This is a genomic window from Grimontia kaedaensis (assembly GCF_023746615.1).
In the GTDB taxonomy this organism is placed as follows: Bacteria; Pseudomonadota; Gammaproteobacteria; order Enterobacterales; family Vibrionaceae; genus Enterovibrio; species Enterovibrio kaedaensis.
In genome coordinates, this window is record NZ_CP082276.1 from 1,038,088 (window position 1) to 1,268,773 (window position 230,686).

201 protein-coding genes, 3 pseudogenes and 1 riboswitch (2 of these 205 running past the window's edge) are annotated in these 230,686 nt (G+C 47.2%); of the genes and pseudogenes, 108 read left to right on the forward strand and 96 right to left on the reverse strand.

All coding sequences use genetic code 11. From position 1 onward, the window contains the following. A protein-coding gene (gene glcE, locus K6Q96_RS21615; protein ID WP_251880026.1) for a glycolate oxidase subunit GlcE crosses the window boundary here: on the forward strand, window positions 1–449 show its 3' end. Its footprint begins 661 nt before the window's first position; 449 of the gene's 1,110 nt are visible here — the last part of the coding sequence; its start codon lies off the left edge, out of view; it ends in the stop codon at window positions 447–449. After that, entirely contained in the window at window positions 446–1,669 is a 1,224-nt protein-coding gene (glcF, locus tag K6Q96_RS21620; protein ID WP_251880027.1) for a glycolate oxidase subunit GlcF, read from the forward strand. The genes glcE and glcF overlap by 4 nt, the downstream gene beginning before the upstream one ends. Before the next feature lie 4 nt (window positions 1,670–1,673). Here glcF and K6Q96_RS21625 read toward each other — a convergent pair whose 3' ends face one another. Next, window positions 1,674–2,135, reverse strand: coding sequence for a methyltransferase family protein (locus tag K6Q96_RS21625; RefSeq protein ID WP_251880029.1), 462 nt, complete (start codon window positions 2,133–2,135; stop codon window positions 1,674–1,676). A gap of 417 nt (window positions 2,136–2,552) precedes the next feature. Here K6Q96_RS21625 and K6Q96_RS21630 point away from each other — a divergent pair, with 417 nt between their 5' ends. From K6Q96_RS21630 to K6Q96_RS21650, 5 genes are read left to right on the forward strand one after another with little or no spacing between them, the layout of a single operon-like run. Next, window positions 2,553–3,668: a mandelate racemase/muconate lactonizing enzyme family protein gene (locus K6Q96_RS21630; protein ID WP_251880031.1), complete on the forward strand. Its 1,116-nt coding sequence runs from the start codon at window positions 2,553–2,555 to the stop codon at window positions 3,666–3,668. 30 nt (window positions 3,669–3,698) lie between these two features. Beyond that, the gene (locus tag K6Q96_RS21635) at window positions 3,699–4,730 is read left to right on the forward strand and encodes a zinc-dependent alcohol dehydrogenase (RefSeq protein WP_251880032.1); all 1,032 of its coding nucleotides are present in this window, start codon (window positions 3,699–3,701) and stop codon (window positions 4,728–4,730) included. 3 nt (window positions 4,731–4,733) lie between these two features. Further along, the gene (locus K6Q96_RS21640) at window positions 4,734–5,492 is read left to right on the forward strand and encodes an SDR family NAD(P)-dependent oxidoreductase (RefSeq protein WP_251880034.1); all 759 of its coding nucleotides are present in this window, start codon (window positions 4,734–4,736) and stop codon (window positions 5,490–5,492) included. After that, window positions 5,489–6,436: a sugar kinase gene (locus K6Q96_RS21645; protein ID WP_251880036.1), complete on the forward strand. Its 948-nt coding sequence runs from the start codon at window positions 5,489–5,491 to the stop codon at window positions 6,434–6,436. The genes K6Q96_RS21640 and K6Q96_RS21645 overlap by 4 nt, the downstream gene beginning before the upstream one ends. A 14-nt stretch (window positions 6,437–6,450) precedes the next feature. Next, window positions 6,451–7,077: a bifunctional 4-hydroxy-2-oxoglutarate aldolase/2-dehydro-3-deoxy-phosphogluconate aldolase gene (locus K6Q96_RS21650; protein WP_251880038.1), complete on the forward strand. Its 627-nt coding sequence runs from the start codon at window positions 6,451–6,453 to the stop codon at window positions 7,075–7,077. 470 nt (window positions 7,078–7,547) lie between these two features. Here K6Q96_RS21650 and K6Q96_RS21655 read toward each other — a convergent pair whose 3' ends face one another. The 3 genes from K6Q96_RS21655 to K6Q96_RS21665 are packed head-to-tail and all read right to left on the reverse strand — an operon-like array spanning window position 7,548 to window position 10,375. Then, the gene (locus K6Q96_RS21655) at window positions 7,548–8,828 is read right to left on the reverse strand and encodes a TRAP transporter large permease (protein ID WP_251880040.1); all 1,281 of its coding nucleotides are present in this window, start codon (window positions 8,826–8,828) and stop codon (window positions 7,548–7,550) included. A 6-nt stretch (window positions 8,829–8,834) separates the two neighbouring features. Beyond that, entirely contained in the window at window positions 8,835–9,413 is a 579-nt protein-coding gene (locus K6Q96_RS21660; protein ID WP_251880042.1) for a TRAP transporter small permease, read from the reverse strand. Between the two features lie 14 nt (window positions 9,414–9,427). Then, the gene (locus K6Q96_RS21665; RefSeq protein WP_251880044.1) at window positions 9,428–10,375 is read right to left on the reverse strand and encodes a sialic acid TRAP transporter substrate-binding protein SiaP; all 948 of its coding nucleotides are present in this window, start codon (window positions 10,373–10,375) and stop codon (window positions 9,428–9,430) included. 549 nt (window positions 10,376–10,924) lie between these two features. On the opposite strand from K6Q96_RS21665, the gene K6Q96_RS21670 reads away from it, so the two are divergent. Then, window positions 10,925–11,650, forward strand: coding sequence for an FCD domain-containing protein (locus K6Q96_RS21670; protein WP_251882371.1), 726 nt, complete (start codon window positions 10,925–10,927; stop codon window positions 11,648–11,650). 39 nt (window positions 11,651–11,689) lie between these two features. Here K6Q96_RS21670 and K6Q96_RS21675 read toward each other — a convergent pair whose 3' ends face one another. The 3 genes and pseudogenes from K6Q96_RS21675 to K6Q96_RS21685 all read right to left on the reverse strand — a co-directional run bounded on the left by K6Q96_RS21675 (window position 11,690) and on the right by K6Q96_RS21685 (window position 13,487). Next, on the reverse strand, window positions 11,690–11,926 hold the full coding sequence (locus K6Q96_RS21675) for a hypothetical protein (protein ID WP_251880046.1): 237 nt from the start codon (window positions 11,924–11,926) through the stop codon (window positions 11,690–11,692). 5 nt (window positions 11,927–11,931) lie between these two features. Continuing rightward, window positions 11,932–12,798 (reverse strand): AraC family transcriptional regulator, encoded by an 867-nt coding sequence (locus K6Q96_RS21680; RefSeq protein ID WP_251880048.1) that lies wholly within the window; start codon window positions 12,796–12,798, stop codon window positions 11,932–11,934. Between the two features lie 191 nt (window positions 12,799–12,989). After that, window positions 12,990–13,487 (reverse strand): annotated as a pseudogene (locus K6Q96_RS21685) (heme-binding protein). A 416-nt stretch (window positions 13,488–13,903) separates the two neighbouring features. On the opposite strand from K6Q96_RS21685, the gene K6Q96_RS21690 reads away from it, so the two are divergent. Together K6Q96_RS21690 and K6Q96_RS21695 are read left to right on the forward strand one after the other, a co-directional pair. Next, complete coding sequence (locus K6Q96_RS21690) at window positions 13,904–14,584, forward strand: response regulator transcription factor (RefSeq protein WP_251880050.1); 681 nt, start codon at window positions 13,904–13,906, stop codon at window positions 14,582–14,584. Further along, complete coding sequence (locus K6Q96_RS21695) at window positions 14,562–15,980, forward strand: sensor histidine kinase (RefSeq protein WP_251880052.1); 1,419 nt, start codon at window positions 14,562–14,564, stop codon at window positions 15,978–15,980. Before K6Q96_RS21690 ends, K6Q96_RS21695 begins: the two co-directional genes overlap by 23 nt. Before the next feature lie 33 nt (window positions 15,981–16,013). On the opposite strand, the gene K6Q96_RS21700 is transcribed toward K6Q96_RS21695, so the two are convergent. Further along, window positions 16,014–16,724, reverse strand: coding sequence for a cation efflux transmembrane domain-containing protein (locus tag K6Q96_RS21700; protein WP_251880054.1), 711 nt, complete (start codon window positions 16,722–16,724; stop codon window positions 16,014–16,016). A gap of 262 nt (window positions 16,725–16,986) precedes the next feature. Between K6Q96_RS21700 and K6Q96_RS21705 the strand changes: the two genes are divergently transcribed. The 5 genes from K6Q96_RS21705 (at window position 16,987) to K6Q96_RS21725 (ending at window position 20,240) form a co-directional block, all read left to right on the forward strand. Next, window positions 16,987–17,871: a LysR family transcriptional regulator gene (locus tag K6Q96_RS21705; RefSeq protein WP_165012200.1), complete on the forward strand. Its 885-nt coding sequence runs from the start codon at window positions 16,987–16,989 to the stop codon at window positions 17,869–17,871. 93 nt (window positions 17,872–17,964) lie between these two features. Further along, window positions 17,965–18,879, forward strand: coding sequence for a M14 family metallopeptidase (locus K6Q96_RS21710; RefSeq protein WP_251880056.1), 915 nt, complete (start codon window positions 17,965–17,967; stop codon window positions 18,877–18,879). 127 nt (window positions 18,880–19,006) lie between these two features. Further along, complete coding sequence (locus K6Q96_RS21715; RefSeq protein ID WP_165012198.1) at window positions 19,007–19,408, forward strand: phosphate-starvation-inducible protein PsiE; 402 nt, start codon at window positions 19,007–19,009, stop codon at window positions 19,406–19,408. A gap of 140 nt (window positions 19,409–19,548) precedes the next feature. After that, on the forward strand, window positions 19,549–20,064 hold the full coding sequence (locus K6Q96_RS21720) for a GNAT family N-acetyltransferase (protein WP_251880058.1): 516 nt from the start codon (window positions 19,549–19,551) through the stop codon (window positions 20,062–20,064). 38 nt (window positions 20,065–20,102) lie between these two features. Continuing rightward, window positions 20,103–20,240 carry a hypothetical protein gene (locus K6Q96_RS21725; RefSeq protein ID WP_251880060.1) on the forward strand — a complete coding sequence of 46 codons (138 nt, stop codon included), beginning with the start codon at window positions 20,103–20,105 and terminating at the stop codon, window positions 20,238–20,240. A 175-nt stretch (window positions 20,241–20,415) separates the two neighbouring features. On the opposite strand, the gene K6Q96_RS21730 is transcribed toward K6Q96_RS21725, so the two are convergent. After that, entirely contained in the window at window positions 20,416–21,819 is a 1,404-nt protein-coding gene (locus K6Q96_RS21730; RefSeq protein WP_251880062.1) for a hypothetical protein, read from the reverse strand. A gap of 167 nt (window positions 21,820–21,986) precedes the next feature. Further along, the gene (locus tag K6Q96_RS21735; protein ID WP_251880064.1) at window positions 21,987–23,423 is read right to left on the reverse strand and encodes a glutathione synthetase; all 1,437 of its coding nucleotides are present in this window, start codon (window positions 23,421–23,423) and stop codon (window positions 21,987–21,989) included. Between the two features lie 326 nt (window positions 23,424–23,749). Here K6Q96_RS21735 and K6Q96_RS21740 point away from each other — a divergent pair, with 326 nt between their 5' ends. Then, window positions 23,750–25,156 (forward strand): alkaline phosphatase D family protein, encoded by a 1,407-nt coding sequence (locus K6Q96_RS21740; protein ID WP_251880065.1) that lies wholly within the window; start codon window positions 23,750–23,752, stop codon window positions 25,154–25,156. Between the two features lie 91 nt (window positions 25,157–25,247). On the opposite strand, the gene K6Q96_RS21745 is transcribed toward K6Q96_RS21740, so the two are convergent. Then, the gene (locus K6Q96_RS21745; protein ID WP_251880067.1) at window positions 25,248–26,141 is read right to left on the reverse strand and encodes a DMT family transporter; all 894 of its coding nucleotides are present in this window, start codon (window positions 26,139–26,141) and stop codon (window positions 25,248–25,250) included. Between the two features lie 142 nt (window positions 26,142–26,283). On the opposite strand from K6Q96_RS21745, the gene K6Q96_RS21750 reads away from it, so the two are divergent. Beyond that, the gene (locus K6Q96_RS21750; RefSeq protein WP_251880070.1) at window positions 26,284–27,210 is read left to right on the forward strand and encodes a LysR substrate-binding domain-containing protein; all 927 of its coding nucleotides are present in this window, start codon (window positions 26,284–26,286) and stop codon (window positions 27,208–27,210) included. A 60-nt stretch (window positions 27,211–27,270) separates the two neighbouring features. On the opposite strand, the gene K6Q96_RS21755 is transcribed toward K6Q96_RS21750, so the two are convergent. Continuing rightward, on the reverse strand, window positions 27,271–28,866 hold the full coding sequence (locus K6Q96_RS21755; protein ID WP_251880072.1) for a nicotinate phosphoribosyltransferase: 1,596 nt from the start codon (window positions 28,864–28,866) through the stop codon (window positions 27,271–27,273). A 10-nt stretch (window positions 28,867–28,876) separates the two neighbouring features. After that, window positions 28,877–29,731, reverse strand: coding sequence for a ribose-phosphate diphosphokinase (prs, locus tag K6Q96_RS21760; protein WP_251880074.1), 855 nt, complete (start codon window positions 29,729–29,731; stop codon window positions 28,877–28,879). A 204-nt stretch (window positions 29,732–29,935) separates the two neighbouring features. On the opposite strand from prs, the gene K6Q96_RS21765 reads away from it, so the two are divergent. The 3 genes from K6Q96_RS21765 (at window position 29,936) to K6Q96_RS21775 (ending at window position 32,293) form a co-directional block, all read left to right on the forward strand. Next, window positions 29,936–30,631, forward strand: a complete 696-nt coding sequence (locus tag K6Q96_RS21765) for an NUDIX hydrolase (RefSeq protein WP_251880076.1) — start codon at window positions 29,936–29,938, stop codon at window positions 30,629–30,631. A gap of 281 nt (window positions 30,632–30,912) precedes the next feature. Next, entirely contained in the window at window positions 30,913–31,500 is a 588-nt protein-coding gene (locus tag K6Q96_RS21770) for a hypothetical protein (RefSeq protein WP_251880078.1), read from the forward strand. A gap of 184 nt (window positions 31,501–31,684) precedes the next feature. Beyond that, entirely contained in the window at window positions 31,685–32,293 is a 609-nt protein-coding gene (locus K6Q96_RS21775) for a hypothetical protein (protein WP_251880080.1), read from the forward strand. Window positions 32,294–32,356: 63 nt separating this feature from the next. Here K6Q96_RS21775 and K6Q96_RS21780 read toward each other — a convergent pair whose 3' ends face one another. From K6Q96_RS21780 to K6Q96_RS21795, 4 genes are all read right to left on the reverse strand, one after another. Then, a complete protein-coding gene (locus K6Q96_RS21780) occupies window positions 32,357–32,707 on the reverse strand; it encodes a hypothetical protein (protein ID WP_251880082.1) in 351 nt (116 codons plus the stop codon). A 22-nt stretch (window positions 32,708–32,729) separates the two neighbouring features. Beyond that, window positions 32,730–33,293 (reverse strand): hypothetical protein, encoded by a 564-nt coding sequence (locus K6Q96_RS21785; protein WP_251880083.1) that lies wholly within the window; start codon window positions 33,291–33,293, stop codon window positions 32,730–32,732. Then, window positions 33,284–33,691, reverse strand: a complete 408-nt coding sequence (locus tag K6Q96_RS21790; protein ID WP_251880085.1) for an MAPEG family protein — start codon at window positions 33,689–33,691, stop codon at window positions 33,284–33,286. Before K6Q96_RS21790 ends, K6Q96_RS21785 begins: the two co-directional genes overlap by 10 nt. A 402-nt stretch (window positions 33,692–34,093) precedes the next feature. Further along, window positions 34,094–35,767 (reverse strand): hypothetical protein, encoded by a 1,674-nt coding sequence (locus K6Q96_RS21795; protein WP_251880087.1) that lies wholly within the window; start codon window positions 35,765–35,767, stop codon window positions 34,094–34,096. A gap of 748 nt (window positions 35,768–36,515) precedes the next feature. Between K6Q96_RS21795 and K6Q96_RS21800 the strand changes: the two genes are divergently transcribed. The 12 genes from K6Q96_RS21800 (at window position 36,516) to K6Q96_RS21855 (ending at window position 48,705) form a co-directional block, all read left to right on the forward strand. Further along, the gene (locus tag K6Q96_RS21800) at window positions 36,516–36,998 is read left to right on the forward strand and encodes a hypothetical protein (protein WP_251880089.1); all 483 of its coding nucleotides are present in this window, start codon (window positions 36,516–36,518) and stop codon (window positions 36,996–36,998) included. Window positions 36,999–37,785: 787 nt separating this feature from the next. After that, the gene (locus K6Q96_RS21805; RefSeq protein WP_251880091.1) at window positions 37,786–38,481 is read left to right on the forward strand and encodes a DUF2971 domain-containing protein; all 696 of its coding nucleotides are present in this window, start codon (window positions 37,786–37,788) and stop codon (window positions 38,479–38,481) included. A 663-nt stretch (window positions 38,482–39,144) separates the two neighbouring features. Then, window positions 39,145–39,876, forward strand: a complete 732-nt coding sequence (locus K6Q96_RS21810; protein ID WP_025625183.1) for a response regulator — start codon at window positions 39,145–39,147, stop codon at window positions 39,874–39,876. Beyond that, the gene (locus K6Q96_RS21815; protein WP_251880093.1) at window positions 39,869–40,708 is read left to right on the forward strand and encodes a hypothetical protein; all 840 of its coding nucleotides are present in this window, start codon (window positions 39,869–39,871) and stop codon (window positions 40,706–40,708) included. Before K6Q96_RS21810 ends, K6Q96_RS21815 begins: the two co-directional genes overlap by 8 nt. Window positions 40,709–41,075: 367 nt before the next feature. Then, entirely contained in the window at window positions 41,076–42,530 is a 1,455-nt protein-coding gene (locus tag K6Q96_RS21820; protein ID WP_251880095.1) for a serine/threonine protein kinase, read from the forward strand. A 124-nt stretch (window positions 42,531–42,654) separates the two neighbouring features. Continuing rightward, the gene (locus K6Q96_RS21825) at window positions 42,655–43,398 is read left to right on the forward strand and encodes a hypothetical protein (RefSeq protein ID WP_251880097.1); all 744 of its coding nucleotides are present in this window, start codon (window positions 42,655–42,657) and stop codon (window positions 43,396–43,398) included. 537 nt (window positions 43,399–43,935) lie between these two features. After that, window positions 43,936–44,898, forward strand: coding sequence for a transposase (locus K6Q96_RS21830; RefSeq protein ID WP_251880099.1), 963 nt, complete (start codon window positions 43,936–43,938; stop codon window positions 44,896–44,898). A 314-nt stretch (window positions 44,899–45,212) separates the two neighbouring features. Continuing rightward, on the forward strand, window positions 45,213–45,413 hold the full coding sequence (locus tag K6Q96_RS21835) for a hypothetical protein (RefSeq protein WP_251880101.1): 201 nt from the start codon (window positions 45,213–45,215) through the stop codon (window positions 45,411–45,413). A gap of 502 nt (window positions 45,414–45,915) precedes the next feature. Further along, window positions 45,916–46,212: a hypothetical protein gene (locus K6Q96_RS21840; RefSeq protein ID WP_251880103.1), complete on the forward strand. Its 297-nt coding sequence runs from the start codon at window positions 45,916–45,918 to the stop codon at window positions 46,210–46,212. A 111-nt stretch (window positions 46,213–46,323) separates the two neighbouring features. Next, window positions 46,324–47,244, forward strand: a complete 921-nt coding sequence (locus K6Q96_RS21845; protein WP_251880104.1) for a hypothetical protein — start codon at window positions 46,324–46,326, stop codon at window positions 47,242–47,244. Continuing rightward, entirely contained in the window at window positions 47,241–47,858 is a 618-nt protein-coding gene (locus K6Q96_RS21850; protein WP_251880106.1) for a hypothetical protein, read from the forward strand. The genes K6Q96_RS21845 and K6Q96_RS21850 overlap by 4 nt, the downstream gene beginning before the upstream one ends. Before the next feature lie 355 nt (window positions 47,859–48,213). After that, window positions 48,214–48,705: an ABZJ_00895 family protein gene (locus K6Q96_RS21855; protein ID WP_251880108.1), complete on the forward strand. Its 492-nt coding sequence runs from the start codon at window positions 48,214–48,216 to the stop codon at window positions 48,703–48,705. A 117-nt stretch (window positions 48,706–48,822) separates the two neighbouring features. Here K6Q96_RS21855 and K6Q96_RS21860 read toward each other — a convergent pair whose 3' ends face one another. From K6Q96_RS21860 to K6Q96_RS21870, 3 genes are all read right to left on the reverse strand, one after another. Beyond that, window positions 48,823–49,575 carry a hypothetical protein gene (locus tag K6Q96_RS21860; protein ID WP_251880110.1) on the reverse strand — a complete coding sequence of 251 codons (753 nt, stop codon included), beginning with the start codon at window positions 49,573–49,575 and terminating at the stop codon, window positions 48,823–48,825. 31 nt (window positions 49,576–49,606) lie between these two features. After that, entirely contained in the window at window positions 49,607–50,056 is a 450-nt protein-coding gene (locus tag K6Q96_RS21865) for a hypothetical protein (protein WP_251880112.1), read from the reverse strand. Window positions 50,057–50,150: 94 nt separating this feature from the next. After that, entirely contained in the window at window positions 50,151–51,203 is a 1,053-nt protein-coding gene (locus tag K6Q96_RS21870) for a LacI family DNA-binding transcriptional regulator (protein ID WP_251880114.1), read from the reverse strand. Window positions 51,204–51,494: 291 nt separating this feature from the next. On the opposite strand from K6Q96_RS21870, the gene K6Q96_RS21875 reads away from it, so the two are divergent. The 3 genes from K6Q96_RS21875 to K6Q96_RS21885 all read left to right on the forward strand — a co-directional run bounded on the left by K6Q96_RS21875 (window position 51,495) and on the right by K6Q96_RS21885 (window position 53,972). Beyond that, window positions 51,495–52,736 carry a YbiU family protein gene (locus tag K6Q96_RS21875; RefSeq protein ID WP_251880116.1) on the forward strand — a complete coding sequence of 414 codons (1,242 nt, stop codon included), beginning with the start codon at window positions 51,495–51,497 and terminating at the stop codon, window positions 52,734–52,736. A 72-nt stretch (window positions 52,737–52,808) separates the two neighbouring features. Then, the gene (locus tag K6Q96_RS21880; RefSeq protein WP_002538078.1) at window positions 52,809–53,105 is read left to right on the forward strand and encodes a Dabb family protein; all 297 of its coding nucleotides are present in this window, start codon (window positions 52,809–52,811) and stop codon (window positions 53,103–53,105) included. A 42-nt stretch (window positions 53,106–53,147) separates the two neighbouring features. Further along, entirely contained in the window at window positions 53,148–53,972 is an 825-nt protein-coding gene (locus K6Q96_RS21885) for an aldo/keto reductase (RefSeq protein WP_251880118.1), read from the forward strand. An 89-nt stretch (window positions 53,973–54,061) separates the two neighbouring features. Here the strand turns inward: K6Q96_RS21885 and K6Q96_RS21890 are convergent, their stop codons facing one another. Then, window positions 54,062–54,586, reverse strand: a complete 525-nt coding sequence (locus K6Q96_RS21890; RefSeq protein WP_251880120.1) for a cysteine hydrolase family protein — start codon at window positions 54,584–54,586, stop codon at window positions 54,062–54,064. A gap of 111 nt (window positions 54,587–54,697) precedes the next feature. On the opposite strand from K6Q96_RS21890, the gene K6Q96_RS21895 reads away from it, so the two are divergent. Beyond that, complete coding sequence (locus K6Q96_RS21895; RefSeq protein ID WP_251880122.1) at window positions 54,698–55,651, forward strand: GlxA family transcriptional regulator; 954 nt, start codon at window positions 54,698–54,700, stop codon at window positions 55,649–55,651. Between the two features lie 120 nt (window positions 55,652–55,771). Here the strand turns inward: K6Q96_RS21895 and K6Q96_RS21900 are convergent, their stop codons facing one another. Both K6Q96_RS21900 and K6Q96_RS21905 read right to left on the reverse strand, forming a co-directional pair. Continuing rightward, on the reverse strand, window positions 55,772–56,731 hold the full coding sequence (locus tag K6Q96_RS21900) for an ethanolamine utilization protein EutC (RefSeq protein WP_251880124.1): 960 nt from the start codon (window positions 56,729–56,731) through the stop codon (window positions 55,772–55,774). 13 nt (window positions 56,732–56,744) lie between these two features. After that, window positions 56,745–57,701: a threonine ammonia-lyase gene (locus K6Q96_RS21905; RefSeq protein ID WP_251880126.1), complete on the reverse strand. Its 957-nt coding sequence runs from the start codon at window positions 57,699–57,701 to the stop codon at window positions 56,745–56,747. Between the two features lie 238 nt (window positions 57,702–57,939). Here K6Q96_RS21905 and K6Q96_RS21910 point away from each other — a divergent pair, with 238 nt between their 5' ends. Continuing rightward, entirely contained in the window at window positions 57,940–58,854 is a 915-nt protein-coding gene (locus K6Q96_RS21910) for a LysR substrate-binding domain-containing protein (RefSeq protein ID WP_251880128.1), read from the forward strand. Window positions 58,855–58,996: 142 nt separating this feature from the next. Here K6Q96_RS21910 and K6Q96_RS21915 read toward each other — a convergent pair whose 3' ends face one another. Beyond that, window positions 58,997–59,902 (reverse strand): LysR family transcriptional regulator, encoded by a 906-nt coding sequence (locus K6Q96_RS21915; protein ID WP_251880130.1) that lies wholly within the window; start codon window positions 59,900–59,902, stop codon window positions 58,997–58,999. A gap of 120 nt (window positions 59,903–60,022) precedes the next feature. Between K6Q96_RS21915 and K6Q96_RS21920 the strand changes: the two genes are divergently transcribed. Then, window positions 60,023–60,952: a DMT family transporter gene (locus K6Q96_RS21920; protein ID WP_251880132.1), complete on the forward strand. Its 930-nt coding sequence runs from the start codon at window positions 60,023–60,025 to the stop codon at window positions 60,950–60,952. A gap of 95 nt (window positions 60,953–61,047) precedes the next feature. On the opposite strand, the gene katG is transcribed toward K6Q96_RS21920, so the two are convergent. The 4 genes from katG to K6Q96_RS21940 all read right to left on the reverse strand — a co-directional run bounded on the left by katG (window position 61,048) and on the right by K6Q96_RS21940 (window position 66,248). Continuing rightward, window positions 61,048–63,225: a catalase/peroxidase HPI gene (gene katG, locus K6Q96_RS21925; RefSeq protein ID WP_251880134.1), complete on the reverse strand. Its 2,178-nt coding sequence runs from the start codon at window positions 63,223–63,225 to the stop codon at window positions 61,048–61,050. Window positions 63,226–63,546: 321 nt separating this feature from the next. Continuing rightward, window positions 63,547–63,879, reverse strand: coding sequence for a PepSY domain-containing protein (locus tag K6Q96_RS21930; protein WP_251880136.1), 333 nt, complete (start codon window positions 63,877–63,879; stop codon window positions 63,547–63,549). A 319-nt stretch (window positions 63,880–64,198) separates the two neighbouring features. Next, window positions 64,199–65,227 carry a methionine synthase gene (locus tag K6Q96_RS21935; RefSeq protein ID WP_251880138.1) on the reverse strand — a complete coding sequence of 343 codons (1,029 nt, stop codon included), beginning with the start codon at window positions 65,225–65,227 and terminating at the stop codon, window positions 64,199–64,201. A 46-nt stretch (window positions 65,228–65,273) separates the two neighbouring features. Next, window positions 65,274–66,248, reverse strand: coding sequence for a DUF1852 domain-containing protein (locus K6Q96_RS21940; protein WP_251880141.1), 975 nt, complete (start codon window positions 66,246–66,248; stop codon window positions 65,274–65,276). A 249-nt stretch (window positions 66,249–66,497) separates the two neighbouring features. Between K6Q96_RS21940 and K6Q96_RS21945 the strand changes: the two genes are divergently transcribed. The 7 genes from K6Q96_RS21945 (at window position 66,498) to K6Q96_RS21975 (ending at window position 74,051) form a co-directional block, all read left to right on the forward strand. After that, complete coding sequence (locus K6Q96_RS21945; RefSeq protein WP_251880143.1) at window positions 66,498–67,307, forward strand: sulfite exporter TauE/SafE family protein; 810 nt, start codon at window positions 66,498–66,500, stop codon at window positions 67,305–67,307. 610 nt (window positions 67,308–67,917) lie between these two features. Further along, the gene (locus K6Q96_RS21950) at window positions 67,918–69,504 is read left to right on the forward strand and encodes an ABC transporter substrate-binding protein (protein ID WP_251880145.1); all 1,587 of its coding nucleotides are present in this window, start codon (window positions 67,918–67,920) and stop codon (window positions 69,502–69,504) included. Window positions 69,505–69,506: 2 nt separating this feature from the next. After that, window positions 69,507–70,442: an ABC transporter permease gene (locus K6Q96_RS21955; RefSeq protein WP_251880147.1), complete on the forward strand. Its 936-nt coding sequence runs from the start codon at window positions 69,507–69,509 to the stop codon at window positions 70,440–70,442. Beyond that, window positions 70,439–71,248 (forward strand): ABC transporter permease, encoded by an 810-nt coding sequence (locus tag K6Q96_RS21960; protein ID WP_251880149.1) that lies wholly within the window; start codon window positions 70,439–70,441, stop codon window positions 71,246–71,248. Before K6Q96_RS21955 ends, K6Q96_RS21960 begins: the two co-directional genes overlap by 4 nt. Further along, window positions 71,223–72,608, forward strand: a complete 1,386-nt coding sequence (locus K6Q96_RS21965) for an ABC transporter ATP-binding protein (protein ID WP_251880151.1) — start codon at window positions 71,223–71,225, stop codon at window positions 72,606–72,608. The genes K6Q96_RS21960 and K6Q96_RS21965 overlap by 26 nt, the downstream gene beginning before the upstream one ends. 313 nt (window positions 72,609–72,921) lie before the next feature. Next, window positions 72,922–73,461, forward strand: a complete 540-nt coding sequence (locus tag K6Q96_RS21970) for an outer membrane protein (protein ID WP_251880153.1) — start codon at window positions 72,922–72,924, stop codon at window positions 73,459–73,461. Between the two features lie 92 nt (window positions 73,462–73,553). Continuing rightward, window positions 73,554–74,051: a GNAT family N-acetyltransferase gene (locus tag K6Q96_RS21975; RefSeq protein ID WP_251880155.1), complete on the forward strand. Its 498-nt coding sequence runs from the start codon at window positions 73,554–73,556 to the stop codon at window positions 74,049–74,051. Between the two features lie 73 nt (window positions 74,052–74,124). On the opposite strand, the gene K6Q96_RS21980 is transcribed toward K6Q96_RS21975, so the two are convergent. Together K6Q96_RS21980 and K6Q96_RS21985 are read right to left on the reverse strand one after the other, a co-directional pair. Next, complete coding sequence (locus K6Q96_RS21980) at window positions 74,125–75,297, reverse strand: hypothetical protein (RefSeq protein WP_251880157.1); 1,173 nt, start codon at window positions 75,295–75,297, stop codon at window positions 74,125–74,127. A 349-nt stretch (window positions 75,298–75,646) separates the two neighbouring features. Continuing rightward, the gene (locus K6Q96_RS21985) at window positions 75,647–76,618 is read right to left on the reverse strand and encodes a DMT family transporter (RefSeq protein ID WP_251880159.1); all 972 of its coding nucleotides are present in this window, start codon (window positions 76,616–76,618) and stop codon (window positions 75,647–75,649) included. Window positions 76,619–76,766: 148 nt separating this feature from the next. Between K6Q96_RS21985 and K6Q96_RS21990 the strand changes: the two genes are divergently transcribed. Then, entirely contained in the window at window positions 76,767–77,222 is a 456-nt protein-coding gene (locus K6Q96_RS21990) for an Lrp/AsnC family transcriptional regulator (protein ID WP_251880161.1), read from the forward strand. Window positions 77,223–77,228: 6 nt separating this feature from the next. On the opposite strand, the gene K6Q96_RS21995 is transcribed toward K6Q96_RS21990, so the two are convergent. Continuing rightward, on the reverse strand, window positions 77,229–77,750 hold the full coding sequence (locus K6Q96_RS21995) for a GNAT family N-acetyltransferase (RefSeq protein WP_251880163.1): 522 nt from the start codon (window positions 77,748–77,750) through the stop codon (window positions 77,229–77,231). 191 nt (window positions 77,751–77,941) lie between these two features. Between K6Q96_RS21995 and K6Q96_RS22000 the strand changes: the two genes are divergently transcribed. Continuing rightward, complete coding sequence (locus K6Q96_RS22000) at window positions 77,942–78,526, forward strand: beta-class carbonic anhydrase (protein ID WP_251880165.1); 585 nt, start codon at window positions 77,942–77,944, stop codon at window positions 78,524–78,526. Window positions 78,527–78,576: 50 nt separating this feature from the next. Here K6Q96_RS22000 and K6Q96_RS22005 read toward each other — a convergent pair whose 3' ends face one another. The 4 genes from K6Q96_RS22005 to K6Q96_RS22020 all read right to left on the reverse strand — a co-directional run bounded on the left by K6Q96_RS22005 (window position 78,577) and on the right by K6Q96_RS22020 (window position 81,915). Further along, on the reverse strand, window positions 78,577–79,347 hold the full coding sequence (locus K6Q96_RS22005) for an HvfC/BufC N-terminal domain-containing protein (protein ID WP_251880167.1): 771 nt from the start codon (window positions 79,345–79,347) through the stop codon (window positions 78,577–78,579). After that, window positions 79,344–80,171: an MNIO family bufferin maturase gene (gene bufB / locus K6Q96_RS22010; protein ID WP_251880169.1), complete on the reverse strand. Its 828-nt coding sequence runs from the start codon at window positions 80,169–80,171 to the stop codon at window positions 79,344–79,346. The genes K6Q96_RS22005 and bufB overlap by 4 nt, the downstream gene beginning before the upstream one ends. A gap of 22 nt (window positions 80,172–80,193) precedes the next feature. After that, window positions 80,194–80,475, reverse strand: a complete 282-nt coding sequence (bufA2, locus tag K6Q96_RS22015; RefSeq protein WP_251880171.1) for a BufA2 family periplasmic bufferin-type metallophore — start codon at window positions 80,473–80,475, stop codon at window positions 80,194–80,196. A gap of 561 nt (window positions 80,476–81,036) precedes the next feature. Next, complete coding sequence (locus tag K6Q96_RS22020) at window positions 81,037–81,915, reverse strand: LysR family transcriptional regulator (RefSeq protein ID WP_251880173.1); 879 nt, start codon at window positions 81,913–81,915, stop codon at window positions 81,037–81,039. A 146-nt stretch (window positions 81,916–82,061) separates the two neighbouring features. Between K6Q96_RS22020 and K6Q96_RS22025 the strand changes: the two genes are divergently transcribed. Genes K6Q96_RS22025 through K6Q96_RS22035 form a run of 3 tightly spaced genes read left to right on the forward strand, consistent with a single transcriptional unit; the run spans window position 82,062 to window position 84,913 of the window. Further along, the gene (locus tag K6Q96_RS22025; RefSeq protein ID WP_251880175.1) at window positions 82,062–83,207 is read left to right on the forward strand and encodes a four-carbon acid sugar kinase family protein; all 1,146 of its coding nucleotides are present in this window, start codon (window positions 82,062–82,064) and stop codon (window positions 83,205–83,207) included. Further along, window positions 83,194–84,222: a 4-hydroxythreonine-4-phosphate dehydrogenase PdxA gene (pdxA, locus tag K6Q96_RS22030; protein ID WP_251880177.1), complete on the forward strand. Its 1,029-nt coding sequence runs from the start codon at window positions 83,194–83,196 to the stop codon at window positions 84,220–84,222. The genes K6Q96_RS22025 and pdxA overlap by 14 nt, the downstream gene beginning before the upstream one ends. After that, on the forward strand, window positions 84,212–84,913 hold the full coding sequence (locus K6Q96_RS22035) for a beta/alpha barrel domain-containing protein (RefSeq protein ID WP_251880179.1): 702 nt from the start codon (window positions 84,212–84,214) through the stop codon (window positions 84,911–84,913). The genes pdxA and K6Q96_RS22035 overlap by 11 nt, the downstream gene beginning before the upstream one ends. A 65-nt stretch (window positions 84,914–84,978) precedes the next feature. Here the strand turns inward: K6Q96_RS22035 and K6Q96_RS22040 are convergent, their stop codons facing one another. The 12 genes from K6Q96_RS22040 to K6Q96_RS22095 all read right to left on the reverse strand — a co-directional run bounded on the left by K6Q96_RS22040 (window position 84,979) and on the right by K6Q96_RS22095 (window position 99,748). After that, entirely contained in the window at window positions 84,979–86,577 is a 1,599-nt protein-coding gene (locus K6Q96_RS22040; protein ID WP_251880181.1) for a methyl-accepting chemotaxis protein, read from the reverse strand. A gap of 184 nt (window positions 86,578–86,761) precedes the next feature. Continuing rightward, the gene (locus K6Q96_RS22045; protein WP_251880183.1) at window positions 86,762–87,298 is read right to left on the reverse strand and encodes a GNAT family N-acetyltransferase; all 537 of its coding nucleotides are present in this window, start codon (window positions 87,296–87,298) and stop codon (window positions 86,762–86,764) included. A gap of 12 nt (window positions 87,299–87,310) precedes the next feature. After that, window positions 87,311–88,486 carry a MerR family transcriptional regulator gene (locus K6Q96_RS22050; protein ID WP_251880185.1) on the reverse strand — a complete coding sequence of 392 codons (1,176 nt, stop codon included), beginning with the start codon at window positions 88,484–88,486 and terminating at the stop codon, window positions 87,311–87,313. Window positions 88,487–88,613: 127 nt separating this feature from the next. After that, window positions 88,614–90,131, reverse strand: a complete 1,518-nt coding sequence (locus tag K6Q96_RS22055; RefSeq protein WP_251880187.1) for a HEAT repeat domain-containing protein — start codon at window positions 90,129–90,131, stop codon at window positions 88,614–88,616. A gap of 300 nt (window positions 90,132–90,431) precedes the next feature. After that, a complete protein-coding gene (locus K6Q96_RS22060; protein WP_251882372.1) occupies window positions 90,432–91,409 on the reverse strand; it encodes a hypothetical protein in 978 nt (325 codons plus the stop codon). Window positions 91,410–91,736: 327 nt separating this feature from the next. Then, window positions 91,737–92,927: a choline ABC transporter ATP-binding protein gene (gene choV, locus K6Q96_RS22065; RefSeq protein ID WP_251880189.1), complete on the reverse strand. Its 1,191-nt coding sequence runs from the start codon at window positions 92,925–92,927 to the stop codon at window positions 91,737–91,739. A gap of 2 nt (window positions 92,928–92,929) precedes the next feature. Beyond that, window positions 92,930–93,778 carry a choline ABC transporter permease subunit gene (gene choW / locus K6Q96_RS22070; RefSeq protein ID WP_251880191.1) on the reverse strand — a complete coding sequence of 283 codons (849 nt, stop codon included), beginning with the start codon at window positions 93,776–93,778 and terminating at the stop codon, window positions 92,930–92,932. 89 nt (window positions 93,779–93,867) lie between these two features. Then, window positions 93,868–94,818, reverse strand: a complete 951-nt coding sequence (locus K6Q96_RS22075; RefSeq protein WP_251880193.1) for a choline ABC transporter substrate-binding protein — start codon at window positions 94,816–94,818, stop codon at window positions 93,868–93,870. 122 nt (window positions 94,819–94,940) lie between these two features. Next, complete coding sequence (gene betA / locus K6Q96_RS22080) at window positions 94,941–96,623, reverse strand: choline dehydrogenase (RefSeq protein ID WP_251880195.1); 1,683 nt, start codon at window positions 96,621–96,623, stop codon at window positions 94,941–94,943. Between the two features lie 25 nt (window positions 96,624–96,648). Beyond that, window positions 96,649–98,109, reverse strand: a complete 1,461-nt coding sequence (gene betB, locus K6Q96_RS22085) for a betaine-aldehyde dehydrogenase (RefSeq protein ID WP_251880197.1) — start codon at window positions 98,107–98,109, stop codon at window positions 96,649–96,651. Further along, window positions 98,110–98,721 (reverse strand): transcriptional regulator BetI, encoded by a 612-nt coding sequence (betI, locus tag K6Q96_RS22090; RefSeq protein WP_251880199.1) that lies wholly within the window; start codon window positions 98,719–98,721, stop codon window positions 98,110–98,112. A 619-nt stretch (window positions 98,722–99,340) separates the two neighbouring features. Then, the gene (locus K6Q96_RS22095; RefSeq protein ID WP_251880201.1) at window positions 99,341–99,748 is read right to left on the reverse strand and encodes a nuclear transport factor 2 family protein; all 408 of its coding nucleotides are present in this window, start codon (window positions 99,746–99,748) and stop codon (window positions 99,341–99,343) included. A gap of 160 nt (window positions 99,749–99,908) precedes the next feature. Between K6Q96_RS22095 and K6Q96_RS22100 the strand changes: the two genes are divergently transcribed. After that, a complete protein-coding gene (locus tag K6Q96_RS22100; protein ID WP_251882373.1) occupies window positions 99,909–100,778 on the forward strand; it encodes a LysR family transcriptional regulator in 870 nt (289 codons plus the stop codon). A gap of 77 nt (window positions 100,779–100,855) precedes the next feature. Here K6Q96_RS22100 and K6Q96_RS22105 read toward each other — a convergent pair whose 3' ends face one another. After that, a complete protein-coding gene (locus K6Q96_RS22105; protein ID WP_251880203.1) occupies window positions 100,856–102,952 on the reverse strand; it encodes a calcium-binding protein in 2,097 nt (698 codons plus the stop codon). 494 nt (window positions 102,953–103,446) lie between these two features. On the opposite strand from K6Q96_RS22105, the gene clcA reads away from it, so the two are divergent. Further along, a complete protein-coding gene (gene clcA / locus K6Q96_RS22110) occupies window positions 103,447–104,844 on the forward strand; it encodes a H(+)/Cl(-) exchange transporter ClcA (protein WP_251880205.1) in 1,398 nt (465 codons plus the stop codon). A gap of 48 nt (window positions 104,845–104,892) precedes the next feature. On the opposite strand, the gene K6Q96_RS22115 is transcribed toward clcA, so the two are convergent. The 3 genes and pseudogenes from K6Q96_RS22115 to K6Q96_RS22125 form a co-directional block, all read right to left on the reverse strand. After that, window positions 104,893–105,258, reverse strand: coding sequence for a DUF4870 family protein (locus K6Q96_RS22115; protein ID WP_251880207.1), 366 nt, complete (start codon window positions 105,256–105,258; stop codon window positions 104,893–104,895). Between the two features lie 205 nt (window positions 105,259–105,463). Continuing rightward, entirely contained in the window at window positions 105,464–105,949 is a 486-nt protein-coding gene (locus tag K6Q96_RS22120) for a DUF2127 domain-containing protein (RefSeq protein ID WP_251880209.1), read from the reverse strand. A gap of 118 nt (window positions 105,950–106,067) precedes the next feature. After that, window positions 106,068–106,529, reverse strand: a pseudogene (locus tag K6Q96_RS22125) (HlyD family secretion protein); the annotation flags it as partial. A gap of 79 nt (window positions 106,530–106,608) precedes the next feature. Here K6Q96_RS22125 and K6Q96_RS22130 point away from each other — a divergent pair. The 3 genes from K6Q96_RS22130 to K6Q96_RS22140 all read left to right on the forward strand — a co-directional run bounded on the left by K6Q96_RS22130 (window position 106,609) and on the right by K6Q96_RS22140 (window position 110,477). Then, window positions 106,609–107,250 (forward strand): helix-turn-helix domain-containing protein, encoded by a 642-nt coding sequence (locus tag K6Q96_RS22130; RefSeq protein WP_251880210.1) that lies wholly within the window; start codon window positions 106,609–106,611, stop codon window positions 107,248–107,250. A gap of 82 nt (window positions 107,251–107,332) precedes the next feature. Then, window positions 107,333–107,494, forward strand: a riboswitch (FMN riboswitch). A gap of 119 nt (window positions 107,495–107,613) precedes the next feature. Further along, entirely contained in the window at window positions 107,614–108,270 is a 657-nt protein-coding gene (gene ribB, locus K6Q96_RS22135; protein WP_251880212.1) for a 3,4-dihydroxy-2-butanone-4-phosphate synthase, read from the forward strand. Window positions 108,271–108,560: 290 nt separating this feature from the next. Beyond that, on the forward strand, window positions 108,561–110,477 hold the full coding sequence (locus tag K6Q96_RS22140) for a BCCT family transporter (protein ID WP_251880214.1): 1,917 nt from the start codon (window positions 108,561–108,563) through the stop codon (window positions 110,475–110,477). 54 nt (window positions 110,478–110,531) lie between these two features. Here K6Q96_RS22140 and K6Q96_RS22145 read toward each other — a convergent pair whose 3' ends face one another. Next, window positions 110,532–111,899, reverse strand: coding sequence for a diguanylate cyclase domain-containing protein (locus K6Q96_RS22145; RefSeq protein ID WP_251880216.1), 1,368 nt, complete (start codon window positions 111,897–111,899; stop codon window positions 110,532–110,534). Between the two features lie 821 nt (window positions 111,900–112,720). Here K6Q96_RS22145 and K6Q96_RS22150 point away from each other — a divergent pair. Genes K6Q96_RS22150 through K6Q96_RS22165 form a run of 4 tightly spaced genes read left to right on the forward strand, consistent with a single transcriptional unit; the run spans window position 112,721 to window position 117,437 of the window. Continuing rightward, window positions 112,721–114,154, forward strand: a complete 1,434-nt coding sequence (locus tag K6Q96_RS22150; protein WP_251880218.1) for a TolC family protein — start codon at window positions 112,721–112,723, stop codon at window positions 114,152–114,154. A gap of 6 nt (window positions 114,155–114,160) precedes the next feature. Beyond that, the gene (locus tag K6Q96_RS22155) at window positions 114,161–115,150 is read left to right on the forward strand and encodes an HlyD family secretion protein (RefSeq protein ID WP_251880220.1); all 990 of its coding nucleotides are present in this window, start codon (window positions 114,161–114,163) and stop codon (window positions 115,148–115,150) included. 5 nt (window positions 115,151–115,155) lie between these two features. Then, on the forward strand, window positions 115,156–116,325 hold the full coding sequence (locus tag K6Q96_RS22160) for an ABC transporter permease (protein WP_251880222.1): 1,170 nt from the start codon (window positions 115,156–115,158) through the stop codon (window positions 116,323–116,325). Next, the gene (locus tag K6Q96_RS22165) at window positions 116,322–117,437 is read left to right on the forward strand and encodes an ABC transporter permease (RefSeq protein ID WP_251880224.1); all 1,116 of its coding nucleotides are present in this window, start codon (window positions 116,322–116,324) and stop codon (window positions 117,435–117,437) included. The genes K6Q96_RS22160 and K6Q96_RS22165 overlap by 4 nt, the downstream gene beginning before the upstream one ends. Before the next feature lie 49 nt (window positions 117,438–117,486). Here K6Q96_RS22165 and K6Q96_RS22170 read toward each other — a convergent pair whose 3' ends face one another. Next, a complete protein-coding gene (locus K6Q96_RS22170) occupies window positions 117,487–118,284 on the reverse strand; it encodes an SDR family NAD(P)-dependent oxidoreductase (protein ID WP_251880226.1) in 798 nt (265 codons plus the stop codon). 215 nt (window positions 118,285–118,499) lie between these two features. Here K6Q96_RS22170 and K6Q96_RS22175 point away from each other — a divergent pair, with 215 nt between their 5' ends. The 3 genes from K6Q96_RS22175 to K6Q96_RS22185 all read left to right on the forward strand — a co-directional run bounded on the left by K6Q96_RS22175 (window position 118,500) and on the right by K6Q96_RS22185 (window position 122,262). Further along, window positions 118,500–119,405 carry a LysR family transcriptional regulator gene (locus tag K6Q96_RS22175; RefSeq protein WP_251882374.1) on the forward strand — a complete coding sequence of 302 codons (906 nt, stop codon included), beginning with the start codon at window positions 118,500–118,502 and terminating at the stop codon, window positions 119,403–119,405. Between the two features lie 200 nt (window positions 119,406–119,605). Continuing rightward, window positions 119,606–121,720: an LruC domain-containing protein gene (locus K6Q96_RS22180; protein WP_251880228.1), complete on the forward strand. Its 2,115-nt coding sequence runs from the start codon at window positions 119,606–119,608 to the stop codon at window positions 121,718–121,720. Window positions 121,721–121,725: 5 nt separating this feature from the next. Then, window positions 121,726–122,262: a hypothetical protein gene (locus K6Q96_RS22185; RefSeq protein ID WP_251880230.1), complete on the forward strand. Its 537-nt coding sequence runs from the start codon at window positions 121,726–121,728 to the stop codon at window positions 122,260–122,262. 33 nt (window positions 122,263–122,295) lie between these two features. Here K6Q96_RS22185 and K6Q96_RS22190 read toward each other — a convergent pair whose 3' ends face one another. Beyond that, window positions 122,296–123,360 (reverse strand): LacI family DNA-binding transcriptional regulator, encoded by a 1,065-nt coding sequence (locus K6Q96_RS22190; protein WP_251880232.1) that lies wholly within the window; start codon window positions 123,358–123,360, stop codon window positions 122,296–122,298. Window positions 123,361–123,589: 229 nt separating this feature from the next. Here K6Q96_RS22190 and K6Q96_RS22195 point away from each other — a divergent pair, with 229 nt between their 5' ends. From K6Q96_RS22195 to K6Q96_RS22245, 11 genes are all read left to right on the forward strand, one after another. Next, complete coding sequence (locus K6Q96_RS22195; RefSeq protein ID WP_251880234.1) at window positions 123,590–123,811, forward strand: hypothetical protein; 222 nt, start codon at window positions 123,590–123,592, stop codon at window positions 123,809–123,811. Between the two features lie 22 nt (window positions 123,812–123,833). Further along, window positions 123,834–124,988 (forward strand): TRAP transporter substrate-binding protein, encoded by a 1,155-nt coding sequence (locus K6Q96_RS22200; protein ID WP_251880236.1) that lies wholly within the window; start codon window positions 123,834–123,836, stop codon window positions 124,986–124,988. A gap of 90 nt (window positions 124,989–125,078) precedes the next feature. Further along, on the forward strand, window positions 125,079–125,591 hold the full coding sequence (locus tag K6Q96_RS22205; RefSeq protein ID WP_251880238.1) for a TRAP transporter small permease: 513 nt from the start codon (window positions 125,079–125,081) through the stop codon (window positions 125,589–125,591). 8 nt (window positions 125,592–125,599) lie between these two features. Then, a complete protein-coding gene (locus K6Q96_RS22210; protein ID WP_251880240.1) occupies window positions 125,600–126,910 on the forward strand; it encodes a TRAP transporter large permease in 1,311 nt (436 codons plus the stop codon). A gap of 86 nt (window positions 126,911–126,996) precedes the next feature. After that, on the forward strand, window positions 126,997–128,301 hold the full coding sequence (hisD, locus tag K6Q96_RS22215; protein WP_062664810.1) for a histidinol dehydrogenase: 1,305 nt from the start codon (window positions 126,997–126,999) through the stop codon (window positions 128,299–128,301). A gap of 21 nt (window positions 128,302–128,322) precedes the next feature. Continuing rightward, window positions 128,323–129,099, forward strand: a complete 777-nt coding sequence (locus K6Q96_RS22220) for an SDR family NAD(P)-dependent oxidoreductase (RefSeq protein WP_353621789.1) — start codon at window positions 128,323–128,325, stop codon at window positions 129,097–129,099. A gap of 23 nt (window positions 129,100–129,122) precedes the next feature. Next, window positions 129,123–130,130, forward strand: a complete 1,008-nt coding sequence (locus K6Q96_RS22225; protein WP_251880244.1) for an alcohol dehydrogenase catalytic domain-containing protein — start codon at window positions 129,123–129,125, stop codon at window positions 130,128–130,130. Between the two features lie 108 nt (window positions 130,131–130,238). Beyond that, window positions 130,239–130,526: a UxaA family hydrolase gene (locus tag K6Q96_RS22230; RefSeq protein WP_062664816.1), complete on the forward strand. Its 288-nt coding sequence runs from the start codon at window positions 130,239–130,241 to the stop codon at window positions 130,524–130,526. Window positions 130,527–130,528: 2 nt separating this feature from the next. After that, the gene (locus tag K6Q96_RS22235; protein WP_002541226.1) at window positions 130,529–131,698 is read left to right on the forward strand and encodes a UxaA family hydrolase; all 1,170 of its coding nucleotides are present in this window, start codon (window positions 130,529–130,531) and stop codon (window positions 131,696–131,698) included. 96 nt (window positions 131,699–131,794) lie between these two features. Further along, window positions 131,795–132,808, forward strand: coding sequence for an Ldh family oxidoreductase (locus K6Q96_RS22240; protein ID WP_251880245.1), 1,014 nt, complete (start codon window positions 131,795–131,797; stop codon window positions 132,806–132,808). A gap of 14 nt (window positions 132,809–132,822) precedes the next feature. Beyond that, window positions 132,823–133,854 (forward strand): YeiH family protein, encoded by a 1,032-nt coding sequence (locus tag K6Q96_RS22245; protein ID WP_251880247.1) that lies wholly within the window; start codon window positions 132,823–132,825, stop codon window positions 133,852–133,854. On the opposite strand, the gene K6Q96_RS22250 is transcribed toward K6Q96_RS22245, so the two are convergent. The 6 genes from K6Q96_RS22250 to K6Q96_RS22275 form a co-directional block, all read right to left on the reverse strand. Continuing rightward, window positions 133,851–134,732, reverse strand: a complete 882-nt coding sequence (locus K6Q96_RS22250; RefSeq protein WP_251880249.1) for a transglutaminase family protein — start codon at window positions 134,730–134,732, stop codon at window positions 133,851–133,853. The two genes, K6Q96_RS22245 and K6Q96_RS22250, sit on opposite strands and share 4 nt — an antisense overlap. After that, window positions 134,729–137,296 (reverse strand): circularly permuted type 2 ATP-grasp protein, encoded by a 2,568-nt coding sequence (locus tag K6Q96_RS22255; RefSeq protein WP_251880250.1) that lies wholly within the window; start codon window positions 137,294–137,296, stop codon window positions 134,729–134,731. The genes K6Q96_RS22250 and K6Q96_RS22255 overlap by 4 nt, the downstream gene beginning before the upstream one ends. 69 nt (window positions 137,297–137,365) lie before the next feature. After that, window positions 137,366–140,683 (reverse strand): transglutaminase family protein, encoded by a 3,318-nt coding sequence (locus K6Q96_RS22260; protein ID WP_251880251.1) that lies wholly within the window; start codon window positions 140,681–140,683, stop codon window positions 137,366–137,368. Further along, window positions 140,680–141,624, reverse strand: coding sequence for an alpha-E domain-containing protein (locus tag K6Q96_RS22265; RefSeq protein WP_251880252.1), 945 nt, complete (start codon window positions 141,622–141,624; stop codon window positions 140,680–140,682). The genes K6Q96_RS22260 and K6Q96_RS22265 overlap by 4 nt, the downstream gene beginning before the upstream one ends. Then, window positions 141,624–143,081 carry a circularly permuted type 2 ATP-grasp protein gene (locus K6Q96_RS22270; RefSeq protein WP_251880253.1) on the reverse strand — a complete coding sequence of 486 codons (1,458 nt, stop codon included), beginning with the start codon at window positions 143,079–143,081 and terminating at the stop codon, window positions 141,624–141,626. The genes K6Q96_RS22265 and K6Q96_RS22270 overlap by 1 nt, the downstream gene beginning before the upstream one ends. A 441-nt stretch (window positions 143,082–143,522) precedes the next feature. Continuing rightward, entirely contained in the window at window positions 143,523–143,933 is a 411-nt protein-coding gene (locus K6Q96_RS22275) for a hypothetical protein (protein ID WP_251880254.1), read from the reverse strand. Window positions 143,934–144,097: 164 nt separating this feature from the next. Here K6Q96_RS22275 and K6Q96_RS22280 point away from each other — a divergent pair, with 164 nt between their 5' ends. Both K6Q96_RS22280 and K6Q96_RS22285 read left to right on the forward strand, forming a co-directional pair. Beyond that, window positions 144,098–147,076: a methyl-accepting chemotaxis protein gene (locus tag K6Q96_RS22280; RefSeq protein ID WP_251880255.1), complete on the forward strand. Its 2,979-nt coding sequence runs from the start codon at window positions 144,098–144,100 to the stop codon at window positions 147,074–147,076. A 95-nt stretch (window positions 147,077–147,171) separates the two neighbouring features. Then, window positions 147,172–148,851: an Hsp70 family protein gene (locus K6Q96_RS22285; protein ID WP_251880256.1), complete on the forward strand. Its 1,680-nt coding sequence runs from the start codon at window positions 147,172–147,174 to the stop codon at window positions 148,849–148,851. Between the two features lie 193 nt (window positions 148,852–149,044). On the opposite strand, the gene K6Q96_RS22290 is transcribed toward K6Q96_RS22285, so the two are convergent. The 5 genes from K6Q96_RS22290 to K6Q96_RS22310 form a co-directional block, all read right to left on the reverse strand. Then, window positions 149,045–151,828 (reverse strand): DnaJ domain-containing protein, encoded by a 2,784-nt coding sequence (locus K6Q96_RS22290; RefSeq protein ID WP_251880257.1) that lies wholly within the window; start codon window positions 151,826–151,828, stop codon window positions 149,045–149,047. Next, on the reverse strand, window positions 151,825–152,604 hold the full coding sequence (locus K6Q96_RS22295) for a DUF1266 domain-containing protein (protein ID WP_251880258.1): 780 nt from the start codon (window positions 152,602–152,604) through the stop codon (window positions 151,825–151,827). Before K6Q96_RS22295 ends, K6Q96_RS22290 begins: the two co-directional genes overlap by 4 nt. Before the next feature lie 146 nt (window positions 152,605–152,750). Continuing rightward, entirely contained in the window at window positions 152,751–153,386 is a 636-nt protein-coding gene (locus K6Q96_RS22300; protein WP_251880259.1) for a YdcF family protein, read from the reverse strand. A 100-nt stretch (window positions 153,387–153,486) separates the two neighbouring features. Beyond that, window positions 153,487–154,839 carry an ABC1 kinase family protein gene (locus K6Q96_RS22305; RefSeq protein ID WP_251880260.1) on the reverse strand — a complete coding sequence of 451 codons (1,353 nt, stop codon included), beginning with the start codon at window positions 154,837–154,839 and terminating at the stop codon, window positions 153,487–153,489. Between the two features lie 207 nt (window positions 154,840–155,046). Then, window positions 155,047–155,382 (reverse strand): zinc ribbon domain-containing protein YjdM, encoded by a 336-nt coding sequence (locus K6Q96_RS22310; protein WP_289623567.1) that lies wholly within the window; start codon window positions 155,380–155,382, stop codon window positions 155,047–155,049. A 481-nt stretch (window positions 155,383–155,863) separates the two neighbouring features. Between K6Q96_RS22310 and K6Q96_RS22315 the strand changes: the two genes are divergently transcribed. The 3 genes from K6Q96_RS22315 (at window position 155,864) to K6Q96_RS22325 (ending at window position 161,064) form a co-directional block, all read left to right on the forward strand. Next, window positions 155,864–157,498, forward strand: a complete 1,635-nt coding sequence (locus tag K6Q96_RS22315) for a methyl-accepting chemotaxis protein (RefSeq protein ID WP_251880261.1) — start codon at window positions 155,864–155,866, stop codon at window positions 157,496–157,498. A gap of 262 nt (window positions 157,499–157,760) precedes the next feature. Continuing rightward, on the forward strand, window positions 157,761–159,737 hold the full coding sequence (locus K6Q96_RS22320; protein ID WP_251882376.1) for an EAL domain-containing protein: 1,977 nt from the start codon (window positions 157,761–157,763) through the stop codon (window positions 159,735–159,737). A gap of 136 nt (window positions 159,738–159,873) precedes the next feature. Next, window positions 159,874–161,064, forward strand: a complete 1,191-nt coding sequence (locus K6Q96_RS22325) for a diaminopropionate ammonia-lyase (protein ID WP_251880262.1) — start codon at window positions 159,874–159,876, stop codon at window positions 161,062–161,064. A 72-nt stretch (window positions 161,065–161,136) separates the two neighbouring features. Here the strand turns inward: K6Q96_RS22325 and K6Q96_RS22330 are convergent, their stop codons facing one another. Further along, a complete protein-coding gene (locus K6Q96_RS22330) occupies window positions 161,137–161,622 on the reverse strand; it encodes an Lrp/AsnC family transcriptional regulator (RefSeq protein ID WP_251880263.1) in 486 nt (161 codons plus the stop codon). A gap of 234 nt (window positions 161,623–161,856) precedes the next feature. Here K6Q96_RS22330 and K6Q96_RS22335 point away from each other — a divergent pair, with 234 nt between their 5' ends. The 6 genes from K6Q96_RS22335 (at window position 161,857) to K6Q96_RS22360 (ending at window position 168,244) form a co-directional block, all read left to right on the forward strand. Continuing rightward, on the forward strand, window positions 161,857–162,630 hold the full coding sequence (locus K6Q96_RS22335) for a maleate cis-trans isomerase family protein (protein ID WP_251880264.1): 774 nt from the start codon (window positions 161,857–161,859) through the stop codon (window positions 162,628–162,630). Window positions 162,631–162,716: 86 nt separating this feature from the next. Next, window positions 162,717–163,892: a M20 aminoacylase family protein gene (locus K6Q96_RS22340; protein ID WP_251880265.1), complete on the forward strand. Its 1,176-nt coding sequence runs from the start codon at window positions 162,717–162,719 to the stop codon at window positions 163,890–163,892. A gap of 122 nt (window positions 163,893–164,014) precedes the next feature. Continuing rightward, complete coding sequence (locus K6Q96_RS22345) at window positions 164,015–165,058, forward strand: TRAP transporter substrate-binding protein (protein WP_251880266.1); 1,044 nt, start codon at window positions 164,015–164,017, stop codon at window positions 165,056–165,058. Window positions 165,059–165,146: 88 nt separating this feature from the next. Beyond that, the gene (locus tag K6Q96_RS22350) at window positions 165,147–165,689 is read left to right on the forward strand and encodes a TRAP transporter small permease (RefSeq protein WP_251880267.1); all 543 of its coding nucleotides are present in this window, start codon (window positions 165,147–165,149) and stop codon (window positions 165,687–165,689) included. Continuing rightward, window positions 165,689–167,035: a TRAP transporter large permease gene (locus tag K6Q96_RS22355; protein WP_251880268.1), complete on the forward strand. Its 1,347-nt coding sequence runs from the start codon at window positions 165,689–165,691 to the stop codon at window positions 167,033–167,035. Before K6Q96_RS22350 ends, K6Q96_RS22355 begins: the two co-directional genes overlap by 1 nt. 27 nt (window positions 167,036–167,062) lie before the next feature. Then, window positions 167,063–168,244, forward strand: coding sequence for a M24 family metallopeptidase (locus tag K6Q96_RS22360; RefSeq protein ID WP_251880269.1), 1,182 nt, complete (start codon window positions 167,063–167,065; stop codon window positions 168,242–168,244). Here K6Q96_RS22360 and K6Q96_RS22365 read toward each other — a convergent pair. From K6Q96_RS22365 to K6Q96_RS22385, 6 genes are all read right to left on the reverse strand, one after another. Further along, window positions 168,234–168,836: an HAD-IB family hydrolase gene (locus K6Q96_RS22365; RefSeq protein WP_251880270.1), complete on the reverse strand. Its 603-nt coding sequence runs from the start codon at window positions 168,834–168,836 to the stop codon at window positions 168,234–168,236. The two genes, K6Q96_RS22360 and K6Q96_RS22365, sit on opposite strands and share 11 nt — an antisense overlap. A 3-nt stretch (window positions 168,837–168,839) precedes the next feature. Next, complete coding sequence (locus K6Q96_RS22370; protein WP_251880271.1) at window positions 168,840–169,355, reverse strand: GNAT family N-acetyltransferase; 516 nt, start codon at window positions 169,353–169,355, stop codon at window positions 168,840–168,842. A gap of 15 nt (window positions 169,356–169,370) precedes the next feature. Then, window positions 169,371–169,781: a DUF1330 domain-containing protein gene (locus K6Q96_RS22375; RefSeq protein WP_251880272.1), complete on the reverse strand. Its 411-nt coding sequence runs from the start codon at window positions 169,779–169,781 to the stop codon at window positions 169,371–169,373. Window positions 169,782–169,851: 70 nt separating this feature from the next. After that, a complete protein-coding gene (locus K6Q96_RS24960) occupies window positions 169,852–170,214 on the reverse strand; it encodes a GtrA family protein (RefSeq protein ID WP_353621790.1) in 363 nt (120 codons plus the stop codon). A gap of 21 nt (window positions 170,215–170,235) precedes the next feature. Then, window positions 170,236–171,177, reverse strand: coding sequence for a glycosyltransferase family 2 protein (locus K6Q96_RS22380; RefSeq protein ID WP_251880273.1), 942 nt, complete (start codon window positions 171,175–171,177; stop codon window positions 170,236–170,238). Between the two features lie 148 nt (window positions 171,178–171,325). Continuing rightward, complete coding sequence (locus K6Q96_RS22385) at window positions 171,326–172,453, reverse strand: patatin-like phospholipase family protein (protein ID WP_251880274.1); 1,128 nt, start codon at window positions 172,451–172,453, stop codon at window positions 171,326–171,328. Between the two features lie 260 nt (window positions 172,454–172,713). Here K6Q96_RS22385 and speB point away from each other — a divergent pair, with 260 nt between their 5' ends. Then, window positions 172,714–173,628 carry an agmatinase gene (gene speB / locus K6Q96_RS22390; RefSeq protein ID WP_251882377.1) on the forward strand — a complete coding sequence of 305 codons (915 nt, stop codon included), beginning with the start codon at window positions 172,714–172,716 and terminating at the stop codon, window positions 173,626–173,628. A gap of 19 nt (window positions 173,629–173,647) precedes the next feature. Here the strand turns inward: speB and K6Q96_RS22395 are convergent, their stop codons facing one another. Further along, window positions 173,648–174,535: an alpha/beta fold hydrolase gene (locus tag K6Q96_RS22395; protein WP_251880275.1), complete on the reverse strand. Its 888-nt coding sequence runs from the start codon at window positions 174,533–174,535 to the stop codon at window positions 173,648–173,650. A gap of 197 nt (window positions 174,536–174,732) precedes the next feature. On the opposite strand from K6Q96_RS22395, the gene K6Q96_RS22400 reads away from it, so the two are divergent. Continuing rightward, window positions 174,733–175,215, forward strand: coding sequence for a 2-thiouracil desulfurase family protein (locus K6Q96_RS22400; protein ID WP_251880276.1), 483 nt, complete (start codon window positions 174,733–174,735; stop codon window positions 175,213–175,215). 300 nt (window positions 175,216–175,515) lie between these two features. After that, complete coding sequence (locus K6Q96_RS22405) at window positions 175,516–176,538, forward strand: LacI family DNA-binding transcriptional regulator (RefSeq protein ID WP_251880277.1); 1,023 nt, start codon at window positions 175,516–175,518, stop codon at window positions 176,536–176,538. A 63-nt stretch (window positions 176,539–176,601) separates the two neighbouring features. Here K6Q96_RS22405 and K6Q96_RS22410 read toward each other — a convergent pair whose 3' ends face one another. The 7 genes from K6Q96_RS22410 to K6Q96_RS22440 all read right to left on the reverse strand — a co-directional run bounded on the left by K6Q96_RS22410 (window position 176,602) and on the right by K6Q96_RS22440 (window position 187,533). Next, complete coding sequence (locus tag K6Q96_RS22410; protein WP_251880278.1) at window positions 176,602–180,060, reverse strand: 1,3-beta-D-glucan phosphorylase, GH149 family; 3,459 nt, start codon at window positions 180,058–180,060, stop codon at window positions 176,602–176,604. 118 nt (window positions 180,061–180,178) lie between these two features. Further along, the gene (locus tag K6Q96_RS22415; RefSeq protein ID WP_251880279.1) at window positions 180,179–181,147 is read right to left on the reverse strand and encodes an ABC transporter ATP-binding protein; all 969 of its coding nucleotides are present in this window, start codon (window positions 181,145–181,147) and stop codon (window positions 180,179–180,181) included. Window positions 181,148–181,161: 14 nt separating this feature from the next. Then, window positions 181,162–182,115: an ABC transporter ATP-binding protein gene (locus tag K6Q96_RS22420; RefSeq protein WP_251880280.1), complete on the reverse strand. Its 954-nt coding sequence runs from the start codon at window positions 182,113–182,115 to the stop codon at window positions 181,162–181,164. Further along, complete coding sequence (locus tag K6Q96_RS22425) at window positions 182,115–183,044, reverse strand: ABC transporter permease (RefSeq protein ID WP_434802189.1); 930 nt, start codon at window positions 183,042–183,044, stop codon at window positions 182,115–182,117. Before K6Q96_RS22425 ends, K6Q96_RS22420 begins: the two co-directional genes overlap by 1 nt. A 53-nt stretch (window positions 183,045–183,097) precedes the next feature. Continuing rightward, window positions 183,098–184,072, reverse strand: coding sequence for an ABC transporter permease (locus tag K6Q96_RS22430; protein WP_251880287.1), 975 nt, complete (start codon window positions 184,070–184,072; stop codon window positions 183,098–183,100). Between the two features lie 35 nt (window positions 184,073–184,107). Then, a complete protein-coding gene (locus K6Q96_RS22435) occupies window positions 184,108–185,742 on the reverse strand; it encodes an ABC transporter substrate-binding protein (protein WP_251880288.1) in 1,635 nt (544 codons plus the stop codon). Window positions 185,743–186,348: 606 nt separating this feature from the next. Further along, window positions 186,349–187,533 (reverse strand): pentapeptide repeat-containing protein, encoded by a 1,185-nt coding sequence (locus K6Q96_RS22440; protein WP_251880289.1) that lies wholly within the window; start codon window positions 187,531–187,533, stop codon window positions 186,349–186,351. A gap of 419 nt (window positions 187,534–187,952) precedes the next feature. Here K6Q96_RS22440 and K6Q96_RS22445 point away from each other — a divergent pair, with 419 nt between their 5' ends. Next, the gene (locus K6Q96_RS22445; RefSeq protein WP_251880290.1) at window positions 187,953–188,309 is read left to right on the forward strand and encodes a hypothetical protein; all 357 of its coding nucleotides are present in this window, start codon (window positions 187,953–187,955) and stop codon (window positions 188,307–188,309) included. 236 nt (window positions 188,310–188,545) lie between these two features. Here K6Q96_RS22445 and K6Q96_RS22450 read toward each other — a convergent pair whose 3' ends face one another. From K6Q96_RS22450 to K6Q96_RS22465, 4 genes are all read right to left on the reverse strand, one after another. Then, complete coding sequence (locus K6Q96_RS22450) at window positions 188,546–188,833, reverse strand: type II toxin-antitoxin system RelE/ParE family toxin (RefSeq protein WP_251880291.1); 288 nt, start codon at window positions 188,831–188,833, stop codon at window positions 188,546–188,548. After that, window positions 188,826–189,068 carry a type II toxin-antitoxin system ParD family antitoxin gene (locus tag K6Q96_RS22455; RefSeq protein WP_251880292.1) on the reverse strand — a complete coding sequence of 81 codons (243 nt, stop codon included), beginning with the start codon at window positions 189,066–189,068 and terminating at the stop codon, window positions 188,826–188,828. The genes K6Q96_RS22450 and K6Q96_RS22455 overlap by 8 nt, the downstream gene beginning before the upstream one ends. Before the next feature lie 90 nt (window positions 189,069–189,158). Beyond that, the gene (locus tag K6Q96_RS22460; protein ID WP_251880293.1) at window positions 189,159–189,725 is read right to left on the reverse strand and encodes a hypothetical protein; all 567 of its coding nucleotides are present in this window, start codon (window positions 189,723–189,725) and stop codon (window positions 189,159–189,161) included. 329 nt (window positions 189,726–190,054) lie between these two features. Beyond that, window positions 190,055–196,969, reverse strand: a complete 6,915-nt coding sequence (locus tag K6Q96_RS22465; RefSeq protein ID WP_251880295.1) for a glycoside hydrolase family 17 protein — start codon at window positions 196,967–196,969, stop codon at window positions 190,055–190,057. A gap of 668 nt (window positions 196,970–197,637) precedes the next feature. Here K6Q96_RS22465 and K6Q96_RS22470 point away from each other — a divergent pair. The 4 genes from K6Q96_RS22470 (at window position 197,638) to K6Q96_RS22485 (ending at window position 202,050) form a co-directional block, all read left to right on the forward strand. Then, the gene (locus tag K6Q96_RS22470) at window positions 197,638–199,044 is read left to right on the forward strand and encodes a carbohydrate porin (RefSeq protein WP_251880297.1); all 1,407 of its coding nucleotides are present in this window, start codon (window positions 197,638–197,640) and stop codon (window positions 199,042–199,044) included. A gap of 96 nt (window positions 199,045–199,140) precedes the next feature. Continuing rightward, window positions 199,141–200,709 (forward strand): glycoside hydrolase family 16 protein, encoded by a 1,569-nt coding sequence (locus tag K6Q96_RS22475; protein WP_251880299.1) that lies wholly within the window; start codon window positions 199,141–199,143, stop codon window positions 200,707–200,709. Between the two features lie 194 nt (window positions 200,710–200,903). Then, the gene (locus tag K6Q96_RS22480; RefSeq protein ID WP_251880300.1) at window positions 200,904–201,626 is read left to right on the forward strand and encodes a YebC/PmpR family DNA-binding transcriptional regulator; all 723 of its coding nucleotides are present in this window, start codon (window positions 200,904–200,906) and stop codon (window positions 201,624–201,626) included. Window positions 201,627–201,699: 73 nt separating this feature from the next. After that, window positions 201,700–202,050, forward strand: a complete 351-nt coding sequence (locus K6Q96_RS22485; protein ID WP_251880302.1) for a hypothetical protein — start codon at window positions 201,700–201,702, stop codon at window positions 202,048–202,050. A gap of 30 nt (window positions 202,051–202,080) precedes the next feature. On the opposite strand, the gene K6Q96_RS22490 is transcribed toward K6Q96_RS22485, so the two are convergent. Continuing rightward, a complete protein-coding gene (locus tag K6Q96_RS22490) occupies window positions 202,081–202,302 on the reverse strand; it encodes a DUF2798 domain-containing protein (RefSeq protein ID WP_251880304.1) in 222 nt (73 codons plus the stop codon). An 84-nt stretch (window positions 202,303–202,386) separates the two neighbouring features. Here K6Q96_RS22490 and K6Q96_RS22495 point away from each other — a divergent pair, with 84 nt between their 5' ends. Continuing rightward, the gene (locus K6Q96_RS22495) at window positions 202,387–203,298 is read left to right on the forward strand and encodes a LysR family transcriptional regulator (RefSeq protein ID WP_251880305.1); all 912 of its coding nucleotides are present in this window, start codon (window positions 202,387–202,389) and stop codon (window positions 203,296–203,298) included. 84 nt (window positions 203,299–203,382) lie between these two features. Continuing rightward, window positions 203,383–203,625: a hypothetical protein gene (locus tag K6Q96_RS22500; RefSeq protein WP_251880307.1), complete on the forward strand. Its 243-nt coding sequence runs from the start codon at window positions 203,383–203,385 to the stop codon at window positions 203,623–203,625. Here the strand turns inward: K6Q96_RS22500 and K6Q96_RS22505 are convergent. The 3 genes and pseudogenes from K6Q96_RS22505 to K6Q96_RS22515 all read right to left on the reverse strand — a co-directional run. Then, a complete protein-coding gene (locus tag K6Q96_RS22505; protein WP_251880309.1) occupies window positions 203,619–204,488 on the reverse strand; it encodes a patatin-like phospholipase family protein in 870 nt (289 codons plus the stop codon). The genes K6Q96_RS22500 and K6Q96_RS22505 overlap by 7 nt on opposite strands. After that, the gene (gene rbsK, locus K6Q96_RS22510) at window positions 204,461–205,429 is read right to left on the reverse strand and encodes a ribokinase (protein WP_251880311.1); all 969 of its coding nucleotides are present in this window, start codon (window positions 205,427–205,429) and stop codon (window positions 204,461–204,463) included. Before rbsK ends, K6Q96_RS22505 begins: the two co-directional genes overlap by 28 nt. Window positions 205,430–205,637: 208 nt before the next feature. Further along, window positions 205,638–205,796 (reverse strand): annotated as a pseudogene (locus K6Q96_RS22515) (RbsD/FucU domain-containing protein); the annotation flags it as partial. A 588-nt stretch (window positions 205,797–206,384) separates the two neighbouring features. Between K6Q96_RS22515 and nhaC the strand changes: the two are divergent. The 4 genes from nhaC to tnaA all read left to right on the forward strand — a co-directional run bounded on the left by nhaC (window position 206,385) and on the right by tnaA (window position 211,858). Then, on the forward strand, window positions 206,385–207,818 hold the full coding sequence (nhaC, locus tag K6Q96_RS22520; RefSeq protein ID WP_251880313.1) for a Na+/H+ antiporter NhaC: 1,434 nt from the start codon (window positions 206,385–206,387) through the stop codon (window positions 207,816–207,818). A 234-nt stretch (window positions 207,819–208,052) separates the two neighbouring features. Further along, the gene (locus K6Q96_RS22525; protein WP_251880315.1) at window positions 208,053–209,681 is read left to right on the forward strand and encodes an AMP-binding protein; all 1,629 of its coding nucleotides are present in this window, start codon (window positions 208,053–208,055) and stop codon (window positions 209,679–209,681) included. Further along, a complete protein-coding gene (locus K6Q96_RS24895) occupies window positions 209,678–209,800 on the forward strand; it encodes a hypothetical protein (RefSeq protein ID WP_256481846.1) in 123 nt (40 codons plus the stop codon). Before K6Q96_RS22525 ends, K6Q96_RS24895 begins: the two co-directional genes overlap by 4 nt. A 591-nt stretch (window positions 209,801–210,391) precedes the next feature. Continuing rightward, complete coding sequence (gene tnaA / locus K6Q96_RS22530; RefSeq protein ID WP_251880317.1) at window positions 210,392–211,858, forward strand: tryptophanase; 1,467 nt, start codon at window positions 210,392–210,394, stop codon at window positions 211,856–211,858. Between the two features lie 138 nt (window positions 211,859–211,996). On the opposite strand, the gene K6Q96_RS22535 is transcribed toward tnaA, so the two are convergent. Then, the gene (locus tag K6Q96_RS22535) at window positions 211,997–213,628 is read right to left on the reverse strand and encodes a sensor histidine kinase (RefSeq protein WP_251880319.1); all 1,632 of its coding nucleotides are present in this window, start codon (window positions 213,626–213,628) and stop codon (window positions 211,997–211,999) included. A 24-nt stretch (window positions 213,629–213,652) separates the two neighbouring features. After that, window positions 213,653–214,429: a response regulator transcription factor gene (locus tag K6Q96_RS22540; protein ID WP_251880321.1), complete on the reverse strand. Its 777-nt coding sequence runs from the start codon at window positions 214,427–214,429 to the stop codon at window positions 213,653–213,655. A 687-nt stretch (window positions 214,430–215,116) separates the two neighbouring features. Here K6Q96_RS22540 and K6Q96_RS22545 point away from each other — a divergent pair. The 5 genes from K6Q96_RS22545 (at window position 215,117) to K6Q96_RS22565 (ending at window position 220,541) form a co-directional block, all read left to right on the forward strand. Beyond that, window positions 215,117–216,109 (forward strand): ABC transporter substrate-binding protein, encoded by a 993-nt coding sequence (locus K6Q96_RS22545; protein WP_251880323.1) that lies wholly within the window; start codon window positions 215,117–215,119, stop codon window positions 216,107–216,109. 167 nt (window positions 216,110–216,276) lie between these two features. After that, the gene (locus K6Q96_RS22550) at window positions 216,277–217,176 is read left to right on the forward strand and encodes an ABC transporter permease (protein WP_002541155.1); all 900 of its coding nucleotides are present in this window, start codon (window positions 216,277–216,279) and stop codon (window positions 217,174–217,176) included. Continuing rightward, window positions 217,169–218,425, forward strand: a complete 1,257-nt coding sequence (locus K6Q96_RS22555; RefSeq protein WP_251880325.1) for a quaternary amine ABC transporter ATP-binding protein — start codon at window positions 217,169–217,171, stop codon at window positions 218,423–218,425. The genes K6Q96_RS22550 and K6Q96_RS22555 overlap by 8 nt, the downstream gene beginning before the upstream one ends. A gap of 146 nt (window positions 218,426–218,571) precedes the next feature. Beyond that, on the forward strand, window positions 218,572–219,618 hold the full coding sequence (locus K6Q96_RS22560) for an endonuclease/exonuclease/phosphatase family protein (RefSeq protein WP_251880327.1): 1,047 nt from the start codon (window positions 218,572–218,574) through the stop codon (window positions 219,616–219,618). Window positions 219,619–219,767: 149 nt separating this feature from the next. Then, entirely contained in the window at window positions 219,768–220,541 is a 774-nt protein-coding gene (locus K6Q96_RS22565; RefSeq protein ID WP_251880329.1) for a substrate-binding periplasmic protein, read from the forward strand. A gap of 69 nt (window positions 220,542–220,610) precedes the next feature. Here K6Q96_RS22565 and K6Q96_RS22570 read toward each other — a convergent pair whose 3' ends face one another. Together K6Q96_RS22570 and K6Q96_RS22575 are read right to left on the reverse strand one after the other, a co-directional pair. Further along, entirely contained in the window at window positions 220,611–220,877 is a 267-nt protein-coding gene (locus K6Q96_RS22570; protein ID WP_251880331.1) for a hypothetical protein, read from the reverse strand. 91 nt (window positions 220,878–220,968) lie between these two features. After that, window positions 220,969–221,748: an alpha/beta fold hydrolase gene (locus K6Q96_RS22575; protein WP_251880333.1), complete on the reverse strand. Its 780-nt coding sequence runs from the start codon at window positions 221,746–221,748 to the stop codon at window positions 220,969–220,971. Between the two features lie 247 nt (window positions 221,749–221,995). On the opposite strand from K6Q96_RS22575, the gene K6Q96_RS22580 reads away from it, so the two are divergent. After that, window positions 221,996–222,289 carry a hypothetical protein gene (locus K6Q96_RS22580; RefSeq protein ID WP_251880334.1) on the forward strand — a complete coding sequence of 98 codons (294 nt, stop codon included), beginning with the start codon at window positions 221,996–221,998 and terminating at the stop codon, window positions 222,287–222,289. 92 nt (window positions 222,290–222,381) lie between these two features. Here K6Q96_RS22580 and K6Q96_RS22585 read toward each other — a convergent pair whose 3' ends face one another. Beyond that, a complete protein-coding gene (locus K6Q96_RS22585) occupies window positions 222,382–222,699 on the reverse strand; it encodes a hypothetical protein (protein WP_251880336.1) in 318 nt (105 codons plus the stop codon). Between the two features lie 407 nt (window positions 222,700–223,106). Between K6Q96_RS22585 and K6Q96_RS22590 the strand changes: the two genes are divergently transcribed. Then, complete coding sequence (locus tag K6Q96_RS22590; RefSeq protein ID WP_251880338.1) at window positions 223,107–225,062, forward strand: methyl-accepting chemotaxis protein; 1,956 nt, start codon at window positions 223,107–223,109, stop codon at window positions 225,060–225,062. A gap of 123 nt (window positions 225,063–225,185) precedes the next feature. Then, window positions 225,186–226,133, forward strand: a complete 948-nt coding sequence (locus K6Q96_RS22595) for a GGDEF domain-containing protein (protein ID WP_251880340.1) — start codon at window positions 225,186–225,188, stop codon at window positions 226,131–226,133. 30 nt (window positions 226,134–226,163) lie between these two features. On the opposite strand, the gene K6Q96_RS22600 is transcribed toward K6Q96_RS22595, so the two are convergent. After that, complete coding sequence (locus tag K6Q96_RS22600; protein WP_251880343.1) at window positions 226,164–226,514, reverse strand: SMR family transporter; 351 nt, start codon at window positions 226,512–226,514, stop codon at window positions 226,164–226,166. 132 nt (window positions 226,515–226,646) lie between these two features. Then, window positions 226,647–227,168 carry a DUF3332 domain-containing protein gene (locus K6Q96_RS22605; RefSeq protein WP_251880345.1) on the reverse strand — a complete coding sequence of 174 codons (522 nt, stop codon included), beginning with the start codon at window positions 227,166–227,168 and terminating at the stop codon, window positions 226,647–226,649. A 364-nt stretch (window positions 227,169–227,532) separates the two neighbouring features. Between K6Q96_RS22605 and K6Q96_RS22610 the strand changes: the two genes are divergently transcribed. Both K6Q96_RS22610 and K6Q96_RS22615 read left to right on the forward strand, forming a co-directional pair. Beyond that, window positions 227,533–227,712 carry a DUF2986 domain-containing protein gene (locus tag K6Q96_RS22610; RefSeq protein WP_062665004.1) on the forward strand — a complete coding sequence of 60 codons (180 nt, stop codon included), beginning with the start codon at window positions 227,533–227,535 and terminating at the stop codon, window positions 227,710–227,712. Between the two features lie 121 nt (window positions 227,713–227,833). Then, on the forward strand, window positions 227,834–229,630 hold the full coding sequence (locus tag K6Q96_RS22615) for a M3 family oligoendopeptidase (protein WP_251880347.1): 1,797 nt from the start codon (window positions 227,834–227,836) through the stop codon (window positions 229,628–229,630). A 67-nt stretch (window positions 229,631–229,697) separates the two neighbouring features. Here the strand turns inward: K6Q96_RS22615 and K6Q96_RS22620 are convergent, their stop codons facing one another. Further along, window positions 229,698–230,686, reverse strand: the 3' portion of a protein-coding gene (locus K6Q96_RS22620; protein WP_251880349.1) for an ABC-F family ATPase. 604 nt of this gene lie beyond the right edge of the window; 989 of the gene's 1,593 nt are visible here — the last part of the coding sequence; the start codon falls outside the window, past its right edge — the gene reads right to left on this strand; it ends in the stop codon at window positions 229,698–229,700.

Sequence of the window (230,686 nt, forward strand, 5' to 3'; positions counted from 1 at the left end):
TCAAAAACAGTGAAGATACATTGGGTGGAGAACGTTTGGAGAGTCAGGATTTATTCTGGCGATCAATAAGGAACTTCCGCCATCCGTTTTTTGCTAACACCGCGCAACCCCTCTATCGCCTCTCTGTATCTCCAGCAGCTCCACATTTTGAAAGCTTGGGTGAAGACACCTTGATCGACTGGGCTGGCGGCATCAGATGGATTTATTCGGACCAATCGCTTACCACCCTCGCAAATATTGCAGCCTTGCAAGGAGGACACGCGACTTGCTATCGACCCATTGACCGCATCGAAGAGTGTTTTCATCCACAGCCAGCAGCGGCCAAGCGCATTCATCAGAATCTAAAAGTGGCTTTTGACCCACACAATCTATTTAATCCCGGACGCATGTATTGCTGGCTCGGGAATAGCGATAAAGCCAATGGCTCTCTGGGAGGAAATATTCAATGAAGACCTCACTGAAAGATGAGTTCCTTGGTACGCTCGATGGAAAGAAAGCGGAAGAAATCCTGCGCAGATGTGTTCACTGTGGGTTCTGTAACGCTACCTGTCCAACCTACCAAGAGCTGAGTGACGAACGGGATGGGCCACGTGGTCGGATTTATCTCATCAAACAAATGCTGGAAAACGGTGAAGCGACCGAGAAAACCCGTAAACATCTAGATAGATGTCTGACATGTCGAAGCTGCGAAACCACCTGCCCTTCTGGTGTTGAATACAGCCAACTGCTAGACATCGGCAGGCAGCAAATTGAAAAGCATGTTCCCCGTTCATTTGGTGACAGAATACTACGTTACGGCGTCACAAGAATCCTGCCCAATGCTTCATGGAACAGGGTGATGTTCAGGCTCGCACGCCAGTTTACGTTTCTGATGCCAGATACCTTCCGTGAGCAGATTCCGTCAGAACAAAGATCAACATCCTACCCACAGAAAAACCAAACTGTGCGCACCATGATTGCCTTCAGAGGCTGCGTGCAGCAAACCGCTACACCAAATACTCTGGCTGCGGCTAAAGCGGTACTAAGCCACTTAGGTATTGAGCTTGTTGAGGTGAATCAAGAAGGCTGCTGTGGCGCAATCAACCTTCACCTTTCTGAGCATGAACGCGCTGTTCAACAAGCCAAGCGAAACATCGATGCGTGGTGGCGTTATATCGAACATGGCGCGGAAGCCATCGTGATGTCTGCGTCAGGCTGCGGTGTCACAATCAAAGAATATCCAAAGCTATTAGTCGAGTCCCCCTACTATCGCGAACGGGCTTTAGTCATCGCAGAAAAAGCCAAAGATATTAGTGAAATTTTGCTTGTGGAAGATCTCAGTCAGCTGCCTCTCAAATCCAGCAATGAGCAAATTGCCGTTCACTGCCCCTGCACCCTCCAGCACGGCATGAAAAACAAAGAGGTGTATTACGAGGTGTTGAAGCGCCTGAGTATCGTCCAAACCCGCACGTCAGAAGACCACCTTTGCTGTGGCTCGGCGGGCACGTACTCCTTGTTCCAACCAGAGCTCAGTCAGCAATTATTAAAACGCAAAGTCGAAGTGCTCAGTGAAGGGAATCCTGAAGGGATTGTCACAGCAAACATTGGCTGCCAATTGCACTTAGGCTCAAAAGCCCAAGTGCCGGTGAAACATTGGATTGAGTTGATTGCGGAACGATTGGAAAAATGAGCGCCTATATCCAGCGTCTTACCTTGGTTATATATTCAGGAAAAGCATCCGGGAATTGACCCTTCAGGTACTCTTCTTCCGGCTCAATCTGAAAGCGGTTCATGTAAAAAACAAACGCTAAACAGCCCAATGCAGTGAACACGTTCGCCCAATAGAAAACGCCACCCACCAACACCAGCAACATACCAAGATACATAGGGTTTCGGGTAACCTTGTAAATACCGCCAGAAACAAGGGCGGTCGCTTCAGTCGTCAGCATCGGGTTAACAGTCGTTTTATGGCGACGAAACTCGACCACACCACTCACAGCAACAAACGCACCAATAGCAACAAACAACAACGGCAGTCCAGAGGGAAGGGAAACTAACCACTCGCTGGCAGGGGTAAACAGGGCAATGGTCTTCATCAATGCAAGTGCCAGCAAGACAACAATAACAGGGGGGATTTTCAGTTCAATGCTACTCACAACGCACCTCTTTTAGCGTAAAGAGAATATATTGTACCGAAAACCTATCTATAACTTCATCTAACTAGATGTAATCCATTGATATAAATCTAATATCTATCTAAAAAAATAGAATTTCATACTCCCACTAATAAAATCCATAGAAGCAAAACGTCACCTTCCCTCTACTTGCACCAGTTAATGACACCGCTCTAGCTTAGTAAAATAGCCAGCGGGCAACACTCAATATTTTGTCCATCACCTCCTTCTAAACCATCTTTTCCACGACCTCCGTTTTGGTACGACCAAATATTTTTAAAAATAAGACAAAAATTATATTAAAACACAAATAAAGTAGGTAAATAGCCATTTGCGACCCGAAAAAGATAATGATACACAGGTCAATTGGCATTTTTAATCATACCAAAATGGTGTTTTATGGAATCAGAACTACATATTGAAGGGAAAACCATCAATGCTGTGCAGACTCGTCGGTTCAAGCTACCACTGAGTGAACCAATGGCTGACGCTAAACACGGTACCCACACATACTTCGAGCTCATTACAGTACAGGTCACCTGCTCTGATGGCAGTACAGGTACTGGATATACCTATACCGGGGGCGTTGGTGGTCACGCAATTAAAGCCGTCATAGATAACGATCTTGAAAGCTTTCTCATAGGGAAAAACGCTCAAGATATCAGGGCACTATATGAGGATATGCTGTGGCGACTTCATTATGTCGGACGTGGAGGGATCTCTACTTTTGCTGTGTCTGCGGTAGATATCGCGTTATGGGATATCAAATGTAAAACCGAAAACATCCCTCTTTGGAAAGCAGCAGGTGGCTACTCTAAATATTGCAATTGCTACTGCGGTGGTATCGACCTTAACCTACCAACTCGGCGCTTATTACAAAACATCGATGGATATCTAGATCGCGGGGCCCAAGCGGTCAAAATTAAAGTTGGTCAGCCCAATCTGCAAGATGACATTGCTCGTGTAAAAGCTGTCAGGGAGCATATCGGAAACGATATAAGTTTTATGGTCGACGCCAACTATTCCATGACAGTAGAACAAGCGGTTGACGCAAGTCGCGCCTTCGAAACATTCGATATCAGATGGTTTGAAGAACCCACCATACCTGACGATTACTTCGCCTACCATGAAATTGCGAAGAAGACATCCATCCCTCTAGCAATGGGCGAAAACTTACACACGCAGCACGAGTTTGACTTGGCTTTGGCCATTGCCTCCCTTTCTTACATCCAGCCTGACGCTTCTAACTGTGGGGGTATTACTGGTTGGTTAGATGTTGCCGATAAAGCCAAGCTTTACAACATCCCTGTTTGTAGTCATGGCATGCAGGAACTGCATGTCAGCCTTGTCGCCAGTCAAGCTTGTGAAGGATGGCTGGAGATCCACTCATTCCCTATCGAGCAATACACACTGCAGCCCGTCGTTATAGAGAACGGAAAAGCTGTGGCACCGGATAACCCAGGTATCGGGGTATCGTTTGATTGGGAAAAACTGGAAGAAGACAGCGAAATCTAACCAAGAAAATAAAGAAAATGGAGTATTAAAATGACAAAAGCAGCCTTCTACTGCGGCGATAAAACTTTCCGCTTGGAAAGTGTGTCTCTAAATCAGCCCAAAGATGAAGAAGTACAGATCCAAGTCGCCTACTGCGGTATCTGTGGTACCGACGTTCACGTATATTCAGGACATATGGATCAAAGGGTGGGAACACACCGAATTATTGGTCACGAAATGTCTGGCGTGATTCGTGCTGTAGGCAAAGATGTTAACGATTTAAATATTGGTGATCATGTTGTCGTGAGACCGTTGTCTCACTGTGGCCAATGCTCCAGCTGCCAGCGAGGCTTGACACACATCTGTGAGAACCTTGTGTTTCACGGGTTAGATACAGATGGTGCTTTCCAAGAGTACTGGAATGTTCCTGCACATACTGTTCATAGTCTACCCAAAGACCTGTCGCTGTCCTATTCTGCCCTTGTAGAACCACTCGCCGTCGCTTGCCATGATGTCAGTCGCGCCAGAGTAGTTTCAGGGGAAGAAGTCCTTGTTATTGGTGGCGGCCCTATCGGCATGCTTATAGCAATGGTCGCTAAAGAAGCTGGTGCCAGCGTCTCGATTGTTGAAGTGGACCAAGAGCGCATTGCTTTTGCCGCTGAGCTGGGCTTTTCATCATTCGATGCAAGAGCGCCTGAGCTAAAAGAAACACTCCTGAACCAAACCAAAGGACAAGGTTTTCACGCTATTTTTGATACCTCTGGTGTACAAGCAGGTGTAGATCTATTTACTGAAGTAGCTGCGACCAGAGCACGAATTTGTATGGTCGCTATCCACACCAACAAGCCCAACATCGATCTGTTCGCGTTCTTCTGGAAAGAGCTTGAATTAGTTGGCGCACGTGTTTACGAGCCGGAAGACTTCGAGCAGGCAATCAAGCTCCTCAAAAGTAAAAAGATAGATGCGAGCTCAATGATAACCGGTATTTATCCTTTGGAAGAAATTCAAGAGGCGTTCACGCCCGCTAAAAAACTCTCCATGAAGACATTAGTTTCCGTATCGCCAGATTTGATGGAGGGATAAGCCATGCTATTCAACCTTGAAGGTAAAAAAGCGCTGGTTACTGGTGCACGAAGAGGCATAGGAAAAGCAATGGCCGAAGCGCTGGCTGAAGCGGGTGCGGATATTATTGCTGTGAGCCAACAATTAGAGCAAGCAGGCAGTGAAGTTGAGGCTTCAGTGAAAGCGAAAGGTCGTCAATTCTGGTGCTATCAATGTGACTTTTCGGACCGAAGTTCCGTTAATGCATTTCTCGCTCAAGTGGCTAGTGAGCACCCAGATATAGACATCCTCGTTAACAACGCTGGCACCATTTGCCGAGCGCCTGCTGCCGAGCACAGCGACGACTTTTGGGATAAAACCATAGAAGTAAACTTGAACGCTCAGTTCTTTATCACGCGAGAAATTGGAAAACGTATGGTCCAGCGTGGAAGAGGAAAAATCATTTTCACCGCCTCATTGCTTACTTTCCAAGGTGGCATAACGGTACCCGGGTATGCCGCTTCCAAAGGTGGCATAGGACAACTCACCAAAGCATTCGCCAATGAGTGGGCTGCTTCGGGCGTTAACGTTAATGCTATTGCTCCTGGGTACATCGCCACGGATAACACTCAAGCCTTGAGAGAAGACAAAGACCGCGCTGGCTCTATTCTAAGCAGAATACCAGCGGGACGTTGGGGTAAGCCAGAAGACTTCGCCGGCCCTATCGTTTTTCTGGCATCAAAAGCTTCTGATTATGTCGACGGCACCATTTTAACCGTTGATGGTGGATGGATGGGGCGATGAAAACAAGCAAAAGAGTAGCATTCTTGGGTGAGTGTATGCTCGAACTCAGTGGCACAAGCTTGGGTCAAATCCAACAAAGTTGGGGCGGAGACACACTCAATGCTGCTGTATATTTTCATCGAGCACAGTCTGCCAAAGATAAAACGACGGGGACCTATTTTGTGTCAGCACTCGGCACCGATCCTCTCAGTAATGAACTAAGCAAAGCTTGGGAGAAAGAAGGCGTACTCACCGAATATGTCCTTCGAGACCCAGAGAGGATGCCGGGCCTTTACCAAATACTGGTGTCACCAGAAGGAGAAAGAGAGTTTCTGTACTGGAGAGATAATTCCGCAGCAAAGTTTCTTCTTAAGAATGCCAAATTCCAAGGTATCAGTGAAAGCCTCACGGAAATTGATCTCTTGTGCTTAAGCGGTATCAGTCTTGGAATCTTTTGCCCTAATGACTTAATTAAGTTGTTCAACCTGTTAAGTAAAATCAGGATGCGGGGTGGCAAAGTGGCATTTGATAGCAACTATCGTCCCGCACTTTGGGAAAGTGCCGATAAAGCACGCCGTGCATACAAAAGTATGTATATCAGAACTGACATCGCACTGGTCACTTATGACGATGAAGCACTTCTCTGGGGGGATGATTCCCCCAGCGCCACAGCGAAACGTATTCATCAATCCGGTGTGGAAATCGTTGTTGTAAGAGATGGGGAGAACGGCTGTCATTACAGTACTTATAACCTTCCTAAACAGCATCATGTTCCCGCAAAGCAAATCGACAAGGTCGTAGATACAACAGCTGCTGGAGACTCCTTTACCGGTGCTTTCCTGTCTTCATACTTAGACGGAGAGAAGCTGGAAAGATGTTGTGAAGAAGGAAATACATTAGCCGGAAGCGTGATACAACACCCCGGAGCCATTATCCCATTGTCACTATTAGGCATACAGACATAAATGAAGGAAAGAACATGTCATCATTAAACGCCACGCTGTCAAAACTGCGCGTTGTACCCGTCATCGCGATTGATAACCCAGAAGATATTATTCCTCTTGGCGACGTACTGGTGGAAAACGGGCTGCCTGTGGCTGAAATTACTTACCGAACTTCAGCAGCAACAGAAGCCATAAAACTGTTGAGAGAAACCCAACCAGAAATGCTGATTGGTGCTGGCACAGTCCTCAATGCTCATCAGGCTGAAGCTGCTCAAAAAGCGGGAGCTACGTTTGCCGTGTCCCCTGGTTTAAACCCAAATACAGTGAAAGCGTGCCAATCTCTAAACTTCGAAATACTGCCGGGTATAAACAGTCCAACTAACATAGAGTCCGCATTAGAACTGGGAATAAACACACTTAAATTTTTCCCTGCAGAAGCATCAGGTGGCATCAATATGGTGAAATCTCTTCTGGCACCATACGGAGATGTATCTCTGGTCCCAACCGGAGGGATCAGCGCAAAAAACATCAATGAATATCTTTCGATCCCGCGAGTAATCGCCTGCGGTGGCACATGGATGGTAGATAAGAAACTCATCGATGAAGGTCGCTGGGATGAATTGGCAAAACGTGTTAGAGAAGCCGTTAGTATGACTCAATAATTCTCATCTATTTACAGGCCCTATATATTTCTGTAGACCACCTTCTTCCCGGTGGTTTTTTTATTTAACCTTTAAGATTCCTCTTTTATTTCCCCTTCGATATCAAGTTAAAATACCCAATACCCAATACCCAATACCCAATACCCAATACCCAATACCCAATACCCAATACCCAATACCCAATACCCAATACCCAATACCTAACACCTAACACCTAACACCTAACACCTAACACCTAACACCTAACACCTAACACCTAATTATCTGCTTATCTGTATAAACGCCCAACACATATTAAAACTTAAGTGGGAGAATCTAACCTTTCCACAGTAAAATAAGCACCATAATCAGGCTATAAGAAGTCGCTATCTTAGATGGAAATTGTCGATTTATAAGCTAGCTCAGATAAAAAATGCCCCTACAGTTGTAGGGGCATGAGCTATAAGAATTGATGTATCAAGAGTAACGAACTAGGGCTGATATATTACCGAGGGTAACCACATAGAGAGACCAGGTAAGAAAGTTAACAGCATCAGCACCGTCACCAAAGGAATTAAAAATGGGGCAGTGGCAACAACACAACGTTCAAATGGAACATTTGCAACCTTCGCTAATACATAAAGTACCATTCCAACCGGCGGCGTCAGAAGCCCTAACATCAAATTCAAAATCAGAATAATGCCAAAGTGCACGGGCGAAATACCCAACTGCGTAACTACTGGTAAAAGCACTGGAACCAATATGGTGATCGCCGCTAGCGTCTCCATAAAACACCCAATGAATAGAATCAGTAACGTAATGATTAACAACAGAACAATCTTGTTATCAGATAACGCTAACAGGAAATCAGCAAAGCCTTGAGCAACCTGATTTGCTGTTAAGATCCAGGCAAAAACAGCTGAAGCAGCAATTATCATCAAAATAGACGCCGTCGTTTCTACTGTATCAACAGATACTTTCAGCAACGAACGCCAAGTCAATGTTTTATAGATAACAAGACCCAGAAACATTGAGTATGCAACAGCTGCAATTGCCGCTTCAGTTGGTGTAAATATCCCAAAAAGAATTCCGCCAACAATAATAACCGGTGTCATCAAAGGTGCGAACGCATGGATGAATGTTTGATAGAGCCTCGAAATTAAGAAGCTTCCATCACGTGGATACCCGTTTTTCCTTGAATACCACGACACCATCAACATCAAAGAGAGCGCCATCAATAACCCAGGGACAATGCCCGCAGCAAACAACTGCCCTATTGATGCATCAGCAATCACACCATAAACAATGAGAGGTAGAGAGGGCGGTATGATAGGACCAATAGTAGAAGAGGCAGCCGTCACACCAACAGAGAAGCTGTCGTCATAACCTGAATCTCTCATTGCTTTGATTTCAATACTTCCGAGCCCTCCTGCATCTGCTACCGCAGCGCCAGACATGCCCGCAAATATAACACTTGCACCAATATTCACGTGACCCAAGCCACCATGAAGCCAGCCTACACATGCTCGTGCGAAGGCAAAGATCCTGTCTGTAATCCCCGCCTCATTCATCAAATGACCTGCGAGAATAAAGCAAGGCACAGCGATAAGAGGGAAACTATTTACACCATTGATCATGTTGTGTAACACGATTAAGTCAGGCATCCCTTCGAGTAGGATGAAAATTAAGGAAGCTAACCCCAGAGAAACGGCGACAGGAACACCGATAATGAGAAAGAAAAAGAGAGAAATAAATAATATTGATATACCCATCGAGTGTTACTCCTTTGTACTCTGGGTTTCGATTTCTTGGAGAATGTCTTTACTGCTCATGCGAGCTTTTCTCATCATTCGCCACAAAGAAAAGAAAGCCATTAGCAAGAAACTCCCCGCGACTATCCAATAAATAGTCGCCTTAGGAACGGGTATAGAAACCATATTCTGTCTGGTAATCACCGCCAATTGGACACCGATGTAGACCATATACGAATAGAAGAATATTGTGAGTGTTTCTGCCGTCAGTGCAGTGGCTTTAACAAACCTCGCAGAGAGATATCGGTAGAAAAACTCAAGAAATATATGACTCCCTTTACGAACGGCCGTAATCGATCCAGAAAACGCCAGTATCACCAAGAGAAATCTCGCCACCTCCTCTGTCCATCCTAATGAGTCATTCATCGCGTAACGAGTGAAAAACTGCAGAAATACAACGAACATTAGAACGCCGAAGCAGATTAGTCCTGGCGCATCTATTAAATGAACGTCTTTCTCAAAGATATCGTTTCTCCGCAAGTTATCTGAAGAAGAGGCTCTTTCGAGCCTCTCAGTTAACTGCCGATTTATAATTTTTCTCAGCATTATTTATCCCCTGCTTACAACGCTTTTAAACGTTCCGCTTGGGTTTGAGTAAATGGCAGATCGTCACCTGAAAGCAGAGGGGCAACAGCATCCTGGAAAGCCTTTTTATCTACGGTGTTAACTGACACACCTTGCGATTCAAACCAAGCACCAAGTTCTTGTTCAGATTTGTTAACTTCTCCTGACGCACGAAGAGAAGCTTCATCCATCACCGCCAACAGCGTCCCATAGTCACCTTCGCTCACTTTCATTTTCGTTAGACCAGAGACTAGAGTCAGAGAAGAAATCGTAATATGACCAGTTAAGTTGATATTTGATTGAACTTCATAGAATTTCTTGAACTTAATGGTTGGCAATGGGTTCTCTTGCGCATCGACCACTCCCTGCTGAAGTGCTAGATATACTTCAGAGAAAGCCATTGGTGTTGGGTTAGCACCAGTCGCATTCGGAAACATCATAAACAGTGGTGCGTTTGGTACGCGGATTTTTAAGCCTTCCATATCTTTCGGAGATTTTATCGGCTTATTTGAGGTAACGTGGCGTTGTCCATAGTAGGACAGAGCGACAATCTCATTGTTCGTGGCTTCTTTGTATCCTGCTTTAATTTCATTGAAAAGATCGCTGTTTCTATAAGCTTTCCAGTGATCAAAGTCTCTTATCATAAATGGGTAGTTTGAAATAGATACAGGACCATAGAACTGCTCTGAGAAAGCGGCGCCAGAGTAAATGATATCTACTGAGCCGATATTCAGTCCTTCGTTAATATCCACTTCTTTACCCAATGAGGAACTTGGATAAACTTTCAGTTCCAACCTGCCATCGGTCCGGTTTTTCAGCTCATCTGCTGCCCACAAAGCCGCTTTGTGGTACGGATGCTCAGGCTCATAAACATGGGCCCACTTTAAGGTTGCGGCTGAAACCATTGAGCTTGTGAAAACACTGGTGGCAATGACACCGCTCATCGCTAACAACTTGAAAGATCGTGAAGGCAAGTTTTTTGTACGACCATATGACAGGTTTGTACATAGTGATTTAGTCCATTTGTGAAAGTGTTCCATTTGCATTGTCGAGTCCTCTAACTACTGTATGTACGTCCCAACACACCTATATTCTCTCTGACCAAGGTTTAAAGCACTGACGACAGAGTTGTCATCTTGAGGCTATATCCCGGTAGCCACTCATTTATACTGGTGTGTTCTGAACAAGTTCGCGCAATCTTTCCCAAAATTTTTTAACCTACTGATTTTTATTCAACGTTTAATCAGCTTTTGTTTAGTCTCCTCATACCTGCAAAAGACATTTGGTACGACCAAACTGAAATGATAGTGTCCTCAAAAAACCTTAAATGCAACATTATATTTACATTATGGGGAATAAACGCAGATATGCTCATTTATGAAACAGATCTCTAAATAATATGATCGTACCAAATCTAAAGAACAACTCAGCAAGAATGCGAGTCTATGATGTAATAGAATGAAAGGATTGAAACAGAGTGAGTCGTGGCAGCAATGGTGAAGCAAAACAAACTGGTAACAGAAGATAGTGCTATCAATAAGGGACGTGTAGCAGACGAGATCATAGACGAACTCGAAAGGCAAATAGTGAGTGGTCAGTTGAAAGACAGCGCACCACTTCCCTCAGAGAGAGCCATGATGGAAACGTTCAATGCCAGTAGAACTGTTATACGTGAGGTCATCGTAGCTCTTGAGAACCGTGGGCTAATTATCAATCGCGCCCGCTACCGGCCAATTGTAAAAAAGCCAGATTACAAAACAGCGCTCGATGCAGTTGGTGGAATTGTTAAGCACTTCATTTCCAACAAACCTGATGTTAAACACCTATACGACATGAGGGTTTTCGTCGAAAGAATGTTAGTGAGAGATGCTGCTGCTAAGGCAACAAAACAAGACATTCAATTATTGAAAGCAGCTCTCGCAGAAAACAAGGCAGCGATGGGGGACTCTCAACGGTTCTACCAAACTGACAAGGCATTCCACGCGACACTTTACCAAATCTCGGGGAATCCTATTATGCCCACCGTTCATCAAGGGTTTACTTCTTGGCTGGCGCCACACTGGGACATGATGGACAGAGACTTGGAGAAGAATCAAAACAACTATGCCGCACATGAAGCGATTTATATTGCCATATTGGAGCGTGACCCAGATGCGGCAGAACAAGCGCTCGTAAGCCATTTAGATACATCCTGGCAACAAGTTTCTTCGACGTTTTAATCACTTTACATCTTTTCAAACTAGAGGAACCTATGTTCCTCAACGCTCCAAGGTATTTGGACTGACGTAATAAAAAAGAGTAAATAAAAGCGCCAGAATGAAGTTTACCTGCCAAAGTCCATTGTCCCAGAACGTCAGGGGTTCTTCCGACCATATCCGCAGTGACAATACGAACATTTCCCCTTTCACCGTGATAACAAACAATACGGCAAGATAAGTTTTGATAAAACTCGCCGCACCCAGACGGGCGCAACACAGAAGCTTCTCCACCCCCATAAAATTCACAGTATTGGCAGGTAAATGTCAGTGATCATTTCGCGCTCGGCCACTTCAGGGAACAAGTTGATTCTTTCGAAAAACACTGGAAAGTCACGAAGCTTTTCACCCGATTGCTCAAGCCACGGTGAATAAAGGTAGCGAACAGCAACGCCAATGGCATCAGTACTACCGATAAACCTGAGCTTCGCGCATCGCCCGCCTTCAATGGTTTTCACTTTGATATGTGGATCGGACAGATCTGCTTTTTTAGGGAGCTCACAGCCAATATCAAAGCGGAAGGAAGAATCGGTTACCGCATCAGGGTCATCAAAAACCAGATTGAAGGTGCGATATTTCGACGGGGGGCAATGATTGGCACGTCGCCACTCAATAAACTCACCTACCGTTCCACCGAGTCGATTAGGTGAATCTCGGTGCTCGATAGCAGCAATCGTGATGCTCGGGACATCCACAATCTCTACCTCAAAGTCAGCACCATTCATATAGACCTCATTCCGTACCCGAACAATGGCATCAAAGTGAGTCTCCCAAGACGCCCAGTCTGGATCCTGCCTGAAAGCTGAAGGGGAAACACCAAACACTTTCCTGAACGCGCGGGAGAAGGATTCGCTGTTTTCGTAGTTACAATCGAGAGCAATATCAGTCACAGAGATATCAGGACGATAGACCAACTGATAGGAGGCCTTTTTCAGGCGAAGCAGCCTGACGTAGGTGGCAACGTTGACGCCATAGCGGATGGAAAACTGACGGTGGAAATGGAACTTAGATAGGCATGCAACGCCGGAGAGTGCATCTAAATCAATGTCGCTATCAAGGTTGAGTTCAATGAATTCGCGAGCTCTTTCCAGTTTTGCCGTTAAGTGATGCATCTTGGTTCTATTTACCGTTTCGTCCATGTTCAGTTTTATTCTGAGTCTGCCAATTGCACGGCAAATCAGTCAGACCAAATTATCCTGAAACCGAAAATAAAACATGACCAAAATTGCTGAGCTTCGATCCACACTGGGCTTTATCAAACGCTGGAAATGGAAAGAGCAGAGTCCCCCCTGCTCTTATCGCACTATTTGAGATGTTTCTTTATGGCAGCTTCTGCACACGCAACGTCAAGGAGCCCGCCAGGCGCACCACCAACACCAATCCCACCAATAATCATATTTTTCTCTTTCAGCGGAATACCTCAGGCCAAAAGCAACAGATTCTCATCCATATACTGAAGTGGCTTTAGGATTGGTTTGTCGTTGATGGTCTTCATCAAATCAGCCGTTGGACGTCTAATGCTGACGGATGTGAATGCTTTCTGGCGAGAGCTCTCTAATGTGTGGGTTTCTGCATTGTTATCATGAACCTGAGCTAACACCCTTCACGTTGGTCCAACTACGGTAACCGTCACCGCATAGCCATCTTTCTTACACTGGCTCATGGCTTCCACTGCAAGGTTAAAAGCAACGGAAGAAGAAAGTTCCGATTTCTGAATGCTGATGTCCATTGCCATTGCGTCAAAGGAAGTAAAACAGTTTGCGCCAATAACCAGTGCTAATTGTTTCAATGATAGTTTCATGAGCACGGTCCTTTCTGTTCGACTTAACGTGATATACCCAAACGACCGAAGATGCTCGTATTCAGGGATCATCAATGCGTTCAATTCGAGGCAAATTTCGCGAGGAATAGTCATTCTATTTCCATGGGATTTAACGAAGAAGTGGGCGTATTGAGGCCCTCCCATCGGGCGAGTTGACCGACACCGTGCTCTTTGTTGTTCCTTTTTGATGGAGGTGGCTACACCAGCAAAGGAACGCCGCGATCACAACGCCAGTCAATCTCGCTGATTCCGGCATCTTCAGTTTTTTTGGGTATAAACAAATTACCCGGAACCTAATTACCCAAAACTTTCCAAACCGTTACATACTTGTAATGAAAGCAAAATCACCGACACGCTCTGATAAATTGAAACAAAGACAAAAATGGGGTCATGGATTGAATTTATTGATCGTCGAAGATGACGCATATATACAGCAGTTTCTCCAGCAAGGATTTGAACAGGAAGGATGCTCAACCACGCTGGCAAAAACGGGTGTAGAAGCTCTTCACTGCGCCACTCAAGATCATTACGACGTGGTGATTTTGGATCTGATGCTGCCAGAATTGGATGGCATGACATTGCTTCGCCAACTTCGTGGGCAGAGTCATAACGTTCCCATAATCATTCTCAGTGCCAAACACTCGGTTCAGGAACGTGTAACTGGATTGCAATGCGGCGCTGATGATTACCTTGTCAAACTCTTCGCATTTACTGAGCTGATGGCGCGATACCAGTCTATTTCACGCCGGGGAGCGAGAGAATCCAGCTCTCCCACATCATTGAGCTTTGATGAACTCAGCCTTGACTCAATCCGACGCGAACTGGTCAGGGGTGATGAGCGTATATCCCTAAATAAAAGGGAATTTTCACTCGCAGAGCTTTTTCTCAGAAGCCCGGAAAAAGTGATGTCGGAAACAACTATTCTCGAACAAGTGTGGGGTTACCAGTTTGATCCCCAGACTAACGTAGTAGACGTGCTTGTTTGCCGACTAAGAAACAAAGTAGACAAGTCATTTTCCCATTCGCTGATACATAACATACGGGGAGTCGGTTATGTCCTCAGAAAAGAGTGTTAGCCAGTCACTCTCTAGAACACAGCGCCATCTGTTCTTACGATTTGTTCTGATACTTGCGCTGTGTTTGGTCGTGGTACAAATCACTATTGCAGTGATGTTGGTTTATGGCTCTCAACGCAACGATGTAAAACTACTCAGTTCGATGCAAGCTGAGTACCAGCGAATTATCACCTTCAACAACGATGATAAATTTCTCCAAGTCATCACTTCCAATCCCCAGCGACTGGAAGAAAACCAAATCGCCATTTTCTGGCAACCCGAGAACCAGCAAGAGGCAAGAATAATCGGTGGTTTTAACCTGGAATCACCGCTCGCGTCCTTGGACAATTACTTAGCCAGCGAACGAAGCTGGATCGCCCAAATCACCAGCACGCCATTTACCTCCTTACCTATACAGGCAAAAACAGGAACCTATTGGATGGTACAGCCGACGTTGGCGCATTTCCCAACAGTGTTGAGTGAATGGAAAAGAATTGGCATGGCGCTCTCTTTCTTAGCTGTCATTTGCGCGGCTTTTGTCTGGAAGCTCATCCACTCAACCCTCGCGCCGCTTTTCACCCTGGCTCATCAGTTGGATGAAGCCAGTACAGCCTCACTGGACACCTTATACATTGCTTTTAATGCATCAACCGGTAACCAGTCAGGCCAGTTATCAGCGATGAGCCAAAGCATCAACAAACTGCTGACCCGGCTAAGTATGGTCATTGAAAGTATGGAAAACACACTTCATGCCATAGCATATGACCTGAGGACGCCTCTCTCACGTATTCGACTCTCCGCAGACAGCACGCTCATTAGTGCCAAACCTAAAACGGAGACTGAAGAAGCATTAAAATCGGCACTGGCGGACTGCCTTGAATCCTCAGAAATTGCCAGCCAAATGCTGACCACGTTAATGAAAATCAATGATGAAGCCGCAGGTAGAAGTTTACCGACCTTTCAGCCCATCGACGTCAAAAAAACCCTAAACAAAGTGGCTGAGTGGTACGAAGAAGCTGCGAAGGAAAAATTAATCACGCTGAGTGTTGAGTGCGAACAGGATCAACAGCTTGTGAGTGACGAAAGTAAGTTAATTCAGGTTCTCGTAAACCTTCTCGACAATGCCATTAAGTTCACGCCAGAAGGAGGAAACGTTGTGTTGGCATATGTTACGGACGACCAATCTACACGTATTACGGTAAGCGACACTGGAATGGGGATCGCAGAGGAACATCAGTCTTTGATTTTCTCACGCTTGTTCAGAACAGAACAAAGCCGCTCAACTGAAGGTTATGGACTTGGGCTGTCATTGGCTAAAGCCATTACAACCACGATTCAGGGAGATTTAAGTGTGTCTTCAGTGCTAGGAAAAGGGAGTGTTTTTACGGTCAGTTTTCCACAAAAAAGAGCAGCCTAAGCTGCTCTTTTCTTCAAACTACTCTTTTGTGAGTCAAGCAAGGACACCCTCACCCTTTTCGTTCATTGACGCCTGATGGATAGCCATCAGTTTCTTCGAAGACTCGCTGATCATCTTCACTGGTACGGTAGCAAAATAAACCGAAGCTAAGATCACCATCATTGGGTCAGCATATACTGCATATTCTTCCAGACCACTCATCATCAAACCTGCGGCCACTAAGAAACCCAACAACACGGCTGCGCTGATCACTGTGTCCATCAACCATTGGCTTGATTCTGCTTTCAGGATCGCTGAAGGACGCTTACCGGATTGTTTACGAACCGCCATGTAGGTTGCCAGACAGCCCACCACGTTGATCACACCAAAAACCAGCGCAAAACCTGCATTCACTTCACGACCACCGTCGAACATGGCCTGCATTGCTGAAGCGAATGACACCAGACAAACAATACCCACCACCAAGCCTTTCGTCAGAACCACCAGCGATTCAATCACTGCGGCCTTTCGCGCAGATACTGGCTGCTCATTTTTGCCTGACTTTTTCACAGGTTTACGAATGTACATGGTTGCCGCAAGCGCCATTAGAGAGAGAGCCAGACTGACAAGAGAATAAGCGCCGTCGAACACAATAACCATAGATCCCGCCCAGATGCCCAGGCCAATACCCATCGCTGCGAAACCTAAACAAGCAAGGGTAGAAAACTTCAATAAGTTACGTTCTTTCGTATATTCACAAGACATAAATCCCCACAAAGTGACAAAAATTTTGACAGTAGCGAGAATAACCAAACCACCTCTTAGCATTTAGCGCAGTGCTTATTGGCCTGAAACAACCGTTTATATGAGGTAATTTGGGTATTCCTTAACGCTCTTGAAATACAATAACCGCTTTCGACAAAATCAAAGAGTTTCTGAGCGACAACTTTTTCGTCACCAGGTCTTTTCACTGAAATATTTAGGCGTAGAATCAACTCCCACTGGATTGATGAAACGGTATGCAGGTATGCGTAGCAGCCAAATAGAAATGTTTCTGACCGCGGTAGAAGAAGGCTCGATTGCCGGCGCTGCCCGTGAACTCGATAAAAGCCGAACGACAGTGAGTGCAGCGATCAGCGCATTGGAAGACAGTTTAGGTGTGGAATTACTTGCCCGCTCTGGCAACAGCGTGAAACTCACAGACGTTGGACGAATGGTGCATGACGATTGCGAACGGTTGCTTCAAGCTGCCGTGGATATCGAAGCCAAATGCCGGCAATTCGAAAGTGGCATTGAATCTGCCCTTCGCATCGGTCGTGATGATGCACTGCCAGAATCTTTCTGGCGCGCCACTATGCGGGAAATTCAGCAACAGTTCCCCGATTCCAGCGTATCCATTTACGTAGCTCCACCACCTGAGCTATACGAAATGGTAGATGAAAACATGGTTGATGTGGCCTTTGGTCTCTTGCCTGAAACCCGCGCGTTCGGTCGCATCAATTCGAAAAAACTCGGTCAGGTCCGCATGATGTCTGTGGTGCGCAAAGATCATCCATTGGCGTCTATGAAACGTATCCAACGCGCAGACTTGGAACGCTATACCGAAATCACCCTCGCTTACGTCGATGACGAAGGCCTTAAAGCACTGGATCCAATCTCACCACACTACATCGCATTGCCTTTTTATGAGCACCTCCGCGATGCGGTACTAGATGGTTCGGGTTGGTCAAATGTGCCATCTATGCTGTTAAGGAAGTATCTTCGTAGTGGCACGTTGCAGGTCATGCGTCACTCCAACGCGATGCAATGGCAACCTTATGGTGAAATCACCGCCATGGATGCACGTGGCGGCGCATTGACAGCCTGGCTTTCAGATAGGTTGGAAAGTTTTCTCGTGGCAGATGCAGAGTAAGTAAATCAATTATCACTCGATAAAATTGTTTGCCACTGAGGGCTAAGGTGCGAATAATCTCACCGACAAAGTAACAGGAGAACAGTAACAAGCATGTCTAACGCATACCCGATCGGTACACCAGGTCAACCTTGGGGTAAGGAAGAAAGAGTGCAATGGCTGCACACGGTGAGCATCAAACGCAGCTATCAAGAAGAAGTGCTGAGCAAAATCAACGCGCTGAAAGATCGCTTCGATGTCGAGCAATATGGTGCGCTCTCATATAACAAAGCTCGCTACCCACAGTTCGGTATTCGCAGCCGCAATTTCGATGCTTCCAAACCTACCATTCTGATCACGGGTGGCGTGCATGGCTATGAAACCAGCGGTGTTCACGGCGCTCTGAAGTTTCTTGATACAGAAGCCCTAAACTACACAGAGCATTTTAATTTGGTGGTTGCCCCATGTGTCAGCCCGTGGGGTTACGAAACCATTAACCGATGGAACCCCCAAACTATCGACCCTAACCGCTCCTTCTATGAAAACAGCCCTTCAGAAGAAGCGGCAAATGTGATGGCTTGGGTTAAAGGTCTGGGTGTGGAAATCTTCACCCATATCGATCTACACGAAACCACCGACACCGATGAGTCTGAGTTCCGCCCTGCGCTGGCGGCCCGTGACGGCAAAGAATTTGAGCCTGACACTGTACCAGACGGTTTCTACACCGTTGGCGACTCAGACATGCCGAACACGGAATTCCAAACTGCAATCATCAATGAAGTGCGCAAAGTCACTCACATTGCACCAGCCGATGCAAACGGCAATATCATTGGCACTCCAGTTGAACAGGAAGGTGTAATTAACTATCCAACAAAGAAGCTGGGCTTGTGCAGTGGCTTCACCAGTTGCCAATACGGCACAACAACGGAAGTTTACCCAGACAGCCCGAAAGTCACTGACGAAGAATGTAACGACGCGCAGGTTGCCGCTGTTCGCGGTGCGCTGAACTATTTGCTTTCGGTTCAATAACAGACACTTCAAACGCTCTTCATAATCGCACTCCTTCAATATTGAAGGGGTGTGCTCTTGCCAATGAGACGGCACAGCTATAAATCTTCTCGCTACACTGCCATTTTACCCAAGGATGGTGGTGAAAATGCCCAAGAATAAAAATACGTCTAAAGTCATACACTTTATGGAAAACTGCGTGCTGGTGCTGATTGTGATTGCCACAATCTATGCCATCGGCGAGGAGATCCATTTAGTCATCGTTAACCGCACCGTATCAGTCGGTGATCTTCTACTGATGTTCATCTACCTCGAAGTGCTCGCCATGGTTCACAGCTTCTTCGAATCAGGGAAAGTACCCGTCCGCATGCCTCTCTACATTGGAATAGTTGCACTGGCGCGTTACCTTATCCTCGACATGAAAAACATGGATGACTGGCGAATCCTGTCTATCACCTTTGCGGGTCTTATCCTCGCCATTACCGTGTTTGTTATCAGAATCGGTCATATCAAATTCCCCTACCCCAAAGTACCAGGTGGGGAGGAATAGAAAAACGCCTTTTCATATCGAGTTCACTCGCATAGCCACAAGAGCATGTTGAAAGCGTCATGTGGCTATGCGTAACTGATTTTTATTAATCCACACTAGCCCTAGCCACTCAACAAGGCTCAATAAAAGAAAAATCATTGATGAATGTTTTAGTAAGGAATGCATCACTCAAAGATGTCAGTAACATCGCCCAAATCCATGTGGACGCATGGATACAGACTTATGAAGGACTCATTCCTGAAGACTACATAAAGGCCCAAACGTTCGAAAAGCGTGAAGCCTTATGGCGTAAAATCATCAGCAAAAATCTTGCCCATGTTCTCGTCGCCGAGCAAAACCAAAACTTGGTGGGTTTCGCGAGTTTTGGACAGGATGTCCATTCACCAGAGCAAAATAGCTACGAATTAACAAGCATCTATCTGTTACCAAAGGCCACAGGCCGGGGCGTAGGTAAAGCTCTCTATAGTAAATGCGAGGAAAAGCTTCAGCATCTTCAAGCTACATCTGTTTCACTATGGGTGTTGGATACAAACCATCGAGCAATCAGTTTTTACAACACGCTTGGTTTTGGACCGACGGGGAAATCCAACAAGGAACGCAGTGGGAATATCACACTGAATGATTTAGAAATGATCAAACGGATAAGTATCTCTTGAGAAGCTCATTGCAAAGCATTGAGCCAAAAGGAAATGTAATGCAATTCACCCTCCGTCAAGCCACTGAATCTGGCATGGGTTTTCTTTTCGGACTCAGCGCTTTGACGATGCGAAAGTACCTTGAGCACGTAGCTATGCTGACGTCCAGAGAGAAAGACGAAGGGCGGATTCGCTAACAGTTTGACTGAAATATAAGCTCCTTCTCACCGCAAGTAACATTGCTTATGATGGACCGCATTTTTAAATTTGTTCAGTCCTTACTCGCATTTACGCTATTGGCAGTTCTGGGGGTATACCAACAAATCAGGCCTTCCATGAAAGCTGGATCGGCCTGAATATTAAGAAACGCTTTTACCAGTTCACTAACCGATCATCCTCTATATCACGGGCAATATTAGTCATCGCTTTCTGAGAAGAATATGATGACACTCTCTCGAAAGACCTTAGCGAATCCATTGCAGCACACCAGCCTGTATTTGTCGGCAATTGCGTTGCATCCGCGGGCAGTGTGGATAAATCATTAGTGACATCCCTCCCCAAGATTCTTTCCGCAACAAAAGCAGCTCTTTGCTCGACATTAGGATCAGCTAGCCTAGCTCTTTGGCCCCACCCAATGACATAGTCGTTACATGATGCGTTGTCCCTGTCATCTGGCACGCTAACAAAAGCGACATCGGAAAGAGCAGAATATCTCTTTAACATCATCAAAGATTCTAACAGCATTGCGACGTCTTCTTGAGGCGTGTAATAGCTATACAAATCCTCTGCTCCATCTAAGTCAAAAAGGGCACCTGCTTGTGAAGGCTCAATCGACCGGATAAATTCGCTTGCGTTTGCACCTCCAAACATCACATCAGCGACGTCTCGGAGCGTATCATCAGCTAACGGTATACTGCTCTCTAGCTGCTGACGAACTGGTGTAATACCATTCATCGCTTCACGAATAGTTCCGCTATCACCAAGAGAAGACAACGAATCATGTGGTAAATAGTCATTGGCATGAGCAAGTTCATGAGCGAGAAGTCTTAGCAAGCCTGGCGCGATTTGACTAGTAGAACGCGATTCATAAGTGCTTGTCCTGAACGTGTTTGACCATGTTACATAGTCGCCATTCGAGTCAACATATCGCCTAAACGCATCAAACCTTAGTCCGTCTCCATAGTCGGAACGAAAGTCATCTTGTTTAAAAATGGAGTCCCACTCATCCTTATTGCGCCAGAGATAACGCGGGTCAATATACATAGAGGCGGTGTATGAGTGATAAAACGAAGGACGGATATCGTAGCTGATTACAATAGCATTCACTGATTTAAAAAGATTATTGAGGTCCTGAGATGAAATATCTCCCACGGCCTCAAGAAAGCTTTGCGCCATCCAATCATGTGAAACGACAAGACGAGACTCGATGTCAGAGAGTGAAACTGAGGAGGTCGAAACCCCTAATGGTTTTATCTCACTCAAGCTGCACGACTCATTGTTTAGAAAAGCCTTTGAGCACGACACTAAGTTAGGTGGAGAGTTGGTTGAAAACGCTGAGAGGCTGTTCAAAGAAGGAACACCGTTAACGTTGACTGAAGATCCTCCATTTTCGGGACGCTCATTAGAACCGCCCCCTCCACCACATCCGATAAAAAGAGAACACGAAGCTAATAAAATTAGCTTTGGTACTAATTTAAATACTGCCATCTGCGTCATCATCCATGAAATAAAGGTTCTTCCGAGCCAGATATAAGCCTGCTGCTTGATTGCTGACAATTGCCTTCTAATTGGACAGCATAAGGTAGCTTTATCCGGCCTCTTCTCCCTAAAATGAGACGCACTGTAAATTTAAGTACTGACCGTGACTCAGCTCATCTTTTGAAAAGAATTGAGTCATGCGACAAATAGCGCGGGGAGTTCGGTCAGAAGTAGAATCCTATCTTCTATCCCTTAAACACCAACGAATCCAACGCGCCCATGCCACTGTGAACGCCGCCTTCTGTCACCTTGGAGGATTTGCTACGGATGAGATATCCCGCATAGCAATCATTATCGACCATTGGTTTGCCATTCAGGTGCACGGTGAACAGTCCAATTTCACTGATTAAATCTTCCACCACATAGATTTCGCCTTTACGAACCAAATGCGCAGGCTGAGCTCTTGGTTTTGGATGCAACCGACGCATCAGCGCCCACGCCTGATATTCGTGAGGCTCGAGCTCATTGAGTTTGGTGATGATGTCTTCGCCAAATACACAGTGACCACCACCCTCACCCTGATTTTTCAACACCCAGTTTTCTACGTTATCTTCCGCCAGTTTCTGAGCGCTGCTCGCATCTACCGCAATCATCTCACCAAGGAAATGCTTCACGGTCTGCGCTTCTTCTTCGTTCAATCCGAATTGCATCAAGTACTCAGCAGAAGCTGAAGAAAGCAGCATTTGAACACGTTTGCTGGTCGCCAATTGCTGGCTAACCGTCGCGTTTACCGCCACATGGTGCTTTTCAATCATCACGCGGGTTTGGGACAGCGCTTCACAGCAGGCGACATCAATGATGTCATGCGCCACATAGTCGCTGAACTGATAGCCTGCCCGCAGGTAAACACAATCAATTGGGCCAATACCATCAAGCAACAGGCGATGATTCTCACCGGTTGAAAGCCCGTCATACAATTCGCGGAAAGTGCGGCGAACCGTGCGGATACCGCGAGCCTGGAGCGCATGCTCCAGCAAGTGCTGGTCGTAGACATTGTCTTCACGATCCTGCACTACCATCAGAAACGTTGGTCGGCCTTCGTCACCAAAGTGATCTTTAATCGATTTGGTCGCCGTCGCGACGCCCTCGGCCAAGCCTTCAAGCGCTCTGTTCTCAACCAAATCACCATGCTTTTCTCCCGCCCACTCGGCGCAAGGAGATGGCCACTGAACGGTGAGGTAATCATGCAGTTCATGGACTCGCTGACCAAATGGCCCCATACCCGCGGCAATGCCGTTAAACTCCACCAGCTTAGGACCCAGCTCGGCGTCATCCATAAAATCGCTGCGCATCATTAACAGCGGAACCCGGCGCGCAGGTTCATCACCGCTGTGGATTTGCTGGTGCATTTTTAACAACGCGCGGAAGAAGATGTTGCCTGTGGTAATCGGCGAAATCGCATGGTGAATGAAGTGCGCATCCTCAGACACCGCATGGACTAGCTTACCCAGCAAATGTACAGAAGAAGTCAGGTGTTCAAAGCGTTGTTTTTCTATCGCGGTAGGAGTCAGAGTAAATGCTGGATGCCTTGCAGAGTCTGAGGTTTGCTTAAGCGCCATGCCGTGTGTTAACGCCCACTCGACCGCTTCATTCTTCGCTTTTTCAGTGTTTCGGTATGCCATGATTTCGCCTCGGCTTATCAATCCGCCGCGCAGAACTGGCGGCTATTACCCCGTTATTTGTGCCACCAACGCATAATTCAAGGCCTCAGATTTCGCTCCCTGTTCAAGTGCATGAAATCTAGGCAAGTGTTTCATACTCGCAAGTCGCTTTATCTTTTCTTTTGCGTTCTTCCATTATCTAACTGTCACCACTTCATCCCTTATGTGGCACGCTATATTCGTGTATATGCCTTCTTGGGCGCTTAATATAAACTTCGCATACACATCCCAAACAACCCAAGACATCACCATTTAATAAGAACAACATCGACCACTGGAGATATGCAATGACGTCAATCAACAAGCTTTCAGTCGGCCCCATTGTCGGTCATGTAGACGAAAACACGGCCCGTATATTTGGCCGTGCAGACCACCAGAAACTTGATAATGGACAGCCAAGGCGAGCCTTTGGTGTTGCGCGAATACGCAAAGCTGGCAGTAGTTTTCGCTCCCCTTCCATCTTCAAAATGAACCCAAACTTCGACATGACGGGGATAGCCGTCTTTCAGGACTTAGAGCCCGACACCAAATACATCTATCAAGTTGGCTGGGTCTTCTCTGATAAAGAACTCGATGAATTCAAAGCATCCACAAAGTGGGATTGGAAAGATGCAGACCAAGGTGAATTCCAAACCGCCAGCAACGATATCCATGCGCCAAAACAATTTGTCTTCGGCTCGTGCCGCTACCTATTGCGCCTATTTGGTGGGAGTTGGTTTGATAATCGTGGCGACAAAACATTCCGATCGATTTTAAGGCAAATGGAAGATGGCGAATCTATCGATAGATTTTTAATGGTCGGCGACCAAATCTACGCCGATGACCTGAACTTTATCAGCCCCGATGAATGTGTCGACCAGTACCTTGCGCGCTATCGAGATGCCTTCAGCCAAGAGCACATTCGAAAACTGATGAGCTCAGTCCCGACATACATGACGCTGGATGATCACGAAATTGAAGACAACTGGCCAAGCAAAGCCACTTCAAAAGACATGACAACCAAATACCCTGCTGCTATCCACTCATACCAGATTTATCAGATGAGCCACAGCCCGCTGCTCTCCATTAACGGCAATGGAAAGCTATCTGGCTCTACAGGGCGTTATTACTATGCCTTTCAGGACGGCTGCTGTGATTTCTTCGTGACAGACACACGCACTGAGCGGGATCCAGAAGATGAAGAGATGATCAGTGAAGCACAAATGGACGCCCTTCTGGCTTGGCTGGTGGATGGCTCTGGTCGCGTAAAATTCATCGCAACCTCTGTCCCCTTTTTCCCAGACCTAAAGAAAGAAAACGATGACAAGTGGAGCGCCTACAAACAGCAACGCGACCAAATCATCAACTGCATACGCAACAACAATGTTCAGAAAGTCGTTTTTCTGGCGGGTGATGTCCACTGCTCCATGTCTGCTGAACTCAATATCGCCGAGACTGGTGAACCGCCATTAAACATCTACTCCATTATTTCTTCGGCCTTCTACTGGCCATATCCGCACATGAAACGGAGCAAGTTCAAACTCAAGGGCTCTGTTGCTTCTGCCAGTGATGACAACGCCTATCAACTGGGTGCCATTTCTGACGTATTTTCTGGCGATAACTTCACTAGAGTAAGCGTGACTCAGGAGCGCATCCAAATTCGGGTTTACGAGCGAAAAGGCGATTTGGAAAGCACGATGGAATTTGTTTTCTAATTGCTACTAATACACTTGGCTCGAATCACTCTGTTTAACCACAAGGGATAATATTGTCCCTTGTGGTTATCAAGCTCACTTTCCAAACCAATCAGCAGGTCTGCGCTTTTCGCTTCCATTGAAATGGGCGGATATTTCGGTTCATCGCAAATCCCGCGAAAAGAATGGCTACCATGCCGAGCGTCATCAGTGGCGTGATGGCATTGCCATAAACCAGGTAATCCACCATCACTGTTGCTACCGGGTAAACATAGGCCAGCACCGCAATCATTGGGGTTTCCAGTTTCTGGAATGCGCCATAGAGCAAAATGTACATCACCGCCGTCTGCAAGAATCCCAGCGCCAGCAACCAATACCAATGATGGCCTGCTGCCGGAACTTCCTTAACGGGTGCAAAAGTCACCATCATCAAGGTGCCGAGAGCGAGATGCACAGTCGCAATCAAATGCGGTTTGATATGCGTCAGTCGCTGTGTAATCAAAGTCGTTAGGGCATAAAATATCGCCGCTATTAGTGCACTGCTGATACCAAAAATCAGGTTTTCGCTCCAACCGCTGGAGAACGGATCCACAATCATCAGCACGCCGGAAAATGCTACCACCACCCAGAACCAGTTGTGCGCCTCAAACCGTTCACGCAAAAACAGCGCCGCAATCAACAACACGAAAATCGGCTGCGTGTGATATGCCACCGTAGTGATGCCAATCGGGGCAAAACTGAACGAGGTAAAGAGAAAACACCAGTTCAGCACCAGAGTGACGCCACCCGCCAGCATCAATAACCACTCTTTCCCCGTGACCTTGGAAGGATCCAGATAACCGCGCACCCAAGCGTAAAAACCGAGAAACATGAATCCAAACAGACAGCGATAAAACACCGCATTGAGCGGTGATTGCCCCGATTCATACACAAACACGCCGATGGTACTCGAAAGCATCATCGCCAGAATCATTTCCACTTTACCGATAGTATTTGGCTTCATCATTTCGTCTCCTTGTGCTCGCTTCGCCTGTGTGCGAGCATCATGAAGACGTTAACGGCAATGTACCATTCTCGATATTTATCATAGTTAACGGGCATTAAGCGCAGCTAAACACCTGCTATCGCAAAGGAGGATGAGGAAGAAAATGGACGAGAGCAAGTTTCAGGATATTCCACCGATGAACGCCATGGTGTCGTTTGATGCGGTAATAAAAAGCGGCACCATTGCCGGTGCAGCGCAGATGCTTAACCTCACCTCTTCGGCTGTCAGCCAGCGAATCAAACAACTGGAATCCTGGTTTCGTGCCCCCCTGTTCCATCGAAATGGCGGAAAGTTGGAACTGACCGAGATAGGCCGCCAACTTGCCGCATCCAGCACCACCGCTTTTGACCAACTTCTCGCCACCACCCATCAAATTCGTTCTGCCGCCGCGAGTAGTGAAATCACCATTAGTGCTATCTCATCATTCGCCTATTTACGATTGATGGAAGCCCTACCCGACTTCTACGCCGCCTGCCCTGATCTCAGCGTGACGCTGGATGCCAACAACAGCAAAGTCGACTTCCGCGCCCAATCTCTCGACCTCGCGATTCGCTATACGTATCAGCCTTATGATGAAGGCTTAGTGTTCGAAAAAATCGCCGATGAAGAGATCTTCCCCTGCGTCAGCCCCGAATTATTGGAGCGTGTACAAAGCGACGATTTAAAAACGCTCCTCGACCACTCCGCCATGATTATCGATTCCAGCCCGCAGTTGGTGAACGTCCAACCCGGCTGGCAACAATGGCTTAATAAGTTCGAAGACTTCGAGGTTGAAGGCTACAAAAGCCTGAGATTCAACGAATACCAATACGCTCAAAAGACAGCGATTGAAGGGCACGGCGTGTTGTTCGCCCGCAGCGTATTAGCAGAGTCCGCCATTGCCAGCGGAGAGTTGATAAGAATCGGCGAACATTCCATGCCTTCGGCATCAAGCTACTACTTGGTTTCAAGAAAAGATGTGCCGCTAAAACCACCCGCGCGCGAGTTCGCCAAATGGTTCAGGGAATGGTTTGAGATGAAGGAAGCCTAAACAAGAAAATACCGCTACTTCTCCAGGAAATAGCGGTATTCAAGTTTGAGGTTTACTTACCTAGATTTGACTATCAATCACTGAGCGGATTTCTGCCAATGAAGTTTCCTTAACAAGTTTGCCATCCTCAAATACCACCTCCAGCAACCCTTCTGCTTCTTCGGCTTCTGAGACGTTATCAAACAGCACTAACTCGCCTCCCACGTCCTCAACCTTGAGCAATCCCTTCGCTGATTTCTTTTTGGTATCCGTTTTTGGGTCCTTGAAAATAGCAACTCGTTCACCGTTTTTCACAACACTTGTCGCTTTCACTGCCGAACCGTGGGTATCTCGGGTGACGTACTGATAGCTGTATGAACCAATCCCCAATACGACTTTTGAGGCAAACCCTTTATCCATCAGTCTTTGAAGGATATCACGCTGACGAGGTAGCGTGATGGCATCGCCATAAATAGCACCGATGTGTTCATCGAGAAGTTTGAACCCCTTATCTGTCATCGTGCCACCGAAAATATCCCACAAGCACTCGATAAGTCCTTTTACTTCGCAGTCCATCAACTCAATGGTTTGGCCTTCAAAAACCCCATAAAACTGACCATTCCAGCGATAGGCTTCATAGCCACTTTCAAGCGCATCTTGCTCCGCCTCACTTTGAGAGTTTGCAAGCTCTGAGTACTCAGATACGGGAGACGCTTTGTAACCCGTCAGGATTTTAACTGGATCTCCTGAGTCCGGGCGGATAACCAAAGTGCCTTCTCTCGCTAGAATTTCATCTTTTAACTGGGGAAGATACTCTGTTACCAGCGTCCAGAAATCCCAGGTATCCGAAACGACACTCAAAATTCCCTTCGGTGATTGCTCTCTCATCAGGTAGCGGAAGAACTCAATCTCACCTTCAAGCAGCCATGAACACGTCACCGAGTGTTCAGTCGCATCGACAGAGCAACCTACCAGTTCTTGATCTACATTTGCTCCGTAATATTTCTCAGCGAACAATACAGCCGGAATCGTATCGGTACCAACAAGGCCAGATGCCAAGTGGCCAAAACCACTCATTGCTGCTGCTTGCTTACCGAACATCCCTCTGAAACTGAAATCGTGCCCTTGGAAGGGAACAAACTCCTTCGCCAAGCCTGTTTTAGCCGCAAATTCTTTAAAGACTTTCAGGTAGGCTACTGAGGTTGTTGCACTGGTTTGAATCGGCCAGTTCTCTGCACTCAACACCGTTTCGATCATATTGGTTAGCCACTGAAAACCTTCTTTGGTATTTACCACCGTCATTGGTGGCACTTGATAAGGCACCAGGGTTCCTTCAGGCAGCGCTTTAATTTTAAGGGGTAGATAACCCAGATCGTGTAACTCTTCCAAATAGCTCACATCAACCGGATATCCCAGCATGGCGCTCATTACTCGCTTGTGGTTTGCCACTGCCGTTTCTTTATCTGCACTGAAGAAAGCATCCCACTCTTCCATCAAATAGCTCTTAATGAAATATTGCAGACCAACAAACGCAACTTTGTCATTTTCAGCAACGTTACTTAGCTTCCCGCTGCGTGACGTGTAGTTTGCATAAACTTCTGAGACGTCTGGGTGATAAGCTCGCGCATGGAACTCTTTATAAACATCTTTTTGCATACTTGGGGCAATAATAGTCATGGCGATCTCCTTATAAGCTAATGACGTTGAGTGTTACGTTGGCCGCTGTGTCGTATTCTTCTTTAGCTTTGAACGAGTCAGTGGTGTAAACCTCGTCAATGAAGCCATCAAACACTGCCATACCGTTCGAAAAAATACCGTGTGTAACAAACAGAGATACCTTATCCGCACCAGCTGACTTAAGAACTTTGGCAAGCTCAATAAAGGTTCTTCCTCCATCGCAAATATCATCAGCAATGAGGACAGATTTACCTTCAACATTTCCTTCAATGACGGTTTTAACAATCTCACCCGTTTTCAGATCCCGAACTTTCTGCGCCTGAATCACAGATGGTCGACCATCAAAAATTTCAGCCAGTTTTTGTGTCTTTTTGCTCGCTCCTGCATCAGGGGAAACCAAAATCACTTCGTCGCTGTTCATGAGCTCAACTAACGCTTCGCATTTAGTAAAGATTTCTGCCTGCGATACATTGTTCACACGCTCAACAAGAGCGGTAGAAACATCACTGTGAACATCCCAAAGCGTTACTTTCGCGAATCCCTGTTGATTGATCAGAGAAGCCATAACTGCGGCTCCTAAAGCCTCCCCTTCTACACACACTCTGTCCTGACGGGCATAAGGGAAATAAGGCAAAGTAAGCTCAATAGGAACAGCATCAAACGTTGCGCGCTTAATCGCGTCAGTGGTCATTAGAAGCTTCATAAGATCTGATGAGCTTTGAATGCGAGCTTTAATCAGAATGCGCGCCGCATTTTCCAGTTGCTCCACGTCCACTCTCACTTGCTCTTCACCACCGGAAAAAGTAAATGCTGTGGTGTTTACGCTTCTGATATTACCCACTTGATCAATCGCTGAAATTTTCATGGCTGCTCCTCCAAGCTCACTTTGTGTCCCTTCGACACTATACAAACTAGCGGATAGAATTTAGCCGATCAAGCATTTTGTGTCCTTATGACACAATTAATTTTTATGTGTCTGATTTGTTTGAAATTTAATCACATGAGTTTGACCGAACGAGGAAACTTCCCTAATGTGTCTGTGGGACAGAAAGATAGACAAAGACACGAAATGCCAAACGGAAACCAAAATAGCCATACGAATCCGCAATTTACGGTAGACAGCGTTCTATTTACCGTCGCAGACGGAACACTCAAGGTGTTACTCGTCAAACGTGCTAATCAGCCTTTTGAGGGATTGTGGGGTTTGCCTGGCGGCTTCATTGACCAAGATTTGGATCTGAATACAGACGATACGGCAAAGCGAAAACTAAAAGAGAAGACCAGTGTTGAGCCGCAGTACTTAGAGCAATTACAAGTTTTCTCCGGCGACAAGCGTGACCCGCGAGGCTACAGCATCACTTTGGTTTACTATGCCCTTGTCACAGAACAAAAGGTCTCTACGCACATCAGTACGGTTGACGATGTAGCGTGGTTTGATGTGAACGCACTGGCTGAAATCACGCTTGCTTTTGACCACTTCGCACTCATTCAGACAGCTCGCCAGCGCCTGCAACAGAAAGCCCTCTACTCTATGGTGCCTGTCTATTGCATGCCTGAGAGGTTTACTATCGGCCAATTAAAGAGTGTGATTGAAACCATTATTGAAAAGCCGATTCAGCGTAAAAGTCTGATTCGCCGAATTGAAGCATCAGAAATGTTTGAAGGCATTGAGGAAAAAGTACGTTCAGGTGGCCGTCTGGCACAGTTATACAAGGTGAAAAGCGGCGTTGATATCGCGCATTTCGAGCGTAATTTTAGCGTTTAGGCTCAATGCTATATTTCCATAGCGCTTTACTGAGAAACGTCACCCAAGTGGTGACGTTTTTTCTATTACTCAATGTTCGAGCCTTCGTCGCCGCAATTCGTCAGAGAGTCCGAAAAATGGTTCAGGGAATGGTTTGAGATGAAGGAAGCCTGAAGCTTCGCAAATATGTTCGATCAACAAGCCGCAAGATGATGCGGCTCGTAGTTTAACTCGTTAGTAAGTGATTCTTTTTTCAGCAAAACCCATATTGGTGAGACCACATACAATATAGGTTTTTTATTATGAATCTCATCAACAAAAAGTTCTTTTTGTACGCTGCGGTGATTGTTACTGCATTGACTGCACCCCTAGCCCAGGCAGCAGACGGCATTAAAGGCAAGAACCTGCTTGATGTTGCGAATTGGAAAGCGGCGACAGACAGTTTTGGTTCCAGCTTTCGTGCTGCCAATCCCTTGATTCAAAATGGTGAGATTCAGGTAGAGTTCACCTTATCGGCGAAACAGGAAGGGAAAAACTGGCCGTTCGTGGAGCTGGTTTGCGCGACGGATACCTCATTGTCCGGTGTGTCTGTTGTTGAGATTACTTACCGCTCTGAGTCTGACGTATCAGTGAAGTTCTCTCAATCTGATTTTGGTTCAAGCGGCGATGGCTCCTACGCGCATTATCAAACCGTCATCCCAGCGTCCAAGCAGTGGATCACCGTGAAATTAAACGCCGACGAATTCAAGCAACCTAGCTGGGCACCGGAAAGCACACAGAAAATTGCACTCAACCTAGACAACGTTCAAGACATCTATCTCTCACCGAGACTGAACTTTGAAACCGGTGAAACCAGCAACATCTGGATTAAGAGTCTTCGCGTACTTTAATCGCCGAAAACTAGATGAACTAACCTCATCCAAGTCAAAAACGCTGCTCTTTATTTGCCACAATGAGCAGCGTTTTGATATCCAACAAATATATACAGCTGGATATTGGTGGCTCAACGCTATGAATTAGTGAGAGAATCAAAACGAGCGCTTATCTCAGTTGCCAACAGGAAAAGGAGTTTCCATGAGATGTTCAAGCTGTGGCGGAGATTTCCCAGCCGTAGAAACCAGTGTTATTGATTCCAGTAGATATTGTGTTAGCTGTAAGCAAGACCTGTTTGCGCCATCCCGTAAAAAGGTAAGTGAAAAATTGGTCGAGACACTCGAGAAAAAAGAGAAGACGAAAGTCAAAACTGATCGATTGGGCAGAGTAGAATTCTTCCTCTACTCAGTAGGTACTTGGCTTGTTATTCCAGCGGCGATTAACAGCAACATTCCAAAGCATTCAGATTTGCGAATGTTTCAACCCCACTTCGAAGCCTCTACACATCTATCGATTTCTATTAACTTCGAAATGTCATGGTTATGGCTGATACCCATTTTACTGTCACTTCGTTCCACGATGGGAAGAGTCAAAGATCTCAACTGGCATCCGAACACTTCGTTTGTACTTTGGACGCCATTTACGTCCCTCGCGCTTTTTCTTATTCCGGGAAGTCGTGGCGAAAACCAATACGGCCTGAAGCCTATGCAGCCAAGTATGTTGAATACCACATTAGCGATACTTGGCAGTATTCCTTTTTTAGTTTTAACCGTCTTACTTGGACTAGCCGCGAAGAGCCTTATCTCCTGATTTTTCCGCGATATTCAATACGCTGCCCACCAGTTTCTATACCGGGCAGCGTTTTTGTTTTCATCAGATCAGTGGGATCCAGGAACGTAAATCCTTACTCGTATGCCCTTGATAGTCATCTGGTCTTGTAATGGCAAGATACTTGGTATGGAAACTGAGAGAGGCAGGAACAATGGCGAGGCTAACCAGCCACATCACCAAATAATCAGAGGATATTAAAAGGCAAAATGCCAAGGACAACAACGCCATCAAGAATACGACAGCATCACACCACATCAAGAATTTCTTCATTTTCACGAATTGCGCCCAGTCATCGATGAGCCAATCATTTGAGAATTGATGGCATGCAGAACAAACCCCTGTGTGGGGTAATGTGTCGGTATCCGTTTTACACTCAGGGCAACGGGCTTTCACTGAAGTTCCTTTCCTACTTTCCTCAATCATCACGGCGCAGATAAATATTCAGCACAATCAATAGCAGCAAAAACAACGGGAAGCCGATAAAGCCAAACAGCTTGTCGGTATTGGCCTGTTCTTCAAACTCGGCCTGAGTGCGGTATTGATAAATTACGTTATCAGCAAAGGCCACTTGCGCGACCATGTTCGACAGCTGCGGATAACCAAAATACGGACATTGTGTAATGGAAACGGTCTGCCCTTTTCCAGCTTCCAGCTGGTTTCTATCACCAGCCCAATAACCCAAGCCACCTTCAATAGTCATAGAGAAGCTTTGCTGGCTTTTCGCAAGGTCCAGAACGTTCGTGTTTTTTGGGGTGCGGTAGTCCCTCAGTTCATAGTCTGTGGTTTCACACTGCTCAATCGGCAAGTAGTCAGAAACCAGAATATGCGGCGTCGCGAGTGGGTAAGAACAGACGGCGATACCCATCACCAACACAATCGAAGCCCCAAACCATAGGGGGCTTCGTTTGTCTTTCGGTACACTGAAAATCAGATAGCTGACGACAACACCAACCACCAGTGAAACAATAATCAGCCCCAACCTTTAATCCCCGCAATGAACATGCCCAGCAAACCTATCAAGCTAATTACAAAAGCTACACTTCGGCCGAGTTTTAAGTTTAGGTAGTAACAGAGCATGTGGAGTATGCGTCCGCCTAAATAGATAAACGCACTGGTATTTACCCAATCTGGGTCGGCAGAAGAAAGAATGGCAAACAGAGAGAAAAGGATCAGAATTGCCGCGCTTTCGTTGCTGTTTTCAATTGCGCGGGTAGCACGGAACAGAATGCTCGAATGGCTTGGCTCAATTGGGTAGCCAGGCACACATTTCGCCTTTAGCCGCACCACATCCGCTACCATCAACTGAATAAAAAAGAGAAAACCGGTAAGGCCTAGTACCAACACGGTATCGATGTAAGGTTGAACAAAATCCATCATTTCTATCCCTGTATCTGATTGTTTTATATTGAAAGTAGGAGTCTAAGTGCTCTTGCAGGGTTTAATAGGCAGGCTTGTCGATATTAGCGCTGACATCACTAAAATTGATGGAAACCCCATCAAGACTTTCACACATCCTCTCTTTACACACTAAGCCACTACCCCTCCATTTTCTTGATGTCACCCGCACACAATGTCGCAAATCTTTGAAGACACTCTCACCTGAAAAGACCTTCCTTTTTTGAAACTAACAACGCGTTGGATAATCGCTACCAACTTGGTTAAAGGATTGACCCAACATGCTGAAAGACGGCGATTTTAAAATCGGCCAGGAGTTTTTCCACTTCCACCTATCAATCAAAAAAGCGACGGTCTCCCGTCGCTTTTTTGATTTCGTGAAACTTACTTGAACTTGATAACCGTTGAGTAGCTATCAGAGTTGGAATAGATGCCAGCTTTGGTATGAAGCTGGCCGTATAGGTTGGCAGAAAGCTCATCGGCAGTGCGTTCCCATTGGGCTAGCTGCTCACCATTTTTCAAAGAAAACTGCTTGAACATATGGCCTTCACCATCCACCTTCGACACATCGTAATAGACGATAGTAGAGTCATCTGCACCGCGCCACCAAGTTCCCTGATCCATCTGACCCAGGTATTCCAAGCGTCCATCGCTGAAGTACAGATAATGATAGTCACTGCTGACATAACCATTGTCTTCACCATCAGTATCAACGCGGGATAAATAGACATTGGGGGCTAACCATTCCACTTTGGTATTCTCGTTATCAGCGATAAAACCCAGTGAAGATGCGTTATGTTTTTCAATCACCGCATCACGAATAGGGCCTAACATTACATCTTGGCGAACCGTGTAATTTCCGTCTGCATATATCGAGGTCACTTCTCCTACCGCGCGATAGGTTAGCAACTCAGCTTCGTAATAATGATTGTTGTTCAAAAAAGCCGATGGTGCGTCACGCCGGAGCCGTCTGTAAGTACCGCCATCCGTTTTGTCGACCAAAGCCCATCTCCCTATGCCCGCAATCAAGATGTCGTTTTCCCGGGTTAAGACTTCATCAGACGGTGTTGCTGGCTGCAGGGTTTTGTCGAGATACGTAATGTTGCCATCGAAGGCAACCAAAGCGACATGCTCACCATCGATATACGCGATATCGTTGTTTTGAAGGGTTGGCGACACACTCACGATTTCGCCCGTTTCGGTGTCGAGTGTAATGTACTTATCGCGAGAGCAGTTTGATACCAGTAAAAGGTTGCCAGCAAACTCTGCTAAGTAGCAAGGGTGAAAACCCTGCTCCGAAGAGTCTGTGTAATCGACGCTGCTGAAATTTTTCTGTTCCCATTGCAGCGTCATGCCCGCCAAATCAAAGCGGGTGCGATGCACATTGTCAGGTGTTGAATGCTCAATCCCCCCGCTTTCATTAATGACCAGCGTGAGATCTGACAACTCCGCGTTTGGCGCTTGCGCATTAATGTAGTCAGCCAGTTTTCTGGAATCTTCCAGAATCTCTGTAAGCTTGGTATTGGAAGCATCTAACGTTTCACTAAGCAGAAGATTCAAAGACCGGTTAAGCACATGAGCATGATGCTTTTGATTAGCCACAAAATCGCCTGAGATATCATCAGCGCTGATGTTCAATGCGCTCGAAAGTGCCTCCAGTGACATATTGTTCAGTTTTGCCAGTGTACTGGCAGGTGTAATCACTGGGCTGTCAGGTGCAGAGATATACTCTTTGTTAAATGCCACCGTTCCTTCTATGTCTGAATCAGTGGTTTTTCCGGCGATAATTTTAACGATAAGATCGTAGGCTTCATCCCGTGTATCAACCTCAATCTCTCCGTTTGTGTTCGTTGTGCCGAGTAATTCGAAGCTCTCAGCGATCAGGTTGGCATTTCGGTCTACGTAAACCTCAGCGTCACCAAGATACCCGTCAATCACCGTATAAGTGGCGGTTTGCGTGGAGGGGGTTCCCCCATCCGTTGAAGAACTCCCGCCTCCGCCGCCACAAGCAGCTAGCGTACCCAGCATCGAAAGTAATACAGCGTTCCTTGCCAACATTCGTATTTCCTTTTTGGTGATTGAATCTAAAAACTGTTGTGCAGCGTTGTGCCACGTTATTCGCCAAAGGTACTGCAGTTATATGACGGATATTTTTCTCGACGAACTGCCTTAACAACAATCCATCTTGAGAATGAGACTTTATCTCACCACTAATCAACACGGGTAACAAATTCATTTGTCCTTATTGTTTTTTTGCTAATAGCGTCAGATTTTCACTGTTATCGTTGAGCGACGTGGCTTGTCGGACTTAATGGTGGGGGGATTAGCAATCTTGCAGTATAAATTTGGGGGCATTTCGCCCACCCATTTACTCTCAATTTAAAACCAGTCAATTTTATTGATGAAGATCTCATCAAACGAGCTAACGTGCGAGCGAAATCATGTATGCATATCAGTGCTTAATGGTATATTCACGCCGAAAATTACAGACACTGTATGGCGTGTTGCGTGCCGAGAAGCAAATGGCGGTAGCGTGGAGAACTAGTACCCCAAGGTCCGTGAGTGTTTAGAATAATTGAGAACTTGAATCGTCTCCGAAAGGCTAATTTTTCTTATGCATTTCCTATGTATATTCATCGAGCCTCCCGGTATTATGCGCATGTTCTATATAAACATTAGCTCTAAGTCAGATAGATATCTTTATTTGAGGAAGAGTTACTATAATAAACTCAGACGTAAATAAGAAATTAATGTACTAGTGATGTTTATTTATTGCCTTTTTTGACGCCAGTAGATTGAGGTGGAAATGATTGAATTATATGATGTATGGGTACCTTCAGTATTCTGGATAATTGCATCATGTCTGTTGTTAGTAGTTTTAATAGTCCCATTTTATAAGTGGAATAAAAGAAAGAATGTATTAATTATATTATGTTCTATTGTTGCTTTTAGCTCCCTATCATTTTTTGTTCTTGAACATCTTCAGGAAAAAAAGATAAAAAATGAAATATCAGATTTAATTAGTGAAGATAGTGTTGTAGCTGAAATTTACGAAGAGTTTGATAATGAATTATTTCTCAAAGCGCTAAAGAATCAGCGATTCGTCCATACCAATAAAACTCGCCCCTTGGAGAAGATGAGTATACATATAGTCAACGCTAAAGGAGAGGTGAAGTTGCAAGTTGCTCAAGATTCCAAGTATCCATATTTGTATTGGGTTTACTATCCAAAATATCAATACAGTAGTGTTAATGAGCTTGGAAAGGTTCGTGTGAAAATGATTGAGTAATGCGCAGCACCTGACACTCATCATTTCCCTCATTATCAAGAGAAGAAACAGGGGCCTTTCAATGCGTTGTTGGAACTGGAGAGAAAGGTTTTTAGGCCCCGTTGTAGAAGTAACAGCAAAGACTCTACATAAATACAACCTCGCCCCCTTCCCAGCCTAACCCGAACCTGTGCGAGGGAACCAGGGTCAGCATATAGCTGTGCGATTTCATAGTTACCCAATGCCTCAGCTCACCACGAATTTGCCTACAATAACTCGCGCAAAATAAAATAAGGGCAATGAGATCTGTATCTGTTAATCACTTCGTGAATAACATGTATTTTCAGTTGGTTATAGTTTCATCAGTTGACCTGTCGTGCGAGCAAAATCAAGTCTTGTGATGTATAACATATGGTAAATTCACGCCAGAAATTTTAGACAGCGATGGAGCAATGGCGTGTTACGTGCCGAGAAGCGAAGGGCGGCAGCGTAACAAGGTTTTGCCCGAAAGTGAGTTAGCGTTGCGACCATCCGAGTGCTCAAATCACCCCATAAAGTACAAATTTTCCTTATGCATTTAACCTGTACAAATGTACAGTTCAATGTATTTAGTAAAAATGAGCTGGTTTTTAGTACGGGATGCCCGTTTTCTCCCATTCAGGTCAAATCTATAAAGTCTATGTTACTGGATTTATGAAGATCTATGGTGATCTGGCATAAGTGTGCATGGACTAATCGGGCGTCCCGGTTTTGTACTAAACGGGCTTTATGCCCGCTAATAAGTTGTTATAAATCTAAGGAGACATCAGTGAACTTATACAAGTTTCAGACAGTCAACGATTATTCAATGTCTGCTTTATCAGAGCTCAGCTTATACTTTGCTAGAACTGAGCAATTGAACGATCCTACCGAAAATATGTTCTGTTTGCTTGACCCTAATGAACATGATAAATACTCCCCGGATTTATCAACACTAGGAAATATGGGTGTTCTCTCGATGGCTTTTGGCGAGCAATCAAAGGTAGAAGAGTCACCTTTTATGTGGGCTCACTACGGAAATGAACTAAAAGGTTTCTGCTTGATGTTTGACTATAAATTATTTAACGAGAGTAAGGGAGACTCGTTAGTTAAAGTAGGTCCAGTCAAATATGTAAACTTTCCTCGTCTTTTATCGGGGGAAAACCTTATCAATGAAGGAAGCGGACTTGAGGATGTTGCAGGGGTGGATTTTAAAAAACGCAATCTAGAACGGATCTATAATACTTGTTTCTTCTACAAGCCTGCTGAGTTTCAGTGCGAGAGAGAGTATCGGTTTCTTTCGTCAAATAGCGGTTTAAAAAAATATAAACCTAGTGCGCTGCTTAGCGTAATAATTGGCGAAAGAATGAGTGATAAGGATAAGGATAGGCTTATTACTAATCTCAATGCTTTGGGTTTTACAAATAATCTAAAGCTTGCAAAGACTAAAGAAAATAGTTTTAAAATCCACATTACACAGTTTTAGCCCGATTTATAACAGGGCGTTATGCTGCCAATTCAAGCTTTCGAGATATCTTGATGTTAAAAACTAAAGATTTATTTGAACTCCCCGTTTATAGATTAGAAGAAGATAAATATAATCAATTACTTTGCGAACATATTGATAAAAATTCGCCAATGTCAGCTTAATACTCCAGAAAATCTTTTGGTGGTGATTGGCAGTATAATGAAATTGTAGGTTTCTTACGCTTTTACGTTTCGGGTAAAAGCCAAATTCGTTGTGAATACTGGGAAACAGATGCACAAAAAAAAGTTAAAACTCGTAAGAAACAATTCATCATGAATTCAGATAGTTACTGCACTCGAGATTTCAATCCGTCTGCTAGTAATGAAGACTTAAAAACTACAATTCTAGAATGTATAACTCATTGTAAGGGGCGGTTAAACAAAAATAGGAACGTAGACGATAGATTGTTCAAAGAAACATTTGATTATATTGATTGGTCTGGCTTGTTAGCATAACAAGCGCCTCAACAAAGGACGCAAAAAGCTTGGTTTGCGTCACTTCGTTCCTAATTTTAACCAAGCATTTTGCGCCTGTTAGGCGGGCGGTATATTTCAATTCAACTTTTACGCATCTAAGTTCTTATAGTAGAATGACGTACTTTTTACATTTATCTGGATCAGAATGAACGCAACAGAACTCGGTATTGTACTAGCAGTGGCTAGTTTGCTTTTGGGGTTTATCTTTTGGGTTGTCCCACGAGAAGTCGTAACCAATCGATTTAAAAAGTTTAGTATTCAATCTTATGTTGAAAAATCACACTTTAGAACTGACTTTAGAATTGCCATTGTTGATGATGAAATAGGAAACTATCCAATCCAGTACATCAAAGATTTGGGCTTTAATGTCCATGAGTATGAGTCAGTCTCATTTGCCGATGCCCAGAACTTGGTGAAGCATGACTTGTTACTTCTTGATGTAAAGGGTGTTGTTAGAGAGGATCTAGATGAAGGTGGTGCCAAATTAATAAAAATCATTAAAGAGGCTCGCCCTTTGATCCCTGTCGTAGCGGTGTCCTCTGGCTACTTCCATACAGAGTTAAATGATTATTTTAGAATATCTGATGCCACTGTAAATAAGCCAATTGATGAATATAAAATTCGTGAGTTGCTGTGTGAGCTAAAGAAAGAATTTTTTGACGCATCTTCGATAGCTAAAGCTATCGAAGATAGTATCAAAAAGCTTGATATTAGTTCATCTAAAAAGAACAAGCTAAATAAATCAGTTATCGACTTTGTATCTGGTAAGTGCTCGGAAAATGAGTTTCTGAATGTTATTCACATGAATGCAAAGAGTGAGTCACAAGAAATAATTAATAACAGTAAAATACTATTAGACCGTGCTAAATATGCTTGATCAGATTATAGAAAATAAGATTATTGAAGTGCCTTGGCCTCTATTAATTAATGGGAAGGTGTATGAAGGTAGTAAGTTTAGAACATATGAACGATGTACGCCTGAATGTGCTGAAAGACGTGGCGTAAATGACACTCATGTATGCAGTCACGGTTTAAGCTATATTTCGAGAAAGATTGCCGGAGAAGTCGTTACGATTTCAGGCGTATTTGTCCCTACTAAAGATATTGGCAGGAAATATCGTAAAAATATAGCTTTGACCCAAAGAAAAACTACGATTGAGTCAATTAACAAGTGGTTTATATCTTTAGATGAAAAGTCCGCAGCTATCAACTCATTAGTAGCAAAAACTGCTAAAAATAACTTTGACCAGTTCCATGAATTTGTTAAGTGGGCGAGAGAGATTGGGCACTACAGCGAGAGGCTTTTGGCCAAAAGCACGACTTCAAAAATAGCCGCTTTTGAAAATGCGTCAGATGATTTAAAAAGCTTATACAAAACAAGTGTAATGCTACTTGATTCTCTCGATACAACCGCTCTGTATTTCAATCCAGAAAGTGCCAAATTTGGTCGTAAAAAACTCACTGATTTATACAGCATGGTGCACAAAATAAAGCTAGTGCTTAGTCATTCTTTTGCTAATAAAAGCCGAGCAAATGTAGTAATTAGAGGGAGAGTTGAAAATAAGCACAAGGTATATGAATCGTTTAAAATTATACCTCTTTCATTGATACAAAATGCTATGAAATACAAGCGTTCAGGTGATGTAGAGGTTATCTTTGACGAAATCGGCGACAGCTTAAAAATGAAAGTGAATTCGGTGGGGTACTAAATCCCACAATCTGAAATAAATAGCTTGTTTATTCGAGGTTTTAGGACTAAAAAAGCACGTGAAATGGCTGTTGAAGGAAGTGGTCTAGGTTTATATGTACTAAAGATCGTAGCTGATGCACACGATTTTGACGTAACTGTTACTAGTACGCCAATACAGCCTCGAAACAAAGGGCTTTTCTTAAACTCTTTCGAGGTTCGCATTCACTAATATTTGAAATATAACAAAGCGTTTAAGACAGATTCCCAACGCATGGCATTTTTCATTCCATCGTTGGGTTTCTTGTTTACGGTGGTATGGTTATGTTTCGTGGTAGCGTTGCTCACTACTTAACGCGGCGTTAGGCAGTAAAGGAGTATGCCAATCTATGGTGGCAAAACTGAAATTCAAGAAAAATCGAAATGTAGGGAATTGGAAACTCATTGAAAAGCTTGGTGCAGGTGGTAATGGTGATGTATGGAAGGTGAAAAATAAAGATGATGAGTATTTTGCTTTAAAAGCTTTAAAAAATATTGATGATGTAACATTTAAGAGATTTTCGATTGAAGAAGCCGTTCTCAGAAAGGTTGAAATTGAAGGTGTTATAAAGATATTAGATTCATTTATACCAGAAACTAAGGCTGGCGGAACCCCATGGTTTGTAATGCCTTTGGCAAAGCCTTTTGATAAATATATAGAAGATAAAACACCGCTTAATATTGCCAATGACTTCGTCACATTGGCGAGAAGTTTAAACGAGCTTCATGATCTAGATATAGCTCATAGAGACATTAAGCCAGAAAACTTACTTTTTCTAAATGAACGGCTAGTATTTACTGATTTTGGCTTAGTCAAATATCCTAAAAGAGAATCTATTACCCCTAAAAAAAGGGATGTAGGTGCAAAATTTACAATGGCACCAGAAATGCGACGCTATGCTTACGAAGCAGATGGTAAAAGTGCAGATGTATATTCTTTTGCTAAAACACTATGGATAGCTCTTTCTGGTGAAGAAAGAGGCTTTGATGGTCAGTACATAGCAAATAGTATTTTAGGTCTAAAGAACTATCATAGTGAATTATATTTAACTTCGTTAGATCAACTTCTTACTAAAGCGACAGACAATAACCCCGAAGCTCGCCCATCCATTTCTAGTTTTATTACAGATCTAGAAAAATGGATAGCGCTAAATAAAGACTTTGAAGAACGTAACCTAACAGAATGGTTTGAACTTCAAGAAAAGCTTTTCCCGCTAGGTACGCCAGAGCGTACAACTTGGACGGACACAAACTCTATTGTTCAAGTTATAAATGAATTGTCAAAAGCAAGATCTCTCAATCACATGTTTTTTCCAAATGGCGGTGGTCATACAATTATTGGTGCATCGATCGCTAAAGAAGAAGGATTCATAGCTCTTCATGTCAGTGAAAAAATGGTTGAACTTATAAATCCTAAAAAATTAACTTATGAATCATTTGGTGTAGACCCTTCATGGGATTATTTTAGGTTAGAGTCTAATGAAATTGATCCTACAGGGATTCCGAATACACTCGACTATAAAGGCATTTCTGAAGAATTAACAGAAGTTTACCCTGGAGTTTATAGTGATTACACAAGCTGGGAGTATCATGAATTCGAAGGAAATCCGTTACCGGATAGCGCTCGTCGCGCACAAAGATTTCTAAATGGATCTTTTGTCTTTTTCTGTACATCTTCAATATATAACCGTTTATCTGGAAAGTATGATGCATATAATGCTGGACATAATTCAATTTCAGAGGATGAGTTTAGAGCTTTCATAAAGCAAGGTGCTGAATATGTCGCTTCCCAAAAAACTGCCTAACAAGCTGTTAAACAAGGACAAAAAATAGTTGGTTTTTGCTCCTTCGTCGCTTATTTTAACCAACTATTTTATTGCCTGTTAACAGGGCGTTAAGTGCCTTGTCTAAAAATTTTCAGGAAGCAAAATGTTTAAAAGAATCTGGAGGCTGTTCTCTAGGAAGATAGATAGCAAGCCGGATATACCGCCAGTAGCTGGGTCTTATGTAGAACTACCGGGTTATCAACAGCCTTCCTTCGAAGACTTGAAAGTAGAGGCTTTGCTGTTCGAGAAGCGAATAAAGGACTATGCCCGATATTTGGGCGTAAATATGATTGGTGAAAACTCGAGGGCTAAAAAACTCCACAGAATCATAGAAGAGATGAAGCTAATAAATCCATACTCTAAGCATGACAAGGACAATGAAATATGGGAACGACGAATTGCTCAATTTCATAAACTTAGAAATTATAGAAACAACATTGTTCACGTTGACTGTGAAGGTTTACCAAGTGTTAAAGAGCTTTGGCTTGAGTTCAGAGATATAAACAGAACGTTCATCCCGTTCCGGTTCAATGAAGGATGCACTAAGTCTGTTTTTGAACCGCAACAATGGGATGGCGCAAGGTTATCGATTAAAATTAATGGTAATCAATATCATCTTAGCCTTTATGATATTGACAACTTATCAGTTCAGCTTCATCCAGCTAGCAGAGGTGCAGTATATTACAAAATGGGTAAGCAGGTTGTTGTCAAGAATACAGGATATGATTACCAATCTTTAACTGTATTTATTGAGGGCTATCCAGATTTTCATATTACAGAGGATGAAGCAGCAGTTTTGGATGACATACTGTCCTCTATTAAGTGTGAAATTGTATACGGCACTTAACAAAGCATTTAAAAGTGATTCGCAACGCTTGGCGTTTTCGCTTCGCTCAAGTATAGCTAAGCGTCGCTCACACCTTAATGCGGCTACATGGATTCCCCCGTTCGTCAAGCATCCGCTAGACTTTTCAAGATGGGTTTTGGACTGCCGCTCTACATTCGGCCTTTCACTGACTCACGTCATGGCCCTGATGACATTACGCGGTTGCAGTGCCTAATTCGTTAGAAGGCATCAACGTGCCCGCCGCATTAACAGGCTCTCTGCAAATGGTCTTAACCTATCCTCATCAGCTGCGTCTGCAATGACCCGGTTGGTGTGTTTCCCTACGCCGCTTCTTATTCAGGCGGCAGAGGATTAGCAGGACAGGCACTTTTAGAAAAGCAGAGGATTAGCAGGACAGGCACTTTTAGAAAAAGTTGAAATTATCAGTTTCATGCATGCTTGCATGTCGCCTCATACCTGTTCATTTATCCAGCAACAATGGGCCGACTAAGTTAGTGTAAGTGAATTCAATGACGACTACAGGTATTCGAATTCGCCATGACAACCGCTCGCGCCTCACTCATTAATGTTGATGCCACACCTTACTATCACTGCGTATCTCGCTGCGTTCGTCGCTCATTTCTTTGTGGCTTTGATAACGCACAGGGAAAATGCTTTGAACACCGCCGAGGATGGATAGAGAAACGCCTACTCTCATTGTCAAAGGCATTCTGTATCGATGTGTGTGCTTACGCCATTATGAGCAACCATTACCATGTCGTTCTCCATATCAACATAGAGAGTGCGAAGGTGTTATCACCATTCGAGGTGGCCGAGCGGTGGTTAGCGTTTCATCAAGGTCCTGTGCTAATACAACGCTTTATGTGTGGCGAAGAAATGTCTGAGGCAGAAAATGAACGGTGTCTGGCATTCATTGAAACATGGCGAGAACGTTTGACCTCCATCAGTTGGTTCATGCGCTTGCTAAATCAATATATTGCAGCAGAAGCAAACCGTGAAGACCAATGCACCGGTCACTTCTGGGAAGGGCGTTTTAAGAGTCAGGCATTGTTGGATGAAAAGGCGCTGGCTGCCGCGATGACCTATGTTGACCTCAACCCTATACGCGCAGATATCGCCGATTCGCCTGAGTCCTCTGAGTACACGTCGGTCAAAGCCCGAATTGAAGCACTGAGAAATGACCAGGTTAATGCTGAAGACTTACATGTTTTCGCGGGATATCTGCGTAAAGACCAGCCAGAAGGTATTCCCTTTCTGTTATTGGACTATCTGGAATTGGTTGACTGGACGGGCAGGCAAGTGCGTGATGATAAGCGTGGGCAGATAGATGCTAAATTACCACCGTTACTGGAACGCCTTGATATTGAACCCTCACTTTGGCTGAGAACAACCTCAAACATCGAAGCTGGCAATATGGTGGGGACAGAAAACGCCATCAAAGCAGCATTACCGCTTCTTCAGCGCCAGAGAGTCTCAGGAATACGTTTACCTGACAGCTAATCGTCCTCTCTCTATTCTGTCCTTAAATAATCAGGTCTTTACCTGATGTTTTTGTTGTCTGCAATTTAGATAAATCAAGCCGGAAGTTGATTAGGCGGCAATGCCAATGTGGAACTCCTCCAAATAGTTACCCAAGTATGCGGTTTACTCAATAAGGGAAATACTATCTACCCTATTTCTCTTGTTTTGTCTGTCCCGCTAAAACAAGAGTCAAAGAGGTCTCCCTGCTGGATAACCTGCTCTATATCTTCTTCTGGATTTGGATCTTCTCCGGCGGCGTCTGGCTCGCCTACTCCCAGTTTCAGAACAAAGGTGTGCTGGGTCTCGCGCTGGTTTTAACTGGCTTAGGCGCATTTTCCATCTTCAAACGCGCCAAGTATTCGCTGCAACTTGAAATCAACCATGCCGACACCACGGGTGTGCAATGGGTGAATGTAAAGAAGACCAATAGTGAAGCTGACAGGTTGGTGTTGGAGAAGCAGGTGTTGGTATTAAAAGGGTTAAAGTCGGGTTAATTGACCCCCTATATTAATCTCAAAATAAAACCTTACATTTTTATTGATGAACAACTCACCAAACGAGCTAGTGTGCGAGCGAAATCATGTATGCATATCAGTGCTCAATGGTATATTTACGCCAGAAATTGCAGACAGTAGATGGTGTGTTACGTACCGAAAAGTAAGGGCGTTAGCGTGGAGAGATAATGCTTCAAAGTCGATTAGCATTTCGAATAAATTAGCACTTGAATCGTCGAACAATGTCTAATTATTCTTTTGCATTTCCTATGAATAGAAATACAGCAACATCTTTAGTAGAAAAGTGCATCCTTAGATTGCGGATCACCCAATTTCTCACTTTCATGTCACAAAGGAAAATGTTAATTCGCTGACTTTAAAACGCTATTTTCTGAACTTGTCCAAGTGTACATGGGCTAATCGAGCGTCTCGGTTTTGGACTAAAGGGGCTTTATGCTCACTAATAAGTTGTTATTTTTTAGAACCAGTCAGGAGAGTTTAAATGGGTTTTAATGACCACATGGAAGAAGATGATGGCTACAAGGATTTCTTGCAAAGCTTGATAAGCAATGGCCACCTCGAAGGTGCTGCCGAAGGTATAACCAAAAAGGTTATTGCTGAAGGTGTTGATTCCTTATCATCCAAGCAAAAATGGTTGTTTGATAAGAATGTCGAGAACTATATCACTTCAGAATGTAAACGAGCTGGCTGTGACATACCATGGAGCGAAATGTATGAAGCTCACGATAATGGTGGTATCTGCAGTTGGTGTGCCCACATGAACGCTAAGGACGATTAAAAACTGACAAGTTACTCAAAAGGACGCAAAGCACGTGGCTTTGCTCCTTCGTCGCTGAGTTTAGCCAAGCATTTTCCGCCTTTTAGTAAGGCGTTAGGTTTTGGAGAAAAAATGGACAATATTTTAAGCAAAAAACACTACAGGCGCTCTTTTTTCACTGTGGTGATTTTAGTCTTAGTGATAGCCTTTATTCTTAGGTTTATCGGCGTACCGCACTTTTATCCAAGTGCAAAAGTTGACCTGACAAAATTTTTAGTATCTATTTTGGATACTTTAACGGTTTCACTATTAATTACAGTCTTCATTGGTAGCTTTGTTTTCTGGCTTACGCCAGAAATTATAAAAAAATCGACAATGGACATAATTGAACCTAAAGAAATCAATCCTCTATTTAAGAAGGCTGCAGCGGACACAAAGACTTGGATAATTAAAGGTGCATGTGGAAGATATACGAGGGCAGTTACTATACCTTCATTAGCACAATCTGCAAAGCATGAAGGTATAGGTCGAGATATCCGAATTATTATGTTGGACCCGGCTAAAATTGATACTTGTGAAGAGTACGCAAACTATAGGCGCAGTCTGAAGTCTGCTTCTACTAGGGGACCTTGGACCAAAGAAAAAGTGCAGGAAGAGGTTATTGCTACTGTTTTAACTGCATTGCAGTTCAAATATAAAGAGCCATTACTAACAATAAACATTCATCTAGCATCTACGTTCTCAGCGTTTAGGCTTGATATATCAGATTCATATGTAATCGTCACGAAGGAGGATAAGGAAGCTGCAGGCTTACGCGCAGATGCGGGTACTTATTTTTATAATTCATATAAAGATGAGACTCGTTTAGTTGAACGACAGTCTAAGAAAGTTCAATTTGATCGACCTGTTGAGGTTAGCAGAAAAACTTCAGAAGAAGATCTTAAGAGGTTAATTATTGATGTGGGTTTATTATGCGAAAAAGAAGTTGAATTAGTAAGTTTAGAGAACATTTTAAACTTTATAAATGACCCGAGAGAACCATATAGCAAATGAAAAAATACTTTGGGCGCATATCGTCAGTAGTTTCTGCCTGTAATCGTGGGAAAATTAACGCAAAGCAACTTTGTGAGTTTGCTGTTAATGAAGGTATAAGCTTTACTTGGCATCCTTTAGGTTTCATGATGGCGACATTGTTAGATGAAGGCAGGGAAAAGATCAGACTGCATCTGTGGACAAATACTTTTGACAAGGCGCAAAAGCCCACATGGTTGATACATGACCACAAGTTTGATTTAACTAGTTGGGTGCTCAGTGGGTCAATTAAGAATATTGAGTACAAAGATCTAGCGTTACCAGAAACTCATCAGCTTTATAGCGTAAGTTATAGTTCCACAGGTTCAGTGCTTACGAAGCTAGATAAAGTGTATAGTTTAGCTGTAGATAAGACACAAGAAGTAAATGAAGGGGAAGCATATAGAATTAGTGCTGGAACTTTCCATCAATCACTATCACTCAGTTCCAAAACTACCGTTACGATATGCCATACAACCGACAAAAAGAATACCCCTCCTTTAGTTATTGGTGACATAGATGGTATGGAGCAATATTATTACCAAAGATCTCCAGTCCTTGCTGATGAATTGCAGTTGGTAATAGAACAAATCTAACAAACTGTTCGAGAGTGATTCTGGACCTTCCCCGATTTAGTGGACACGCACTTCAGTCCAAACGGGTTTCAATACCAGCTTACTTAGTTGTTTGAACAGGCATCTATAAGCTCTCCAGATTAATCAAGCAGCCATACCAAATGGCTGCTAGTCCCCTTCCTCTCAACTAAAGTACCCTCTCACCATTTAGCGTTTTCTCAAAAGTAGTTTTTTGAAACCCTCCACAATATCGACGCCTCTCGCAAAGCGAATCAATGTCTCCGTTCATCCCATCTTTGCTTTCCCAACCAATCATCAAAGATGATTTAATAGCCATGTTTGTGAAAAAACGGATTTTTTACTTAAACAAGGATGAATGATGACCACTGAACAGCAAACCGACATGCCGCTCGCTGATGTCAAAGAACCCAAGATTTGGCATGTTGCCCTTTTATTGAGCCTTTTAACGATACTCGTCGAGGTGATTTTTTACGCGTTGGAATCTTATTTCGGCCCTACAGAGTCGAGCTCTTCTTTTCTTTCCACTGCCCTTCCCTGTGTTGTCGCAGGCATGTATTTCGGCCAGAAAACAGAACGTTTGATGTCGCGTCAAAGCCGTTTGCTGTCGATTCTTTTGTGGGGGGGCATTGAGCTCATTGTTGCTGCTGGCATCATGCGCTATTTCGGCTTAACGTTGGCTGAAGTTACTGCTGAGTTTGGTGCGGTGTTCTGGTGGATTGTGGCCATCTTGATGCCGCTGACTTTTATCATTAGCTACTTCGTGTTCAAGTGGGGCGAGAAAATGGGGATTAAGAACGCCGTGAAAGCCCGTGAAAAGCAGTTAGCGAAGCAACAGAAATCCGAATAGCCCTCTCTTCTTTTTTCTCTTCAAGCAGGCATCAGCATTTAGGTGCCTGCTTTCCCTTGAATATGTTGGCAGGACAGGCACTTTTGGCGATTTATCAAGCAGCCATACCAATGGCTGCTACTCCCCTTCCCCCTCACTCAACGGAAAAATCTTCTCACCATTCAGAGTGATTTCAAAAGATACCACCTCCCAGCCTTCTTCTACGTCCACCTCAATCGGGATCCCATTGCCAACGCCGACATAGGATATGTAAGACAAATCGAATTCTCTTCCACTTTCAAAAGAGCCTTCAAACCTTGTCTTTCTTTTACACGCTGGAAAGATGTGGCCATTGAAATCCAGCTCTTCAATACCTAAGAACGTCACCGTCGTTTCTATCTCTACTTTTGGTTGCTCCACGCCATCAATAAAGCGCTTGAAGATGTTCTCTGATTCGTATTTCTCCCCTTTAAACAACTCATCTTTGCCTTGAACTCCTGAAGGGAAGTAATACCAATCTTCATTTTCTTCAATCGCTCCGTAAAACACATCTTTAGTAGAGAAAGAGATTTCTTCAGGCTTATCTGGGGTTAGGGTATAGAAGTGTCCATCTTTGTGTTTTTTGCGTTTATAGGTGAAGACTTGAGTCGCTTTCACACCAGGCATTCTGGGGACTGATACTTCACCCCCATTCACGACTTTTTCACCCGCGCCATAGGAATAGTTGTGCGAGTCTTTCAATCGGTAGATGTAGTCCACCGTGTATTCTGCTCCCTCTATGTCCAGCGCTTCGTTAAAGCAAAGAGCGGAGCTCACACTGCGGTCTATTTCTTCACACCCTGTCAGGAACAGGACAAAAAAGGTAAAAAGGCCGTACTTGGCAAACGTCATACACAATCCTGTTTTTATCCATCACCAAAGGTCAACAGCCCCTAGAAACTTTAGATTCTTGCTCTGGCTGCTTCTCGCTCGCTTTTTGGTTGTCACGCGGCTCATTTTTCAAGAAAGCAAAGGTCAATGCGATCATGCCTATCGCCAGTGCGTTGATGGAAAAACCGACCCTATCCGCTGCGGGAGAGTCGATCACGCCATCCCATATGGAGACGTAAATCGAAATGCCTGTTTTAAAGTAGAAGTCTGGGTAGTCAGGGAGAAGTGTCACCGACTGCATCAAATAGAAGATGATGAGCATCCATTTACCGACTTTGTTGTTCAGTAAAACAAAAAGGCAGGTAACGTAACCAAATAGCAGGTAGGCAACGTAATCGGCTCGATAAGCGAAATACTCGTCGTAGATGACATATTCATTGAATGACGCCATCAGGAGCAATATCAGGGTAATCGCGACAAGGAGTATCTTTGATTTGTTCATAGTAGGTACTGCATTAACGAACAACTCATTCGATATTATCACCGCCGATCATGCCCTCCCCCGCTCAAAAATGGGAAAGCCAATAATGGCGACTTTATATGTCGTTTAAATCAGGCGTCGAATCGCGCACCACTAACTCTACGCCAATGAGTACCTTGTGATTGCTTTGAAACGCTTCTCCGTCTGATTCCAGACTGATTCCCAACAGGCGGCATGCCTCATGCGCCAGAGATTCAGCACTCACCCTCACTGTTGTTAGCGAGGGAGCAAGCAAGCGACTGTCATCCAAATCATCAAAGCCCACCACCGCAATGTCTTGACCAGGCAGCAGGTTTCTCTCGCGAAGCGCACCATAGACGCCATAAGCGACCACGTCGGTGAAACACACCATCGCAGTGATTGAGTCGTCTTTATCGAGTAATTGGTGGGTGAATTCTTTACCACCCAAGCGTTTGGTAGACCCTGGCAAAATGTCACCGTCTTTGATGGCGACGTTTTCTTCTGCCATGGCATCAATAAAACCCTGTCGGCGTTCTCGGTAGTCAGAGATGCTTTCAACACCGCCCACAAAGGCGATGCGTCGGTGACCCAGCGCAAGAAGGTGTTTTGTCGCCATGTAGCAGCCCTGCCTGTTATCAGGCATGACAGTGGGTGCGCCTCCCCCGTTGATTTGCCGCATCATGGTGACGATCGCACTGCCATTCGATGCAAGAGATTGCATCCATTCCGCTGAGGTATCGGGAGCCGGGACAATCAAATAACCACAAACATTGTATTCTTTGAGCGAGGCTACGATAGATTGCTGACGCGATAAGCTTTCATTGATGTTCACTATGATGGGTGTCAGGCCTAACTCATCAAGACGTGCCTCAAGCGCAATGATCACTTGCGCCAAATAAGGGTTGGCTAAGTCATTGGCAATGATGGCAACCAGTGTGGACGTTTTACTCCTTAAACCCGCAGCTTCACGATTGTATACGTAACCGATCTCATCCATCGCCTCTCTGACACGAACGCGGGTTGCCTCAGCCACGCCTTTCGCATTTCGAATGACCAGTGACACTGACGATTTAGAGACACCAGCCCGCTTTGCAACATCGATCACTGTCGGCTTCTTGCTTCTTGCGTTCTCTTTTTTAACCAACATTTTCTCCTGACTGGTATATCCAAACAACCTAAAGATGATTGTATTCAGAGGTGATATCCATTTGATGACATTAAGGATATCTGAACGATGGATAGTTGCAGACTCTCAATTTCAATACTCTCTCTTCACTTAAATATACACAAATAACTGGAACGTTCCAGTTAGCTGTGTATATTAATAACAAATCGCTCAATAAATGCTCAGCAAGAGATGACGCGCTGACATGCCGATCAATACTGTCCTCGGTGAATACTGAAGAAAGGACGCGATGCCAAATGAAGGAGAGCAACCATGGCTTTATCCAAAGACAACTTGCCACAGCAAATCAGGAATTTAAAAGCAACGCTGCGCCAGCAAATCCCTGATTACAAGGAAAGGTTCAAAGAGATTCAGCAAGCAGTGCGTGAGGATGTTAAGCGCATCAAGTCACTTGAAACGACAGGCAGTGCCATTCCGGTTTATGAGTTTTCCCAAGTACAGGCGCAGGGCCAATTTAGTACCCAACAGCGCAATGCCATTCATCAGGCGGGCTGCTGTATCATTCGAAATACGCTGCCTACTGAAGACGTTCAGCAAAAGAATGATGAGCTGTCGGACTACATTGTTGGCAACGGTTATTACGAGCAAACCACGGATGTTGAGGACAATTACTTCAGTCAGCTGAAATCTGACAAACCGCAAATCTTCGGTATCTATTGGTCAAAGCCTCAGATCTGGGCGCGACAACATCCGAATATGGCTGCTGCTCGACAATACCTTAATGCACTTTGGGTATGGCAGGAAAACGGTGAAACCTACTTTGACCCCACAAAAGACGTCACGTATGCAGACCGCGTTCGCCGCCGTGAACCTGGCGATACCACGCTGGGTCTCTCTCCGCATGTGGACGCTGGGTCTGTCGAACGTTGGCTTGACCCAAGCTACCGAAAGGTATTTGAGAAAATATTCGGTGGCGACTGGCGTTCACATAATGCCTTTCATGGTGCACACCGCATCAACGTAGAAGAGTTTCCCTCCCCTGCAGTTTGCAGTGTGTTTCGTTCCTTCCAAGGGTGGCTGGCACTGACGTCACAAGGCCAGGGTGATGGCACCTTAAAAGTCGTGCCTTCTATACTCACCATGCCTTATATCCTGCTGAGAGCGCTTCAAGATGATGTGCCTGAAGATGACTTATGTGGTGCAGAGCCATGTCGGGCGCTCACCGTTTCAGAGCAATGGCATAGCGATCTGTTAGAAGGCTTAGTGTCAATTCCAAAAGTCAATCCTGGTGACACGGTATGGTGGCATCCGGACACCATTCATGCGGTAGAAGATCAGCACACGGGCGATGGGTACAGCAATGTTCTTTTCATTGGTGCCGCGCCTTCATGTCAGAAGAACATCGACTACTCGCTAAAACAAAAGGCCGCTTTTCTGAAGGGAGAAAGTAGCCCTGATTTCGCCGCTGAAAACTATGAGGTGAATTACAAGGACCGAGCCACAGAGACTGACCTCTCTGCGTTGGGTAGACAGCAAATGGGCTTTGACGTCTAACGCCATTCCGCGCGGCGTTTGAATAATCACAGAATACAACATGGAAGACCGGCAAAAGGGAGTCACACAACAATGATCAGACATATCTTGCTCATCAAATTTATAGAGAGCGCTACCGAAGACCAAATCAACCATATCAAAGCACTCTTTCTGGATGTCCCTAAAAAAATCGACGGGGTTGTTTCCGTCGAGTGGGGAGAAAACGACAGCGACGAGAACCTCAACAAAGGGTGTACCCATGCGGTACTGATGACGTTTGCAAACCAAGCAGGCCGAGAGCAGTACCTCCCCCACCCGGAGCATGACAAACTCAAACTTGATTTCGTGCCACTCATTGAGGACATCACGGTCTTTGATTACAGCCTGTGATTGTCGATGTCAGGGACACAATTCTAGATAAGGAGCATCACGATGAATGTGTGCTTTCAAGGCGTTAATCAACGGGTTTTCGGAACCTATCCTCTCAATGGCGACACTCTGACAACGGCGGTTCATCATGCCTTTGAGGCAGGTTACCGCGCGTTCGACACGGCACAAATGTACGGGAACGAGGCGAGCTTAGGCGAAGCATTGTCTAAATTGCCCGTAAAAAGGGAGGCGCTGTGCATTACCACAAAAGTGCACCCTGACAACTTCCATGACCGCCACTTTATACTGTCGGTGAAAGACAGTCTCAAGGCTCTGAAATTACAATATGTTGATGTTCTCATGTTGCACTGGCCGCCTGCAGATGGCGATATTGGCCCATCACTGTGGATGCTGGAACAAGCGCATAGATTGGGGTTAGCGAAGCATATTGCGGTGTCTAATTACAACGCTCGCATGATGAGAGAAGTGCGAAAGACCATTGAAACGCCGGTCGTGACCAATCAAGTCGAGTTCCATCCTCTATTGAACCAAGAACAGCTACTACTGACGGCCACTGAGACCTCGATTCCCCTTTCTTCCTATTGCTCAGTCGCAAGGGGGGAGATTTTTAAACATCCCCTCTTTGCGGATATCGCACAATGCTACCAAAAGACCAGCGCACAAATCGCATTGCGCTGGGCGCTTCAGAAAGGGGTAGCGATTACCACCATGTCTACAAAACAGGAAAACATTCGCGCTAACTTCGATGTTATGGACTTCACCTTATCAAGCATTGAAATGGCGAAAATTGATGCATTAACCGATACCAATATGCGCATAGTGACGAAAGAGCTCTCGCCCTGGGCTCCCGATTGGCAAGAGACTTAATGGCTCTCGCGATAAAGCCAGTTCCTCTGAACTGGCTTTGACGATCACCGGGCGATTCTAACCTTGGTTAAACAGGTTAACGCTATCTGTTATGCGAAGGCTTTTTGAATGTTTAGCATCTCGATACCACGTACTTGCATAGAGTCGACTGCTAGTGCATGGGCGATAGAGTCAATGGTGCAACAGCACTCTTCAATGACTTTCGGGTTGTATTTTTCCGCCGCTGGAGAGAGCGCTGTATGGTTGACACAATTGTGGGTCATCATGCCTGTAATCAGGATCTCTTCCACGCCCATCGATTGTAACAAGTCTTCAAGATTGGTGTTCTCAAAGCAATCTGCATGGCGCTTGGTGACGACTGGAGCGTCAGGGGCTGCCGCCATCACATCCTTATGGATTTTGACGCCTTCTGAGCCTTCATAAAAAAACAGTCCCTCACCCAGCTCCGGTGAAACCAAATGTTGAATGTGGATGATCGGAATGTTCTTGTCTTTCGCCCTAGCCATAGCTTCTAACGTTTTCTGTGTAGTCTCTTTAGGCTGGTAAAGCGGATATTTGCCATCTTCGAAATAATCATTTTGGATGTCGATAACAATCAAGGCTTGCTTAGTCATTTTGATTTCCTCAGTTCTCTCGTTGGGATGTGTAAATTATGTGCATGTTGAGTTCCTATAACGAGAGTCTAAAATGACACTTTAAAAGGCATTTGCGACAACACCTATCCCATGAAAAACATTAAAATTGCCATTGTTAATTACCCAACAGCCAGTCAAACCGCAGTTCATGGCTTAGTTGAAGCCATGACAATCGCTAATACGCTTTGTGAGCAGCTAAACGCTTCGGTCAGGTTTGATGCGAGCATCAATGTGTTGGAACATCTTGATACGCAACAGAGCGTAAGGGTCGTGGTGTTACCTCCTTGCATCAACGATGACTTTTACATGCAGGAAAACCCGCTCTTATATCAATATCTTTCGAGCATGCAGCAACAAGGAGCTCTACTTGCTTCCGCTTGTGCTGGCGCGTTTATTCTAGCGAAGGGAGGATTTCTGGATAACAAGTTCTGCACCACACACTGGCGATTAGCCGATTCGTTTCGTTCTGCTTTCCCTGAACTGAAACTCAACGAGAATGCGATCATCGTGAATGAAGGCGATGTGATTACCGCCGGAGGTCTGATGGCATGGCTTGATCTACTTTTTGAAATTGTCTCGCTGTACTCTTCACCAACCATTGCTCAGCAGTTGTCGAAAGAAATGGTGGTTGATAACGGATTTCGCGAACAGCGCTTCTACCGCCAATTTGTCCCAAATCGAGACCATGGCGATGAACTTGCTCTAAAAGCACAGGACTATTTGGATGCGAATTACGCTGAGCCCATTTCGGTAAAAGCCATCGCAGAGCATTTTTTCGTGAGCCAGCGAACGCTTCAGAGGCGCTTTTTGGCTGCTGTCGGACATACCATCATCCAATACTTGCAGAAATTACGCCTTCACCATGCCTGCCAATTAATTGAGCTAACAGGGAAAGGGATTACCGAGATTTCTTATGAAGTGGGATATCAAGATATCAGTGCTTTTCGGAAGGTGTTCTTGCGTGAATTTGGCCTGACACCGACCGAGTTTAGAAAACGTTTTAGTACTAACAGAGTCGCTGCAGAAAATGAGTCCGCATTCTAATTCTGTTGTCCGTTGGCTTCACTCTCTGTTGGCAAAACGCGAAGTACCGATTCACCAAGGTGAGAGACGAAGCCAAGCGTAAGGATGTTTTCAGCAATGGAGAATCTTCAGCCACGCCTGTTAAGCCAATGCCGATTCGGAGACTCTTGCCAGACAATATTCCGAGATCGCTAAGTCTAATTTGGCGACACCGGTTAAATCGCAGATTGTCAGTCCCTTTACCGCACCACGGCCAACCTTTTCCAGTGAAATAGGCTTGATGACCTCATCTATCTCCTGTTCTGATATGCCTTTTAGCTCACCCAAAGTCAAAGACTGACTGATGTCATCGCATATCCAACGATCACTTTCCAACACTAAGGCCTCTTCAAGTTCTCGTTTTTCCTTACTGTCAGACCCCATGGCGATAATCAGTCGATCGCGCTGTTTACCTTCCCCGAGAACAACCTTTCTGTGGAGGACCGGCGTGCGACTGGTCGTTGCAGTGATCACCAAATCTGCTTCTGCTAATGCAGCGCTTTCATCGCCGTAACACTGGATGTCTATGTGGTGAGTTTCGTTTGCCCAGTCAGCAAAACCTTTGAGACCTGCTGCACTTCTGCCAAAACATCGAATTTCACTCGGGCGTCTCACCAGTAGCAAGGCAGAAAGCTGCATTCTCGCCTGCCTTCCAGTACCCACAATCACTGCGACATCGATGTTTTCCGGTGCCAGTAGATCAACGGCATACCCACCCGCAGCCGCAGTGCGAATTTGAGTAAGATACCCATTATCAGCAAGCACAGCATGTAACTGGCCTGACTTCGAATGATATAGCGCATTCATGCCATGAGTTTGGGAGACACCGCCTCCGTCTAGCCGATAATTTCCTGCCATTTTGACAACGAAATGGGTTTGATCCGCCGAGTAAAACGATTTGACACATAGCAGCCCATTTAATGGCTCCAGCATCATCTGTTGGACCGGAGGCTGACAGGAAAAACTGGCCTCCCCCGACTGAAAAGCCGCCCCCATTTCATAGACGACTGCACTCGTCAGAACAACGGCATCACGGATTTCTGGTTCATTCAATACAACCATATTTCTGTCGCCTTCAGAGGTTCACGGAAAAATCGCGGTTTCGGCCACTCACAGCGCAGATGACACTTTTGCCTTCTAGCCTTTGATCATCAACCAAGGCCGCAGCAAGTGTGATCGCGCCACAAGGCTCGGTAGCAAGCCCCAGATAAGATTGGAGTATTTTCATTGAGGTGAGCACCTCTTCGTCGGACACGGCTACAAATCGGCTCACACTGCCCTTAACAATCGGCCATGTCAGCTCACCTGGCATTGGGTGTGGCGGCAAAATAGCATCACATATTGAAGGGCGCTGCTGTGCCGCATGTGTCCGCTCCCCATTGAGCATGGAGTGGTACCAGGGTCGCGAAACCTCAGACTCAACGCCAACAATTTCACACTGCGGAAATGACTTGGAGATAGCAATCGAAACACCCGCAATGTAGCCGCCGCCAGAAGCGGGAACGTAACAATAGTCCGGAGAGATTTGATGAAGGAGGCAATAGTCGACCATCTCAAGCCCGCTTGTCCCCTGACCGGCAATGACCTCTGGGTGGTCATAAGGCCGAATCAGCGTCATTCCGTACTCGTTCTGATACTTCTCAGCCAAAGCCTCTCTGGTTTCATTTTCCGGGTCAAACAGCACAACGTCGGCACCCAGCAAGCGTGTGTTTTCAATTTTTATCGCGTTAGCTGTCTTCGGCATAATGACCACACTTTTCACCCCAAATAGCTGTCCCGCATAAGCCACAGCCTGCGCGTGATTACCTGTTGAGAACGCAACCACACCAGCTTTTTTCTGCTCGTTGGTCAAACAGCAGACCGCATTGATCGCGCCGCGCAGTTTAAAGGCGCCTGTCGGACACAAACTGTCCGCCTTAATCAAAGCCTTTCCTTTGAGTTGTTTGTCAAGCAAAGGCGAAGACAGCATGGGTGTTGCGCCCATATAAGGTGCGATGTTTCGTTTCGCATCCATCAACATCTGGTGATTCACTTTCCGTCTCCTTGTTTGTGCCGGCGTTAAATCCGCACCTTTGGGTTATTTGGGTATATTCCGCATTATTCTCGATGCGCTTTCCAATCGTACTTACCCTTGAAAGTCTAGAGACCAACAGCACGAAAACAATCAGGGTTTCTTGCACAAACACTTTAGAAAAACTTAAATGTGAGGACGAAATGAAACAAAACCTAATGTAAGGACACTGCCGATAACGATGCCTAGCTTTCCATCAATGAACGCACTGCGCGTATTCGCAGCAGTAGGGAAATACCAAAGTATTCAGCAGGCGGCTAAAACACTTCACATCAGCGAGTCCGCGGTTAGCCAGCAAATAAAAAACCTTGAAGAAAGGTTACAGGTGCAACTGATCGAGCGGGTTGGCAGAACCATCAAACTTACCGAAAAGGGAGCGCTGTTCTACCCTTTCATTGACAACGGAATGGTCTGTTTTACCGAAGGGCTCGACGCGCTTGAAACCTTAAACCGTGAAAAGCTGGTGACCATTTCAGTGATTCCTTCAATGGCAAAGTGGTTGATCCACAGGCTTCCAGATTTCAAGAAATTTCACCCTGAGATACGGGTTAGAGTTCACTCAAGCAACATTCCCACGAATGAAACCAACACCGAGGTGGATCTCTCTTTGAGATTTGGCCTTGGCAATTACCCTGGAATGACAACAACGCCAATTCTTCATGACAAAATTGTCATTGTAGTTGCACCTTCATTGTTAGCAGAAGGTGAAGGGATAAATCTCTCAGAGTATGCGCTCTCGCTGCCCTGGTTAGGCTATCACGCCAAGGATATTGAAGATGTTAACCAGGCGATCCAGCGATTTACCGATGATAAAACCCAGAATATTAGTAAGTTGGCATCAAAAATAGATGTTCATGACGCTATCTTTGTACTGGAGGCGGCGATTTCGGGTCAAGGTGTTGCGGTAACTAAACATACCTTGGCTCTGCCTTATCTCACCTCATCCAAGCTGCATTGCTTGTTTGAAATGCCGACTTTTACTGCGTTTCGTTACTTCATTGTACACCCCAAAAAGCGCCCGCTGTCTGTAGAGGCTGAAACCTTTCAAAACTGGTTAATGACCGCGCTTCCAGAAGATTTTCCAGAGTTGGTTCTAAGGTCTGTTGACCTTTGATGATGATTTTTGCAGCAGTTTCTGGGGACTTTATACAAGGCAGAGGCTTCGATGTTTAGCTGACATACATGAGAAGCCGATAACGAAGGAGAAAGTCCCCCACAAACGCTGCCCGATATAATTAAACAATTGGCCTAAAGACCTAACTCGACTCATTCTGCGAAAACCATTGCTGCAAAGATTCGGCCGTGGTCTTGATTGCTTCATTTTTGCTGTCTGATTTTCGGCTGATAATATACCAGGTTAATGGGAGTCCTTGTTTGGTCACTGATACCGCAGCCACCAGCGCTTGTTTTATCGAACGCTTCAGCGCCCAGCGGGAAAGAATACTCACGCCTAAATCGACAGCAATCATTTCTACGATCGCATCGGTCATCTCCACCACTTGCATGTGTGGAATACGAATACCGGATGGGCGGATAAAGCGCTCGTATTCAAAACCGGGAAGCGCATCCAGACTGTAAGTGAGGTAATCCACATTCACCAGATCCTGCGCTTCTATCCACGGTTTGGAAGTCAGACGGTGATCAGGATGCGTCACCAGCACCAGTTCATCTTCCATCAGGGGTTTACAATTCAACGCGGGGTTCTCCGAGCGCGCCGGAGAAATGATGATGTCGGTTTTCCCAGTTATCAGGGTGGCTTCGGCATCTCGTGTTGCTGCCGCTACAAAATCGATTTGCAGCTTTTCCCTGCTGAATGCGAGCGATTTTAGAAACCCCGGCACCCAGTGGTACGCAGAGTATTCTGCCACCCCAATCCGCACTAGGTGACTGGCATTAGCCGCGGTACGTTCAAATTCGTCTTCTGCCCGTGATAGCTCTGGCAAAATCGAGGCGGCGGTTTGGATCAGCGCCTGCCCGGCGGGTGTCGGCTTGAGTTTTCGTCCGTCACGCTCAAAGATCGCGCTACCTAGTCGGCGCTCAGCTTCTGCAAGCCGATGACTCATGGCGGGTTGTGTCACGCCGAGAACATCTGCCGCCGCCCCTAAGCTGCCGTACTTTCCAATCGCGTCAAGCAATTGCCAGTGACGGATCTCCAGCCTCATACATGCATCCCTCTTATGTATTGATAGATTTATTCATTAATAATTCTACATCATAACGACTAGTATTCTCCCGTGGTTGTTTAAAAGCGCAGTTCTTTGAAAGAAGGAGGAAGACATATCATGGGTATTTGGATGGTACTGGCAGCCGCTTTCGGATTCAGCTCTAACCCATTGCTGGCGCAGTTGTTATTGAGTCAGGGATTCTCGGCGGATTCTATTACTCTGTACCGCTTTGCTATCCCAACGCTGCTCATGTTGCTTTTAATGAAAAAACGCCCAGTGTTAGATGGTGAATTTCTGCGCTTTACCGCCGTAGGTGGGCTTTCGGCTATCGGCATGTTGGCTTTTATGACGAGCCTGACCAAGCTGGAACCCAACACAGTCATTTTGACCTATTACGCCTACCCCATGTTCGCGATTTTGCTAGGCTGGCTTTGCTTCAATAAAACCATGAGCCGTAACCGGATGATCGCGGCCATGTTGATCGCTATCGCCGTCGGTATCATGCAAGATTCTCAGGGCTTCGAGGCATCTTGGTTAGACTTTCTGGTTTGCCTTACGGCACCGGCATCGTTTGCTGTGGTGATCAATATGTTTTCTCTGCCAGAGAAAAACCACGATGCCGCCGCCCGAATGTTTGCGGCTTTGTTGGGGAATGTAGTCGTTCTCGTCCCAATCACCTTCTTCAGTCAGCAGGCGTTTTCGTTACCCACCACGCTTGAACAGCTTGGTCTGGTGTTGGCACTTGGTGTACTTTCGGCCGCCCTGCCCCAATATTTGTTTTCACGCGGTGCTCAGTTAGCGGATATGGAGAAAACCACCATGGTCAGTAGCTGTGAAGTGGTGTTTGCGTTAGGGTTAGCGTGGTTTTTTCTGGGTGATACATTGAGCATGAATGACATAATGGCGGCCATGCTGATATTGCTCGCTGGATTGATTCGCTATGAGGGAATGCCAACGCCAAGGGATGACGGCAAAGATATGAATGAAGGTGACAATAAAGATGGCACTGCGTTTGTCCAGCCTCGCATAGAAAAGCGATCTATCTGATGGTTTTACGCCGGAGCTACCTCCCCTTTTAGATAAAAAATACCGCTCACTGGGAGCGGTATTGTCTTTCGTTTTTCTAGATCGTTACCACGCGATTAAGCGATGTCGAAACGATCTGCGTTCATCACTTTGGTCCATACAGCAACGAAGTCCTTCACGAATTTCTCTTTGCTGTCGTCTTGCGCGTAGATTTCTGCATATGCGCGCAAGATAGAGTTTGAACCGAACACCAAATCAACACGGCTCGCGGTGTATTTCACTTCACCGCTCTTACGTGAAACGATGTCGTAAGAGTTACGGCCCGTTGGTTTCCACGCATAGTTCATGTCGGTCAGTGTCACGAAGAAATCGTTGCTCAGGGTGCCAACACGGTCAGTGAATACGCCATGTGCAGAGTCACCGTAGTTGGTACCCAGAACACGCATACCACCGAGCAGCACGGTCATCTCTGGTGCGGTTAGGCCCAGCAGTTGAGCGCGATCCAGCAGCATTTCTTCTGGTGCAACCGCATAGTGCTGTTTCTGCCAGTTACGGAAGCCATCTGCCAGTGGCTCCAGCACAGCAAATGACTCAACATCAGTTTGTTCTGCCGTTGCATCACCACGGCCAGCTGCGAATGGTACTTCCAGCTCAAAGCCTGCGGCTTGTGCTGCCTGTTCAATACCTAGGTTACCAGCCAGAACAATTGCATCTGCCACGCTGATACCGAACTCGGTCGCTATTGGCTCAAGCACAGACAGCACTTTCGCCAGACGCTCAGGTTCGTTGCCCTGCCAGTCTTTCTGAGGCGCAAGGCGGATGCGTGCACCGTTTGCACCGCCACGGTTGTCAGAACCACGGAAAGTACGTGCGCTGTCCCATGCAGTTGAAACCATTTCGCTGATAGACAGGCCGCTTTCTGTAATTTTCGCTTTCACAGCAGCAACGTCGTAATCTGCTTTGCCTGCTGGAATTGGGTCTTGCCAGATCAGGTCTTCTGCCGGTACTTCTGGACCTACATAGCGAGATTTAGGGCCCAAATCGCGGTGCGTCAGTTTGAACCAAGCACGCGCGAAGACATCTGAGAAATACGCAGGATCGTTGTAGAACTTCACTGAAATCTCGCGATAGTCAGGGTCGATTTTCAGTGCCATATCCGCATCTGTCATCATTGGGTTGTGACGAATGCTTGGGTCTTCCACGTCTGCTGGCTTGTTTTCTTCTTTGATGTCGACAGGTTCCCACTGCCATGCACCTGCTGGGCTCTTGGTCAGCTCCCAATCGTGGTTTAGCAGCATGTCGAAGAAACCGTTATCCCATTGCGTTGGGTTAGTGGTCCAAGCGCCTTCAATACCACTGGTCACGGTATCACGACCCACGCTACGGGTGGTGTGATTCTGCCAGCCGAAACCTTGCTCGTGAATGTCTGCACCTTCTGGCGCTGGGCCTAGGTTTGCTGCGTCGCCGTTACCGTGCGCTTTACCCACAGTGTGCCCGCCCGCAGTCAGTGCCACGGTTTCTTCATCGTTCATGCCCATACGAGCGAAGGTCACACGCATGTCCTGCGCGGTTTTCAGTGGATCTGGGTTGCCGTCTACACCCTCTGGATTTACGTAGATCAGGCCCATCATTACTGCTGCCAGTGGGTTTTCCAGAGCACGTTCGCCTTCTGCTGCGTAGCGACCGTTCTCACCGCCGCTTGGTGCCAGCCACTCTTGCTCTGAACCCCAGTAGATGTCTTTTTCTGGATGCCAGATATCTTCACGGCCAAACGCGAAACCAAAGGTTTTCAGACCCATGGACTCATACGCCATGTTACCTGCCAGAATCATCAGATCGGCCCAGCTGATTTTGTTGCCGTATTTTTGTTTGATTGGCCAAAGCAGACGACGTGCTTTATCCAGGTTGGCGTTGTCTGGCCACGAGTTCAGTGGCGCAAAGCGCATGTTGCCGGTACCTGCACCACCACGGCCATCACCGATGCGGTAAGAACCCGCTGAGTGCCATGCCATACGGATCATCAAACCGCCGTAGTGACCCCAGTCTGCTGGCCACCATTCTTGGCTGTCTGTCATCAGCGCTTTCAGATCATTTTTCAGCGCCTCAACGTCAAGCGTTTTGAGTGCCTCACGGTAATCAAAGTCTTCACCGAGAGGGTTAGATTTGTTGTCGTGTTGGTGGAGGATGTCCAAGTTCAGCGCCTTTGGCCACCAAGCAACGTTCGAATTGCCCGCGTTTGTCATTGCGCCATGTACGACTGGGCACTTGCCCGATGCATTGTTTTTATTATCCATAATCAAGCCTTTTATTTTCCGTTCCATTCGAACGAAAGGTTTTTATGCAGCCTATCTCTGCGATGACGCATAAAATACTGCTTTGCTGATAATGAGAACAATTGCTTTTGCCTATATCTGCAATAAGCTTGATCTATGTTAATTTCCGGGGTGTTTTGCCTAAATTACATCCATGTTCGCTACAATTCCGGTCAAAGTGCTCCACATCTTTAACGTTTTAGGAGTATGTCTATGAGTTTGTTGGACTTTAAGAGCAGGGAGAGGGTATGAATAGAGAGGAAAACCACCTTACTGATACAAAGTGAGGTGGCTTTTGGAAAATTACTTATCTACGTCGCCAACAGTGCCTTCGTGTGAAAGGTCACCTGAAAGCTCTGCTTTGATTTCTTCCAGGCTTTCTTTTTCAGCGGCTACGATTTTGCCACTGACTGCATCAACTTCCACTTCGTAAGCTTGCTCACCAGATCTGACAAATACGTCCCACTGGGTGTCTGGCTCGTCGAAGCGGATGCCCAGTACTTCAACACCGACTTGTGCTAGGGCAGCTTTGATAGCAGATTCTTCAGAGATAATTTTTGCGTCTGCTGCGTAGCTAGAAACGCTGAATGCGCCCAAAGAAGCCAGAAGTGCACTACCTAAGATCAGTTTTTTCATTTTGTCTGTCCTTAATTCCATTTTAATCAAAGTGCCTTGCCTCATGAGATGTTGAAGGTTTGACTTCCTGAGAGCGCCTTCAGCAAAAATGGACAATGCCTCGTATCAACAATGGCAGACTAAATGACGTGGTGTGAAAAAAATGTGAAAGCGCTTTTTCACATTTTTCCACAGCGTAAATGTAGGGGGAATGAAGGCAATTAAGCCATTGAAGATAATAAAGATAGTGGGAAAAGACAGACACATAAAATGTTGTGAATTGGGCACAACACGTATTGGCTTGCTGTGTCTGTCTTAAATTTCTCTACCAGTAATTGGGTTAAGCAGAGAGTTCTTTTCGGATGATTTCCGCACCTGCACTCAGCGCGTTTAGCTTGGCTGTTGCCACTTCACGGGAGAGTGGTGCCATGCCACAGTTAGTGCATGGATAAAGTTTGTCGGCGTCAACATATTTCAGCGCTTCACGCAAAGTTTCGGCCACTTCTTCCGGTGTTTCGATGGTGTTTGTCGCCACATCAATGGCACCTACCATGACTTTCTTGCCACGGATGAGTGACAGCAACTCGATTGGTACGCGAGAGTTATGACATTCCAGCGAGATAATATCGATGTTGGATTGCTGCAGCTTAGGGAAGACTTCTTCGTACTGTCGCCACTCTGAACCCAGCGTCTTTTTCCAATCGGTGTTGGCTTTAATGCCGTAGCCATAACAGATGTGAACAGCGGTTTCACATTTCAGCCCTTCGATTGCGCGTTCCAGTGTGGCAATGCCCCACTCGTTTACTTCATCAAAGAAGACGTTAAATGCAGGCTCATCAAACTGGATGATATCCACGCCGGCCGCTTCCAACTCCTTCGCTTCCTGATTCAGGATTTTGGCAAACTCCCAAGCCAGCTTTTCGCGATCTTGGTAGTAGCCATCGTAAAGGGTATCGATCATGGTCATAGGACCTGGCAGCGCCCATTTGATTGGCTTGTCGGTTTGCTTGCGAAGGAACTTGGCATCTTCTACAAACACAGACTTTGGACGGGAAACTGGGCCAACCACCGAAGGCACGCTCGCTTCATAGCGGTTTCGGATTGTCACGGTTTCGCGCTTTTCAAAATCAACGCCATTTAAATGCTCAATAAACGTAGTCACGAAATGTTGTCGTGTTTGTTCACCATCGCTGACAATATCTACGCCTGCGACTTGTTGTTCCTGCAATGCCACGCGAAGCGCGTCTTGTTTGCCATCAATTAATGCATCACCTTCTAATTTCCATGGTGACCATAATTTTTCTGGTTCTGCCAACCACGAAGGTTTCGGTAAGCTTCCTGCTGTTGAAGTCGGTAATAGTGTTTTCATAATAAATACTGTCTTTTCTCTTTAATTCGTTATTTATTGATCGTGATTAGGCGTAATTCGCAGACCATTGCTCAAGAAAATTTTGGTAAGGCTTGATGAAGTTTTCTTCTGCAAACTTGCCTTGTTCAATTGCTAATCGGCTGCGCTCTTCACGGTCATATACAATTTGCGTTAAAGAGTGGTCAGCATTTTTCAGGTTTGGCTGATAACGTTTTCCCGCTACTGCATTGGCATTGTAAATTTCAGGGCGATAGATTTTCTGGAATGTTTCCATCGTGCTAATTGTGCTGATTAACTCAAGGTTGGTGTAATCATTCAGCAAATCGCCAAAGAAATAGAAAGCTAAAGGTGCAACGCTGTTTGGCGGCATAAAGTAGCGAACCTGAAGGCCCATTTTTTTGAAGTATTGCTCGGTGAGTGAAGACTCATTTGGCTGGTATTCGACACCTAATACCGGATGTTGGTTTTCTGTCTGGCTGTAGACTTTGTTGTCTGACACGCTCAAACAGATTACTGGTGGCTTCTTGAAGTTTTGCTTGTAAGCCTCTGAGTTCACGAAATGTTTGAACAGCTTGCCATGTAGGTCACCAAAGTTCTCTGGGATGCTGAACTTTGGCTGACCCTTGTTGTGATCAAGCAGTAGGACGCTGAAATCATAATCACGCACGTAAGATGAGAAGTTATTACCCACAATACCTTCAATGCGCTCATTGGTCTGGCGGTCAAGAATGTTGGTTTTCAGAATCTCTATCGAAGGGAATGCCTCACCACTGCCTTCGATATCCATATCAACAGAGATAATTTCTAATTCCAGAGAATAACGATCACCTTTTGGGTTATCCCAATTTGCGAGAGAGTTAAAACTATTATCAATCATTCTTAGAGCGTTACGCAAATTACTCTGACGACTATCACCCCGCGCCAAATTGGCGAAGTTAGTGGTAATTCGGGTGTTGTCTTTTGGCTGATAGTTTTCATCAAAACTAATGCTGTTAATCGCGAACGTAAAATTCTTATTCATGGTGATCGGGTTCCTGATCTAAAGCTGACTTAATTCCTTACTATTACTGGGCTTTATTTTTGATTGTCACTTTCCCAGTCAGTCGTATTCACTGTTTGTCAGTGATACTTGCATAGTGAGAGTTATACGTGCCTCTGGGATTTAATGAAAACTCTTTTCCTTCACCTTCATCATGAGAAATCTTCATGATCTATTTTTATTTGTTCGTGTAGGATTTCAGCCTCTTGAAAATAAGCAGAGATAAAATGGATGAGTGATTTGCTTTTATTGTTTATATATTGTGCGCTGCTCGGCAGCGGCGTAGGTTTTCTAGCGGGATTGCTGGGTATTGGCGGTGGACTGGTCATTGTGCCGATTCTCAGCGTGATTTTACTTCACTTCGAAGTATTGCCAGCACAACAGGTCGTGGTTGCGGCCATTGCGACTTCATTAGCGTCGATACTCTTTACTTCCACCTCTTCAGCTATCGCTCATCATAAAAACGGCAATGTCCCTTGGGATTTGGCCCCTTGGATCATGACTGGCGTCGCGCTTGGCGCACTTATCAGTGGCTTTCTGGCAGCTTTGTTACCTGAGCAGATCGTTCGCATTGTGTTTGCGGTGAGTGTGGTACTCATTGCATTGAAGATGATTTTCAGCGGAAAGAGCGATGATGAAGCCGAGCGTAAACTGCCAAACAAACCCCTACTGACTTTCTTAACCACGATTGTCGGTGGCCTATCAGCCATGATTGGTATCGGCGGCGGCGCCCTTTTGGTGCCTATGTTGAGCTTCTTTTCTATCGACATGAAGAAAGCAATTGGTTGTGCCTCTGCCTGTGGCATCGTTATCGCTTTGTTTGGTTCGGTAGGTTACATCACATCTGGTAGTGCCCATTTTGCATTGAGTGACGGTTTCGCTGGATTTGTGTATTTACCTGCGCTGCTGGGTATCGTCTGCACGTCTTGGTTCACAGCGCCATTAGGCGCGAAGGCGACCCAAACACTGCCTGTTGCCACGATCAAGAAAGTCTTCGCCCTGCTTTTGCTGGCGATGGCGGCGAATATGGCGCTACGTTAAACGAAACTAAGGGGGAAAGATCGTCGGTATCTTTCCCTTTGTTTTCTCTCCACCTGCCTTTTGCTTCCTTTTTAGCTTCTTATCCTGGGTCTCTTTTCAAAGTTACCGCTCTCTTTTATTTGCGATTGAGTCTCATTTACATTAATTTGTATTTTTAATAATTCAATCAATAGATAACCTCTCTAATGGTTCAGTACACCTCTTGAAATTGTTAAATTAAAACAATTCATGTCAGCAGAATTCGGCATAGTGTTTTCTTTTCAGAGTGTTAAAGGGAAACAGTTTTGGGTGTTTTTGCTTTTTGTCCTGGCTTTTGGATTGAGCACGGTTTCTGTGCTCCATGCATTGGAACACCATGAAGACATTCACGCAGGACATCAATGCACGATCTATGAGTCGATTCATCACGCTGTTTTGCACGCTGACACGGACATTTTGATTTTGCCCGAACCTCAACCAGTTAGGTCATTCGAAGATAAAACCACATTGAGAACGGCAAGTGTTCGCCCTCGAACCCGCTCTCCCCCTGTGCCCTAACGCACTCTCCTTTTAATACATCTAATACATCACTCAATTTTTTATGACGTTAAGGAATACGTTAGGGATTGTTATGACTGAAATTTCGTACGCCAATGTGGCAAAGAAGAAGAAAATGGTTCGACTAGGCGTGCTCGCCGCAGTTGTTATAGCGGGTGCTGCGTTCTGGTTTTCAGGGCAAAAAACAACGGAACTGACACAAGATAAATCCAACACTTTGTCCATCAGTGGTCCATGGGAGATAGCCAGCTTGGACCCTTCTAAACAAGGCTACATTCTCACCCGTATGCAGGTGATTGAGACGTTATTAAACGTTGACCAAAACGGTAACATCACGCCGGGACTGGCTTCAGAATGGGCAGTTAGCGACAACGGCTTGGATTGGACGCTCACCATTAAAGATGGCGTGACATTTCATGATGGTACGCCAATGGATATCAAGGCTGTGGTTAACAGCTTAAACCAGTCTTTGGCTAAGCACGGCACGCTGGGTAAAGCCTCTATCAAAAGTATAGACGCGCAGGGCCATAATCAGGTTGTGTTCCACTTGAATGAACCTTATGTCGCCTTCCCTGCCTTGCTGACCAACTATTCAACAGCGATCGTGGCGCCCGCTTCTTTCAAGGAAGATGATCACGTTGAAATCTTGTATGGCACAGGCCCTTATGAAATGGCTAACTTCCAACCACCGCACAAGCTATTGGTGAAGAAGTTTGATGGTTACTGGGGCGATAATGCCAACATCCCCTTTGCTTCTTATCTGACGGGTCACCGCGCGGAAAGCCGGATCCTGCAGGCGAAATCCGGTGAAGCAGACATTGTTTTCACACTCGACCCATCTATGCTCCCGCAACTTGATGGCGCGGATCAGGTTAACGTTCATAGTAACCTCATCCCTCGAACGCTGTTTGTGAAGCTCAACAATGGGCATCCATTCTTGAAAGAAACCGAAGCACGTAAAGCACTTAGTATGGCGATTGACCGCAGTGGCATTGCAAAGAACGTACTTTATGCAGAAGGTTCTGAAACCGCGCAACTGCTTCCTAGCTCGATGTCCAAGTGGTATCTCGATGGTGTCACCAATCAAGAATATGACCTGAGCGAAGCAAAAGCGTTACTTGCAGGTCTTGGTTGGGAGTTAAACGAAGCCGGCGTGCTGGAGCGCGATGGCAAACCTTTCAGACTGACACTGATCACTTATGCGGACCGTCCTGAGCTTGCTACCGTCGCAACTGCCATTCAGGCGCAATGGGCTGAGCTTGGTGTGGATTTAAAAGTAGATATTACCAACTCAAGTATGATCCCTGCCGGTCATACGGATGGCTCATTGGAAGTGGCGTTGATTGCACGTAACTTTGGTTTTATCGCAGATCCTCTGCCAATCATCAGCACCGATTTTTCTAATGGTGGCGGTGATTGGGGCACCATGAACTGGCAAAACGCGGACGTTGACGCCGCGATTGCGGAGCTGGTGCAAACGCAGGATGCAGAAAAAAGCCTGATGCTCAGTCAGAAAGTCGCGAAGGCCATTCATGACGATTATCCTGTGCTTCCGATTGCGAGCTACAGCCAACACACATCGGTCAATAGTCGTGTTGCCAACTTCAGTTTCGACCCGTTCGAGCGCGACTACTTCATCAATCAAATGGACATTAAGTGATCATGATTTCGCTGATAAAAAAGCGGCTGATCCAGCTTGTTCTTGTAGCGTGGGGGGTTGGCACCCTCACGTTCATTATGATGAGGAGCCTGCCGGGTGACATGGCGTATCGCATTGCCGCCAGTCGTTATGGTCAGGATAATGTGGATTCTAACGCCGCAGAGTTAGTGCGTAATGAACTTAACCTCGACCAAGGCTGGTTTAGCAGTTACGTCAGTTGGCTGACTGACTTGCTCCAGTTCAATCTTGGGAACTCTCTGGTGAGTGGTTTACCTGTGAGCGGTGAAGTCGCGCATCAATTGGGGCATTCGTTGTTGCTGGCAGTAGCAGGCATTTCCCTTTCTGTGCTGATTGCCATTCCCCTCGGTATCTGGTCTGCCAAAAAAGGGGGAGCCGTCAATACCACGCTTGTCTGGCTTTCGACCTTCACCAAAGCGTTGCCTGTTTTTGTGTTGGGTTTGGTGCTGATTTTGGTCTTCGCCATGAACTTCACGGTGCTTCCAGTCGCAGGTTTTGGGACCTGGCAGCATTTAGTCTTACCTGCCCTCACGCTCGCTATTAGCTTGGCCGCGGTATCTAACCGTGTCGTGCATGTCAGCGCACTCAAGGTGTTTCGTTCTTCCCTCTATCAATTTTCACGCATTAAAGGTTTAACCGAATCGCAGACGTTTTTGCGCCATGGCGTCCGCAATATGGCGGTGCCCGTGGTGGCGTTTATCGGCATTCAGTTAGTCGCTGTGATTGAAGGGATAGTGATGATTGAATCGCTATTCTCTTGGCCGGGCGTCGGGCACGGTTTAGCACACGCTATTTTTGCCCGCGATATTCCCGTGATTCAGGGCTGTGCACTCACCATGGGAGTTTTGTTTGTAGCGTTGAATGGCCTGATTGATATCGCCTGCTATTTGATTGATCCAAGGGGGCGACAAGAACAATGATTAAAACATTATCTGTCAGCCAAAAAGCAGGTATTTCGATCTTGTTGTTCCTGTTCGGCTTTTCACTATTGACCGGTTTACTCTCGCCCTATTCAATTGACCAGCAGAATCTCTCGGCAACCTTGATGGCACCCAGCAGTGAGCATTGGCTCGGCACTGACCATTTTGGCCGCGACATGGCGACTCGATTAGCCAGCGCGATTGGCTTGTCTTTCTCGCTGAGCGTGTTGTGTGTCATCACCGCTTCCGTACTGGGTGTCAGTCTTGGTGTGCTTTCCGCCTGGGCTGGCGGCAAAGTGGAGCAAGTATTGGATATCATCGTCAATACGCTGTTGGCTTTGCCGGGATTGGTTCTGGTATTGCTGCTGGCTGCTATCGCTCCGGGCTCGTTCGTGATGCTGTACCTCGCTATCTCGCTGGTTCAGTGGGTTGAGTATTACCGAGTCACCCGCGCCATTACCCGCGCACAAGTGGGTAGCCCTGAAAGACAACTTTCCTCCATGATGGGGTTTGGGAAGTGGTATCAGTTTAAACGCCATATCCTGCCAGCCATTCTTCCTTCAGTAATGACCATGGCAGCATTTGGAGGCGCTAACGCGGTTCTCATGATGGCATCGCTCGGCTTCGTTGCTGTCGGTATTCAACCGCCCCTTGCTGAACTTGGCTTAATGAGCGTCGAGCTATTCCCTTATTCCGTCAATTCCCCTTGGGCACTTGCGCAGCCATTGGTTGCCGTTGCACTGCTGGTTTTGGGTTTTCATCTACTTACGGGAGCAGGTCGTGAAACCGCTGATTCAACTGAATGATCTTTCAATAACGGTTGGAGATAACCTATTGATCCAACCCGTTTCGTTAACCTTGTATAAGGACAGGCCGTTAACGATTCTCGGTGAAACAGGTTCAGGAAAAAGTCTGTTAGCACAGGCCATTATTGGAACTTTACCCGAGACACTCTCTCAGCACGGCGACGTGGAAATTCTGGATCAACAGCTTGAAGGAGATGCGCTGAAAGCACTGTGGGGAAAGGAAATTATTATGCTGCCGCAAGAGCCTTGGCGGTCACTGGACCCGCTGATGCGCGGCTATCAACAGGTTTCAGAAGTGTATGAATGTGTGCACGGTAATAGTCCTGAAGCCGCTTTCAACATGGCTATTGAAGATCTCGATGCAGTCGGATTGAAAGAAAGTGCGATGAAAAGGCCGGGCGAACTTTCAGGCGGTATGGCTCAGCGTTTAGCCGTTGTCGCTGCGAAAGCTGGCGGCGCTAAACTCATTCTGGCTGATGAGCCCACCAAAGGTCTCGATGCCAGCCGTCGTGACGATATCACTCGCTTGCTTAGAGAAAGTGCTCAAGGTGGAGGTCTGCTGACCATTACCCATGATATTGAAGTTGCCCGCCAGTTACAGGGAGACATCATGGTGATGAGAAGCGGTGAGCTACTGGAAAAAGGCACGGCATCTCAGGTACTTGAGAACCCTCAGCATGAGTACACCAAAGCACTGATAGCCGCTGACCCGTTGCATTGGAATAAACATACCGATGCCAATCCTTTCACTGATCCTGTGATTAGCGCTGAATCGCTATCCATTGGGCGGGGCGGCAAAGCACTGGCGGACGATTTGTCTTTCACACTCCATGCTGGAGAAGTGATGGGTGTTGTAGGTGACAGTGGGTGCGGCAAAAGCACCTTGGGCGATACCTTACTGGGTTTGCTGCCTGCCGTGAAAGGCTCTATCTCCAAACGGACGCCAAACACGGCACCTTATCAGTGGCAAAAATTGTTTCAGGACCCGCCCTCTGCGGTCACTTCGAGCGTCACCCTGGGTACTTTGCTGGAAGATTTGGTTTCGCTGCACAATCTCGATCGCACCAAAATCCCGCCACTAATGGATAAGCTAAACCTCGCACCGGAATTACTCGAAAGGAACAGTCTTTCAGTTTCAGGTGGCGAGTTGCAGCGTTTTTCCATCATGCGCGCGTTGTTGCTTGAGCCTGTGTTTTTGTTTGCTGACGAGCCGACATCGCGACTCGACCCTATCACCGCTATGGAGGTCACTGATGTGCTGATCACTTTGGCAAAGGAACAAGGGTGTGCGCTTTTGCTTGTGAGTCATGACAAACACCTTGTCGAAAAGCGCTGTGATTCGGTGATTAAGATGAGCTAGTCATTCAAATCTCCGACTCTTCCAACCAAACGGGGCGTGGTTTAATCGCCCCGTTTTTTCTCTACAAGCCTTGCTCGCCATTGAACAGGTATCCGCTGCCTTTATGCGTTGTAAGTTCCAATCCTATGATTTAATTATTGAAACATTCTCGATTTATCCACAATTGAGACCCGCTTCGAATATGCGTCTTTTCACCCAATGTTAAATTCTCCGGTCGAATCCCTATGAAGTCAGGGAGACTTCAGCAACTCGCCTTTAGCCGTTGGATAACATCGAACTCTCCCACTCTTCCAAAATGACATGTGGTTTATCGATGAAAAGACTCTTTGTTGCTTTACTCCTTTTTAGTTGCCATTCCTATGCTGACAACTACTTCTATGCAGGCTCTAGCCTTTCTGTTTACGACGATACCAAGCTGGAATACAACGACCTTTCCGTTGATGAAAACAACGAGATGGGATTAAGTGGTTTTATCGGTTACGGTCTGGAAATTTCAACGGGCATGGAGCTTGGCCTGGAAGTAGAGTACCAACACCTCGGTAAAGCGGAATTCGCACAAGATGTTTCCATGGACGGCGAAGCCTACTATTTCAACCTAAGACCAAAATGGGTTGAGACAGGAAACAATCTATACAGTGCATTGATCCTGGGTGTCGGCGGTATTAAAGCCCAAACAGACATTTACGGTGTTTCCCGCTCACAAACTGAGTTGGCTTATCAAGCAGGCTTCGAGCTGGGTTATATGTTCGACCAATTGGATGTTGGCATCGGTTACCGCTATCAGACCGGCGACTTCAATGATGTAGACCTGACTATTCAAGGCGTATTACTGACTGCACGTTATAACTTCTGAATCAAATCGTTTTAGGGTCAGATTCGGTCTGTTTTAACTGAGTCTGACTTGTTTTGATATCCACCCACCTATGAAGCCCTCTTCGATATTTGATGAAGCCCGTTTTATCCAGCCATCGCCTAGAATTGCGCTCTCTCACTCACTCTGATGCCGATGATTTGTTCGAAGTTTATGGCAACGAACAAGTCATGGAGTTTGCGTCTGACCCGGTGTTCACCTCAATTGAAATGGTCCACCAAATGCTAGCCAGCGTTGCTCGATTGGAAGCCTCAGGGGAGTCTCTTGAGTGGGCGATTGTTGAGAAAGCTTCAAACAAAGTGATTGGTACATGCGGGTTGCACAACTTTAACCAAGCGCGCTCTAAATGCGAAGTCGGTTGTTTGTTACATCACGCTTATTGGAACAAGGGGTTGATGTCTGAAGCATTGCCGCTTCTATTTGGGTTTGCTGGCTCAGTGGGTGTTGAGGCGTTGATAGCTGATATCGATAAAGACAACGTTCGTTCCATTGCCCTATTCGAAAAACTTGGTTTTGAAGTCAGTGGAAAAGATTGCCAATTTGTACAATACCAAAAACATACCGGCAGATAACCTGGTTGTTAACTGCCGGTATACTAGCTCGATGACCGAAGTCGCCTGAGCTGAGGAGGCTAACTAGAATGAGTTATTTTTTCAGTTCATTCCTGACTGCCTGCATTTTATTACCAGAAAGGTATCCGTCCTTGTATTGTTTTAACGCTTTCAAGGTCGGAAGCTCAATCATTCTTACATCAGATGCTTCCATCGCGCTTTCAATGACTCGATGCAGTTTCGTTTCATTGTCGTCTTCATCACTCTGAACTTTCACGACAGTTTGGAAATAGACAGGGGCTTTTTTCTTTCCCTCTTTTAAATAGTTTTGGGCAACATAATAGATTGCATTAGTGTCATCAAAGAATGCGGCATTGTTATCTTTAGTTTCTTTATGTTCCAAACTGTTGTTACCAATAATGCAGTTGTCATTTTTACGGCATACATTGACAATTTTTCTCATTTTATCCTTAGCAAGCGGCCAGTCTTCTGTCAGTTTTTCACCTTCTGGTGGAGCAATCCCTGCATGGTTTGAATAGTCATTGAAGTGCGCACGGGCGACGGATACCCATGTATTTTCCCATGCGTTTGCAACGATGTTTATTTGCTTTTTCTGGCAACTAAAGTCTTCTTCGAAGGTAAGTCCGGCAGACATCAGCACACCGATATTGGTTAAGCCATCTACACGGTCCACATAGTTGTCACCATTCTCTGCACGGTGCATGTCGGCACTTTTCATCATGCAAGCCGTAATTGAGATCTCTCTCAGAATTTCATTACGCACATGGTCTTCATCGTCTTCTGGCTTGGCATCAAACTCTTCAGCAAGTGCCTGATGTAACGCCTTATATTTGTCTAGAAACGCATCTTTCCAGAAGTGTGGCAAGTTACCATCTCGACCTTTTCCTACCTCAGCATAGGCAACGTAAGTCGACCCGATATCCGGGTTATCCAGGATATGGTCTGGGCTATACTGCCCAGCAAACACTCTTAACTTAGCGCCCAAATTCACATCGTTCGCTTCGTTATAGTCTTTGATGTCATTCAAGGCGTCTTCTATCAATTGGAAATCATAAACGCCATCTTCCGGTTCCAGAATCGCCCACTCAGCCTGAATCACCACACCGTCTACATGCTTTGCCCAATCAGTAGGCTTGTTCCTATCGTTTTTACCGGGCTTATCGTAACCACTTCTTTCGCCAATCGATTTACCAACATCACCACGAGTGATAAAACCTTCCAGGATCGCTTTACTTGGTTCAGCCATAGCCGCACCTGAAACCAGTGTTACCAGTGCAACTCCAATTCGTAGTCCTTTACAAATATTGTCCATGATTCCCTCAAAAATATTATAAGTGCCAAAAACCTTTATATATGAGACGCCGTATCAGCATCGGGAATTATGAAACCACATTCAAAATGACATCTATTGATTCATTTTTGAGACAGCAAGAATCTAATATATTAGTTTAATATTTATGCCAAAAGGTCGCATAAATAGCCATCAAATTAATTATATTAAATCCAATATACATTTGGTTTTATAGATTCTAATAATCACTTCAGCACACTTTAATCGATTAAATATTCTCATCTAGTTTTCCGTTTATTATGTATTATTTTTGATGCACAGGCGGTTGATAGTTTAATGACGCATCGTTTTTCATAAAAATATTGCTTGCCACTAAGCTCCCGACACAAACAAACCCCAGCGCAGACATAGTCAGCATATCCGGCACTTCGTTGAAGATGGGGATCGCCAGCAAAGTCGCAATTACTGGTGTCGCACTGCCAAATGCCGCACTTCGCTCTGCCCCTAGCTGTTTAACGGCATACATATAAGTGCAAGACGACACTATCCCTGCCCCGACACCTTGCAACAAGGTATGGCTGAACACCTGCTGCCAAGGCCAACTTGATAGCGGGGTTTGATGCAGCGTACTCGGCAACCATCCAACAGTGACCGCCACAAACAGAACCAAGCAAGACATGATGGCTAACACGCCAGAACACGCGAGGGCATTGAGGTTTGCTACCCGCGCACTGATCGTGAAAATGGCCCACATCAAGCTACCTAATAGAAATAACAAATGCCCTTTGGACTGCGCCCAGTCATAGGTGCCTTCCGAACTGCTTATATTGCTTACGAGAAACAGAGCCGTGCCTATCGCGATTGCAGCAAGTCCAAGTTTGCGGTGTGAGCTTAATGGTTGCTGATAAAAGAGCACGGCAATGGCGGTAACAAACAAAGGCAAGGTACCCGGCACGAGCGCACTACCGTGAGAGACTGGGACATATTGCATCGCGTTACTTGCCACCAAAAGATAAGGCAGTCCGCTGCCAACAAACATACCTAGCAAGTATTTGGAGGGAATCGCCGCTATTTGTGCACGCGCTTTATAAACAAAGGGAGTCAGCAGAAAAGCAGGAACGAGAAAGCGCATGAGTGCCAGATCAGCAGGCAGAAAATCGGAATTCGCGCCGCCTTTTAACGAGAGAAAAAAGCCCGCCCACACTAAGAGGGTCGCCATCATCGCTAAATATCCCGTCGCTTTGTTAGTTGTTCTTTCCTTAGATGCTGCAATCATATTCGTCCGAATGCTGTGTGTGAGCGATAAACGCTATTATCTTGCACATCAGTTGGTGTTAGTTGGCAATCTTTCACCTAGTTCACGCACACATTGATGTTTTCAGCTAATATTGAGTCAAAATTTGAAGAATAAAAGCGTACTTAAAATGGATCGTATCGATAAACAACTTCTGGAATTAATGCAAAAAGACGCAAGGCTCACTACCGCAGAACTTGCGGAACTAGTTGGCCTATCGCCTTCACCGTGTGCAAGGCGTATCAAAAGGCTGGAAAAAGAAAGGATAGTCGCGGGATACCACGCTTCATTAACGAGGGATAAAGTCGGCATCGCTATGACAATGTTTGTGGAAGTCAGCCTGAACAATCACCAAGTGACGTCAGTTGATGATTTTGAAAAAGCGATTGGTGATATGCAGGAAGTAGTCAGCTGTCATGTTGTTTCTGGCACTTATGACTATTTACTGGAAGTGGTAGCAAAAGACCTGAGCGGCTATGAACAATTCACCCGAAAGCTGCAATGCCTGCAAAATGTGAAAGACATCCACACTCAACTGGCAATTCGCAAGGTGAAAGACCGTGGGGTATTGCCGATTTACGTCTAGCGATGACTAAAGCGCAGATCGATAGTATTTCACTCGGCGATCTTTGCCCTGCATGCGATTGGTTCGAGTACCGGTATACTCCACACCCAGTTTGTTAATCACAGACTGGGACTGCTGATTCTCTTCCAGGTGCATGACCTCCAAATACTTCATGCCTAGGTGCTCTTTCGCAAAATCTATAAGCGCACGAGACGCTTCAAGAGCATAGCCATTTCCCCAATAAGGTACGCCAATCCAGTAACCTAAAACGCCTACGCCTTCTTCAATGCTGGGAAAACTGACGGTACCGATAAGTTGTTGATCGCTTTTCAATATGACCGCATAGACGACACCCTTTCCAGACTCCCATTTGGCTTGGTGAGTCGCTATCCAAGTCTTTGCCATGTTCAATTCGTACGGATGGGGAATATTCGCGGTCATATCTGCGATGCGTTTTTCGCCCGCTAATTGAGCGACGATTTCACTATCTTCTTCTGCGAACGGACGAAGGGTGAGGCGTTCAGTATCAATGTTAGATTGGCTCTTCAATTTAAACCCACTCTTAACTCACCAATTTTTAGATGATTGTTCACTACCACAAAGAAAATGTACACCCGACTAGATAGATATCATCATTTGTTGTCCATTCGAATACCTCGGTATGGTTAAAAGCGACCGCGCGGTTCGCATTTACTGCCTTTTGCGGGCCACGCGCGCCAAAACCGAAAATGAGGATCGATATGATGAGCAAAGTAAAACAAGAAGTTGAACAAGCGAATCAAGAATACGTCGCGAATTTTGGGGATAAAGGACAATTACAAATCCCACCCAGCCGAAAGTTTGCCGTTCTTACCTGCATGGACGCACGACTTGACCCCGCTAAATTCGCTGGGTTATCTGAAGGCGACGCGCACGTCATTCGTAACGCGGGCGGAAGAGCCAGTGATGACGCCATTCGTTCATTGGCTTTATCACACAAACTGCTCGGAACCAATGAGTGGTTTGTTGTTCATCACACCGATTGCGGCATGCAGAAATTTGATCAGAAAACCATGGGTGATTTGCTCGAAAAGAGCCTAAATACCGCCGTGCATAATGGTACCGAATGGGTCAACACAACCGAAGAAGGCGGTTCAGTCGAAGGACACTTTGTGAATTGGCTGACATTTAGTGATTTGGAAGCTAGTGTTGTTGAAGACGTAAAACGAATTAAATCAAGCTCTTTGGTGTCTAAAGATATTCCCGTTTATGGCTATGTCTTCGACTGCGAAACAGGAAGGTTGATAGAAGTCGAAGAGGCGACCAAAGCCGGCACAGCAATTTAAGAGAATTTAAGCAGAGGTGGTGGTCTTTATGTGTTGCTCTTGGAAGTCAATTAATCATTAAAGGCCAACACCTCATCCGCAATCCAGCGATGCAGCATTTGCCCAAACTCAACGGACACATCGACGTCAGGGAATTGCGCCTGTAGATGTGCGCCGAGGTCACTGAGATTCACACCTTTCTGAATCATAGAAATAGCGGCAGATTCTAATGGCGAAATACTGCGGAAATGTGGAGAGTGCCCTTTTCGCCAAACCATCACATCGACAGCTTGCGGCAATGGCGCAACGGTTGGAGGCGTTTCTTCTTTGTCGATAGCATGCCAGATATCGAGGGTATTGCACGTATGCGTGGTTAAGGTCAGGGTCGGCACGGCCAACAGTTGGATATTTTCCGGATCAGCAGCAGCCTTCACCTGAAGTGTTTCCATTGCTAGCACATCACTGTCTTCACCGTCGAACGCTCTTCTCAACGTCCAATCCAGTTCCGCCAACTCTGCCACTTCAAGATCATCAGGAAGCTGCTTAGCGATAAACTCGGCAAACAAGTGACCGTAATAGCCAATGTTGTTGTAAGTCGAAGGTTGAGTTTGTACGTAGTCCGCAGCCAATTGGTTAAACCAATCATCGCCTAAGTAGACCGCGGTGTGTTCAAAGTTGTCGCGCAAGACATCAATAAGCCGGATGCGATAGGCGTTGTAGTAAATCGCCAAACGATCTCTTGATGGCAGGCTGCCTTCCCTTTCATTTACCCAGTCAGCCTCAGTGCATTGCTGGCTAAGCACGATGGTTTGGAAGCTGTCCTGAAGGGATTGAAGACTCATGCTGCACCCTCCGTTTTCAAAGCGTTTGCTGCAATTTTGCGCGCGGCATCCAACTCATCCAAAAGCTCACCCAAAGGTGGGACATTATCGTCACGTTCAATCATGGTCGGTACATTGCCGTAGCGGGTTAGCGCGTATTCATACAAATCCCACACACCTGCACAAACCGGGTGGTCATGTGTATCAATCAGGTGGTCGCCGTTGTTTTGGTGGCCGGCGAGATGGAACTGGCAAATGTGATCTTTGGGTACGCCGTCAATAAATTCAAACGCAGAGAATCCATGATTGAAGGCACTGACATAGATGTTGTTGATATCCAATAGAAGCTGGCAGCCTGTCGCGTTGCAAATCTCGGTCAGAAATTCCCATTCAGTCATTTCCGAATCTTTGAATTCAACATAGCTTGAGACGTTTTCTACCACCAAAGGACGCTTCAAAACATCCTGAGCGTGGTGAATGTTTCTCGCCACCACATCCCGCGCTTCCTGCGTGAATGGCAATGGCATTAAATCGTGAAGTTTGCGTCCATGAACGCCGCCCCAACAGAGGTGGTCTGAAACCCACATGGGTTCAATTCGTTGTTCGAGCGCTTTGAGGCGTTTAAGATAGTCTTCATCCAAGCCATTAACCGAACCAATCGACATGGAGACACCATGCATAGTCATCGGGTAGTCGGCACGAATGCGATCAAGTACGGCCAATGGCTTTCCGCCATTGACCATAAAGTTGTCAGAAATGACTTCCAGCCAATCGACAGGTTGTCTTGCATTCAGAAAATCGTTGTAATGCTGAGTGCGTAAACCCAGTCCAAAGCTCAAAGTCATTTCATTCACTCCAGTCAATCAATTAGACGTCAGAGATTACGCCGCCTTTATCCAGACATTCTTTGGCTTCCATCGCTTTAAAACCATGGCCGCCACAAGCGTTTTGACCTTTGCATTGGTGCTCAGCTGTTTTACAGTCTGACTGACCTTTACAAGAGTGGATACCATAACAGTGAACTTTATCACCGGCACCAATTGCAGCACCTGTGCTACCTGCTGGTGATTCTGCTGCGAATGCGCTCGCGCTCATTGCTACTGCCAGTGCTACTGATGCAAAAGTGGCGCTCTTTTCAATCTTATTCATTGTCTGTACTCCGGTATTTGTAGGTTGGGTAACCGACAAACTGTCCATTCACGGGTATTCGGTTACCTTTGGGTTAAGACGCATGTCTAACTCCCTCAAACAGACCCCAGCATTTTCATGAATATTTCGTAGATGAATAAACTCTGTGCCGAATTAAGCACTATCCCTCTGTTTTATCTGAACTAAAAAATTTAAAAAAAATCCAATATACATATAGATTCATAAATGAATTTCTTAATCAAATGACTAAAAAGAGAGAATGTTTGAGACAATGGCGAAGCGAGAAACTGGCACCATTGACATATCGAATGGGAAATTTTTCAAGTTTATTGTTATCAGCCATACGCAGTGCGACGGAAGACCTTTGTGCCTATTGGCGGGGAATTGGCCTGGCTTCCACCCCTTCACTCCCAACGGGACAAATAACATCGCGGGAATGAGTGCGGATAGAGGAATTCCGACAAAGAAGAGAGACTAAAAGTAGTCCACAAGTTGAATGCCAAAATAAACCCCAGCTCTCGTTTATATGTCCTGCTTACATTTCTTACCCGTACCAGGGCATTAATCGTCGCTTAAAGACTCTCCCAGAGATTTAAGCCAGCGTTTAACCTCTGCCGCTTCGCTGCTTAATGGCTTCTTGCTTTCATACAACAACCCATAGTAAGAACCGTCTTTAACAAAACCCAGAGGGCTAACCAATCGCTGTTTTTTTAGCTCATTAATCGCCAATACTTTCGGACATATCGCCACACCCAAACCATTCACGGCCGATTCAACCATCAGAAAATGGTGATCAAGAAAACGATATTCACGGGGAGGTTTCGCGTCTGGACAGAGTGCCAACCAGTCTCGCCATGCGTCTGGACGGGTTTTACTGGACAAGGCAACGTAATCACCTTGTTCAAATAACTCACGCTGTTTTTCCGTCATCACGGGGCCCATTTCTTCCTCAAACAACGGCTCGACCTTCCAACGCGGGTCAACACTGAAATCCATTCTTCGAAGCGCTAACGTGATGCCATCCCGTTTAAAGTCAAAATGTCCTCCCCCAACAGAAAGATTGATTTCAATATCTGGTCTCGTGTCCTGAAACTGACTGAGATATGGGATGAGCCAATGCATCGCCACCGAGCGCTCACAAGATAACAACACCGGTTTTGAAGGGATAGGTGTTCTAATTTCTTCTAGTGTATCGGCAAGGTCTTCAAAGAAGCTCCGCATCAGTTTGTTCAGCTTTTCCCCTTCCGGCGTTAACTGAACGCCTCTACCTATCGGTTCCAACAGACTCACTTGTATGTCTTCTGAAAGCTTGCTGACACGTCGACTGACAGCGCCATGAGTGAGGGCCAAATCGTCTGCCGCAGCCCTGACGGAGCCCAGCCTGCCCACGGCCTCAAAAGCTCGCAAGTCATCCAAAGACGGGATATCTCTCCGTTTCATGTCATTCCTTAACGCTTCGGTATTTCATTTTTACTCTAGCAACATTGGTGATTATAAGTCACCAGTACCTGTCAGTTATTGTCGATATTCGTCTCTGCCGCATTGCCTTAGCATTTCCCCATGATTTCAATGGAGGTATGCAAAGGATGAAAGTACGCATCATTGCTGACGATTTAACAAGTGCTGCAGACGCTGCCTTACCTTTCTATGAAAAGGGCAAACATTGTGAAGTGGTTCTTAATCATCACCAAAATCCAAGCGCACAAGTTGTCTCTATCGACACGAACTCTCGCAGTCTGACCGAAGAGTTGGCTTACGAGATAACCAAACAGGCAGCCGACAATGCGCAAGAAAATGAACTGATCATCAAAACTATCGATTCCACGTTGCGTGGGCACATTGAAGCGGAGATCCGCGCCGCTTTTCATGCCAGTAGAAAACAGCATCTTGTTATCGCCCCCGCCTTTCCAGACGCTGGGCGCATAACCAGAGCTGGCGTTCAGTACGTTAATGGCACTCCTGTTGCTGAATCCAGTTATGGGAAAGATCCGGTACACCCTGCGCTCACATCTTCGATTGTTGAGTTGGTTCCCGCAGATATTGGCGCTATCGCGGTATTGGCGGGAGATGCTTCTTCCGAAGCCGTTAATGAGGCATTGACGAGTAACAAGGTGCTCATTCTGGATGCCGACTCTCAGCCAGCACTGGATTTATTGGTCAGTCATTTCCCAAACCCTGAAAAGATTCTTTGGGTTGGCTCGCCAGGCTTGGCTCGAGCGCTGGCCGTAAGGTTTGAGAGTCAACCCTCTGAGAGTTCGTTTCCCTTTAAGGCTTCCAGATTACTCGTGGTGATAGGCAGTGCAAACGAAGTTAGCCACCAGCAAAAGGCGCAGCTCGAATGCACATCCATTGGCTTAGAAGAACAGAATTCCCACGCGCATGAGCTCGCTATGCTCGCCGCACCATCAATAAAAAACGCAGACCCAAAAAGCGTGTTGCACAAGCTATCAAGCGAAGCAGCTCGTCTTATTACTCACGCGCGCTATGACGGATTGATCGCAACAGGCGGTGAGACTTCCCGCGCTATTTTGGATCGCATTGGCGTGACCACTATGACGCTGTGTCACCAGTTGGAGAAAGGCTTTCCGGTTTGTCACGCCGTTCTGCCCCATTCAGAAACACCTTTTCTTATCGGGTTAAAAGCAGGGGGATTTGGCAACCCAGATTCCCTGAAAAATGCCATCTACCAATTCGGATTCAACCACAAAGGAGAACGTCATGTTAGCGAATGAAAAGCCGATTGCTATTACCATGGGTGATCCTTCCGGTATTGGGCCAGAAATCATTATGAAAGCCCTGAATAATCCAGAACCATTGCCGACTTGCGTGGTAATTGGAGACCTCACCGTCATCGAGTCGACATTGGCAATCTGCCAGCCCCACATGAAGTTAAATGTTGTCGCTCACCCTCGTGATGCTCGACGTCAACGAGGCGTTCTGAACCTACTCGTCAGCAGTCATCTCGACAAACACCCGCGCGTGGGCCAGGTACAAAGTGACAGCGGAGAAATGGCATTTAAAGCCATTTTGAAAGCCATCGAGTTGGCAAAAAATGGCGAGGTTTCTGGCGTGGTAACTGCGCCCATCAACAAAGAATCGTTGAATCTTGCCAAGGTGCCTTACCCCGGACATACCGAGATTTTTGCAGATTACGGCGGAGCAGATGATGTGGCCATGATGTTGTTAAACGAGAGCATCAAAACCGTGCTCGTCACTGTGCATTGTTCCTTGCGAAATGCCATCGAGCAGGCTGATTTCAACGCACAATGCCGTGCGATTGAACTGGCACATAACGCCTGTATTCAGTTTGGCATTCCGGAGCCTCGCATTGCGGTCGCAGGTCTGAATCCACACGCTGGAGAAAACGGACTTTTCGGTGATGAGGAGAAGAACATCATCACTCCCGCTATCGAATACGCAAAGCGAAAAGGCATCAATGCCTCTGGTCCATGGCCCGGAGACACTGTGTTTATGCAGGCCAGAGAAGGAAGATTCGATATCGTCGTCGCCCAATATCACGATCAGGGGCTGATACCGGTGAAGTACATGGGGCTAGATGAAGGCGTTAATGTCACACTCGGATTACCCTTTATCCGCACCAGCCCAGACCACGGAACAGGTTTCGATATTGCAGGTAAAGGCATCGCCTCGCCCTCTAGTCTGCTGGCATCTATCCGATGCGCCCACCAGCTATCACAAAACAGAAATACACTGAACCAACCAGAGGAGAGCCAGTATGAGCTTTGATTTTATCTTTATGCTGACAGAGAACGACAAAACCATCCCTGACGCGCGCGAGAGAATAAAAGAGGTGATTGATGGCGGAGCGATACATATCGGCTTCAAAGATGTCGGTTTGCCTTTTGAAGAACTGCAGTTGCTGGCTGAGGATATTCGCCAGGCAGGAGCGTTTGTCTATCTGGAAGTGGTGAGTTTGGATCAGGAGAGTGAAATCCGGTCAGCGAAAGCAGCAATGACGTTAAACGTCGATTATCTGCTTGGTGGTACGAGGCCGGAACTGGTCGCTCCATTGGTGAGAAACCACCCTCTCAAGTACTACCCTTTTGCAGGAGAAATCGAAGGACATCCGAGCATTCTGAGTGGCAGTGTCGCTAGCATTGCCCAGCATGCAGGAGATATTTCAGCTATCGATGGCGTCGACGGGCTAGATTTGCTGGCGTACCGTTTCGCGGGAGATGTACCCGAGTTAATGCGCAGAGTATGTGAAGCGTCATCAAAGTCGGTCATTATGGCAGGGAGTATTGATAACCAAGAGCGTATTGAGGCGGTATACCAATCAGGTGCCTCAGGCTTCACGGTCGGCACGGCAGCCTTTGCGGGTGCATTTCCATCAGAAAAGCCGGGGTTACAGAGTCAGGTCAGCGCCATATCCAAGAAGTGTCTGGAAGTTCAGCAATCACCTCGACCGACTGGATAGCGACACGGAAACTCATTGTACCAACAAGCCTGCTTGATGCAGGCTTGCTTTCTTTAGTCCCTCGTTTAGGTCTTAAACTGCATCGTGAGTTTAGACAGCTCACTCGACTGACTGCTTAGCTGACCACTGACATTACTGGTGGTATTGATGGCATCAGTCAATGACTGGCTTCCGCGCTTCAACTCCCTTCTTCGCTCTGTCAGGTGTTCGATCTCGCGATGCTGGGAATTTAGCGCCACACCAGCTTCTGCACTGAGTTGTTCCAAGCCTTCAAACGTGCGGTGCATTTCACTGAGATATTGTTGGAGCTGCACACTCGCCTGCTGGTTGTTTTCACTCGCCATCTTAGTCTCGCTCAATAGTGAGCTTGCATCTTCAACCTGTGAAATCAGATCGTTAATCCAGTTCCGAATGTCTCCCGTCGATTCAGACGTACGTTTCGACAAACTACGAACCTCATCTGCGACGACGGCAAAGCCTCTGCCCTGCTCGCCAGCGCGTGCAGCTTCAATAGCCGCATTGAGCGCCAACAGGTTGGTTTGTTCAGCAATGGACTCAATCACATCAGTCACCCCAGAGATTTTTTCACTGGTGGCTCTCAGAGTTTCCATCGTGATTGCCACTTTGCCGACAGAATCGACACTGTAAGCAATTGACCTCTCTGTTGCGGTCATTTGCGCCTGAAGATCACCATTGTCTTTGGCCATTTTGCCGATACATTCACGCGTGTTGTTAACTGCCGACACAATGTCTGAGGTCGCTGTTTCCATCACAGTCAAAGACTGAGCCACTTCATTGATTTGCGACTGAGTATCTTTGTTAATATCCGACACCCTGTGGCTCTGGCCGTCGAGCGTACCGGATTGCTCATCCAACTCCCCAGTTCTGGTATTGATGTGCGTGACGAAATGATTGAACTTCTCCAGCAAATTATTGGATGCCCGGACAATGGCTGACACTTCATCTTTGTAATGGTCTTCAAGACGCACAGTAAGATCAGATTCCGTATCAATGTTGGTCAGTGCCGTCGAAATCCTATTCATACGAATGATGACGGTGTGGTGCAGCCACAACATCAGAATCACTGCAACAATGATCGCTATACCAATTGCGGCCATGATGAACATCGACTGTTGCTTTAAAAAGGCGATCAATCCACCTGCAGAAACATTCGCATATTCGCGCCGCTCTGCCAGCTTTTCACTGATCGCCACTAACATTGGGTCTACCGCCGGATATAAATCAAAGTCGACCACTCGCCCAGCGTCATAGAAGCTTTTGTCTTTAATCGCACGGGATAACTTAGTGACATAAGCATCAATCTTCTCTTTATTTTCCGCGTTGGCACGAACCCATTCACTAAGAGAAGGATGCTGATAGAGCTGCTCCCAGCTCGCTTGGTAATTTACTTGGAAGCTCTCAAACTGCGGTGTGATTTCGCCCCAAAACAGAAGCTGAGCTTTAATCTTTTGAGAAAGGGTTGAGAGGTCTCGATGATCTCTTTCAAGCGCCAAGAGCGCCCATACTTCAGGAAGCTGTTCGTTCACGTATTCCGAATACGCATCGGTCGAACGGGATGAAATCCACAGCGCCAAACTGCCAAGTCCTATCGTTGACGCGAGAAAAAGTGTGAATGCCACCAGCAATCGCTGACGTACGCTCATAGTGTTTCCTTTCACTTACCTACTGCTTTTGCTGGTAAGCCTAGTAACGCTATATTTCACATTGGTTACAAATTTATCACTAAAAGCGACAGCGGGCTGATATGCGACTTGAGTCACACTTAAAAATTCACATACTATTTGTAAAACAATAGGTTAAAAAGCGCACAAAGGCGCTTTTTAACGACTACCAAAGTTCTGGATTGTTCAGTGCAGGTACACAGCCGGATTCACCTGAAATGGCCTCTAAACCTTCGCCATTTAGCGACTGTCCCAGCCAACCTTCCGGGAAACTCAATGGCAAAGGCGCTTTGATAACCTCTTCGCTGATTTGTGCAAATCCCACCTTGCTGTAGAAGTTAGGATCGCCATAGGTCACAGCGATATCGACGCCTTGGGATTTAAGAATACTCAATGCATGGTTAATCAGCGCCTGACCAATACCTTTGCCTTGAACTTCTGTACTCACCGCCATTGGCGATAGCAGCTTGGCTGTTTTATCACTTTCCAAAGTGAGCGTGGAAAACATCACGCTGCCAACAATTTTTTCTCCGTCTTTGGCAACGAATACCTGTAAATCTTGCTCAGGCGTGGTTTCCATCATTTCGCGGGCAAATGCGCCAAGCACTTTGCCTTCTGCTTCACCTTCAGAATTCGCAAATGTCGTATGGAACAACTCAATAATCGATTCGATATCGGTCTTTTGGTAAGTGGTGTAATTCATGTTTCATTTTCCCTAGCGGCCTTTCTTTTTAAGCACAAAGACCTGATAACTAAATTCGTTCAAATATCGGTTGTAGATGTTCAGTTCAGCCTGAATATCCTTCAGCGCTGCTGATTCCGGCATGTCTGCTTTCAGCGCATTGACTCTTTTTTCCAACGGCTTGAAGTAGTTTTCCCAAGCCTCTGGAGCGAGCGTAAAACTCTCTATGATTTCATATCCTGTCGCTTTCGCCTGTTCTTCACGTCGGGAAATCGAGCCAATGTCTGGGTATTCCTGTAGCCAGAATGCTTTGGTTTCGTCACTTGGCGTGTCGGTCAGCCAGACCAAATCACTTAACACCAAAACACCGTCATGCTTGAGCACTTTGCGCCACTGTTTAAGCGCATTTTCTACCCCCATGATGTAGGCACAGCCTTCTGCCCAAATCAGGTCAAAACTCTCAGGGTCAAAGGGCAATTCCGTCATGCTCGCATTCACTGTTCTAATGCGACCTGAAAAGCCGAGTTCGGCTGCACGCTCGTTCAAGCGGTTAAGCACAGAAGGCTCATTGTCCAGCGCTGTAATCGCTGCGTCGGTATGTTTTGCCAACACAGTCGTCGCAATGCCTTTACCACAACCAATCTCAAGCAATGTCTTCGGCGAAAACTTCGCACTGCTGAGCGCACGAAATGTTTCCTCTTCCGAACCTGGCCCCCAACGATCCAACGTCTCGAAAACACGCATAAAGTCGGCCATGTAGCGGTCATGTTCATTCATGTCTTTTGATAACCATTTCAAGTGCAGCGCCTCTTTTTCACTGAAGCCCTGCTTTATTAACCACTCGAGATGCGCGTCTGGGGCTATTGTGTCGACAGATTCATGCCAAGCTTTTAAGTCCCCTTCACCCAGTAGCGCCGCTAACAATTGTCGTGATTGCTGTTTATGTGCAATCTCTTCGTCCAACTGTTTCAGGCGACTCTGCAGCAGCTCACGATCGACCTTGGCATTCAGGCAAGCTTTGCATTCCTTGAGCGTTAAACCTCCAGCCTGAAGCTTCTGGATAAGGCGGACGCGCTGAACATCTTTGTCACTGTAAACGCGATAACTGTTTTCCAAACGTTTACCCTGAATCAGTCCCTGCTTTTCGTAATAAAGCAGCGCCGTGCGGGATAATCCAACCAAATCCGCCAGCTCGGAAATGCGGTACATGCTTGCCTCCTATGCCCATCAATGTCGCCACCTTAAACTATAAAGCTGTAGACAGGTCAATAAGATTTCTTTGGGAGAAAAAGAAAACGCCGATATTGAAATCGGCGCCTAATCGATGATGTGAGGTTTAACGACTTATCAAATCCTGAGCCAGCGCCAGTGTAGACGCCGACACATCTGGCGTTTCCAGAATTTTTCTCGCAATGGATTTGTTCAAAGCTGTTGGTTGGGCATTATTCGCGAGAAAAGCGAATAAAAGGTCGCGGGTGGGTGCCAGTATGTTCGGTGAATCAATCCTGCTCCTGAGTTGCGCTTGGTAGCTTTCTGAAAGCTTCAGATTCTGGCTGTTATTTTCAATACCTGAGGTAATGGCCTTCACCACACTAGGGTGACCGTCATTTAGCATTTGAGTCAGCAGCCTTGATTGCATTTCTGGATTCCGGCTCAGCATTTTGGCTGCCACTTGCCTTTCATCAGCATACTCACTTTCCAGATATGGCAGCACGCGGTTGTCGAGTTCTGCATTACCCAGATTGGCGATAGCCAACAGTTCACTGTAGCCCGCCCCACTTGAAGCCAGTTTGTTGGCAAGAAACCCTGTGACCTCATTGGTCATCCTCGGGTTCTGTTTACCCAATATGCCGATGTTCAGTATGGCGGTTTGCGCCAACAGACGATTGGAATGGCTAAGCATGTTTTGAAGCGTGCTGAGGGCAACCTGGCTGTTAATCTCCCCCATTTTAGAAATAGACATTATCGCTCGAAGACGATCCGTTTCTGCTAAAGCGTCATCTTCAATGATGGAGGACAACACGTATTCCGCCTCTTGTTCTCCAGAACGTTCGAGGGCAAAGATCAGACTGGAACGCATGCTGTCGGTGATATCTTCTGAGGTCAGTAAATCCCGTACGAACCCCCATCCCTGATTCACTAAGTAGACCCCAAGCACCTTCGCCGTATCCAATGTCGGGTTTGCATCGAACGCTATCAAAGTCTCCATAAAGTTTTCATCGGTCACTTCCACATCTGGCGTTGTGTCGTTCAGTGCCACTAGGTACCGACTGTTTGCTTCAGCATTGTAGTTTGCCGAAGCAAACAAGGTTCCTCTCGGTGCGATAGGTTTAATGAAAATTTGTTGTTCTAATTTCAGCTCATTCACATCCATCGAAATGGTTTTTCGGGTGATGTTTTTGAGCTTTGAGGGAAAAGCAAAATTGTCTATTGTTAATTGCCAGCTGTCGCTATCAGCCAACGTTTGATAGCTTGCTGAACTGCCAATGTCTGCGGCTTTCTTGCGAGTGACTGAGTCACCGTTAATCTCATAGAGATAAGTGTGGGTGCCATCTGGCAGTTGCAGGCTCTGAATACCCTCGTAGTAAGAGAACTGCTGAAGCAATGCTGTCATGATATTCAGCGGATGCATTGGCTCTAAGCCAAGCATGGAAACATCCTTGAATGCACCGTCACGGTACCCGAAAGTAAATCCTAGATACGAAGGGATTTGGGTATTGGGGTCTTCTGACTCAAACTTCACGTCAAACACAACGCCTTTGTTTGGCACTCCACCTTCCATGTCGAGTTCAAAGCTCAGTACATTGGTAAAATCGGCCAAAACGGCGTGCTGTGTTGAAAGTTTGGACTTCACTACCGCCTTATATGCCCTGACTGTCGGGACTTGTTCGCTGTTTTGTGGGGAGTATGAAGTGATATTTTCGTCAGGAGAACCCCCCATCAATAAAGTGACAGCGTCACTTATAGTATTTACCTCTGACGATACGTATGTTTTCTCTGATCCTGACTCTGTTTCAAACCATACAAAATATGCTACTACCGCTGAGCAAACAATCAGAGAAATTAGAACGATATTTTTGTTCATGACTTATCCATTCAAAAACAGGAGGCACGAGAGTCTGTTGACCTTTGGTGCCTCCATAAATATTAATAATTAGAAGTAAGCCGTTTTTTCATAAATCGTGTGGTTAAACTCGTAAATCGGCGACCAACTAATCAGATCAGTCTCTGCATACAATATTCGCGCAAGGCCAAATAGTTTAACGTCACAGTACAATCCAATTTTCCCATTACCGCCTTTAGCGCTCGCATCCCATTTAAGCTTGGTGTAATACTGGTAATCCTTTGTTTGGTCACACTCACAGTCAGGCTCGTAGGAAATACCGGCTTCAGCGTATGCTTTTGTGCCGGCATTAATTAGGGTCAGTGAACCTTTCACTCCTTTTTCAACCGTTTTAAATAGAAGATTCAAGCTGGCGTAGCCTTTTGCTGTCGCATCCCCAGAAATAAAGGGACGAACACTGGCATAAACAAAGTCTGGACGACGCTGGCCATTGATTTCGATTGGCTTGTTAGGCTTATCGAAACCACCAACTTCAAGACCTGCAGCAAAATCTGCCCCAACTTTTAACGCCGCACCGACTTTCACTCCGAGACGGAACACGCCTGCTGGATCGATAGGCACTTCAGGGATAGGCACTTCTGCTTCTGCCACTGTATGACTGATAGTGCGATTGATATCAGCACGCAATAACGCGTCACACGTTGGGCTCAGTGATAAGGGAACATCACTGCCCACGCTGAGCGAAAGATGCAAACCACGGACGCAATTCAGTTCTTCAGGATTAAAGTTCAAGTCGACACCGCCAAGTACGGAACCCAAAGTGGTGTTATGTGGACCCACAGTCACTTTGAATTCATTGTCGGTGTTACCAATTACTTTTCCCCCGGTAAACTCCACATAACCGAAGCCCTTGCGTGTTTCCACGAAGTTTTTCACGACGTTATGGGTATTTGCACGATGTGATTTATCAAGTACCTGCCCCGCATAGAGGCCCACTGCCTGAGTTTGAAACGATGAAACCGAGAGTACTGCTGCACAGAACAGCCCCCCTATCTTCCTAATCTTCATCATATTTTCCTAATATTATTAAAATGTCACTTTGGTTTTGCCTAAAAATTTCAAGGCAAAAAAAATGTAATCTACAAAAAGGAAAAAAGAACTGAATGAAGTCGCTTTTGGAATTAATTGATAATTTTGTACTAGTACTCAATTACAGGTCATGTATGAGTTTGGCATTATTTTAAGGAAAGCATTATTTAGACAAGGATAATTTTACAGGATATCTTCTTTTTGATAATTAAAAAACATTATAACTAAAATTTAATTATGTTATTCACTATTAAATAAAAACGGCCAGATATTTTCTGACCGTTTTTATTCAGTTCGAATTATATATCATCCTACATTGGAGAAGTGCTTCCCTAGCAGGGCATGATAAAAATCGTTATCAGATAATACTCCAATAATTTGGTCATTCTCCGCTAATAACAGAGGTAAACCTGTCTGGTATCGAATTTCAAGCGCATTACGCATTGAAATGTCCGCATTGGCTATAACGATGACATCTTTCGGCAACGCACAAACATCGGTTTCACCATCCCAAGTCAGGATCGGCAAGGTTGTTTCACCACGATAGGCAGCAATCAATGAACTCTGACTATCAAACTGAAGTCTACTTTGCTCCATTTCGTTAAGCATAACCATGTTATTACGTCGCTCAAGATCGCCAATGGCAGTCATTAAAGAACGGCCTCGTAAAACATTAAGCGGATTGGTATGCGCCACAAAGTCTTCAACATACTGGGTCTCTGGGCGCAGCACAATGTCTTCCGGTTTACCATGCTGTATGATTTTACCTGATTCCATAATAGCAATGTTGTTGCCAATCTTCAGGGCTTCATCCAAGTCGTGGCTCACAAACAAAATCGTCTTGTTGAGCTTACGTTGAAGCTCCAATAACTCATCTTGAAGCTGGTTTCGGATCAAGGGGTCGAGAGCTGAGAAAGGCTCATCCATCAGTAGAATGTCGCTGTCCATACAGAAAGCACGCGCCAAGCCGACTCGTTGCTGCATGCCACCCGACAGCTCGTGAGGCAGCTTGTCATGCCACTCACTCAAGCCGACCATTTCGAGCTTTTCCATAGCGCGTTTGCGGCGCTCTGCTTTACCCATGCCTTGCATTTCGAGGCCAAAAGCAACGTTGTCTACCACGCTGAGCCAAGGCATCAGTGCGAACTTCTGGAACACCATGGAAACGCGGTGTGAGCGGAGATCACGAAGCTTGTTTGCATCAATGCCGTTAAGCTCCACCATCTCCTCGCCATCACGTACTTTTAACGATCCCCGAGTCACTGGATTTAAGCCGTTCACAGCACGCAGCAAACTGGATTTACCAGAGCCGGACAGCCCCATCAACACACAGATTTCACCTTGTTCGACAGAAATGGTGGCGTTACTGACACCAACTACATTGCCAGTCTCCTCCTGAATTTCCTGACGGGTTTTACCTTCGTCCAGCATGGTGATGCTGCGCTCAAGCCCATGACCAAAAATCACGTCGAGGTTTTCAATCGATACTGCTTTCATGATTAACCCTCTTTTCCTTGTGAAGCCGGCGCTTTGCAAAGACGATCGAGGATAATAGCGACCAATACAATCGCGAGTCCTGCCTCAAAACCTTGTGAGATATTCACTGTATTCAGAGCGCGGATCACAGGCTTACCCAAGCCGTCCGCACCCACCAGCGCTGCAATCACCACCATTGATAAAGACAACATGATGCACTGGGTAATACCCGCCATGATGTTTGGCATGGCGGCAGGGAGTTCCACTTTGAACAGCAGTTTGGTCGGTGTCGCACCAAAAGCCTTGCCTGCTTCAATCAACTCTTCTGGCACGCTGCGGATACCCAGATAAGTCAGGCGGATAGGTGCGGCGATGGCAAAAATAATCGTGGAAATCAGGCCAGGTACAACACCCAGACCGAACAACACTAATGTTGGGATCAGATAAACGAAGGTTGGGATGGTTTGCATCAAGTCCAGAACCGGACGCATAAAGGTATAAAGCCAAGGTCGATGTGCAGCGAGAATACCCAGCGGCACACCCAGTAATACCGACAACATGGTCGCGGTGAGCACCAGTACGAAGGTTTCTATCATCTCCGTCCAGTAGCCCAAATTCAAAATCAGCAAAAGTGCTGCAACGACAAAAACTACCAGCGAAACGCGTCGGTGAAGCAGCCAGGCGATGCCCGCAGTCAACGCAATAGGCACATACGGTGGGAACCATTGCATCACATCGACGAGGGAAAGAATCAGCCATTCAAGCGAAATAGAAAGCGCGTCGAAAAAGCCCGCTGCATTGTAAGTTAGCCAATCGACAACGGTTTCCATGTAGTCGCCGAGAGGAATTTTATTATCTGTAATCCAGTTCATGTGTACTCCAAAATCCATATTGATGTGCTGGGCTGGTGACCAGCCCAGCACCCGCTTTCGCGGTTACTGCTTGCGAAATGCAGTTGGGTTTACTGGATATTGAGATGAGCTTTCACAGCAGGGAGTGCATCTTTGCCGTCTTGTGTTTTTACGCCGTCCAACCAAGCAGTCAACACGTCAGGGTTGCCTTGCAGCCATTCCTTCGCAGCCACTTCCGGTTTCTCACCGTCGTTCAGAATGCCGTTCATGATTTCGTTTTCCATTGGCAGAGTGAACTTCAGGTTGGTCAATAGCTTGCCGATATTTGGACACTCGGAGGTATAGTTTTGACGTACGTTGGTGTAAACATTCGCACCGCCGTAGTTAGGGCCAAAGTAATCATCACCACCGTCCAGGTATTCCAGTTCAAAGTTGCTGTTCATTGGGTGTGGTGCCCAGCCTAGGAACACGATCCACTGGTCACGGCGCACGGCACGTTTAACCTGAGAAAGCATACCCGCTTCGCTTGATTCAACCAGTTCGAACTCTTTCAGACCGAACGCGTTGGTATCAATCATGTCCTGAATCAGACGGTTACCATCATTGCCCGGTTCGATACCGTAGATACGACCTTTAAAGTTGTCTTCAAACTTCGCGATATCAGCGAAGTTTTTCACGCCGCCTTCAAACGCATACTTTGGTACCGCGAGAGTGTACTTTGCGCCTTCTAGATTCATACCGATGGTTTCTACGGTGCCAGCCTCACGGTACTTCGCGATATCACCTTCCATGGTCGGCATCCAGTTACCGAGGAATACATCGATGTCGCCATTTGCCAGCGAGGTATAGGTAACAGGGACAGACAGCAGTTGGATGTCAGTATTGTATCCCATACCTTGCAGTACAAGCGTGGTCGCAGCCGTCGTGGCGGTAATATCCGTCCAGCCCACATCAGAGAAGCGGACTGTTTCGCATTGGTTTGCCATTGCAGGCATGGCAGTAAGACCTACCGCCAGTGTGATGCTCAAACCTGCCAGTCGCTTAGTCTGTTTATTATCCATGGTTACTTCCTCTTCCTTTCTTTTTGGCTGAGGGCGCAACGACTTGCTGCGCCCTTCCGTTTTTTTACTTGGGTATTGCTGATGTTGCTTGTCGCCCTCACCTCGCCTGCTGCATAGGTCCCTTACTGCAAAGGGTTTAGGCGTTGCTGGGTTTCCCAGTTTGGGTCAATCCACACCGACACATCCGCCGGCGCTTCCACGGGTTGCCCCAAAATCATGTCTGCAGCACGTTCAGCAACCATGATGGTTGGCCCATTCAGGTTGCCGTTCGGAATCGTTGGGAACACAGATGAATCCACCACACGAAGATTGGCAATACCGCGAACACGAAGCTCGTTATCAAGCACGGCCATATTGTCGCTGTCTGCGCCCATTTTGCAGGTGCAGGATGGGTGATAAGCGCTTTCCACATTGGCCTTCACCCAGGCATCAATTTCTTCGTCAGATTCAACCTTCACACCCGGTTGGATTTCACCATCGCGATAAGGCGACATCGCTTCTTGCGCCAGAATCTCGCGGGTTAAGCGGATGCAGTCGCGCCAGTCCTGTTTGTCCTGCTCGGTACTGATGTAGTTAAAGATGATTTCCGGTTTGTCATTGATGTCGGCACTTTTAATGTGCACATGACCACGGCTTTCCGGTTTGTTTGGCCCAACATGAACCTGGAATCCATGCCCTTCCACCGCAGACTTTCCGTCATAACGGATTGCTGCCGGCAAGAAGTGATATTGAATATTTGGCCATTTAATGCCCGCACGGCTTCGGATAAATGCGCAGGATTCAAAGTGATTGGTCGCTCCGAGACCGTCTTTGAACAAAATCCATCGAGTACCGATAAGGCCTTTACTGATAAGACCCAGCTTGCCATTCAGGGTGATTGGCTGTTTACAGAAATACTGAAAATAGACTTCCAAATGATCCTGAAGGTTTTCACCTACACCTGGCAGGTCATGCTTCACTTCCACACCTACATTTTCCAGCACGGATTTCGGGCCCACGCCAGATACCTGCAACAGTTGCGGAGAACCCACAGAGCCTGCAGCACTGATCACTTCTTTACGCGCTGTCACTTCGAACGACTGACCGCCTTTTTCATAGGCAATACCTGTCGCAGCTTTATTTTCAATCAGGATTTGTTTGACCGTCACACCTTTAATCAGTGTCAGGTTGTCGCGCTTTAACGCGCGGCGAAGATAGGCATTTGAAGTAGAGGCACGCACACCACCATCGACGGTCATGTGCATGGGTCCAAAGCCTTCCTGCTGATAACCGTTGTAATCTTCTGTGACCGGATAGCCAGCCTGCTCACCCGCATCGATAAACGCGCGATACAGCGGGTTAAGCGCCATATCGTTACCGTTACAGGTGCCAACAGGGCCGTTGCCCCCGCGGTATTCGTCTTCACCACCAACCCAGGTTTCCGCGCGTTTGAAGTAAGGCAGACAATTTTGGTAGTTCCAGCCTGCCGCGCCGTTAGCTTCCCATTCATCGTAATCACAAGCATGACCTCGAACGTAAACCATGCCATTAATCGATGAACTACCACCTAAAACCTTGCCGCGAGGACAATGTAGCTTCCTGCCATCCAACCCGTCTTCAGTTTCGGTTTCAAATTGCCATGCATACCTTTCCGTATTCATTGGGTGCGAAAGCGCAGTCGGCATTTGAATGAAAATGCTTCGGTCAGTGCCACCCGCTTCAAGGATCAGCACCTGATGTTCACCCGACGCGCTCAGGCGATCTGCCAGGACACAACCCGCAGATCCAGCACCAACGATGATGTAATCAAATTCTGTATTCGACATTCCAGCCCCCATCAGTCCCGATCTCTTATGCGTAAGGACTGTCTACATCGCCCAATTCGACGTAAACACTCTTGGTTTGGGTGTAACTGCTTAGAGTCTGGATACCGTTCTCACGGCCAATTCCGGATTGCTTATAACCGCCGACAGGCATTTCCGCAGGAGATGCGCCCCAGTTATTAATCCAGCAAATGCCCGCTTGAAGCTTGGCAATCACGCGATGTGCACGGGAGAAATTGGTCGTAAAGACGCCTGCTGCAAGGCCATAGGAGGTATCATTGGCGCGGGCAATCACTTCCTGCTCATCGCTAAATCGCAGCACAGACATCACAGGACCGAAAATTTCATTCTGAACATGTGGCATGTCATCCGTACAGTTCGCAAACACGGTAGGTGCAACGAAGTTTCCTTTCGCCAATTCACCTTCTGTCACTTGGTAGCCACCACATAACAGGGTTGCGCCGCTTGCCTTACCTTTGTCAATAAAGCCGAGCACTTTGGATAGATGTTCTTTGGAAATCAACGCACCGATTTGCGTTTCAGGGTCGGTAGGGTCACCTACCACCAGCTTTTCAGTGCGGGCTTTTAGTTGGGCAAGAAACTGGTCATAAACATCATCATGAACAAAAACACGGGTACCGTGCGTACAGACTTCACCTTGGGTGTAGAAGTTGGCAATCATCGCGCCTGAAACCGCGTTATCGAGGTCTGCATCGTTAAAAACAATCAATGGCGATTTACCGCCAAGTTCCATGGTGACTGGCTTTAGCGTACCTGCTGCATCTGCCATCACTTTTTTGCCCGTGCCGCACTCTCCGGTGAAAGACACTTTCACGATGTTGTCATGGCGCGATAGCATTTGACCCACACGGTAGTCGCCTTGAACAACGTTGAATACGCCATCTGGCATACCTGCTTCGGTAAAGATTTCTGCCAGTTTCAGTGCCGTTAGCGGTGTTTCTTCCGAAGGTTTAAACACCATAGTATTACCTGCAGCAAGTGCTGGGCCTGCTTTCCACATCGCGATTTGAATCGGATAGTTCCAGGCACCGATGCCTGCACAAACACCCAGGGGTTCTTTTCGCGTGTAGAAGAATTGCTTTTCACTCAGGCTTTGCTGCTCCCCCTGAATAGCTACAGCAAGACCCGCGTAGTATTCGATAACATCCGCGCCAGTGACGACATCCACATACTGGGCCTCTTGCATTGGCTTACCGGTATCCAACACTTCCAGCGCTGCCAGCTCATCATTGCGCTCACGCAGTATCGCGACGGCTTTATTTAGAATGCCACGACGCTCTGCCGCACTCATTGAAGACCAAACCTTGAAGCCTTCCCAAGCAGAGGTCACTGCAATGTCGACATCCGTCTGACTTGCTTGTTGGACCTCAGCAAGCGCTGCACCGGTAGCAGGGTTTAATGTGGTAAATGTTTCACCGGAAGTCGCGCTAACATACTTTCCGTGAATGTATAACTGTTTAATATCCATTTAATTTTTGCCTTTTGTTATGGATTCAAATTCTTTTAGCTGAAGCTTGAGATAGTCTTCGACTGTCGCGACAGCAGCATGTGGATCAATGCCCTCGGGAGCCAGTGCTCCACGAAGCCAAATCCCATCGATCATCGCCGCAATACCTTGGGCAACGAACTTGGCACGCTCTTTCGGCATCAGCTTTTTCAATTCAATGCGAAGGTGTGATAACAGGCGTCTTTCGTTAACGCGCTGCAATCTGAACAGCGCTGGTTGGTGCATGGCATGAGACCAAAACGCCAGCCAGGTTTTTGTGACTTTGCTATTGACCTGATTCGGGTCGAAGTTACCTTCAACGATTGCCAGAATCCGGCCGTATGCATCGTCAGGGGAAGTGATGTTCAATCGGATTTGCACACCATTGGAGAGCTCGCGAAGTACCGATCGCATGGTTTCTTCCAGAAGACCGTCCTTCCCTCCAAAGTAGTGATTAATAATGCCTGCTGAAACGCCCGCTTTGCGGCTGATCAGTGAAACACTTGCACCTGCCAGACCAACTTCATCGATCACTGCCATGGTTGCAGCGACTAGCTGCGGACGGCGAATCGCTGGCATCCCTACTTTTGGCATTTATTCCTCCGGGCATGTTCAAACCTTCCACACATCGGCTAAAAATGTAGCGGAAGCTTTTCTTGATTGAACGTTCAATTAAAATAAGAGTTACAAATAAACCATTTGTTGTCAAAACAATACTTCACGTTCAAATACGGAAGATAAACCAACATAAGGAATTTAATGACTATATTTCATGTGGTTATAAAGAGATAATAACAAACAACGGAAGCGCTCAATCGCTCAATATTTAGCACACTAAACATTTTTGGCAGTAGCACAGCCTGAAATAGTGCTCTCATGGCGAAAGCGTTGTCCCGAAGTGATTCGTGCATAGTTACTATTCCGTGAGCCGTTTGGTGATTTTGACCGTGATGAACACATAAACAATGAGTGAAACCAAAATCATCAAAAATGCCATACCAAAGGACAGAGACTGATATTCAAAAGTAGAAGGCAGCAACAGATTCAGTCATAACGCTCTGAAAGTTCCGAAGAAGACTGAGTTAACCCTAGCGCGCCGCGTTCTTAGAGCAGGAAAAGAGAGATTGATTCCTTGGATGCAGATTATGAAAATGTGGTCAATAAAGGGGCGAGAGCCCCTTTTAGAATCACTCTTAAAGCGTGTGATTAATATTTAGTTTCCCCAGAAAGTATCTTCCGCAACCTGGTCTGCCGAATAAAGCCAAGCTTCAACAATCTTTCCATTGACGATTGTAATCAGATCAACACCTACCATACGCATTGATAGCCCCTCGCGTTCTGCAGAAAACTCTACAATCACAGCAACCTTGTCTTCATTGCCACCCACTACGTTAAAGGTTTCGATTTTGAAGGAGCCCACAGACATCTCCATCATCCCACCGATCATGCCAAAGACGGCTTGTGCGCCCTCGTGTTTTCCTGAAAATCGATTGTTACCCGGCTGATACCAAACCACATTTGGCGCCACCAGCGCACCCAGTGTTTCCAGATCACCGGTTTGTACTGCCTGAAAATAGGTTCTGGCCACTTCCATATTCTTACTTACATTATCTACGCTCATTTCAATGTCCTCTTTGATTAATATTCGCAACTTTTAGGGTCTGTTGTTTACGAATTAAATCTTATGAGGCAATTCAATGGCGAAAAACCGTATAAAATGAACATACTGTTTACTATTTGGATTCAATGTGAACTTAACGCATCTAGAAACATTCAAGACGGTGGCTCAATTAAGTAGCTTTTCAAAAGCAGCAGATTCAATGGGCGTATCGAAAGGACTTGTCTCAAGGCACATTCGTGCTTTGGAGAGTGAACTGTCATGCAGGCTGTTCTTCAGGACAACACGTTCCGTCGTACTTACAGAACCCGGAAAAGAACTCTTCAGCGCCGCACAGCAAATCGACACGATCTCCCAGAAAGCGGCGCAAAGTATCAACATGTTGACTCAAGACGGCTATGGCTACATCCGTTTTACTGCACCGGATGCGCTAGGTCCTCTTATTGCCAAATCAGCCCTTCCCGCCTTTGCCAAAGAGAATCCCAACATACACTTAGAACTGGATTTCACTACGGACATCAAAGATGTGGAATTTGGTGAGTCTGACGTGGCGCTGAGATCTCAAAAAGCCCTACCTGACAACCTAGTTGCGAAAGATATTGGCGCTTTGAAAGACGTGCTGGTTTGCTCACCTTCGTTGGTTAATCGTCACCCAATAAATACTTTGAGTGATCTTCTCAACGTACCTTGCCTGAAAAGCTCATTTGATTCATCTTGGAATGATTGGTCATTGCATTCTGAAGACGGGCAAAGGGTTCAACTCGCTGCTCATGGGCAATACTCCAGTTCAAGTTATGAGGGGCTCATATCACTGGCAATGGGAGGCTTGGGAATCGCCTGTATTCCTCTGGCCTTGGTTGAGAAATCACTGGCAGATGGCAGTCTCGTTCGTATCTTACCGAATTGGTCTGCCAGTCAGCATCATTTGCATCTCGTCTATACACATCAGCGTTTCTATCCGAAGAAGCTCAGGGAGTTTATTGATGCCGTGATGGAGTGGCGTAAAAACAAACATCACTGGTTTACTGACTGACTGTACTAATTGCGAGGTCAAAAAAGGCACTGATTACTCAGTGCCAATGAGGAGGTATAACTTACTAACTACTATGCTTATACGAAGTCGAAAATGTCCGAACCAAATTGATCAATTGAAAAGTTGTGCAGGACAATAGCTGAATTCGAATTATCAAAATGAATCGCAGTCGTTGTTGCATCGTGAGCCCAATACGTAATATCTGACATTCCCGTAGAGTAAGAGCCATGAATCTCTATGACATCAACACCCTTTTGGAAGTCAAAAATATTGTCGCTTCCACCATTTGCTGATGTGTCAAAGTAAAAAATGTCACTCCCTTCACCACCCCACAAATAGTCGTTACCTTGTCCGCCAACAATGAGGTCATCGCCCTCTTCACCGCGAATGACGTCATAATCACCACCACCATGAAGTTCATCGTTACCAGTGCCACCAAAGAGACGGTCTTGACCCCACTCACCACGAATAAGATCATTCCCGCCATCGCCTTTCAGGGTGTCATTACCCCAACGACCAATCATGCGATCATCACCATCACCACCAAACGCTCTGTCGTTGCCTTCACCAGCGTTAATGACATCATTCCCGGCGCCAGCGTAGATAACATCATTTCCATCTTCACCGTGAAGCCTATCCGCACCACCCTCACCAAACAGGTGATCATCGCCAAGCTCACCGATGATGAAGTCATCACCTGAACCGCCTTCGATAGTATCTTTATCTGCACCACCTTTTAGCAGATCATCTCCGGCGCCACCATCAATGAAGTCATCACCGGCACCACCGTAGATAACATCATTGCCTTGATCACCTGAAATCAGATCGTCACCGGTATCACCGAAAAGCTCATCTTCACCAGTACCACCCGAGACAACGTCATCATTTGCACCAGCATACACAGTGTCATTTCCGTTACCGCCAGAAAGATTATCTACGCCTTCGCGACCAAGAATAGTGTCATCACCCTCGCCACCCGCAACGGTATCGTTGTCTGCACCGCCATCCAGGTAATCATCGCCTGAACCACCGTCGATGAAATCGTCTCCAGCTTCGCCATAGATAGAATCATTGCCATCTGTCATCGTCACTGTTGGTGTCACTGGATTTACATCAACATAGAGCTCGTAACTTAGCCCTCCAGCATTTCCTGAAGACAGAACTTCAATAGTGGTGAATGGGATAGCAATATCGACAGTGGTGTAATCCGTGACGTCAACTTGAGTTGACTGTAAATGACCATCAGAGTTAATAAAGTCGTCGTTGTCGCCACTACGGTTATTGATAGTAACGATGCCCGCTTCGATACCTTCTGCCAGACTAATTTCCACGCCATCAAGCTTAAACCAGACTTGCTCTTGATAAGTCATATAGCCCACGATGATTCTTACGCCGGCAACTTCTTCAGAGAGCACATGCGTATGGCTGTCGGTCCAAGTGCCCGGGTTTGTGCCCATGTAGTAGCCCTCAAAAACGCCGGTGACCGTTTGATAGTGGTGTCCATTGATACCATTTAAGCCAGCGTTGTCTGACGAAGACATAGAGATGACGTCGCCGGAAGTGTTGGTGAAAGTACTTGAAGAACCAACAGCGGATTTCTGAAAATCAGGCGCAATCTCTGGGATATCTGGATTTACCAAGCCGTTAGAGTCGCCATCTTCACTGCCACCGAATAGGCGGTCATTTCCATCACCACCCCAAATCACATCGTTGTCTTCGTTACCTTCGAGAAGGTCATTACCTTCATCACCAAACAGTATATCGTTACCCTTGCCGCCGGTGACATAATCATCACCTTCATTACCAGACGCTTTGTCATCACCTTCGCCACCGAAAACTTGGTCCTTTCCTTTACCACCGAAAAGTGAATCGTTCCCTTCGCCACCGTAGAGGGTATCTTCACCATCGAAACCTTCTACACGGTCATCTCCAGAGTCACCATAAAGTTGGTCATTCGCCAAACCACCTCGAACCCAATCATTACCAGCGTCGCCATGAACTTCATCTGTTCCAGCTCCACCAATCACAGTGTCATTGCCATCACCGCCATAAATAAAATCGACATCACCGTCCCCTTGGATGAAGTCGTCTCCACCGCGGCCATATATAAAGTCTGCGTCGTTTGTTCCACGTAGAATATCGTTGTCTTCTGTACCTTCGATAATGTTTGCCATGTTGCTCCCTTATGCTCAGTGACTTGATTTGAGAGCATTCTCGGGGAGTACCTATTTAAGTTAAAGGCAACAATGAATCACAATTGAGACATTTATAGTAAGGAACTATTTTCAGCTTAGTGATAATTAAAAAAGTACTAGTAAGATGAATTACCAGAGAAAAATATTAATCAATTAATTACATACACTTAAATGATCATGTATTTTTCGACAGACTCAATAAGATATATTAACAATACACTTTTTATTAAAAACGCATGATATTAGAGTATTAACACTATAACCTTGCGATGATTAGTATTTAACGTAGAAAAGACATTAAATGACTATATTTTTTTACTTCTTGTCGACGTGAGATATATCAAGATTCCGGTAGCTGATTAATTTGAAAGAGCTGCGATACCGCTGTGTTGGTTGTATCACTTTCAGTCAATCTTTCAATGACAGCCTGCTCTATGCTCTATCCAAATCAATTTGATAAAGGTTTCCCTGTAATGGAAAACCCAAGTGAGAAACCGGACTTTAGAAATCATCGATCGGGAGTGATGCGTCGATTTCTCGCCAACCATCAAAGCTCGCTTCCCATTCTTTTGCTTGCAGTATTTGTTGGCCTGCTAGCAGGGCTACTCTGCACTTTCTTCGATATCGCCATTGATTGGGTCATTACACAGCGCAGTGAATGTTCAAAAGCCCACGGCGAAATGTCGCTGCTGACTATAGTAACTGTTGTGCTCAGTAGCGCTTTACTCTCTGCATTCAGTTTCCTTTTGGTAAAGAAAGTCTCTCCAGAAGCAGCGGGTTCTGGGATCCCTGAAATAGAGGGCGCACTTGATGGGCTTCGTCCCGTTCGTTGGTGGCGGGTAATTCCAGCGAAGTTCTTTGGCGGTATAGGCGCCATTGGTGCTGGGCTGGTTCTGGGGCGTGAAGGGCCTTCAGTGCAGATGGGCTCCAGCGTTGGCAGAATGGTCACTGATATATTTCGGCTCAATGATGATGAAAGTCGCCACACTTTAGTGGCTTCAGGGGCTGCCGCAGGCTTAGCCGCAGCCTTTAACGCACCACTCGCAGGCATTATGTTTGTCGTTGAAGAAATGCGCCCTCAGTTTCGCTACAACCTGATTTCGATTAAGTCCGTCATGATTGCAGCAGTTGTCGCGACCATTACCTACCGATATTTTCAGGGCCAAGATGCGATGATCCCCTTACCAGCACATACTGATGTGCCATTAGAAGCCCTGGGACTTTTTTTGATTCTGGGACTCATGTTTGGTGGTTTTGGCGTACTGTTCAATCGAATGGTGATTTGGAGTATGGACGGGTTTGAGCGCCTGCACCGACATGAGACTAAACGCTTTATCGGCATTGGCGCTGCACTCGGCGCCATGTTTGGTGTGATGATCATTTTTGTACCACGGTTAACTGGCGCAGGAGAAAGCCTGATCACAGATGCTGTTGGAGGGTCGTTTACGCTTTCTATGCTTTTACTACTATTCATGGCACGAACAGTCACCACCCTCGCATGTTTTTGTTCTGGCGCACCCGGTGGTGTTTTCGCCCCTATGCTCGCGCTTGGAACGCTGTTCGGTACCTGTTTTGGTGCCGCCTGTATGTTGGTGTTTCCCGATTTCGATATCACTATCGGGATGTTTGCTGTTGCAGGAATGGGGGCACTGTTTGCCGCTACCGTTCGCGCACCCATCACCGGAATACTTCTAGTGATCGAGCTCACCCATAACTATGAGCTTATCCTCCCTCTTTTGATTACGTCTCTCGGTGCAACCATGACGGCGCAGGCCATGGGCGGAAAACCGCTCTACAGTCAGCTATTACAACGTACCCTGAGTAAGCAAAAAGCGACCGAAAGCGCTGAAGCTGAAAATACGTCGACGTAAAAAAAACCGCTTAAAAAAGCGGCTTTCTCGAGGGGGAGTCTATTTATTTTAGGCAGTCTGCGCCTGTCGGTTGCTGTAAGGGCTTTTTAAGTCTGTCAGGACTTTCGCACCATACATACCGCGATAGAAAACCCAAAGGTAAGTGACACCCGCTGTCAGCATACCAATACCCAATGGGATCAACAGCAGGTTCATCAACGCCAGAGGCACAGCAATCCAAAAGGTGCGAATAATCCAGCGGAAATGGTCGACATACATGTCTTCCCCGGCTTCCAGAGCTTCTTTGCGCTTAAAGTAAGCAAATGCAGCACCCGCGATGCTGAAAACACCAAAGGTCAGCAGACCACTAAGCAGCAGCATGTAAGCGATCATGGCAGAAGATTTGAACTTTGAAGGCTTTGTATCTGTTGTCATTATATTTGTACTTATTTTTACGTGAGCGTGAAAAAAGCGCATGTTAATTCATTAAATTGACCCAAATCAACACATCAATAAACATTTAGATAAATCACGTTACAAACCCAATTTTTTGTTCATTTAACAAGCAAAAATAAACAACTGAGATAAATTTACCGCCCAAATATTATTTTTCGTGCAAATATTCATCAAAATTGTGTTCTCAATTACCCTTCCTTTGCCGGTAACGCCCTTGAATAACCTTTGCCATATAGCCAATCACAACCAGGTTCATACCCAACGCTAGATATGCCATGGTTTTGCCTGTAGTGATCACTTCATATACTTCGAAAGGCAAATATATCGCCCCACTTGCCAAAGCAAACCACTCTGTCCAACCGAAGGCTCGCCACAGTCCATAGGCTTCGACAAAACGGACACTGGCATATAGCACCGTTCCCAAGGCGAATAGGGTCAGGTTCCTGTCATCAACACTTGCCAACGCTTTATGAATCACACTTGGAATTTCTCCAGCGGGATTAAGCCGCAAATGGCGCAGCATCTGTTCGCAGAGCGCTTGGATTTCAGCACCACCCAATTCATGCAAAGCCAAGCCCACAATCAAGGCCAACAAACCCTTACCTGCCTCCAAAATGGCAATGGCTCTCAACCCTTTGGGTTGGTGTCTTTCTATTGCTTGATGATTCACATTCAGGCACTCATAGGAAAAGCTTATTAAGCGTGGGCAGAATCGTGATGAGACAGAGTCACAGGCGCAAGAAAAAGGGCTCTTAAAGAGCCCTTTGGGAGAAGAATGTCGGTTAAATCTAATAGATGAAGTAAAGCTGGGCTTTCATTCGAATGATGATGCCGCGAATCACATCCAGGAAGCTCATAAACCCGATTGGTTTATCTCCAGATACCCAACCCAAACCCACTGCGCCAACTGGGACATCATAGCCTTCTGGCTCTTCCAGTTTCAGCCTGACAAAGTGGTGTTTGTTGGCAAGGTTTGAACCTGTAGTCATGCGCACATTATCGTCTGTGGCAATCAGTCGGGCCTGCGATTCTCCTGTTGCTTCAACAATCCCCTCTACTTCTGCTTTGAAGACCTTACCTGGGTAAACCGGGCTCGCGAATTCAGCATACTGCCCTACTTTCACATTGCGGATAGCTTGATGATTCACTCGCATCAGCACATATTTTTCATCGGTGTACATATGGATTCGAGGAACCATACCTACATACTAACCCTCGCGCATGATGAAGTTAGTCACGTAACCAGCAGTCACCTTCAGGCGAATCAACTATGGTTTAAGCTGCTTTCACTCAGGCGCTCACTACGTGGGAAGGCAATCAGGAAAGTTGTTGAAGTGGTGCTACGACAACGAATACTCAGGGACGGCCACAGGTATCGATTCACTGCGCGTCGCCATTATGATGACTTTCGTTCTTCGCCATTTTACCCATGAAGGTTTTGCGCCGTTGGCTGTCAGACTCAAAGGAACGGATATCGATATCAACGCTGCAAGCGAATGGTTTGGATGTGAAGTGAAAACAGGTTGTGCCATGACGGAAGTCTGGTTCGATAACAAATTGCTACTTTTGGAACATGCCGTGCCGCGCGACCATAACAAAGCAACACTGATTTCTTTGTTTGATTTGGATGAACTGGTCAATATGCCGCAACGCGATGACCCCACCAAAGCGCTGTATGAAGTGGTGAACTTTACCCGTCATTACGGCATGCCCTCTTTGGAAACGGTCGCATCAACACTGGGGCTTTCCACGCAGCAATTGCAGCGGCGATTACATCGATTGGGTTTCAGTTTCTCGTCTATGCGGGGCTATGTGCTGAATAACATTGCGGCGAGGTACATGTTAAAGGGCTATGCCCCGGATGAGGTTGCCCTTCTACTTGGCTACAGCAACCCACAAAGCTTCACCAAAGCCTTCCAACGCGTCCGTGGGTGTGCGCCGAAAGAGTACATGCGACGTATAGAACACTGATCGCGCAAACAATAAGCATGCAGCCGATCTCCCCTTCCCTTTTCGATTGAAAACGCAGTACTATTTAAACGCTCATTTTGAGCATTATTCTCAGGGCGGGGCGAAATTCCCCACCGGCGGTATGTCAGCACGCAAATCATTGTATGACTGACGAGCCCGCGAGCGCCCAAACACATGTTTGGGGTCAGCAGACTTGGTGAGACGCCAAGGCCGACGGTTATAGTCCGGATGAAAGAGGATGATAAAAATGCACCGATTCACGGCGGCGTTCGCTTAGCCGAAGATCGTTGGATTGCGTATGGCTGCGTTCGCAGTTTGCGCTCATCTATGCCCTGATTCTGGTATTTAAACTTAGGAGTTACCATGAATCAGACTCACGCATCTCTACTTTCTGGCACCCCATTTGAGCGCGTTGAAGCGGCGCTTGAAGCACTGCGTTTGGGTAAAGGCGTTTTGCTTCTCGACGACGAAGATCGCGAAAATGAAGGTGACATCATTTATTCTGTAGACCACCTAACCACTCAGCAAATGGCACTCATGATCCGCGAATGCTCTGGTATCGTGTGCCTGTGCCTGCCTGAAGAACAAGCTGACAGGCTGGAACTTCAGCCAATGGTGGCCAATAACAACAGCGCCAATCAGACCGCTTTTACCGTTTCCATTGAAGCGAAAGTGGGCGTCACAACCGGCGTTTCTGCGGCTGACCGCGTCACTACTATCAAGACCGCCTCGAACCCAGATGCGAAACCTTCTGATCTGGCACGTCCCGGCCACGTATTCCCGCTTCGCGCCCGTAAAGGCGGTGTTCTTGTCCGTCGTGGTCACACCGAAGGCACTATCGATTTAATGCAAATGGCTGGCCTTTCCCCTGCCGGTGTTTTGTGTGAGGTGCAGAATGAAGATGGTTCCATGGCAAAAGCGCCAGAGATCGTCGAGTTCGGTAAGAAGCATGACATGCCAGTTCTGACCATTGAAGACATGGTTCAATACCGCCTGACGTCAGCGGAGAAGATCGCCTAATCTTTCGAATGACAAGTAATTTTGAGGTCGCTCACGCTTCTAAATTGATGAGCGACCTCTATTTTGTAAAAGAATAATTCCTCTCACTGTGCAACCTATCACCAAGTTGTTAACCCCACCGCTTCTTTCGGAAGGAAAAATTCACCCAATATAAGAATCACACAGCATTCCATTCACGCCGTGAATTTCATCAATTCTTTTTATCTTCAGCATCTAATAGCTGAATTGATATGAATCGCAATCAAAATGAGAATTTCCAAACACAACCTTGTGAACTGGAAGTTTATTTTATGAAAAAACACTTTGAGCTCATCGACAAGCCGACTTTTTTCGGCGCGTTGGGGCTGCTGTTTTCTGTCATCGTTCCATTGCTGGTTTGGCCTGACCAAGGCGCAGAGTGGATTGCGATTGCAAAAACCTTTATGACCGACAAGCTGGGCTTTATGTATCTGGCTCTTGGTATCGCTGCCTTCTTTTTTATGGCTTACATCGTTTTCAGCGATATCGGACAAATCAAACTTGGTGACGCAGACGAGAAACCAGAGTTTGCGACCGGCTCTTGGGCTGCGATGCTTTTCTGTGGCGGTATCGGTGCCAGTATCCTTTACTGGGGTACTATCGAGTGGGCTTACTACTATCAAAACCCTCCTTTCCAACTGCAGGCTGGCAGTGAAGAAGCCGTTCGTTGGGCAGCGACCTACGGTATTTTCCACTGGGGGCCAATTGCTTGGTCTATTTACCTGATCCCAGCTATTCCAATTGCTTATTTCTTCTACGTTCGCAAGCAGCCTGTACTGAAAGTATCTGCTGCGCTGATGCCAGTGATTGGTGAAGCACGCAGCCACGGTAAGCTGGGCAAGTTCATTGATGTACTGTTCATCTTTGGTCTTTTAGGTGGTGCCGCAACCACATTGGGTCTGGCTGCACCATTGATCAACGAAGGTATCAGCTACCTGTTTGGCATTCCTTCTACCACAGTGACTCAAATCGGTGTTCTACTGCTTTGTACCGCGCTGTTCGCCTACTCGTCTTACAAAGGTATGGATGAGGGTATCAAGGTTCTGAGCAACATTAACTTTTGGGGTGCACTTGGTCTGTTGGCATTCGTCCTGTTTGCTGGTCCAACGCTGTTCATGCTGGAGACCGGTTTGGACTCCATCGGTCGTATGCTGTCAAACTTCTTCGTGATGGCGACTTGGGCAGAACCGTTTGGTGGCTACGGCACGTTTGAAGACACCCACTTCCCGCAGGATTGGACGATTTTCTACTGGGCATGGTGGCTAGTATTTGCGCCAAGTATGGGCTTGTTCGTGGCGCGTATTTCGCGTGGCCGTACCATCAAACAGATGGTATCGGGTTCTATCTTCTTCGGCTCTCTGGGCTGCGCCCTTTACTTCATGATCTTGGGTAACTTTGGCCTGTCGCTGCAACTTTCAGGTCAGTTAGATGTTGTCTCAATCCTGAATGAGAAAGGCGCAACGACAGCGATTTTCGCTATCCTTGAGCAACTGCCAATGAGCACTGTGGTTATCGCTGTGTTCACGGTTCTATGTATCATTTTTACCGCGACCACGTTCGATTCCATCTCGTTCATTTTGGCCTCTGTGGTACAGAACAACGTGACTGAAGACCCGCTACGTTGGAACCGTCTGTTCTGGGCATTTACTCTGTCTGTGATGCCTTCCATCCTGATGTTTATGGGTGGCCTTGCAACGCTGCAAACAGCGGCAATCGTCGGCGGCCTACCTCTACTGGTTATCGCTGTCATGCTGATGCTCTCCGGTGTGAAAGCGGCAACGCTCGACTTGGCACACCAGGAAGGCTATGAAGACCCAACCATCAATATCGAAGAGTTTCCTGAGGTGGATCCTTGGTCTCGTGAAGGTATGGCTATGGCAAAGTTTGAACGACTGAAAGACGAAGCGATCACTGCAGCAAACGAAGAGCGTGAGAAGCTGGATGCAATCTGGGACCTCAAGAAAAACATCCGTGCAGAAGCATTGTCACGAGGCGAAACAGGTATGGAATTGGGCGATGCTCCCCAAGAGCAGCTGGATGAAATCCAACGCCTGACTGACGAAGCCATGGCCGCTAAAGAACATAAACTTCAGGCTTCTGAAGCAGCGCAACAAGCGCGTATTGAGTTCAATGAACTGATGCGTGAGAAGAAGCGTTTAGAGCAAGAAGCGGAAGAGCAAATGGCGTAAGCCACCAATATGAAATGATAAAGGGCAAAATTTATGCCCTTTTCTTTTTGAGGTTCAGCTGGTTGTCGTCATCGACGTTTTCTCTACAGAAACGGCAACCCTAGACTTTTTTTTGGCATCAGGCTCGTAAATACGGAATTTGTTCTTACCCATATTCTTCGCCACGTACAGCGCTTCATCAGCGTGGCGGATAAGTGAATCGCAGCTGTCACTATGTTCTGGATAGAATGCGTAACCTATCGATAACCCAACCTGAATCTCAATACCGTCCACAAAAATGGGCTGCCCAACAGATTCAATCAGCCGTTCTGCCATCACAGGTAAATACTCTCGGCTTACTGGACCACTGTAGATAATGGCAAACTCATCACCACCCAAACGAGCGACCGTGTCTTGGTTCCTACACTGCTTCAACAATCGGTCCGCCACTATCTTGAGGCACTCATCGCCAATGGGATGACCATACTCGTCATTCACAGGCTTGAAGTCGTCCAAATCAAGAATGGCGAGTGTGATGTGGCGCTCTTGAACCTGAGCAAGTTCCAGCGCCATTTTTAAGTCATCATTGAAACGGATGCGGTTCGCCAGCTTGGTCAGAGGGTCGCTCATGGCTAGTTTTGTTGCTTTCTTTTCCGCACTCCGGCGACGCTTAATCTCTCGCTTCAGCCTCAAATTCCAGTGGTAGAACATACCCACAGTAAAAATTGAACAAACTAAAATAGCCGATACGACCCACCAGAATAGACCCCATTCGAAGCCAGTTTCGTACTTCACCGGGAACCAGCGCTCAAAAATCTCTTTTCGATCTAAAGGTGTAATTTCATTGATTGCGAAATTAAACAACTCCACCAGCTGAGGATGGTCGCGGTTAACCAGAATAGAGAGTTTTGCGTTTGAAGGTAGCACCCCACCAATTTTCACATTGATGATATTGTGCTCTTGAATGATGTAGACCAGCGAGCCCAATACACTTATAAAACCATAAACTTCTTTGCTTTCTACCTTCTTTAACCCTTCTTCCGTTGAGTCAAAAGCTCTGAAGTCTAAATGAGGATAGAGCTTTGGCATAATTTCCGAAGCTGGAGAATCACGAAGCACACCGATCGTTTCCTGTGCGAGGTTATTGAGATCATCAACGAACGGAGTATCCATATTGGTTGCAAGTGCACGATGTGAAGTGAAGTAAGGGATGGTAAACAGAAAGTCCTGACGTTTTTCGTCGGTGGCAACTTCAGCGACAATAATGTCGCAATGCCCTGCTTTTACTTCAGCCAGACTTTTAGAATAAGTGTCAGTAGGGTAAAGATGAAAAGGAATGCCCAGCTTATTGCTGATTAGTCTTGCGTAGTCCGCCAGCACACCCACATATTCACCATCTTGATTGATGTATTCGAAGGGTAACCAGTTAGGCTCAACACACATTGATACCCCATTAAGGGAATCGAGATAAAGTTCTTGTTGTTCAGATAATTGCTTGGCACGAACAGACTCAGACAACATCAATAGACAGGCAAAAATTACAAAGCAGTGATTATAATGCTGTGATAATTTTGAAAAATATGGTGAAAGATTGGCCATGGCTTTCCCCCAGAAAACACATCGCGATTACCGCGAAACTTCCGATTTATTCTGCCATGTGTCGCCATTGATTTGCGTTTCAATAGTAAGACAAAAGTTGCATTAGTAGAATTATCATGAGAAATGAAATTGCCTCCAAATCATCACACTGAGCTTTGGTTATTCATACAGTGAATGCCACTGCCAAAAAATTTAATTATCGAATTATCATCTATACAACTTTTCGGATTCGCACTTCATTGATGAGAACATCTCTCATCATTACTTAAAATTAGCTATTATTATCATACATTTAAATATCAACAAAATCGTGAAAACGCTTTCTTTTTTAGTCAGAATTTTTGTCTTTTTTATTAGGTTTTTATAAACAATCTTTCCTCCTAACTTCAAATGCAAAATAGTGGTGGATTTCACAAGCTTAAAGAAACTGCTTTCATACCAATGAATTGTATTCCAATGAATACAACAAGCCTAACAATACAGACCTCTCTTTCCTTAATGTTTGAACTCTCAGCTTCCATACTATATTGGCTCCACCAAACCAAGCGTCCTGAACATATGTCCCCAAAAAGCACTAAAGACCCTTTCAGACTTTACAAAGTAAAACTGGCAATATTAGAGCAATAACTCTAATATGTCCGTAACTTCCTCACGTGGAAACCATTATGCTTGCCAGAAAACCTTTCCTTGTCCGTTTGTTTGTTGCATTAACGCTTTTGCCCTGTATTGTCACTGCAGATCCCATGACCTTTGAACAAGCATGGCAATCGGTCCTTACCCGAAATGATGCGATAGCCGCAGAGCGTGCTAATGTTCAGCGTTCCGAGCACATGCGAAACGCAGCATCAGCGCACCATCTTCCTTCGATTTCACTCAGCGGTAACTACACTCGGTTGGATCAAGATGTCGAACTCAAACCCTTACAGCTAGCCCACCATATGAATGGCGGGGACGCATTAGGCCAAATCGCAGGTTCTGTCCCTCAATTAGGTGCCTTAATGGGTAACCTCGATAACCTGCTGACTACCACCTTGGCCGACCGCGATATCTACACAAGCTCTCTCCGTGCTATCTGGCCGATCTTTACCGGCGGGCGCATTCTTGCTGCGGAAGACATTGCCAATGCCCAGCACGAAGAAGCAAGGTTCCTGATGCAAATGGCCCAACAGGCGAAGTTTGAAGATTTGGCGAAGGTCTATTTTGCGACCGTGCTGGCAGAACAGGTGTTGGAGACTCGCGTAGAGGTGGAACAAGGGCTGGAAAAACACCTCGACCACGCGAAAAAGCTGGAAGAACAAGGGCAAATTGCACGCGTTGAACGCTTGCAAGCAGAAGTCTCTTACGACAAAGCCAAGACTGAACGCCGTAAAGCCGAACGCGACCTAGAAATCGCCCAAGCTGCTTTGCAAACACTGGTGAAAAGCGATGCACCGGTGACGACATCCAGTGCCCTATTTACTCAGAAACACGCCCCTGCGATGGCGCCATTCATGCAAAAAACACTGGCGGATTATCCCGGTCTAAAAGTGTTGGACGCCAAGCGTGAACAAGCTGACGGCTTGGTTAACCTCGAGAAAGGCAAGTACTACCCGCAGGTTTATCTTTACGGTAACTACAACCTCTATGAAGGTGATTCCTTGACCGCTGAATTGGCACCTGACTGGGCAGTTGGCGTGGGCGTGAGCATTCCCCTTATCGACAACGGTGGCCGTTCAGACAAAGTCAAAGCCGCTCACAGCACCGCACGTCAGGTTCAGCACCTTCGCGCCCAAGCGGAGCAAGACCTTTCACTGCTGGTAGAGAAAACATGGCGAGAAGCAGGACAAGCACTGGAAGAGCACCAAGGTTTGGCTTCAAGCATTTCCCTTGCACAAGAAAACCTTCGCTTGCGTGAAAAAGCCTTCGCGCAGGGGCTTTCTACTTCACTCGATGTCGTCGATGCTGAGCTTTATCTCGCTGGCATCAAAACCCAGCAGCTTGCAGCGTCATACCAATACGTGCTGTCGCTTTCCCGCTTACTCGCTGTTAGCGGCGAGATGAACCGTTTCCCAGATTTTCAGGCGGCATCACTCCAAGCAACCCAACCATTACAGGTATAAATCACAATGAGCAAATTGAAGTCTATCGCGCTGGCATTGCCTGCTGCTGCCGTTATTGGTTGGATTGGTTACAGCTTCTACCAAGCGTATCAGCCCGTGCCTGAGCGTTTTCAAGGTCAGATTGAAGCCCAGCAATACAGCATTTCCTCGAAAGTCGCCGGCCGTATTGATGATGTTTTGGTGCGTAAAGGCGAAGCCGTGAATAAGGGCGATTTGATTTTCACACTTTTTAGCCCAGAGCTTGATGCCAAGCTGGAGCAAGCGAGAGCCGGACAACAAGCAGCAGACGCCATGGCAGAACAAGCTGAAAGCGGCGCTCGTGAGCAGGAAATCAGTGCTGCGCGCGACCAATGGCAAAAGGCCCGTGCTGCGGCACAACTGGCAGACAAAACCTACAAGCGTGTCGATGCGCTCTACAAAGAAGGTGTCGCCGCCGAACAAAAACGCGACGAGGCTTACACCCAGTGGCAAGCGGCGAAATACACAGAAAATGCTGCGCTCCAAATGTATGAACTGGCGAAAGCCGGTGCGCGCTCTGAAACCAAACGGGCAGCGCAGGAAAAAGTTCGCATGGCAGCTGGTGCGGTGGCAGAAGTGGAAGCCTATGCCAAAGACACCAAGATTCGTAGCTGGTATCAAGGAGAAGTCAGCCAAATCCTGCTTCACCCTGGCGAGCTGGCACCGCAAGGTTTCCCTGTTGTCACTGTCATCGACATGAAAGATGCCTGGGCAGTCTTCAATATTCGCGAAGACAAACTACGCCAATTTGCCAAAGGCGCTCAGTTTGAGGCGAACATTCCCTCTCTGGGGGAACAGGCTTATGAGTTTGAAGTCACCCATGTTGCCCCTTTGGGGGATTTCGCGACCTGGCGTGCCACCAATAGCCAGAACGGCTATGACATGCGTACCTTTGAGGTGGAAGCCCGTCCTTTAACACCTATTGAAGGTCTGCGCGCAGGCATGAGTATTCTGGTTTCCGAGCAGACTCAGGGTTGATCACCATGGAGAAACCTTCGTTTGCATCACGGCTGATAGAAGAGTGGCGATTAACTTCATCAGATAAGTGGCTAACTGCGCTGCTGGGCTGGCTACCAATGGCGTTGTTTCTGTTGGTGTGGGCGATTTTCTCATCAGGCACCGGTCGCGATTTGCCGATCGGCGTCGTTGATCTTGACCATAGTGCCATGTCGCGGAGCCTCACCCGTTACTACGACGCCAGTCCTACGTTGGAAACTCGCAGTTTCGCCAGCGTTCAAGAAGCTACCGCTTCACTGAACAGTGCCGAGACTTACTCTACCGTCATCATTCCCTCGGACTTTGAGAAAGCCACTCTTCGCGGCGAAAGCCCAGAAGTGACGGCCTTCTACAACAGCCAATATATTCTGATTGGTAAGCTGGTGAATGTGGCGATTACCCAAAGCCAAAGCACCTTTGCAGCCATGGTCGAAACCAAAGGGAAAATGCTGCATGGCACAACGGTTTCCTCACAAGCAGCAGGACAGTCTGTACCTGTCCGTTTTCAGCTAGTGCCGTTGTTTAATAATGGCACTAACTACGCGCAGTTTCTGGTCTCAGCGATTATTCCTGCGCTTTGGCAAATCGTAATTGTCGCGAGCGGCATGCTTTCCATGGCACTGACTGATAAACGCATAGGGCTGGAAAATCACTTCAAGCAAGGTTTGTTGTCGGCGCTAATCGCCAAAGTAATAGGCTTGCTTATTCCGCTCTGGCTGATGGGCGTTGTCTTCGCCACCGCCATGCACTTTGGGTTGGGCTGGCCGATGAACGGAAGCTGGACGTTACTTTTCGCCTCACAAGGCTTGATGGTGTCAGCAGGTCTCGCGGTAGGTTCCTTGCTGTATTTAGGTACACGCGATGCAACCCGTGCGATGAGTTTGGTCGCAGGTTTTACCGCGCCGGCCTTTGCGTTTATGGGAGTGAGCTTTCCAGCCAGTGACATGCCGTTTCTGGCGCAGTGTTGGCGCGTAATGTTACCAGTGAGTCATTACATCACCGTGCAAATTGGCCAGTTCAACTATGGCGCGACGATGATACAAATGCAGCCCATACTTCTCGCATTGGCAGCTTTCAGCCTGATTTGGCTACTTGTCGCCGCTAAACTCAAACGGCTCTGCCGCTCAGCGACGCTAATTCAGGAGGCTAGCATATGAGTTGGACTGCGTTGTTTAAGCAAGAACTGAAGGTACTGTTTACCAATCCGGCAGTGGTTTTCACTGTGTTTGGCGGCATCATTATCTATTCGCTGCTTTACCCATTGCCGTATGAAAACCAACTCCCGCGCGAACTTCATGTTGCGGTTGTCGACCACGATAACAGTCAGGAAAGCCGCACGTTCGTTAGAATGTTGGACGCCACCCCACAGCTTTCTATCGCGATGAGATTAGGCACAGAGACGGAAACCAGCGCTCAAATTGCCAGTGGTGATATCGAAGGTGTCGTTGTGGTTCCACAGCACTTCTATCGCGACCTGTTGATGGGTAAAAGCCCGGTCATTTCAGTAGGAGCAGACGCTTCATTTTTCCTGACTTACGGAACTATCGCAGAGGGTGTCATCAATGCGGGCAACACACTTGGCGCGTCAGTAAAAACGACGCGCGCCATGATGCAAGATATTCCAATGGAAGCAGCAACCAAGCAGATAACACCGTTCTCACTAAATTTGGTGCCGGTTTATAACCCAATAACGGGTTACGGAAATTATGTGGTTCCCGGCGTGTTTATCCTGATCTTGCAGCAAACTTTGCTGATCGCTTCCGGCATGCTGGCCAGCATCAACCCACATAACGGGGCGAGAAATCTGATCGTGCGAACCAGCATTCTTACTGCGATTTACAGTGTAATGGCAATGTACTATCTGGGCGCTAGCCTTGAGATTAATGGGGTTAACCGTTTGGCAGAGCCTGTAAATCTCATCATCATTATGATGCCTTTTTTGCTGGCGACGATTGGCCTAGGTACGGTGATTGGAAAATGTCTTTCAAGGCCGGAAATCATAACCTTAACGGTGTTGTTAAGTTCGATGCCTCTGCTGTTTACATCGGGATTTGTCTGGCCAAGCAGCGAACTGCCAGTGTGGTTGAACTCTTTGGCGCAAATCGTACCTTCCACACCCGCCATTCAAGCGACTATTCAGCTCAATCAAATGGGCGCGACTATTCAGAGCCAGCTAGGTCACCTTTCTCAACTATGGATACTAACTGTAGTTTTCGGCGCTATCGCCTTGCTGGCAAAAACTAGGCGTACAGCAAACCAACCCCAATAAAAAAGAACTCCGCTTTTAGCGGGGTTCTTTTTCAATTAACACTTAGCACTTAAATTAACGACTCAATCGCTTCGACAACCGCATCCACTTTAGCTCCATTCGCAGCTTCAGAGTGCGGAGCAGCAAAGCGATGCGAATCATTGTCATAGTACTTACCGGAAGCGTCAGCGAATTCGTCGCTCAGCGAGGCTCGAGCAAGAATATCAGCGCCAATACCAATATCACCGCCTGACACACCAAACCCTTCCGTGACCATTTTGCTGCCTAGCATTGAACCCGGATTAACAGCCACCAGCATCGGACCATCAATACCCAGATCTCGTGCCAGTTTTTGCGTCCACATGGTGATAGCAAGCTTGCTCTGCGCGTAAGCTGAAAACTCATCGCCCACTCTCACTTCGCCCTTCAGCGCAGCAATGTTGACCGGTGCTTGCGCAGCTGAAGACAGATTAACAACACGCCCTTGTCCCCCAAGCAACGGCAGCAAGCGCTTAGTGAGCAGGTAAGGCGCGACTGTATTTACAACGAATCGCACATCGAATCCATCTTCGGTGATTGGCGAAGAAGTTCGGAAAATACCGGCGTTATTAATCAGCACATCCAACGACGTATGGTTTGCAACCACTTCATCTGCAAATTTTTCCACATCCTTCAGATTCGACAAATCTGCCAAGTAGGTTTCCACATTACCGACACCTTCAACCCCCTGAACTTGGACTGTCGCATTTTCCAGCTTGGCGGCGTTACGCCCATGCAACAAGATATTGTGACCTTGAGAAGCCAGTAGTTTAGAGGTCTCCAGCCCAATACCGTCTGTCGCGCCTGTAATTAAAATCGTTTTTATCATTGTTATTCCCTTATCCGTATGGGCGGTCGACCTTTGGTGGTTAAATGTTGGCAGAACAAGCATCTGAACTTCTTACCATTACCATGACACGAGTTGTCATGCTGTCTCTGTTTTAGCGATTGCTGTTGACTGCCTTTACCCACTATCCTATTTGAAACGTTTTCATTAGTAATTACCCACAATAAAGAATCACTTTTAAATTTTTATTGATAATGATGAATATTGAACACCTCAAACTCTTTGTCCGGATAGCCTCGACAAACAACATCAGTGCCGCTGGTGCCGAGCTTGGGCTCTCACCTGCTGTATCCAGTACGCACATTAATAAGCTCGAAGAATCCATGGGCGTAAGATTGGTGCATCGCACCACACGAAAAGTCTCGCTGACCGAAGAAGGCATTGCCTTCTTACCTCATGCCGAAGATGTGTTGGACAGCGTTGAAGCGGCATGTGCATCGGTGGGTGCAGGTACTACCTCGCCACGTGGAACACTTCGAATAACCGCCCCTGCTTCTTTTGGACGAATGCACCTTATTCCTGGGCTAAAAGGCTTTTTGGAAGAATACCCCGATCTTTCGCTCGACCTGCGTTTGTCTGATTCCATTGTCGACCTGGTTGAAGGCGGCTTCGACATCGCGATTCGAAATGCAGAGCTCAAAGATTCCAGTCTCATCGCGCGCAAGCTTGCACCGGATAACCGAATGCTCTGTGCTTCCCCCTCCTATATCGCCAAGAACGGCAAACCAGAAACACTGGATGAACTAAGCAGCCATACCTTCGTACAGCTGCCATCTTTGGAACAGTTGTCTTTCCGAACGCTCAAAGGCATTGAAAGCATCAAAGTGAAGAGTTTATTGAAAACAGACAACGGTGAAGCTGTTAGGGACGCTTGTATAAATGGGATTGGCATTTCTGTTTGTTCAAACTGGGCAGTGCACGAGCAATTGGAACGTGGTGAACTCGTTAGAATTCTAGAGAACTACCAGCTGGAATCAGACACTGCAATTTGGGCTGTCTACCCAAGTTCAAGACAACTAGCCCCTAAGGTGCGCGCATTCATTGATCACTTCGTACAACGTTTTGCAAATCTGCATTGCTGGGGAGAAAGTGGCCGCTCATAAACCGCACGCCATTTGGCAGTTTATTATTTTTCTCATATTGAGAAATCGTTATTCCTTCCCTTCACTTCTGACTGTCAATCTGAGAAAAAATGCCTTCTCAGGCTGATTCTCACAATGAAAAAATAGAGTATTTCATAAAGATAAAGATGGCACACTCCTTGAAGTGGTCTCAGCAACACTTCTGAACTCCGGAGCCGACTATGACTCGCCGTGCAATCACGATCGCGCTCGCGCTGATGTCCCCCGCTGCTCTTGCAGCGCCGTTCGACACGTGTCCGAGCAAAGCCTATTTGTTCCAAGCTAACCCAGTGCAAGTATACGGCGTCAACTTGGTTACCGGCGCCAACACTCTTTTACAATCAGACACAGGACTAGATGCCAACATAAACGGCGTAGGTTTCAACTTCGAAGATCGGTATATCTATGGATACGACACAACCAACAAGCAAATTGTCCGTTTAGGGCAGGACTTCCAAGCGGAAGTCTTAAACGTTTCTGGTGTCCCCACTGACCACACTTTCTATGTAGGTGACGTATATGACCATACCTACTATCTGTACCGCCAAAACAAAGGCCTTTTCAAAATTGATTTGAGCCCATTAGACAGTGATCCAAATGCCACTTTGCAGATGGAGAGAATCACAGACTCCGCATCAGTCAGATTGACCGATTTCGCTTTCCATCCCGGTAATGGCGGGCTTTACGGCATCGACAACCAAAACGGCAACCTCTATTTGTTTGATACCACAGATGGCAGCACCTCCCTGGTTGGTAATGCAGGTATAACCGGGACATTCGGCGCTGGCTATTTCGATGTCAACGGCTATTTCTACGTTTCACGTAACAGTGATGGTGAGATCTTCCGCATCGATTTGTCTGATTACGGCGCAGATGGCGACGTCACCGCAGATGAGTTCGCACCCGGTCCCAATTCAAATCAAAACGACGGTGCCCGCTGTGCAAATGCACCAGTCATTGATGAAGATTCCACTATCGACTTTGGTGATGCACCGGACAGCTATAAAACGCTTCTTGCTACCAATGGTCCGCGCCACCAAACCGGAACGGCCTTCTATCTTGGTTCAGTAGCACCGGATAGCGAGGGTGACGGCCTACTATCCCCACTTGATGACAACAAAGCGGGGCTCGCCGATGAAGATGGCGTTGGCTTTGTAACAGCTTTGGAAGCAGGCCAGAGCGCCATTGTTTCTGTTCAGGCATCTACGCAAGGTTACCTATCAGCATGGATCGACTGGAACGCCGACGGTGACTTCGAAGACTCAGGTGAGAAAGTGATAAGCGATAGCCTGCTATCTGCTGGTTCCAATGCGCTTGCGCTATCAGTGCCGGTAGATGCAGCAATCGGTTCCACCTACAGTCGATTCCGTTTTGCTGAACAATCTGGCCTAGACTATTTTGGTGGTGCCACCAGTGGTGAGGTGGAAGACCACCCTGTCACGGTAATAAAGTCAGGTACAACACTTGTTCATTACCCAAGTGAACAAGGCTACGCCACTATCGCTTACGAGGATAACTGGCCAAAAGAAGGCGATTACGACATGAACGATGTGGTGATGCGCTTCCGGATGACGGAAACACTCGATGAGGACAACCATGCAACACGTATACTCATTACGGGCTACCTCGCAGCTTATGGTGCGGGCTACCACAATGGTTTTGCCATCCGTCTACCGGGCTTGAATCAATCTGATATCGACAGCGCTGCGACTACGCTCAAACATAATGGAGTGGCGCAAGAAAACAATGGGTTGGAAACAGATTCCACGGAAGCCATTTTCATCATTGATGAAGATTTGAAAACAAAAATACCTTCCAGCGAATGTAATTTCTATCGCACCGCCCAATACTGTCAGGAAGCCCTGTCATTTGAGTTCGAGATTGATATCTACACCAACGAGGGCGCCAACACCTACGGTTTAGGAGATATGCCTTACGACCCATTTATCTTCTCGACCCCAGGGAGTTATGTACGTGATGGTATCTGGTACAACCCAGGCCGTGGTCTAGAAATTCACTTGCCTGACCAAGCGCCCACTGAGCAGTTCGACACCTTCCTTTACGGTTGGCAAGACGATGACAGTGTGCCAGCAGAAAATCGCTACTACAAAACAAGCACGCATCTTCCTTGGGTATTGCTTATCACGGACGAGTGGAAATGGCCTCGCGAACACATTGACCTTATTCAAGCTTACCCACTGTTTGCGGGCTACACGGAAAGCGAAGGTGTCTCGAATACCACCTGGCATGCAGAAGAAAATGCAGCCGAAAACAAAATCTACGAGCCAGAGGAGTAACTGACATGAAACATCCAATTATCACACTGACTCTGGCTGGATTTCTCACTGCATGTGGTGGCGGTGGCGGTGAAGCCACTTCCTCTGGACCAGCAGGCACAGATAGCGGAACGGCATCAACATCTGATACTGGCACCACGAGTACAACGCCGTTGGGAATGATGACCGATACCTCTGGTGCTGATGTAGCCATCCCACCCACAGTATTGAGTTCAGCAACTAATATGTCTGAAATGGTGGTACCAAGTGGTTTCAACTACAACCCTGTAGATTCTCAGAGTGTCAGCGTTGACATCAGCAGTTACAGCGTGAGTCAGGGATACATCTCCATATATGGCGGATTTACCCAAAACGATGACGGCTCTTACAGCGCAGATTATAACAGCCGGATTACCTCGGCCGATGTAGAAAACGGATTGGCTTCCCTGACCTACCCCTTAGCCGATTCTCAATACTACATGCTGGCCGAGGTCTACTTTTACGATGGAACAACGCCAATCCAAACTCGAATTAACAACGAGCAATCCACTTGGGTTTGGTAATCTTTGGCGCTAAGTAAAACAAACAGGCGGGATTTACCCGCCTGTTTTTATTGCTGCTGTGGTTTCCCGAACCACAAGTTTGGCTTCTAGTTCAAGTGTGTCATTGACCGGCTCACCCGCGAGTTTGGCCAGCAAATAGTCTGCGGCTTTCTCACCCATTTCCCGCGACGGAACTTGCATGGTCGTCAGGGCAGGTTGGATATGAGAAGCCATGGCCACATCATCAAAACCAACAATGGAGATATCTTCCGGAATCCGCAGGCCAAGCGACTGCGCCTCAAGTAACGCCCCCATGGCAATAATGTCGTTACCACAAACGATGGCTGTGGGTCTTGGCGTTAACTCCATCAGCTTTCTGAGCGCCTGACGGCTTTCCGCTAAATCATAACGACATTCAATGATCCTGTCTGAAGTCAGCGCTATTCCAGACTTTCTTAGTGTCTCTATGCATCCCGCGATACGATCTTTGGGTCTATCATTCAGCTTCGTAATACCTGGAATGGCCGCAAAATCCTTATGCCCCAGATCAATAAGAAACTGCGTCGCCCTTGCTGATGCGCGGTAGTTGTCAAATCCTATACAAGGATGAGGTAACTCAGGCTTGAAAGACCATGTATAAAGGTATGGAAGCTGTTTTTTATGAAGAATATCGAAAAGCTGAGGTTGGTGTTCGGCGCCAACCAGCATCAATCCTTCAACGCCACGGGTGATCAATCGTTCAGCCTGTGCCAACTCCTCCTCTGTTGAGTAGTCCGAGCTAGCGATAAACAGGGTGTAACCCTTTTCCTGCAACCTTCTTTGGAACGCCTGAATACCTTCTGCAAAAATCGCGTTGTCTAATGTAGGAACGATAACACCTATGGTTCGCGAACGTTGTGAGGCCAGCGCTTGAGCCGCTCCATGGGGGATGTAACCAAGTGATTCAATTGCCGAACGAATCAAGGATCCCCGTTTCTCACTCACTGACGTTGGATTCGCTAAATAGCGGGATACTGTCGCCGTCGATACCCCTGCCGCAATCGCAACATCTTCCGCCGTTGGTGCATCTGACGGCCTTTTTTGTAAGCGCTTACGCGCTGATTGAGTCTCTTTTGTCATAGAAAGTTATATCGTTGACTCACTTTTGGGATTTATAAACCGTAACTTACTTAATTATAGCGTTACACAAAAATTTTACCGCCAAAAACTTGACAGTCATTCAACACCTCCTCTATCTTCACAATGTAAGCGCTTACATTTAACAATCATTTTACAAGATTGGTAGGTGCTATAACTACAAATGGCGACTGCAAGCCAATAACGACTGACTACTGTGAGGCAATGCGACATGACGTTAAAGAAACGCTACATACTACCCGCGGTGCTTTTCTCGCTTTACTTCCTCAATGTGATTGCCACAAAGATTCAGATCGCTTCAGGGTCCACATCCATAGTTCGTGTCAGTGATGTCGGGGAGTTCATTTTACTTCTCCTTGCTTCACTGACTTTCGTCGTCGCTATGTTGTCAGCCGAAAAGGAAGCTGACAGCCGTGCGACAGAATTACGATAAAAAGCAGAAAGGAAGTAGATATATGTCTGTTCACCATAAGGATGACTCCCCACAAAGTGCAGAGCGTCGCCGTTTCCTGGAAATTGCAAAAAAAGCAGGTTTTACGGCAGCTGTCGTCGCAGGTGCCTCGGGGGCCTTGTTGACCTCAACCACCGCACACGCTGCGGCTAATGAAGAAAAAGAACGACAAAAGCGAGCTAAATACACCATGACGATTGCTACGGCATACATCATTGGTGCATCCCGCAGCTACCCTATCATGCAGCTGGATTTCAAAGAAAACATCCAGAACATGACCAACGGTGAAGTATACGTAAAACTGGCACCGGGTGGTCAACTAGGTGCTGGCGGCGCATTAGCGCAAAAAGTACAGGCAGGTACCATTCAGGCCGCACAACACTCTCTCTCTAACTTTGCACCGTTTGCACCTGCTGTCGACCTCATCAACATCCCATACTGGTGTGGTGAGAACCAGAAGTTCATCAACCTGGTAACGTCTGACGCATGGAAGAGCGAAATCCACCCGAAAGTAGAAGCGAAAGGCTTCAAACCGCTGTGGTACGTGGTTATCGACCCACGCGTTGTCGCTCTTCGTAACGGTCTTGAAGGCCCAATCAAAACACCGGATCAAATGGAAGGTATCAAATTCCGTGTACCGGGTTCGAAAATCCTTCAGCAGTTCTACCGTCTGTTGGGCGCAAACCCAACGCCAGTTGCCTGGGGCGAAACGCCTTCGGCGATCAAACAAGGCGTGGCTGATGCTCTTGACCCTTCGGTAGAAGCGCTGAATGTCTTCGGCTTCAAAGATGTGCTTTCTTGGGTCACCTTCAACCGCTCAGTGCCAGACTCACAAGTCTTCTCTTGTAACTTAGAGTGGTTTAACAGCCTGCCAGGTCACATTCAGGAAGGTATTGAATTCGCCAGTGAAGTGACCTCGTTGCAAAACCTCGCGAAAGTTCCTGCTGCGCGTGCCTATGCCATGGCTGAACTGAGCCGCGCTGGGGTTCAATTCTATGCACCGAATGCTGACGAGATGAAGCTTTGGGCTGACAAAGCAGGCCATCAGCTACCCGCTTGGGATTCGTTCAAAAACGAACTTGCTGGCTCCAAAGCTGCATTTGACAAACTGCTTGCAGCGGCGAACGAAAACAAAGGTCCATTCGTTCACGACGTTTAACAGCTGAGTAAATCGCCATTTGGGTGGACGTTTCTCCTAGCGCACCCAAATGGCTCCCACTCTATCTGAAACGGATGTTGGACGGTCACAATGAATTTCTTAAAACAAATCGACGAAAATGGTGAGCGCTGGTTGCTATTGTTCTTCTATACCACCATCGTCATTACCATCGCCATGGAAGTACTGAGACGCTTTGTCTTCAGCTATTCCTCCATTTGGGGCGAAGAAGTTGCAAGGTATGCCTTTATTTATCTGGCGTGGGTCGGTGCATCCGCAGCCGTAAAAGAGCGCGCGCACATACGCATTGATGTCATGCTGCATTACCTGCCAAACCGAGGCAAGGCAGCTATCTATCTACTTGGGGATGTCGCCACACTGGTTGTCGCATTATTCGCGCTCTATTGGTCAATCCACCCTATTGAAATATCGCTGAAATTCGGGTCTGTGACCCATGGTTTGGGGATTAGTCAGGCTTGGTTTCTTGCCGCTGTCCCACTGGGATTCTCCATGATGATATTCCGACTTATGCAGTCAATGCGCCGGGATATCCGTAGCCTCACACAGAATACCCCTGTGTTTGAAGGCAACAAGCTGTTTGATTAGGAGGTCTCATGCTGAATTATTACTCGCAACAGGTCTCTGTCGATCTTGGCTGGGAATTCTATGGCCCCGTTATTGGCATGCTGGTACTTATCGCACTCGCGGTACCGGTGTGGGTATCACTGGGCTTGGGCTCAATTGCTCTCTTGTTTATCACCGAAGTACTACCTCTGTCCTTGTTTGGTGAATCTCTGTTCGACGGTATTGATGCTTTCGCGCTGATTGCCGTCCCACTTTTTATCCTGACAGGTGATGTTCTGGTGAGAACCGGTCTTTCGAACAAACTGCTTGATGTGGCGGAAGCCAGTGTCGGCGGCGCGAAAGCGGGTTTTGGTAGTGCAACCGTTTTAGGGTGTGGCTTCTTCGCCTGTATCTCTGGCTCTGACGCAGCAGGTGCAGCAGCAGTAGGCCGAATGACGATTGACCGTCTGGTGGCGCAGGGTTATCCAAAGCCTTACGCCTGTGCACTGGTCGCCGCGGGTGCTTGTACCGGGATCCTGATCCCGCCATCAATTGCCTACATCATTATTGGTCTTGTGCTGGGTATTTCTGCATCAACGCTATTCCTGGCAGCGGCAGTACCGGGTGTCATGGTCATGATGGCTATCATGCTGACCAACGTCGTCATGAACCGTATCTATGGTTATGAAAACGCGGGACAAGGCTTCTCGATCAAGCGCTGGTTTTCAGTAGTGGTTGATGCACGTTATGCCCTGTTGGTACCTGTCATCATTCTTGGTGGTATTTACTCAGGTGTGTTTACTCCGACAGAAGCGGCCGCGGTGGCTGTGGTTATCACCATCATTATCGGCCTTTTCCAGGGCACGCTGAAAATCAGCGATTTCCCGAAAATGCTTGAAAGCTCTGCCAAAGTAAACGGCGTCATTCTGCCCATTATTGCGCTGAGCCTGCCACTGGCGCAGACACTGGCCGCGCTGGATGTACCACAGGCATTCGTGGAAACCATGACATCGTTTACCGATAGTCGCACGGCACTGATTCTGATCATGATTGGTATTTTGATCATCTCAGGCTGTTTTATGGAAACCACGCCAAACATTCTGATTTTGTCGCCAATCCTGCTGCCACTGGCACGCGAGATCGGCATGGAAGATGTGCAGTTCTGCATCATGATGGTTACCGCTCTGGGTGTCGGCTTCATCACACCGCCACTTGGGCTGAACCTCTTTGTTGTATCCGGATTAACGGGGACCTCGGTTCTGAAGATTGCCGCGCGATCGGGGCCCTACGTCATATCCATGTTAACGGTGGTATTGCTCCTGGCATTTATCCCCGAATTGTCGCTCTGGGCGCTCGACTAACCCAACGTATTTAACCCTCCTCTGGCTTGTCGCCGACAAGCCAGACAGGGAAGTTGCGCCCAAAATTTAACGAGGAAATTATCGACATGGCTGTTAAGTATCTGAAAAAGGCAGAAAAAACTGCTGCAACAGGTGAAGACGATGTTCGCGCAATCGTGGCGGACATGCTCAAAGATATCGAGCAGGGCGGTGAAGAAACCTGCATCGCTTATACGCGAAAATTTGATAACTGGCATGGCGACATTGTCGTCTCTCAGGAAGACATCGACGCGGCAGCAGCGAAAGTGCCAGAACAACTGAAAAAGGATATTCAGTTTGCTTATGAACGCGTTCGCGACTTTGCCCAGGCACAGTTAGACAGTTTGAGCGAATTTGAAACCGAACTGTCCCCAGGTTTGTTCGCGGGTCAGCGCTTGATCCCTATGCAAGCCGCAGGCTGTTATGTGCCGGGTGGCCGTTACTCACATATCGCATCAGCAATTATGTCTGTAACCACTGCAAAAGTGGCAGGCGTTGACCATGTTATTGCGTGCTCACCTCCAGGCCGTGAAGGCGGTATCCACCCTGCCATTCTTTACACTCTAAGCCTGTGTGGCGCTGACACCATTCTGAACTTGGGTGGCGTTCAGGGCATCGCAGCCATGGCATTCGGTCAATTCACTGGACACCCAGCAGACATCCTTGTTGGCCCGGGTAACCAATTCGTAGCTGAAGCTAAACGTCAGCTCTATGGCCGTGTTGGTATCGACATGTTCGCAGGGCCTTCTGAAGTGATGGTGATTGCAGACGCTGATGCAGACCCAGAACTGGTCGCCGTTGATTTGGTCGGTCAGGCGGAGCATGGCCCCAACACCCCAGCTTGGCTACTGACAGATTCAGAAGAGTTAGCTGAGAAAGTCATGAAACGACTACCTGAGCTTATTGCTGACCTTCCAGAGCTCAATAGCAAATCAGCGGAAGCCGCATGGCGCGATTACGGTGAAGTCATTCTTGTCGACACCAAAGAAGAAGCCGTGAAAGTCAGCGACGAATACGCCTCTGAGCATCTCGAAGTACACGCTGAAGATCTGGACTGGTGGCTGCAAAACCTGCGCAACTACGGCTCTCTCTTCCTTGGGGAAGAGACCAATGTCGCATTTGGCGATAAAACTTCTGGGCCAAACCACATCCTGCCAACCAAAGGCGCTGCCAAGTACACCGGCGGCCTGAGTGCGGGTAAGTTCATCAAGGTGGTGACCTATCAGCGCTCCACCAAGGAAGCGAGCAAAGATGTAGCACAGGTGACTGCGCGTATTTCCCGCCTTGAAGGCATGGAAGCACACGCGAAAACCGGTGATGCACGACTCGCGAAATACTTCCCTGATGAGCAGTTCAACCTGCAGCCAGAGTAAGTAAAACGAAGAGGGACTGAGATGACGGGCAGCATGATAAATCAACTATTCAACCTTGAAGGTCAAGTCGCATTGGTGACCGGAGCGGGTTCCGGTATCGGACAACGCATGGCTTATGCCCTCGCCAAAGCGGGCGCAAAAGTGGTGCTCTCAGGACGCCACCCAGAAACACTGGCACAAACGGCGGTCGCTATTGCCGGTGAAGGAGGAGACGCCGCCATCGAAACTGTTGACCTTAACAAGCGCGAAACCCTGCCCCGATTCATTGAAAAGGTGTCATCGCACTTTGGCGCGCCAGACATTCTGGTGAATGCCGCTGGCGTCAACCTGCGCCAACCAGCCGATGACATCACGCTGGAAAGTTGGGACATGACATTGAACCTCAACCTGTCTGTTCCCTTCTTTCTCGCCAAAGCCTGCTTGCCAGGCATGCGGGAAAAAGGCCACGGAAAAATCATCAATATCGGCTCGCTGCAAAGCTATCGCGCCTTTGCCAATTCGATTCCTTATGGCGCATCAAAAGGCGGCGTCGCGCAGTTGACAAGAGCAATGGCAGAAGCCTGGTCAAAGGAAGGCATTACCACCAATGCCATTGCACCTGGTTTTTTCCAAACACCACTGACAGAAAAAGTGTTCAGTGACGATTCCCTCTCCAAGCATCACGCATCAATGACAGCGGTTGGGCGCAATGGGAAACTGAGCGACTTCGATGGACTGACGGTGTTTTTGGCCTCCAAAGCCTCGGATTACATCTCAGGCCAGATGATTTCTCTTGATGGCGGTTACACCGCGAAATAGGCAGGCAGTAAGGATTAATTGAAATGGATATGAAAGCGCTGGTTTACACAGGTCCAAGTCAAATGACCTACCGCAACGAGGAAGTACCAACACCTCGGGAAGACGAAGTGTTGGTCGAAATCCGGGCGGTTGGGATTTGCGGATCTGATTTACACGCTTACCTCGGTCACGACGAGCGACGCCCTGCCCCATTAATTCTCGGGCACGAAGGTGCGGGTATCGTCCACGGTGGCGAATGGGATCAAAAAGCCGTCGTCATCAACCCACTGGTCAGCTGTGGCGAATGCGAATACTGCCTGAATGGCTTCGCGAACCAATGCCAATCTCGCCAGATTATTTCAATGCCGCCAAGGGAAGGTGCATTCGCAGAGTTTGTCGCTATTCCCAAACGCAACTTAGTGCCGGTACCAGAAGGTATGTCACTCAGCACAGCATCACTGGCTGAGCCGATTGCAACGGGCTGGCATGCCGTCACCAAAGGCGCAGAGCTCAGCAAACGTCCTTTGGTGGAAAACAAAGCATTGGTTTATGGCGGTGGTGCAGTGGGCCTGGCAGCCGCGCTTTCTCTTGCTGCACAAGGCTGCAAGCAAATCTATCTTGCTGAAACCAATGCCCTGCGCCGCGAAACCGTGGAAAAGGCCAACGTCGCCACTGTTTTCGATCCACTGACCGATCAGGTCGTCGGTGAGAACACCATGGATCTCGTCGTGGATTGCGTGGGCAACAGACACACACGAATGGGCGCATCAGCGGCGGTTAAACCCGGTGGCGTGATCATTCATGTGGGACTGCAAGACAGCTTCGAAGGACTGGATGTTCGTAAGTTCACCCTTCAGGAAGTGACCTTCGCAGGCAGCTACACCTACACCATGCAGGACTTTAAAGCGACGCTTGAAGCCATGCATAACGGTGCGCTTGGCGCACTGGACTGGATTCAGGAGCGCCCGCTTAGTGATGGAGCGAACGCTTTTGACGATTTACTTAACGGACGTATCGCCGCTGCCAAGGTGGTGCTGCTCCCCGAAGGGTAAACAAACACCGAGGCAAGGTTGGTGAATCAGATTAGCCCAAGCTGTATGCCAGCCACGCCAAGGATATATGGAAGTAAGTTTTAAACCTTGATTCAAAAGGAGATGAAAATGCAAGCACCGGACTTTCTCGTCCATGACTCGTCTGACACTGTCGGCGTGATTGTGGTCGAGGGCCTCGAAGCAGGCCAAACGCTAACCGGATGGGTGATGGACACAGATGCCACCATCGAAGTACTCGCGCTGGACGCAATCCCTCTCGGCCACAAAGTGGCGCTGAGCGACATTAAAGACGGCGACACCATTCTTAAGTATGACAACGATATCGGTAAAGCTGTCGCAAACATCGCGAAAGGCGGTCACGTACACGTACACAATGTGAAAACCAAGAGGTGGTAACCATGAGCAAATACACATTTATGGGCTACCGCCGCGAAAATGGCCGTGTCGGTGTGCGCAATCACGTCATTATTCTGCCATTGGATGATCTGTCTAACGCAGCATGTGAAGCTGTTGCTAACAATATCAAAGGCACACTGGCGTTGCCACACCCATATGGCCGCCTGCAGTTTGGTGAAGATTTGGAGCTGCACTTCCGTACCCTGATTGGTACAGGTTGTAACCCTAACGTGGCTGCGGTTGTGGTTATCGGTATCGAGCCGGGCTGGACCAGTCGTGTGGTTGAAGGCATCAAAGCTTCTGGTAAGCCTGTTCAAGGCTTTGCGATTGAGCAAAATGGTGACATCAACACAATTGCTGCCGCATCCCGCGTAGCGAAAGAATACGTTCATTACGCGAGCGAACTGACCCGCGAAGAGTGCGACGTGAGCGAGCTGTGGGTTTCAATGAAGTGTGGTGAGTCTGACACCACATCTGGTCTGGCAGCGAACCCAACCGTGGGTAACCTGTGTGACAAGTTCTCAGCAGAAGGCGCAACTCTGTGTTTCGGTGAAACATCAGAGCTGACCGGTGCAGAGCAAATCTGTAAGACCCGTGCAGTGAGCCCGGAAGTTGGCCAGAAGTTCCTGGACACCTGGCAGGCATACATGGACGAAGTTATCGAACCACACAAAACATCTGACCTGTCTGACAGCCAGCCAACCAAAGGCAACATCGAAGGCGGCCTGACCACCATCGAAGAAAAAGCGTTTGGTAACTACCAGAAGATCGGTAAAACCACTCAGTTCGTTGATGTTCTGACACCAGCAGAGCGCCCAGAAGCAGGCCCAGGTCTGTACTTCATGGACACCTCTTCTGCGGCGGCAGAGTGTGTGACGCTGCAGGCAGCTGCAGGCTTCGCGGTTCACCTGTTCCCAACAGGGCAAGGCAACGTCATTGGTAACCCCATTGTGCCGGTTATCAAAATCACTGCTAACCCTCGTACCGTGCGTACCATGGGTGAGCACATCGATGTAGACGTTTCCGGCATTCTGCGCCGTGAGCTGAATCTCGACACAGCGGGTGATGCGCTGATCGACATGACGCTGCGTACCGCAAACGGCCGTGCAACTGCAGCGGAAGCGCTGGGTCACCGCGAGTTCGTTCTGACCAAACTGTATCGAAGCGCATAATCATTTCGCTTATTCGGCGCGGCAATCATTTGATACAGCAAGACCGACGCTGGGGAAACCCAGCGTCCTTTTCCTTACCATTCGCAGGAGCCAGTTATGCCTGTGTTTATCGACCCTTCGGAAGCTAAATCTCTGGCCGCACAAGCGCTGGAAAACGCTGGCGTTACATCGGCTAATGCTAAATCTGTCGCCAACGCCCTTATTCAAGCGGAAATTGATGGTCAATCCGGTCACGGACTCGCCCGTCTTGCGGCCTACATTGAGCAAGTCAAATGCGGAAAGGTGATGGGCGATGCGACCCCCAAGGTTGATACCCCGAAACCCGCGGTTTGTCATATCAATGCAGAACTCGGCTTTGCCTTTCCTGCTATGGACAAGCTTGTATCCCTGCTTCCAGCCATGGCAAAAGCACAAGGTATTGCGTTAGCCACGGTAAACCGTTCTCACCATTTTGGACAGGCCGGATTCCACGCAGAACGTATAGCCAAGCAAGGTTGTATTGCCTTGGTGTTTTCAAACAGCCCGAGCGCTATTGCGCCTTGGGGTGGAAAAAAAGCTCTCTTTGGCACTAACCCTATCGCATTTGCCTGCCCACGTGACGGCGCACCGCCGCTGGTCATCGACATGAGCTTGAGCAAAGTGGCCCGCGGCAAGGTATTGGTCGCCAGAAAAAACGGCGAAACCATTCCTGAAGGCTGGGCGATCGATACCAATGGTGAGCCAACCACAGACCCTGATGCAGCAGTGAAAGGTTCGATGCTCCCTATCGGCGATGCCAAAGGGGCTGCGCTCGCGCTCATGGTCGAAATTCTGTCAGCAAGTCTAACCAGTGCCCTTTATGGCTTTGAAGCGTCAAATTTCTTCGATACTGAGGGTGAGCCACCCGCTATCGGACATTCTGTCATCGCCATCGATACGACTGTTTCTGGAACACAATTTGCTGAACGCCTTGAGTTACTCCTCAACACCATGTGTGAGCAGGAGAGCGTTCGCTTGCCCGGACAGCGTCGAATTGTCCGCCGTGAACGCGTACTCAAAGAAGGCTTACACCTTACCGATGCCACCATGAAAGAACTACGGGAATTAGCTCAACTAACAAATAATCAATAACATGGAAGTTATTCATGCAATCACAACTAAAACAACGTATCCCTAATTGGCAGTCACTTAGCCAAAGTGCCCGTACCCTTGCGCCTGGTCTTTTACTTTCCGTCACCGTCGCTGCTGCAGCCACCTTTCTCGCAGCACATTATGGTGCACCGCAAATGCTCTTTGCCCTCTTGCTGGGCATCGCGTTTCACTTTCTCGCTGATGATTCCAAGTGCCAGGCAGGCGTTGAGTTTGCTGCCAAAAAGGTACTTCGATTTGGCGTGGCTTTACTTGGTCTTCGCATTACGGTGGAAGAAATGACTTCTCTCGGGTGGGAAGTGCTGGTTTGGGTGGCGCTAGGCATTGCACTCACTATTTCTATCGGCATGTTGGTGGCGAAAATTCTCGGCCGCCGCATTCAGTTCGGCGTGTTGACGGGCGGCTCCGTCGCCATTTGTGGTGCATCTGCTGCGCTGGCTATTTCGGCCGTTCTACCTAAACACCCTTTCAGTGAACGCAACACACTGTTTACGGTAATCGCTGTCACCGCATTTAGCACCATTGCCATGGTCATCTACCCCATCTTCGTTAACCTTTTAGGCTTTGATGACCGACTGGCTGGCATTTTCATCGGCGGTACCATTCACGACGTCGCGCAGGTTGTTGGTGCAGGCTATTCTATTTCCCCACAAGCTGGTGAGTTCGCTACCATCACCAAACTGCTGCGCGTGGCTTTACTGGTTCCCGTGATTCTGGTGATTTCCCTATATTTCCGCAGTCATCCTGACAAAGACAGCGAGAAAGCAGATATCCCACTGCTTCCGTTTTTCGTTGTCGGCTTCTGTATTTGCGTCGCCATTAACAGCGCCCACATTCTGCCCGTCGGAGTGACAAACACACTATCTGGACTCTCATCCTGGTGTCTGGTTTCGGCAGTTGCTGCTCTGGGGATTAAAACCTCTGTGAAGAAGCTTTTCACCATCGGCTACGAGCCGATTCTGATGGTGGTGATTGAGACAGTCGCCATTGCAGCTTGGGTATTAGTGGGGATTTATTGGTTCTTCTAGATCCTCACCACATCCACAGCCACACTTAGGCTGTGGGTGTCACCACCTTCAAATACCACGCCTTGCAGCGGTGTGATATCAGCATAATCCCTGCCCCATCCTGTCACGATATGTTGGTCGCTGGCGATGAGGTTGTTCGTCGGGTCGAACTCCACCCAGCCCAAATCAGGGACGAAAATCGCGAACCAAGCATGAGAAGCATCTGCCCCCACCAACCTTTCCTGTCCAGGAGGCGGCAAGGTTTCGATATAGCCACTCATATAACGGGCGGCAAGGCCTACCGAGCGGAGGCAGCCAATCGCGAGTTGGGCATAGTCCTGACACACACCGCATTTTTGCTCCAGCACTTGCTCTGGTGGTGTGGTGACATCCGTCGCAGCAGGATCGAAGGTAAACTCGTTGAAGATTTTGCTGGTCAACGCCATGGTGGCTTTCAGCACGGGTTGATCGTCTTGAAACAACTCATCAACGAAAGCAGCAAGCTTGTCTGAACGCATTATTTGCGCTGAATCCAACACAAACTCACTCGCCATTCTGGCTTCTTCGTTCTCTGTGCGTTTTAGAATGGCCCTCAGCTCACCACAGGTTAGCGTGTGAGTATCAATCATCTCGCTCCATGGCGTCGGCTGCACATCCAGATAACTGACAACATCAATCGTCAATGTCTGGTGCGGTTCCTGAATCGAGAAATAAAACGTCTTGTTGCCGTAGTAATCCACACCCTCATTTTGGTAAACCGGCGAAGGCGTCACATTCAGCCAGTAGTTATAACAACGCTGATTATCAGTATCGCGCGGCACCAGGTGCGCCATGTTGTAGCAAAGGCTCACAGGCGCACTGTAGGAGTAGGTTGTTTTATGTTGGACCCGGAATTTCATACGTCCAATTTCCATTTAGGTTTGATGAGCTGTTGCGGTCCAGCAGTGTGGTCGAAGTACCTGTCTGCAATGAGTGATGTGAACTGTTCCAGATTCACACTGACGCTGTTTAATTGCGCTTCAAGCGCTTCGCGTCGATTGTCTTCATTTGCCGTTGAAAGCGCATTGAGGTCGACCTGTTGAATGTCACTCAGGGTTTTCAGGATCACACGGTTTTCCGGTGTCCAGCCACCTGGGACATAGGATTGATGCTTCGGCAACATATCAAGGAATTCGCGAAGCCTTTCGATTTGGTACACCAGCGCCCTTGGGTTGGTGCGGTCAATCATCAGCAGATCGAGACCAAAGGGTACCCGAGCTTTAGTGCGGTATCGGCGACGGAAAGAGATCAGCGCTTCCACGCTCAGTAATACCGATTCCAACACCTGTTGCTGCGGCAGGCTTGGTAACTGCTCTACCAACGTGGATTTCAACAAGGTAACAGTCTGGATTGCGCGCTCTGTGCGTTGACCCATTTGCAGGAATAACCAGTCGTGTCCACGCAGCATACTTTCGTTACTTAAACCGGATAGCGCCAAAAGGGATGTTACCAACCCATCCAGTGATTCTTCCGGCGCTTCCGGCAACCCATTCATGAAAGCACGGTCAATCTCGTAGAGGTTATCCCGCATTCGGTTAAGGATAATGCGGGTATCTGCCGACAAACGCTCCCTCACCTGCTCGCCGCAAGCCAGCATCGCCAAGAGGTTTGATTTGATGGAGCCGACACGATTGCCATTGGTCACCAAGTCTGCCAGTTCACCTTCTGGATTTTCGAAAAGGTCTTCATCGCCTTCCGTGAAGCCCGGCAAACAGCGCGTTTGCAGAGAAACCGCTTTTAGTAACGTATCCCGGCTTTCAGTCTCCAGAAGCTCCAAACCACTGAGTTGCTTGAACACCACCCGGATAAGGCGAATGCTCATTTCTGCACGTTCGGCGTAACGACCAAACCAGAAGAAGTTATCGACCACACGGCTAGGCAGATTGCCTTCCTGAACGAGTTCAAAGCCCGCACGTTCTAGCAATAACTGGTGAGTGTGGTCAGGTTTATCTGCGGTAATCCAGAAATCTTTGCTGCGGGAGCCTGAAAGGTGGGTGACAACATAATCATCCTGCGCATCCGCCACGCGGCTCAAACCGCCCGGCATCACCGCATAGCTTTCCCCATCTGCCACACAGAACGCTTTCAAGAGGCTTGGACGGCTTTCCAACGAACCGTCACACCAAACAGGGATCAATGAACCCGGCACATAACTTTGCGCCACATAGTGATTCGGATTTTTACGGATCTTCGCCAGAATGGCCTGCTTTCCCGCTTCGTCGAGGCTATGGCCATACACGGACATGCCTTGAGAGCGACGGTACGCAGGCTTAATAATCAAGGAATCCAGATGACTTTCGACGTATGCCAACGCATCCGGATGACCACACCAATAAGAAGTGACGTTCTTGAGCTTTAGTGGCTCATTAAGGTAAAACTCACACAGCTTTGGCAGGAAAGACATCAAGGCTGGCGATTCCAACACCGCGCTACCCAGCGGGTTAGCCAGAATCACATTCCCGCTGCGTACCGCTTCCAACAACCCTGGAATCCCATACATAGAGAAGGCGCTGAGTTCGACCTGATCGCAGTCGTTATCGTCTGTTCGGCGCAGAATCACATCTACGGGTGACAGGCCGTTGATCGACTTCAACCAGACTTTGCCGTTTCGGACGGTCAGATCTCCGCCTTGCACCAAGGGATAACCCAAGTAGTTCGCGAGATAAGTATGTTCGTAATAGCTACTGCTGGAAGAACCTGGTGTGAGAACCACAATCTTCGGGTCATCGGTTTTGTGAGCGGCCAGCTCTGTCAGCGTATTTCGCAGCGTTTGGAAAAAGCTCGAGTGGCGTTTTACATAACTGTGGCGGAAGATCTTGGAGTGAACGCGGGAAATCACCGAACGGTTTTCAAGCGCATACCCCATTCCTGCTGGCGTCTGCGTCTGATCACCAATCGCCACAAAGTGACCAGAACTGTCGCGGATTAAATCCGTCGCTTGCAGGATAAGGTGTTTTTCGCCCGGCATACGGATGCCGTAACATTCCCGAATAAAATCAGGATGACTGAAGACAATTTCAGGCGGGATGATGCCTTCTTTGATGAGCCGTTGTTCACCATATATGTCCTTCAGGATGCGGTTAAACAACTCTGCTCGCTGGCTCAGTCCGGCTTCAACCTGTTGCCAGGCATTAGCATCGATCACATTGGGGAGAATATCCAGCGACCAGACATCTGGCGACAAGGGATCGTTTTTCAGATCGTACGTCGCCCCATCATCACGCAGAATACGCTGCGCGCGGCGATGAAGTTCATCTAACCTTTCGGCGCGAAGCCCCGAGAAATGGGAGAGAATCGGTTCCCAATGCGCGCGGACTTTTTTGTTTTCTTCGTAAACTTCATCAAAGGCGTCTCCATTGCCTTGCTGAAGATAAGTGAGGGGCGAAACCGCCCCTTCAAGCTCAGTATCTGAGTCATTCATCATTGTTGTTTTAGAAACCTTCCTGTTTTCTTCGTAACGAAGGATACCTCATTCAAACTAACAGTCGGGAATTCAGCTCACTCTAGTGTTCCGTTTTCTCAAATCTAAGGTATTAGGGTACTCAAAACTCACCTCCTCTTTCTGAGGAGACATAGGCTTGGCGACCTCTTCATTTGGGTAAAACCTACGCAGCGCATCAAAGGCTGGAGGCGGCATCAGCGGCCCCTGCGTAAAGCCATCGTCATTGAAACGCGTGATACGGCGTCCTTCCGCTTCGTTGCCATTCACCGGGAAGGTATCGTAGTTACGACCACCTGGGTGACTCACATGGTAGGTGCAACCACCGACCGACAAACCGTTCCAGGTATCCACCAGATCAAACACCAAAGGCGCATCCACACCCAATGTCGGGTGAAGCGCTGATGGTGGTGACCAAGCACGATAACGCACAGCAGCAACAAACTCCCCTTGTCTGCCTGTCGGGCGAAGCGGCACACGGCGACCATTACAGGTCAGCATATAACGCGAGTCTGTCAGTCCACTCAGTTTGACCTGAATGCGCTCGACCGACGAATCCACATACCTGCTGGTACCGGATTGCGTCACTTCTTCGCCTAATACATGCCAGGGTTCAATCGCCCAGCGGATTTCGATTTCCATATCATCTATCTGCAATCGACCGTAATGCGGGAACCTAAATTCCTCAAACGGCGCGAGCCATTCCAGCTTGAACGGGAAGCCATGCTGCTGAAGATCGTCCACCACCTCTTTGATGTCTTCCCACACAAAGTGCGGCATCATGAATTTATCATGCAGCGAGGTACCCCAGCGCACCAAAGGCCTGTGATACGGCGCTTTCCAGAACCTTGCAGCCAGACAGCGAATCAACAGGTTTTGTACCAGCGACATGCGCGCATGAGGCGGCATTTCAAACCCGCGGAATTCGAGCAAGCCCTGACGACCACTCGCTGTACCTGCCGCATAAAGCTTGTCGATACAAAACTCCGCGCGGTGGGTATTACCGGTAATGTCCACCAGCAGGTTTCGCATCAACCTGTCTGCGAGCCAAGGTTGATCGACCAAGCCATCAGGAAAATTCTGGAACGCGATTTCCATCTCGTACAAGGCTTCATCGCGCCCTTCATCCGCGCGCGGCGCCTGACTGGTTGGGCCGATAAACATCCCCGAGAATAGGTAAGAAAGCCCCGGATGATGCTGCCAGTAGTTCACGAAACTTCTTAGCAAGTCAGGACGGCGTAGAAACGGACTGCCAGCAGGCGTGACGCCACCCAAAGTAATATGGTTCCCGCCCCCGGTTCCTGTATGGCGACCATCCAACATGAACTTTTCTGCGCCAAGGCGACATTCATGGGCGGCCTGATACAAGGTTTCGGTATTCTCAACCAGCTCGTTCCAGCTGCGGGACGGATGAATATTTACTTCAATCACACCCGGGTCTGGCGTGATCAGGAACTTCTGTAAACGGTGATCTCTCGGAGGCTCATAGCCTTCAATCACCACCGGCAATTCCAGCTTCTTCGCCGTTTCTTCAACGTGATGAATCAGTTCAACATACTCTTCCAGCGTGTTCATCGGCGGCATAAACACATGCAGCCTGCCATGCCTTGGTTCCACACAAATCGCGGTGCGAACCACACTGACATACCGCTTTGGTGCATCGGCATCTTCCGGTGAGATATTTTCTTGAGAGTAAACAGGTAGGTCATCACGCGGTTCAAACGGATCACGTTCGGGAATGATTTCTTCCGGCGTCGTAGCGGGTAAAGATTCCAACGGCAGACGGAAACCCATTGGGCTATCGCCCGGTACCAAGGTGATCACGTCAGAGCGCATCGGCCATTTGGAGCTGTACCAGCCCGAACCGGAATGCGCGATGGGCAGGATATACCCGGTTACGCTGTCTAAGCCTTTGCTGAGTATGTTAGCAAGACGACGTCTTTCGAGATCATCGGTGAGTTTGGCTTTCTTTGGGTTCACGCCATCCGGCAAACCCCGCTCCAACCAGAGGTAATAGAGCGAATCTTCAAAGCTTGGCTGAACAAACACAGAAGACAGCCCCAAGGATTGGCTCAGTGTTTTACTGAAACGCTCTGCGTCTTGAATGTCATGCCCATAATCTTTATCGACGCGCGCAAGCAATGCCGGGTCACGCCACAGCGCCTCACCGTCGGTGCGCCAGAAACAACCCAGTGCCCAGCGCGGAAGCTCCTCGCCGGGATACCACTTACCCTGCCCATAATGCAGCATGGCGTGGGTAGCGAATTCGTCCTTCAAGCGGATCAGCAGATCTTTTGCCAGACGCAGCTTGTCATCACCCAGCGCTTTGGTGTTCCACTGGTCTGAATCCATATCATCGACAGAGACAAACGTCGGCTCTCCGCCCATGGTCAAGCGCACATCCCCTGCTGCCAGTTCAGCATCTACTGCATTTCCCAGCGCTTTGATGTTTTCCCATTCATCATCGCTGTAGGGTTTGGTAACTCGCGGGTCTTCATGGATGCGCGTGACCGTATTGCTGTAATCAAAGGTGACTTCACACTTGTCTGTGCCACCCGTGATTGGTGCGGCAGAGATAGGGTCAGCCGTACAAGCCAGCGGAATATGCCCTTCTCCGGCAAGCAGGCCACTGGTTGGGTCCAACCCTACCCAGCCTGCACCGGGCAAGTAGACCTCACACCAGGCATGGAGATCGGTGAAGTCTTCTTCTGGACCAGACGGGCCATCGAGGGCTTTCACATCCGCAGTAAGCTGAACTAAATAGCCCGAGGCAAAACGCGCCGCCAAGCCTAATCGACGAAGAATTTGCACCAGCAGCCATGAGGTATCGCGGCAGGAACCTTTCTTCAGCGTCAGCGTTTCCTGACAGGTTTGCACACCCGGTTCCAAACGAATCCCATAGCCAATTTCATTCGCCAACTGGCTGTTCAACCCTACTAGGAAATCAACGATCGGCGTTTCGCTTCGGTCAATCGCCGCCATCCACTCGTCAAGCTCAGGGCAATCTTCCGATGTTTTCAGATACGGCGAGAGCTCTTCGAGTAAAAGCGCATCATATTTGAACGGGTAATGCTCTGCGTATTCCTCAATAAAGAAGTCGAAGGGATTAATGACCGTCATATCGGCGATCACTTCCACTTCAAATTCCAACTTGCCCGTCTTCTCAGGGAACACCAAGCGCGCCTGATAGTTACCAAACGGGTCTTGCTGCCAGTTGATAAAATGATCTTCCGGCGTGACTTTCAGAGAGTAAGCATGAATGTGGGTACGCGAATGAGGCGCAGGCCTCAGCCGCAGGGTATGCGGCGAGACGTGGACATCGCGATCAAACTCATACGACGTTTTATGTAGGATCGCAACGCGAATTGTCATGCAGCCTCTCCATGTTTGAAATCAAACCAGGTATCGCGGATCTGGCTTTGCAGATCGATCAGCGCCAACTGGATATCATTGAGATATTCACTGAGAGACAGGTTGATATCGTCTTCGCTTTCCACCTGGTAGGTTTTGGCGCGGAGTGCTTCCGCAGACTCAGCAACTGCTTCATAGCGTGGCAGGTAAGTCGACGCGGTTTTGATTTGGCGTAGGCAGAATTTCAGCGAACGCGGGAAATTTTGGTCGCCCAACAGGAACTGACAAGCCACCACACTATCAATGCCCGTTTTCATGGTGCGCTGACAGGTTAAATAGCCGCTTTGTGATTTCAGTACCTTCGACCAAATGGCTTGGTCCAATACCACTTTCTCCTCCGGCAACGCGTTGACAGAGATGATGACCGCGGAATCCAGAATGCGCGTACACATATCTGCCCTTTCGGTATAGCGCCCCATCACATTGAAGCTCCAGCTTTCATCACGACTCATGGTGTCTGCCAGCAATCCATTGATTTTTTGGCAACTCTCGATGATCGCATTCAGATAGGCGTGGCGATTTGAACGGTTGATGCCTTGCTGTATGTTGTTCTTTGCGTACTGGCAAAGCTCGTTGATGAGCTCCCACATTTCTTCCGGCACCACATCACGCGTGGTGCGGATGTTTTCTTTCACCATCAACAAGGAAGACAATAACGAGCTTGGGTTATCTTCTTTCGCCAGCAGAAAGCGCATGACGTTTTTCTCACCCTGATCTTTGTAGATAGCGCCAAACTCTTCGACACAGCCATTAATCTCAATCAGGTTGTACCAAGAGACTTTTACGTCGCGTGGCAGGTCAAACAACACTTCATCGTATACGCTCACCAAGCGGGCAATGTTCTCTACGCGCTCCAGATAGCGCGCACTCCAAAACAGGCGTTCTGCAACTCTCGATAGCATCACTTCGCTCCTTTTGTTCTAACAATCCATGTGTCTTTACTGCCGCCACCTTGTGACGAGTTGACCACCAGTGAGCCCTTCTTCATGGCGACGCGGGTTAATCCACCGGTAGTGACATAGGTTTTTTTGCTTTGCAGGATGAACGGACGTAAATCGAGATGGCGCGGTTCCAGTTTTCCGCGTCCCACCAGCGTCGGTGCCGTTGAGAGCTTTAAGGTAGGTTGTGCGATGTAATTGCGCGGGTTTTCCTGAATCAGCTTAGCGAACAACTCCTGATCTTTCTTAGTGGAATGTGGCCCCACCAACATGCCATAACCGCCTGATTCATTAGCGGGCTTCACGACTAACTTATCGAGGTTTGCCAGTACATATTCGCGCTGTTCTTTGTTCTCACACAGGAAGGTTTCCACATTCGGCAGAATCGGCTCTTCATTGAGGTAGTAACGAATCAGCGCCGGCACGTAGGCGTAAACCACTTTGTCATCTGCAACGCCAGCGCCCGGTGCATTCGCCAGCGCTACGTTTCCGGCTTTCCATGCACGCATCAAGCCCGGCACACCCAGCATGGAATCTTTGTTAAAGACTTCCGGGTCGATAAATTCATCGTCAATACGACGATAGATGACATCGACACGCTCCGGGCCATGAATGGTTTTCATATACACGCAGTCGTTGTCGTCAACGAAGAGATCATTACCCTCCACCAGCTCAGCGCCCATTTGCTGGGCAAGGAAAGCATGTTCAAAATACGCGGAGTTATAGATTCCCGGTGTCAGTACGACGATTTCTGGCTGCTTCACTTTGCGCGGCGACAGCGCTTTCAAAGTTTGGAAAAGCTCAGATGTGTAAGCGTCGATGGGAAGAATGTCATCATTCTCGAACAACTCCGGCAACACACGTTTAGTGACAGCGCGGTTTTCCAGCATGTAGGAAACGCCGGACGGTACGCGGAGGTTGTCTTCCAGCACATAGAACTCACCATCACCTGCGCGCACCAAATCGGTGCCACAAATGTGTGCCCAAACACCGTATGGTGGCGAAACACCGACGCATTCTGGTCTGAAGTTTTTGGATTCTTCGATGATATGAGCGGGGATAATGCCGTCTTTAATGCAGTTTTGATCGTGATAGAGGTCGTCGATAAAGCGGTTGAGTGCGGTGAGTCGTTGCTTGAGTCCTTTTTCTGCGATGGCCCAATCCTCGGCATCTATGGTTCGGGGAATGATATCGAAAGGCCAGGCCCGGTCTATGTTTCCTTCATCTGTATAAACGGTAAAGCTGATGCCCATGTCCTCAATAGTGGCTTCAGCCGCCTGCTTGCGTTTTTCTAACTCATCCGTTGAAAGATCTTCTAGGTATCTAATCAATCGGTCAGAGGAAACGCGGTAATTTCCTTTACTGTCCACCAGTTCGTCGAAGAACTCTCCACTGTCGTACATCGTCATCAAATCACTCATGGCGGTTCTTCCTTTTTTTGCGATCCACCTATCTGACTCTACGCCCATCCTTATTGTGAAAACTTGACGAATTTCGCGATTTTATTCTGATTTTTTGCATATTTTTCAAGGCGATCGACTAACCATTTGGACAAAGCACTTAGCAAAAGCACACAAGACTCATTAATGAATCACTTTCGTCGGCATTTATGGTCTACACATGAAAGGAATAGGGACTTTCTGATAGCTAAACAAATATGCGCCATGAATCGGCAATAAAAGACAAATAACGCCCTTATCATCGGGCGAATAAGGTCAGATATTTTAGGATATTAGTTGACCGAAAACGTTTTAGGAGAGAGGTTCCGCCCCAATAAGGTGCAATTAAGTCGGCTTTTACTGCCATTCTTTCAATTGTTCATTTTTTATTCGGTTTACCGCCAATTCCCTGCAAAGAGGCATTTAATCTTTCACGGGCAATCTGGACTGGATTTCCTTCATCAAGCCTTCCGGGTCTCGGTAGGCATAATAATTCACCACAATACGTTTCTCGCCAGCAGAAATGACAATAGAAAAGTCATTCGATTTAGAGCTTGTGACCTCACGCCAGTGAATTCGATTTTTACCCTTCTCAACATACTCGTCGGTCACACGGGTATTTTTCGAATCAAACACCCAGAACAAAGAAACAAAAATGCCGACAAACGCCAGAAAACCATACAAGACATTCATCCAAATGCTTTGCTCTTCGCCCCCCAGCACTAACTGCAGATTTAGCACGCCAAATGTCATGCCCAACATCAGGATGACGAAGGAAAGTGGCTTGTTCAGAATCGCGTAATTCTTGTCCATGTCGGAAGATTTTTCACTCACTGATAAAAACTCTCAATTTGAATCTATCCATAAGACCGCGCATGTTACTGAAAATTCATTAACTATTGTGCCTGTCTAATTACACAGTAGCGGGTTTTCTTCCTACACTCTTAACAATGCAACACTGACTTCATGTAGAGGGGCTGGCTGTGCTTGAGAATTGGATGCAAAAATTCGAGGATTTTGCGTTAGTAAAAAAAATGACCGTCATCCTCTGCCTGATCGGTTTTGTGCCTACTGTACTCACTGCACTCATTGGCCTCTACAGTTCTTCTAATTCTATAGAGCAACAGAAAAGCGAATCTTTGCAGGCCATCGCTCAACTCAAAGCAGATGCCTTAGAGCTTTATTTTGAAAACTCAAAGTCAGTATTGAAAAGTATTGCCCAAAACCCTCTGACTGTTGATGCTATTTCTCCCCTTGTTTCTTCATTTAAGGATTACCCCAAAGAAAATATCCAGGAAAAGATGCGGGACCTGGCGACGTTTTATGAGGAAACGTTTGCAAAAAAATATCAAATCGAGACCAACTCTACGCTAGACACTGGACAACTGATAGAAGGTGCAAACGCGACAATGATCTCGCTACAGCATGCCTACATCGCCAAAAACCATTATCCCGTTGGCCAGAAAGATCAACTTCGTCAAGCTGGGCGTTCTGCTTATGACGAGATACATAAGAACATCCACTCCACATTCCGCCAATACCTTGATGACTTCGGCTTCTATGATATTTTTCTGGTGAGCCTGTCAACCGGTGACGTGGTGTATTCTGTTTTCAAAGAAATCGACTTTGCTACCAATTTGGACGAAGGTCCTTATGCATCATCCGGCCTTGGTGATGCCTATCGTGATTTAAAGACCCAACTTTTGAATGGAGAACAAGTAGAAACAGTATTCAATGATTATGACCAGTACCTCCCTTCTTACGATACACCTGCGGCTTTCGCTGCAACGCCTGTATATGTCAATGGCGTACCTAAAGCAGCATTAGTGATCCAATTGCCACTGGCTCAAATCAGTAAAGTCATGAGCAAGAGTTATGGTCTCGGGCATACTGGCGAATCCTATATCGTCGGCCCCGACCGCAAACTACGCTCAGACACTTTCCTCAGCGAAGACACAACCGTCGAATCAGCTTTTCGTGAGAACAAGACCATCAACACCATTGCTGTCGAGACCGCATTCAGTAGCCCAACATCAATCCCTGATGAGGCCATCCACGGTTTAAATTATCGTGAACATGACGTGTTCACCGTATTTAGGAAAGTCCGTATTGGCGATAATACAGAATGGGTGATCATTGTTGAGCAGGATGTCAGTGAAGCGTTAGAAGCCATTACCGGTTTAGAGCTTATTTATCTGGCCGTCGCCTTTGTACTCGTGGCTTTGGTTCTTTTTTCTGCCAAACATTTCGGCCAACTCATCGCGAACCCCATCCAGGAGCTATCTGCATTTATTCTAGGTTTACGTGAAAGCTGGCGATTCTCTGACCGCGCTAACGTCCATAGCAAGGACGAAACAGGACAAGCAGCAGAAGCTCTGAATACCATGCTCGCGTCACTCGATACCGCAGTAGGTAGTATTTCGAATACCATGGAAGGACTTTCTGAAGGGGACTTTTCTCGACGTGTTAGCTCGGAAATGACTGGTGATTTGCAGAAACTCAAACTTAGTATTAATGAGTTCGCCTGTGAGATTGAAGTCACGGTAAAAGGGATCGGTGATGTGATGGCTAAAATCGAACAAGGCGATTTCAGTTCGCAGGTCACCACCAATGCTAAAGGCCAGCTCGGTGTGCTTAAAACTCAAGTAAACAGTTCTGCACGTGCAACAGCAGCCTTTATCAAGGACGCCAAACTGGTCATGTCCGCTCTCGAAGTCGGTGATTACAACAAACGCATTACAACACCAGCAGCCGGGGAACTCGCTTCCTTAAAAGAATCGATCAATCAGTCTATATCCAATACAGAAGGCGTTATCGTCAACATCTGTGGCGTGATGGAATCAATTAGCCAAGGCAAGTTTGGGCAAACGGCTTCTGTCGAAGCTGCTGGAAAACTCGAAGAAATGAAGGTAGCGGTAAACCGCGCTTCCACTTCCATTAACGAGGTCATCGCAAATATCGTCACTGTTATGGCGCAGGTTTCTGAAGGTGATTTCTCGGCGCGATGCCAGACTGAAGGCGTATCTGGCGATCTGCTCAGTCTTGCCAACGCGGTCAACCAATCTGCCACCAACATCGACGAAACGCTGGCTCATACGCAGGACATTTTAGAGAAGCTTTCTAAAGGCGACCTCACTGAAACCTTCGACCATAAAGTATCCGGCGACTACCAAAAACTGAAGTCAGGCATCAATGACACGATAATCAGCCTTGCATATATGGTTCAAGAAATTCAGGGGTCCGCCGCCATGGCGACCAAGAGTTCAGAAGAGACCAACGCCGAAGTCTCTAACCTCAACAGCCAGCTAGATACTCAAATCAAAGGCCTAAAAGATGTAACACTGCGTATGGCTGCGATGAAGAGCAATATTGAAGAAACACTGGATCATGCAAAAGTCTCGGTCTCCGTTTCCCAAAACGCACTCGAACATGCCCATGAAAGCGAAAAGCTGGTGAAAGAGGTTGAAGATGCGATGAAGTCAATCACGGACTCCAGCCGCAAGATGCAGCTCATCATCGAAACCATTGAAGGTATTGCCTTCCAGACCAATCTTCTGGCGCTTAACGCCAGCGTAGAAGCCGCTCGTGCCGGAGAGCAAGGACGGGGTTTCTCCGTAGTTGCCGGTGAAGTAAGAAACTTAGCACAACGCTCTGCTGACGCTGCGAAAGAGATTTCGTCGCTGATTAAAGAGTCTGATGGGCGCGTGGCTTTAGGAGCCGAAAAAGTGAATCTATCCGGAGAGCTTTTATCGAAAATCACCCAATCGAACAGTGAGGTTTGTGCCAACTTTGAGCGAGTGAACATCTCTATCAAAGCGCAATTTGATCGCGTCAGGGAGGCCTCTGATGGCGTAAAGGATGTCGGAGACAATATTCAGCAATGTGCGCGTATTCTGAATCGCATCAACAACAATATGGATGGTGTCAATGAGCAGGCAGAAAACCTCAACCGTATGATTGGTCGATTTAATTATTAGAAGCCGTTGAACCTCAAAGTCTCGATATCGATCATTTAAGCCAGAAAATTCTGCTGTTACCCTGTGCTAAGTAAAGATGGACATGGATGTAAAGGATGACAGCCCCAAACGAATTGGCGATCGGGATTGATTTAGGCACCACGAACAGCGCTATCGCCGTGTGGCGGGACGGAAGCGCAGAACTGATCCCCAATGCCCTTGGTCAATACCTCACCCCTTCGGTTGTCAGTATCGATGACAGCGGACAAGTGTTGGTTGGCGAAGCAGCTCACTCTCGTTTGGTTACTCGTCCTCAGGAAACCGCCGCTGCCTTTAAACGTTACCTAGGTTCTGACAAGCAATATCAACTTGGTAAACAGCGTTACACGCCGACTGAGCTTTGCGCCCTCATCCTGCGTTCTCTTAAAGCTGATGCCGAAGCTTTTCTGGGCCATGCCATCAGCGAAGTGGTGATTTCAGTTCCCGCCTACTTCAGCGACCAACAACGCAAGCAGGTTCATCTTGCTGCAGAACTGGCTGATCTGATTGCTGTTCGCCTGATTAACGAGCCCACTGCTGCCTGTCTTGCATACAGCCTTCACGAATCTCACGAACGCCGCTTTCTTGTCTTCGATCTGGGTGGAGGTACTTTCGATGTCACCGTAGTAGAACATGCTGATGGGTTTGTTGACGTGCGCGCTTCTGCAGGAGATAACCGACTTGGTGGTGAAGACTTTACGCGTAAGCTTGCAGATTATGTTGTCGATAAGGTCAAAACTGACGATGGTGACATTGCCTTAAATAACATGGCAAAAATCATCATCGCCTGTGAAAACGCCAAAAAAATTGGCGAAGGCGACGTTGTGATCAATCTTCCCGAGCCTTTCGCCAAATCATTTTCACTTACGCCATTCATGCTTGATGAAATTTGGAAAGAGACCATGTTGAGACTCTCCCAGCCACTTCGTCAAGCGCTGAGCGACGCACGCATTACACCAGAAGATATTGATGAACTGATTTTTGTAGGCGGCGCGACGAGACTGCGTCAGGTTCAACAACTCGCTACCCGCTTGATTGGACGGTTTGGTAAGATTTCGATCGACCCAGATTTGGTCGTTGCTATGGGCGCAGCCACTCAAGCTGCGTGCCGTTTGCGAGATGAAGCCGTCGAAGAAATCGTACTCACCGATGTGTCCCCTTTCAGTCTGGGCATCGCTTCAAACCGCAATGGTCAGGTAGATGTATTTAGCCCTATTATCGAGCGAAACACCGTTATCCCTACTTCCCGTGTTGAACGTTACTACACCACAACAGACAAGCAAACAGTCGTAAGAATTGCGGTTTACCAAGGCGAACGATACTGGGTGCGTGAGAATATTTTCATCAACGAGTTTGAAGTGACCGTTCCAGAAAACAAAGCCGGTGAAGAGGCTATTGATGTGCGCTTCAGCTATGACATTAATGGCTTGCTGGAAGTTGATGTGAAGGTACTATCGACGCAAAAGACAACCCAGAAAGTCATCGACCGAACACCTGTCGGCATGAGTGAAGACGACAAAGCTGCCAGCCGAGAGCGGTTGGCAATGCTGAAAGTTCATCCTCGTGACAAACTGCCTAACATTGCTATGTCAGAGAAACTAAACCGCCTCTACGAAGAAAAGCTCGCTGAGGAGCGACAGTTAGTGGAAGAGTTGATTGCCGCCTTCACAGACGCGTTGGACAGTCAGGATGAACGTGTGATTCGTGAAGCCAGAGAGTCGGTTGATAAGCAGTTGAAGGTTCTGGGTTTTAGTTAGGAAAAGGTTGTGCTGGTTCTGGCTTCTTAACTGCACAATTACAGTGAGTTTGAGTAACAAAGTCGGTCTTGGCACCAAAAAACCTTCTCATCCAGAAGCTAGGCTCACTTTCTTTGGAAAGTGAGCGCATTTCCAACAACATACAGCCACTATCAACAAGAATAATTGCTAGCTCTCATTATGCTTCATCCTGTTAATCCTTAAACCCCAACACTTTCCTCATATTGATCTCCCTTCTCGCCACCACTTTTCTATCCCAGCCACCACGGGAGTAGAGATCATTTAGCCCATTGGCGGTCATGTAGTGGGTAATAACATTGACGAAAGCGAGGAAGATTGAGCGGAATATCATGGCTGCCAGCAAGGTGAACACGCTGTAAAACAAATATTTCTTCCTGTTGCCTTTGGTGATGATAGGACGTGAAACCTGCCAAGCTAAAAGGCTGTGGGTGATGAACAGAAAAATGACCATGCCTCCCAACGTTTCCTCAGAAACGTCAAATCCAGCCATCACAGTCATTGGGAAAACAAATACCCAGGCGGAAAAGAAAACGAAGGAGAGAAACTTCAACTTGGTTTTGCTGTAAGTTGCCGCCTTTTCGCCTTTCTCCACGATGTCTTTCTCCAGCTGCTGGCGATACATTTCATCAAGGAATTCAACCGCGACATCCGTGGTTTCCTGCTGAAGTTCAGTTTGCTTTTTACGCCTGTCTGCCAGTGCTTTGAGTGAGGCCATGCTGTATCCATCACCTTCCAACCCTAAATGCAGCTGGGTGAGAAGAATGCACATGGGGTAATGGAAGTCTTTCGCTTCGTCCTCAGGAGAGTGTTCTTCAAACTCTTCAGGTGGCGTAAACCACTCTTGATTGGTGGTAATCATGGCATGCAGAAACTCGGGTTTCACATAGTGATAGGTGTCTTTCACCAATCCCTTTTCTTCTTTCAGGCGCATCAGCGATTGTTGTTGCCAATCGACAACCACATGGAACTGCGGGTTTGAATCTACATTTGCCGCGACCAAATTCCAGAACACGACAGCCTCATCGAAATGGTCTTTTTCTAGAAGACGGGAAAGTGCCATGGTGGCGCAAAGATCTCGTGATCTCGCCTTCTTCATTAGAACCTTTGGCTTCTCGTTGTTAACCAGCAGTGATACCTGATTGTCGACCACCAGCCGGTACACAAACTGATCAGGATATCGGGAGAACGCTTGAACACTTTCTGGCAAATACTCATCCGATTGAGCAGCGAATGGTAGGAGGAGGGAAAGAGGTCCTTCTTGATGGCTATCGGGTAACACTGGCAAGGCTTCGACAATTTCTTGCTTAGATAAACCGCCTGATCCAAGGTGCGACATAAAGAACAATGTCCAATCAAACACGCTGTCGAAAGGGCTATCTTGCCAAACACTACTTATCTGATAGTTAGGATTGGCACTTCGGTAAAAACAGAGCGAATCCACATAGAAGGGATAAATAGATCCTTCTCGGATTTCTTCCATAACCAGTACTTCCGCTTGTTCCAGCTGTCGGTACCAACTGTCTGGCAACAGCGGATGACGACGAATACATTCAAGCCAACCTTCTTTCGACAGCGAACTCAGCTCTTCCATCGTCAACGCTTCCTGTGTAAGGAAGGCGTCTGTTTCATAGTGCGTGAGTTTTTGTTGGAGCGTTTCTGAGCCGCCTTGGGTTTCCATCAATTCCTGTAAGCATTTCAGCACCAAGGTGATGGCAACGCGTTCACTGAGGGTTTCAACTATCTCGAACTCTTTGGTGAGGTCATGCTTCAATGAAGACATCCACGCCCAACTGCCAGAGTGCGCCGCCCAAATCGCTTTCACTATCAGCGCTGTCCGCCCTTCTGCACCGACGAAGTCGAGTCTGTGGCTGATTGCACCGTTGTTATGACTGACTAACTGGCCGTATAGCCAGTTAAACATTAATCTTTCAGGATCACTTTCTGGTTCTGGGTACAGTTGTCGTTCATTGCGCCAATACACCGGAGGAAGCGGGCTCCAACGCTGACGCATACAGGCAAGGCTCATTGCCAATAATTTATCGTGCTCGAGTGCAACCGAATATTGGAGCTCTGCCGCTTCGGCGAATGCGCTAAGAGCCATAAACTTCTCAGTGACCTCATCTATTGCCGCCGTATTGCCATTTAACTTTGCCGTATCAGCCACCACTTCCCATTGAGCCAGTGTTAAAGCCTCAGCTGGTTGTTGAAGTAGTTCAAGAACCAACGCATTAGCAACCATTGAAGGCTTGGTTTTCAAGGCCACCAGCGCTTTAAGTATGCTGATTTTTACGTTCAGAATATTGGGTAGAACAAAAGTCAGCGATTGCTGGAGATGGTACTCCAAGGCATCTAACTGCCCTCTGGAAAGTGCAATATGAAGCGGGCGCAAAAAGCTAAGAAGTGCACGTTGCGCCGGTGCGCTAAATTCAGCCAGTTCTTCCAAACTGACGGACAATGGCAATTGACGCCATTCATCCAGAAACTCGCCCAGCTCAACCTGCTGTTGCTCACCATTGAGTAACAAATTCCAACTCAGCCCCTTCCAGAGCACATCAATGACAGAAGGAGGAAGCCAGCGGTTTGCCAACACAACGGTAATTGCATCGTCTGAGATCCTTTGCTGCTCATCGATTTGCAGCATCTGGCTGGTTTCTGTCCAAGCTTTCCAGCTCGCTAAATCCATGCGCTTAACGGGATTTTGGAGCAATTGATTGAATGCTTCAGAATGCGGATGTACCTCAGAAGGCGCTTTGGCTTCTTCGCTTATTGCTTGTTCGATGCTCTCGTCAGCGCCGCTTTTCAACCATTGGAGTATGTTTTCGTAAGCTTCCCGAACCCGCTTGAAGCCTTCAGGGTCATCCTCCGGATGGTGCTGACGAAGCTTAACTCGATAGGCTTTTTTGATAACGGACTCGTCAGTCGTTTGCTCCAGGTCGAGTACTTCCCACATGTTCATGACTGCGCCTCCCCTTCTTCATCACTCAAAATGGCTCTCAGCGATTCTGGCTGGGGTATATCAGGCAGTTCCACGTTCCAATCAAGTGCAGGGATTGGGCAATCTGTATCTTCTTCCAAACATTGATAGAAACTGCTGAATCCAATATAGAAGCCGTTGTTCAGTAAGTATCTGACGTTGTCGCTGTCTTCATCCTGATCGTTCATATACTCCCAGTAATTACGACCAAAAATAAAGCTTTGGGTATATTGCTCCCAGTTAGAGAAGTGCTTTTGAATTTGTCGGCTGAAGTAATTAAGCAAGAAGGCAAACTCTTCCTGCGTCACCTTCCCCGCACCATATCCAGCACGAGTAAGGAAAGATCCCCGACAAAAATCCCATCCCTTGAAGCCTGCTGACCCAACATGTCGATATGCGGCGTCTAGATAACGCATTTCTGCTTTGGCAACGGGGTTTGAAACACTATCAACTCGTTGTTGCCATTCATTAGCACTCATACATGCACGACGCCCAAATTCACCCGCCCATACATCGCCATGAACTTCTGCCATTGCCAGGCGGTGAATCATTTCATGCCACTCACGACGGGTATCAATCCCCCACCAGTCGATAAAATTCTTACCCCACTCTAAGGGGTCATCCAGGTCACGTTTTAATATGGGTAAATCGTAATCATAATCGCCACGGTTATAACTGATTTGTGGCGAAGTTATCGCCAACCACCATTGGCAATGCGGGAGGGAGGGGTCAAATTTATTGGGAGTGTGCGCCGTCATCCTGAACCTGCTTTTCTGAATCACTTCATGCAATTAGAGCAATATTTCATCAGTTCAGGATGACGGCTAAAGGTATCAAAGTGTAGAGAGATTGATCAGGTTATTACATTTTAACCCACCTTAATCGTCTAAATTCTGCTGGTGTCTCACCAAAGTCCCGCTTTCTTAATCTCGTTATAAGCAGACATTACTTCATCCGGTATCAGCTGCTCAATCTGGAACCCTTGCGCCGGATAATCCCTGATTCGTTCGAAATCACTTACCGTTGCTTCAACAACATGATCAAACGTCAGATCAACATTGGGATATTCCAAGAATGGGATAGGAGGAGAGGTGCAAACAACGCTTTTAACTTCATCTGGCCACTGCTTCAGGAACGTTGCGTAAGCTCTGCGTTCCATAAAAGGTTTCTGCACGAGAATGAAACGGTTAAACTTAAGCCCCTTCTGTTTAAGCAGAGAATATGACAGCGTCACATTTTCACCGGTATTGGTCGCTTCTTTCTCCAGCAGTATTGCCCTGCCAGGAACCCCTTCATCACGCAAAATCTCAGCAAACGTCTCAGCCTCCGATTTTTCGAAAACATCTTCGGTGAACCTGCCTTTTCCGCCAGATACCAATAAATACGGCGCCAATCCTCTACGGTAAAGATCAGCAGCATGTTCAGCGACTCGTACATCATTGCTGCACAATACTAACAGGCAGTCTGCGGGCTTAACCTCATGCCCCATAAGGTGGAAATTCCAGATGGTTTCGATGTGTTTATAAAGACGTGCAGGCATGTTTAGTATTCCCGATAGGTTTTGTATGGATACCAATACTCCTAACGCCTTTTCATTTCAAAGCAATGACACACATTTTCTGAAATTCGGCAGCGAATGTTTAATTCGCCACTGCTTTTGCAAGCTCAGACTCTGGTTCCCAAGCAAACGGGGCAAACAGTTTAGGTAAGTCGACACTTACGCCAAGACGCGCTGCAAGCAAGTACAAACCGCCGATTTTCCGGTGTAGGAAAAGTGCATCGACAGGTGGTGTGTGCCAATATCCTTGCTCGGTGCTGAGAGCCATACCAGCATCATGAATGCGCTTGGCAAGATCGCTGCGACCAAAATCATAAGAGCCTTCATGGCGTAGAGGTTCACAAGCCGTCATAACCAGATTCACCACAGCATCTTTTTGCTCAGGGAAGATATGTTCACTGAAAAAGCCGATTTGTGACATTGCATCTGCCACGCCCGCCGTATCACTTTGCATCGCAGCGGTTAACAACTTCTGATACCCCTCACTGATGGAGTCGTTGTAAAGACGTGTCGCTCCAAAATCTAACAAGACGACTTTTCCTGTATCACGCTGATACAGGTAGTTAGCAAAATTGGGGTCAGTCTGTACCCTTTGAAAATCAAACACCTCTCGGAAGAGCAAGGTGAAAAGGTTCGACACCAGTTCTGTTTTCTGCGCTTCGGGCAAATTATCCAGGTCTTCGATTGGTTCGCCTCGCTCGTAACTCATGGTCAATATCGACGAAGTGGTTAGGTCAATTTTAATTCGGGGAACAACAAACCTGTCGTCTCCGTTCAGCAATTCATGGAAGACTTTTGCATGTTCGGCTTCCAGTAGGTAATCCGCTTCCGCATGGAGCTGTTTTTTGGCTTCTTCAAGTAGGCTTTTGTAATCGACTTCTTTGGGCACTAACCCTGTCAGGCGAAGCAGCGTCACCACGTTATCCACGTCGCTACTGATACTTTTCTTCACACCAGGATACTGCACTTTAACTGCCAGCTCAGAGCCATCATCGTCGTAGGCGAAATGCACCTGTCCAATAGATGCCGCTGCCATTGGCTTGAACTTAAAGGAAAGGAAGTGTTTCTGCCAATCACTGCCCCACTCGCCCGCCAGCACGTCAGCGAGCTGCTTGGCAGGCATTGGCGCTGCATCAGAGCGCAGTCTGGCGAGGATATCTGTGAGCTCTTTTGGCAATGCATCGCCCGCATCCATGCTCAATAACTGGCCGACTTTCATAGCAGCACCACGAAGCTGGGCAAGCTGATCTGTGATATTGGAAATGTTCTTTGGTGTCAACAGCAAGTCTTTCGCTTTTGGGCGCTTGCCTGCCATCAATTGCTTGGCACCTTCTGCTGCCATGTTGGTTGCCACCTTAGTGACCACAGAACCAAACATACCAACCCTGCTCATTCGATTGGTAGGAACCTTTTTGCCGTCGTCGTACTCAGCCACGATGTGCGTCCTTTTTGTTGTTTTCCCCAAAACCAGTACGAACCGAACAGAGAATCGTTCACTGGGCACATACCCAAATAATCTGGAGATGCGTGATTCAGCGAGATTGACTGGCATCGTGATCTCGGCGTTCCTCTATAGGTCTAGTCATCCAAGAAACAAAAAAACCGCGCTAAAAAGCGCGGTTTTCTCAGGGTCAGTGAGGACTTAAACCTTCTTCACGAACTCAGACTTCAGCTTCATTGCGCCGATGCCGTCGATTTTACAATCGATATCGTGGTCGCCGTCTACCAGACGGATGTTTTTCACTTTTGTACCCACTTTAACAACCAGTGACGATCCTTTCACTTTCAGGTCTTTGATCACTGTGACTGTATCGCCATCCTGAAGAATATTGCCGTTAGAGTCTTTAATTACCTTCGTCTCTTCTGCATCAGCTAATGCATCCTGAGACCACTCGTGACCACACTCAGGGCATACATACAGTGCACCGTCTTCATAAGTGTATTCAGAGTTACATTGTGGGCAATTTGGTAAAGACATGATTGATCACCTCGGTAAGGATGGAGAATACCAATTGGACTAAATCGTCAGTCCGATTGGTACAAAGAGGCGCTAGTCTAAACCAAACCCCAAGCTTCGCATATAGCGAAACGTGATAAGCACACACTTTTTCCGGGTTTAAAATTACTTAGCCCTTCACTTGCAACAGTCTGGTGAAAATCGAGTCATACTCTTGCCCACACCTACACAACTGAACGATCAGTATCCTTACATTTGAATGCATCGGATCACATTTTCGGAAAATGTTAACTCGTCACATTTAATTCATTCAGCTTATGAATTTACAAATAGAAAGCCCCTAGACCCTTGTCTACCTAGTCAGACAGAATGCCATGGTTTTTCTGTGACATTTTTGCAACATAATCAGCGATTTTAGTAGCAAGCAAATATGAGTTAAGTTGCTATGCTCACTTTTTATAAGACCCATTATTTTAATTAGTTAGATCTTAGGGAGAGAAACATGAACGCGCTGTCTATCCGGCAACGTTTGTCGTTGATCATTGTGATTGCCCTGCTGTCTTTGGTTTCAGTCACCACCATCTCGCTCATTATCAAGCGAGACAATATGCTCGAGGAAAGAAAGAGTCAGATTCAGGTGCTGGTTGAAACAGCCGAGAGTCTGGTTACGCGTTTATACCGACAATCGCAGACGGGAGAGATTTCTGTTCAGGAAGCGCAACAACGAGCGATTACTGCAATGGATGCCATGCGTTACGGTACCGATGGGTATTTCATGATTTATGACATGAATTCCACCATGGTGCACCACCCCATCGCCAGTAACCTGATTGGCAAAGACCTCACAGATCTTCAAGACGTCAATGGCGTATACATCATCGCGGAGCAAGTCAAAAAGGCCAGAAGCGGTGGTGGATTCGTCCCTTATCACTGGAAAAAAGCGGGGGCAGATGAAACACCTTATCCGAAAATTGCTTACTCCCTCCCTTTCAAGCCATGGGGTTGGGTGTTGAATACAGGCCTGTATGTAGATGATGTCGATGCAATTTTCTATGAAGACGTGCGTAAGATGCTTCTTTTGGTGGGTGTGATAGCACTGGTTCTGGCCGGTATTTCATTTACGATTGCCCGCAGTATTACTCAGCCCTTGAGCCGACTTCAGAACTTACTTCAAACGGCCGAGAAAAACCTTGACCTGACCGTTCGTTCACGCCTTCAGGGTAAAAACGAAATCACTGACTTAGGCCGAGCATTTAATAACCTGATGACCGCATTCGAAGAAACGCTGACAGGGATTGCCCAAGGCGCAACGCAACTGAATAGTGAAGTTTCTAAGCTTGAAACCCTTTCTAATCATATTGTCGGTGCTTCTACTCAGCAATCTGAAGATACAGGAAGCATCGCGGCCTTGGTTGAAGAGTTTGCAGCCAGCATCAATACCATTTCTCATGACGCTGACAAGATGAAATCGCTCTCGAATGAAAACGGTGCTCAGGCCCAGAAAGGTGCCAACACCATGCAGTTAACCATCAGCAATATGGACCAGATGTCTGAGAAGTCGCAGCGCTCTAGTTCTGCCGTCGCTGAGCTCGACCTGCACTCGAAAGAGATTGAAGGCATCATCAGTGTGATTAACGATGTGGCGGAACAAACCAATCTTCTCGCCCTGAACGCGGCGATTGAAGCTGCACGCGCAGGTGATCAAGGGCGTGGCTTTGCGGTTGTTGCTGATGAAGTACGTAACCTCGCAGTCCGCACTTCCGATTCTACCAAGCAAATTGCTTCCACGATTCAGGAGCTTCGCACTGGGATTGAAGCCACGGTCAACCACATCGAAGACAGCGTGTCCGTCGTGAGTGATAACATGTCACAAACCCATACTGCCGAGCAGTCCGTTCGAGAAATGCATCAGAAGTCGATGGACCTCATCAACATCATTGAGGAAGTTTCACGTTCACTGCAAGAGCAAACCATTGCCAACCAAGAACTGGCCCGCCGCATTCAAGGCATTGCAGACATGGCTGCCAATAACCATGAATCAGCCGAAGACGTTCAAGGTTCGGCCCGAGAGGTTAATAACCTGGTGGGTAAATTCAGAAGCTCAGTTGGAAGATTCAAAGTGTCCAATGCGCTATAGAGCCAAATTCGACGTCCGTATTCTCTCTGCCCCCCCACTGCTGGGCAAGAGAACGGGTAAAGCCCCTTTAAGGGGCTTTACCCGTTTTTATTCCAAGTGTTTTTACTAAAAACATTCTCTTAGTCTCTAAAGCTGCACATAAACAACACGAGCATTAGCGATACCATGAAGCAAATTTAATAACCCCAAACGATATGACCAAATAATCTTTTGGTGTTGTCGGGGGGATAATAATCTGTCAGGAGTCTATTCAGTGCTCGCTATGCAAAGAATGTCGGCGTTGAAGATATTCGCAATGAGCTTTCGTGAAGCGGTTTTAGCCCTTCTTCCTTACATGTTTCTTCGTTCACTCTGGATCGTTTTCTACATCATCAATCAACATATTGGGATATTGGATATAGATACCGCAGACACCCTGTCTAAAATGTTCGATCTGAGTTTCCCACCGCTTCTTACCATGTCTTTAGCCTCACATTTGGCGCTTGGTTTTTCTTATGAGCGGGTCCACGCCACCATTCTCACTGTCCTGTTGTTTTTTAAGTTCTCTGGATTTGTTCAATTGGGCGAAACCGGGTTGGAACTGACAGACAAATTTGTTTTACCGCAGGCTATCGCGATTCCCATCTTTGTCTGCGTTATGTATGTGCTGCTGAACAAGTACCTGAGAATTACCATTGATCCCAAAGGGATTTTAAACCGCTCACTAACACGGAATGTCGATGCCACCCTCCCATATATCATCATCTATGTCGTGGCTGTATTCTTGGTACCAAAACTGCATTTGGTGTCTTTTACACCCTTTGTCGAGTGGGTTGCCAGCCTCCCCATGCAGTTACAAGCGTTCTCTTACACTATATTTATCCATCTTTTCTGGATAACCGGCATTCACGGGGCTGCGGCTTATTACACCTTTTTCGATACGCAGTTCGTGTCGGATTTATACGTTTCTAATATCCCTTTCTCTAATTTTTTCGATTTGTTCGTGGTCTATGGCGGTGCAGGCAGTACATGGTCACTTATTCTGGCGTTATTGCTATTTTCTAAAGGCTCGCACAGCCGCGCGGTAGCGAAAATTTCCATTCCATTTGCAGTCCTTAATATTAATGAGATTCTACTTTTTGGTTTGCCGGTGATTTATAACCCTGCCCTCGCCATTCCTTTTGTACTTGTCCCCTTGGTCAACCATGTACTCGCTTACACTTTTCTCTCCTTTATACCTGTAGAAATTATCAGCGAGCCCATTTCCTGGGTTACTCCCATTTTCATGAACGCCTGGTTAATAACAGGGGGGGATGTGATTGCTGTTTTTCTGCAGATCGCTCTTATCACCCTGGGAGTCGCCATTTACCGTCCTTTTATTAAGTATTTTGAAGACAAGAGCAATGAAGGGGTGAGAGACGCGTTAATCCGGAAATTGCGCCTGAACTCTAATGTGCTTTCATCTTCTGATGTGCTGCTGAACGAAGCACAACTCAACTTTGACAAAAAGCTCGATAAAGTTAATGCGCACATGAAACAACTGATTGAAGGGGAGTTAGTCTTGTTCTATCAACCTCAATACAATCTGAAAACGGGTCAATTGATCGGCATGGAAGCCTTACTTCGGCTGAAAAAAGGTGACCGTTTTTATGGTCCGTCATTTTTGGACGACTTTAACGATGCTGGATTAAGTCTACCTATCGATCGTTGGGTGCTTGATCAACTCAGTTTCGACTTACAAGATTGGCAGGATAGAGGAATGTTGACGCACAAAGTCAGCATGAACATGACAGTAGACGCACTTTTAGACCGTGACTATATCAACTTATTCATTACACATTTGAAAGGCTTGCCCGTCGTGGTTGAGCTGACTGAGTCCAGCTATATACAGAACCAAAGCAAAGCGCAGAACGTCATTAACCGATTAAGAAAAGAAGGGTTCAACGTAGCCATCGATGACTTTGGTTCTGGTTATTCAAGTCTCTCCATGCTGGCTAACCTCAATGCCGATTTCGTAAAGTTAGACCGCCAATTTCTGGAAAATACTTCGAGCGAATCGGGGCAAGTGCTTTACCGTCACATCAGCCAGGCATTGGAAGAAATGCACTATACAGTTATTGCAGAAGGCGTCGAAAACGATACGGAAATTTCCCTGGTGTCAGAATGCAATATCGATATCGCTCAAGGGTATTATTATCATCAGGCACTGAGTAAATCAGATATTGAAAAGCTATTTTTATCGAGAACCCTAGTGCATTGATCATGGTACGAGGGATTTCCGCAAGCAAATAACAGAAAGGGGGTAATTCCCCCAGCCCACTAGCCCAAGATGCAGAAGTTCCGCCACGAGTCGTTGTTAAGCTTCTTATACCCAAACAACACAAGGATGAATTTCAATGCCGCTTATCTCAGGGAATCTTAGTCATTTTGCTAACCCAAAATCTGATCCTTCCACTCGGTACTCTGACCAGCAAAAAGACGTTCTGAGTGTTAGCGCAGCAGAAAGTGCCATCACAGACATTACCCAGTGGCCAGGTTATGAGGAAACGCCGCTTCTGAGCCTTTCTGATTTAGCCCACGCCAGTTGTCTGGGAAAAATTTGGTACAAAGATGAATCGAAACGCTTTTCATTGAAGAGCTTTAAAGCACTGGGCGGTGCTTTCGCCGTCGCACGCCAACTTCAGTCTATTTTATCGCAACGACATGGCGTCACGCCAACCATCTCCGAGTTACTCTCCGGCGATTGGAAATCACAAGCCAGCGAAATAGTGGTCACATGTGCCACCGATGGCAACCACGGCCGCTCTGTTGCGTGGGGCGCCCAGATGTTTGGCTGTGGCTGCGTGATTTATATTCACCGAGACGTATCTGAAGGACGCAAGGAAGCCATGGAGTCGTTCGGTGCAGACGTAGTAAGGATCACTGGTAATTACGACGATTCGATCAAAATTGCCGACGCTGAAGCTAAAAAGAATGGTCGTGTCATTGTCTCCGATACCTCATACGAAGGCTACATGGAGATCCCTAAAGATGTGGCGCTTGGCTATACCGTTATGTTGTCAGAAATCGTCTCACAGATGGATGGCGAAATACCAACCCATGTTTTTGTCCAGGGTGGTGTCGGAGGTTTAGCTTCGGCAGTATGCGGTTACTTCTGGGACCTTTGGGGAGATAAGCGGCCGAGATTCATCATTGTTGAACCTGAGCAAGCAAACTGTCTGCAGCTCAGCGCCCAAGCCGGAGAGCCTGTTGTGGTTGATGGGGAGTTGGAAACCCTGATGGCTGGCCTAGCCTGTGGTGAAGTCTCAGAACTCGCCTGGAGGATTCTCAGCAATGGTGCCGATGACTTTATGACACTGTCAGAGGACGCTATACCAGCCACAATGAAAATGCTCGCCAAAGGTTTTGAAGGCGACCCAGCCATTGAAGCTGGTGAGTCCGCTGTACCGGGTTTGGCTGCCGCTGTTATCGCACGATCTGATCCTTTCCTTTCGGACGTGCTTTCCCTGAATGAGAACAGTCTAGTACTCGTTCTCGGTACAGAAGGGGCGACTGATCCAGACCTGTATGAGCAGCTTGTTGGTTAACGATTCATTACTGCATTGAGGGCAGCGCAGATGGTTGACTGCCCTCCTTTTTCCAAAGCAGAGTCCCCCTCCTTACGACTCATCAATCGGAACTGTCAGCCCCGTTTTCACCCTGTCCATCACCACATTGGTATGGAAACTTTTGATGTTAACGTTGTCGAAAAATGCCTCTCGCGTGAAAACGTCGTACTCTTCCATATCAGCCGCGGTTACAATCAAAATAAAGTCAGAGCTTCCCGTTACGTAATAGCATTGCTGCACTGATTTATTCGCCTTCATTTCCTTCTTGAAGTTATGCATCAGATCGACTCTTTCTCTCTCAAGAGTGACTTGAACCACAAACGTCATTGCTTTCCCAATAGCCTTAGGATCAACAACAGACACGTCAGCTTTAATAATTTTCTGTTCACGTAATTTTTTTAATCGTCTCTGTACCGCCGCAGGAGACAGACCCACCATGTCGGCGATTTGATCAGATGTCGCCCGATTAGAGTCCTGCATAATATTGAGAATTTTCCGGTCAAAACTGTCGATTGAAAAGGTCGATGAGCGCCCCATGCTCTATTTACTCCGTGTCTAATAAGATTTCATTCTTCATACAGAAATACTGACAACTCTAAGACTGGTTACACGTCTGGAAATTGCGTTTTCTCTCTTAACGTAAATCTCACTATAGCTTACAAAAATTGCGGACTTCCCTCGTTAAAGGCTTCGTTATTTTGGTTTTTCTTCAATGTTGTCGCGAGAAGATTGAAGGTGTGAATGAAATGAACCGCATCTGCTGAGGCCAAAATGAAAGTAGAAACCGTCACCCCACAATACGACTTAAGCCATCTGGCACCCAGAGGGCGTATTGGGGTTATTGCATTGGCGACGGATTTCAATATTGAGCACGAGCTTGTAAAACTACTTCCTCAAGATGTTCGTGCTTTTACCAGCCGGGTAAGAAACATCAATCCATTGACTATCGAAAACCTGAAAACCATGGCGCCTGATATCACCCGCGCGGCTGATTGCATTCTACCCGGTACAGATCTCGATGTGGTGGTTTACGCGTGCACCTCAGGCACGATTGCCATTGGCGATCCTCAGGTTAAAGAGTTAGTTCATATAGTGCGCCCCGGTGTCTTGGTCACTAACCCTGTCAGTGCATCTCTCGCGGCCTTCAAGAGCTTGGGTGCTAAAAAGATCTCTATCCTGACTCCCTATACAGAAGCAGTGAACAGGGAGCTGGCTTCATTTTTTGAAACCCAAGGTTTGGAGGTCATCAATATCGCTGGCTTTGCCTTTGAAGATGACACCGCAATGACGTTTATCTCTCCAGAAGATATTGCCCAAGCCGCCATAACGATTTGTGACCCAGAGGCCGATGCCCTGTTTATCTCTTGCACGGCCCTGCGCGCCGCTGAGGTGGTATCGCGCATCGAAGCCGTCATCGAAAAGCCAGTTGTCACCAGCAACCTTGCATTGGTTTGGCATACGTTGACGCTGTTGAATGACAAAAGGCCAATAAATGGATATGGCGTGCTTCTGGAAGCACCATACTCAATAAGTGATTCAAATTAGCGTCATCAAGGATCTAACACGGCGCCAATCACAAGAGACAGTCAAAAAGAGACATTCAACCCAGAGCTAAGGAGAGCTTTAAAACTATGTCCAACCTGCCCCAACAACTGATCAGCGATATGGTTGCATGGCGACACCACCTACACCGATTTCCTGAGTGTGGCTTTAATGTCAATCTCACCGCTGATTTCATCGCGGATAAGCTTCAGAGCTTTGGCGTTGAAGTGGTGCGTAACATCGGACAAACAGGCTTGGTTGGTATACTCCGAAGCGGCACCAGCGAAGCCAGCATCGGCCTTCGTGCAGACATGGACGCTCTGTTCATTCATGAACAAAACGAGTTTGACCATACCTCTCAGCACGAGGGAAAAATGCATGCCTGTGGGCATGATGGTCACTCGGCGATGTTGCTTGGCGCGGCAAGCTATCTGGCAGCCAATCCAGACTTTGATGGCACGGTATATTTCATTTTTCAGCCAGACGAAGAACACGGATGTGGTGCTCAGGCGATGATTGATGACGGCTTGTTTGAGCGCTTTGCCATTGACGAAGTATATGGCGTTCATAATTTTCCCGGCTTGGCAGAAGGTGAGCTCATGGTTCGGCCTGGTTCACTCATGGCCAGCGAAAGCGGATTCGAAATCAATATCGAAGGCGTTGGTGGTCATGCAGCCCTTCCTCATCAAGGTGTTGATCCGCTTGTCACTGGTGCGCAAATCATTCTTGCGTTACAAACTATCGTATCCCGTAATCTCAGCGCCATCAGTGAAACGGCTGTGATTTCAGCAACAGAATTTATTACTGATGGCACCGTCAATGTGATCCCGGGAAAAGTTACGATCAAAGGCGATTGTCGCTGTTTCACCGAGAAAACGCTGGAACACATCCAGCAGCGAATGAAACAAATCGTTACCGGCATATGTGAAGCAGCAGGCGCAAACCACACCTTTCAATTCACCAATACCTTTTATCCTACCGTCAATTCACCACAGCAAACGGCCTATGCGGTGGAGGCAGCGGAAAAAGTGCTTGGCAAAGGCAAGGTCAATGCGAGTTGCGAGCCACTGACAATCTCAGAAGATTTTTCCAGCATGCTGAGAGTCAAACCCGGTTGCTATGTGCTGTTAGGAAATGGTACAGAATCGGTAGGAGGCTGCGCCCTCCACAACCCTAAGTACGACTTCAATGACAGCATCCTGCCTTTGGGTGCCCGTTATTGGATCCAACTGGTCAAAGACCGACTTGGTAGGCCCAATGGCTGACCTCTCATAAGCGACTCCCGCTCTTAATAGAGCACAGCTCCAAAAGCACAAAAGCCGCAAGTGGAATCGCCATCTTGCGATGGATAGTGCTGTCTGAATTTCGACATACGAGGAATGTAAGGATGAAGCAATTTGGCATTATGTTATTGAGTCTTGGCATGATTTTCAGTGCTCAGGCAGAAACATGGAAGTTTGCGTCTGAAGAGGACAAAACCGACGTTCAAGACATCTACGCGCAAAAGTTCGCGGAGGTGATCAAGAAAGAGTCTGACGGAGATATACGCGTCCGTATTTACTATTACGGTCAACTAGGCACTGAGAATGACATCGTTGAACTGGCAGCCAAGGGCACCATTCAATTCGTGTCTGTGGGTTCGGGCCACCTTGGCTCTTATGTCCCAGAAGTGCAAGCGGTCAGCCTTCCCTACGTACTTGGAACAGATGAAGCGGTGACCCATAAAGTACTGACTGGAAGCCCGACCATTTATGAGAACCTTGCCGCCAAGTTTGAGAACGTCAACCTAAAGCTGCTTTCAATGATGTCTGAAGGCGAAATGGTTTGGGGTGCCAATAAAGCCATCCGCACACCCGAAGATTTCGCTGACCAAAAGATCCGAACCTTCACTTCAACCATCCCCGTTGAAACCTATAAGACGTTTGGGGCGACCCCAACCCCATTATCTTGGGGTGAAGTCTATGGCTCTCTTCAACTGAAAACCATCGATGGTATGGTCAACCCTATCTACTTCATCTACAACGCGAAATGGCATGAAGTACAGGATTACCTGATGTTCCCAGGTCAGCAGCCATACGTCAGCACAGTGTCCACTAACAGCAAATGGTTCAGCGAACTCGCGCCTGAAAAACAAGCCATGGTGAGAAAAGCGATCAAAGAAGCCGACAAAGCCGCTTATGACTATCAGCTACGAATCAACCAAGAGAACCTCGACAAAATTATGGCCGAACGACCGAATATGCAGGTTGTGAAGCTCAATAAGGAAGAGCGCGAGAGATTTAAGCAGCTCAGCAAAAACTTGCATGAAACTTACTTGGACGTTGTCGCAAATGCCTATCCCGCCGAAGAACAAGCTGCGGCCAGAAAAGAGGCCAAAGCCATTCTCGAAAGTCTGATTCAGGAAGTCAAAGTCGCGGCTTCACAACAGTAATCGGTTGCCTTCAGAGAGCACTGTGATGTGCTCTTTGAAGGCACATTTGCCTTTCTCTGAGGCAAGCAGACTAGATGTGGGACGTTTTATGAAACATCTGCTGAAGAAAATAAGTGCGTTTACTGAGCAGTTGGAGCGGGTTCTAATTATCAGCGGCATCATTGCCATGATGGTAAATTCCACCGCCAACGCTATTGGACGGTATGCGTTTAATAAAAGTATTTTCTTTTCCGAAGAGCTTAATCAATTCCTGATTGTCGGCGTGACATTTATTGGCTTTGCCTATGCTGTTCGGAAAGGACGTAACATCCGAATGACCGCGCTTTATGACGCGCTTGGCTACAAAGCCAGAAAGGTTCTCACTACTATCATCGCTCTTTTTACTGCCCTACTGCTGTTCTACCTCGCGTACCTGTCTGTGTTTTATGTCGCTGAACTCAAAAGCATTAACAGGCTCAGCCCTGCGCTGCAATTTCCGGTGTATTACATCTACGCCATTATTCCGATTGGATTTGCGATGGCCGGTCTTCAGTACGCCATGAGTTTTGCCATGAACCTCCTTCACCCGGAAATCTACGTTTCTTTGGATGTCACTGAGGAAGAAGAAACAGACAGTATGGGAGCACTCTAATGAATGACATTTTTCAATTTTTATCTGACATCGTCGCGGGTGAACTCGATATTTATGTCATCACATTCACGCTCGTTTCCGTGATGATTGTGCTGCTTTTCCTTAGCTTCCCCATGGTTGTGCCACTGGCAATCGGTGCATTAATAGGCCTACTTCATTTTTCGCTCGTTGACCCTGAAGTGCTCATCCAACAAATGGTGACTGGGATTTCCCCCAACGCACTGATCGCCGTACCTATGTTCATCTTCGCTGCAGACATTATGACCCGCGGCCACACTGCCAATAACCTGCTCGGCCTGATTCAAGCGTTTGTTGGCCACCTAAAAGGCGGCGTGCCGATTACCACCTGTATCAGCTGTACATTATTTGGTTCTGTCTCTGGCTCTACACAGGCGACTGTGGTGTCCGTAGGACAAATCATGCGGCCTAAATTGCTGCAGGCTGGCTATAAAGACAGCTTTGTCATGGCACTTATCATCAACGCCAGTGACATTGCTTTTCTGATCCCGCCCAGTATCGGTTTGATTCTTTATGGCACGCTTGCCAATGCCAGTGTCGGTGAACTCTTCATTGCGGGCATTGGGCCTGGCATTGTGCTCACTATCTTCTTCGCCACTTACAGCTACTTTTATAGCCGCAAACATGCAGACAGCATCAGCTTGGTTGAAGAAACCAACCGTGAAGAAAAAATGGAAGCGATTAGAAAATCGATTCTTCCTTTAGGCTTCCCAGCACTGATCATTGGCGGGATCTATTCAGGTATTGTCACACCAACAGAAGCGGCGTCCTTCGCCGTGCTCTACGCTATTGTCGTTGAATGTGTGTTTTACCGAATTTTAGGTACCAAAGATGTACTTGATGCTGCATTAAGCACGGGATTAATTACCGCAGTCGTATTTGTTTTGGTTGGGATTGGACAGGCTTTTTCTTGGTACATCTCGTTCGAACAAATTCCGCAGGACTTGCTGGCTCCTTTAGATCTCAGCAGCGCCTCTCATGAATACATTCTGTTTGTTATCGCGTTGGCGTTTTTTGTCGGCTGTATGTTCGTCGACTCTCTGGTTGTACTGCTGATCCTAACACCTATTTTCGCGCCAATTGTTGATGCAGCAGGGCTAGACCCCGTTCACGTAGGTGTGCTTATCACCCTGCAAATGGCGATTGGATCTGCTACACCTCCTTTCGGTTGTGACATCTTCACTGCTATAGCGATTTTTCAGCGCCCGTATCTTGAGGTCATTCGCGGAACCTTACCCTTCTTCCTCATTTTGTTGGTGATGTCAGCATTGCTGATTTTCTTGCCAGATATTGCACTTTTGCCAAGAGACATACTATTCAGTAAATAACATTTGATAATCAAGGAGAACAAAGTAATGCCCTTATTGCCGCTGAACCCACCAGCCAGAGGCTTTGCGCAAAGTGAATTTGAATTGCGCACTTGCGAGTTACAAAAACAGATGCGAGGAAAACAGCTTGATGCCGTTTTCTTCACGACTGAGGCTGAGTTTCGCTATTTCAGTGGCTTTAAATCGCAGTTCTGGGAAAGCCCAACCCGACCTTGGTTTCTGGTTATTCCTGCTGAAGGAAAACCCATTGCGGTCGTCCCTGAAATTGGCGTCTCTGGTTTTGAACTCACTTGGATAACAGATGTGCGCAGCTGGCCCTCGCCCAGACCTGAAGACGATGGCATCAGCTTACTCGCCACGACACTGCATGAAGTCAGTGCACGGTTTCGCCGCGTTGGCGCCATGCTGGGGCCGGAAACCCATTTACGCATGCCAGCGAACAACTTTGCGTCGCTACAGAAAATGCTGTCACATCACTCCTGGGTAGATGTATCGAACATTATCCAGACCATAAGAAGCGTTAAATCCAAAGCAGAGATAGAGAAGATACGATTCTCATGCAATATCGCCGCTGAGGCCTTTGACTATCTGCGGCAACATTTATTTGTGGGCGTTACTGAAAGAGAGGCGTGCAAAGCCATGCATTTGGAAATGCTCAGGCTTGGGGCGGACTCGTGTCCCTATCTTATTTCAGGCTCTGGTATCGCGGGGTACGACAGTATCATCATGGGGCCTACCGACCGCGCACTTGCCGAAGGTGATGTACTCGTTATCGACACTGGGGCCAACTTTGACGGCTATTTCTGCGATTTTGACCGAAACTACGCGTTTGGTAGCGCAACGAAAGAAACGGTAGACGCCTATGATGCCGTTTATGCCGCTACGGAAGCAGGACTCGCAGCAGCTCATCCTGGCCGCACAACGGGTGAGGTTTGGCAAGCGATGTGGTCAGTCTTAGAAAAAGCGGGCGCACTTGGCAATGATGTTGGGAGAATGGGCCACGGTCTTGGCATGCAACTGACAGAGTGGCCCTCTTTTATTCCTAAAGGGGATGTGGTGCTAAAGCCCGGTATGGTGCTTACCTTGGAACCAGGAATGGCATTTGCCCCCAACCGCATGATGGTGCACGAAGACAATATCGTTATCACGGAAAATGGGTGTGAGCTTTTACACCCGAGAACCTGGGACAAACTGCCTGTTATTGGTTAGTACTGATTCTATTTCCACATAAGTACTTCACATCCGCTAAGGAGAGCATAGGTAGATCTTCGTCAGTATCCCCATAAGCGTAGACTTGGGAATATGCGTTAAGATCTACCGTTTTCTGCACTGCAACAGCTTTGTTTTCGCAACTACAATCACCATTCACATATCGACCTGTGAACCTGCCATTTTTAACTTCCATGGTACTGCAAAGCAGTTTGATTCCGCGCTGTTGGCAAAAATGGCGAAGGTAAATATTTAGCGCGGCAGAGACTAGATAAACGTCGTCTCCGTTGGCCTTATGCTTAGCGAGCATTTCCATCACATCTGGCCTTAGTGCGGCTGGTAGATACTCAGCAGCAAATCGATTGGCAATCACATCAACCTCTTTTTCGCGGCGACGCCAAAACGCGACGTATGCAAGTACTGGGCGTGTTTTTCTGGCAGGAAGAAGGCCAAGCTTGTAAAGCAAGATAACCGGCCATACCAGCGCAAAGCCAATAGCTAACCGTGGCTTTGAAGTCGCGTAGAAAAGAAACGCAGTGAAGGTATCTTCCGTGGTGATGGTGCCATCAAAATCAAATAGCGCTAAGTTCATCGGTTAAAATGGCAGCCCTACCAGCTTTACGTCGCCTGAAGGCCACGTGTTATTGAGTGCCTTTGCCATGGTTTTTCCAGCCAAGACCCACCCATTTGCCGGATTATGCATGAGGACATTTGTCGTCGTTTCATAGCCGCTAGAGCTGTAAATATCTGCTTCCCCAAACAACAACGCAAAATCATCTCCTGCGGCCAACCTGTGCTGGTGCACTTCTTTGAGTATCTGCTTGACCAGCCCCTGACCACGAAAAGCCTGATTGACACAAACTTCAGCAATACCCGCAATGGAATACTCAATTCCATCAATAGACACCTGTTTTTCGTGGACGGCAATATGCGCAGCGAGTTCATCTCCTTCCCAAGCCATATATCGGTGCTGGGGCATCTCTTTGTAGTAGCGGTGACGGGCAAAATGTTCAGAGTCCTGATTATTTAAGAAGCTGGCACTCAGAAGCAGCCTAAGTTTTTCGTCGATGAAGTCAGTAATTTCAGCGTCAGGTAGATATTGGATGTGCATCAGAGACCTCAGAAGTTAATTAGGGATTTCAATTTCAATGTTTAACTGCCCTTCCAAGCCCGCTTCTCGATGAATAGCTAACACTTTAAATTCCTCAGAAGAAGTCATTTCCAGAAGCGCTTTGCGGGAAGGGTACTTCACGATGACGGCAGCATCCCAAAGGTCTTCTACCTGTCCAATTACCATCTCAGTCAGCTCAGAGAAATAAACCACCTGAGCACCATATCTGGTCAGAACCTCGCGCATAGGTTTACCGTAAAGATCGTAGGCTTCTTTACCCGAAAGATTGGAATCCCTGCCATCTGGGTATAGCGCTTTTTCACGGAATTTAAACAGGTTCAGAAGTTGAATTTCACCTGTTTCAGGATGAGCACGTAATGTTTCGTACTGTGCGTCGGTGGGATATAGCGCGTTGGTGACTTCCATTGGACGATGATTTCTAATTTTTTCTAACTTTATGAATAAGCTAACAAATAAAGTAGCTAGACAGGAATTTTCAGGTCCTAAAAGTCCAAATTGAATGAATAAAATAGGCCATAAGTGGTAGCAACATGACTACGACAAACATCCTGACATAATCACTCATTCCTGATGCTATCTCACTTACACCAAGAGAACACGTCAAAGCAACCACTTGGACTAAGAAAAATTTGAAAGCACTGGATAGCTGCAGCTTCTCCTTAAAAACAAATAAAGATTGAAAGGAAAAAGAGAATGTATACGCAACTAAAAAGCCAATAACACCAGAAGTGACGAATCCAAAACTTGTGCTGCTAACTAAAAATATCGAGGTAAAGTAGTGAATAAGCGTTGAAAAGATACCGACAATGCCATAACGAAACAACCTAAAAAAATCCAAGTAGCCTTACCTCTTCAACTGCTAGATCTCGTCGTTATTTTCAATGATATACACAGGTCTACGCTTGGATTCAATATAAAGCCGTCCAATATATTCTCCCATCACGCCCAATCCAATTAACTGTACACCACCAAAGAAGAGTACCATTGTCACGAGAGAAGCGTAACCAGGCAAGTCAACACCGAAAATTATTGTTTTGACAATGATAAAACTGCCATAGAAGAAAGCAATGCCTGAACAAAGCACCCCTAGATATAGCCATACTCTTAGAGGCACAGTACTGAAGCTTGTAATGCCATCCATTGCAAAGTTCCAAAGCTTCCACCCGTTGAAGTGCGTCTCTCCTGCAGCTCTTGGTTGGCGCGTATATTCAACGACTGTCGAGTTAAATCCAACCCAAGAAAAAATACCTTTCATGAACCGCTGGTTTTCTGGCAGTAACTTTATCGCTTCTACCACCTTTCGGCTAATCAATCGAAAATCACCGACATTTTCTGGTACTTCAATCCCAGAGATACTGTTATGAAACTTATAGAACAATGATGCTGTCAAACTCTTTGCAAGAGTATCACTGCTCCGGTCAACACGTTTAGCAAGAACTACATCAAAGCCTTCTTTCCATTTAGATACCAGTTGAAGAATAAGTTCAGGAGGATCCTGCAAATCCACATCAATGGGGATAACCGCTTTCCCTTTTGCGAAATCCAGTCCTGCAGTCAAAGCTGCTTCTTTACCAAAATTTCTAGAGAGATTAATCACCCTTAGCGTCTTGTCATAAGCAACTTCACTGCGGATCTTCTCCAGTGTTTTATCACTGCTTCCGTCATTGATGAAAATAACTTCAAAAGAACAGGCAGTTTGCTCGAGGACCGGCAATATGCTCTCAAGAAATGGCGTTATCGTTTCTTCTTCGTTGTAACAAGGGCATACAACTGACAAGTCTGGAGTGAAGTCCTGAGCCACGATTTGATTCCCCTATTTTTAGAAGCTTTTTTTGTTTCTGATTTAAGCTTAGTTCCAAATTCTCTAAATGCGGATATCTATATGTTTATAAAGCCAAATAAAGACCTCACCTCAAAGGAGAAATTGAAGTGAGGTCTGACTGAGCAATTTAAGACGCTTTATCCAGCTTCTTGTTTTCTATCCAGCAACCTTCGAACTTACGGCGGTGGAAATGACACGGTAAACCTTCGTTTGGTTGTGTCCATGGAGACTCTTCCAGTGCCTGTTTCATGTCGTTATAACCGCACTCTCGACGTAATCGAATTGAACGGCGAGAAAACTCTGCATCACTCAAAGGAATGTGGCCTTCAAGGGGGTCAAAAGTGATATGCACGATATCGATTTTCTTCCCTGCTTTCAGCGTGGTCACATCCGGCACTTGGGCACTGTCGACAAGACCCGGTGTAGTTTTCAGCACATGGTCAAGGTTGCGTTTGGCGATGAGCGCCTCGACATGTTCGCTGGTACGGCTGGCATATTGAATTTCTTTTTCACGCCAAAGCACTTCACTCATGGTTTTAGGAAGTTCGCCATTGGCATTCCAGAGGTCGACCATAAAGATCAGCAGCTCTTCATCGCCCGCTAAATCGAGAATGCCATTAACTGGCGTATTGGAAACAACACCACCATCCCAGAAGTATTCCTCGCCAATCTGAGTTGCAGGGAAACCAGGTGGCAGTGAACCACTCGCCACAGCATGTGCAGGGGCGATCTCGTCCGTTTTACTATCAAAAAACACCAACTCACCGTCAGTTACGCGGGTCGCACCAACTGTCAGGCGTGTTTTGTTTTGATTGATAAGGTCAAAATCAGCCAGTTCTGCCAAGGTGGAAAACAGTGGTGACGTATCATAAAAACTGGTCGCAGCTTCACCTGGAGGGGCCAGCCAAGGATTGATTGGGCGCGGCGTAAAGAAATCCGGCTGTCCAAACATCAGCGCTGAGGAGGCGCTCATGGTATTAAAAGCCATCGCCAAAGAACTCGGGATGTGAGCGTCAGTATCTGGGCGAGAAATCCGTTGCCAGAATGTTTCCAATTTTCCTAATCGGTCTTCTGGTTTATTCCCAGCCAGCACTGCACAGTTCAGAGCGCCAATGGAGATACCAGCAAACCAGTCCGGCTCAAAACCTGCTTCCTTCATCGCTTGGTAGGCACCGATGTGATAAGCACCGAGCGCACCGCCACCCTGCAGCACCAGACAAACCTTAGGTTTTTTATTGCGTCTTGTTGTTGCCATTTTCCTGTCTCCATTTCAATCAACTGGAGTCTTTATAGACCAACAAGTTAGGCAGACGGGTTAAGTTTATTATTCAAACTGGGACAAACACGAGGCCATCACAGTTTGACCTATTCACTTACATGCCTTTCAGTGAATTGTTCGCTGATGCAGAAAATAGACAAAGAATTTTGCTGACACTGCTAATTTATAGGAATATTGAACGATCACTTAATTTGTGTTTGATATATAAAACACCCCTCAACACCAAAGAGGCTGATATGGAAGACGTATTTGCAAGAAAAGATGACTCTCTGTATTCCAATCCTTATTCGTTTCTTCGCCTTCCCATGGTTAAAGACCCAAGAGACACAGCAGCTGATGTAGTGATTCTAGGTATGCCTTATGACATGGCCACTACTGGCCGTTCAGGGGCACGATTAGGACCGGATGCCGTCAGACGTGCTTCGGTCAATCTCGCATGGGAGGGATTTCGCTATCCATGGCCTTTTGACTTGCGTGAACGCTGCAATATCGTCGATGCGGGTGATTTAGTGTTTACATGCGGAGATAGTGAAGATTTCCTTACTACCGCCACAAAAGCAGCCAGTGAGATTCTCGAAACAGGTAAAGCATTGCTGACTTTAGGAGGAGATCATTTCGTTACCTTACCGCTTCTTCGTGCGCATTACGCCAAACACGGCGAAATGGCGCTAATACATTTCGATGCTCACACTGATACCTATAGTCAGGGCAGCCGATACGACCACGGCACCATGTTTTATCATGCGCCCAACGAAGGATTGATAGATCCCGGAGTGTCCGTTCAAATTGGTATACGAACCGATTACGACAGAGACCATCATGCGTTCAACGTAATTTGTGCGGAAGCGGCTAATGATATGACCCCGGACGAAATCGCCAGTCATGTCAAAGCCTTAGTGGGTGCAAAACCAGCCTATGTCACCTTCGACATAGACTGCCTAGATCCTGCCTTTGCACCCGGCACCGGCACACCTGTGATTGGCGGTATTACGTCGAACAAAGCATTGAGGATTTTGCGCGGGTTACGCGGTATTAATCTTGTGGGTATGGATGTGGTGGAAGTAAGCCCGCCGTTCGACAATAGTGAAATTACCGCGTTGGCGGGCGCTACCATCGCGACCGAACTTTTGCACCTATGGGCTGCCAAGTAATTTGGAGCAAAACGTATCGTCAGCCGGCATTACGCTTCTGACTGACGACTTTTTCCATCGGATGCGCCTCGATAAAATACTCAACGTCGTGTCGATAAGATTTGTAGAACAAGTTAGGAGCATGTCCGCATCCCAAATAGTAGTTCACCGCCATGTCCGGCTGCGCATCCCGCATTCTTTTTACGATGTCTTTGGTCAAAACATCTGAGTGCAAGCCATGCATTAGCATCAGTGGAAGATCCAAATTACCAAAATGACGCCATAGATTCATGGGCGGAGAGTTAGGGTCGTACTGCGCAAGAATGTCTGGGTCGTAGTGCGTGGTGTAATCACCATTTTCCAGTCTACGAACAGAAGCCGAAATCATGGTGTGCCATTGTTCGCAGGTGTGAGGGCCAAATGGTTGATATAGCGTTTGGAGATATTGGTTAATTTCGTTATATCGACGGAATGCGATCGGTTTCTGCACATAATTGACAATACGCTCCAACGCATCTTGCGGCACTTCAGGGCCAATATCGTTGAGCACCAACGTGGAAATTCGATGGCTGAAAACAGGGCTAGATCCGATCAACATGCCAATTAAACCGCCCATGCTTGTACCAACCCAATGCACTTTATCGCAGCAATAAAAGTCCATCAGCTTCACAGCCATATCAATGTAATTGGCATAGCTGTATTCAGTTTTCGGGTTTTCTGCCCACTGAGAAAGTCCTCGGCCCAGCGTGTCAGGTGCGAGCACGCGATAGCCTCTTGAAGCAAGCTCATCGCCTAGCTCAACAAAATCAACGCTATTCCGCGCCAATCCATGCCAACAGATCACGGTCTCCCCGCCTTCAGGGTTCCATGCACGAACATGAATTTCGCGTCCGTCGATGATTGGGTACTGATGCAGCATTTCAGACATTGTGTGGTTCTCCCTCCGTGATCCCCGAAAATCCGCAGAATACACCATGATGAAAAGGCCTCTCTCTGACAGCGGGTAAGATTAATTATTTGACGGGTTTCACATTTCCTCAACTCTCGAATGAAAAAAAGTCTGTTTTCCTGTCATTTAGATTCGATAACATCACAATCCACTTATTCGAATCAGTGTGAACTTCAATGAAAAAAGTGTTGGTCAGCGCCTGCCTGATGGGGAAGAAAGTTCGCTATGACGGCAATGCCCTACCTCAAGAATCCCAAGCATTTCAACGTTTAACGCAGTTAGCTGATATTGTCACTTTCTGCCCGGAAGTAGCAGGGGGATTGCCAACACCCCGACCACCAGCAGAAATCAATGTTGCGGATGGCGATCTAGTAATTGCTGGAAAAGGAAAAGTGATTTCCGTTAACGCAATCGACGTCACTCATCAATTTGCATTGGGTGCCCAAAAAACACTAGACCTTTGCCGACAACAAAACATTGAAATTGCAGTACTCACCGAATCTAGTCCTTCCTGTGGTAGTTCTCTCATCTATAGCGGCGAGTTCGCTGGTAGAAAAGTTCCTGGTCATGGAGTGACCACCGCCCTTCTCCGACAGCACGGTATCAAGGTGTTTAGCCAGTTCACCGTTGAAGATGCTTTGGCTGAGCTAGAATTATGAAAACGCTTTCAGTGAAATTAGTGCCTCACAATTGAGCACTTTGGTATCAAAAGTGTTAATTACTGAACATTTGTGAGCAATGTAAAGCCTTTCCATTTGGCAATGCTTCGCATTTCGTGGCAAAACTAACGCTATTTGAAAAAATAGCTGCGCCAAATGAATAAAGTTGCGAATCCGACTGATCCTCGATTTTAGATAAAGACTCGCATCAATTAGTCATTACTAAAGAAAGCACTTTCATAGCAATGAGAGGCAATAAAATCACGGCGTGCAACATCAGGTAAATTAAGGAAGAGCTCGTTGATTACCATAAAAGAAGTGGCAGAGCTGGCGAACGTTTCCCAGTCAACCGTGTCACGGGCGTTGAATGGTCACAAGTCGGTTAAAGAAAAAAACCGCGTGAAGGTGTTCGATGCCATCGAAAAACTCGGCTACCAACCCAACGCTTTTGCTCAAGCACTGGCGTCGAATAAGTCTCACAGCATTGGCATGTTGGTGGGAACCTTTGATGGTCCCTACTTCGGGCCGCTAATGCACCATGTTGAGAGAGTGGTTCGCCAGAAGAACTACCACCTCATTATCACCAGCGGTCACGAAAACTATGATGAAGAGCAGGAGTCCATTCACTTCCTCAACGCGAAGAAGATTGATGGATTAGTGCTTACATCAGACATGATGAGTGACGCTGACATTCTGCAGATCGTTGAAAAAACGCCAGCAACCATGCTGATGAACCGATACATTCCGGAAATCTCCGACCAATGTATTTGCATGGACAACGAATGGGGCGGCTACATTGCGACAGAGTACTTGATCAAAAACGGGCATACACGCATTGGTTGTGTCACGGGCCAACTTAGCAAAATTGATAGCCGCGAGCGCCTTCAGGGTTATAGGAATGCGCTGGACAAATATGGCATCGAGTACGATCAGAATCTGGTTGTTGAAGGCCGTTTTGATCACGATGGCAATGATAAAGCCGTGCGCCGTTTGATGGATCGTGACAGCGATATCACAGGAATTTTCTGTCTCAATGACAGCATCGCCCTGGCCGCCTATGGCGTTTGCCATGACCGTGGCATGAAAGTTGGTGAGGACATCTCCATTGTCGGGTTTGATAACCACACCTACAGCCAATACATGACACCAAGCCTCACAACCATTCACTTCCCTCTGGAAGATATGGCTTGCGAAGCGGCACGCGGGGTACTCAATATGTTGGAAGGCAAACCGTTAGCCAACATCAACACCCGCTTGTTCCCAACGCTCATGAAACGCGGTTCGGTGAAAACATTAGAGACTGCAACTATCGCACCGGCTTAATTCATAATCTACGCCATAAAAAACAGCCGCAAGTTGCGGCTGTTTTCGTTTTGGTACTTACTATTATCCAGCTTGATTCAAAACACTAAGCGGAACATCTACCGCGATTTGTGCGATCTCACTGGTGCGGCTGAATAGCTTCTTACACACCGACTCTGGCAGTTGATTGCCTTCGATAGAAAGCACATCCCCGGAGCTCAGAGAGACCACAATCTTAGTTGGGCCGCTTTCTGCCAAGCGGTATACAAACGGCACCTGACAGTAAGTGAAGGCCAGTTCACCAGCATTCAGCGAAATGCTTTTCTGCTCACCCTGCATGTTCACATACGGGAACTCAGCCTCTTTGCTAGAGAACTCACGTTCGAACAGCAGTGACGGAGAAATGGTGATCGCGCCACTTTCCACCAGCACACCCAGCTCACCAAATCGGGTGATAATTTCTTCTTTCACCTGACCTGTCATACCTGGCTGTTGTGCGCCCGCATGTTTTGGTGTGTGTGAGTATGGGTCAACCGGGAAAGCACCGTATTCCGTTGGTGTTTTGTTGAAACCAATCCCTTCACGTACTCGGTAGTAGTAATCCGCTAGTTTACGGGTTTCTGCGCTGTGCGGGTTTTCTTTCCAGCTCGCGAAGTAAACTTCCTGAACCGCCAGCAGCAGCTTGGACACCATGTGCCAGTAGATACATCCCAGACCTTCGTAACCAAACATGGTACCGGAACGACCGGTGAATTCACGGTGGTTAAACACAGACTCGTATAGCGCCAGCACGTTTTCGTATTGCTCGTCAGACATTTGCGGGTAGTCTGCGCGAACTGAATCCAGTGTTGCCTTCAATGCACCTGCATTTTCAAACGTAGCGTTGAAGTGGAATACGCCATCAAGGTCTGCGTAAACCACGCGTTTGTCGCCACGTTTGTTCATGTCACGCAGCAGATCATTCTTGCGAACCGCTTCTGCTTCGATGCAGTTACGACGGCTGAATCCTGCCAGTTCGCGATCTGGATAGAGCATGAAAGACTTCTGGTCTTCACGATACATTTCGCTGTTGAACAGGTTATCCAGCAGAGTTACTGCCTGAGCCCCGCTCAGTGCGCCAGAACTGAGAGCTGCAACCTGACCTTCCAACATTGGGTACAGCGGCATGGCATCCAATGACTCACTGTTGTACTGAACCACGTTGTAGGCATTGAACAAGCCATCTTCACGCAGGTTACGCTGGGTGCTGCTGTGCAGCAGATCCAAGCTGGTGTTCAACAGCGCTTCAATGTCATGCTTATCGACCAAAGTTTTACCGCTGAAACCTTGTTGTTGGTAAGCCTGATGACGGAAGCGGCTAGCCGCATCCACCAGCTCGGTCAGCAACTTGTGCTTGGTCTGGCGTGTAATCGTTTTCTTCTTCACATCAAGCAGCGTTTTGCTCAGGATTTCACTGGTCTCTTTCAACCAAGTTGCCACTTCATTAGAAATACGCACTTTTTCCGGTGCTTGTGCAAACAGGGTTTGCAGGAACTCAACGTAACGACGCATGTAATACAGTGTCACCATCGACAAACCGTTACCCACAATCGCATTATTGGCGTCATTCCACTCAGGACGCTGCGTATTGAGCCAAATGCCCCCATCGACTACCCAGTTGCCCAGTTTCGATAACAACGGCACCAGCAGCTTCTCAGAGAGGTTTACGAGGTACACTTCTTTGTCTGAATCCAATAGCAGACGACCATCACTACCGATCATCTCGCTCAGTTTTTCTGTCTTCTCGTGCAGCTCGGTGTCAAACGTCACTGTATCCTTAGGGTTCGAGAATAAGGTGTGCGTGTCTCCGATACGGTATGGCACGTTGGCATAGCTGTAGATTTCACGCGACAGGTTTGCTGTTAGCTGCGCAGGTTCAAAACGCTCAGACCATTCCAAGAACTTCAGCAGATATATGATCTGGTGGTCACCCCAGTAACCGATGTTGCTCCATGGATCTTCCGGCTCCAGTACTTCCCAGTCGATACCGTCTTTGGTAATGCGGTAAGGGTTGTAACCATCAATTGTTGAGGCATTCACAAATTTAGCGATGAACGAGCGCAGGTAGCCCGGATAGCTCAGCGCTAAAGCTTCCCAGTTCTGGAAAATATCACGCCAGTTCCCTTGGTACGCCAGTAGTGGATTGCCTTCTTTGTCCTTCACCTTGATGTCGTAGTGGTTCCAAGGACGGCTTGGGTCACCGTGACGACGACCAAAGGTCAATGGCAGGTACTCGTAGCAAAGACGCAACAACTGAATGTCGTCTGCCTGCTCAGCACGTTTCACCAGCTCTTCATGACTGAATGTTTCTGGCAGTGCGTCATAAAACGCTTTGTTACGCAGTACCACTTTCTTGTTCGTATTTTCTGCAGTTTGCAGCACGTCGTCTTTACGCAGGGTATAGCCTTGCTCAAACACACCGCCACGCATGCTGTTGAACAGTACGTTCGCGTAGTGGTGGTTACTGGTGGCTTCTTCTTCTGAGAACTGCCAGCCATCGACAGCTGAAATGAGAGAAACCAGTTCTTCGTGGTTCTTCGCACAATCTTGCTCTACCTTTTCTCGCAGTGATTGTGGGTCTTTTTGCTCATTACGCAAAACAACTACACCAGCGTGATCTTTTTCGATGTCGATGACAAACAGCCAATCGTTAGTCTCGTTAGCTTGCAGATCGATCATTTTGTGGATGAAGTACGCACCACGAACACCGCGTGTCAACGTTTCGCTCTCAATGATGTCACCACGACGGAAAGCCGGGACTTGCTGACTGCTGAGCAACACTTCAACGTCATCGTTGTCAATGCAGAAAACCGTATTTGCAGTTAGCGCTTCTGCAGGGTCTGCACGGTCGCTGAGCTTTGCATACATGGTGTAAAGCGCCAGTGTGGTATCTTGAACGCGCTCATTCCATTTGTAGGCATCCACCAACGCACTGCTCTTTTGCAGGGCCACCATTGGCGCACCATTTGGCAGAATGTTCTGCACACCGTCCAGGATTTCAATCTTGCGCGAAGTACCTGAGAAGTCACTCAGTTCAGCACGGCGTACAAAACCATAGGTGTTACCGCTCTGCCAGGTATATTTGAAGGTCAAACGCAGTGTTGGGTTAATCTCTTCAAACACCACTTTGTCGCCCGTAATATTTTTATAAAGATTACGGATAACGCGGTACTTACCATTGTGCTGTGGGTTGAAAGGTTCCCATGTCACGACATCACCCACCTCATCTTCAAGGCGGATGAAGGTTTTCGGGCCGGTGTTTTCAGCATTCTCATGGATCATATCCACTGAGCGGTACGGAAACAGGGCGTTTTCAGGGTTGCCACGGCCTGCTGACAAACATCCGGTCGACGACGCAAACAACCAGTGATCATTGGCAGATACCACACTCATGAAGAATGCAGGCATTTGATCCACATTCTCTATGCGATAAAAACGTTCACCATTTACGTCTACGAATTGCCCCTTAACAGGGGTACTTGCCAGTTTAAAACAATGTTCCATATTTCTTGGTTCCTAAAAAGAAAGCGCTTTCTTTTTGACTTAAAAATTTCCCGGTGGATTTTCCAACCATCACCGGGAGGTCGATAAAAAGTTTACGCTTTGTTAGGGCCTTATAGCCTTAGAGGTGGTGACACCTCGCGTAATGTCCTGGTTTGACTTCCGTCGCCTCAGGCATGGATTGTGTGCACGCTTCCGTCGCAATTGGGCAACGCGAAGCGAACGGACATCCGACACTACTGGGTTTCCACAGCGGTATCTCGCCCTTTTTAACCGATAGATCACGGCGTCCTGCTCGTCCCACTTCCGGCACGGCTGACAGCAGCAATTTCGAGTAAGGGTGCTGGGGTGTCTGCGTCACGCTGTCGCTGTCGCCCCACTCCACCATATGACCGACATACATCACGGCCGTTTTTTCTGCAAAATACCGCGCGGTGGCAATATCATGCGTTATGTACATAAAGGCGATCCCGTGTTGCTCTTTGAGATCAGCCATTAAGTTCAGAATGCCCAGACGTACTGAAACGTCCAGCATAGAAATCGGCTCATCGGCCAGAATCACTTCTGGGTCGACAGCAATAGCTCTTGCAATAGCCACACGCTGTCGCTGACCGCCACTCAATTCATGAGGGAATTTCTCTGCAGTTTCAACCACAGGCGACAACCCTACCAACTCAAGCAATTCATACACCTTATCTGCCACATTTTGCTTGTTTGCCCGCTTGTGAATCAAGAGCGGGCGAGCAATGTGGTGATAAATATTATGCACCGGATTCAGGGAGCCAAATGGGTCCTGGAAAATCATCTGCACTTGGCGAGCATATTCCAGCTCACCGTTTTCTTTGATGTATTCCGCCAGCGGCTTGCCTTTGAAGGTGACCGAGCCGCCAGTATTTTCATAGATACGGGTCAGGATCCGAGCACCGGTACTTTTGCCCGAGCCAGACTCTCCCACAATCGCTAACGCTTCCCCTTTTTTCAGTTCAAAGGAAACGTCGTTTACCGCACGCATCAAATTGGACTTTGAATGCCCGATGCGAAAATCCATCACCAGGTTTTTAATTTCAAGAAGGGTCTCTTTGCTTTCCATTATAAGCTCCTTCCTTAAACCAGATGACACGCAACCTGATGCTCAGGCGCAATGAGTTTCAACTGCGGATCCTGCTCAGTACAGGGCGTAAAACACTTGTTGCAACGCTCCTGAAAATTACACCCTTGCGGTGTATTCAGTAGGTTCACCGGATTCCCCGGAATCCCGTATAAACGCTCTTTCGGACCATGAATGGTTGGAAACGAAGACAGCAGTCCTTGTGTATAAGGGTGCTGCGGCGCCCCGAACACGGTCTGCGCATCGCCCAATTCAATCATGTTGCCCGCATACATCACGCCGATACGGTCTGCAATTTCGCCCATCAGGCTTAAATCATGGCTGATGAACAGAATGGAAAAACCGAACTTTGCTTTGAGATCATAAAGCTCATTCAGAATTTCCCTTTCAACGACAACATCCAATGCTGTCGTCGGCTCATCCATGATGATGAGCTTTGGTTCCAACGCCAGTGCTACTGCAATCACCACGCGCTGTCGCATACCACCACTCAACTGGTGCGGAAATGCTGACAGACGATCCGGGTGAATCCCTACAATTTGCAGCAGCTCTGCCGCTTTTTCTGTCGCCTGTTTCAACGACACTTTTTTGTGCGCCAGAATCACATCTGTCAGCTGCTCACCAATAGTGATCACAGGGTTGAGAGAATTCATCGCACTTTGAAAAACCACTGACACTTCATTCCAACGGAATGCGCGCAGCTGTCTATCATTCATCTTCAGCACGTCTTCGCCTTTGTAGAGGATTTCACCCTCTGAGATCAGCGCAGGCGCTTTGTGAAGACGCGAAATCGCAAACGCCAGTGTGCTTTTTCCGCAGCCAGACTCACCGGCAATGCCCAGTGTTTCACCTTCGGCGATGCTCACACTGACATTGTTTACGGCTCTTGCCACGCCATTTGGCGTCACGTAGTCCACGCAGAGGTTGTTAATTTCAAGCAAGTTTGCCATTACAACCCCCTTCTCTTGTCTGCCGCTTTCTTTAGTTTGCGCCAGAGCTTCATGTGTGGACCGGTTTTGAGTTTCGGGTTACTGACCTGATCAATTGACATATTGATCAGCGCCAGGGCGCCACCGGTGATAGCGAGCGCCAAAGCCGGCACCATCATTTCCCACCAAGCGCCCGTGTAGAGTGCCGACGACGTTTGAGCCCAATAGAGCATGGAGCCCCAGCTCACTTCTGTCGCGTCACCCAGGCCTAAAAAACCCAACCCTGCTTCGGAGCCCATAGCGTAGATGACGGCACCCAAGAATCCGCCGAACACAATGGAAACAAGGTTGGGTAAAATCTCGACCAAAATAATACGCAGTTTCGATTCACCCATGACTTCTGCAGCCAGAATGAATTCTTTGTTGCGAATTGCCATGGTTTGCGCGCGAATCACGCGTGCGCCCCAAGGCCAGGAGGTCACCCCAAGTAAAATCGTTATCACCAATGAGCCCACTTGCCCCAGAAACGCCGCCAGGACGATCAATAAGGGGAGCTGTGGAAACACCAAGAACACATTGGTTAAAAAATTCAGTCTTTCATCAATTTTGCCGCCGAAGTAGCCAGCAGACACACCCACTGCCACCGCAATGCCCATCGCAATCAGGCCCGCAAACAGCGAAACCGTCAGCGTTTTACGTGCGCCATAAAGCACTTGGCTGTATACATCACGCCCGCTTCGCGTTGTGCCCATCAAGTGTTTTTCACTCGGTGGCTGGTGCGGACGTGCAACACGTTTTTCCGCTGAATATGGCGCCAACACGTTGGCAAATATCGCTCCAACCAACACCATGGTCAGCAGCAAGGTGCCAAGAATCGCTGGCGGGTTGCCGTAGAAAAAAGCGTAAATACTTTTGCCAGCGCGCTTTATCGCCCCGCCTTTGTTAGGCATTTTCACTGGTTTGTTCTGGCTCGATTCCATCGTCTTATCCATGTGCCCGCTCCTTAATTCGCAATGCGCGGGTCAAGCCAGACATACAACAAGTCGGCGATGAAATTTGCGGTGAGCACAGCCGTCACCAGTATCAGCAAGATGGCCTGAATTAACGGATAATCACGCGCCACAATGCCTTTTAATAGAATGTTGCCCAGCCCCTGATAGTTGAACACCACTTCCGTCATGATCGAACCAGCAAAGGAAAAACCAATAGCCATCGCCACAGCAGTCGCCACAGGCAATATCGCATTGCGACCAGCGTAGCGATACATCACACGGGTGCTACTCAAACCCTTGGCTTCCGCCATGGTCACATAGTCCTCGCCAAGCACATTGATCATGGCGTTACGCATGTTGAATACCCATGCAGCAATACCAACAACCACCATTGAGCCGACCGGCAATATTGCGTGTTTCAGCACGCTGCCGATAAATTCGAGCGTGAATCCCGGATCCAGCGACGGGTCGTAGGTGTAAGCGATTGGCAACATGTCCCACTTTATTCCGAACAGATAGAACAGGAACAAAGCAGTGACCACATAAGGGAAGTTGCTGATAAACGCCAATACCGGCGGCACGACCTGCCCAACAAATCCTGTGCGGCGGTAAGAGGCATAAGTGCCAATCGACACACCAATAATCAACGCCACGATCAGTGAGCCAAGCGCGAGGAACAAAGTCCAAGGCAGCGCATTACCAATCACTTCCGATACGCTGATGGGGAACATCAACACTGACGGTCCCAGATCCAGCGTGAACACACTTTTTATGTACGCCAGATATTGCTCAAAGATGTTGCCATCAAGGAAGCCGTACATTTCACGCACTGCATCCATTTGTGCTGGGTCCATTTTCCCTTGCGCCGCAGCAAACAAAGCTTCAACCGGGTCACCGGGCATTAAGCGAGGCAACATAAAGTTGAACGTTATCGCGATAAGAAACGCGCAGAAGTAAAAAATGAACCGTCGCAGTAAAAATGACATCGATTCGCCCTCACCTAATCCTTCAGTTCACACTGTTATTTCAGGTGCAGGTTGTTAAGGATGATCACGCGCTTACCGCCGTCATACCACACTGGCTGAACGTAAGGGTTTTCCTTAGTCGGCCAGCCATCCACTTTCTTGGTGCTGTATTGGAACCATGTAGGGTTTGAGAACAGGGGAATAAATGGCAGATTTTCAGCAGTGAATACCTGTAGTTTGTCCAAAATCGCTTTTTGTTCTTCTGGTGAGCCGGTCTGACCAAAACTGTCGATCAGTGCATCAATGTCTGGGTCATTGACACCGTGGCCGGCATGCCAGCTGTTGCCAACACGTGAAGTAGAGAAGTATTCCTGATATGCGATGATTGGGTTGGTCGCCACCATTGACCAGTTAATCGCTACGTCATAGTTACTTTGCTTGAGGTTGCTATCGTAGACCGCCCAATCCACCGTTTTCACGTTAGATTTAATACCGACTTCATCGTAAAACTCAGTGACCATCTGAACGACCTGGATCCAGTCAGTCCAGCCGTTAACCACCTCGATATTGAACTCCAGTTTGGAGCCATCTGGATTGTCACGGTAGCCATCCCCATCGACGTCTTTCACTCCAGCTTCGTCAAGCAGCGCTTTGGCTTTGTCCTGGTTGAACGTAGTCAAAGACGCATATTTCTCAGAGATGTCTTTATTGATGTTTTGCGAGTACAGCTCACCAATACCACCTGCGTTGAAGTTGGCTGTTGGGTAACCATAAGCTGCGATGTCCACAATCAAATCACGATCTAATGCCATAGAGAGCGCTTGACGCACTTTCAGGTCGTTGAAGGGGACTTTTTTAGTGTTCAGGTAAAGGTGAATCGCATCATTCGCTGGGTACCAAAAATGGTTGTTCGCTGGGTCACGCTTCACGAACGTGGTTTCAATGTCAGCAATGAAGTTAGAGCCCCAGTCGACTTCGCCTTTCATAAGAGCAGGCTGAACCTGCGAGTTGTCGTTATAAGAACGGAAACTCACGCAATCCAAATAAGGACGCCCTTCCAGGTAGTAATTTGGATTACGGCAAAGCTCCATTTGTTGTGATTTAAGGAACTTCACTTCCGTCATTGGGCCGGTACCAATTGGATTCGGATTGGTGAAAGTGGTGGCGTTTTCCGCTTTGGACCAAACCTTCTCTGGCAGGATGTGGTATTTCTCCAGATTCCAGATAAAGGTTGAATCAGGATTGGCCAATGTAAACACCACGGTGCGGTCGTCTGTAGCTTCTACCGATTGAAGGTTGCCCCCCGACCAGATCCCTTTTGAATCAAATGCCGGGTTGTCTTTCGCCAGCACAAAGCTGAATGCAACATCTTCTGCGCTCAATGGAGAACCGTCTGACCATTTCAGACCTTCGCGCATTTTCACTGTGATGGTTTTTAGATCGTCCGAGTAGTCAGCGGACTCTGCAAGGCGGAAATCAGTCTCGCCAGTCATGTTGTTGAACACCATCAAAGGCTCAAACATGATGCCATGGAAGATGTCTTTAGTAGTGTACGGATTGTAGTTTTCGACAAAACCAGTCGTAATGATCGGCACATTGAGCGTCCCACCCTGCTTGATGTCAGCAGCCTGAACACCCGCAGTCAGTAACGCACTGCAAACGAGAGAAGCGATCATTTTCTTGTTGTGCATCTTGCCGTCCTTTTGTCGTTTTATAATTCGTGTAAGTCACCGAAACAGCCCTTGCTTCTATTTCAGCGAAAACTTAAATATTTCTATATTTTTTAAGAGTGTAGCCAACTACTTTCCGTACGCTCTCTCGTTTAAATACAAAAGAAAGCGCTTTCTTTGCGGTAGATATTAGAAAAATAGGGCATCTCAACAACCCGACTTTTACCTTTTTGTAACAATGATCACAAATACTCACTCGTCTAATTATCATGAATATCATTAGTGAGACTCATTACATCGTTGCAGAACAGTATGTGGTGGTGATTGCAGGATTCTGGATTAGACGGCCACCTTTGCCGGTTGGCCCATGTAGCCTGCTATTGCTTATCAAAAGCGGAGATATGTTGGGAGACAAACTCAAAGAATGCGTTTGCCCTGGCGCTTTTTGCAGATCTGGAGGAGCGAAGGAAAGGATGCTTGACGGCTTCCTTTATCTACAACCAAGAAGTGGCACAATGCCAGTCTATGATTCAACTAGAAGAGATGTGAGATCCGTCGTCTGTTTGATTGTCTGACCTTTTTTGGTTACGTGGAACAAAAGTCAAAGACCTTACCTATTGATATATTCTAAGCCTCAGTGACTACACTCCCGTCAGGTCTGATCGTTCCAATGGTATAGGCTTGCTCCAACATACTTTCGTCTATAATCGCGCCACGAAGATCGGCTCCAGATAGATAGGTGTTTTTATCCATCAGTACGCCTGTTAGATTCGCGCCCTTTAAATTTGCTCCAGAGAGATTGGCCCCTTTCATGTTGCAGAAAAGAAACGATCCCTTTTCTAAATTGGACGATGAAAGGTTGGCCTTGGCCAGTGTGACAAATGACATGTCCACTTCGGGTGCATAGACGCTCACCAATAGCGCTTTGTCTAATCTGGCTTTCGTAAAGTTCGCACCAGCCAGCGATGATTCAGTAAGGTCAGCCTGACTCAGATTCGATTCACTCAGGTCAGCGCCATTCAACGACATATTCATCAAGCCAGCCTCTACTAGATCAAGTCTATTCATAGCGCATTTCTTTTCATTCAGACGTTCCATCGCAATCTGTCTTGCCCGCGATGCTTTTACTCCATGCGAACTGTCAATCGTTTTCCAGCACTCAAGAATCCCGGCTTTTTCTGCATCGTTATTCCCGCGTAGCATAGTCAGGATTAACAACACCAAAGAACACGCACTGAGCAACCGAGTCCAATTTGGAACGCCATAAATGGCGGCAACTTCCAATACAACCACCGACAGTGCAAACCAAAAAACCAGTAGTTTTGGAACTGGCAGGGAATAAAGCCATGTCAATGCACCCATTTTTGCCGGCTTCTCGACTACATCCGTCGATTTTTGATTTTGCACTTTCGCTTTTGCCGCACCCTCTTGCATTATCTTAGCTGCGTTGCTGTAAACCTCCGACCAAGCAGCGGCATAGTCATCTGTCCACTCTTCCCCTAGCTCTTCTTCAAACGTCTGAAGCAGGGTTTGACCCACAATCGAATAATGCGATTCCAGTACACCGTAAGATAAGTGCCGTTGTCCCAGCGGCCCAAGCATATTCTCTAACTTCTCAGGGTCATGCAAAGCAGCAACCATTGCAGTCAAAGCGGCGAGTAATTTGTCAGCCATTTTTGTCATTGAGGTATTCGCAAAAAGTGGCATCAGGTGCGGTGACTGCTCTGAAATTCTTTGATAGAAAAGCGTTGCGAACCTTTTCCCATCAGGCAGTTTCGCAAAGCTTTCTTCAACTAATTCAACCGTATCCATACTTAGACTTTACCCTAGATAAAACGTCTCAATAATGAGTAAGTATAGGTAAGGAAATATACTGTTCATCCTGAGCACGGCGTGCACTCCGCTCAACCATTCAATTTTTGCTGGTATTTGGAAAAAACCTACGAGCAAATATCGGCGCTCACTTAGCGTCAAAACAAAACGAACTTTCCGTTTCGCGTTGCAAGACGAAATTGAAGGGCTTTTGGGTGCTGTATTCAGTATATGGCAACTGTCATATTAGTTAGCTGCGGGCTTAGATATGAGTGAGGCAACTAGCTTTTAATTTAATAAATTCATATTGTTAAAGCTGTCATACAACCGCAATATAGTGTAACACAAGTGAAATAAACGATTCCTAATATCACGCTGCGACAAAAATATACACCAGTTAACTACATGAGGAATCAGAGATGAAAATCCAAGACAAAGCTGCAGAATTGACTCCAGAGCTAGTATTACCTGAAGAGTTGTTTAATGAATTTAAAATGGCGATGAATGGTGTACAACAGGTATTGCCGACTCTCCAAACGGGTAATGATGCAGCATTGATTGATATAGATATCGACATTGATATCAACATTAATTTTTCTACAACACAAAGCAATGAAAGCCGCGGTGTTATCCCTATCTCCCAATTGCCGGATGTTTTTAATAACAGCCTAAAAGTTCTTGAAAATGACCCCGACAAAGAATGGGATGCAACACTTACAACGCAGGCGCTTGAGAAACTGAGCGAATACGGAACCTTAAAAATTCGTCGGATGTAATGACAAAAAGAAGCCCCGTTCTGGGGCTTCTTCTTTTCTAAGGGTATAGCATTGATAGCACTTCTATCATCTCGAGATAGAGCAAGCCATGAAGCACGACTTTATGGATATCGACACTAATCTGTACCTTTACGTCTAAAGATATCTTCGGCAACTCGCTTTCCTCTGGTAGTTAGTTCGATAGGGAAAACGGAGAAAGCGCAGTGTTATTGTTTTTTTTCTTGCCGTAGTTTTGGTTAGAACAAATGCAGCAACGGATTCATCTGTTGATGAAGGATGCGAAGTACAAAGATATCCTGTTCGCGGATGCGGTAGAAAAGGGCATGTTTCTGATGATCATGCCGGCGAATGCCTGGGCCAATCTCGCTGCATTCACGGCCAATCATCGGGGAGCCTGACAGGGTGTTGAGGCAGGCTTCCATGTCTTCCACATAGCTATCAGCCTGCTGCTCACCAAAATTCAAAAAGGTGTACTCGTAAATCCCGCCAAAGTCTTCAGCGGCTTTATTGGAAAGCTTATACATTCAGTTTGGCTTTACGCTGGGCTGCAATTTCTTTCAAAGACAGGCTGCTTTCGCCACTCTCTTCACCCTCAATAACCGCATTTCTTAAGAGTTCGAGCTGGTTTTCCTGCTGTTCAAGTAAACGCAGGGCGCTTCGAACCACTTCGCTGGTTGAGCCGTATCGGCCAGTTTTGATCAGGCGTTCGACAAAGCTATCAAGATTTTCACCAATGGTGATACTTGTAGTACGTCCCATGACTTTCACCGTTGTGTTAATTATTCACACAATAAGCTTATCATAGGATTGGGTGAAAGTTTAGAAAGGGGCTTTTGCCCCTTAACTGTGTTAGGGACGGGGGACATAGATATTGATTGGGCCCGTCTGATTCAGATAGTAGTTAGGCTTTACGCCTGAAGGTTCGCAGAACTCGCCATCAGAAAACATAGGGGTCTTAAATTTACGCCAGTCTACATCTTCAACGATTTCCCATTCGCCGTAGGTGTCTTTTTCTCTGGATTGTAATTGCGATAGGCATTTGTCGCTTTTAACTTGGAGAGAAAGAGCGTAATGAGTATTTTCTTCTGGGGTGAATACGGCGACTGAGCGGCAGTAATTTAATGTAGCTAATCCTTCCACAGAGCTGTATATGGCAATGAGCGCAATTTTTTCACCTGGCGGCAGAGGTATGTATTTCCCATTGCTTTCCTTAATCACTTCCTCAGATGGGATCATCTGCTGACTGCAGTTTTCGCCATTGCGGAAAAACATCATTCCCGTTTCTTTTGGCGCAACTAATTCTGCGATTGCTGGTCTTGGGCCAAACTCCCCTTTGGCGATTTGTGGTGCACTCGCACAACCGGCGAGCACCAATACAGCAGTTGCTGAACTGACTATCCTTAGCATTTTCGTCATTACTCCATAGAAAACTGACATCCTGAAGATACCAAGGACTTGAAGGGGATATTGGAGTAAGAATGCGACGATGTTGTGATTGGCTAATCAGAAGCTTACTGAGTTAATTTATACTCAACCATAAGTTATAGTGCATTAATGAAGATGAGAGTTCTGGAGCGACAAGACCATATAAATGAGCTGAAATACAGGGACTCACACTTTAAGTATAAATGGCGACTGTCCTGCTATCCTTTTCCATTTTGTGAAACGTTTGATTTTAGGCTTTCACCAAAAACAAAGGGAGCCAAACGGCTCCCTTATTTGTTAATTATTTTTAAATCAGAACATTATTTACTGAAGTAAATATTGTCCAGATAGATATCGACTGCCTGATCATTGTCAGCTCTTGCTGCTGAGATAACGATTTGAGCAATGGCATCTCTAGATAAGTCGCCATTTCCACTCGCATCAGTAAAGTCATCCAGCGAAATAGCCAATGTCACGACATCAGTACTTGAAGGAACGCTAGTGTATTGAATCGCACCAGTTTCACCAGAACCACCAGCATGATTAGACAACTTGATGTTAATCACCTGACCTGCTAACAAAGGATCAACTTTGTATTGCATGTTGAAAGTGGTAAAGCTTGATGCATCAAACGCTGCTGATGAGAAATCAATACCTGCAAACACTTGACCTGCTTCAATATTGATCACTTTAGCTGGGCTACCTTCAAGATCGCCATCAGTGATACGTGCTGAAGAGTCACCCCAGTTAGGGCCCCACTCGTTCACAGAGATATCTGTATAGTCATCGCTGAATATAGAAACGATATCTCCTGTTGTACCACTATCCGTGCCACCGTCAGTACCTCCATCAGTTCCACCGTCATTCGCGGTAGGAGAGATGACAACATTGTCTATCACGTACTCTGAGCCGATTCCTGTTTCCCAAGCAGGGAACACCATAATCAGGTCAATTGCAGTAAGGTCCAGACCATTGTTTGACAGGTCGCTCAGGTTGAACTGGTAGTTTTTCCACACATTCAACTCTGGAACACTATCTAAAGTCAGCTCCACAGCTTCATTACCACCGTTTGACTCGACTTTGAAGTTCCAAACATCAGCTGGTGTTTCACCTGCGGCAAGCAGTTTGATATCAAAGGAGATCACGCCTTCTACCATCCATGCATTCACATCGACTGGCTGAGGATCCGTAGCGACACCTTCTCGTGAACTGAATCCGTTCACTGTTGCTGCTGCTACCTCGAAGAAGGTCACTTCACCGTATGCAGCATCACTATCAGTGATAACTGGTGGAGTGGTTCCACCACAACAATCCCACGCTACCCACTGAGGGTTCGCTGCATTGTTGAAGATAACAATTGGTGTGGTTCCAGTTGTACCGCCGTCAGTACCACCATCGGTGCCGCCGTCAGTACCACCATCGGTGCCGCCGTCAGTGCCACCATCGGTGCCGCCGTCAGTACCACCATCGGTGCCGCCGTCAGTGCCACCATCGGTGCCGCCGTCAGTGCCACCATCGGTGCCGCCGTCAGTACCACCATCGGTACCGCCGTCAGTACCACCATCGGTGCCGCCGTCAGTCGTGCCGTTGCTGAAGTAGATGTTATCCAGATAGATATCTACAGACTCATCCGTGTCGGCTCTCGCTGCTGAGATAACGATTTGGGCAATGGCATCTCTAGATAAGTCGCCATTTCCACTCGCATCAGTAAAGTCATCCAGCGAAATAGCCAATGTCACGACATCAGTACTTGAAGGAACGCTAGTGTATTGAATCGCACCAGTTTCTCCAGAACCACCAGAATGATTCGACAACTTAATGTTAACCACTTGACCTGCCAACAAAGGTTCTACTTTGTATTGCATGTTGAACGTGGTGTAACCCGTTGCGTCAAAGGCTGCTGATGAGAAGTCAATACCTGCGAAGGTTTGACCTGCGCCAAGCGTGATCACTTTGGCTGGGCTATCGTTCAGCGTGCCATCGATGATGCGCGCTGAAGCGTCACCCCAGTTAGGACCCCACTCATTAACAGCGATATCTGTATAATCATCACTGAATACAGATACTACAGCATCTGTTGTACCACCATCGGTGCCACCATCAGTACCGCCATCGGTTCCACCGTCAGTACCACCATCGGTGCCGCCGTCCGTGTTGCCGCTGAAGTAAATATTATCCAGATAGATATCTACAGACTCATCCGTGTCGGCTCTTGCCGCAGAGATAACAATTTGTGCGATCGCATTGCGTGCCAAAGAGCCACTTGCATCTGCACTGGTAAAGTCATCTAACGGAATTGCCAGGGTCACAACGTCTGAACCTGTCGGTACGCTGGTGTATTGAACTGCGTTGCTCTCACCTGCGCCACCTTCGTGATTTGACAACTTAATGTTAACCACTTGACCTGCCAACAAAGGTTCTACTTTGTATTGCATGTTGAACGTGGTGTAACCCGTTGCATCAAAGGCTGCTGATGAGAAGTCAATACCTGCGAAGGTTTGACCTGCGCCAAGCGTGATCACTTTGGCTGGGCTATCGTTCAGCGTGCCATCGATGATGCGTGCTGAAGCGTCACCCCAGTTAGGGCCCCACTCATTAACCGCGATATCGGTGTAGTCGTCGCTGAAGATAGAAACAACACTTCCCGTTGTACCACCATCAGTGCCGCCGTCAGTGCCACCATCGGTGCCACCGTCTGTACCACCATCGGTGCCGCCGTCAGTACCACCATCGGTGCCGCCGTCAGTACCACCATCGGTGCCACCGCCAGTACCACCATCGGTGCCGCCGTCAGTACCACCATCGGTGCCACCGCCAGTACCACCATCGGTGCCGCCGTCAGTACCACCATCGGTGCCGCCGTCATTATCAGCGTTTACAAACGCGAGGTCTGCAATCTGGAAGCTTCCTGGTTCGCCTAGGACAAGCGCGAAGGTAGTCAGATCAGCGTAATTAGGCAATGGCACTTCCATTTGAACCCAGCCATCAGTCAGCGCTGTTCCAGTTGAAAGCAAGTAATCATCTGCCACTTCACCATCGGTTACACCTTGGATTGAGATGCGAACCTGAGTAAGGTCAGTCAGAAGCTTGAAGCGTGCATGTGTATATGACGTAACGTCGATTGGATTCAGCGTGCTTGACCAAGCCAATGCACCCCAGCCATCAGTGACTGTCAATTCCAGTACAGGGTTGTACAAGTCACTCGTAGCATCACCAAGGCCTGCATTGTTCCAGACTTGAACATCATCGAAAACAAGGTTGGTTTCTTGGCCTGTGTACAGGATGTAGCCAATTTCTGGTGCAGCACCACCATTGCCTTTGTTCACATAAGCAACATCAGCAACTTCCAAGGTTCCGTTTTGGCTCAATACCATCGCGAAGGTTGTCATGTCTGTGAATGCTGGTAATGGCACTTCCATTTGTACCCAGCCATCAGTCAGAGCAGTACCCTGTGACAGTGAGTAGTCATTCGCTACCTCATCCTGTGACAGACTCTGAATAGACAATCGAACTGCGCTTGCATCTGTGCGCACTTTGAACTGTGCATGTGTGTAAGACGAAATGTCGATTGGGTTTGAGTTGTTAACCCAAGCAATCGCACCCCAACCGTCTGTTACGTCTAGTTCTAGTACTGGATTGTAAGAGTCATTAGCGACTTCGCTTAAACCAGCATTGTTCCATACTTGAACATCTTCAAAGACAATGTTTGTCTCTTGACCGGTATAAAGTACATAGCCCGTTTCTGGGGCTTCAGTACCGCCATTGCTATCGTTGTTCACAAATGCAATGTCAGCGATCTCAAGTGTTCCGTTTTCACCAAGCGTCAACGCAAATGTCTTCATATCAGTATAAGAAGGCACCGGCACGCTCATTTGAACCCATCCATTATCAAGTGAAGTACCTGATGACAGTGAGTATGAGTTAGCTGTTGTTTCATCTGCTTGGTTGATGAAAGTAACATCAACACTCGCAGCAGATGTTTTTACTTTGAACTCGGCATGTGTGTATGGCGTAAGGTCTACTTGTGTTGTGTTAAACAACCAAGCAGCAGAACCCCAACCACCCGTGACCGTCAGTTCCTGAACAGGTGAATAAGTGCTGTCACTTCCGGCGCCAATTGAAGCACCCGAACCGTCTTGCGACCATACTTGAATGTCGTCGAAGCCGTGAACAGTGTCCTTACCGGTATACATAACGTACCCAGCACCGGAATTGTCAGAACCCGTTTCGTACGGAATAGCGTGAATCGCGTCAATGACGTTTTGCTCAACACCGCCGTTTGACTTAACAATCTGATTACCACCGCGAGTGATTCCTTCAAATACACCCGCATCAACCAGATCCCAGATGGCATATTTCGCGTTACCATCAATGTCGATCAAACCGAAGTGCTTCTCTGGATCGCCAGTGTTTTCAGCGCCACCTTTCCATGGTTCATCAAAAGCTTGGAAGAAGAATACAGATGCACCATAGTCAATAGCCCATTGGCTCATCGCATCATAGTATTTCTTCTGTTTGTACTCATCAGAAGCACCTGTTCCACCAGCACCAAAACCAGTGTTCGACTCGGTCGACCAACCTGTTTCGCCAATGTGGATCTGTTTAGTGCTGTCAATTGCCATCACGCTATCTTTAACGGCGTCGATCTGAGTCAGCGCTTTGTTGAACGCGCGCTCCATGGCTTTGTCAGCTTGTTCTTGACGAGTTAGCGATTGCTCTGACTCAGGAACTGGCCAGAAATCACCGTCATGGAATGTATCGTGGAATGGATAAACATGAACAGACACGTAGTCAACTGCTTGAATCAGTGCTTTGATGTCTGCTTCATGCGCTTGGTAGTAACCATTATTAATAGACCAAACAGCCCAGTTTTCAGAACTGGTGATCCAAATATCTTCACTGATTGTGCCATCGGCCTTCATTGCTTGAAGCTCGTTAACACGGCGCAAGATAATACCTGGTTCAACACGGTAGCTACTCGCCCACTCAACCATCGCCTCATTACCAACCGCAATCACTTTGATAATGTTTGGATAGGTTTGCGCGAACTCAACCGCTTTATCCATTTCCAATTGGTTGTTGGCGTGTTCTTGTGAGCTGTCTATTTCTACATTAGAGAATGCATTGAGTGCTGAAATCCAAACACCAAGCATCACGTTCATTTCGAAGCTAGGATCTTCTTGTTGAAGCTCATCAATCGCTTGAAGTAGACGTTCGGTGTCTACGAAGTCCTGAGTGTTGTATGTGCGCAGCATACGAATGCCGACAGCATGCATGATTTTCAGGTCTTCTTTGACTTCCGCAACGCTTGGGGCATTTTCGTTAGAACGCACATTTGTGCGGAAAGCGCCGTAAGAGATTGCAGGAAGTTCTGCAGTGCCGAGCACTGGTTGACCTACAGCATCACCACCAGTAACGGTTGAAACTGGGAAGTCACCCGTTGCAGTTGGTTGTGGTTCGATTTCTGGAGCAACAGCATAGTCACTACTACTGCTACCGTCAGTACCACCATCGGTGCCGCCATCAGTTCCACCATCGGTACCGCCATCAGTTCCACCATCGGTACCGCCATCAGTGCTACCATCAGAACCGCTTTGAGAAACCAGAACAACATCGGCAAAGTTCAGTGAACCTGCACCGTTGAAGATCAGACCAATCCACGTCATATCAGAGAATGCTGGGAATGGAACTTCCATTTGCACCCAACCATTATCCAAGGTTTCGCCGCTTGAGAAGTTGTATGTATTTTTAACTTCCGATTGGCTAGCGCTTTGGAAAACAACGTCGACTGCAGAATAGGAACCTGGTTCAACTTTAAAACGAAGGAATGAGAATGCAGAGGCATCTACAGCATTTTCTGGCTCATTACCCCAGGCAACAGCTGCTGCATCAGCGCCCCAACTTGCGCCACTAGCGAGAGAAAATGCTTTGGAGTAAGGCGCGTCATTGAGATCAGCTAATGTTGCGCCGCTTCCCCAATTATCCCCCCAGTATTCCATTGAGAACGAATCTTCTTGATCGCTGTAAGCGATATAGCCCGGGCCAACATTTCCTGTAGAGTTGTTAACCAAAGCTATGTCTGCAACTTCCATGGTGCCGTCTTGTCCAAGCACAAGAGCAAATGTAGTCACATCTGCAAAGGCTGGGACCGGTATTTCCATTTGTACCCAGCCGTCAGCTAACGCTGTACCAGATGACAGCGCGTAATCTTCCGCAACTTCACCATCGCTTCGACCAGTGGTAGATACGCGCACTTGGGCAGCGTCAGTTTTTACCTTGAACTGTGCGTGAGTATATTGGGAGAAATCGACAAAGCTTGATGAGCTAGCCCATGCTAACGCTCCCCACCCGCTGGTGGCCGTAAGCTCAAGCACAGGGTCATAAGTACCACCAGAAACTTCCGAAATTCCTGCGCCATTCCATGCTTGCAGCTCTTCAAAAGCAACATTGGTTTCTTGGCCTGTATAAAGAATATAACCAACTTGAGGTGTGCCACCAATGATGTTGTTTCCGCCACCGTTGTTGTCTGAAGTATCAGGCTGAGAGTCGAACGTTTTTCCATAAAAAACATTCCTCAGCTCAATCACTTCACCGTTTATACCTTTACTCCTTACAAACAAAGGCATTGTAACGTCGGACAGATCGATTATCTGATTGCCAATTAGTTCGGACATTGGGATTTTGTAACTGGCCCAATCGGTAGTTATAGACCTGCCATTTGAATCGAAATTCGTACCAGCTTCTTTTGCTGGACGCTGGCCTAATTCGTTACCTTCTACACTGGTTGAAAGACCCGTTTGAAAGCCAATAACAAAAGGTAATGACGCTTTTGAAGCTTTTGCCTCAAAATTTAAGTATCCGCTGTTAAACCCAGCCAAATTGATCGCTGCTTCAGCCGAGTTGTCGGTTGTAATTAACGCTGTACCCCAACCCCATTCGGCTTCAACAAAATTATTAGTTGATGAAGGCGCAGGCACGCTCAAGGCATCATTAGATGTACCCATAAATGAAGTACCTACAAAACTACCTTGCGCTTCCGACTCCGCTTCATTTTGAAAAGGAATGACAGTCAGGTTGCTACTTGCACCCTCTCCGACTCTATGAACCTCATATGTGTCGGCACCTGAAGGCTGCACATCTGGTGGACCGCCCGCTGAATCATCGCCTCCACCGCCACAACCGCTCAGTGCGACCGAGGTCATCAGCAGCATCTTTGCAAATAAATTTTTCATCATATTGTCCGTATTCCTGAATCCTTACTTCTAACCCGCAGCGGCCAAAACCTTGCAGGGACTAGAAACTCCACATGTCGCACGGAGAATCACATTAGGGTGTGGGTGTCGATACAAAAAGAAAGCGCTTTCTAAGCAAGTTCAAAATAAAGCCGTTTGAACGGCTCTAACCAAAGCGGGTGATACACGCCCGCGTATGATGTAAAGATATTGTTAATCCCATGTGATTCTCAATTAGAATCTTTGGCTTTACTGACATTAAATGGGAGCTGTCACACAGTAATTTGCAACAAATGATCTAAATTTCATTTATGAAACATTACACTCTTAATGACTCATAGATAAGACATATGCCTATCTAGCTAGTTCTAAAGACAACAATCCCAGTCAATATGTAAACATTATGTGAATTAGGTAACATTTTTACCTGAGACCGTTTGCAGATGCCAAAGCACCTCATTACGGTTTCACTGACTAGCGGTTTCTCTAACATTTTGGTAACCAAATCACCAATTACGGTTAGAAAGCTGGATAAAAAGCTAGACAAACTCGACAGTTGAACGTGTTTTGCCTAATGGGTGTCAGGCAGGAAATGGACTTAGCCGAGTATTATTTGCAACAAGCAAAGAAAGCGCTTTCAAAAAGTAACGCAACTTCGCTATGGAGTGAGAATGAACAAGTCTACTTTAGCGATGGCTGTCCTGTGTGGCATGGGTGCTCTCTCGAGCGTACCTGCAACCGCAGACATCATTGACGAGTTTGAGTTTCATGGTTATTTCCGGGCTGGTTATTTCTTCAGTTCTGATAATGACTTCAAAAAAGCAGATATCCCTGGGCAAAAAGAGCAGCTGGGGCGGCTAGGTTTAGAAGCTGACAATGATGGCAACTTGACCTTCATCACTCGTACCAATATCGGTGAGAGCCAACAATTAAGCATTCATGTGGGTATTGGTGACACTGCATTCGACGACCTAATTGGCTTTTTGGAAATGTCTGGCGTCACACCAACAGGCAATCTTTGGGCAGGTAAACGAAAGTTGGCCGATGAAAATTATGTTTTCATGACCGATTTCTTTTACACCGATCTTGAGGGAATTGGAGTTGGTATTCAGAACTATGAAATCGGTGATAGCTTTCTAGACCTTGCCTATATTGCAAGCGAGAGAAATATTAGTAACAGCTACGATGACTATGATGACTTTGTAGATAATGCTTCAACAAATGATGACATTATCAGGCTACAAAACGGACGATACGTGACTGATGACGAGCGCTCCAATATTTATAGCAATCAAAACAATGTCATGCATACATTCCATGCTGGTTACACTCTTGGTGCTCTGACATTGCATGGAAACTATAAATACATGCCAGACAACTGGGATCTAACAGGAAAAGAGTGGGCAGAGGAAGGCTACGATGTCACCGCCATTTACCACATGCTCGATTTCTTTGGATTAAAAGGGAATGCTTTCTCATACGCTATTCTCCAAGCGGGAGAAGGGTTAGGTTCTGGTAACTTGCTGGGTGGTACGTTGACCGATTACGCTGCGTTACGTCCGGGCTCACTGACACAAGGTTACAAGGTTAACGACCCTGACAGAGGAGATCTAGCTCCAATAACCGGTGACCCGTACTATCTTCTCACTCAACGCGAGGAAGACGCGAAGTCTGTCAGAGCTATTCTTTGGGGGGGATATACCAATAGTCAAGGTATTGGCTTCTTCCCTTCCCTCCAAGCTCAATACAACGATGAGGGTACAAACAAGGAAGGCGATGATGCGGGTTACAACTACTGGGTGTCCGCAATGATGCGTAATATCTTCCCAGTACGTGACAACTTCATCATTCAGACCGAAGTGGGTTACTACGAGAACGTTCAAAATGGTGGCCATTGGCATCAGTCCAAGTTCACCGTAGCACCAACCTTTGTACTTTCCGATGGTTTGTCGACTGCTGAAATTCGTTTCACCGCTTCTTACCTGCCTCTTTCATGGACAACGGGTGAAGAGGGTAACAACTCAATTCCACTGAAGGACGACGTCGTCTTCGGTATTCAGGCGGATGCCTACTGGTAAGCCTTTGGACTTGAAAGGCTACGCTGTAAGTAGCTCCAAAAGTGTTTGAATGTATTGCGCAATTAACCTGAATTGCCGACGTGTAAGGATACAACAATGACTAATTTCCCTTATCGACGCGCATTAGTGGCTGCAGCAGTGGTTACTGCTGTTGCCGGTTGTGAGTCGAAAGTGTATCAACCAGTGACTGCTGGCCCTGATACCAGCGCTCCTATGGTTCGCCCTTCCAGCGACTGGACTCTTGTGTGGAATGACGAATTTAGTGGCGACGCGATTGATAAATCAAAATGGAGCCACGAAGAAAACTGTTACGGTGGTGGTAACGCTGAGCGTCAGTGTTATACCGATCGTGAAGTGAACTCCTTTGTTGAAGACGGTAAGCTGCATATTGTCGCTCGTGACTACCAATTTACCGGACCATCAGACCCACAGGGTCAGTCACGCCATATGGCGACCCTACCGTTTACTTCCGCGCGCTTGCGTACGATGAACAAAGGCGATTGGAAGTATGGTCGCTTTGAAGTTCGTGCAAAACTGCCATTTGGTCAGGGCACTTGGCCGGCCATCTGGATGTTGCCGACTGATTATGTATTTGGTGGTTGGGCAGCCTCTGGTGAAATCGATATCGTTGAAGCGGTTAACCTGAAAACCGCCACTGACGAGCTTGGCGCTGAAGCAGGTAAAGAAGAAGCACGTATTCACGGTACTATTCACTACGGTCGCGAGTGGCCGGATAACGTGAGTACCGCAGCGGAATATCACCTTCCAAACCACGTAAACCCTGCAGACGGTTTCCACACCTACTCACTGGAGTGGGAAAAGGACGAAATGCGTTGGTATATCGATGATATCCACTACGCAACGCAGCGCTCTGACGGCTGGTACAGCCAGTACAAAGAAGGTGGTCGCTGGGTAACAGGTGAATCTGATGCACCGTTTAACCAACGTTTCCACATGATCCTGAACCTCGCGATTGGTGGATCTTGGGCATCGAACGCTAACGAAGGTGGTATAGACCCATCTATCTTCCCGCAGACAATGGAAGTGGATTTTGTTCGCGTTTACGAATGTTCGAAAGACCGTGAAACCGGCAAAGGTTGTGCGACCGTTCAGGATTCCGCTCAATTCATCGCTGGTACACCTGCGCCTGAAATCATTATTCCGGGCCCAGACTATGCAACTGGCCCTGAGTTTGTGCTGTTTGGCGACAAGCCAGACAAACACCTGCGTTCGAAAGAGTATGATCCACAGTTCAAGATCTACACAGAAACCAAGCCTGTTGAAGGCCGTGGTGATGTGCTGGCAATGAAGAAAACCGGTGAGATCGGTAACTTCTACTTCGAATCACCTGAAGTCAACATGGGTGAATGGATGCAAGGTGGTGAGCTGGTCTTTGACCTATTGGTAGAAGAGAAAGCACCAGAATCGAATATCCTTGTTCGTGTCGACAGCGGCTGGCCAGCATCGAGTGACATCGATGTAGAAGTGCCACCACTCGGTCAATGGACAGAGGTTCGCATCAACTTCGCTGAACTGATCGAAAACGGTAACCGTTTTGCACCAGGTTCGAAGGCGAACGTTGAAGGCCTTAAGAATATCTTTGTTATGGAGCCAACAGGGCCGATGGTCCTGCAAATCGATAACATTAGATACGAGAAGAAATAGTCCCTCTTCTTGAAACCCAAAAGGGAGGCGAAAGCCTCCCTTTTCTTTTGTATTACTTTATCTAACCCGGGTAAGACTTGATCAAACTCAGCAAAACCCTTCCATATCGTGCTTTTAGTGCTGGAAATACCCTGCGGGTGATTGATAAAATCCCTGCCACTTCAATAAACGCATATCAAAGAGAGTGACTCCCCATGGGACGCAGTTTCGAAGTTCGTAAAGCTTCAATGGCGAAAACACAAGGCGCCAAAGTTAAGCTGTACTCAAAGTACGGTAAAGAAATCTACGTTATCGCAAAAAACGGCGGTGGCGACCCAGATTCAAACCTGTCGCTTAAGCGCATGATCGAGAAAGCGAAAAAAGATCAGGTGCCAGGGCACGTTATCGACAAAGCAATCGAGAAAGCAGCTGGCGGTGGCGGTGAAAACTATGAAGTTGCGCGCTACGAAGGTTTTGGCCCAGGCGGTTGCTCAGTGATCGTTGACTGTCTAACTGACAACAACAACCGTACCTACATGGAAGTGCGTCAGTGCTTCGTGAAAACCAACTCAAAGATTGGTGGCCCAGGTACTGTTGCTCACATGTTTGACCACCAGGCTGTATTCCAATTTGCCGGTGAAGACGAAGAAGCAGTACTGGAAGCGCTGATGATGGCAGACGCTGACGTGACAGATATCGAATGTGAAGACGGCGTGATTACTGTATTTGCACCTCACACTGAATTCTTCAAAGTGAAAAACGCACTGACAGAGTCAATGCCAGAAGTCACTATCGACGTTGAAGAAATCACCTTCGTCCCGCAAACCATGACAGCAGTGAGTGGCGACGATATCGCCACGTTCGATAAGTTTATGGACATGCTGAACGACTGTGACGACGTACAAAACGTATACCACAACGCAGAAATCGAGGCATAACTCCTCAACGTTTGCGTTCGAAATGCCCGGTTTGACCGGGCATTTTACTTTTTGACTACATTAAGGCTCCACCATGGAACATAAAGATTTTGAAGCGCTGGTCAAAGCCCTTTGCGAAAAAGCCAGCCTTCCTGAAGCCCTCGATATGCTTAAAGTCTGCGAAGACGAGGCGGTTGCTGAAGCAGCTAACGCGCTAACAGGACAGTTCGCTCTGGCAGAAATTAAAGGTGAAAACCGTGTTTATCACGTCTTCACTGAAGAAAATGATCAAGGCGAAGACCAAGAGTTTGTCGAGCACGTAATGAACGTGGGCGATGATGTGATTGTATTTGTCGCCTGGTTCTTCTTCACTCAGTTCGACATCAAGAACCGCGATACCTACGCTGCAGCTGGTCGCACCTACAAGCAGCCAAAACGCAGCTAAGTAAAAAGCCAGAGCACTGCTCTGGCTTTTTTATACCGCTTCCGCTAACCACTCTGAAAACTGCTTAACTTTCGGCAACACAGTCACACTCAATAAAAATGCGCACGGCCAAGCAACCACAAAACTCTGCCCCCATGCTTGTGGCCAATCAGCGGAAAACCCCATTTTGTAACCGGAAATCAACCCAGACATAGCAATGGCCATTACCAACGTGCTGAGTGCAGTTGTTATCCAAAAACGTTTCCTTTCCATTCTCACCTCAAACTTGCTGTGCTTTTGTCTTTGGACTTAAGATAAATAAATCCATAAACGAGATATACAGGTACAATTTGAACCATGAATTCCATTTTTGGAAACATTGACGATCTCTATCTCTTTTGCCAAATCATCCGTGATGGCTCGCTGCTTTCGGCATGTAAGTCATTAGGGTTACCCGCCTCTACTGTGTCTCGCCGGATCAGCGCGATGGAAAAAAGGCTCAATGTTCGACTACTGGAAAAGCGGGGACGTGAACTTGTTGCCACGGAGTCGGGAAAGCGAGCTTATGAGCAACTTATTAGTAGCATGGAGCAACTGGAATCCGGGATTGAGCAAATTCTACAAGACAGCAACGAGGTGTTTGGCAACCTCAAGGTGACCATGCCAAATAACTTCTATCACGGGTTTGTTGGGGATGTGATTAGTCGATTCCTTGAGGATTACCCGAAGGTAAAACTTGAGATTATTTTAAGCCAAGAACAACAGATCCCAACAACAGATAGGGATCTTTTAATGACCTTCGATTTAACCGGTCTTGAAAGCTACATTGCGAGGCCACTTTTTACAGCCAGACATGGCTTTTTTGCCAGCCAAGGTTATCTCGAAAAACATGGGGAGATCAGAACTGTTGAAGCGCTGAAGCAAGCGGATTGGATAGCGGTAGATAAAGTCTGGAGCATCAACTTATATCGCGAGCAGAGCCTTGAGCACACTATCGCCATACACCCCAAGTTAGTTGTAAATGACATAGTTGCGGTAATTACTGCTGTAGAACAAGGTATTGGCGTTTCGTCTCTTCCTCTTCGTCATACCTTTGGTAATAAAAAGCTCATTGAAATTTTGCCTGAGTATACCCGAGCCGACAGAACTGCGTATTTGGTTTATCGCGAGCGCCAACACCAACCCCTTGCGCTGACGTTATTGGTCGATGCTTTACTCAAAGCCACTAACGAAATTAACTATGAACATACGCCAACAGAGAAGGTGTAAAAGATAAGCTATCACTTAAATACTTGACGAAACTGAGATTCCAAATGACACTGTATATATAAACAGTATCATTTGGAGGTGCTCATGAATACGAAAGAGTTTGACCAGTTGCTTGAACGGGTTAACCAAAGCCGTAAAACAGCCTTGAAAGATAATACGTTTATTGAACAAGCTGAACTTCACGCAAAAGAGTTGGCTCGCATTGAAAACATGAACATGCGCCCGATGAAAAAGCGGGCCAAGAGAAAGAAAGTCAATGCACCGAAGCGTTTCTCAAACGTTTACGAGGGATTCGCAGAGAGCCGTGACGACGTTTTCCACTATTGAGTCAACGAACCCAGGCTCAGTTTATCCCAACGCATAATAGCTTCTTTACCTGATTCATACCCAAGGTAATAGGCCTTTTTAAGAGGCGCCTTTTCCCTACTAAGGCGCTTCAATTTGAAATCTTCCGGCGGACAAATCTGAATAATTTCCACCCCTTCAGGCGGATGCTCAATCAGTTCAAGCGTTTCGTTGTAGCGAATGTGTCGCGTCAGCATCGGCGCTATCAATGCCGGATGATCTTTGAGTAGATGTTTAGTTAAAGCGTCGAATTTAGGCTCGGATTTTCTGTAACTTGCCGGACGGCTGCGAAGCACCATGATTTGGGTAGCCCCGCGACGAATCGCTTCTGCAACAGGAATCGCATCTGCCACGCCACCATCGACGTACCTCACGCCATTCAGTTCCACACCGTTTCGATACATCACTGGCAACGCGCTGCTCGCTTTCATGGTTTCGGCCAACATTTCAACGTCTGGTATATGGTACTCAGGTTCACCATTGTCCTGCCGGGTGACACCGAGAAAAAATGGCCTGGGGTCTGCTTTCAGAACGTCTTTGTCGATACCAAGTTCTTCCAGCGTGACTTCCCACATCCAGTCGAGATCCATTAAGTCACCGCCCATGGCAAACTGACCCGGTCTCAGGAATTCTTTGCGAAGGCTGTAATCAAGGTAGATTTTTAAGTTCCGTCCCGGCATATCAGCCAAGTACGCAGCCAGATTGCTGGCGCCTGCAGATACTCCCCAGAAGCTATCGAACGGCGAGAAGTTTTTCTCCATGAAGTAATCAAGAATGCCGCATGAGAATACGCCGCGCATTGCGCCACCTTCAACGACTAATGCAGATTTTCCGATATTTTCCATAACAATTCTCTGTTGCTGTCCTTACGATTTTCCCGTAAGAATGCATCCACTTCTTCTCGGCTAGGAATAGACGTTTGCGCACCAAATCGAGTCACAGCAATCGCCGCGGCTGCATGAGCAAACCTAATCGCTGATTCTAAGAGCATTGATTCCATTAGACCAGTCACGAATGCCCCATTGAAGGTGTCGCCTGCTGCGGTAGTATCCATTGCTTTTACACGGAATCCTGGCACGATTTGACCCTCGCCATTCTGGCTGACATACACGCCCTTCGCGCCCAACGTGATCATCACTGTTTCAATACCTTTGCCATGAAGCACATTAGCCGCTGCTTTTGCTGATGCATCGTCTTCCACCTTCACGCCCGTCAGCACTTCTGCTTCTGTTTCGTTTGGCGTGATGATGTCGATGCAAGCCAACAAGCCTTCTGGCAATTCGCGGGCTGGAGCAGGGTTCAAAATCACTTTAGTGTCATGGCGCTTGGCAATTTGGGCAGCCAGTTCGATACCATCCAGCGGTGTTTCCAATTGCATCAGCAAGTATTCGGCCTGACGAATGCGTTCAAGCTCAGGTTCAATGGCTTCTGACGTCAATTTGGCGTTGGCTTCTGCAGAGATACAGATGCTGTTCTCACCACTATCGGAAACTTGGATCATGGCGATACCTGTTGGGCAATCTGCCTGCATTTTCACGCCACCGATATTGATGCCATCACACTTGAAACTTTCGCGGATGTTCACGCCGAATGGGTCGTCGCCCACACAGGCAATGAAGCCAATATCAGCATTCAAACGCGCTGCAGCCACCGCCTGGTTTGCACCTTTGCCACCGGGAATCACCTGATAATTGCGACCATGCATGGTTTCACCCGGACGGGGAAAAGAAGGCACCTGCAATACATGGTCTGCGTTAACGCTCCCTAAAACCACTAACTTATTCATCGCGCTATCCTCAGCCTCCTTCAGGGAGACTTTATTGTCGTACTAAAAAACTGAGTGATTTAGGCTCTTTATCAAGAATCTAAAGCAATCAGTTCTGCCTCTCCCTCAAAGCCCAAGCAATAATACACCCTCCCCTTTTCAAAGGGCGGGTCAGGCTGGGGTTTTCCCCTATTAGACTTACTGAGTGACCACTTTCAACGGAACTGGGAGTCAACGCCAAATCAAAGCGCACAACATGTTGAGGAATGGGTAAACCAGCATCACAAATGGTGTATTCGTCGGTGTAGCCCAGCTTAGAGACCAGGTGCGCGATATCAGAGTTCAGTAAGGTGCTTTTTTCATTCTTAAACCTTCTTACAGCGTTCATAAATCGATGAACGACCAGCCTGACTTGAGGAGTTTGGCTGGAAAATAGAGCCCATAGAAACGTTTCGATACGTCTTTATTCGAAAGATTCAGGCGTGATTTTGATCTTTAGGTTTTTGGGCTGGGAAATTCGGCTAACTCACTGTCAGCAGTGATCTCTGAAAACACCGTATTGTCCAAAGTCGAACACTTTAAAAACGATGCCAAAGATCGGGTGTTTGAGTCGGTTAAACGATAAAGAAGCCTTAGATAGCGCTTTCAACAGAAAGCGAATACATAGCATCAAAAAAGTTAAGTATTTTATTAACACATCTCATTTATAGAACTCCGAAGCCAGCAGCCGCGCCTTACGATGAACGTTGAGGCAGTAAGGCTTTACCCATAAAAGGTCAATGCGCAGCACAATGTTTCACAGTGAGCAACAGGACGAAAACCATGCTCACTGGAGTCGGATACGATCACCCGCCGAAACCGCTACTCACTCGTCCCAGATAAGTAACGCAACACTACTGACCCTCAAACTTCGCGGTGAATTCCAACAAGAAATCACCGCACCCTCAGTCTATATATGTAAACATCTGGAGGTAACATGAAGACTGATATTCCAGAGGGCGCCCGCGCTCCTATGTTCTGGGAGGCTATCGTCTCGCTCCTTTCCCTTGTTGTTGGTATCAGCGTTTCCATCGTCATTTACGGACTCGACCCACAAGTTCCCATGTTATTGGGCGTGGTCGTCGCGAGTGTCGTCGCGCTTCGCTGTGGCTTTTCGTGGAAAGATATTCAATCTGGCATGGTGAATGGCATCTACAACGCCCTGCCAGCGATGATCATTCTGATGATTGTTGGCGCCCTCATCGGTGTCTGGATCCTCGCCGGTGTTGTTCCAACACTGATTTACTATGGTCTACAAATTCTGGCACCGGAAATCTTCCTTCCTGCCTGCGTAATTATCTGTGCTGTCACGTCGCTAGCGACTGGTACTAGCTGGGGTACCACAGGAACCATAGGTGTGGCGCTGATGGGCGTGGGCGGCGGACTTGGCTTTCCGCTTCCACTGGTTGCCGGAGCGGTACTTTCCGGCGCGTACTTTGGCGACAAAATGTCCCCGCTGTCTGACACCACTAACCTGGCACCAGCCATGGCGGGCACCGATCTGTTCACCCACATCAAACACATGTCTTACACCACTGGCGTGAGCATTTCGATCACTTTGGTTATCGAAGCAGTTTTGGGGTTGAAATACAGCGCATCAGGCGGCGATATTGAACGTATCAATAGTATTCTGACGACACTAGACAGTACCTTCTTCATTAATCCTGTTTTATTCCTTCCCCTCTTTCTGGTGCTGTTTGTGTCTTACAAGAAGATGCCAGCTATTCCGGGAATTGCGCTGGGTGTGATTGCTGGTGCGATATGTGCTGCTGGTCTGCAGGGTGCAGATTACAATGCGATCGCCAGCGTTGCGTTTGGTGGTTATACCTCAGAAACTGGTATCGGCGATGTGGACTCACTGCTGTCACGCGGTGGTCTGGATTCTATGATGTACACCATCAGCCTGATCATCGTTGCCATGATGTTTGGCGGTGTGATGGAGCGAACTAACCAACTTCGCGTGATTGCAGACAAGATCCTTGCTGCCGCGAAGTCGACGGGTTCTCTGGTAGTTTCTACCGTGCTCACCGGTATTGGTGCCAACCTGATTCTGTGTGATCAATACATGGCGATCGTGATGAGTGCCCGAAGTTATGCGGAAGCATACAAGGAACGTGGGTTGGCACCGGAAAACCTCTCCCGTGCTGTTGAGGATTCAGCCACCGTTACGGCAAACCTGGTTCCCTGGAACTCAGGCGGTGCATATCAGGCAGCCACCTTGGGCGTTGCTACGTTGGCCTACTTGCCATTCAATTTCTTCTGTTGGATTTCTCCACTCGTGACCATTTTGTTTGGCGTAATGGGTTGGACCATGTGGAAGATTGACGATCAGCAAGAAGCACCAGAAGCTTCGGTAGAACGAAATATATGATGTGGCTTCAATGTACCTTTAAGGCTGCCATAGGCAGCCTTTTTTCATGATGAATGCGAAAATATCTCCCTTTTCAACGCCAATGCCTGCCTTACTAGTCAGAAATTTCGAACGACGAGTGATTTGCTATTTCTCTGTGAGAATTTCGCGAGATTTATTTATTAACGTTTCCTAGAGCAATACAAATCAACGCTGAAGGTATTCAGCTGAACAGGCTCTAGGGGGGGTTAATCCATGACAGTTCTCGTTAATTCGGTATTTTGCCCACCAACGCCCGGCAACAATACCAACGAGCCGGGACAATTCTTTAATCTGGCACCGCTCGGGAAGCTAACTCAACAAGAGCGACACCAGTTTGTCTCTTACGGGCGTGGCCCATCGCAGAAACCTTCGTTTCCAACGCTCAGCATGGCGATTGAGCGCTACGCGAAGGAAACCCCTTTCGCGATAGCCGCAATAGACGGTCGACAGACCATTTCTTACCGAGAACTAAATTCAGAGGCCGAAAAGCTAGCCACGCTGCTTCAGCGCCTTAAGGTCAAATCTGGCGATTCTGTTGGCGTTTTTCTTTCGCGCTCGATTCCTATGCTGATTGGCATGCTGGCTTGTTTGAAGATTGGTGCTAATTACGTTCCACAACATGCAGGAGTTGCACCGAACGCCCTGCTTTCACAAATTATCGACGTCGCCCGAATTCGTGTGGTGTTTACCCTCTCCAAACACAAACACGACTTGCCTCAAAAGGATGGCACCATCCGCCTTGAGCTGGATACCCTGCTCAAATCCCCTGAGTTTAAGTCGATGGAAGCAAGCGGAAAACGCATCACCAAGCCCGACGATGTCTGCTTTATCCTGTTTACATCTGGTACCACCGGCAGACCAAATGGTGTTCAGGTCACGCACAAGAATGTAGCCAACATCGTGATGACATCACCGGGAAATCTCGGCATTAAGCCGGGTATGCGGGTCGGGCAAATCCTAAGCATTGCTTTCGATATGTCAGCATGGGAGATCTACGCCGCTCTTTGCCACGGCGCAACCCTGCTTATCCGTGACAATTCAATCCAGCAAACCGCCGCTAATGCGGACGTGATTATTGCTACCCCTTCCATTCTTGGACAGATTGATCCTGATTCCTGCCCAGACGTGAAAACGGTCGCGGTGGCAGGAGAACCCTGCCCCTTGCCGCTGGCTGAGGTCTGGGGCGCAAGATGTGATTTCTACAACTCCTGCGGCCCGACAGAAACCACCATTATCAATACCGCCAAGCTGTTTAAACCAGGGGATAGGCTTTCTATCGGTAAACCTACACCTAACAATACTGTGTATGTACTCAATGAAGACCTCACTCCCTGTGCAATTGGTGAAGTCGGGGAAATGTGGGCTGGCGGCGTTTGTGTCACTAAAGGTTACCTGGCCAATGCCGAGCTGAGTCAGGCAAGTTATCGGCCGGATCCCTTCCTTGGTGACGGTCACGTGATGTTCCGCACCCGTGATTTAGGCCGTTGGAACAAAGACGGTGAATTAGAGCACTTCGGACGTACCGACGATCAGGTAAAAATGAAAGGTTTTCGGGTGGAGTTGGACTCTGTCTCTTCCACACTGGAAAAAATCCCAGAGTGCAGGCTCGCTGTCACACTCAAAGTTAATGACCAGCAACTCGCTTCTTTTGTCGTCCCTGCTAGCGTCAACGAGAAAGCCGCCATCAAACATGTGGCTGCCAATCTCCCCTATTACGCAGTTCCGGTGCGGGTGCTGGCAACTGATGAACTCCCGCTGACCGATCGCGGGAAAATCGACAAACGCAAACTCCTCACCCTTTTCAACAATGCCATGAATCAAACCAAGGAAGGTGAAGCATGATGGTGCCATTCACCCAGACAGAATTACCGGCAAAGCAGGGGCTATTTGCCACGGATGACCAAAAAGAAGGCATGCACGCTTTCATCGAAAAACGAAAACCGCAATTCACTGGAAACTGACATCTCGTTTCTGATTTTAGCGCCTGTCCGGGCGCTTTTTTGTTTTAGCGGGTTAACAGCCAGTATCTAACTTTAAACAACTTCCTGTTTCGCCTCTCAATATCCCCAAATAGCCTGAAGTTACAGAGTTCGGGTTGTTTGGATATATAATTTGTCGACGTCTCCTCAATTTGATTTTTTTATTGATGACAGTTATGACTTTCTAATCGATAGTATTATTGTTAGCTTGAGTTGATGAGTTTCAGGTTGGTAAAAATGACAAATACGAATGAATTAAACCGCTGGTGTACCCAGGACTACAAAATCGCTTTCTTCTTCCCTGCATAAGCACTCCCCTTGCGCAGAGCCTGCGCACATTTATTGAAAATCCGTATCAGTAATCCAATTCACTTAATTGTGTTTTCGTGTTGTTACGTACGCTATTTCGATAATTAAAATCCAGTAAATAAATTTAAAATCAGATTAATTTCCTGATGGAATCCTAGTGCCTAAATAAAATGAAAAATTGGCAAGTTTTCCGTTAGGTATACCCAAACAACCTGAATCCGGCATCTTCAGGTAGTTTGGGTATATGAATAAAAGGTGAAAAGTATGGAAAACTTCAAACATCTCCCAGAACCATTCCGTATTCGTGTGATCGAGCCTGTAAAGCGTACTACCCGTGCATACCGTGAAGAAGCCATTTTAAAAGCGGGTATGAATCCTTTCCTATTGGACAGCGAAGACGTATTTATCGACCTGCTGACAGACAGTGGTACAGGCGCGATTACCCAGGAGATGCAGGCTGCCATGCTGCGCGGTGATGAAGCCTACAGCGGCAGCCGTAGCTATTACGCGCTGTCGAATGCGGTGAAAGACATTTTCGGTTATGACCTGACCATTCCAACCCACCAAGGACGTGGCGCTGAGCAGATTTACATCCCTGTCTTGATCAAAAAGCGCGAGCAGGAGAAAGGTTTGGATCGCAGCAAAATGGTAGCACTATCAAACTATTTCTTCGACACCACACAAGGTCATACGCAGGTAAATTGTTGTGTGGCAAAGAACGTCTACACCAAAGATGCGTTTGATACCTCTGTCACCGCTGATTTTAAAGGCAACTTTGATCTGCAAAAACTGGAAGCGGCGATCCTCGACGCTGGCGCAGCCAACGTGCCATACATTGTGAGCACCATTACTTGTAACTCCGCGGGCGGTCAGCCCGTGTCTATCGCCAACTTGAAGTCAGTGTATGAGATTGCAAAGCGCTATGACATTCCAGTCATCATGGACTCTGCACGCTTTGCTGAAAACGCCTATTTCGTGCAGCAGCGTGAACCAGGATTCAAAGACTGGACGATCGCCGAAATCACTCGTGAAGCCTACAAATATGCTGATGGTTTGGCGATGTCAGCGAAGAAAGATGCCATGGTACAAATGGGTGGACTACTGTGTTTCAAAGACGACTCCTTCATGGACGTATATCAGGAATGTCGCACCCTTTGTGTCGTGCAGGAAGGCTTCCCGACCTATGGCGGTTTGGAAGGTGGTGCGATGGAGCGCTTGGCCGTGGGCCTTTATGACGGTATGCGTCAAGAATGGCTGGAATACCGCATCAAGCAGGTTCAATATCTCGTTGATGGCTTGGAAGCGATTGGCATTGTTTGCCAGCAGGCTGGCGGTCACGCAGCGTTTGTAGATGCTGGCAAACTGCTACCACACATCCCTTCTGACCAATTCCCGGCACATGCGTTGGCATGTGAGCTATACAGAGTTGCAGGTATCCGGGCAGTGGAAATCGGTTCACTGCTTCTGGGTCGAGACCCTGCCACTGGCAAACAACACCCATGTCCGGCTGAGTTGCTTCGTTTAACCATTCCGCGTGCCACTTATACCCAATCACACATGGACTTCATCATTGAAGCGTTCGGTGAAGTGAAAAAAAATGCGCACAATGTGAAAGGACTCGACTTTACATACGAGCCTTCCGTCCTCCGTCACTTTACGGCAAGACTCAAAGAATTGGAGCCAGCGGAAGTAAAAAAGCACAACGCTGCTGAGCTGGAAACCACATTGTAGAAACCTTTTAGAGCGCAATGAGATATGCAGGCGCCTTCATTATCTAGGGTGTCCTGACCGCACTTTTCTATTTCTTTGCGATGTCAGGCAAACAGCCTTCGTTCATCGGTTAAGCTACAAAAAAGTAACCAAGGCCGATTATTCGGCCTTGTTTTTTTCTGGTGAAGATGTGTTTCCATCTTTCGCCGTCACAGCACTGAAAGATGGCAAAGGCATTTGTGGAGCAGGTTTATCCCTTGTGGAAAGATGTATGTCACCATCTGGCGCGCTCTCTTCAGTTTTCCCACTTTCTGCTTTGACTTTGGGATAACCAGAGTCGATTGGCGGCATGTCATCCTCAAAGTTCATCGTCATCGGCACTGCTCTAATCTGCGCAGTTGACTGTGCGGCGACAGAAGACAGTTCAAAGCATACTCGGTACCTGAGCTCTTGTTTAGATTCGGACGAAGCTACCTTCAGTTGACTCTGATGCAAACTCAGAATCGCGTCTACAATTTTGCTCCCCATACCAAGAGAACCGGCATCACTGGATTCATCAATGGCGTTATCAATGCAGAAATTGACGTTACCCGCTTTCGCTTTGTTGGCATCCATAAGGATCGATGAGCGAGCCGGGCTGTGGCGAATCGCGTTCTCCATTAAGTTATCGAAAACCCGGTTTATCAGCACCTCGTCAGCAATCACGATCAAAGGCTGAGGCACCGTAATCACCAGATCCACTTGTTTCTTTTTAAGCTGAAGCTCAAACCGGTGGCGAACATCTTCAAATAACTCGCGTACATCTATTTCCCGGTAGGAAAGCACAATCTTCGCAGATGGTGACCTTGCAGCTTCAAGTTGGCTTTTGAGATGGGTTTGAAGACGCTGGGCGTTGTGATAAGCCGTGTCGATCATTCCACGTCCTTCGTCGTGTTGAATTCGCCACGTCTCAAGATAACCAAGAATATTTGCCAGCGGTGTTTTCAGGTCATGACTCAGTTGTACTAAATACTCCCGTCTTTGCGCTTCTTGAACCCGAAGTTGGATAAACTGTTGCTGGATCATCGCCATCATCCGCCGGTATTGGGTCGCAAGTTCCTGAAGCTCAGGCGAGTGCACGTTCAATGGTGGAGAAACTCGAAACTCGGATTTTGCTGACTGCTCAATCTGCCTCACCATCAATTGGCCTGGTGTGATAATACGGCGATAAACCATTCGATAAACCACCAGAGCGAACAACAAAATCGCCACCAGCGCCGCCGCAACAACAGGTGCGTATTGCAACAGACTCTCCATATCTGCAAATGCGTTATAGCCCTGACTACCGATTAGCACATATAGATATCCCGCGACCTGCCCGTCTGCATCGATTTGCGCTGCTGAAAAAACTTTCTCTCCGCTTTGAGATAGCGGATCTTGGCCAAGAACAGGAAAAGGCTCCCCCCTAAGAAACTGCTTGATAGGCTCCACGTCTACCTGCAAACGAAGAACATCTTCTTTTGGGGGACCGGAAGTAGTGATATTGCCTTGTGGGTCCAGAAAGTAGATCTCAAAATCTGGCCCAAGCAACATCAGGGTATGAAAGATGGAAGACAGGGCTTCTGGGCTGTAGTCATCTCCTACCATAAGGGGATTATCATCCCGCATGTGCATCGCAAGATCTTTGTGAAGTGCCTGACGCGACCGCAATTCATTTTGCTGCCATACGGATACACTGAGCGCTGTTAAAAGCGCAGCGCTGCACAAAAACCAAATTAAGGTAAATAACAGCAGACGGTTTTTAAACGCCAATATCAACCTCCTAACCTTTCAGGATTAGAGACAAGCACGCCGAAGCATTGCAGGATCGGATGCTTCGCGGAATTTATAACCCACTCCCCACACCGTATGAATGTACTTAGGTGCTGTGGGGTTGCTCTCTAACTTGCTACGCAGACGATTAATAGCGCAGCACACCGTATGACGGTAGCCATCATAGTCGGTATTCCAAACCCGGCTCAGCAACTCATCTTTACTGAACACGCGATCAGGGCGTTTAGCCAAACAACACAGTAAGGAGAATTCCGTGGGTGTCAGGTCGATTTCACGACCCTCTAATTTGACGCTGTGGGTTTCAGGACAGATTTCGAGGTGCTGGAAAAGCAGCGCTGTAGAATGTTCACTGCTCATTTCACAGCTGCCAGACTTCAATTCTTTTACCGCACCGGCCTGCCAATGACTGTGAAGGGAAACACGGCGCATCAGAGCACGAACTCTGGCCTGAAATTCAATGACACTGAATGGTTTGGCAAGGTAATCATCTGCTCCAGCCTCAAAACCTTCCACCATGTCAGACTCAGAATCCAATGCCGTCAGCATGAGGACAGGGATACCATTTTCCTGTTGGCGAAGAAACTCACAGAAGGTTTTTCCATCACCGTCATCTAGACCTCGATCCAAAACAACAGCGGCGATGTTTTCATTTGCCAACGCACGATATCCGTCCTCCAAAGAGGTGCCTTTAATCACATCAAAGCCCATCACCTTGAGATGCAGGGCAATGAGGCCTGCGATATCAGTATCATCTTCCAGAACCAAAACAGATTGTTGCATAGGGAGCTCCCATTCTTAGGGTCTGTTGACCTTTGGTGGTGAAGTTTTGTTCTAGCCATAAGCGTTTTAGGCGCGGCGAGGTGTTTGCAGCCTAGTCATTCTAAGCAAAGACACCTCAACAAAGCATAAAGCGCTTAGGGCTGAACCCTTCGGGCAGCGCTTGTGGGGAATTTCTGCTGCGTTATCAGCTTCTCATGTAGGCCAGCTACACATCGAAGCCTCTGCCTTGCATAAAATCCCCACAAACTGCTGCAAAAATCATCACCAAAGGTCAACAGACCCTAGGCAATCATCACTCCCAATGAACCCAGATTAGGCAGATAAATTTCACGATATTCGTTGAAAAACGGATAACACTCGCACATTTCTTTAATCTGAACACTGATTCTTACATTTCATACATCAGACTCTCTTGGTTCTGACATTTACATATTCAAATCATCAAGTTATCACGTTTCCAAACCCACTTTATCACCCGAAATATCCTCAGAACGCGAACGAATTGACACCAAATAAGTAACAGCACTAAAGAATTTTTGATACAAACTTGTTATGATTAGCTTCATTGCATTCATATTTTTCAGTTATTTAAACCAAGAAGGATAAGTAACGCAGTGCAATATCACTCAGATAAATGATTAGAGCTATATTCATTTATCATGTCATTTAAAATGAGAGGGAACTTCCATGAAAAAACTTTTAGCCTCGTCTTGCCTGCTGCTTTCAGCTATGCCGATGAGCAGCTTTGCGGCAGAGTGTGGCAAAGTCACCATCGCAGATATGAACTGGAACTCCGCAAGCCTCATCGCTAATGTTGATCGCATCATTCTTGCTGAAGGCTATGACTGTGACGCAGAGCTGGTTCCTGGTGACACTATGCCAACCGGCACTTCAATGATCGAAAAAGGCGAACCAGATATCGCACCTGAATTTTGGAGTAACTCTCTGAAAGCGGCGCTTGACCGAGGCGTTGAGGAAGGCCGACTCCGTTTTGCGGGTGCCGTACTTTCTGACGGTGGTGAAGAAGGTTTTTGGGTACCTAAGTATCTAGTCGACAAGGACCCAAGTATTGCAACTATCGAGGGCGTTATCGCGAATCGCGAACTCTTCAAGCACCCGGAAGATCCTTCACTATCCGCTTTCTACGGTTGTCCAGCAGGCTGGAACTGCCAAATTTCTTCAGGCAACCTTTTCAATGCAATGGGCTTGGGTGACAACGGTTTTGAGCTGATCGATCCAGGTTCAGGCGCAGGTCTGTCAGGTTCTATCGCTAAAGCTTATGAGCGTGGCGAAGGCTGGTTTGGTTACTACTGGGCGCCAACCGCAGTTCTGGGTAAATACGAAATGGTGAAAGTGGACTTCGGTTCAGGCATTGACGAAGAGCACTTTAAATCTTGTACGACCAATGCGGATTGTCTGGAGCCAAAAGTGACTATGTATCCACCTTCAGCGGTTGATACGGTGATAACTGAGAGCTTTGCAAAGAACTCACCAGAAGCAGTGAACTACCTTTCCAACCGTTCATTCACTAACGCACAGCTGAACAGCCTTCTTGCATGGATGGAGGACAACCAGGCTGACGGTGAAATCGCTGCCATGCACTTCCTGGAAAATCATGAAGACATCTGGGGCGCATGGGTAACACCTGAAGTGGCGAAGAAGATCAAAGCGTCACTGTAATCGCTATAAATGCTTTGCGGGCTGGCTTTTCAGCCCGCAATTTTTTGCGACAACCAAATCTAAAAACGCGACGTATCGTTTGGCTCTCTACATACGTCAGCGCTTTCCCACCCAAGGTGGGTATATAGTTTCTAATATTCTAAAGACGCAGAGGACGCTGTACTGTTATGGCAGACAATTCTTGGCTGACAGAATTTCCGGAGATGTCACGCTCCGATCTTCTGACAATTCGTAAAACACTTGATGGCGCCTACCGTGAGTTTTCGCGAAACTACGGTGAAACCATCGAATCTTTCTTTGACCCGCTGCTCCAATTTCTCATCTGGTTTGAAAAGCTTCTTCTCGGCACCCCTTGGTGGCTGATGATCGCCATTCTCGCGGGTGTTTCTTACATGGCAAGCCGTTCCTGGAAGCTTTCTGTTGCTGTTATTTTTTCTTTCCTCGCTATCGGATATTTCGGTATGTGGGAAAACACCATGCGCACCATGAGCATCATCTTGGTGTGCACCATGCTCGCCATATTTCTCGGGATTCCTATCGGCATCGCAATGGCACGCTCAAACCGCGTGCAATCCATGGTCACGCCACTGCTTGATGTCATGCAAACCATGCCAGCCTTCGTTTATCTGATCCCTGTCGTGATGCTGCTGGGCATCGGTAAAATACCTGGTGTGATTGCCGTGGTTATATACGCTATCCCACCTGTAATCCGTTTGACCAACCTTGGTATCAGACTGGTGGACAAAGAAGTGCTTGAAGCCGCCACTGCATACGGTGCAAGCCCAATGCAACGACTGTTCGGTGTTCAGTTACCTCTCGCAATGCCAACCATCATGGCAGGTATCAACCAAACCATCATGATGGCACTGGCAATGGTGGTTATCGCCTCGATGATCGGCGTTAAAGGCCTCGGCCAGCCTGTTCTGAAGTCAATCACCAACCAATACTTCACATTGGGTCTGATTAACGGCCTCGCGATTGTCGCACTGGCAATCATCTTCGACCGCGTATCTCAAAGCTACGCAAAACGTTCACAGCAGCACCTGAGCGGAGGCCACAATGAGTAACAAAGAAAACAGCACACCGCTGATCCAGATAAAAGGCCTCTACAAGATTTTCGGTAATACCCCGAAAAAGGTGTTGCCAGACGTAAAAGCAGGTAAATCCAAAGACGACATTCTGGCCGCAACCGGACATACGGTGGGTCTTCAGGACATCAACCTTGATATCGCGCGCGGCGAAATCTTCGTGATTATGGGTCTTTCCGGTTCAGGTAAGTCCACCATGATCCGACACTTCAACCGTTTGATTGAGCCAACTGAAGGCCAGATCATCGTTGAAGGCGAAGATGTCATGAAACTTGATGATAAAGGCTTGCAGAATTTCCGTCGCCACAAAATGTCGATGGTTTTCCAGCGCTTTGGCTTGATGCCTCATCGCACTGTTCTGCAAAACGTCGCTTACGGCTTGCAGGTGCAAGGTGTCGACAAATCCGAACGTGAAAAGAAAGCCAATGACTGGCTAGATACTGTTGGCCTCGGCGGATATGAAAAACAGTACCCGTCGCAATTGTCAGGTGGTCAGCAGCAACGTGTTGGTCTTGCGCGCGCTCTTTGTACTGATGCTGAAATCCTGCTGATGGATGAAGCTTTCTCAGCGCTCGATCCGCTCATTCGGAGCGAAATGCAGGATCAGCTGATTGGCCTGCAGGAGAAGTTGCACAAAACCATCATCTTCATCACCCATGATTTGGACGAAGCACTGCGTCTCGGTGACCGTATTGCCATTCTTCGTGATGGTAAGCTCGTTCAACAAGGCCGTCCGGTTGATATTCTGCTCAACCCTGCTGACGACTATGTCGAAGCATTCGTTAAAGACGTTAACCGCGCACGTGCACTCACGGTTGATACAGTGATGAAACCGCAAAGTCTTCGTATTAGCTCAGAAACTATCGGTGAAGCGCTGGCAGAAATGCGTAAAGCCAAAGCAGAACACGGCTATTACGTGAATGATGAAGGTTATCAGGGTGCACTGAGCATGGAGAAACTGGAGTCGGTAGATTCAGCCCGCCACGGTGACGCCATTGATGAAGCCATTCTTGAGGAAGTTCCTGGCATCCAAAGTGATGCACTGATTGAAGCTGTCATCCCAGACACGCTTGAGCACGAATTGCCATTGCCTGTTCTGGATCAAGACGGTGAGCTTCAAGGTGAGCTTTCTCGCGCTAATCTGGTAGAAGTGCTGTCAGATCAGTCTTCTAACAGTGCGGAGGATGAAGAGCCAGAGGCAAAAAAGCCTGAGGCCGCATCCGCCTAACTTATTCTCTTTCCCACCTAAAAAGCGCTTCAATTTGAAGCGCTTTTTTTTATTCCAGCACGTGTCTACTATTCAACATATCAACCTCTGTCCCACGGCAGACTTCGCTATACTAGAGGAATATTTATCATTCCTGAGACGGTATCGTGTTCGCAACTAATAGCAAAAGCTCATACGCACACAGCGCCTTCGGCCTAAAGCTAGCGACGATAAACCTGTTTAACTTTATCGAGCCGCCGGGTGCATTTTACGAGTTCAGCAACATCTACAGTGAAGACCAATGGCGGCAAAAACGTGCTTGGCTAAACCGATACATTGGTAGCTACCAGCCTGACATCATTGCTTTTCAGGAAGTCTTCAGTGCGTCCGCGCTCAAGTCTTTGCTGGAACCGCTCGGTTATCGGTTCTTTGCTGTTGTCGATGAGCCGGAACCGCTTCAGGAATATATCTATAAAAGCCCAGTTGTTTGCCTAGCTTCCCGCTACCCAATTTTAAGTGCCCTACCGTTGCAGGCTGAGCCAGAAGTTTCTGCCCGCATGGGTATCCAGCAGGATTTTGAATACAGTCGTTTACCTTTGTTTGCGACCTTGGAGCTCCCCTCTCTCGGTCAAACGGATATTTACGTAGTTCACCTCAAATCTAAACGTCCGATTTTGGAAGATAACTCAGAAGAAAACGAACCTAAGAAGCTTGCACAATCTATGCAGGCAGAAATGACGGGCTCTTGGGCATCAGCTATTCAAAGAGGCTCTGAAGCTTGTCACCTGATGAACAGCATCATTGAACGTCGGTCGCACACCAATAATCCTGCTATCGTCATGGGCGATTTCAACGATGATCTCCGTTCGGAAGTGTTACGTGCTTTCCATGTTTCGGGTTTACGTTCCATTACTGATGACATGGCAGAAATGCCACTCTCTCACTATCAGCTTCACGACAGCTGGGATTTGTACATCAAAAATATCGGTGAAACAGGTATGGTTCGCCCAGCCACTCACTACTTCCATGCGAAAGGATCAATATTGGATTACATTCTGCTTTCAAGCGAATTCAACAGTGCAGATCCAGCAAGCCTCGCTGAAGTGGGAGACTTTCACTGCGAAGACACCCATCTGGTGAACCCAAAATTTGACCAGGACACTTACAGCAGCGATCACGCGATAGTCAGCGTCACTATCTCTCTTCGCCAGTAGCTTTTTCAAACTCTAACTTTGACCATGCTTTACTCCAGTAGAACGCAGTTTCACTCCTGAAATCCGCCCTGATTTCTCGCTAAAATCATCATCTTGATTAAGCTTAAAGCAATGTCTCGTTATCGACACTGTATTTAAAGGAGCTCGCAATGACTTCGCTATTCGCCAGGAAGCTAGCCTACGTTTTTGCTTTTACACTCGCTGCCTTTATCGCCCTTCCCAGCACGGCCAACCCCCAAGGCGACAAAGAAATTATTCTAGTGAGTGAGGCATGGGAAGATGCGACAGAAAAAGACGGTTCTGGATTATATTTCGAGATCATGCGCCGCGTTTTCGAACCGCTTGGTTACAGCATCAAAACCATCACCACCACCTACTCTCGCAGTATCTACCTCGTACAAACAAAGAGAATGGACGCCTTTCTAGGATCTTATATCGATGAGCAAGAAAAAGTCCTCTATCCCTACTGGCATTTCGATGCCGAGCAAGTCTCAGCCGTTTATAAGGCTTCGGTGATACCAACGTGGAAAGGCGAAGAAACGCTGGAAGATAGAACGGTCGGCTGGGTAAAGGGATATGACTACAACCATTACATCGACACCAAATTTACCATTCATGAAGTCAAATCGCGACGTCAAGGCCTTTCAATGGTCTATTCAGACAGACTGGATTTCTTAATAGATGCGAGAGAGGAATTGGTTGAAGAATTTGAACTTGGCTATTTGAATCGCGATGAGTTTGAGATGGCCAATATCATGGATCTCAAGCTCTATCCAGGATTTGCAGATACTGAAAAAGGGCAAGAACTTCGCCGAATTTATGACGAACGTTTTGAAGAGCTGCTCAACAAGGGAGAGATTAAGCGTCTTTTTGATGAGTATGAATGGGAGTATTTTCCATTCGCTGTCCGTTCAACGCCATAACGTTGAAAAAATAGAAATAGAAACGCCGCCCAATGGGGCGACGTTTCTGTGTTCTTCCGGGTATTACGCTTATCGGCCGTTAGTAATATCTTGGTAGTCACCGTCAATTGTCTGGCCTTGATGTCGCGCTTTCGGACCAAAAGGCGTTTCGCGGTTTTCGCTGTAAGCCTGTTCAAATTGCGCAGCTTGCTGCTCTTGCGCTTTGCGCAGTTTTTTCATTACAAATGGTTTTGCAATCAGAGCGCCAACTGAAATCAGAAGGCCGAATACAGCCGCAAACACCAAGGTAAAGAAGCCGAGAATAAGCGTAACCACACCGGTCAGGATTTGTCTCATTGTAATTCCCCGTGGATTAAAATCGTGTTGGCTTCATTTCACTCCCTCTAAAATGCGGCTTAGGGGGTGAAATATCAAGAGGCATTTACATTTATTTACTAACCAGGGTGTTAATCTGATCCACTAACAAAGGCACATTTTCCCAGAGAATAAAGTGTCCCTCGTCAGGCATCATCATCAACTCCGCACCGGGGAGTTTTGCTTTCGCAAACCGCGAATTACCAGGATCAGCCAAGTCATCTTCCGCGCCATGAACCAGTACAACTGGCATATCAAGCGTCGACCAGTTTTGCGCTGCTAGCTTCTCTAGCTCTTTGTCTAACACCATCATTTCTCGATTGGATCTCAGCAGATCATCCGGCAATACCCAGTTCGCCAGCAAAGTATCGGTAATAATGTTGTACCATTTGGGTGATTCTAATTTGGGGTCGAAGGCCGGCGCAATAAGCAGCAAACCGCTCACTCTGTCTGGTGCCAACAAGGCCAACTGCAACGCAATGGGGCCGCCAAGAGAATGACCCACTAACCAAGTTTCCTTCCCACTTTTAACCAAACCCATCAAAGCTTCAGCCTGCTTCTGAATTGAGGTTTCAACAGGCCTACCAGATTCTCCAAAGCCGGGGCGATCCACAGAAACCAGTTCCAAATGCTGCAATGCTGGATGCCCCAAATAGTCATCGTAGGCTTCTTTGCTCCCGGGTGAACCATGAATAAACACGATCCGCCTTTCCGCATCAGGATTGCCAGCAACCTTTATCCAAGCCTCAGTATCGCTTGATAAAGGCATTTCGTTTTTATCTGCCGCGGCAAAGCCCGGATAAATTGAAACCATCAGAATAAGAAAGATACCGAGTACAGGCCTTTTTGCCATGGTTGAAATACTCCTTAGGGTCTGTTGGACAATGAACGGATTCGACTATTATCCTGTTCCGGTATAGACCGCCTCTGTCCGCTTTTCTCTCCAAACTTGACCTTCTTTGTTTCCAATTTTCGGTATTAAAAACAAGACTTCATTAGCCTTTTTATACCCCATGTGCAGATAGTCACTTATGAGACAGGTTGAGAACACACTGTGAAGGTAGGCTGTCTATTCCCATGTCAGTAAGAGGAAGTATGACATGCAAACTCACAAGGAAATCATTACGGCTCTCAAGGCCACATTACTCATCGCTACTGTGATCAGTTTGGTGGGCTGTTCAACATCGCGTCATGATCAGCTTGCTGATTTAGGCTTTAGCACGCCATACATGGAAGGCTATGACGACGGTTGCCACAGCAAAGTCACTGCGGCACAAACCAATAAAGACGGCTACCGCCAAGATCCCGAGCGTATGTTTAAAGAGCCTCGCTATGCCAACGGTTGGAATGATGGCTATGAGCAATGCTTCGTCGCCAATAAAGATTTTCACTAAGGTTTCTGACCTTAGTTCAAGGCTTTATAGGCATAAAAAATCCTGCAATTAAGCAGGATTTTTGTTTCCGTTATGCTTAAGGTCTGTTGACCTTAGTCATGGTCACGTGCAATCAACACTCGTTTCTGAACTTCTCCACCATTTGATAACTTGGCAGTGAAAACCGCACTTCGCGTAAAGGGGTCATCTGTCGTAACAAACACAAGGCCATTCTCTGGCGTAACGTATTCCCCCAACGCACCGCTCAGGGTAACAGTTGCCCCTTGCACAGGCTCACCATTTTGTACCACTTTTACCCAAGCACCTTGACCTGCAGTTACCACTGTCATACTGACATCTTCATTCATCATCCCCGCCGAAGCAGCAGACGAAACAGCAAAAAGGCTTAACGCAATCATTATTTTTTTCATGATGACCTCTCCGTCATTTATCGTCACACGTCACTCCCCCTAAAGATAGATCTTCATATCACATTCTGCCAGACGAAAAATTCGAAAAACTCCAACAAAAAATTAGATATTTAAAGCACATACGAAACATAGACAAACTTAAGACCCAAACAAATTGTCTTTCTAGGACTCGCGGTTTGACCAGAAAATTTTCAGTAAAAAATGATCTTTCTTGCCGAATTCCCAACCGTCTTTTCAAAGCGCTTCACCGCTCTAGGCGTGAATAGAATCGCAGCCAAACTGTTACCCGTCATAATTTTGCAACATTTTCCGTGATGAGTAACCAGGATGTCCTATATTTAAGACACCTTGTATAGGTCATTTACTCCAAGCGGTATAGCTCATGAATAAATTGGACAGGAGACATCATGCGAATGGCACTTCCACAAACCATCAAAGCACAGCTCTCGAGTGTCGTGATACTCATTTTGTTATCCGTGGCGGTGTTTGCCATTTCTTTCCAACGCTCTTTCAGTGAACTGGAGACGCTGGACGGCGCTTCAGTTGATATCCTGAAAAGCCAGACGTCCGTATTAATGCTTCGTCGCCATGAAAAAGATTTTATGGCACGCAAAGAAGCCAAGTACAAAGAGAGATTTGATACTGAGTACGATGCACTGACTCAAAAACTGGTGACCGCAAAATTAAAACTTAACTCGCTGGAAATAGAGGGTCATGAAGCCATTGATGCCATGCTGTACAAATTGGAAAAATACCAACGCGACTTTAGCGCCTTGGTTAACCAGCGCCTGGAAATCGGAGCCTCCCACGACTTAGGGTTAAAAGGCACTACTCGTGCCGCTTCCCATCGTGTTGAAAGGGAAATCCTGAAAGTAGATAACGACATGCTCTACAACAAGCTTTTAATGTTAAGACGTCACGAAAAAGACTTTCTACTGCGCTCTGATACTCAGTATGTCGATAAATTCAACGCTTTGATGGATGAACTGTCTCCTGCCATCACGACGAGTGATATGCCCGCCAGTAACCGTCTTATTATGGAAACCGCACTGCGCGAATATCACAAAACCTTTAATACGTTGGCAACTGGCATGGAAGAAGTAGGCTTAACACCGCAAATTGGTCTGCATGGAAGTTTGCGTGCCTCAGTTCAAGAAGCTGAGAGACAAATGAGAGCACTCAGTGAACACTTGGTTACCGCCATCGATATCCGTGAGAAAAGTGTTACAAAGCGACTGACGCTGATTGGCGGTGCGTTGGCGATTATTGTCTGTCTGACACTTGGACTGATTACCCGTTTGGTAACGCACAAAGTTTCCGTCGCAAATGCCTTGATGAAAAAGATAGCCGAAGGCGAAAGCTCGCTGCGGGTTCGAATGAACCTTCGTGGTAAAGATGAGTTGTCTGAAATGGCATCTTACTTCAATCAATTTATCGGTAATCTTCAGCACACGATGGAGAAAATTGCAGGTATCTCTTCAGAGCTTTCAAGTAACGCAAGACGCAGCCTGACGATGGCTAGCGATACCGCAACCAATGCAGAGAAGCAGCGCGCAGAGTCTGACTCTGTTTCTACGGCGATGACAGAAATGACGGCTACCAGCCGCGAGATTGCGGAAAGTGTATCGACAGCGGCAAACGTAGCAAAAGAACTCCAGGACTCCGCTCAAACAGGCCGTGCAGTGAATGGTGAGACGTCTGCCAAAGCAAACCAGCTCTCGGAAAGTATGCGCAGCGCCAGCGACAACATGCAAAGGCTCAATGCCGACAGCAAAGAAATTGGCTCAGTCATCGATGTTATCCGCTCTATCACAGAACAAACCAACCTGCTTGCTTTGAACGCGGCGATAGAAGCAGCCCGTGCAGGCGATCAGGGACGGGGCTTTGCGGTAGTTGCCGACCAGGTGCGAGAACTCGCGATGAAGACCCACCAATCGACAGATGAAATAACCAAGATCATTGAGCAACTGCAAAACGGTATCCGTCATAGCGTCGACTTGATGAATCAGAGCAGTGAGATGGCTTCAATCAGTGTCGAGCAAGCCCGGGAAGGTGCCTCGGTAATGGCTGCCATGGTCTCGCAAATCGAGGATATTGCTGGTCAGAACCTACAGATCGCCGCGGCTTCCGAAGAACAGACAATGGTGACAGAAAGCGTAGACAGAAACATCATCGCCATTGTCGAGCTAGCAGAACACACAGCCAGTGCTGCGAAAAAATCCAACCTGTCCGCCTCTGCTATCGAACAGTTGGCAAATGAGCTTGATAGGCTTGTTGGTACTTTCACTGGCCAATCAAAGCCACAAGCTATTTCCACAAAAGACAGTAACGAAAACGTTAGTATGGCGCTGGCCCGCGCATAATACATAAATTGGGGCGCTCCGGCGTCCCTCTTCTTTCGCCATCAATACCCCCTAACCTCTCGCCAACAAGCTACTGCTATATATCGTCTATATTAATGAAAACACTCAAACATCGGGTTAACTATGAAAAAGCCAGAAATGCCAGTTGATGAAACACACCGCCTGCAGGTACTCCATCACCTGAATATCCTTGATACTGGCAATGAAGAACGCTTCGACAGACTCACCCGACTCGCTAAGCAAATGTTTGGCTCAAAAATCGCCGCCATTAGTTTTATTGATATCAACAGGCAATGGGTGAAATCCGGCATTGGACTGGAAGCAGAATACCCAAGAGACATCAGTTTCTGCGCTCACACCATCTTGGACAGCGATCCTATGGTGGTCAACGACACTCAAGGTGATGCCCGTTTCTCAGATAATCCCCTTGTGGTTGGTGAGCCCAACGTTCGTTTTTATGCGGGTTATCCAATTCGCCATGTCAGTGGCTCTCTAGTTGGAACCCTTAGCATTGCCGATGATGAACCAAGAGGGTTTGATGATTACGATCTGCGTTGTATGAAAGACATCGTCGATTTAGTTGAGAACGAGCTCGCCTCGATGCAACTCACCACTCAAGACCACCTCACCGGCTTGCTAAACGAGCATGGCTTCGAAGTGCTGTGCCAGAACAGTCTCAATATGTGTGAACGTCTCAATGCTCCGGCATCCCTGGCGTTTTTCGATGTACGAGGATTAAAGATGATCAACAAGCTTCAAGGCAATGTGGAAGGCGACAGAGCGTTGGTCTTTTTTGCAGACTTGTTGAAGTTTGGTTTTCGCGATTCTGATGTACTCGCACGTCTGGAAAGCGACAAATTTGCTGTACTGATGACAAACACGCCCATCGCGAACACGCAGGATATTCTGGATAGATTCAAAGAACGTGTTGATCGCTACGCGGTAGAGAATCGTCTCCCCTATACGTTGGATTATTATGTCGGCGTCTCTTGGGCTGAGCCGGAAGGAGATTATGATTTCGGGCACCTGGTTGATATTGCCCGAAATTTGGCCATCAAAGCGAAAGGATAATTAGGATGTCTAGTTAACCTTGATATCGCGTTAGTGCATGACTGAAGAAAATATGTTGATGATGACCACTCCAGCCATAATCAAAGACATGCCAATGACCGCTGGTAAATCCAGCTCTTGCCCGTAAAACATCCAAGCCACTATAGAGACCAACAAAATACCTGCTGCACTCCATATCGCATAAGCGATGCCCAATGGCATCAATTTCACTGTGATAGACAGCAGATAGAAAGAAATGGCATAGCAGACCAATACTGATGTAGTTACAACCGGCTGGGTGAACGACTGGGTTTTCGGCATCATTGACGTTGCGACAATTTCAAAAAGAATAGCAACCGACAAAGTCACTAGTGGCGGCAAAGTAGTGATGAGTTTCAGCATAATGACTCAAACATCCTCTAGATGCAGGTTTATACATGTTGGCATCCTGCCCCAGAAATAACGAAGCCCTGCCATATGCAGGGCTTATCATACCCAGCTGAACCAGTCAGCTAGATATTATCAGCAAATCAATTATACGCGGTTTGCAGCGTATTGGTTAAGCTCTTCTACAGAAACTGCAGAGATGAATTCGTCATTAAGGTAGAAGTTGACCATCTCACCTTCTTTCTCACCACGAAGAACTTGAGTAGTACCATCAATGTAAGCAACTGACATTTCAAGAGACTTGTCGTTCAGTTGTTTAACGTCAGCAGAAGAAATTTTGATAGGCGCGGTAGTTAGATCTTTATCCAGCTTTTGGTTGATCTTGATAACTGCGCTCATTGGGGTATCAGCGACTGCTGGAGATTTACCAGAAATTGGGTTGATACCCGTCCAGAACTCGATTGAGTTAAAGATGAACAGGTCAGCCGCTGCTGCTACACCGTAAACTGGGCTCATCAGTACGTACAGACCTGCACGAGCATAGCGGTTGTCAACAGCAGACAGGTTCAGTTTCATTACTGCACCTGAAGTCGCCATTTGACCGATACAACCTGTCAGAGACACTGTCAGAACTGCTGCTGCAACAGCTTTGATTGCAAATTTTTTCATCGTTTCACACACTGTGAGTTTATAAAGTCGGCGAAGTATACAGTGTATTTTTAGGAAGAAAAGAGGCCATATTTCCCTTCCAAATGGTTCTGGCAACAACTGGTTTACAGGTGATTGTAAGCGCAAAGTCAGAGTGGTTAACCCTAAGTTAAATGCCGATGATATCAGTCTGTTTTTATTGCCCGAGTGAATGCCATGCATTCACCTTGTGAATATTAACAATTTCCTTTCTCAGCCTCTTCGTTTGCCGAAATTTTAAACAACCAACAATGCGTAAAATAGTCATCCTAAGTGCAAGCTGCGGCCCTTTCCTATACAATCCCCCACCTTCAATTTCAAAGGTCAACTGACCCTGGCTGTCACCATGAACCGTAAAAAGAAAATCATCCAAACGCTGAAAAAGAAAGATAAGAAACAGAAAGCCAAAATGCACAAAAGCAGCAAGCCTCGCTACATCTCTAAAGCTGAGCGCGAGAAAATGGCTCAACAAGAAGAAGTACAAACCGAAGCAGGCGAATCAGCACAGACTGATAACGAAGAGTAAGTGACACCACGCGCGTTTTTCCGACCCAATGCAACGGAATGCATTGTGAAACCTGCCCTCTCCTGTTCATCACCTAGAGGATTGCGATAGAGTAATCCCGCCAATTGAAAAGGAGAAAGGCATGTCAGCACCAAGTTGGGACTTCTCATTTGTCTACCAAAGCCTTCAAGACACAGCTCTACAAAACGATCTCGCACGCTGTAGCGATAACATTGCAGCACTAAAAAACCTCTCACCCGATACCGTTGAAAACTGTCAACAAGCCCTCAGTTTGTTCGATGAAGCTTCCACCCTGCTTCAGTCGGCATCCAGCTACGCTGGTTGTCTGTCGACTGTCGACGCCACGGATGCCGAAGCAAAAACCGTGGTAGTTAAGGCGGACGTAATGGAATCAAACCTCACACAGGCTTTTAGCCCGTTTGAAGATAAGCTGGCAACCAGCGATGCTGGCTTTTTCGATAGTGTGCTCAGCGGCTCAGACAGCACAGGAAGCTATCAACGCCACGCATTCAGCCTCACCCGTTTGCGTGAACAGCAGGTCTTCCGTCTTTCGGTGCCTGAAGAGCAGTTGCTGTCAGCTATGCAGGTAGACGGTAAAAACGCATGGGGACGCCTTTACGACGACATCACAGGCACACTGAAAGTCAGCCTGAAATTCCCAGATGGCAGCGAAGAAGAAATGGGTCTGTCACAAGCAGCAAGCCTGCTCTACGGTGGTGATACTTATCGACGCGAGCCGGCTTGGCATGCGATTCGCGAAGCCATGGGCAAGCAAGAAGTTACCTTTGCTGCCATTCTCAATGCTTTGGCAGGTAATCGACTCACCGAGTATGAAAAACGCAGCCATACTAAACCACTACATTTTCTCGACCCTGCGCTTGAAGAAGCCCGTATTGTGCAACCAACGTTGGATGCCATGCTGCATGCCACCAAAGCCAGTCAGGATCTCTCCCGTCGCGCAGCAAAAGCGATGGCCAAAGTGTTTGGCACTGATCAGTTGAAGCCTTGGGATGAGATGGCGGCCATGCCGTCATTTGGCGCATCAAAGCCTGCGCTGTATTCGTTTGAAGAAGCGATTGCCATCATCCGTAAGGCGTTCGAAAGCGTCGATACTGAAATGGCCGAGTTCGTCGATATGATGGTCGAGCAAAACCTCATTGATGCAGCACCACAGCCAAACAAAAGCATGGGAGCTTACTGCACCAAGATTGCCAAAACCCGCACACCGCTGGTGTTTATGAGTTATGGCGGCAGTATGTCTGATGTATTAACGCTTGCACATGAGCTGGGCCACGCATTCCACAACTGGGTGATGCGTGATATGCCATTCGTCGAAACTGAGTATCCGATGACTTTGGCAGAGACCGCCTCAATCTTTGCAGAGAACGTGGTACGTGACGCCCTGCTAGAGAAAGCAGAGAGCGACAGTGACAAACTGCTGATGCTCTGGGAAGAAGCTCAAACCGCAGTTGCGTTGATGCTCAACATTCCGGTGCGTTATGGGTTTGAAAAAGCCTTCTATGAACAAAGACAGCAAGGCGAATGTTCACCTGCGAAGCTCCGCGCTTTGATGGCGGAAACCTGGAATGAATGGTATGGAGATGCCATGTCTGAGCCTAACGATCTGTTCTGGGCAACTAAATTGCATTTCAGCATCGCCGAAATCAGTTTCTACAACTATCCATATTTGTTTGGTTACCTGTTCAGTACTGGTGTATATGCCAGACGCGCTGAAAAAGGCTCAGCCTTCTACAGCGACTACAAAGCACTGCTTAGAGACACTGGCAGAATGAGCGCGGAAGACGTGGCAAAAGCTCATTTAGGCGTCGATCTGACTAAGCCGGACTTCTGGCAGCAAAGTATCCAGATCGCCGAGAAACGTATTGAAGCGTTCGAAGCGCTGGTCGAAAAGATCTAGCCCCTGAATTCAGATACAAAAACACCCGCCGAAGCGGGTGTTTTTCTTTTCGTCATTGAAGTCTTGATTAGCCTTCAATGCCGCGCGATTTCAGGAACTCAGCATAAGTGCCTTTGAAGTCAGTGATCTTGCCGTCACGGATTTCAATAATACGGGTTGCCAGCGAGTCAACGAATACACGGTCATGCGACACGAAGAACAGTGTGCCTTTGAATTGCTCCAAAGCCGTGTTCAATGACTCGATAGATTCCATGTCCATGTGGTTGGTTGGTTCGTCCATCAGCAGCATGTTTGGTTTGTGCATCATGATCTTACCCAGCAGCATACGACCTTGCTCACCACCAGACAGGACTTTCACAGACTTCTTAATGTCATCCTGAGAGAACAGCATACGGCCAAGGAAGCCACGCACGGTTTGCTCATCATCACCTTCTTGCTGCCACTGTCCCATCCAATCCATCAGGTTCATGTCTTTTTCAAAGTCATGAGCATGATCCTGCGCGTAGTAACCGATGTTTGAATTCTCAGACCACTTATACTCACCGGTGCGTGGTTCAAGTACGCCTGCCAGCGTATTCAGAAGAGTGGTTTTACCCACGCCGTTCTCACCAATAATGGCAACGCGCTCGCCCACTTCAAAAATGCCGCCGAAGTTAGCGAAGAGATCAGCTTCAAAACCTTGGCTTAGGTTCTCGACTTCCAGTGCATTACGGAACAGTTCTTTTGACTGCTCGAAACGAATGAACGGGTTCTGACGGCTCGATGCCTTCACTTCACTCAGTTGAATCTTGTCGATTTGCTTGGCACGTGAAGTCGCTTGTTTTGCTTTGGAGGCGTTTGCAGAGAAACGCGCAACGAAGGTTTGCAGCTCAGCAATCTGTGCTTTCTTCTTCGCATTGTCTGCCAGCAGACGCTCACGCGCTTGTGTCGCTGCTGTCATGTATTCGTCGTAGTTACCTGGGTAAACGCGCAGTTCACCGTAGTCCAGATCAGCCATGTGGGTACATACTGAGTTCAGGAAGTGACGGTCGTGCGAGATAATGATCATGGTGCAGT

Bases quoted from the DNA above. Each gene is read 5' to 3' on its own strand.
- glcF (WP_251880027.1), top strand. From the start codon at position 446: ATGAAGACCTCACTGAAAGATGAGTTCCTTGGTACGCTCGATGGAAAG.
- K6Q96_RS21630 (WP_251880031.1), top strand. From the start codon at position 2,553: ATGGAATCAGAACTACATATTGAAGGGAAAACCATCAATGCTGTGCAG.
- K6Q96_RS21635 (WP_251880032.1), top strand. From the start codon at position 3,699: ATGACAAAAGCAGCCTTCTACTGCGGCGATAAAACTTTCCGCTTGGAA.
- K6Q96_RS21640 (WP_251880034.1), top strand. From the start codon at position 4,734: ATGCTATTCAACCTTGAAGGTAAAAAAGCGCTGGTTACTGGTGCACGA.
- K6Q96_RS21645 (WP_251880036.1), top strand. From the start codon at position 5,489: ATGAAAACAAGCAAAAGAGTAGCATTCTTGGGTGAGTGTATGCTCGAA.
- K6Q96_RS21650 (WP_251880038.1), top strand. From the start codon at position 6,451: ATGTCATCATTAAACGCCACGCTGTCAAAACTGCGCGTTGTACCCGTC.
- K6Q96_RS21655 (WP_251880040.1), bottom strand. From the start codon at position 8,828: ATGGGTATATCAATATTATTTATTTCTCTCTTTTTCTTTCTCATTATC.
- K6Q96_RS21660 (WP_251880042.1), bottom strand. From the start codon at position 9,413: ATGCTGAGAAAAATTATAAATCGGCAGTTAACTGAGAGGCTCGAAAGA.
- K6Q96_RS21665 (WP_251880044.1), bottom strand. From the start codon at position 10,375: ATGAGCGGTGTCATTGCCACCAGTGTTTTCACAAGCTCAATGGTTTCA.
- K6Q96_RS21670 (WP_251882371.1), top strand. From the start codon at position 10,925: ATGGTGAAGCAAAACAAACTGGTAACAGAAGATAGTGCTATCAATAAG.
- K6Q96_RS21675 (WP_251880046.1), bottom strand. From the start codon at position 11,926: ATGGGGGTGGAGAAGCTTCTGTGTTGCGCCCGTCTGGGTGCGGCGAGT.
- K6Q96_RS21680 (WP_251880048.1), bottom strand. From the start codon at position 12,798: ATGCATCACTTAACGGCAAAACTGGAAAGAGCTCGCGAATTCATTGAA.
- K6Q96_RS21695 (WP_251880052.1), top strand. From the start codon at position 14,562: ATGTCCTCAGAAAAGAGTGTTAGCCAGTCACTCTCTAGAACACAGCGC.
- K6Q96_RS21700 (WP_251880054.1), bottom strand. From the start codon at position 16,724: ATGTCTTGTGAATATACGAAAGAACGTAACTTATTGAAGTTTTCTACC.
- K6Q96_RS21705 (WP_165012200.1), top strand. From the start codon at position 16,987: ATGCGTAGCAGCCAAATAGAAATGTTTCTGACCGCGGTAGAAGAAGGC.
- K6Q96_RS21710 (WP_251880056.1), top strand. From the start codon at position 17,965: ATGTCTAACGCATACCCGATCGGTACACCAGGTCAACCTTGGGGTAAG.
- K6Q96_RS21715 (WP_165012198.1), top strand. From the start codon at position 19,007: ATGCCCAAGAATAAAAATACGTCTAAAGTCATACACTTTATGGAAAAC.
- K6Q96_RS21720 (WP_251880058.1), top strand. From the start codon at position 19,549: ATGAATGTTTTAGTAAGGAATGCATCACTCAAAGATGTCAGTAACATC.
- K6Q96_RS21725 (WP_251880060.1), top strand. From the start codon at position 20,103: ATGCAATTCACCCTCCGTCAAGCCACTGAATCTGGCATGGGTTTTCTT.
- K6Q96_RS21735 (WP_251880064.1), bottom strand. From the start codon at position 23,423: ATGGCATACCGAAACACTGAAAAAGCGAAGAATGAAGCGGTCGAGTGG.
- K6Q96_RS21740 (WP_251880065.1), top strand. From the start codon at position 23,750: ATGACGTCAATCAACAAGCTTTCAGTCGGCCCCATTGTCGGTCATGTA.
- K6Q96_RS21745 (WP_251880067.1), bottom strand. From the start codon at position 26,141: ATGATGAAGCCAAATACTATCGGTAAAGTGGAAATGATTCTGGCGATG.
- K6Q96_RS21750 (WP_251880070.1), top strand. From the start codon at position 26,284: ATGGACGAGAGCAAGTTTCAGGATATTCCACCGATGAACGCCATGGTG.
- K6Q96_RS21755 (WP_251880072.1), bottom strand. From the start codon at position 28,866: ATGACTATTATTGCCCCAAGTATGCAAAAAGATGTTTATAAAGAGTTC.
- prs (WP_251880074.1), bottom strand. From the start codon at position 29,731: ATGAAAATTTCAGCGATTGATCAAGTGGGTAATATCAGAAGCGTAAAC.
- K6Q96_RS21765 (WP_251880076.1), top strand. From the start codon at position 29,936: ATGCCAAACGGAAACCAAAATAGCCATACGAATCCGCAATTTACGGTA.
- K6Q96_RS21770 (WP_251880078.1), top strand. From the start codon at position 30,913: ATGAATCTCATCAACAAAAAGTTCTTTTTGTACGCTGCGGTGATTGTT.
- K6Q96_RS21775 (WP_251880080.1), top strand. From the start codon at position 31,685: ATGAGATGTTCAAGCTGTGGCGGAGATTTCCCAGCCGTAGAAACCAGT.
- K6Q96_RS21790 (WP_251880085.1), bottom strand. From the start codon at position 33,691: ATGATGGATTTTGTTCAACCTTACATCGATACCGTGTTGGTACTAGGC.
- K6Q96_RS21795 (WP_251880087.1), bottom strand. From the start codon at position 35,767: ATGTTGGCAAGGAACGCTGTATTACTTTCGATGCTGGGTACGCTAGCT.
- K6Q96_RS21800 (WP_251880089.1), top strand. From the start codon at position 36,516: ATGATTGAATTATATGATGTATGGGTACCTTCAGTATTCTGGATAATT.
- K6Q96_RS21810 (WP_025625183.1), top strand. From the start codon at position 39,145: ATGAACGCAACAGAACTCGGTATTGTACTAGCAGTGGCTAGTTTGCTT.
- K6Q96_RS21815 (WP_251880093.1), top strand. From the start codon at position 39,869: ATGCTTGATCAGATTATAGAAAATAAGATTATTGAAGTGCCTTGGCCT.
- K6Q96_RS21820 (WP_251880095.1), top strand. From the start codon at position 41,076: ATGGTGGCAAAACTGAAATTCAAGAAAAATCGAAATGTAGGGAATTGG.
- K6Q96_RS21825 (WP_251880097.1), top strand. From the start codon at position 42,655: ATGTTTAAAAGAATCTGGAGGCTGTTCTCTAGGAAGATAGATAGCAAG.
- K6Q96_RS21830 (WP_251880099.1), top strand. From the start codon at position 43,936: ATGACAACCGCTCGCGCCTCACTCATTAATGTTGATGCCACACCTTAC.
- K6Q96_RS21840 (WP_251880103.1), top strand. From the start codon at position 45,916: ATGGGTTTTAATGACCACATGGAAGAAGATGATGGCTACAAGGATTTC.
- K6Q96_RS21845 (WP_251880104.1), top strand. From the start codon at position 46,324: ATGGACAATATTTTAAGCAAAAAACACTACAGGCGCTCTTTTTTCACT.
- K6Q96_RS21850 (WP_251880106.1), top strand. From the start codon at position 47,241: ATGAAAAAATACTTTGGGCGCATATCGTCAGTAGTTTCTGCCTGTAAT.
- K6Q96_RS21855 (WP_251880108.1), top strand. From the start codon at position 48,214: ATGATGACCACTGAACAGCAAACCGACATGCCGCTCGCTGATGTCAAA.
- K6Q96_RS21860 (WP_251880110.1), bottom strand. From the start codon at position 49,575: ATGACGTTTGCCAAGTACGGCCTTTTTACCTTTTTTGTCCTGTTCCTG.
- K6Q96_RS21865 (WP_251880112.1), bottom strand. From the start codon at position 50,056: ATGAACAAATCAAAGATACTCCTTGTCGCGATTACCCTGATATTGCTC.
- K6Q96_RS21870 (WP_251880114.1), bottom strand. From the start codon at position 51,203: ATGTTGGTTAAAAAAGAGAACGCAAGAAGCAAGAAGCCGACAGTGATC.
- K6Q96_RS21875 (WP_251880116.1), top strand. From the start codon at position 51,495: ATGGCTTTATCCAAAGACAACTTGCCACAGCAAATCAGGAATTTAAAA.
- K6Q96_RS21880 (WP_002538078.1), top strand. From the start codon at position 52,809: ATGATCAGACATATCTTGCTCATCAAATTTATAGAGAGCGCTACCGAA.
- K6Q96_RS21885 (WP_251880118.1), top strand. From the start codon at position 53,148: ATGAATGTGTGCTTTCAAGGCGTTAATCAACGGGTTTTCGGAACCTAT.
- K6Q96_RS21890 (WP_251880120.1), bottom strand. From the start codon at position 54,586: ATGACTAAGCAAGCCTTGATTGTTATCGACATCCAAAATGATTATTTC.
- K6Q96_RS21895 (WP_251880122.1), top strand. From the start codon at position 54,698: ATGAAAAACATTAAAATTGCCATTGTTAATTACCCAACAGCCAGTCAA.
- K6Q96_RS21900 (WP_251880124.1), bottom strand. From the start codon at position 56,731: ATGGTTGTATTGAATGAACCAGAAATCCGTGATGCCGTTGTTCTGACG.
- K6Q96_RS21910 (WP_251880128.1), top strand. From the start codon at position 57,940: ATGAACGCACTGCGCGTATTCGCAGCAGTAGGGAAATACCAAAGTATT.
- K6Q96_RS21915 (WP_251880130.1), bottom strand. From the start codon at position 59,902: ATGAGGCTGGAGATCCGTCACTGGCAATTGCTTGACGCGATTGGAAAG.
- K6Q96_RS21920 (WP_251880132.1), top strand. From the start codon at position 60,023: ATGGGTATTTGGATGGTACTGGCAGCCGCTTTCGGATTCAGCTCTAAC.
- katG (WP_251880134.1), bottom strand. From the start codon at position 63,225: ATGGATAATAAAAACAATGCATCGGGCAAGTGCCCAGTCGTACATGGC.
- K6Q96_RS21930 (WP_251880136.1), bottom strand. From the start codon at position 63,879: ATGAAAAAACTGATCTTAGGTAGTGCACTTCTGGCTTCTTTGGGCGCA.
- K6Q96_RS21935 (WP_251880138.1), bottom strand. From the start codon at position 65,227: ATGAAAACACTATTACCGACTTCAACAGCAGGAAGCTTACCGAAACCT.
- K6Q96_RS21940 (WP_251880141.1), bottom strand. From the start codon at position 66,248: ATGAATAAGAATTTTACGTTCGCGATTAACAGCATTAGTTTTGATGAA.
- K6Q96_RS21945 (WP_251880143.1), top strand. From the start codon at position 66,498: ATGAGTGATTTGCTTTTATTGTTTATATATTGTGCGCTGCTCGGCAGC.
- K6Q96_RS21950 (WP_251880145.1), top strand. From the start codon at position 67,918: ATGACTGAAATTTCGTACGCCAATGTGGCAAAGAAGAAGAAAATGGTT.
- K6Q96_RS21955 (WP_251880147.1), top strand. From the start codon at position 69,507: ATGATTTCGCTGATAAAAAAGCGGCTGATCCAGCTTGTTCTTGTAGCG.
- K6Q96_RS21960 (WP_251880149.1), top strand. From the start codon at position 70,439: ATGATTAAAACATTATCTGTCAGCCAAAAAGCAGGTATTTCGATCTTG.
- K6Q96_RS21970 (WP_251880153.1), top strand. From the start codon at position 72,922: ATGAAAAGACTCTTTGTTGCTTTACTCCTTTTTAGTTGCCATTCCTAT.
- K6Q96_RS21975 (WP_251880155.1), top strand. From the start codon at position 73,554: ATGAAGCCCGTTTTATCCAGCCATCGCCTAGAATTGCGCTCTCTCACT.
- K6Q96_RS21980 (WP_251880157.1), bottom strand. From the start codon at position 75,297: ATGGCTGAACCAAGTAAAGCGATCCTGGAAGGTTTTATCACTCGTGGT.
- K6Q96_RS21985 (WP_251880159.1), bottom strand. From the start codon at position 76,618: ATGATTGCAGCATCTAAGGAAAGAACAACTAACAAAGCGACGGGATAT.
- K6Q96_RS21990 (WP_251880161.1), top strand. From the start codon at position 76,767: ATGGATCGTATCGATAAACAACTTCTGGAATTAATGCAAAAAGACGCA.
- K6Q96_RS22000 (WP_251880165.1), top strand. From the start codon at position 77,942: ATGATGAGCAAAGTAAAACAAGAAGTTGAACAAGCGAATCAAGAATAC.
- K6Q96_RS22005 (WP_251880167.1), bottom strand. From the start codon at position 79,347: ATGAGTCTTCAATCCCTTCAGGACAGCTTCCAAACCATCGTGCTTAGC.
- bufB (WP_251880169.1), bottom strand. From the start codon at position 80,171: ATGACTTTGAGCTTTGGACTGGGTTTACGCACTCAGCATTACAACGAT.
- bufA2 (WP_251880171.1), bottom strand. From the start codon at position 80,475: ATGAATAAGATTGAAAAGAGCGCCACTTTTGCATCAGTAGCACTGGCA.
- K6Q96_RS22020 (WP_251880173.1), bottom strand. From the start codon at position 81,915: ATGAAACGGAGAGATATCCCGTCTTTGGATGACTTGCGAGCTTTTGAG.
- K6Q96_RS22025 (WP_251880175.1), top strand. From the start codon at position 82,062: ATGAAAGTACGCATCATTGCTGACGATTTAACAAGTGCTGCAGACGCT.
- pdxA (WP_251880177.1), top strand. From the start codon at position 83,194: ATGTTAGCGAATGAAAAGCCGATTGCTATTACCATGGGTGATCCTTCC.
- K6Q96_RS22035 (WP_251880179.1), top strand. From the start codon at position 84,212: ATGAGCTTTGATTTTATCTTTATGCTGACAGAGAACGACAAAACCATC.
- K6Q96_RS22040 (WP_251880181.1), bottom strand. From the start codon at position 86,577: ATGAGCGTACGTCAGCGATTGCTGGTGGCATTCACACTTTTTCTCGCG.
- K6Q96_RS22045 (WP_251880183.1), bottom strand. From the start codon at position 87,298: ATGAATTACACCACTTACCAAAAGACCGATATCGAATCGATTATTGAG.
- K6Q96_RS22050 (WP_251880185.1), bottom strand. From the start codon at position 88,486: ATGTACCGCATTTCCGAGCTGGCGGATTTGGTTGGATTATCCCGCACG.
- K6Q96_RS22060 (WP_251882372.1), bottom strand. From the start codon at position 91,409: ATGAAGATTAGGAAGATAGGGGGGCTGTTCTGTGCAGCAGTACTCTCG.
- choV (WP_251880189.1), bottom strand. From the start codon at position 92,927: ATGAAAGCAGTATCGATTGAAAACCTCGACGTGATTTTTGGTCATGGG.
- choW (WP_251880191.1), bottom strand. From the start codon at position 93,778: ATGAACTGGATTACAGATAATAAAATTCCTCTCGGCGACTACATGGAA.
- K6Q96_RS22075 (WP_251880193.1), bottom strand. From the start codon at position 94,818: ATGGATAATAAACAGACTAAGCGACTGGCAGGTTTGAGCATCACACTG.
- betA (WP_251880195.1), bottom strand. From the start codon at position 96,623: ATGTCGAATACAGAATTTGATTACATCATCGTTGGTGCTGGATCTGCG.
- betB (WP_251880197.1), bottom strand. From the start codon at position 98,109: ATGGATATTAAACAGTTATACATTCACGGAAAGTATGTTAGCGCGACT.
- betI (WP_251880199.1), bottom strand. From the start codon at position 98,721: ATGCCAAAAGTAGGGATGCCAGCGATTCGCCGTCCGCAGCTAGTCGCT.
- K6Q96_RS22095 (WP_251880201.1), bottom strand. From the start codon at position 99,748: ATGAGCGTAGATAATGTAAGTAAGAATATGGAAGTGGCCAGAACCTAT.
- K6Q96_RS22105 (WP_251880203.1), bottom strand. From the start codon at position 102,952: ATGGCAAACATTATCGAAGGTACAGAAGACAACGATATTCTACGTGGA.
- clcA (WP_251880205.1), top strand. From the start codon at position 103,447: ATGGAAAACCCAAGTGAGAAACCGGACTTTAGAAATCATCGATCGGGA.
- K6Q96_RS22115 (WP_251880207.1), bottom strand. From the start codon at position 105,258: ATGACAACAGATACAAAGCCTTCAAAGTTCAAATCTTCTGCCATGATC.
- ribB (WP_251880212.1), top strand. From the start codon at position 107,614: ATGAATCAGACTCACGCATCTCTACTTTCTGGCACCCCATTTGAGCGC.
- K6Q96_RS22140 (WP_251880214.1), top strand. From the start codon at position 108,561: ATGAAAAAACACTTTGAGCTCATCGACAAGCCGACTTTTTTCGGCGCG.
- K6Q96_RS22145 (WP_251880216.1), bottom strand. From the start codon at position 111,899: ATGTGTGTTGAGCCTAACTGGTTACCCTTCGAATACATCAATCAAGAT.
- K6Q96_RS22150 (WP_251880218.1), top strand. From the start codon at position 112,721: ATGCTTGCCAGAAAACCTTTCCTTGTCCGTTTGTTTGTTGCATTAACG.
- K6Q96_RS22155 (WP_251880220.1), top strand. From the start codon at position 114,161: ATGAGCAAATTGAAGTCTATCGCGCTGGCATTGCCTGCTGCTGCCGTT.
- K6Q96_RS22160 (WP_251880222.1), top strand. From the start codon at position 115,156: ATGGAGAAACCTTCGTTTGCATCACGGCTGATAGAAGAGTGGCGATTA.
- K6Q96_RS22165 (WP_251880224.1), top strand. From the start codon at position 116,322: ATGAGTTGGACTGCGTTGTTTAAGCAAGAACTGAAGGTACTGTTTACC.
- K6Q96_RS22170 (WP_251880226.1), bottom strand. From the start codon at position 118,284: ATGATAAAAACGATTTTAATTACAGGCGCGACAGACGGTATTGGGCTG.
- K6Q96_RS22175 (WP_251882374.1), top strand. From the start codon at position 118,500: ATGAATATTGAACACCTCAAACTCTTTGTCCGGATAGCCTCGACAAAC.
- K6Q96_RS22180 (WP_251880228.1), top strand. From the start codon at position 119,606: ATGACTCGCCGTGCAATCACGATCGCGCTCGCGCTGATGTCCCCCGCT.
- K6Q96_RS22185 (WP_251880230.1), top strand. From the start codon at position 121,726: ATGAAACATCCAATTATCACACTGACTCTGGCTGGATTTCTCACTGCA.
- K6Q96_RS22190 (WP_251880232.1), bottom strand. From the start codon at position 123,360: ATGACAAAAGAGACTCAATCAGCGCGTAAGCGCTTACAAAAAAGGCCG.
- K6Q96_RS22195 (WP_251880234.1), top strand. From the start codon at position 123,590: ATGACGTTAAAGAAACGCTACATACTACCCGCGGTGCTTTTCTCGCTT.
- K6Q96_RS22200 (WP_251880236.1), top strand. From the start codon at position 123,834: ATGTCTGTTCACCATAAGGATGACTCCCCACAAAGTGCAGAGCGTCGC.
- K6Q96_RS22205 (WP_251880238.1), top strand. From the start codon at position 125,079: ATGAATTTCTTAAAACAAATCGACGAAAATGGTGAGCGCTGGTTGCTA.
- K6Q96_RS22210 (WP_251880240.1), top strand. From the start codon at position 125,600: ATGCTGAATTATTACTCGCAACAGGTCTCTGTCGATCTTGGCTGGGAA.
- hisD (WP_062664810.1), top strand. From the start codon at position 126,997: ATGGCTGTTAAGTATCTGAAAAAGGCAGAAAAAACTGCTGCAACAGGT.
- K6Q96_RS22220 (WP_353621789.1), top strand. From the start codon at position 128,323: ATGACGGGCAGCATGATAAATCAACTATTCAACCTTGAAGGTCAAGTC.
- K6Q96_RS22225 (WP_251880244.1), top strand. From the start codon at position 129,123: ATGGATATGAAAGCGCTGGTTTACACAGGTCCAAGTCAAATGACCTAC.
- K6Q96_RS22230 (WP_062664816.1), top strand. From the start codon at position 130,239: ATGCAAGCACCGGACTTTCTCGTCCATGACTCGTCTGACACTGTCGGC.
- K6Q96_RS22235 (WP_002541226.1), top strand. From the start codon at position 130,529: ATGAGCAAATACACATTTATGGGCTACCGCCGCGAAAATGGCCGTGTC.
- K6Q96_RS22240 (WP_251880245.1), top strand. From the start codon at position 131,795: ATGCCTGTGTTTATCGACCCTTCGGAAGCTAAATCTCTGGCCGCACAA.
- K6Q96_RS22245 (WP_251880247.1), top strand. From the start codon at position 132,823: ATGCAATCACAACTAAAACAACGTATCCCTAATTGGCAGTCACTTAGC.
- K6Q96_RS22250 (WP_251880249.1), bottom strand. From the start codon at position 134,732: ATGAAATTCCGGGTCCAACATAAAACAACCTACTCCTACAGTGCGCCT.
- K6Q96_RS22255 (WP_251880250.1), bottom strand. From the start codon at position 137,296: ATGATGAATGACTCAGATACTGAGCTTGAAGGGGCGGTTTCGCCCCTC.
- K6Q96_RS22260 (WP_251880251.1), bottom strand. From the start codon at position 140,683: ATGACAATTCGCGTTGCGATCCTACATAAAACGTCGTATGAGTTTGAT.
- K6Q96_RS22265 (WP_251880252.1), bottom strand. From the start codon at position 141,624: ATGCTATCGAGAGTTGCAGAACGCCTGTTTTGGAGTGCGCGCTATCTG.
- K6Q96_RS22270 (WP_251880253.1), bottom strand. From the start codon at position 143,081: ATGAGTGATTTGATGACGATGTACGACAGTGGAGAGTTCTTCGACGAA.
- K6Q96_RS22280 (WP_251880255.1), top strand. From the start codon at position 144,098: ATGCAAAAATTCGAGGATTTTGCGTTAGTAAAAAAAATGACCGTCATC.
- K6Q96_RS22285 (WP_251880256.1), top strand. From the start codon at position 147,172: ATGACAGCCCCAAACGAATTGGCGATCGGGATTGATTTAGGCACCACG.
- K6Q96_RS22290 (WP_251880257.1), bottom strand. From the start codon at position 151,828: ATGAACATGTGGGAAGTACTCGACCTGGAGCAAACGACTGACGAGTCC.
- K6Q96_RS22295 (WP_251880258.1), bottom strand. From the start codon at position 152,604: ATGACGGCGCACACTCCCAATAAATTTGACCCCTCCCTCCCGCATTGC.
- K6Q96_RS22300 (WP_251880259.1), bottom strand. From the start codon at position 153,386: ATGCCTGCACGTCTTTATAAACACATCGAAACCATCTGGAATTTCCAC.
- K6Q96_RS22310 (WP_289623567.1), bottom strand. From the start codon at position 155,382: ATGTCTTTACCAAATTGCCCACAATGTAACTCTGAATACACTTATGAA.
- K6Q96_RS22315 (WP_251880261.1), top strand. From the start codon at position 155,864: ATGAACGCGCTGTCTATCCGGCAACGTTTGTCGTTGATCATTGTGATT.
- K6Q96_RS22320 (WP_251882376.1), top strand. From the start codon at position 157,761: ATGCAAAGAATGTCGGCGTTGAAGATATTCGCAATGAGCTTTCGTGAA.
- K6Q96_RS22325 (WP_251880262.1), top strand. From the start codon at position 159,874: ATGCCGCTTATCTCAGGGAATCTTAGTCATTTTGCTAACCCAAAATCT.
- K6Q96_RS22330 (WP_251880263.1), bottom strand. From the start codon at position 161,622: ATGGGGCGCTCATCGACCTTTTCAATCGACAGTTTTGACCGGAAAATT.
- K6Q96_RS22335 (WP_251880264.1), top strand. From the start codon at position 161,857: ATGAAAGTAGAAACCGTCACCCCACAATACGACTTAAGCCATCTGGCA.
- K6Q96_RS22340 (WP_251880265.1), top strand. From the start codon at position 162,717: ATGTCCAACCTGCCCCAACAACTGATCAGCGATATGGTTGCATGGCGA.
- K6Q96_RS22345 (WP_251880266.1), top strand. From the start codon at position 164,015: ATGAAGCAATTTGGCATTATGTTATTGAGTCTTGGCATGATTTTCAGT.
- K6Q96_RS22350 (WP_251880267.1), top strand. From the start codon at position 165,147: ATGAAACATCTGCTGAAGAAAATAAGTGCGTTTACTGAGCAGTTGGAG.
- K6Q96_RS22355 (WP_251880268.1), top strand. From the start codon at position 165,689: ATGAATGACATTTTTCAATTTTTATCTGACATCGTCGCGGGTGAACTC.
- K6Q96_RS22360 (WP_251880269.1), top strand. From the start codon at position 167,063: ATGCCCTTATTGCCGCTGAACCCACCAGCCAGAGGCTTTGCGCAAAGT.
- K6Q96_RS22365 (WP_251880270.1), bottom strand. From the start codon at position 168,836: ATGAACTTAGCGCTATTTGATTTTGATGGCACCATCACCACGGAAGAT.
- K6Q96_RS22370 (WP_251880271.1), bottom strand. From the start codon at position 169,355: ATGCACATCCAATATCTACCTGACGCTGAAATTACTGACTTCATCGAC.
- K6Q96_RS22375 (WP_251880272.1), bottom strand. From the start codon at position 169,781: ATGGAAGTCACCAACGCGCTATATCCCACCGACGCACAGTACGAAACA.
- K6Q96_RS22385 (WP_251880274.1), bottom strand. From the start codon at position 172,453: ATGGCAACAACAAGACGCAATAAAAAACCTAAGGTTTGTCTGGTGCTG.
- speB (WP_251882377.1), top strand. From the start codon at position 172,714: ATGGAAGACGTATTTGCAAGAAAAGATGACTCTCTGTATTCCAATCCT.
- K6Q96_RS22395 (WP_251880275.1), bottom strand. From the start codon at position 174,535: ATGTCTGAAATGCTGCATCAGTACCCAATCATCGACGGACGCGAAATT.
- K6Q96_RS22400 (WP_251880276.1), top strand. From the start codon at position 174,733: ATGAAAAAAGTGTTGGTCAGCGCCTGCCTGATGGGGAAGAAAGTTCGC.
- K6Q96_RS22410 (WP_251880278.1), bottom strand. From the start codon at position 180,060: ATGGAACATTGTTTTAAACTGGCAAGTACCCCTGTTAAGGGGCAATTC.
- K6Q96_RS22415 (WP_251880279.1), bottom strand. From the start codon at position 181,147: ATGGAAAGCAAAGAGACCCTTCTTGAAATTAAAAACCTGGTGATGGAT.
- K6Q96_RS22420 (WP_251880280.1), bottom strand. From the start codon at position 182,115: ATGGCAAACTTGCTTGAAATTAACAACCTCTGCGTGGACTACGTGACG.
- K6Q96_RS22425 (WP_434802189.1), bottom strand. From the start codon at position 183,044: ATGCCTAACAAAGGCGGGGCGATAAAGCGCGCTGGCAAAAGTATTTAC.
- K6Q96_RS22430 (WP_251880287.1), bottom strand. From the start codon at position 184,072: ATGTCATTTTTACTGCGACGGTTCATTTTTTACTTCTGCGCGTTTCTT.
- K6Q96_RS22435 (WP_251880288.1), bottom strand. From the start codon at position 185,742: ATGCACAACAAGAAAATGATCGCTTCTCTCGTTTGCAGTGCGTTACTG.
- K6Q96_RS22440 (WP_251880289.1), bottom strand. From the start codon at position 187,533: ATGGATACGGTTGAATTAGTTGAAGAAAGCTTTGCGAAACTGCCTGAT.
- K6Q96_RS22445 (WP_251880290.1), top strand. From the start codon at position 187,953: ATGAAAATCCAAGACAAAGCTGCAGAATTGACTCCAGAGCTAGTATTA.
- K6Q96_RS22450 (WP_251880291.1), bottom strand. From the start codon at position 188,833: ATGTATAAGCTTTCCAATAAAGCCGCTGAAGACTTTGGCGGGATTTAC.
- K6Q96_RS22455 (WP_251880292.1), bottom strand. From the start codon at position 189,068: ATGGGACGTACTACAAGTATCACCATTGGTGAAAATCTTGATAGCTTT.
- K6Q96_RS22460 (WP_251880293.1), bottom strand. From the start codon at position 189,725: ATGACGAAAATGCTAAGGATAGTCAGTTCAGCAACTGCTGTATTGGTG.
- K6Q96_RS22465 (WP_251880295.1), bottom strand. From the start codon at position 196,969: ATGATGAAAAATTTATTTGCAAAGATGCTGCTGATGACCTCGGTCGCA.
- K6Q96_RS22470 (WP_251880297.1), top strand. From the start codon at position 197,638: ATGAACAAGTCTACTTTAGCGATGGCTGTCCTGTGTGGCATGGGTGCT.
- K6Q96_RS22475 (WP_251880299.1), top strand. From the start codon at position 199,141: ATGACTAATTTCCCTTATCGACGCGCATTAGTGGCTGCAGCAGTGGTT.
- K6Q96_RS22480 (WP_251880300.1), top strand. From the start codon at position 200,904: ATGGGACGCAGTTTCGAAGTTCGTAAAGCTTCAATGGCGAAAACACAA.
- K6Q96_RS22485 (WP_251880302.1), top strand. From the start codon at position 201,700: ATGGAACATAAAGATTTTGAAGCGCTGGTCAAAGCCCTTTGCGAAAAA.
- K6Q96_RS22490 (WP_251880304.1), bottom strand. From the start codon at position 202,302: ATGGAAAGGAAACGTTTTTGGATAACAACTGCACTCAGCACGTTGGTA.
- K6Q96_RS22495 (WP_251880305.1), top strand. From the start codon at position 202,387: ATGAATTCCATTTTTGGAAACATTGACGATCTCTATCTCTTTTGCCAA.
- K6Q96_RS22500 (WP_251880307.1), top strand. From the start codon at position 203,383: ATGAATACGAAAGAGTTTGACCAGTTGCTTGAACGGGTTAACCAAAGC.
- K6Q96_RS22505 (WP_251880309.1), bottom strand. From the start codon at position 204,488: ATGGAAAATATCGGAAAATCTGCATTAGTCGTTGAAGGTGGCGCAATG.
- rbsK (WP_251880311.1), bottom strand. From the start codon at position 205,429: ATGAATAAGTTAGTGGTTTTAGGGAGCGTTAACGCAGACCATGTATTG.
- nhaC (WP_251880313.1), top strand. From the start codon at position 206,385: ATGAAGACTGATATTCCAGAGGGCGCCCGCGCTCCTATGTTCTGGGAG.
- K6Q96_RS22525 (WP_251880315.1), top strand. From the start codon at position 208,053: ATGACAGTTCTCGTTAATTCGGTATTTTGCCCACCAACGCCCGGCAAC.
- K6Q96_RS24895 (WP_256481846.1), top strand. From the start codon at position 209,678: ATGATGGTGCCATTCACCCAGACAGAATTACCGGCAAAGCAGGGGCTA.
- tnaA (WP_251880317.1), top strand. From the start codon at position 210,392: ATGGAAAACTTCAAACATCTCCCAGAACCATTCCGTATTCGTGTGATC.
- K6Q96_RS22540 (WP_251880321.1), bottom strand. From the start codon at position 214,429: ATGCAACAATCTGTTTTGGTTCTGGAAGATGATACTGATATCGCAGGC.
- K6Q96_RS22545 (WP_251880323.1), top strand. From the start codon at position 215,117: ATGAAAAAACTTTTAGCCTCGTCTTGCCTGCTGCTTTCAGCTATGCCG.
- K6Q96_RS22550 (WP_002541155.1), top strand. From the start codon at position 216,277: ATGGCAGACAATTCTTGGCTGACAGAATTTCCGGAGATGTCACGCTCC.
- K6Q96_RS22555 (WP_251880325.1), top strand. From the start codon at position 217,169: ATGAGTAACAAAGAAAACAGCACACCGCTGATCCAGATAAAAGGCCTC.
- K6Q96_RS22565 (WP_251880329.1), top strand. From the start codon at position 219,768: ATGACTTCGCTATTCGCCAGGAAGCTAGCCTACGTTTTTGCTTTTACA.
- K6Q96_RS22570 (WP_251880331.1), bottom strand. From the start codon at position 220,877: ATGAGACAAATCCTGACCGGTGTGGTTACGCTTATTCTCGGCTTCTTT.
- K6Q96_RS22575 (WP_251880333.1), bottom strand. From the start codon at position 221,748: ATGGCAAAAAGGCCTGTACTCGGTATCTTTCTTATTCTGATGGTTTCA.
- K6Q96_RS22580 (WP_251880334.1), top strand. From the start codon at position 221,996: ATGCAAACTCACAAGGAAATCATTACGGCTCTCAAGGCCACATTACTC.
- K6Q96_RS22585 (WP_251880336.1), bottom strand. From the start codon at position 222,699: ATGAAAAAAATAATGATTGCGTTAAGCCTTTTTGCTGTTTCGTCTGCT.
- K6Q96_RS22590 (WP_251880338.1), top strand. From the start codon at position 223,107: ATGCGAATGGCACTTCCACAAACCATCAAAGCACAGCTCTCGAGTGTC.
- K6Q96_RS22595 (WP_251880340.1), top strand. From the start codon at position 225,186: ATGAAAAAGCCAGAAATGCCAGTTGATGAAACACACCGCCTGCAGGTA.
- K6Q96_RS22600 (WP_251880343.1), bottom strand. From the start codon at position 226,514: ATGCTGAAACTCATCACTACTTTGCCGCCACTAGTGACTTTGTCGGTT.
- K6Q96_RS22605 (WP_251880345.1), bottom strand. From the start codon at position 227,168: ATGAAAAAATTTGCAATCAAAGCTGTTGCAGCAGCAGTTCTGACAGTG.
- K6Q96_RS22610 (WP_062665004.1), top strand. From the start codon at position 227,533: ATGAACCGTAAAAAGAAAATCATCCAAACGCTGAAAAAGAAAGATAAG.
- K6Q96_RS22615 (WP_251880347.1), top strand. From the start codon at position 227,834: ATGTCAGCACCAAGTTGGGACTTCTCATTTGTCTACCAAAGCCTTCAA.